This window comes from Thermococcus sp. 21S7, assembly GCF_012027615.1.
In the GTDB taxonomy this organism is placed as follows: domain Archaea; phylum Methanobacteriota_B; class Thermococci; order Thermococcales; family Thermococcaceae; genus Thermococcus.
Genome location: NZ_SNUT01000006.1, coordinates 1 through 203,949 on the forward strand (window position 1 = coordinate 1; position 203,949 = coordinate 203,949).

The 203,949-nt window shown below is 53.2% G+C and carries 203 protein-coding genes, 4 tRNA genes, 1 rRNA gene, 1 other RNA gene and 1 pseudogene; 102 read left to right on the forward strand and 108 right to left on the reverse strand.

Features of this window, described 5'->3' with window-relative positions; translation table 11 throughout:
• The 17 genes from rrf to E3E51_RS09855 all read left to right on the forward strand — a co-directional run.
• Positions 1–96, forward strand: a 5S ribosomal RNA gene (rrf, locus tag E3E51_RS09775); the annotation flags it as partial.
• A gap of 8 nt (positions 97–104) precedes the next feature.
• A tRNA-Asp gene (locus E3E51_RS09780) sits at positions 105–182 on the forward strand.
• A 182-nt stretch (positions 183–364) separates the two neighbouring features.
• Positions 365–440 (forward strand) — tRNA-Gln (locus tag E3E51_RS09785).
• Positions 441–844: 404 nt separating this feature from the next.
• Positions 845–1,060, forward strand: a complete 216-nt coding sequence (locus tag E3E51_RS09790; RefSeq protein ID WP_167912943.1) for a hypothetical protein — start codon at positions 845–847, stop codon at positions 1,058–1,060.
• A 5-nt stretch (positions 1,061–1,065) separates the two neighbouring features.
• On the forward strand, positions 1,066–1,500 hold the full coding sequence (locus tag E3E51_RS09795; protein WP_167912944.1) for a hypothetical protein: 435 nt from the start codon (positions 1,066–1,068) through the stop codon (positions 1,498–1,500).
• Between the two features lie 244 nt (positions 1,501–1,744).
• On the forward strand, positions 1,745–2,338 hold the full coding sequence (locus E3E51_RS09800; RefSeq protein ID WP_167912945.1) for a DUF1102 domain-containing protein: 594 nt from the start codon (positions 1,745–1,747) through the stop codon (positions 2,336–2,338).
• 14 nt (positions 2,339–2,352) lie between these two features.
• Entirely contained in the window at positions 2,353–2,889 is a 537-nt protein-coding gene (locus E3E51_RS09805) for a DUF1102 domain-containing protein (protein ID WP_167912946.1), read from the forward strand.
• A 45-nt stretch (positions 2,890–2,934) separates the two neighbouring features.
• Positions 2,935–3,999, forward strand: a complete 1,065-nt coding sequence (locus tag E3E51_RS09810) for a signal peptidase I (protein WP_167912947.1) — start codon at positions 2,935–2,937, stop codon at positions 3,997–3,999.
• A 1-nt stretch (position 4,000) separates the two neighbouring features.
• Positions 4,001–5,005, forward strand: coding sequence for a hypothetical protein (locus tag E3E51_RS09815; protein WP_167912948.1), 1,005 nt, complete (start codon positions 4,001–4,003; stop codon positions 5,003–5,005).
• A gap of 3 nt (positions 5,006–5,008) precedes the next feature.
• A complete protein-coding gene (locus E3E51_RS09820) occupies positions 5,009–6,010 on the forward strand; it encodes a DUF5305 family protein (protein ID WP_167912949.1) in 1,002 nt (333 codons plus the stop codon).
• 111 nt (positions 6,011–6,121) lie between these two features.
• Complete coding sequence (locus E3E51_RS09825) at positions 6,122–6,658, forward strand: inorganic diphosphatase (RefSeq protein WP_014012707.1); 537 nt, start codon at positions 6,122–6,124, stop codon at positions 6,656–6,658.
• 38 nt (positions 6,659–6,696) lie between these two features.
• On the forward strand, positions 6,697–7,257 hold the full coding sequence (locus E3E51_RS09830) for a DNA-directed RNA polymerase (RefSeq protein WP_167912950.1): 561 nt from the start codon (positions 6,697–6,699) through the stop codon (positions 7,255–7,257).
• On the forward strand, positions 7,254–7,442 hold the full coding sequence (spt4, locus tag E3E51_RS09835) for a transcription elongation factor subunit Spt4 (protein ID WP_167912951.1): 189 nt from the start codon (positions 7,254–7,256) through the stop codon (positions 7,440–7,442). Before E3E51_RS09830 ends, spt4 begins: the two co-directional genes overlap by 4 nt.
• Positions 7,439–7,972, forward strand: a complete 534-nt coding sequence (locus tag E3E51_RS09840) for a GTP-dependent dephospho-CoA kinase (protein ID WP_167912952.1) — start codon at positions 7,439–7,441, stop codon at positions 7,970–7,972. The genes spt4 and E3E51_RS09840 overlap by 4 nt, the downstream gene beginning before the upstream one ends.
• The gene (locus E3E51_RS09845; RefSeq protein WP_088179705.1) at positions 7,962–8,258 is read left to right on the forward strand and encodes a 30S ribosomal protein S24e; all 297 of its coding nucleotides are present in this window, start codon (positions 7,962–7,964) and stop codon (positions 8,256–8,258) included. The genes E3E51_RS09840 and E3E51_RS09845 overlap by 11 nt, the downstream gene beginning before the upstream one ends.
• A gap of 1 nt (position 8,259) precedes the next feature.
• Positions 8,260–8,415: a 30S ribosomal protein S27ae gene (locus E3E51_RS09850; RefSeq protein WP_088867461.1), complete on the forward strand. Its 156-nt coding sequence runs from the start codon at positions 8,260–8,262 to the stop codon at positions 8,413–8,415.
• 74 nt (positions 8,416–8,489) lie between these two features.
• Positions 8,490–9,077, forward strand: coding sequence for a HemK2/MTQ2 family protein methyltransferase (locus E3E51_RS09855; protein WP_167912953.1), 588 nt, complete (start codon positions 8,490–8,492; stop codon positions 9,075–9,077).
• On the opposite strand, the gene E3E51_RS09860 is transcribed toward E3E51_RS09855, so the two are convergent.
• A complete protein-coding gene (locus E3E51_RS09860) occupies positions 9,055–9,192 on the reverse strand; it encodes a hypothetical protein (protein ID WP_167912954.1) in 138 nt (45 codons plus the stop codon). The two genes, E3E51_RS09855 and E3E51_RS09860, sit on opposite strands and share 23 nt — an antisense overlap.
• A 143-nt stretch (positions 9,193–9,335) precedes the next feature.
• Here E3E51_RS09860 and twy1 point away from each other — a divergent pair, with 143 nt between their 5' ends.
• From twy1 to E3E51_RS09915, 11 genes are all read left to right on the forward strand, one after another.
• Positions 9,336–10,337: a 4-demethylwyosine synthase TYW1 gene (gene twy1 / locus E3E51_RS09865; protein WP_167912955.1), complete on the forward strand. Its 1,002-nt coding sequence runs from the start codon at positions 9,336–9,338 to the stop codon at positions 10,335–10,337.
• An 80-nt stretch (positions 10,338–10,417) separates the two neighbouring features.
• Positions 10,418–12,661, forward strand: coding sequence for a prenyltransferase/squalene oxidase repeat-containing protein (locus E3E51_RS09870; RefSeq protein ID WP_167912956.1), 2,244 nt, complete (start codon positions 10,418–10,420; stop codon positions 12,659–12,661).
• Positions 12,662–12,685: 24 nt separating this feature from the next.
• Complete coding sequence (locus E3E51_RS09875; protein ID WP_167912957.1) at positions 12,686–13,837, forward strand: cell division protein FtsZ; 1,152 nt, start codon at positions 12,686–12,688, stop codon at positions 13,835–13,837.
• A complete protein-coding gene (locus tag E3E51_RS09880) occupies positions 13,830–14,450 on the forward strand; it encodes a hypothetical protein (RefSeq protein WP_167912958.1) in 621 nt (206 codons plus the stop codon). Before E3E51_RS09875 ends, E3E51_RS09880 begins: the two co-directional genes overlap by 8 nt.
• An 11-nt stretch (positions 14,451–14,461) precedes the next feature.
• Positions 14,462–15,148 carry a class III signal peptide-containing protein gene (locus tag E3E51_RS09885; RefSeq protein ID WP_240924314.1) on the forward strand — a complete coding sequence of 229 codons (687 nt, stop codon included), beginning with the start codon at positions 14,462–14,464 and terminating at the stop codon, positions 15,146–15,148.
• Position 15,149: 1 nt separating this feature from the next.
• A complete protein-coding gene (locus E3E51_RS09890; protein ID WP_167912959.1) occupies positions 15,150–15,599 on the forward strand; it encodes a hypothetical protein in 450 nt (149 codons plus the stop codon).
• Complete coding sequence (locus tag E3E51_RS09895; protein ID WP_167912960.1) at positions 15,574–16,080, forward strand: hypothetical protein; 507 nt, start codon at positions 15,574–15,576, stop codon at positions 16,078–16,080. Before E3E51_RS09890 ends, E3E51_RS09895 begins: the two co-directional genes overlap by 26 nt.
• Positions 16,077–17,972, forward strand: coding sequence for a hypothetical protein (locus E3E51_RS09900; RefSeq protein ID WP_167912961.1), 1,896 nt, complete (start codon positions 16,077–16,079; stop codon positions 17,970–17,972). The genes E3E51_RS09895 and E3E51_RS09900 overlap by 4 nt, the downstream gene beginning before the upstream one ends.
• A 6-nt stretch (positions 17,973–17,978) precedes the next feature.
• Complete coding sequence (locus E3E51_RS09905; protein ID WP_167912962.1) at positions 17,979–20,609, forward strand: hypothetical protein; 2,631 nt, start codon at positions 17,979–17,981, stop codon at positions 20,607–20,609.
• Complete coding sequence (locus E3E51_RS09910; protein ID WP_167912963.1) at positions 20,609–21,724, forward strand: hypothetical protein; 1,116 nt, start codon at positions 20,609–20,611, stop codon at positions 21,722–21,724. The genes E3E51_RS09905 and E3E51_RS09910 overlap by 1 nt, the downstream gene beginning before the upstream one ends.
• 11 nt (positions 21,725–21,735) lie before the next feature.
• Positions 21,736–22,494, forward strand: coding sequence for a DUF2101 family protein (locus tag E3E51_RS09915; protein ID WP_167912964.1), 759 nt, complete (start codon positions 21,736–21,738; stop codon positions 22,492–22,494).
• On the opposite strand, the gene E3E51_RS09920 is transcribed toward E3E51_RS09915, so the two are convergent.
• The 8 genes from E3E51_RS09920 to E3E51_RS09955 all read right to left on the reverse strand — a co-directional run bounded on the left by E3E51_RS09920 (position 22,449) and on the right by E3E51_RS09955 (position 29,848).
• Positions 22,449–22,724: a TonB-dependent receptor gene (locus tag E3E51_RS09920; protein ID WP_167912965.1), complete on the reverse strand. Its 276-nt coding sequence runs from the start codon at positions 22,722–22,724 to the stop codon at positions 22,449–22,451. The two genes, E3E51_RS09915 and E3E51_RS09920, sit on opposite strands and share 46 nt — an antisense overlap.
• A 144-nt stretch (positions 22,725–22,868) precedes the next feature.
• Complete coding sequence (locus E3E51_RS09925; RefSeq protein ID WP_167912966.1) at positions 22,869–23,438, reverse strand: GMP synthase subunit A; 570 nt, start codon at positions 23,436–23,438, stop codon at positions 22,869–22,871.
• Positions 23,435–23,881 (reverse strand): type II toxin-antitoxin system VapC family toxin, encoded by a 447-nt coding sequence (locus E3E51_RS09930; protein WP_167912967.1) that lies wholly within the window; start codon positions 23,879–23,881, stop codon positions 23,435–23,437. The genes E3E51_RS09925 and E3E51_RS09930 overlap by 4 nt, the downstream gene beginning before the upstream one ends.
• Positions 23,878–24,087 carry an antitoxin family protein gene (locus E3E51_RS09935; RefSeq protein ID WP_167912968.1) on the reverse strand — a complete coding sequence of 70 codons (210 nt, stop codon included), beginning with the start codon at positions 24,085–24,087 and terminating at the stop codon, positions 23,878–23,880. Before E3E51_RS09935 ends, E3E51_RS09930 begins: the two co-directional genes overlap by 4 nt.
• A gap of 41 nt (positions 24,088–24,128) precedes the next feature.
• On the reverse strand, positions 24,129–25,052 hold the full coding sequence (gene guaA / locus E3E51_RS09940; RefSeq protein ID WP_167913116.1) for a glutamine-hydrolyzing GMP synthase: 924 nt from the start codon (positions 25,050–25,052) through the stop codon (positions 24,129–24,131).
• A 69-nt stretch (positions 25,053–25,121) separates the two neighbouring features.
• A complete protein-coding gene (locus tag E3E51_RS09945) occupies positions 25,122–26,117 on the reverse strand; it encodes a formate--phosphoribosylaminoimidazolecarboxamide ligase (RefSeq protein ID WP_167912969.1) in 996 nt (331 codons plus the stop codon).
• Positions 26,114–28,255, reverse strand: coding sequence for a phosphoribosylformylglycinamidine synthase subunit PurL (gene purL / locus E3E51_RS09950; RefSeq protein WP_167912970.1), 2,142 nt, complete (start codon positions 28,253–28,255; stop codon positions 26,114–26,116). The genes E3E51_RS09945 and purL overlap by 4 nt, the downstream gene beginning before the upstream one ends.
• 84 nt (positions 28,256–28,339) lie before the next feature.
• Positions 28,340–29,848: a DUF4932 domain-containing protein gene (locus E3E51_RS09955; RefSeq protein WP_167912971.1), complete on the reverse strand. Its 1,509-nt coding sequence runs from the start codon at positions 29,846–29,848 to the stop codon at positions 28,340–28,342.
• 202 nt (positions 29,849–30,050) lie between these two features.
• Here E3E51_RS09955 and E3E51_RS09960 point away from each other — a divergent pair, with 202 nt between their 5' ends.
• From E3E51_RS09960 to E3E51_RS09970, 3 genes are all read left to right on the forward strand, one after another.
• Positions 30,051–30,749, forward strand: coding sequence for an ABC transporter permease (locus E3E51_RS09960; protein WP_240924315.1), 699 nt, complete (start codon positions 30,051–30,053; stop codon positions 30,747–30,749).
• Positions 30,750–30,863: 114 nt separating this feature from the next.
• Positions 30,864–31,139 (forward strand): MarR family transcriptional regulator, encoded by a 276-nt coding sequence (locus E3E51_RS09965; RefSeq protein ID WP_167912972.1) that lies wholly within the window; start codon positions 30,864–30,866, stop codon positions 31,137–31,139.
• Positions 31,140–32,132, forward strand: a complete 993-nt coding sequence (locus tag E3E51_RS09970) for an ABC transporter ATP-binding protein (RefSeq protein WP_167912973.1) — start codon at positions 31,140–31,142, stop codon at positions 32,130–32,132.
• Positions 32,133–32,139: 7 nt separating this feature from the next.
• Here E3E51_RS09970 and purQ read toward each other — a convergent pair whose 3' ends face one another.
• Genes purQ through purD form a run of 4 tightly spaced genes read right to left on the reverse strand, consistent with a single transcriptional unit; the run spans position 32,140 to position 35,535 of the window.
• Complete coding sequence (gene purQ / locus E3E51_RS09975; RefSeq protein ID WP_167912974.1) at positions 32,140–32,811, reverse strand: phosphoribosylformylglycinamidine synthase I; 672 nt, start codon at positions 32,809–32,811, stop codon at positions 32,140–32,142.
• A 1-nt stretch (position 32,812) separates the two neighbouring features.
• On the reverse strand, positions 32,813–33,055 hold the full coding sequence (purS, locus tag E3E51_RS09980) for a phosphoribosylformylglycinamidine synthase subunit PurS (RefSeq protein ID WP_167912975.1): 243 nt from the start codon (positions 33,053–33,055) through the stop codon (positions 32,813–32,815).
• A gap of 10 nt (positions 33,056–33,065) precedes the next feature.
• The gene (locus tag E3E51_RS09985; RefSeq protein WP_167912976.1) at positions 33,066–34,208 is read right to left on the reverse strand and encodes a formate--phosphoribosylaminoimidazolecarboxamide ligase family protein; all 1,143 of its coding nucleotides are present in this window, start codon (positions 34,206–34,208) and stop codon (positions 33,066–33,068) included.
• A 10-nt stretch (positions 34,209–34,218) separates the two neighbouring features.
• Positions 34,219–35,535: a phosphoribosylamine--glycine ligase gene (purD, locus tag E3E51_RS09990; protein ID WP_167913117.1), complete on the reverse strand. Its 1,317-nt coding sequence runs from the start codon at positions 35,533–35,535 to the stop codon at positions 34,219–34,221.
• Positions 35,536–35,679: 144 nt separating this feature from the next.
• Between purD and E3E51_RS09995 the strand changes: the two genes are divergently transcribed.
• The 3 genes from E3E51_RS09995 (at position 35,680) to purE (ending at position 37,606) form a co-directional block, all read left to right on the forward strand.
• The gene (locus tag E3E51_RS09995; protein WP_167912977.1) at positions 35,680–36,345 is read left to right on the forward strand and encodes a hypothetical protein; all 666 of its coding nucleotides are present in this window, start codon (positions 35,680–35,682) and stop codon (positions 36,343–36,345) included.
• Positions 36,342–37,106 carry a hypothetical protein gene (locus E3E51_RS10000; protein ID WP_167912978.1) on the forward strand — a complete coding sequence of 255 codons (765 nt, stop codon included), beginning with the start codon at positions 36,342–36,344 and terminating at the stop codon, positions 37,104–37,106. The genes E3E51_RS09995 and E3E51_RS10000 overlap by 4 nt, the downstream gene beginning before the upstream one ends.
• 68 nt (positions 37,107–37,174) lie before the next feature.
• Positions 37,175–37,606, forward strand: coding sequence for a 5-(carboxyamino)imidazole ribonucleotide mutase (gene purE, locus E3E51_RS10005; RefSeq protein ID WP_167912979.1), 432 nt, complete (start codon positions 37,175–37,177; stop codon positions 37,604–37,606).
• Positions 37,607–37,736: 130 nt separating this feature from the next.
• Here purE and purT read toward each other — a convergent pair whose 3' ends face one another.
• On the reverse strand, positions 37,737–39,026 hold the full coding sequence (gene purT / locus E3E51_RS10010) for a phosphoribosylglycinamide formyltransferase 2 (RefSeq protein WP_167913118.1): 1,290 nt from the start codon (positions 39,024–39,026) through the stop codon (positions 37,737–37,739).
• A 366-nt stretch (positions 39,027–39,392) separates the two neighbouring features.
• On the opposite strand from purT, the gene E3E51_RS10015 reads away from it, so the two are divergent.
• From E3E51_RS10015 to E3E51_RS10025, 3 genes are all read left to right on the forward strand, one after another.
• A complete protein-coding gene (locus E3E51_RS10015; RefSeq protein WP_167912980.1) occupies positions 39,393–40,361 on the forward strand; it encodes a hypothetical protein in 969 nt (322 codons plus the stop codon).
• Between the two features lie 96 nt (positions 40,362–40,457).
• Entirely contained in the window at positions 40,458–41,459 is a 1,002-nt protein-coding gene (purM, locus tag E3E51_RS10020; protein ID WP_167913119.1) for a phosphoribosylformylglycinamidine cyclo-ligase, read from the forward strand.
• A gap of 272 nt (positions 41,460–41,731) precedes the next feature.
• Positions 41,732–41,902: a hypothetical protein gene (locus tag E3E51_RS10025; RefSeq protein WP_167912981.1), complete on the forward strand. Its 171-nt coding sequence runs from the start codon at positions 41,732–41,734 to the stop codon at positions 41,900–41,902.
• Here E3E51_RS10025 and purC read toward each other — a convergent pair.
• Complete coding sequence (gene purC, locus E3E51_RS10030; protein WP_167913120.1) at positions 41,886–42,581, reverse strand: phosphoribosylaminoimidazolesuccinocarboxamide synthase; 696 nt, start codon at positions 42,579–42,581, stop codon at positions 41,886–41,888. The two genes, E3E51_RS10025 and purC, sit on opposite strands and share 17 nt — an antisense overlap.
• 161 nt (positions 42,582–42,742) lie before the next feature.
• On the opposite strand from purC, the gene purF reads away from it, so the two are divergent.
• Positions 42,743–44,077, forward strand: coding sequence for an amidophosphoribosyltransferase (gene purF / locus E3E51_RS10035; protein ID WP_167912982.1), 1,335 nt, complete (start codon positions 42,743–42,745; stop codon positions 44,075–44,077).
• On the opposite strand, the gene fdhF is transcribed toward purF, so the two are convergent.
• The 10 genes from fdhF to guaB form a co-directional block, all read right to left on the reverse strand.
• Positions 44,040–46,061, reverse strand: a complete 2,022-nt coding sequence (fdhF, locus tag E3E51_RS10040) for a formate dehydrogenase subunit alpha (protein ID WP_167912983.1) — start codon at positions 46,059–46,061, stop codon at positions 44,040–44,042. The two genes, purF and fdhF, sit on opposite strands and share 38 nt — an antisense overlap.
• Before the next feature lie 73 nt (positions 46,062–46,134).
• Complete coding sequence (gene pdxT / locus E3E51_RS10045; protein ID WP_167912984.1) at positions 46,135–46,728, reverse strand: pyridoxal 5'-phosphate synthase glutaminase subunit PdxT; 594 nt, start codon at positions 46,726–46,728, stop codon at positions 46,135–46,137.
• A gap of 30 nt (positions 46,729–46,758) precedes the next feature.
• Entirely contained in the window at positions 46,759–47,766 is a 1,008-nt protein-coding gene (gene pdxS / locus E3E51_RS10050) for a pyridoxal 5'-phosphate synthase lyase subunit PdxS (RefSeq protein ID WP_167913121.1), read from the reverse strand.
• Between the two features lie 133 nt (positions 47,767–47,899).
• On the reverse strand, positions 47,900–48,733 hold the full coding sequence (gene nadC, locus E3E51_RS10055) for a carboxylating nicotinate-nucleotide diphosphorylase (protein WP_167912985.1): 834 nt from the start codon (positions 48,731–48,733) through the stop codon (positions 47,900–47,902).
• Positions 48,730–50,031 carry an ATP-binding protein gene (locus E3E51_RS10060; protein ID WP_167912986.1) on the reverse strand — a complete coding sequence of 434 codons (1,302 nt, stop codon included), beginning with the start codon at positions 50,029–50,031 and terminating at the stop codon, positions 48,730–48,732. Before E3E51_RS10060 ends, nadC begins: the two co-directional genes overlap by 4 nt.
• A gap of 85 nt (positions 50,032–50,116) precedes the next feature.
• Positions 50,117–51,025 (reverse strand): quinolinate synthase NadA, encoded by a 909-nt coding sequence (gene nadA, locus E3E51_RS10065; protein WP_167912987.1) that lies wholly within the window; start codon positions 51,023–51,025, stop codon positions 50,117–50,119.
• A 42-nt stretch (positions 51,026–51,067) separates the two neighbouring features.
• On the reverse strand, positions 51,068–52,255 hold the full coding sequence (locus tag E3E51_RS10070; protein WP_167913122.1) for a TIGR00529 family membrane protein: 1,188 nt from the start codon (positions 52,253–52,255) through the stop codon (positions 51,068–51,070).
• Between the two features lie 48 nt (positions 52,256–52,303).
• Complete coding sequence (locus E3E51_RS10075; protein ID WP_167912988.1) at positions 52,304–53,704, reverse strand: L-aspartate oxidase; 1,401 nt, start codon at positions 53,702–53,704, stop codon at positions 52,304–52,306.
• Between the two features lie 144 nt (positions 53,705–53,848).
• A complete protein-coding gene (locus E3E51_RS10080; protein ID WP_167912989.1) occupies positions 53,849–55,561 on the reverse strand; it encodes a M1 family metallopeptidase in 1,713 nt (570 codons plus the stop codon).
• Positions 55,562–56,057: 496 nt separating this feature from the next.
• The gene (gene guaB, locus E3E51_RS10085; RefSeq protein ID WP_167912990.1) at positions 56,058–57,518 is read right to left on the reverse strand and encodes an IMP dehydrogenase; all 1,461 of its coding nucleotides are present in this window, start codon (positions 57,516–57,518) and stop codon (positions 56,058–56,060) included.
• A gap of 353 nt (positions 57,519–57,871) precedes the next feature.
• On the opposite strand from guaB, the gene E3E51_RS10090 reads away from it, so the two are divergent.
• Complete coding sequence (locus E3E51_RS10090; protein WP_240924316.1) at positions 57,872–58,075, forward strand: hypothetical protein; 204 nt, start codon at positions 57,872–57,874, stop codon at positions 58,073–58,075.
• 31 nt (positions 58,076–58,106) lie between these two features.
• Here the strand turns inward: E3E51_RS10090 and E3E51_RS10095 are convergent, their stop codons facing one another.
• Positions 58,107–59,423: a hypothetical protein gene (locus E3E51_RS10095; protein ID WP_167912991.1), complete on the reverse strand. Its 1,317-nt coding sequence runs from the start codon at positions 59,421–59,423 to the stop codon at positions 58,107–58,109.
• Positions 59,424–59,812: 389 nt separating this feature from the next.
• Here E3E51_RS10095 and gapN point away from each other — a divergent pair, with 389 nt between their 5' ends.
• The 5 genes from gapN (at position 59,813) to E3E51_RS10120 (ending at position 67,236) form a co-directional block, all read left to right on the forward strand.
• Positions 59,813–61,330 carry an NADP-dependent glyceraldehyde-3-phosphate dehydrogenase gene (gene gapN / locus E3E51_RS10100; protein WP_167912992.1) on the forward strand — a complete coding sequence of 506 codons (1,518 nt, stop codon included), beginning with the start codon at positions 59,813–59,815 and terminating at the stop codon, positions 61,328–61,330.
• Positions 61,331–61,470: 140 nt separating this feature from the next.
• Complete coding sequence (locus tag E3E51_RS10105; protein WP_167912993.1) at positions 61,471–62,979, forward strand: aldehyde dehydrogenase family protein; 1,509 nt, start codon at positions 61,471–61,473, stop codon at positions 62,977–62,979.
• An 11-nt stretch (positions 62,980–62,990) separates the two neighbouring features.
• Positions 62,991–64,586 carry an L-glutamate gamma-semialdehyde dehydrogenase gene (pruA, locus tag E3E51_RS10110; protein ID WP_167912994.1) on the forward strand — a complete coding sequence of 532 codons (1,596 nt, stop codon included), beginning with the start codon at positions 62,991–62,993 and terminating at the stop codon, positions 64,584–64,586.
• Positions 64,587–64,659: 73 nt separating this feature from the next.
• The gene (locus tag E3E51_RS10115; protein WP_167913124.1) at positions 64,660–66,630 is read left to right on the forward strand and encodes an IGHMBP2 family helicase; all 1,971 of its coding nucleotides are present in this window, start codon (positions 64,660–64,662) and stop codon (positions 66,628–66,630) included.
• Positions 66,631–66,633: 3 nt separating this feature from the next.
• Positions 66,634–67,236 carry a hypothetical protein gene (locus E3E51_RS10120; protein ID WP_167912995.1) on the forward strand — a complete coding sequence of 201 codons (603 nt, stop codon included), beginning with the start codon at positions 66,634–66,636 and terminating at the stop codon, positions 67,234–67,236.
• On the opposite strand, the gene E3E51_RS10125 is transcribed toward E3E51_RS10120, so the two are convergent.
• The 4 genes from E3E51_RS10125 to thsB all read right to left on the reverse strand — a co-directional run bounded on the left by E3E51_RS10125 (position 67,217) and on the right by thsB (position 72,043).
• Positions 67,217–67,900 (reverse strand): multidrug transporter, encoded by a 684-nt coding sequence (locus E3E51_RS10125; RefSeq protein WP_167912996.1) that lies wholly within the window; start codon positions 67,898–67,900, stop codon positions 67,217–67,219. The genes E3E51_RS10120 and E3E51_RS10125 overlap by 20 nt on opposite strands.
• Positions 67,884–68,765: an ABC transporter ATP-binding protein gene (locus E3E51_RS10130; protein ID WP_167912997.1), complete on the reverse strand. Its 882-nt coding sequence runs from the start codon at positions 68,763–68,765 to the stop codon at positions 67,884–67,886. Before E3E51_RS10130 ends, E3E51_RS10125 begins: the two co-directional genes overlap by 17 nt.
• 70 nt (positions 68,766–68,835) lie before the next feature.
• A complete protein-coding gene (locus tag E3E51_RS10135; RefSeq protein ID WP_167912998.1) occupies positions 68,836–70,197 on the reverse strand; it encodes an ATP-binding protein in 1,362 nt (453 codons plus the stop codon).
• Between the two features lie 208 nt (positions 70,198–70,405).
• Positions 70,406–72,043, reverse strand: a complete 1,638-nt coding sequence (thsB, locus tag E3E51_RS10140) for a thermosome subunit beta (RefSeq protein ID WP_167912999.1) — start codon at positions 72,041–72,043, stop codon at positions 70,406–70,408.
• A 162-nt stretch (positions 72,044–72,205) separates the two neighbouring features.
• Between thsB and E3E51_RS10145 the strand changes: the two genes are divergently transcribed.
• Entirely contained in the window at positions 72,206–72,943 is a 738-nt protein-coding gene (locus E3E51_RS10145; RefSeq protein ID WP_167913000.1) for a hypothetical protein, read from the forward strand.
• Positions 72,944–72,945: 2 nt separating this feature from the next.
• Here the strand turns inward: E3E51_RS10145 and E3E51_RS10150 are convergent, their stop codons facing one another.
• The 4 genes from E3E51_RS10150 to E3E51_RS10165 form a co-directional block, all read right to left on the reverse strand.
• Positions 72,946–73,692 (reverse strand): anaerobic ribonucleoside-triphosphate reductase activating protein, encoded by a 747-nt coding sequence (locus E3E51_RS10150; protein ID WP_167913001.1) that lies wholly within the window; start codon positions 73,690–73,692, stop codon positions 72,946–72,948.
• Between the two features lie 22 nt (positions 73,693–73,714).
• Positions 73,715–75,559 carry an anaerobic ribonucleoside triphosphate reductase gene (locus tag E3E51_RS10155; RefSeq protein ID WP_206204551.1) on the reverse strand — a complete coding sequence of 615 codons (1,845 nt, stop codon included), beginning with the start codon at positions 75,557–75,559 and terminating at the stop codon, positions 73,715–73,717.
• A 315-nt stretch (positions 75,560–75,874) separates the two neighbouring features.
• Entirely contained in the window at positions 75,875–76,762 is an 888-nt protein-coding gene (locus E3E51_RS10160; protein ID WP_167913002.1) for a DUF364 domain-containing protein, read from the reverse strand.
• Positions 76,759–77,958: an ABC transporter substrate-binding protein gene (locus E3E51_RS10165; RefSeq protein ID WP_167913003.1), complete on the reverse strand. Its 1,200-nt coding sequence runs from the start codon at positions 77,956–77,958 to the stop codon at positions 76,759–76,761. The genes E3E51_RS10160 and E3E51_RS10165 overlap by 4 nt, the downstream gene beginning before the upstream one ends.
• A 282-nt stretch (positions 77,959–78,240) precedes the next feature.
• Between E3E51_RS10165 and E3E51_RS10170 the strand changes: the two genes are divergently transcribed.
• Positions 78,241–79,260, forward strand: a complete 1,020-nt coding sequence (locus E3E51_RS10170) for a tetratricopeptide repeat protein (protein ID WP_167913004.1) — start codon at positions 78,241–78,243, stop codon at positions 79,258–79,260.
• Here E3E51_RS10170 and E3E51_RS10175 read toward each other — a convergent pair.
• The 6 genes from E3E51_RS10175 to E3E51_RS10200 all read right to left on the reverse strand — a co-directional run bounded on the left by E3E51_RS10175 (position 79,257) and on the right by E3E51_RS10200 (position 81,401).
• Complete coding sequence (locus E3E51_RS10175) at positions 79,257–79,481, reverse strand: DUF2283 domain-containing protein (RefSeq protein WP_167913005.1); 225 nt, start codon at positions 79,479–79,481, stop codon at positions 79,257–79,259. The genes E3E51_RS10170 and E3E51_RS10175 overlap by 4 nt on opposite strands.
• Positions 79,478–79,762 carry a DUF4258 domain-containing protein gene (locus E3E51_RS10180; protein WP_167913006.1) on the reverse strand — a complete coding sequence of 95 codons (285 nt, stop codon included), beginning with the start codon at positions 79,760–79,762 and terminating at the stop codon, positions 79,478–79,480. Before E3E51_RS10180 ends, E3E51_RS10175 begins: the two co-directional genes overlap by 4 nt.
• Positions 79,763–79,858: 96 nt before the next feature.
• Positions 79,859–80,134 carry an elongation factor 1-beta gene (locus E3E51_RS10185; RefSeq protein WP_088867424.1) on the reverse strand — a complete coding sequence of 92 codons (276 nt, stop codon included), beginning with the start codon at positions 80,132–80,134 and terminating at the stop codon, positions 79,859–79,861.
• 19 nt (positions 80,135–80,153) lie between these two features.
• Positions 80,154–80,333, reverse strand: a complete 180-nt coding sequence (locus tag E3E51_RS10190) for a zinc finger domain-containing protein (RefSeq protein ID WP_012572828.1) — start codon at positions 80,331–80,333, stop codon at positions 80,154–80,156.
• 140 nt (positions 80,334–80,473) lie between these two features.
• On the reverse strand, positions 80,474–80,617 hold the full coding sequence (locus tag E3E51_RS10195) for a hypothetical protein (RefSeq protein ID WP_167913007.1): 144 nt from the start codon (positions 80,615–80,617) through the stop codon (positions 80,474–80,476).
• The gene (locus E3E51_RS10200) at positions 80,610–81,401 is read right to left on the reverse strand and encodes a type IV toxin-antitoxin system AbiEi family antitoxin (protein ID WP_167913008.1); all 792 of its coding nucleotides are present in this window, start codon (positions 81,399–81,401) and stop codon (positions 80,610–80,612) included. Before E3E51_RS10200 ends, E3E51_RS10195 begins: the two co-directional genes overlap by 8 nt.
• Positions 81,402–81,496: 95 nt before the next feature.
• Between E3E51_RS10200 and E3E51_RS10205 the strand changes: the two genes are divergently transcribed.
• A complete protein-coding gene (locus E3E51_RS10205; RefSeq protein ID WP_167913009.1) occupies positions 81,497–82,564 on the forward strand; it encodes an ATP-binding protein in 1,068 nt (355 codons plus the stop codon).
• Positions 82,565–83,117: 553 nt separating this feature from the next.
• On the opposite strand, the gene E3E51_RS10210 is transcribed toward E3E51_RS10205, so the two are convergent.
• Positions 83,118–83,846, reverse strand: coding sequence for a hypothetical protein (locus tag E3E51_RS10210; protein WP_167913010.1), 729 nt, complete (start codon positions 83,844–83,846; stop codon positions 83,118–83,120).
• A 27-nt stretch (positions 83,847–83,873) separates the two neighbouring features.
• Complete coding sequence (locus tag E3E51_RS10215; RefSeq protein ID WP_167913011.1) at positions 83,874–84,032, reverse strand: hypothetical protein; 159 nt, start codon at positions 84,030–84,032, stop codon at positions 83,874–83,876.
• A 48-nt stretch (positions 84,033–84,080) separates the two neighbouring features.
• Between E3E51_RS10215 and E3E51_RS10220 the strand changes: the two genes are divergently transcribed.
• Entirely contained in the window at positions 84,081–84,716 is a 636-nt protein-coding gene (locus E3E51_RS10220) for a hypothetical protein (protein WP_167913012.1), read from the forward strand.
• A 695-nt stretch (positions 84,717–85,411) separates the two neighbouring features.
• Here the strand turns inward: E3E51_RS10220 and E3E51_RS10225 are convergent.
• Positions 85,412–85,489, reverse strand: a tRNA-Ile gene (locus tag E3E51_RS10225).
• A 13-nt stretch (positions 85,490–85,502) separates the two neighbouring features.
• Positions 85,503–85,580: transfer RNA gene (locus tag E3E51_RS10230), tRNA-Glu, on the reverse strand.
• A gap of 652 nt (positions 85,581–86,232) precedes the next feature.
• Between E3E51_RS10230 and aglJ the strand changes: the two genes are divergently transcribed.
• Genes aglJ through E3E51_RS10255 form a run of 5 tightly spaced genes read left to right on the forward strand, consistent with a single transcriptional unit; the run spans position 86,233 to position 92,081 of the window.
• The gene (gene aglJ, locus E3E51_RS10235; protein ID WP_240924317.1) at positions 86,233–87,240 is read left to right on the forward strand and encodes an S-layer glycoprotein N-glycosyltransferase AglJ; all 1,008 of its coding nucleotides are present in this window, start codon (positions 86,233–86,235) and stop codon (positions 87,238–87,240) included.
• Between the two features lie 51 nt (positions 87,241–87,291).
• Complete coding sequence (locus E3E51_RS10240) at positions 87,292–88,455, forward strand: glycosyltransferase family 4 protein (protein ID WP_167913014.1); 1,164 nt, start codon at positions 87,292–87,294, stop codon at positions 88,453–88,455.
• Positions 88,452–89,540: a glycosyltransferase family 4 protein gene (locus tag E3E51_RS10245; protein WP_167913015.1), complete on the forward strand. Its 1,089-nt coding sequence runs from the start codon at positions 88,452–88,454 to the stop codon at positions 89,538–89,540. The genes E3E51_RS10240 and E3E51_RS10245 overlap by 4 nt, the downstream gene beginning before the upstream one ends.
• A 2-nt stretch (positions 89,541–89,542) precedes the next feature.
• Positions 89,543–91,147 (forward strand): hypothetical protein, encoded by a 1,605-nt coding sequence (locus tag E3E51_RS10250; RefSeq protein ID WP_167913016.1) that lies wholly within the window; start codon positions 89,543–89,545, stop codon positions 91,145–91,147.
• 4 nt (positions 91,148–91,151) lie between these two features.
• Positions 91,152–92,081 (forward strand): LTA synthase family protein, encoded by a 930-nt coding sequence (locus E3E51_RS10255; RefSeq protein WP_167913017.1) that lies wholly within the window; start codon positions 91,152–91,154, stop codon positions 92,079–92,081.
• Here the strand turns inward: E3E51_RS10255 and E3E51_RS10260 are convergent.
• Genes E3E51_RS10260 through E3E51_RS10270 form a run of 3 tightly spaced genes read right to left on the reverse strand, consistent with a single transcriptional unit; the run spans position 92,078 to position 94,402 of the window.
• Positions 92,078–93,607, reverse strand: coding sequence for a flippase (locus tag E3E51_RS10260; RefSeq protein WP_167913018.1), 1,530 nt, complete (start codon positions 93,605–93,607; stop codon positions 92,078–92,080). The genes E3E51_RS10255 and E3E51_RS10260 overlap by 4 nt on opposite strands.
• Positions 93,608–93,638: 31 nt before the next feature.
• Positions 93,639–94,115, reverse strand: coding sequence for a DUF3368 domain-containing protein (locus E3E51_RS10265; RefSeq protein ID WP_240924318.1), 477 nt, complete (start codon positions 94,113–94,115; stop codon positions 93,639–93,641).
• A gap of 26 nt (positions 94,116–94,141) precedes the next feature.
• Positions 94,142–94,402 (reverse strand): UPF0175 family protein, encoded by a 261-nt coding sequence (locus E3E51_RS10270; protein WP_167913020.1) that lies wholly within the window; start codon positions 94,400–94,402, stop codon positions 94,142–94,144.
• Between the two features lie 492 nt (positions 94,403–94,894).
• On the opposite strand from E3E51_RS10270, the gene E3E51_RS10275 reads away from it, so the two are divergent.
• The 5 genes from E3E51_RS10275 (at position 94,895) to E3E51_RS10295 (ending at position 98,672) form a co-directional block, all read left to right on the forward strand.
• Complete coding sequence (locus E3E51_RS10275; protein WP_167913021.1) at positions 94,895–95,524, forward strand: hypothetical protein; 630 nt, start codon at positions 94,895–94,897, stop codon at positions 95,522–95,524.
• On the forward strand, positions 95,508–96,437 hold the full coding sequence (locus E3E51_RS10280) for a nucleotidyl transferase AbiEii/AbiGii toxin family protein (protein ID WP_167913022.1): 930 nt from the start codon (positions 95,508–95,510) through the stop codon (positions 96,435–96,437). The genes E3E51_RS10275 and E3E51_RS10280 overlap by 17 nt, the downstream gene beginning before the upstream one ends.
• A gap of 217 nt (positions 96,438–96,654) precedes the next feature.
• Positions 96,655–96,819: a hypothetical protein gene (locus E3E51_RS10285; protein ID WP_162840167.1), complete on the forward strand. Its 165-nt coding sequence runs from the start codon at positions 96,655–96,657 to the stop codon at positions 96,817–96,819.
• The gene (locus tag E3E51_RS10290) at positions 96,809–97,990 is read left to right on the forward strand and encodes an RNA-guided endonuclease TnpB family protein (protein ID WP_167913023.1); all 1,182 of its coding nucleotides are present in this window, start codon (positions 96,809–96,811) and stop codon (positions 97,988–97,990) included. The genes E3E51_RS10285 and E3E51_RS10290 overlap by 11 nt, the downstream gene beginning before the upstream one ends.
• A gap of 157 nt (positions 97,991–98,147) precedes the next feature.
• Complete coding sequence (locus E3E51_RS10295) at positions 98,148–98,672, forward strand: hypothetical protein (RefSeq protein ID WP_167913024.1); 525 nt, start codon at positions 98,148–98,150, stop codon at positions 98,670–98,672.
• 173 nt (positions 98,673–98,845) lie between these two features.
• Here the strand turns inward: E3E51_RS10295 and E3E51_RS10300 are convergent, their stop codons facing one another.
• The 20 genes and pseudogenes from E3E51_RS10300 to E3E51_RS10395 form a co-directional block, all read right to left on the reverse strand.
• A complete protein-coding gene (locus E3E51_RS10300; protein WP_346765966.1) occupies positions 98,846–99,019 on the reverse strand; it encodes a DeoR family transcriptional regulator in 174 nt (57 codons plus the stop codon).
• Between the two features lie 52 nt (positions 99,020–99,071).
• Entirely contained in the window at positions 99,072–99,452 is a 381-nt protein-coding gene (locus E3E51_RS10305; RefSeq protein ID WP_167913025.1) for a DUF2283 domain-containing protein, read from the reverse strand.
• Entirely contained in the window at positions 99,436–99,768 is a 333-nt protein-coding gene (locus E3E51_RS10310) for a hypothetical protein (protein WP_167913026.1), read from the reverse strand. Before E3E51_RS10310 ends, E3E51_RS10305 begins: the two co-directional genes overlap by 17 nt.
• A gap of 262 nt (positions 99,769–100,030) precedes the next feature.
• On the reverse strand, positions 100,031–100,885 hold the full coding sequence (rfbD, locus tag E3E51_RS10315; RefSeq protein ID WP_167913027.1) for a dTDP-4-dehydrorhamnose reductase: 855 nt from the start codon (positions 100,883–100,885) through the stop codon (positions 100,031–100,033).
• Between the two features lie 57 nt (positions 100,886–100,942).
• Positions 100,943–101,500 carry a dTDP-4-dehydrorhamnose 3,5-epimerase gene (rfbC, locus tag E3E51_RS10320; protein WP_167913028.1) on the reverse strand — a complete coding sequence of 186 codons (558 nt, stop codon included), beginning with the start codon at positions 101,498–101,500 and terminating at the stop codon, positions 100,943–100,945.
• Positions 101,501–101,532: 32 nt separating this feature from the next.
• A pseudogene (locus tag E3E51_RS13180) lies at positions 101,533–101,693 on the reverse strand (NADP-dependent malic enzyme); the annotation flags it as partial.
• A gap of 209 nt (positions 101,694–101,902) precedes the next feature.
• A complete protein-coding gene (locus E3E51_RS10330; protein WP_167913029.1) occupies positions 101,903–103,006 on the reverse strand; it encodes an Ldh family oxidoreductase in 1,104 nt (367 codons plus the stop codon).
• A gap of 48 nt (positions 103,007–103,054) precedes the next feature.
• Positions 103,055–104,074, reverse strand: coding sequence for an SDR family oxidoreductase (locus E3E51_RS10335; RefSeq protein WP_167913030.1), 1,020 nt, complete (start codon positions 104,072–104,074; stop codon positions 103,055–103,057).
• A 16-nt stretch (positions 104,075–104,090) separates the two neighbouring features.
• A complete protein-coding gene (locus E3E51_RS10340) occupies positions 104,091–105,149 on the reverse strand; it encodes a glucose-1-phosphate thymidylyltransferase (RefSeq protein WP_167913031.1) in 1,059 nt (352 codons plus the stop codon).
• 160 nt (positions 105,150–105,309) lie between these two features.
• Positions 105,310–106,050, reverse strand: a complete 741-nt coding sequence (locus E3E51_RS10345) for a sulfite exporter TauE/SafE family protein (RefSeq protein ID WP_167913032.1) — start codon at positions 106,048–106,050, stop codon at positions 105,310–105,312.
• Between the two features lie 16 nt (positions 106,051–106,066).
• Positions 106,067–106,612 (reverse strand): adenylyl-sulfate kinase, encoded by a 546-nt coding sequence (cysC, locus tag E3E51_RS10350; protein ID WP_167913033.1) that lies wholly within the window; start codon positions 106,610–106,612, stop codon positions 106,067–106,069.
• A 30-nt stretch (positions 106,613–106,642) separates the two neighbouring features.
• Positions 106,643–106,858 carry a DUF2283 domain-containing protein gene (locus tag E3E51_RS10355; protein ID WP_167913034.1) on the reverse strand — a complete coding sequence of 72 codons (216 nt, stop codon included), beginning with the start codon at positions 106,856–106,858 and terminating at the stop codon, positions 106,643–106,645.
• Positions 106,855–107,109, reverse strand: a complete 255-nt coding sequence (locus E3E51_RS10360) for a DUF4258 domain-containing protein (protein ID WP_167913035.1) — start codon at positions 107,107–107,109, stop codon at positions 106,855–106,857. The genes E3E51_RS10355 and E3E51_RS10360 overlap by 4 nt, the downstream gene beginning before the upstream one ends.
• A gap of 25 nt (positions 107,110–107,134) precedes the next feature.
• Complete coding sequence (locus E3E51_RS10365) at positions 107,135–108,565, reverse strand: alkaline phosphatase family protein (protein ID WP_167913036.1); 1,431 nt, start codon at positions 108,563–108,565, stop codon at positions 107,135–107,137.
• A gap of 5 nt (positions 108,566–108,570) precedes the next feature.
• Entirely contained in the window at positions 108,571–109,506 is a 936-nt protein-coding gene (locus E3E51_RS10370; RefSeq protein WP_167913037.1) for a DHHA1 domain-containing protein, read from the reverse strand.
• 28 nt (positions 109,507–109,534) lie between these two features.
• Complete coding sequence (gene sat, locus E3E51_RS10375) at positions 109,535–110,674, reverse strand: sulfate adenylyltransferase (protein ID WP_167913038.1); 1,140 nt, start codon at positions 110,672–110,674, stop codon at positions 109,535–109,537.
• A gap of 25 nt (positions 110,675–110,699) precedes the next feature.
• The gene (locus E3E51_RS10380; RefSeq protein ID WP_014788819.1) at positions 110,700–110,927 is read right to left on the reverse strand and encodes a ribbon-helix-helix domain-containing protein; all 228 of its coding nucleotides are present in this window, start codon (positions 110,925–110,927) and stop codon (positions 110,700–110,702) included.
• Positions 110,928–111,028: 101 nt separating this feature from the next.
• Entirely contained in the window at positions 111,029–113,407 is a 2,379-nt protein-coding gene (locus E3E51_RS10385) for an STT3 domain-containing protein (protein WP_167913039.1), read from the reverse strand.
• 437 nt (positions 113,408–113,844) lie between these two features.
• Positions 113,845–114,840 carry an NDP-sugar synthase gene (locus E3E51_RS10390; protein WP_167913040.1) on the reverse strand — a complete coding sequence of 332 codons (996 nt, stop codon included), beginning with the start codon at positions 114,838–114,840 and terminating at the stop codon, positions 113,845–113,847.
• A gap of 15 nt (positions 114,841–114,855) precedes the next feature.
• Positions 114,856–115,149 (reverse strand): nucleotidyltransferase domain-containing protein, encoded by a 294-nt coding sequence (locus E3E51_RS10395; protein WP_240924319.1) that lies wholly within the window; start codon positions 115,147–115,149, stop codon positions 114,856–114,858.
• Positions 115,150–115,231: 82 nt separating this feature from the next.
• Between E3E51_RS10395 and E3E51_RS10400 the strand changes: the two genes are divergently transcribed.
• Positions 115,232–116,185, forward strand: coding sequence for an NAD-dependent epimerase/dehydratase family protein (locus tag E3E51_RS10400; protein ID WP_167913128.1), 954 nt, complete (start codon positions 115,232–115,234; stop codon positions 116,183–116,185).
• Between the two features lies 1 nt (position 116,186).
• On the opposite strand, the gene E3E51_RS10405 is transcribed toward E3E51_RS10400, so the two are convergent.
• Both E3E51_RS10405 and E3E51_RS10410 read right to left on the reverse strand, forming a co-directional pair.
• Positions 116,187–116,426, reverse strand: a complete 240-nt coding sequence (locus E3E51_RS10405) for a hypothetical protein (protein WP_167913041.1) — start codon at positions 116,424–116,426, stop codon at positions 116,187–116,189.
• A complete protein-coding gene (locus E3E51_RS10410; RefSeq protein ID WP_167913042.1) occupies positions 116,417–117,133 on the reverse strand; it encodes a hypothetical protein in 717 nt (238 codons plus the stop codon). Before E3E51_RS10410 ends, E3E51_RS10405 begins: the two co-directional genes overlap by 10 nt.
• 43 nt (positions 117,134–117,176) lie before the next feature.
• Here E3E51_RS10410 and E3E51_RS10415 point away from each other — a divergent pair, with 43 nt between their 5' ends.
• Genes E3E51_RS10415 through E3E51_RS10440 form a run of 6 tightly spaced genes read left to right on the forward strand, consistent with a single transcriptional unit; the run spans position 117,177 to position 123,473 of the window.
• The gene (locus tag E3E51_RS10415) at positions 117,177–118,925 is read left to right on the forward strand and encodes an Ig-like domain repeat protein (protein ID WP_167913043.1); all 1,749 of its coding nucleotides are present in this window, start codon (positions 117,177–117,179) and stop codon (positions 118,923–118,925) included.
• On the forward strand, positions 118,922–119,920 hold the full coding sequence (locus tag E3E51_RS10420) for a DUF4350 domain-containing protein (protein ID WP_167913044.1): 999 nt from the start codon (positions 118,922–118,924) through the stop codon (positions 119,918–119,920). The genes E3E51_RS10415 and E3E51_RS10420 overlap by 4 nt, the downstream gene beginning before the upstream one ends.
• Positions 119,921–119,922: 2 nt before the next feature.
• On the forward strand, positions 119,923–120,843 hold the full coding sequence (locus E3E51_RS10425) for a MoxR family ATPase (RefSeq protein ID WP_167913045.1): 921 nt from the start codon (positions 119,923–119,925) through the stop codon (positions 120,841–120,843).
• The gene (locus E3E51_RS10430; RefSeq protein WP_167913046.1) at positions 120,840–122,123 is read left to right on the forward strand and encodes a DUF58 domain-containing protein; all 1,284 of its coding nucleotides are present in this window, start codon (positions 120,840–120,842) and stop codon (positions 122,121–122,123) included. The genes E3E51_RS10425 and E3E51_RS10430 overlap by 4 nt, the downstream gene beginning before the upstream one ends.
• Complete coding sequence (locus tag E3E51_RS10435; RefSeq protein WP_167913047.1) at positions 122,120–122,674, forward strand: hypothetical protein; 555 nt, start codon at positions 122,120–122,122, stop codon at positions 122,672–122,674. Before E3E51_RS10430 ends, E3E51_RS10435 begins: the two co-directional genes overlap by 4 nt.
• Complete coding sequence (locus E3E51_RS10440; RefSeq protein WP_167913048.1) at positions 122,661–123,473, forward strand: exosortase/archaeosortase family protein; 813 nt, start codon at positions 122,661–122,663, stop codon at positions 123,471–123,473. Before E3E51_RS10435 ends, E3E51_RS10440 begins: the two co-directional genes overlap by 14 nt.
• Positions 123,474–123,482: 9 nt before the next feature.
• Here E3E51_RS10440 and E3E51_RS10445 read toward each other — a convergent pair whose 3' ends face one another.
• On the reverse strand, positions 123,483–124,253 hold the full coding sequence (locus tag E3E51_RS10445) for a hypothetical protein (RefSeq protein WP_167913049.1): 771 nt from the start codon (positions 124,251–124,253) through the stop codon (positions 123,483–123,485).
• Between the two features lie 256 nt (positions 124,254–124,509).
• Between E3E51_RS10445 and E3E51_RS10450 the strand changes: the two genes are divergently transcribed.
• The 9 genes from E3E51_RS10450 to cca all read left to right on the forward strand — a co-directional run bounded on the left by E3E51_RS10450 (position 124,510) and on the right by cca (position 136,919).
• Positions 124,510–125,499 (forward strand): DUF1616 domain-containing protein, encoded by a 990-nt coding sequence (locus tag E3E51_RS10450; RefSeq protein WP_167913050.1) that lies wholly within the window; start codon positions 124,510–124,512, stop codon positions 125,497–125,499.
• 79 nt (positions 125,500–125,578) lie between these two features.
• Positions 125,579–126,175: a TasA family protein gene (locus E3E51_RS10455; protein ID WP_167913051.1), complete on the forward strand. Its 597-nt coding sequence runs from the start codon at positions 125,579–125,581 to the stop codon at positions 126,173–126,175.
• Positions 126,176–126,206: 31 nt separating this feature from the next.
• Positions 126,207–127,022, forward strand: coding sequence for an HAD-IIA family hydrolase (locus E3E51_RS10460; RefSeq protein WP_167913052.1), 816 nt, complete (start codon positions 126,207–126,209; stop codon positions 127,020–127,022).
• Positions 127,019–127,453 (forward strand): ferritin family protein, encoded by a 435-nt coding sequence (locus tag E3E51_RS10465; RefSeq protein ID WP_167913053.1) that lies wholly within the window; start codon positions 127,019–127,021, stop codon positions 127,451–127,453. The genes E3E51_RS10460 and E3E51_RS10465 overlap by 4 nt, the downstream gene beginning before the upstream one ends.
• A gap of 190 nt (positions 127,454–127,643) precedes the next feature.
• Positions 127,644–132,824 carry an adenosylcobalamin-dependent ribonucleoside-diphosphate reductase gene (locus tag E3E51_RS10470; protein ID WP_167913054.1) on the forward strand — a complete coding sequence of 1,727 codons (5,181 nt, stop codon included), beginning with the start codon at positions 127,644–127,646 and terminating at the stop codon, positions 132,822–132,824.
• Positions 132,825–132,961: 137 nt separating this feature from the next.
• Positions 132,962–133,423, forward strand: a complete 462-nt coding sequence (locus E3E51_RS10475) for a phosphoribosyltransferase (protein WP_167913055.1) — start codon at positions 132,962–132,964, stop codon at positions 133,421–133,423.
• A gap of 204 nt (positions 133,424–133,627) precedes the next feature.
• Positions 133,628–134,677 (forward strand): hypothetical protein, encoded by a 1,050-nt coding sequence (locus E3E51_RS10480; protein WP_167913056.1) that lies wholly within the window; start codon positions 133,628–133,630, stop codon positions 134,675–134,677.
• A gap of 310 nt (positions 134,678–134,987) precedes the next feature.
• Entirely contained in the window at positions 134,988–135,542 is a 555-nt protein-coding gene (thpR, locus tag E3E51_RS10485) for an RNA 2',3'-cyclic phosphodiesterase (RefSeq protein ID WP_167913057.1), read from the forward strand.
• A gap of 9 nt (positions 135,543–135,551) precedes the next feature.
• Positions 135,552–136,919, forward strand: coding sequence for a CCA tRNA nucleotidyltransferase (gene cca, locus E3E51_RS10490; RefSeq protein ID WP_167913058.1), 1,368 nt, complete (start codon positions 135,552–135,554; stop codon positions 136,917–136,919).
• Here the strand turns inward: cca and E3E51_RS10495 are convergent.
• Together E3E51_RS10495 and E3E51_RS10500 are read right to left on the reverse strand one after the other, a co-directional pair.
• Positions 136,842–137,105, reverse strand: a complete 264-nt coding sequence (locus E3E51_RS10495) for a hypothetical protein (RefSeq protein ID WP_167913059.1) — start codon at positions 137,103–137,105, stop codon at positions 136,842–136,844. The genes cca and E3E51_RS10495 overlap by 78 nt on opposite strands.
• Positions 137,106–137,163: 58 nt before the next feature.
• On the reverse strand, positions 137,164–138,891 hold the full coding sequence (locus E3E51_RS10500) for a glycoside hydrolase (protein WP_167913060.1): 1,728 nt from the start codon (positions 138,889–138,891) through the stop codon (positions 137,164–137,166).
• 124 nt (positions 138,892–139,015) lie between these two features.
• On the opposite strand from E3E51_RS10500, the gene E3E51_RS10505 reads away from it, so the two are divergent.
• Positions 139,016–139,324 (forward strand): hypothetical protein, encoded by a 309-nt coding sequence (locus E3E51_RS10505; protein ID WP_167913061.1) that lies wholly within the window; start codon positions 139,016–139,018, stop codon positions 139,322–139,324.
• Here E3E51_RS10505 and E3E51_RS10510 read toward each other — a convergent pair.
• Genes E3E51_RS10510 through E3E51_RS10520 form a run of 3 tightly spaced genes read right to left on the reverse strand, consistent with a single transcriptional unit; the run spans position 139,262 to position 141,959 of the window.
• Positions 139,262–139,543, reverse strand: coding sequence for a MoaD/ThiS family protein (locus tag E3E51_RS10510; protein WP_167913129.1), 282 nt, complete (start codon positions 139,541–139,543; stop codon positions 139,262–139,264). The genes E3E51_RS10505 and E3E51_RS10510 overlap by 63 nt on opposite strands.
• Before the next feature lie 12 nt (positions 139,544–139,555).
• Positions 139,556–141,427, reverse strand: a complete 1,872-nt coding sequence (locus tag E3E51_RS10515) for an aldehyde ferredoxin oxidoreductase C-terminal domain-containing protein (protein WP_167913062.1) — start codon at positions 141,425–141,427, stop codon at positions 139,556–139,558.
• Positions 141,428–141,431: 4 nt separating this feature from the next.
• Positions 141,432–141,959, reverse strand: coding sequence for a 4Fe-4S dicluster domain-containing protein (locus E3E51_RS10520; RefSeq protein WP_167913063.1), 528 nt, complete (start codon positions 141,957–141,959; stop codon positions 141,432–141,434).
• Between the two features lie 126 nt (positions 141,960–142,085).
• On the opposite strand from E3E51_RS10520, the gene E3E51_RS10525 reads away from it, so the two are divergent.
• Entirely contained in the window at positions 142,086–142,916 is an 831-nt protein-coding gene (locus tag E3E51_RS10525) for a DMT family transporter (RefSeq protein ID WP_167913064.1), read from the forward strand.
• Here E3E51_RS10525 and E3E51_RS10530 read toward each other — a convergent pair.
• Entirely contained in the window at positions 142,900–143,517 is a 618-nt protein-coding gene (locus tag E3E51_RS10530) for a DUF116 domain-containing protein (protein ID WP_167913065.1), read from the reverse strand. The genes E3E51_RS10525 and E3E51_RS10530 overlap by 17 nt on opposite strands.
• A 124-nt stretch (positions 143,518–143,641) precedes the next feature.
• On the opposite strand from E3E51_RS10530, the gene E3E51_RS10535 reads away from it, so the two are divergent.
• Together E3E51_RS10535 and ileS are read left to right on the forward strand one after the other, a co-directional pair.
• On the forward strand, positions 143,642–144,007 hold the full coding sequence (locus tag E3E51_RS10535; protein WP_167913130.1) for a hypothetical protein: 366 nt from the start codon (positions 143,642–143,644) through the stop codon (positions 144,005–144,007).
• Positions 144,008–144,240: 233 nt separating this feature from the next.
• Positions 144,241–147,444 carry an isoleucine--tRNA ligase gene (gene ileS, locus E3E51_RS10540; protein WP_167913066.1) on the forward strand — a complete coding sequence of 1,068 codons (3,204 nt, stop codon included), beginning with the start codon at positions 144,241–144,243 and terminating at the stop codon, positions 147,442–147,444.
• A 93-nt stretch (positions 147,445–147,537) separates the two neighbouring features.
• On the opposite strand, the gene E3E51_RS10545 is transcribed toward ileS, so the two are convergent.
• Together E3E51_RS10545 and E3E51_RS10550 are read right to left on the reverse strand one after the other, a co-directional pair.
• Positions 147,538–147,699, reverse strand: a complete 162-nt coding sequence (locus tag E3E51_RS10545; protein ID WP_167913067.1) for an antitoxin VapB family protein — start codon at positions 147,697–147,699, stop codon at positions 147,538–147,540.
• A 38-nt stretch (positions 147,700–147,737) separates the two neighbouring features.
• Positions 147,738–148,514 (reverse strand): hypothetical protein, encoded by a 777-nt coding sequence (locus E3E51_RS10550; RefSeq protein WP_167913068.1) that lies wholly within the window; start codon positions 148,512–148,514, stop codon positions 147,738–147,740.
• 82 nt (positions 148,515–148,596) lie between these two features.
• Here E3E51_RS10550 and E3E51_RS10555 point away from each other — a divergent pair, with 82 nt between their 5' ends.
• Positions 148,597–149,646 (forward strand): ATP-binding protein, encoded by a 1,050-nt coding sequence (locus E3E51_RS10555; RefSeq protein WP_167913069.1) that lies wholly within the window; start codon positions 148,597–148,599, stop codon positions 149,644–149,646.
• Position 149,647: 1 nt separating this feature from the next.
• Here the strand turns inward: E3E51_RS10555 and E3E51_RS10560 are convergent, their stop codons facing one another.
• The gene (locus tag E3E51_RS10560; RefSeq protein ID WP_167913070.1) at positions 149,648–150,733 is read right to left on the reverse strand and encodes a radical SAM protein; all 1,086 of its coding nucleotides are present in this window, start codon (positions 150,731–150,733) and stop codon (positions 149,648–149,650) included.
• Positions 150,734–150,805: 72 nt separating this feature from the next.
• Here E3E51_RS10560 and E3E51_RS10565 point away from each other — a divergent pair, with 72 nt between their 5' ends.
• On the forward strand, positions 150,806–151,168 hold the full coding sequence (locus E3E51_RS10565; RefSeq protein ID WP_167913131.1) for a ribonuclease P protein component 2: 363 nt from the start codon (positions 150,806–150,808) through the stop codon (positions 151,166–151,168).
• Here E3E51_RS10565 and E3E51_RS10570 read toward each other — a convergent pair.
• From E3E51_RS10570 to E3E51_RS10600, 7 genes are all read right to left on the reverse strand, one after another.
• Positions 151,165–152,517, reverse strand: coding sequence for a glycogen synthase (locus E3E51_RS10570; protein ID WP_167913071.1), 1,353 nt, complete (start codon positions 152,515–152,517; stop codon positions 151,165–151,167). The genes E3E51_RS10565 and E3E51_RS10570 overlap by 4 nt on opposite strands.
• Before the next feature lie 47 nt (positions 152,518–152,564).
• Positions 152,565–153,590 carry an HTH-type sugar-sensing transcriptional regulator TrmB gene (trmB, locus tag E3E51_RS10575; RefSeq protein WP_167913132.1) on the reverse strand — a complete coding sequence of 342 codons (1,026 nt, stop codon included), beginning with the start codon at positions 153,588–153,590 and terminating at the stop codon, positions 152,565–152,567.
• A 29-nt stretch (positions 153,591–153,619) separates the two neighbouring features.
• A complete protein-coding gene (gene treT, locus E3E51_RS10580) occupies positions 153,620–154,864 on the reverse strand; it encodes a trehalose synthase (protein ID WP_167913072.1) in 1,245 nt (414 codons plus the stop codon).
• A gap of 9 nt (positions 154,865–154,873) precedes the next feature.
• Positions 154,874–155,710 carry a trehalose/maltose ABC transporter permease MalG gene (malG, locus tag E3E51_RS10585; protein ID WP_167913073.1) on the reverse strand — a complete coding sequence of 279 codons (837 nt, stop codon included), beginning with the start codon at positions 155,708–155,710 and terminating at the stop codon, positions 154,874–154,876.
• Positions 155,707–156,585 (reverse strand): trehalose/maltose ABC transporter permease MalF, encoded by an 879-nt coding sequence (malF, locus tag E3E51_RS10590; RefSeq protein ID WP_167913074.1) that lies wholly within the window; start codon positions 156,583–156,585, stop codon positions 155,707–155,709. Before malF ends, malG begins: the two co-directional genes overlap by 4 nt.
• 56 nt (positions 156,586–156,641) lie before the next feature.
• Entirely contained in the window at positions 156,642–157,994 is a 1,353-nt protein-coding gene (locus E3E51_RS10595) for an ABC transporter substrate-binding protein (protein ID WP_167913075.1), read from the reverse strand.
• A 267-nt stretch (positions 157,995–158,261) separates the two neighbouring features.
• On the reverse strand, positions 158,262–159,284 hold the full coding sequence (locus tag E3E51_RS10600) for a TrmB family transcriptional regulator (RefSeq protein ID WP_167913076.1): 1,023 nt from the start codon (positions 159,282–159,284) through the stop codon (positions 158,262–158,264).
• A 72-nt stretch (positions 159,285–159,356) separates the two neighbouring features.
• Between E3E51_RS10600 and E3E51_RS10605 the strand changes: the two genes are divergently transcribed.
• The 9 genes from E3E51_RS10605 to glmM all read left to right on the forward strand — a co-directional run bounded on the left by E3E51_RS10605 (position 159,357) and on the right by glmM (position 173,896).
• Entirely contained in the window at positions 159,357–161,306 is a 1,950-nt protein-coding gene (locus tag E3E51_RS10605) for an alpha amylase N-terminal ig-like domain-containing protein (protein ID WP_167913077.1), read from the forward strand.
• A gap of 123 nt (positions 161,307–161,429) precedes the next feature.
• On the forward strand, positions 161,430–162,761 hold the full coding sequence (locus E3E51_RS10610) for an extracellular solute-binding protein (RefSeq protein ID WP_167913078.1): 1,332 nt from the start codon (positions 161,430–161,432) through the stop codon (positions 162,759–162,761).
• 37 nt (positions 162,762–162,798) lie between these two features.
• Positions 162,799–163,698 (forward strand): sugar ABC transporter permease, encoded by a 900-nt coding sequence (locus E3E51_RS10615; RefSeq protein ID WP_167913133.1) that lies wholly within the window; start codon positions 162,799–162,801, stop codon positions 163,696–163,698.
• The gene (locus tag E3E51_RS10620) at positions 163,695–164,963 is read left to right on the forward strand and encodes an ABC transporter permease subunit (protein ID WP_167913079.1); all 1,269 of its coding nucleotides are present in this window, start codon (positions 163,695–163,697) and stop codon (positions 164,961–164,963) included. Before E3E51_RS10615 ends, E3E51_RS10620 begins: the two co-directional genes overlap by 4 nt.
• A gap of 9 nt (positions 164,964–164,972) precedes the next feature.
• The gene (locus E3E51_RS10625; protein ID WP_167913080.1) at positions 164,973–168,986 is read left to right on the forward strand and encodes a glucodextranase DOMON-like domain-containing protein; all 4,014 of its coding nucleotides are present in this window, start codon (positions 164,973–164,975) and stop codon (positions 168,984–168,986) included.
• 30 nt (positions 168,987–169,016) lie between these two features.
• Complete coding sequence (locus E3E51_RS10630) at positions 169,017–170,135, forward strand: ABC transporter ATP-binding protein (protein WP_167913081.1); 1,119 nt, start codon at positions 169,017–169,019, stop codon at positions 170,133–170,135.
• A 433-nt stretch (positions 170,136–170,568) separates the two neighbouring features.
• A complete protein-coding gene (locus E3E51_RS10635; RefSeq protein ID WP_167913082.1) occupies positions 170,569–172,023 on the forward strand; it encodes a methyltransferase domain-containing protein in 1,455 nt (484 codons plus the stop codon).
• 77 nt (positions 172,024–172,100) lie between these two features.
• Positions 172,101–172,505, forward strand: coding sequence for a UPF0146 family protein (locus E3E51_RS10640; RefSeq protein ID WP_167913083.1), 405 nt, complete (start codon positions 172,101–172,103; stop codon positions 172,503–172,505).
• Between the two features lie 29 nt (positions 172,506–172,534).
• A complete protein-coding gene (gene glmM, locus E3E51_RS10645; protein ID WP_167913084.1) occupies positions 172,535–173,896 on the forward strand; it encodes a phosphoglucosamine mutase in 1,362 nt (453 codons plus the stop codon).
• Positions 173,897–173,921: 25 nt separating this feature from the next.
• On the opposite strand, the gene E3E51_RS10650 is transcribed toward glmM, so the two are convergent.
• Together E3E51_RS10650 and E3E51_RS10655 are read right to left on the reverse strand one after the other, a co-directional pair.
• Positions 173,922–174,143, reverse strand: a complete 222-nt coding sequence (locus tag E3E51_RS10650; RefSeq protein WP_167913085.1) for a hypothetical protein — start codon at positions 174,141–174,143, stop codon at positions 173,922–173,924.
• A gap of 9 nt (positions 174,144–174,152) precedes the next feature.
• Entirely contained in the window at positions 174,153–174,968 is an 816-nt protein-coding gene (locus E3E51_RS10655; RefSeq protein WP_167913086.1) for an MBL fold metallo-hydrolase, read from the reverse strand.
• A 293-nt stretch (positions 174,969–175,261) separates the two neighbouring features.
• Here E3E51_RS10655 and E3E51_RS10660 point away from each other — a divergent pair, with 293 nt between their 5' ends.
• The 5 genes from E3E51_RS10660 (at position 175,262) to E3E51_RS10680 (ending at position 180,948) form a co-directional block, all read left to right on the forward strand.
• Positions 175,262–177,136, forward strand: a complete 1,875-nt coding sequence (locus tag E3E51_RS10660) for an oligopeptide transporter, OPT family (RefSeq protein WP_167913087.1) — start codon at positions 175,262–175,264, stop codon at positions 177,134–177,136.
• A gap of 53 nt (positions 177,137–177,189) precedes the next feature.
• Positions 177,190–177,552: a PqqD family protein gene (locus tag E3E51_RS10665; protein ID WP_167913088.1), complete on the forward strand. Its 363-nt coding sequence runs from the start codon at positions 177,190–177,192 to the stop codon at positions 177,550–177,552.
• Entirely contained in the window at positions 177,539–178,804 is a 1,266-nt protein-coding gene (locus E3E51_RS10670) for a M20 family metallo-hydrolase (RefSeq protein WP_167913089.1), read from the forward strand. The genes E3E51_RS10665 and E3E51_RS10670 overlap by 14 nt, the downstream gene beginning before the upstream one ends.
• A gap of 84 nt (positions 178,805–178,888) precedes the next feature.
• Positions 178,889–180,175: a serpin family protein gene (locus E3E51_RS10675; protein WP_167913134.1), complete on the forward strand. Its 1,287-nt coding sequence runs from the start codon at positions 178,889–178,891 to the stop codon at positions 180,173–180,175.
• A 29-nt stretch (positions 180,176–180,204) separates the two neighbouring features.
• Positions 180,205–180,948 carry a class I SAM-dependent methyltransferase gene (locus E3E51_RS10680; protein ID WP_167913090.1) on the forward strand — a complete coding sequence of 248 codons (744 nt, stop codon included), beginning with the start codon at positions 180,205–180,207 and terminating at the stop codon, positions 180,946–180,948.
• A gap of 4 nt (positions 180,949–180,952) precedes the next feature.
• Here the strand turns inward: E3E51_RS10680 and E3E51_RS10685 are convergent, their stop codons facing one another.
• Genes E3E51_RS10685 through E3E51_RS10715 form a run of 7 tightly spaced genes read right to left on the reverse strand, consistent with a single transcriptional unit; the run spans position 180,953 to position 186,006 of the window.
• Positions 180,953–181,186: a lipoyl domain-containing protein gene (locus tag E3E51_RS10685; RefSeq protein WP_167913091.1), complete on the reverse strand. Its 234-nt coding sequence runs from the start codon at positions 181,184–181,186 to the stop codon at positions 180,953–180,955.
• A gap of 8 nt (positions 181,187–181,194) precedes the next feature.
• Complete coding sequence (locus E3E51_RS10690) at positions 181,195–182,199, reverse strand: alpha-ketoacid dehydrogenase subunit beta (protein WP_167913092.1); 1,005 nt, start codon at positions 182,197–182,199, stop codon at positions 181,195–181,197.
• Between the two features lies 1 nt (position 182,200).
• Positions 182,201–183,205 carry a thiamine pyrophosphate-dependent dehydrogenase E1 component subunit alpha gene (locus E3E51_RS10695; protein ID WP_167913093.1) on the reverse strand — a complete coding sequence of 335 codons (1,005 nt, stop codon included), beginning with the start codon at positions 183,203–183,205 and terminating at the stop codon, positions 182,201–182,203.
• Between the two features lie 55 nt (positions 183,206–183,260).
• Positions 183,261–183,698 (reverse strand): OsmC family protein, encoded by a 438-nt coding sequence (locus E3E51_RS10700; protein WP_167913094.1) that lies wholly within the window; start codon positions 183,696–183,698, stop codon positions 183,261–183,263.
• A 5-nt stretch (positions 183,699–183,703) separates the two neighbouring features.
• On the reverse strand, positions 183,704–184,006 hold the full coding sequence (locus E3E51_RS10705) for a DUF6506 family protein (RefSeq protein ID WP_167913095.1): 303 nt from the start codon (positions 184,004–184,006) through the stop codon (positions 183,704–183,706).
• A 24-nt stretch (positions 184,007–184,030) separates the two neighbouring features.
• A complete protein-coding gene (locus tag E3E51_RS10710) occupies positions 184,031–185,014 on the reverse strand; it encodes an alpha-ketoacid dehydrogenase subunit beta (protein WP_167913096.1) in 984 nt (327 codons plus the stop codon).
• Complete coding sequence (locus tag E3E51_RS10715) at positions 185,002–186,006, reverse strand: thiamine pyrophosphate-dependent dehydrogenase E1 component subunit alpha (protein WP_167913097.1); 1,005 nt, start codon at positions 186,004–186,006, stop codon at positions 185,002–185,004. Before E3E51_RS10715 ends, E3E51_RS10710 begins: the two co-directional genes overlap by 13 nt.
• A 161-nt stretch (positions 186,007–186,167) precedes the next feature.
• Here E3E51_RS10715 and E3E51_RS10720 point away from each other — a divergent pair, with 161 nt between their 5' ends.
• From E3E51_RS10720 to E3E51_RS10730, 3 genes are read left to right on the forward strand one after another with little or no spacing between them, the layout of a single operon-like run.
• The gene (locus E3E51_RS10720) at positions 186,168–186,413 is read left to right on the forward strand and encodes a biotin/lipoyl-containing protein (RefSeq protein ID WP_167913098.1); all 246 of its coding nucleotides are present in this window, start codon (positions 186,168–186,170) and stop codon (positions 186,411–186,413) included.
• Positions 186,414–186,417: 4 nt separating this feature from the next.
• Positions 186,418–187,236, forward strand: coding sequence for a dihydrolipoamide acetyltransferase family protein (locus E3E51_RS10725; RefSeq protein ID WP_167913099.1), 819 nt, complete (start codon positions 186,418–186,420; stop codon positions 187,234–187,236).
• Positions 187,237–187,246: 10 nt separating this feature from the next.
• Positions 187,247–188,227: an NAD(+)/NADH kinase gene (locus tag E3E51_RS10730; RefSeq protein WP_167913100.1), complete on the forward strand. Its 981-nt coding sequence runs from the start codon at positions 187,247–187,249 to the stop codon at positions 188,225–188,227.
• Here E3E51_RS10730 and E3E51_RS10735 read toward each other — a convergent pair.
• Both E3E51_RS10735 and E3E51_RS10740 read right to left on the reverse strand, forming a co-directional pair.
• On the reverse strand, positions 188,224–189,027 hold the full coding sequence (locus tag E3E51_RS10735) for a biotin/lipoate A/B protein ligase family protein (RefSeq protein WP_167913101.1): 804 nt from the start codon (positions 189,025–189,027) through the stop codon (positions 188,224–188,226). The genes E3E51_RS10730 and E3E51_RS10735 overlap by 4 nt on opposite strands.
• Before the next feature lie 143 nt (positions 189,028–189,170).
• Positions 189,171–190,361, reverse strand: coding sequence for a class I SAM-dependent rRNA methyltransferase (locus E3E51_RS10740; RefSeq protein ID WP_167913102.1), 1,191 nt, complete (start codon positions 190,359–190,361; stop codon positions 189,171–189,173).
• A gap of 70 nt (positions 190,362–190,431) precedes the next feature.
• Here E3E51_RS10740 and E3E51_RS10745 point away from each other — a divergent pair, with 70 nt between their 5' ends.
• The gene (locus E3E51_RS10745) at positions 190,432–190,740 is read left to right on the forward strand and encodes a DUF5748 family protein (RefSeq protein ID WP_167913103.1); all 309 of its coding nucleotides are present in this window, start codon (positions 190,432–190,434) and stop codon (positions 190,738–190,740) included.
• Between the two features lie 9 nt (positions 190,741–190,749).
• Here E3E51_RS10745 and E3E51_RS10750 read toward each other — a convergent pair whose 3' ends face one another.
• From E3E51_RS10750 to E3E51_RS10760, 3 genes are all read right to left on the reverse strand, one after another.
• A complete protein-coding gene (locus E3E51_RS10750; protein ID WP_167913104.1) occupies positions 190,750–191,877 on the reverse strand; it encodes a tripartite tricarboxylate transporter permease in 1,128 nt (375 codons plus the stop codon).
• Positions 191,859–193,025 carry a hypothetical protein gene (locus tag E3E51_RS10755; protein WP_167913105.1) on the reverse strand — a complete coding sequence of 389 codons (1,167 nt, stop codon included), beginning with the start codon at positions 193,023–193,025 and terminating at the stop codon, positions 191,859–191,861. Before E3E51_RS10755 ends, E3E51_RS10750 begins: the two co-directional genes overlap by 19 nt.
• 62 nt (positions 193,026–193,087) lie before the next feature.
• Positions 193,088–193,834, reverse strand: coding sequence for an ATPase domain-containing protein (locus E3E51_RS10760; protein ID WP_167913106.1), 747 nt, complete (start codon positions 193,832–193,834; stop codon positions 193,088–193,090).
• A 213-nt stretch (positions 193,835–194,047) separates the two neighbouring features.
• Between E3E51_RS10760 and priL the strand changes: the two genes are divergently transcribed.
• The 3 genes from priL to E3E51_RS10775 are packed head-to-tail and all read left to right on the forward strand — an operon-like array spanning position 194,048 to position 197,152.
• Complete coding sequence (priL, locus tag E3E51_RS10765; RefSeq protein ID WP_167913107.1) at positions 194,048–195,274, forward strand: DNA primase large subunit PriL; 1,227 nt, start codon at positions 194,048–194,050, stop codon at positions 195,272–195,274.
• Entirely contained in the window at positions 195,267–196,307 is a 1,041-nt protein-coding gene (priS, locus tag E3E51_RS10770; RefSeq protein ID WP_167913108.1) for a DNA primase catalytic subunit PriS, read from the forward strand. Before priL ends, priS begins: the two co-directional genes overlap by 8 nt.
• The gene (locus tag E3E51_RS10775; RefSeq protein WP_167913109.1) at positions 196,304–197,152 is read left to right on the forward strand and encodes a DMT family transporter; all 849 of its coding nucleotides are present in this window, start codon (positions 196,304–196,306) and stop codon (positions 197,150–197,152) included. The genes priS and E3E51_RS10775 overlap by 4 nt, the downstream gene beginning before the upstream one ends.
• Here the strand turns inward: E3E51_RS10775 and rnpB are convergent.
• The 4 genes from rnpB to E3E51_RS10795 all read right to left on the reverse strand — a co-directional run bounded on the left by rnpB (position 197,138) and on the right by E3E51_RS10795 (position 199,841).
• An RNA gene (rnpB, locus tag E3E51_RS10780) (RNase P RNA component) lies at positions 197,138–197,459 on the reverse strand. The two genes, E3E51_RS10775 and rnpB, sit on opposite strands and share 15 nt — an antisense overlap.
• A 40-nt stretch (positions 197,460–197,499) precedes the next feature.
• Positions 197,500–199,110: a hypothetical protein gene (locus E3E51_RS10785; protein ID WP_167913110.1), complete on the reverse strand. Its 1,611-nt coding sequence runs from the start codon at positions 199,108–199,110 to the stop codon at positions 197,500–197,502.
• Positions 199,111–199,152: 42 nt separating this feature from the next.
• Positions 199,153–199,434, reverse strand: a complete 282-nt coding sequence (locus E3E51_RS10790) for a hypothetical protein (protein ID WP_240924320.1) — start codon at positions 199,432–199,434, stop codon at positions 199,153–199,155.
• The gene (locus E3E51_RS10795) at positions 199,434–199,841 is read right to left on the reverse strand and encodes a DUF61 family protein (protein ID WP_167913111.1); all 408 of its coding nucleotides are present in this window, start codon (positions 199,839–199,841) and stop codon (positions 199,434–199,436) included. Before E3E51_RS10795 ends, E3E51_RS10790 begins: the two co-directional genes overlap by 1 nt.
• Before the next feature lie 220 nt (positions 199,842–200,061).
• Here E3E51_RS10795 and glnA point away from each other — a divergent pair, with 220 nt between their 5' ends.
• On the forward strand, positions 200,062–201,393 hold the full coding sequence (glnA, locus tag E3E51_RS10800) for a type I glutamate--ammonia ligase (RefSeq protein WP_167913136.1): 1,332 nt from the start codon (positions 200,062–200,064) through the stop codon (positions 201,391–201,393).
• Here the strand turns inward: glnA and E3E51_RS10805 are convergent.
• From E3E51_RS10805 to E3E51_RS10820, 4 genes are all read right to left on the reverse strand, one after another.
• The gene (locus E3E51_RS10805) at positions 201,390–202,274 is read right to left on the reverse strand and encodes an EamA family transporter (protein WP_167913112.1); all 885 of its coding nucleotides are present in this window, start codon (positions 202,272–202,274) and stop codon (positions 201,390–201,392) included. The genes glnA and E3E51_RS10805 overlap by 4 nt on opposite strands.
• A 9-nt stretch (positions 202,275–202,283) precedes the next feature.
• A complete protein-coding gene (locus E3E51_RS10810) occupies positions 202,284–203,045 on the reverse strand; it encodes an NAD+ synthase (RefSeq protein WP_167913113.1) in 762 nt (253 codons plus the stop codon).
• A complete protein-coding gene (locus E3E51_RS10815; protein WP_240924321.1) occupies positions 203,042–203,524 on the reverse strand; it encodes a hypothetical protein in 483 nt (160 codons plus the stop codon). The genes E3E51_RS10810 and E3E51_RS10815 overlap by 4 nt, the downstream gene beginning before the upstream one ends.
• A 24-nt stretch (positions 203,525–203,548) precedes the next feature.
• Positions 203,549–203,949 (reverse strand): ABC transporter ATP-binding protein (locus tag E3E51_RS10820; RefSeq protein ID WP_167913114.1); only part of this gene is annotated, 401 nt, incomplete at its 5' end.

Genomic DNA, 203,949 nt, shown 5'->3' on the forward strand with positions numbered 1-203,949 from the left:
ACCCGGTCTCGTTTCGACCCCGGAAGTTAAGCCCGCCAGCGATCCCGGGTGTACTGTCCTCCGAGAGGGGACGGGAAACCGGGGACGCCGCCGGCCACTCAAACGCCCGGGTGGTGTAGCCAGGCCCATCATACGGGACTGTCACTCCCGTGACTCGGGTTCAAATCCCGACCCGGGCGCCATTCCAACAAACTTTTCTGGCAAAAAGTTCGTGGTTTCTTTGGCGGTTTCTTGTTCGGTGGCTGACTTTACAGGCGATTCATCGACAGAAGGCGCTTTTTAACGGATTCTTGATGGTACTTTGCAGGGCAAAATTTTGAGGGATAAAATTTATAAATCCTCCCCTTTAGCTATCATCGGGCACAGCCCCGTGGTGTAGCGGCCAAGCATGCGGGACTCTGGATCCCGCGACCGGGGTTCGAATCCCCGCGGGGCTACCATTCAACAGGGCTCCAGACCTTCGAACCCCAACTTCTTTTCCGGCCGTTAGTTCGTTTTTCGAACTACATGTTACACTTTAAAGAGTATTCACCTGCTGGTCGGTTCTACTGACTCCACCAAGAATTCAGGCGGTACCTCAATCCCGGTGGAAACTTGTCCAGGACAGATTCGCGGATTTGACTATTTGTTACAGAATCCACAAAATAATCGGAAGGTTCAAGCTGTAATTTCAAAGCCAAAGGCGGTGTTTTAAGGATACGTTTCCAAAATCGCCCATCTACGGCAGAATAGCCAGAAAATTCCCATAAATTCAAAAATCGGACTTTTTAGGAACTTTTAAATAGTATGCCGCCGAGTTTTATAGTGATGTTACACACGCATTGCTTAACATGGGGGTGAGGATGTGAGCAAAGTAGTAAATCTCGAAGGCGAGATTATAAACCTCCTCAGGATTCACGGGTCACTCAGTGTTGCGTTTCTGACGCGGTTCCTCAATGAGAGAGGCATCTTCTGCACGAGGCAGAAAGTTGAGAGAACCCTCAGGAAACTAGTGGAGCAGAGAAAGGTAGAAGCGTTCTACACCAACGGGAATAAAAGAAAACATTACAGGTTACGGTGAAAAGCATGGGCGCGACAACTGCGATACTCGGAAACGACAGACGGATGCTGATGATCGAGTACCTCAAGGAGAAAAAAGGAAGGGCCGAGCTGAGGGAGCTCGTTGAGTATATAGCCGAAAGGGAAGGGGACACCAACAGGAAGCACAGAAAAAGCGTCTACGTCAGCTTGGTTCAGACGCACATTCCCAAGCTCGAAAGGGAGGGCGTCATAACCTTCAACCACGGCGTCGTCACGCTCCTGAAGATTCCGGACGATGTGACCGTCTACATGGAGGTAGTCAACAAGCACGACATAAGCTGGAGTACCTTCTACATGGGCACGTCGATAATCTTCATCATCGCCGGCTGGTACTTGGGCAGCATGCCCCTGCTCTTTGCTTCCATAGTGTATCTGGCCATCAGCCTGATTCACCACAAGAGAGTGAAGAGGTTGGTTTAACCAACTCGGCGGAAATTGGGCTGTTCTAATCAAACTGGGCCCTTTTACCCCCGGTAATGAGGGATTACCACCCAGTAAGCCGGAATTTACTATATACAATAACCGCACTAAGAATACAATGAGCAACGTATGTATGTTGCTCGTACAGAGGCACTGCAGACATGGACATCGAAGCATTGTTCGTGGTAATGAACGCATTGATGTATGTTGTGTGTGGCGGTGCCTCCAAAAGGAGGCGAAAAAATTGAGAAAGAAGATTGCCCTTGGAATGTTGGGCCTGTTGGTGGCCTTGGGCCTTGTTATAGGAGCCGGAGCCAACTTCAGGGATTACAGCGCGTCGAGGAGCGTCCACTGGGACATAGTCACCGACGACAATGAACTTATTGACCTCACTCCGCTCCAGCCCTACGCTTACATTGACAACGAGACTGGAGTTCTGGTTGTAGACATCAGCCCCGACAACCCCAATTACCCAGGCTACGGCCAGGGTCTAAGCCCGAACTCGGAGTACAACTTTGATGAAGTGTTTGAGGTAAGCAACGACCTGTGGGAAAACATGAGCATAGTCGTTATGATAACCAGCGACAACGACGAGATACAGCTGTACGGCGCGGATGGAAACATACACGATGTTAGGAACGGAGACATTGTGCAGTACTCAGACACCGCGGTCAGCAGGGTGTGCTTTGTCGTTGACTCGGGAGCGGCCGTTAAAGTCGGTATGGACTTTGATGCAGGAAACCACCTTCCGGGAACCAGCCAGAGCGCCACACTCCACATACAGGCGTGGAGAAAGGGAACGGAGCCCGACGACCTCGTCGGGAAGTGCGGTCAGTGAAGGGGGCGTGAGAGATGAACAAGCTATTTGGATTGGCCATACTTATGATTGGAATGCTCCTCGCGGTTGGCGCCGGGGCAAACTTCAGGTATTACTCCGCCGATAGGTCGGCGAGCTTTGACATAGTTTCAGACGACAACGAGCTTATTGACCTCACCGCAATGCAGCCGTACGTCAAGTACAGTGATGGAAAGATCTACGTGGACATAAGCTCAAGCAACAGCAACAGACCCGACTACGGCGGCCTAGGCCTTAGCCCGAACACCACCTACGTCTTTGAGGAGATGTTTGAGGTAAGCAACGAACTCTGGGAGAACAACCAGTCAGACTACCCAATCTGTGTTAAGATAAACACCAACCACGAGCAGCTTAAAGTCTTCGCAGGCGACTACGACAACATGACCGCGGGGCCGGGAAGCAACATTAAGTTCACCGTCTACCACGGCCACCCGATTAAGGTTGGCATGATATTCGACACGACCAACGCTACGCTCGGCTCGGAGCAGTTCACCATGACCATAACCGCAGACGCCGGAGAATGCACACGGTGATTTCCTTTTTGGGGCCTTTGCCCCCCTTCCTTAGAAGGTGTTAACATGAAGAGACTCATTGAACTCACTTTCACCATCATCATCCTAGTTTTTCTCGTTGGTTCCTTAGCTGGCTTTTTCCTCGACAGGCCGGTGTTTCTATCGTACGCGTATTCTGAAAGCATGACCCCAACAATAGACAGAGGTGACCTCTTCTTGATGAATCCTCTAGCAAGAAACTACGACGTTGGAGACATAATAGTATTTCACAGGCGGGACGGCTGGACGGTCCACAGAATCTTTGCAATCACCGAGGAGGGATACATCACAAAGGGAGACCACAACGTCGCCACAGATCAGCAGGATGGAATCTACCCTCCGGTTCAGAGGGAGGATATAGTCGGAAAGGTAATCACCATTCGGGGAACCCCCCTCGTCATAAGGGGCGGGGGAAACTTTATAGAATCGGTTAGACACAAAATGACGAACACATATATAATAGTCACCCTGATTCTCGTGGGTGCATTCTTGACGTTTTCGGGAGGAGGAAAGGACAGAAAGAGGAAAAAAAGACGAACCATCAGAGTACAAATGAAAACAATCTACGCCGCCGTGTCGGTTCTGATCCTAGCGGGCTTCCTCTTTGTAACCGTTGCCTCATGGGGCACCCTAACGTTCACATACTCCTCAACCCTGGCCGGCGGACAGAGGGACGGCTGGTACATGCCGGGCAGTACGTTCGTGAAAAACCTAAGCGTAGAAAACAAGGCCGTTTATCCATTCTACTACTTCGTCGTACCGAAAGGTGATAGGATAAGTCTGATAAACGAGGATGGCTTCAAGCTCAAAGGGGACTCCTCCCACGAGGTGATCCTAAGGGTTTCGGTCCCAGAGGACACCCGGATATACAGAGAAGAGGTGGAGGTTTACTCATATCCGGCCATTCTTCCAAGACAGGTTATTGAACCCCTCTACCGGACCAGCCCATACCTGCCACTGGTGCCGTACATGGTTGAAATCTCCGCAGTACTGCTTGTCTTTTATTATCTCTCGAACGTGGGTAACGAAGACGTCATTAGAATCAGAACAAGAAGAAGAAGCCTTCTGAGCAAGGTAATGGGGGATGGTTAGCATGAGAACAATGTTGTTTCTGATCGCCTTACTGATGGGTGCTATGCTCATCGTGGGCTCCAGTGGAAATTTCAGGGCATACACCGCGAATAGGTCAGCGGTGGTAGGGATAGTCAGCGGAGAAAATTCCTACGTGGCGTATCACTGTTTGGATAGCCCCGTAAGCATTAACGCGGGGGAAGGCGTGGATTTCATAGCGATAACTGTTCAGAACCTTATGGACAGGCCAATAAGCGTTCACGTTGAGGCTGATTTCTCAAACCTCCCCTCCGGCGTTACTGGGGATATCGACGGGAGCGAAAAGACAATCGATCCAGGGGAGTCCGCGGGCTTTGGCGCTAGCATCGAAAGTGATGAATACGCCGAAGGGGGGCTCTACGAGGTCCCAATAACGATATACGCCGATTGGGACGGAGGGAGCGCGGTAATAGAAGCCTGCTCACTAGTCGTTCAAATCTCCGCGCAGGAACTCATAATAACGAAGACACTCATAAGCGGAAACAGGAGCTTTCCGGTAAACACACCCCAAGAGTGGGTCATGGAAATTAAGTTTAGAAACAACGGCGAAGACGATGAGTTCCTAATATCCGACTTCGTGGATCCGGTGTTTTTCAAAATAGACAGCATAGAAATATCAAAGGGCCGGCTGTACGACTGGACACACTACGAAGTCACAGGGGTCGTACTGTGGGGAGTCAACGTAACCCACGGCGAAACGGTGACCATGAGAATACACGTAAGCAACGTGATGTGGTGCTTCCCGTGCTTTGGATACATATACTCGACCAACATGCCCGGTGAGTACACCCTGAACTGCGGTGCATGCGTCATGAAGATGCCCTCCAGAGAACACTGCTGCGGAGATCACGACTGGAACCACTGGGAGTCCTGTGGATGCGGGCACCATGATAGCGGCTGCGGCCATCACAACGACCACAACTGCCCGGTCTGCTTGGTGACGAGCAACGGAATAACCGTTGAGGCGTACACTGGTGGGGGCGGTTGAACAATGAAAAACGTAAAGATTGATCGGGAAAAGCTTATACTGGGGGCCATTGCGGTCTCGTTGATACTGGCTGGGGTATTTGGAATCTACGGAGTGATAGCCTACACAACCGAGCCCACCACGATAAAGGCAACGTACGACACAGTTTACACGGAACGGGGGGAGCTAATCCACTCAGGTTTCTTCACCAACGAGACGGTATACAAAGACGGAACAAGCCTCGAATACTACCCCGCAAAAATAACATCCGCCATAGCCGGAGAATACACGTACAAGGTAACCCCCGAGAAAAACGGGAAATACTCCGTAACCCTGCACAGGGAATATTACGTGACATCGGGCAAAAAAAGGATCAACATCACCAATACGACAGAGATTATTAAAGAGGGAAGCTTCACAGGCACGTTTTCGGTGCCCACCTTCCTTAACATGACCGAGATTCAAGATGACCTCACGGCAGTCCAGGAGGGAACCGGCCTATACCGGGCCCAAGTTGACGTTTACTTCAAGGTGGATGTTGAAAAGAGCGACGGAACAACCTTCACCCAGAGGATAAGCCTGGTAAGGGACGTATCCGGAATGGTAAAGCTGGAGGGAGCGGATAAAGAGTACAAAAAAGTTGTGAGACACGTCAACACGACCATCAACACCGTAAGCTTCCTGGGGAAGGAAATCCCGGTGTCAACTGCCAGGAGTGTGTTCCCCATAGGCGCAATACTATTCGCAATACCCCCCATCGGCTTTGCATACACCCACAGGGAGAGGAAGCCGGACGAACTCAAGAACCTCAGAAAATTCATCGTCGAGGGCGCCCCGAGCGATGTAGGGGCCGTTGATCCCGTAGACCTCCGTTCGGTCAGGGATCTTGAAAGGGTGTTCGACCTCGTGGATAAGCCGATAGTCCACTACAGACAGGGAAACCAGGACGTTTACGCCATCATAGATGGGGACATCATCTATGAGTACCGGAAGCCGTTGCCCCCGGAAGGGGATGAGGCCAACTGAGGGCCCTCCCCTTCCCCCTCCTCCTTTTCTGGTTTTCTGAACCAACAACTTTAAAAGCCCTATCCGAAAGGCTAACCTAGAAGTTCTACAAGAGGTAAGAGGTGGTTAGAGATGAACCCGTTCCACGAGCTTGAGCCCGGACCGGAGGTTCCAGAGGTTGTTTACGCTCTCATAGAGATTCCGAAGGGAAGCAGGAACAAGTACGAGCTTGACAAGAAGACCGGCCTTATAAAGCTCGATAGAGTGCTCTACAGCCCGTTCTTCTACCCGGTTGACTACGGAATAATCCCACAGACCTGGTACGACGACGGCGACCCCTTCGACATCATGGTCATCATGCGCGAGCCGGTTTACCCGCTCACCCTCATAGAGGCGAGACCGATAGGCATCATGAAGATGGAGGACAGCGGCGACAAGGACTGGAAGGTCCTCGCGGTCCCCGTTGAGGACCCGTACTTCGACGACTGGAAGGACATCGACGACGTCCCGAAGGCCTTCCTCGACGAGGTTGCCCACTTCTTCCAGAGGTATAAGGAGCTCCAGGGCAAGGTCACCCAGATAGAGGGCTGGGGCAACGCCGAGGAGGCCAAGAAGGAAATCCTCCGCGCCATCGAGCTCTACAAGGAGAAGTTCGGCAAGAAGGAGTGATTTCTTTTCCCCCTTTATTCCCCACGGGAGGTCAAGGCATGTACAAGCTCCTCAAGATTAAAGACGTTGTGAGAATTCCGCCCAGGATGTTCACGATGGATCCCAAAGAGGCCGCAAAGCTCGTCCTCCGCGAGACCTACGAGGGCATCTACGACCGCGACGAGGGCGTTATCCTAGCGATTATGGACGTCGAGGACATCGGCCAGGGAGTCATCGTGCCCGGCGACGGTGCCACCTACCACGAGGTGGTCTTCGACGTTCTCGTCTGGAAGCCCGAGATGCACGAGGTCGTTGAGGGCGAGGTCATAGACGTCGCCCCGTACGGCGCGTTCATCAGAATAGGCCCGATGGACGGCCTCGTCCACATCAGCCAGCTAATGGACGACTACGTTGTCTTCGACGAGAAGAACAAGCAGTTCCTCGGCAAGGAGACCAAGAGAATCCTCAAGCTCGGGGACGAAGTCAGGGCGAGGGTCATCGCCATAAGCATCAAGAGCAGGGTAATTAGAGAGAACAAGATAGGCCTCACCATGCGCCAGCCCGGTCTCGGAAAGAGGGACTGGATAGAGAAGGAGAAGCGCAAGGAGGCTGAGGCATGACGAAGGAGAGGGCGTGCAGACACTGCCACTACATAACCACTGAGGAGCGCTGCCCGGTCTGCGGCAGCAGGGACCTCAGCGACGAGTGGTTCGACCTCGTCATAATCACCGAACCCGAGAAGTCGATGATAGCCGAGAAGCTGGGCGTTAAAGTCCCAGGAAAGTACGCCATAAGGGTTAGATGATGCTGTTCGTACTAACGCCCGAACTCAGGCGGGAGCTGAAGGAACCCCTGGGCGTGCTCGTCCAGGGCGAGATTCCCGAGCCCTACCTTAGGGTTAAGGGAGAGCTTGAAAAAGCCCGTTACGTTGTCACCGTCGGCGACGTGGTCACGGAAAACGTCCTCAGGGTGGGCATAAAGCCGAGCCTGGCCATATACGACCACAAGACAAAGAGACGGGAGTACACGCCGGACATAGAAGCCGGTGCGGTGGTCATGACCGTTCAGAATCCCGCCGGAACAATAACGAAAGCTTTATTAAACGCAATCAGAAAGGGCTTTGGACTGGCCGAAAGGGGCCGGAGGGTTTACATAAAGGTGTGTGGAGAGGAAGACCTGGCGGCCATTCCGGCCGTGCTCTACGCCCCCGTCGGGAGCATCGTGCTCTACGGCCAGCCGGATGAGGGAGTAGTGCTTATAAGGGTAACACCCGAATGCAAGCTCAAGTGCGGGAAGCTCATGTCGAAGATGGAGGTGGTTCGCGATGGAGATTAAGGTTACCGAGATTAAGGAGAACAAGCTCCTCGGGAGGAAGGAGATATACTTCGATGTCATCCACGAGGGAGAGGCCACCCCGAGCAGGGCCGACGTCAAGGGCAAGCTCGTGGCGATGCTCGACCTCGACCCCGAGACTGTGGTCGTCCAGTACATAAGGAGCTACTTCGGCAGCAGGGTCAGCAAGGGCTACGCCAAGGCCTACGAGAGCAAGGAGAGGATGCTCTACATCGAGCCGGAATACGTCCTCATAAGGGACGGAATAATCACGAAGGAGGAGGAGTGAAATGGGGCAGAAGTGGAAGATGTACGAGGTTCAGGGCGGTAAGGTCAAGAGGAAGAACAAGTTCTGCCCGCGCTGCGGTCCGGGCGTCTTCATGGCCGAGCACAAGGACCGCTGGAGCTGCGGCCGCTGCGGCTACACCGAGTGGAAGAGGAAGTGATTTTTCTCCTTCCTTCGGCTTTTCTACATCCACTTAATGGTTAACCTCAAAAGGACGTTGTGGTAGATGGTACCATGCCAGTCTACTACGGTATCAGGCTCAAGCTCCATCCCCAGGTCTACGAGCCTGCCGAGGATACCTTCCTCTTAGCCGAGAACCTCGCGGTCAGGGGAGGGGATAGGGCCCTCGACGTCGGTACCGGAACCGGACTTATAGCACTTCTGATGGCGAAGAAAGCTAGCTTCGTTCTGGGAGTTGATATCAACCCGTTGGCCGTTGAGCTGGCGGGGGAGAACGCGAGGATAAACGGCATCAAAAACGTCGAGTTTCGCCTGAGCGACCTCTTCGAGAGGGTTGAGGGGAAGTTCGACGTGGTAACCTTCAACGCCCCCTACCTGCCCGGCGAGCCGGAGGAGCCGATAGACCTGGCGCTGGTTGGCGGCGAGACCGGCAGGGAGGTCCTCGACAGGTTCATCCAGGAAGTTCCGGAGTATCTCAAGCCGGGCGGAACCGTCCAGATAGTCCAGAGTTCGATAACCGGGGTGGAAGAAACGCTGAGGATGCTGAAAAAGGCCGGACTGACCGGGAAAATAGCAGCCAGGAGGCACGTGTTTTTCGAGGATATCGTCCTGATAAACGCTAAGCCGAGCGATTGCGTTTGACCTCGAAGAGGAACTTCACCCTGGGCCTCTCCAGCGGCTCGACCTCGTCCTCGAAGAAGTCGATTTTAATCTCCCTTGCGTTCAGCGCGGGTTGGGGCTTTATCATCTCGAACATGAAGAAAAAAGCGATGCCCGGCTTTTAAAGTTTTCGCATATTGCCGAAGTATTTTTCGACGATGAAATATCCCACGTCCGACCCATCACCTTTTTAAAAGGCTCGTTCAAAGCCAACCCAGAGAGAGGAATTAGGTGAGGCTAATGGCGTTAACATTCGTGTCCAACCCGAACATGCCGGAGGAGATTGCGAGTCTCTTCAGGAAGCAGCACTACGCGCTCGTGGGCAGGCACAGTTCGGTAAAGCTCTGCCACTGGCTCAAGGAGAGCATAAAAAAGAACCGCTTCTGCTACAAGCAGAAGTTCTACAACATACACTCCCACCGCTGCCTGCAGATGACGCCTGTTACGGCGTGGTGCACCCACAACTGCATATTCTGCTGGCGCCCGATGGAGGGCTTCCTCGGCACGGAGCTCCCGGAGCCGTGGGACGACCCGGCCTTCATCGTCGAGGAGAGCATAAAGGCCCAGCGCAAGCTCCTCGTTGGCTACAAGGGCATGCCCGGCATAAACATGAAGAAGTTCGAGGAGGCATGGAATCCAAAGCACGCTGCCATAAGCCTTTCCGGCGAGCCGATGCTCTACCCCTACATGGGCGACCTCGTCGAGGAGTTCCACAAGCGCGGTTTCACGACCTTCATCGTTACCAACGGCACCGTCCCGGAGAGACTTGAGGAGATGATAAAGGAGGACAAGCTGCCGAGCCAGCTCTACGTCTCGCTGACTGCTCCCGACGTCGAGACCTACAACCGCGTCAACGTCCCGATGATTCCGGACGGCTGGGACAGGATAAAGACGTTCCTTGAGATGATGAACGGTCTTCCCACCAGAACCGTCGTGAGGCTGACCCTCGTTAAGGACGAGAACATGCACAACCCCGAGGGCTACGCGAAGCTGATAAAGAAGGCGAACCCGATGTTCGTCGAGGCCAAAGCGTACATGTTCGTCGGCTATTCGCGGAACAGGCTCACCATCAACAACATGCCGCGCCACGAGGAGATAAAGGCCTTCGCGGAGGAGATCGTCAAGCACCTGCCCGGATACCACATCGAAGACGAGTACGAGCCGAGCAGGGTCGTTCTCATAATGCGCGACGACGTTGACCCCCGGGGCAGCGGAGTCGATGGCAGGTTCATAAAGCACTGACTTTTTCTTCCCCATTATTTCCGCCCGAACATGGAAAAAGTTTATTTATTCCGGGGCTGTATCTTCAATCTGGTGAGAGTATGAAGAAAAGGATAATCGCGGTGCTCATGCTGTTCCTGGTACTCAGCGTCTCATACACCAGCGCTTCTGTGCTTGACGATTCATGGTGGGTTCTGGTCTCGATGTCCAGTGGCAGCACCGAGATACCGGAGAAGGCCCTTATCCTCACAGCGCTTGGAGAAAGTGTTGGGAAGGTGCAGAACACCAGCGACGTCCTGGCAGAAATGGAGTCCCTCTCCAGAGACCTGATAGAGTACCAAAATCCCGACGGTGGATGGGGGCACTTTGAAAACGAGGTGAGCTCCGTTCCCCCTACTGCATATTCCCTAATAGCTTTAAACCTCGTCAAATCCCTGGGAAATGAATATTCACAGCTTGGAAATATCAAAGGCATCGATACCGCGCTCCGCGCTGGTGAAAGATTTCTGCTGGACTCGTTCAACGGTGAGGGATGGGGCTACATTCCCGGAACAAAAACGGAACTCTACCCTACCCTGCTGGCCATCTGGGCACTGGGCGAGATGGGATATACTTACGGTTCTTCGATACAAGTAGACAGGGCGGTCAAGTACGTTAACTCGATAGACGAACTTACTCCGAGGGAGTTGGCGCTGAAGCTCATAGCCTTCAAATCCGTGGAACATCCCGCCGACCGGTCGGACATCGAGAGGTGCAGAAAGCTGCTCACCGAGCCATCCCTTGGGCTTCAGGAGAGGGCTTACCTGACCTACGCGCTCACCCTCTACGAACCCTTCAGCTTCGAAACCGCTAAGGCTCTCCTGTACCTGGAGACCATCGGAACCCACAACAGAACGTTCTATATCCAATCACAGCCCGGCCCACTCCTATACACGGATACAGCGATTTCCACGGCCTACGCAGTTATGGCCTTTGCCCAAGTCTCCGACAGAGTCTCAGAGGTTTCAAATCCCCGGGCGGAGCTCTGCGATTCCCTCGTGGAGTCTCAAAACCCCGACGGTGGATGGGGGCTTTATCCCGGGGATGCCTCCAGCGCCAAGGCAACATACTACGCCATCAGGGCGCTTTCAAAGTGCACCCGGGCATCAGATTCAGTTGCCAAGGCCGTTGAGTGGGCCAAAGCTCACCTTGAGGATTCAAGGGAAACCGCGGAAAGGGCCGGAACCGTGACGGAGGATTATTACTATACCCTGAAAATACTGGCCGAGTTTGGGGAGAAGGCAGTAGACCAAGAAAAAGAAGTTCAGTTCATTGAAAATCTGTCGTACAGGACTGGGCTGTGGAGGGGAGCCTTTGCCATACCCCAGCCCTCCGAGACCGCCATGGCACTCGACCTTCTCCTTGACCTGGGCCTGAACGGAAGCGAACCCTACGTCCGGAATGCAAAGGAATGGCTGCTATCCATAACCCCCGATGGATGGGGCCTCATAATAAGTCACAGCCTTGGAGTCATGGTGGGAAAGAACGTTCCGGTCACGCTGACTGTCCTCGAAGCACTCACAAAAGTCTCCTCGAAGGAGGAGCTGGCACCCCACCTCAAGTGGCTCGCCTCCCAAGAGCTGCCGGACGGGGCGTGGGGCTACTTCAAGGAGAGCACCAACATGCTCGGCGAGGCAAGCCATGGCACCCCATCCATGGAATATACGATTAGGGCAATTAACGTTCTGCGTTCCAACGGTTACAACATCACGGCGGAGACGCTCCAGTGGGTGCTGGGCAACATCGACCCCTCCAATATGACGAACACAGAGAAAGCCCTCGCCCTTGAGTTCCTCGCGAACATTCATTTCATTCCATCGGTGACTCTTTACGAGGTTGTCCGGAATCTGGGGGAGGGAAGCTGGACCATCCACGCCCCGGGAGAATACGAAAAAGTGGCAGAGGTCGTTAGGGATTCCCTGGAGGACTTAGGTGCCGAGGTTTCACTTGTGAACGGAACCCTCGGCGAACTAAACGGCAACCACATAATACTCGCGGAATTCGGCGCTGTAAATGTGAGCAGGTACAACGGGGACGTACATGTCGAGGTTCAGGGAATGCTTGTGAAGATAAACGGGGAGGCGTACTTCAAGGACTCCACAGTCGCGATAATACCCGGGATGACTGGGAACGGTTACGTGCTCATGGTGCTCTTCGAAAAGAAGACCGAAGACGCGGTGATAAACATCTGGAAATCCGAACTGTTCAGGTACCTCCACGGAGACTACATGGTGCTCAAGTGTGTTGACAGGAACCATGACGGAACAATAGACCCCCTTGAGATGGAGGTACTCCACCCGGAGTGAGGCAGCAACCGGGGTGATAGAGAAGTGAGGGCTCTAATCATAGGGGTCGGCCAGTGCGGGACTAAAATCGCCGACCTCTTTTCCCTCGTCGATTTTGAGGCTCTGGCAATAAACACATCCAGGGGCGACCTTGAGTACCTCAAGCACGTCCCCCACGAGCGGAGGATACTCATAGGCGAGAGCCTGACCGGCGGCAAGGGGGTCAACGCCAACCCGATACTCGGCAGGGAGGCCATGAAGCGCGATTTGCCCCTTGTCATGCGCAAGATAGGCTCAATAATCGGCTACGAGGACGTCGATATATTCTTCCTGACTTTCGGCTTCGGCGGCGGAACGGGTGCCGGAGGAACCCCTGTCCTGGCTGAGGCGCTCAAAGAGGAGTACCCTGACTCCCTGGTGGTGGCCATCGGCGCGCTCCCCCTCAAGGAGGAGGGGATAAGGCCCACCATCAATGCGGCCATAACCATCGACAAGCTCTCAAAGATAGCGGACTCGATAATAGCAATAGACAACAACAAGCTCAAGGAAGGCGGCGACGACATAAGCAAAGCCTACGAGAGGATAAACTACACGATAGTCGAGAGGATAGCGTCACTTTTGGCCCTGGTAGACGTCCCTGGAGAGCAAACCCTCGACGCGAGCGACCTGAAGTTCGTCCTCAAGGCCTTTGGAAGCTTTGCAACGGTCGGCTATGCCAAGGCGGACGCGGGCAGGATAAAAAGCCTGTCAAGGCTCATCACCCGGTCCTTCGAAAGTGAAGGCCTGTACCTTGAGGCGAACATCGAATCGGCGCTGTACGGACTGGTCGCGATTCACGGGCCGCCGGAGGTTCTGAAGGCCGCCGACATATTCGAGGCGCTCAACTACCTCACCAACAAGATACGGGGCAAGCAGATATTCCGCGGCTTCTACCCGGACCCGCGCGAGAGGGAGGTCGAGGTCGTAACCCTCCTCAGCGGCATCTACGAGAGCAGGAGCATCGAGGACATAATCATCACCGCCAAGCGGTACGCCCGGTCCTTCATGGAGGCAAAGGAGGAGGCGGAGAACAAGAAGAAGGAGCTCCTAAGCGGCCTGCCCGACTTCGACGATGTGTACGCCAAGGGAATCCCAGACGAGGAGTACCCCGACATCGAAGAGGTGAGCAAGAAACTCCGGAGGGAGAGACATGAGTGAGCCGATAAAGGACTCCGTTGAGGTGGCCCTCGACCTCGACGAGAGGGAGGTCTACGCCCACATAGCCCACGAGAGCGCCGAGGACATCATCAGGATTATCTCCTCCCTTGATGCCGAGCGGGCGAAGCTCCACGGGGAGGTCATCTATTACAAGGACGACTGGGACGACCTCATCAGGGAGAGGATAGCGAAGGGGAAGCGCCATACCGCGTTTGATTTCTACAACCCGGCACTGCTCGACATCTGGGAGCAGAAGGTCAAGGAGGTCAAGGAAGCAAAGAAGAGGGAAAAGATAGCCTACGCGGTTATAGGTGCACTTATCGCCTCCACCGCAGTCGCAACGGCAATCCTGGGACAGCCGTACATCATCGCGGGGCTGGCGGCCCTTCCAGTTGTCCTCTTCGTCCGAGACATCACCCGTGAGAAGCTTGATTTAATCTACTACGAGCTGACGCAGTTCTTCATCGACGAGCTTGGGAATCTGGCTAAAAAACATGGCCTCAACACCGAGAAATACAAGTTCAAAGTATTCAGCGGGGATTACTTCTCAATCAGGACCGTTAAAACGCCCTCAGGCATTTTTGCAGTTGTGACGACCAAATCAGAGGAGTAACCATTAAATAGATGATTGACTTAATAACCCTTGGAGTGAGTGAGATGACGCGCCGCAGGGTAAAAGGTCAGATTTCGTTGGAGTTCCTGCTCATCTTCGGACTGCTCACAATCCTCCTGCTGTACTCCATTAGAAACACATCCTTCAGCGAGGGCTCTCCATCGGTCGAGAACCTGCGGATCCAGATCGCCCTAGAGGAAAAGAGCCTGGCGAACGCCATATCCAATACCATAAGCCAGGTGTACGCCCAGGGGCCGGGCTCAAAGGCGACGACCTACGTTGCGCTGACCTACCTCAGAAACCCCTCGTACCTTGAGAAGGGGCTGGACGTGACCGATCCGCAAATCTTCATCACATACGGACCCCTCGGAGGCAGGGGGGACGGGACATACGTGGGGATCATCAACGGAACCGGAACAGCGATCCTTTACACAGAAGGAGACGACAAAAACGTTGTCTGGAGCATGGGGATATACAGCCGGGATTTATCCACTAACACCTCCGTGTGGGGCGTCCCATCGGAGGCGAAGATAGTTATTGGGGGAGTGCCGTTCGTGTTTAAAGGGCTGTCGATATCCCCCGACCAGCTGAACTCAACGCTCAAAATCGTCGTCGAGTGGAACCCCGACAGGGGCGACTCATGGTTTTACAACACAACGGCCAAGGAGCTGAGGATAAACATCAACCCGGGTGGGTGAGATGAGAAAAGCGCAGCTGAGCCTCGACCTCCTCTTTGCGGTGACCCTCATGACGCTGACCGTGGTCAGCCTGATAAGCCTCGCAACCCACGAGGTTGAGGGAGCAAGGGCGTTCGACGCATCCACCAGGCTGAAGGTCTTCACAATCGACTTAAGAGACACCGTGACCAAGGTCTACGCCGCAGGTGATGGATTCGCGGTTAAGAAGACCGTCCCCTTCGAGCTGGAAAGCGGGGAGTACGTAAAGGTCACACTGGACAATACATCCAACGAACTGAAGGTCGAGGCGGAGATCAACGGCGGAAAATACACGACCGTTCAGAAGATTCCCGTGCCCCTCGTCTCGAACAGCACGGTCACCCTCACTCCCTCAAATAACGAACTCTGGATAGTTTGCAGATACAACGAGACCGCCGGTGGGATGGATGTTAAGGTCAGCGAGAATCCGTAAGGGTCAGACCGCAGTCGAGATGCTCTTTATAGTCGGGATAATCCTCGCGGGGGTAGTTGCCATCATCCCGCTCTACACCCAGGAGAGCGGGGATTCAGTTATGGTGGCGGCGGTAAGGGACGCCGCGGCTCAAGCTGCAGTTTATATCGAGACCGGGGTGGTCAGCGACAAACAAGAGTACGCGGCGTTGAATGAGGTTATAGAAAAGTACACAGAATACGGAAGTGTCGGGTTCAGGTTCGCAGGACTTGGTGTGACCTCCGAAAGCGATGAGAAGGTTACGATAACCGTAAAATTCACGCATGACCTTTCCCAGAACTCCTCAAGGGACTCGGAAATAGCCAAGAACGTTGGAGAATTCTTCAAAGAGTACCTTAAAGACGTGAGGGGATTCAGGCTAGAGAACGGCCACCTGTATTATGCGGGCAAACTGGTGGAGTTCAACGTCACCGTTGGCGAGACGTCGGAGGTGGTATCGTGAGACGTGGCCAGCTCTTCTCAATGGACGCGCTCATCTCGATAGTTCTCATAATCATGATACTCGGCACGGTCTCGGCGACCTCGGAGAGCCTGAAGAGCGAGATAGCATCGATGGTCGGATGGTACGAGAGGGCCAATATAGCGGACAACATGCTGGACGTGCTGACGAAGAGTCCTGGGGAGCCGGAGGACTGGAATGAAGCGACGGGAGACATAAGGATGGTGGGATTGCGGGATTCCACTGAAGGCTATCTCGATTACACAAAACTTGAATCCCTCATGTCAGCGGTGTCTTCTGGCGATACATCAATAACAAACGCTTTGTGCAATCTCTCTGGAGGAAACAACTTCGAGCTGGCAACTTACCTAACGGAATACACCATAGAGGCTAGTTTGTTGAGAAAGGTGAAAGAAGGACTCCCCGGGTTTATTACAACGTGCGACCCCACTGAACTGCCCACCGACAGCGACGTTACCGCCTACTGCCCATCAGGGACGTTTGAATTCCAGAGTTCCAGTGGAAGTCCCAGGGCTAACAATCAGTACACAAACAGCGGTGGCTCGGTCTGCATCCTGAATCCCACCACCATAGCAGGAAGGGGTAGCAACCCATACCAGGTCACCCTCAGCGCCGGCTACTTCGCAGTTGATGGAGACCTCGCACTGAGTGTGGCCCAGCTCACCGTTTCAGCAGGAGACATATACGTCAACGGCGACCTCTCGATTGAAATCCAGGGTAATCCGGCCATTCCAGACATATCCCTCAGCGGCTATAACCTCTATGTTAACGGCACAGTCTCAGTGTCCAAAGGACAGATAAGTATAAGCGGTGGCTCCCTCTACGTTTTCAACCCCGACGATTCAAGCCCTGCAATTTATCTGGGAAGGAGTCAAGGAAACTCACCTGGGGGGGATATGACAGCCAATACTGTTTACATTCACTTCGACGGGTATTGGTTCGCGATAATCGGGGATCCTCTGGAAAAATCCAACTGGTACGTTAATATAAACGGGAACTGGGTGCCCATAGCAAATTCGGGAATAAGCTGGGATACATCTTCGACCGGCCAGTCTACGGATGTGAAGATTAACGGTAGGATAATCATAGAAAACGCTGACCGCCTCACAATCAACGGCGGAAGCTTGGACCCATTCGATGAGGGGTATTCGTTTGAAAACGTTGCACCCCCGTGCATCCTTTACTCGGGAGAATCTGGAATGGTGCTGAGGATTTCGAGCATCAACGTAACCTATCAGCTCCCGTCGTTTTTTGACGTCTCAATCACCGGGAAAAAGGTAGCAGTCATAAACTGCACCTCCGTAACCGATGAGAGAACAATCCAAGACTCGAAAAACTCATCCCCATGGATTGAATATACGGAAAGACGGGTTCCAATGTTAAAAAAGGTCTATTCCCAGCAGTACACATTAACACCGGGCAAATTACCCGAGGAGATATACTCCGGAACAATTGACCAGTACACTAGCGGCATGATGAACATCACGTTCCCAGGTGGTGTGGATGAGGGAAACCTAACACTATTATCGGTGTTCACAACACCTGATTACACTGGACATTCGATTGTGGCATTCATCAAAACCCAAGATGGGTGGATTTATGGAGCAAATATGACCAAAATCTATCCAACGTACAACGTCTCGGGAACACCGAAAAACTGCGAGATTGAGATTAACAACAACCATGCCACCATGTCACTGTTGTGTCTCGTCCCTCCCGCAGAACTTGATAAAAGCGTTACATTCACAATATGGGCATACAGTCTGGAGGGCTTTCCCCAGGTCAAAATAGAGGATGCTGGAAATCTCGACGTGTACCTTAAACCCGTGAGACAGATAGGAGTTATAAGACTCTGGGTATGGCCGAGAAGGTGAAGACTAATGCGGAGGGGGTTCATTTTCACGCTCGATGCTCTGCTCGCGGTAATGCTCGTGACGATCATAGTCGTGGGTATAATCGGGGTGACTAGCAACGCTTCAAGTGTTTACACGACCCAGATTCGAGGAGAGAACAAACAGATGGCAGAAAACCTGCTAGAGACCTTCAGGACAGTGCCGCTGAGCAATTTGGTGTCCCCTACTCAGATAGAAAAATGGATAAATGGAACGGATCCCGTTCTGGATTTAACCTATGTAAATCCCCAAATGCCACCGCTCCAGATAGTCGCAACTTACTGGGCGCTAAACTCAACAGGATACAAACAGAAAGCTGAGGCCATAATGAAGTACCTCCTAGACAACCTCGCAGGCGGCTACAAGTACCAGCTGATAATAAACAACTACACCAGCCCGTATCTCACCTTCGACAACTCTTACGAGAACGCGAGCGATGTTGGCTCTGCAACTGCTATGGTCAGCGGATACGTCTCCAATGAGACGCCGCGGGGATACGTTGCGAAGGCATATCTGACGAAGATGGTGGCCGCACAGGAAAAGCTCGTCGGGATACAGAGAGTTCTGGCGGGTGGAGAATATTGTTCGAAGCCGGAACCGTTAGATTATGATGACTATACGTTAACCGTTTCGTCCATTTACCTTGATTACCAGACTGTCCCAGGGGATGAGAATACTGTTCAGTCAGGCAGCAGTTTCAGGCTAAGTGGCTACTATGCTGAAGGAAACGTGAATGTTGATGAGGACTTAAGTGGGTGGAGCGTTGAGTATTACAATGATATTGTGTATGATCCTCTGAATGACCGCTATCTGTACACCGGGTATATTATACTGACGAACGGTGTGAAGACCATAGAATTGTACTTAAACAGGAGGTTCTCCAGTTTTACTACACGATATGAAGTCCAAGAAATAATATATAAAGACGCTAATGGGAACCAAGCAGTCATATCTTTAAACGACGGAATTTACGTTGAGGTCAGCTGGAGCTGGGATTGGGGATGGTATATTTCCTCTTCGAGGGCTTATACGACTGTTCCAAACATTGACAGTGCAGTTTATCGTATTCCGGTTCCTCCCTATACCTGCAACTGGAGGGATTACAGTGATAACTCCCTCGATGTTAAGTTCAATATCGAGCTTCCGGAAGACCTTACACCTATTGAAGGCACTTTAAGCGTCTACACCAGAAAGCTCGGCAACACTTTTGACCTGGTAAAGTTCAACAATGCCGAATGGCACAACAGAGAGGGCGAGCTTACGATTCCTCCAGACGAGATAAAGCCCACCAATTTAGTCGAGCTTAAAGTATCCCCTTACAGCTCCGATGAACTTGGTCTGGGAAGTGGTAGCTGGGTTTACCTCAAATACAGAACATCCACTCCCAAAGCCGATGATCCAGGTTTGGTCAAACTCTACACCATAACAAGTGAAGGGACGGGGATATACTACCTCAACTCCCTATTTGTCCCCGGCAGCATCACAGGGATCAACATCAAGCTCACCGTCGAAGGCGTCCACGAAGTCAGGATTTACTACTCCAACGGGACAGCTCTGAATTTAGTCTACGAGAACACCAGCGTGCCCACAGATTTAACGACGATAACAATAGACAATGAAACCCTTATGAAAGGTCAACCGAGTTTGGGAATAAAAGGTCTGCTGAACTATACAACTCTGCAGGAACTCAGCAAAAAGAACTTCAACCTGATCATAACCTTAGACGCTAAGTACGAAGACGGGGATTTGCTGTACGCAGGGCAGGATTATCACGTCGAATGGAACAATCAGAGAATCCTCCATGGATATCCGGACTCGTATATAAACATCACATATATCCCCAAGGTCACAACCACACGGTTCACCATTCCAATAGAAGAGACCCATGAACTCAGCTCCGACAGCTACACAGAGATGCATTTCAATTACTACCTGCCTGACAAAGCTCAGCCCTGGTACGTTGATGTATGGACAGGAATAAGTTACACCCCTGGATCAATCGATCCGTCCCACAATATAATCCTAAAAGAAGGCCCGTATCAGCAGGAATTTTTAAGATTTCCCCTTGACATATATTTAATTCGTGTTGCCTACACTAGGATATCACCCGATATTATGGTAAACGGTTCCACTAACAAGTTCAAGATTGAAAGTGGAGACCAATACTACGGATTCAGAGCAGGTGTGAGCCGCGCCATAGTCCATTACTTCCTCAAGGGCTATGCCGGCTATGGAAGGATATTCACCTACTACGCCCAGGACAACGCCTGCGGCTACAACCTAACCTACTGGTACGACATCGGCAATGGAGCCCAACCTGGCACTGTCCTTATCGGCAACTGCCCACCCAGCGAGAGCCCCAAACCGCTAACAACATACAATCTCACACCATGGAAATATGCCCTAGACGATGCCATATACCGCCTCTTTGTTCAGCTGGGAGCGGAAGAGCATTCAGCCGACCAGATAAAACTTGACAACACCTTGATGCCGGGCACGGGAGAAAACCCCATCCGCATAGAACTCAAAGGCCTTGCGGGCAAAGCGATTGGAATAAAGAACGTGCCCACCACAGGAGAGGCAATCCAGGTAACCCTTCGTATATGGAGGGGTAGATAATGCGCAGAGGATATCTGCTCAACGTCACAGTATTACTCCTTATTATCCCTCTCCTTCTTCTTGCGGCGACATACCAGCAAGCAACGGGATACATAATCAACTCCCAATCCCAGAGAACCCTGATTGAAAGGCAGTACTTCAGCATAAACAACATCCAGGATGACCTTCAGAACACCATCGAGTTGAGCTTTAAAAGAGCATATTTAACCCTAACCGAATACGTTATCGACAATGACTTTGTGGATAATTCCTCCCTTGAACTCAAGAACCTCATCGTCTATGGAACCTTGAACGGGGTTCCCCAGGGAAACATGAAGAATCTCACAATCCGGAAATGGTTCACGAACACCGTTGATTACATGAACTCAGTCGGCCTTAAAATAGAGCCGTCCAATCCGGATGAGTTCGTGAACAACCACCTCGAAATCACTGTGGCACCCCTTGACTCATTCCATGTCGCAGTTCGGGTGAGGATAAAGAACATAACCATTAGAGATAGCTCAGGGGTTGTTAGATACTCGGGTGACATTCCCTCAGGGAAGGGACAGTATATATACTCCGTCATAAGTGTTGTCGGATTCGAAGACCCCTTCATTGTCAGGGAGCTTAACGGCCTCTATACGAGAGTTATAACCCCCTGCAGGATATCGTTCCCCGGAAAGACCTATGGGTACTACAACGTATCCAGCCGAGAGGATATGGATGAGCTGGTACTCAATTGGTGCTATCTCGGACTCCCGGACAATTCTTCTGCAGGCATGTACTACCCCACAATCCTGGAGAGATTCGAAGGTAACATGGATCAGCATGACTATTACGTAGAACTAGCCAGGGAGTTCCAAAAGGATTTGGGGTTCACCCAAAATCTTTCTGTAGGCCTCGAAACGTTTCTTGTTCCCGACGCAACAATTGACCCCACACTACTGGGCGCACTGGATAGTGTTGATGCAGGCCTTCCTGCCCCGTACAGCAACGTAACCAGTGTATCATACTATTTCCTCAAATGTATGGTTGATAAGGACGTAACCTACTGCAAAGAAACGACATGGAAATCTTCGGAGTATCCTGCTTTCCAGCTGGACGATATAACCAAAAAACTTGTATTTGGACAATAAGGGGGATTAAAATGAACCTCGATGATCTGCTATACAATATTGGCCTAATCGCAGAAAAAGCAGGGGATGGTATAAGGCGAGCAGTAAAAAATGCATTTTTCCCAGTTCCCTCGGAAGAGCCACCCTCCGTGTGGTTATCCAAGAGAATAACCGAGAGAAAAGACCTCACACCCCATGAACTCATCAGTCTCCACCTCCAGCTCTGCTTTATGGCCTACCTCGCGGTTAACTTCGTTATTGTCTTCGTAGCCGGCACTCCATTATACCTGCTGGCGGTTTCGATTCCATACTTCCTCTACCTCCGCTACTTCCTCGTTAGTTACGGAAACTTTCTCATCGAAGAGAAGCCGTACAGGGTTTTCTACGTGGGAATTTCCGCCATCTCTTTCCTCGCATTCCTCGGTTATTCAATCCTAAAGCAGTTCGCCCCAGAAATCTACTATTACTACGTCTACGTCGCGATTATAGCCATTGCAGTCCTCGTTTTCCGCTGGCATTTCAAAAACTCCTACGGCCGCGAGTACACCTACGGAACGATCGAGGAAGTCAAGGGCGACCTGGTCAGAGTCTTCATCCACGACGACATAGCGGCCAACATCAAGCCTGGCTTCTACTGGCTCCCGGCGGTAGAGGAGGCAGAGCCCGGAAGGGTTGTGAAGATTCTCGTGGAGGACAGAACCTTCAGAAGTGCCCGACCCGCAAGGATACTGGAGGTCTACCTCGGTCAGTCCTCCCAGAGCTCGACTGAACCGAAGGAAGAAACCGAATGAAGCAGGAGAAGATATATCGAGTGGCAGGGCTCGACGAGGTTCGTCTTGACGAATCCCTCACCGTTTTTCTTTATCTCCAGGGGCTCGACACCGCGACATTCGGGGAGGATTATGACGGAGTCTTCACCCCCCACAACACGGAAGCCGAGCCCTTCGCAGACCTTTTCCAGGAAATCCCTGAATTCCTCCCAGCCATCAATGCTGATGCGGTAGTATATCGTGTGCCCCAAACTATCACCACATATAGTAAGGACTAAACTTTAAAAAGTTTTCTAATTTGCAATCTTCGAGCGTAACCAGGGAACTTTTCAGGCAGAGTCCCGCGAAGGGAAGCGAGAGGATAGAATCCCCGCCAAAAAGAGTGGAGGGGGCGACTAGCTGAGCTCCCCGCAGAGCCTCGCGAAGTTGCGGTATACCTCCGAACCGTGCTCGGTGTGGAACACCTCGGGGTGGAACTGCACGCCGTATATCGGCAGGCTCTCGTGCTTCATGGCCTCGACCGGACAGGTTTCACTTCTGGCCAAGAGCCTGAAGCCCTTGGGGAGCTCCTTCACCTCGTCCATGTGGCTCTCCCAGACCCTGAGCCTCTTCGGAAGTCCCAGGAAGATGTCGTTCTCCTCCAGTATCTCCACTTCAACGAGGCTGTATTCGGCCTTTTCGCCCCTTCCGACCTTTCCGCCGAAGTGCTTCGCTATCAGCTGGTGGCCGAGGCAGATGCCAAGGATCGGGACGTTGAACTCGTCGTAGTGCTCCAATATGACGGAGCAGTTGCCGGTCTTCTCGATATCCGGGCCGCCTGAGAAGATTATGCCATTTGGTTTCATAGCCTTTATCTCCTCAAGCGGCGTCGTGTTGGGGATTATCTTGGCCTCAACTCCAAGGTATCGTAGAGTCCTCCAAATCCTGTGGACGTATTGACCTCCGTTGTCCATAATCAAAATCATCCACTCACCTCCAAGAGTTTGAAGAACTCAGGGGATTCCTCGACCAAATAGAATGCCCTCAAGCCCAGGGATTTGGCCAGTTCGGCCATCTTTCTGTCGTTCGTAACTAAAACGGCGTCCAGATAACGTGCGGTTGCAATGAAGTAAATATCTGAGGCATTGTGGTGTGTCTGAAAGGCCACATCTCGAAGCTCTTCGATGAGCAGTTCCTCGGGAACCCACGCAACGATTTCACTGTAGTAATTTAACGCTCTCTCAACTTGGTCGTGCTCGAAATACCTCGAAAGAACCGCAACGAACTCAACCTCCCCTAGACGAGGAGCGTAAAGCTCTATCAGACCAAGATGTGAGTACTCTATGACTTTCTCAGCAACCTCTGTCCTATCCGGGTAGAAACTGGAGAACAGATGAAAAATAACGGAAGTGTCAATGACAACCCTCATGTCTCCTCCTCCCTTAGGCGAAGGAGGTAGTCTGTGGGATCCTCCTTGAACTTCTCAGGTGTCACTTCCTTCCTCATCTCCCTTGCCAGTTTGAGGAAGTCATCGCTGTAAATCCTCACCCTGAGCCTCTGCCCCTCCCTCAGCTTCAGGGGTTTAATGGGCCTCAGCACGCCGTTCTCGTAGACGACCTCGATAATTTCCCCCATACTCTCACCGTTTAAAATTGGAAGCGAAGGTAAATAAGCTTTCACTCGAACTCAATCGTCGCCGGGGGCTTGTTGGTGATGTCGTAGAGCACCCTTCCGACCTCGGGTATCTCGCTGGTTATGCGGAACGCTATCCTCTGAAGGACATCGAAGGGAACGTTCATGGCGTTGGCAGTCATGCCGTCGAGGCTCTCAACGACGCGGACGGCGATCGTTTCCTTGTAGGCCCTTATGTCGCCCTGAACGCCAACGGTCTTCACTCCCAGCAGAACCGCGAAGGCCTGCCAGGGCTTTAGACCGGCCTTCTCGATCTCCTCCTCGACTATGGCGTTCGCCTCTCTTACGATGGCAACCTTCTCCGGCGTGACCTCCCCAAGGACGCGGACTGCCAATCCCGGCCCCGGGAAGGGCATGCGGTTGTATATCTTCTCAGGCAGACCGAGTTCCTTACCCAGCTCCCTGACCTCGTCCTTGTAGAGGTCGCGGAGCGGCTCTATCAGCTTGAGGTTGAGCCTCTCCGGGAGTCCGCCAACGTTGTGGTGGCTCTTGATTTTCCCCTTGCTCTCGATCCAGTCCGGGGCTATCGTTCCCTGGATGAGGAACTGGGCGTCGATCTCCCCCGCGACCTCTTCAAACACCTCGATGAAGACCCTCCCGATTATCTTCCTCTTCTCCTCGGGGTCGGTTATGCCCGCCAAAGCCTCGAAAAAGCGCTCGCTCGCGTCAACATAGTGCAGGTTCAGCCCGAACTCGTCCCTGAATGTCCTGACGACGAATTCAGGCTCACCCTTCCTCATGAAGCCGGTGTTGACGAAAACCGCGTGGAGCTTATCGCCTATGGCCTTGTGAGCGAGCACAGCCGCAACGGAGCTGTCAACGCCGCCGGAGAGTGCTATTATAGCCTTACCATCGCCGACCGTTTCCCTAATCTCCTCAACCTTCTCCTCGATGAACCTCTCCCACATGAGCACCACCTTTTTGCCAACCATTCGGACGTCAATTTATAAACCTATCCGAGCGGGGATTAGACAGTTTCACGTCAAAATTTCATCGAGCCTTTCCTCGTCCTCGGCCTGCCTCAGCTCCATCGCTATCCTCCTTCCGGTGCTGACCGGGTAGTCGTAGCGAAGCCAGCTGTAGGGGGAGCCATGGACGAAGGGGTTCGTCCCGGCGACTATCCTCGCGGAGATTTCGAAGACGACGAACTCAAGCTCCTCGGTGAAGACCCCCTCAAGGCAGAAAGGACCCCAGAGGCCACCCATGAGCTTCTCCGCGGCCTCTACAACCCGTTCTCCTGCATCGATAACGTCCATCAGCAGGCTCTCCCTCAGGACGAGCGGGATGTTGCCTATCACCGTGTAGTTGGTGCTGAGCCCGAGGTCAAGCTGTTCTTTGGCAGGAATCCTGCCTATCGCATCGACGTTGGACTCGTAACGCCTGTCTATGCTCATCAGCTCCAGCTCGCGGTTGAGCTTGGAGTAGAAGTAGTGGGGGTAAACCGGAACGCCGAGGACGTACTCCTGAATCTGGATTCCGCTTAGCTCTTCCTTGTCCCTAACGCCGAGCCTTTCCGCCTTTCTCCAGAAGTCCTCGGGGTTCTTAGCTAAAAAGTAGCCCTTCCCACCCTTGGCACCGTGGGGCTTGACTATGACCGGCCCGTCTACATCGTCCGGGTCGTCGTAAACCCTCGGAAGGCGGAGTTTAGCCTTCTCAAGCCACCGCCTTTCGAGGGAGCGGTCGCTCTCCCACCTCAGCACCGCCTTGTTGCCGTAGTATGGAACGCGCATCTTCTCAATAAGCTCGATTCCAAGGTGAGCGACGAAAGAGCCGGTTGGAACCACCACGGCGCCCAGTTCGAGGAGCTTCTCCTCAGGGTAAGCCCCTTCGATGAAATGGTCAGCGACCGGGAAGTACTTCGTGTAGAGCGGCCTAACACGACTTCTTCCAAAGGCAACCGTCTCAAAGCCCTCCTCCTTTGCCCCCTTCAAAATTTGAAGGGCCGAGTGGGAGGCATAGGTCGCTACCCTCATTCCTCCTCACCCAGCAGCTTCGGAAGGGACTCGTGAACTGCCTTCAGCTCGGAAACCGGCCTTCTAAGAAGTTCTTCCCCGTTCCAGAGGAAAACCGTGTCGCTTCCGCAGGTCTTTCCGATGATGGCGAAGTGTTTGAAGAGAGTCTTCAGCTCGTCAAGGTTCTCCTCGGGGAAGGCAACTATGTAGCGCCCGTGGCTCTCGCTGAAGGCGACCTCGATCGGGTTTGATGTTTCGGAGAGAACCCTTGAGAGGTCAACCTCGAAGCCCGCCTTTCCGGTGATGGCCATCTCCACAAGAGCCGCCGCTATTCCGCCCCTGCTAACGTCGTGAACCGCCCTAACGAGGCCCTCCCTTATCGCCGTCAGGACTCCCCCTGCGTTGGTCCTCTCCTCGTCGAGGTTCACGCGCGGGGCAAAGCCGCCGTTGACCCCAAGAGCCCGGTAGAGCTCCGAGCCGCCGAGTTCCACCTTCGTTATCCCCGCAATGCCTATGAGAAGTCCGTCGCTCAGTCCCATCCCGGGAATCTCCTCAAGCTTAACCTTCCCGAGGCCGGCAACCACAGGGGTGGGCTTTATCGGCCTGTCAACGACCTCGTTGTAGAAGCTGACGTTGCCGCTGACGTAGGCAAGGCCAAAGGCTTTGGCCGCATCAGCCAATCCCCTGACGGTCTCGGCGAAGCTCCAGTAAACCTCTGGCCTTTCGGGCGATGCAAAGTTAAGGTTGTCCACCAAGGCCAACGGTTCAGCCCCGACGCTGACCAAATTCCTCACGACCTCCGCAACCGCCCCCATAGCGCCATGATAGGGGTTCAGGTGGCTGTGGTTCGGGTTTCCGTCCGCTACAAACGCCAGTCCGTACTCATCGTTGAGCTTGAGAACGGCGGAGTCTCTTCCAGGCTTGAGAACAGTCCTCCCCTGAACTTCATGGTCGTACTGCTCCCAGACCCAGCGCTTGCTCAGCATGTTCGGACTGCCCCAGACGAGGTCGAAGGCCCTCTCGAAGGGAACCTCAGGAGTTTCAGCGGGCTTTTCAGCTTTGTACGGCTTCATCTCCCACTCTATCGTGGGAACATCCGCGAGGAGCTCAACCGGAAGGTCGGCTACCTTCTCACCCCCCCAGTAGACGATGAACCTAGGCTCCTCGATGACCTCCCCCACAACCGTCCATTCGAGGCCGTACTTCTCGAAGATTGCCCCGAGGAAGTCAACATCGGTTTCGTCGACCGCGAAGAGCATCCTCTCCTGGCTCTCGGAAATCATGACCTCGGTTGGCGTCATTCCCGGCTCGCGGAGAGGAACCCTGTCTGCATGAACAACCGCACCGAAGCCCTTCTTTCCGGCCATCTCTGAGGCGGCGCACGTCAAACCGCCGCCGCCCAAATCCTTCAGGGCCTTCACTTTTCCGGTGTAAACGGCCTCAAGCGTGGCCTCAATCAGCAGCTTCTCCGTGAAGGGGTCGGGAATCTGCACGGCGGAGCGGTCTTCCTCCTCCGCATTCTCGCCAAGCTCTTCGCTCGCGAAGGTGACTCCGTGGATGCCGTCCCTGCCGGTTCTGTTGCCGACGAGTATGAGCTTGAGGCCCGGCTCGGTCACGTAGCTGTGGACTAGGTGCTCGGGCTTCATAACTCCAATGCAGGCGACGTTCACGAGCGTGTAGTTGTCCAAGCTCTCGTCGAACTCCGCCTCTCCCCCAACCGTCGGGACGCCTATCCTGTTGCCGTAGTCTGCTATGCCCTTGACAACGTACTCGAAGAGGTAGCGGTTTCTCTCCTTTCCCAGCGGGCCGAAGCGTATGGGGTCGAGGAGTGCTATGGGCCGGGCCCCCATGCAGAGTATGTCCCTGACGATTCCACCAACGCCTGTGGCCGCTCCACCGTAGGGCTCCACCGCGCTCGGGTGGTTGTGGCTCTCGATTCCAACGACTACCCACGTTTCGTCGTCGAACTTCACTATTCCGGCATCTTCACCGGGGCCGAGAACCACGTGTTCGTTCTCCGTTGGAAGGAGCTTCAACCAGGGTCTGCTCGACTTATACGAGGCATGCTCACTCCACATGACCTCCAGCATCGCCCACTCAAGCTCGTTCGGCTCCCTGCCGAGCCTTTCACGGATGAGCTTTTCTTCGTGCGGGAACATGATTGACCCTCCTTTATTGACGAATTAATGTAAAAAAGTTTTGTTTTTAAGGTTTATTTTGACGGAAAAATGTTAAACAAAAGATCATCCGAAAGCGACGGCTCTTTTAAGGCTCGTTATGTAGACAAAGTAGTGGTAGTTTAGCAAGCTTTCATCCCCACCCACAGAGGGTTTTTTCTCGAACACGTCCGGTGTTCCTGCTATTAGCATAGCAAATCCTCCCTCGGGATTCCTTAGGGCTTCGACGAGGAAAACTCCCTTGGAATATTTAACCCCGTTGAGAACGACAGAATTACCCCGTATCTCCACGTATCTGTTGAGCTTGCGGGTAACGGAGGAGTTCAGCGGTGCAATGACAATGAGATTACCATTTTCGAGCTTGTCCGTTAACGTCACCTTAAAGCCCGCATTTTCAAGCATCTCAACATAGCTTTTGACGTACGTGCTCTCCGAGAGGTTTTGGGCAGCGTATACCTTAACACCATCTGCCTTGAATGCCATAAAGGCTATCCTGATAGTTGGTTCGGGAGATATGTTTTTCCAGAAGCCTTCCCCGTACCAATCCCCTATGAGCCTCGCAAGTTCTGGCATAAAGCTCTTGAAGGTTGGATATTTCTCCCTGTTGGGAAGGTAGTCCGTCAGATAAGCCCTGTAAACCCTTCCAACAAGGTAGAATCCGAGAGCTTCCTGACTTTTTATGAACCTCTCAGCGCTCTCATTGCCCTCTGTTTTGAGTTTGTAGTAGGCCTCGAACGCCCGGACAAAGGTCTCGTAGAGGTAAGTCTTCCAGCTAGAGTATCCCATAGAGGTCATGACGTCCTTCACGGGCGAGAACATTTTCTTGTATTCCATGAACTCTCCATAATGCCTGTCGACCGCGGGATTGACGAAGCTGTGGGCAAACTCGTGGGCGGAAGCACTGCAGTAGGAATAAGTTCCGTTGGAGAACGAGCAGACGCCGAGAAAGGCGTAAACGGTATCGTTCGTCCAGCCGCCGTAGCTGTAGTACACTTCCAGAGGCTGGAGGACAAAAACCCAGCGGGTTCTCTTCTCTCTGAAGAACATCTCCTCAAACCGTGGAATTGCGAAGGAATCCGGGTTTTCCTTAAGGAACAACCCTATCTGCTCCATGTAAAACTCTTTGTGGTTCCTATAGAAGGATGAAAAGTTCGATTCTTGGGCGAAATCTTTTATTGCCATGGCAAGTTCATTGAGGAGCCTTTCATTCCCGTGAACCCTTCCCACGAGGTACGAACTCCACTCCGTGGAGTTCAGCCCCATAGCAAACTTGGGAATGGCGTCGTACTCCAAACCCTCTCTCAGGGCTTTTTTGGCGAGGAGCACCGCCCTGTGATCCCTGTATGGGGAGAAGTAGGATTCAACTTCCTGAGAGTAGGGGGTAACGTTGCCGGAGTTCCAGCCTGCGAGTTGGAAGACAATGTTCGTCAGCTCGGTGTAGGGGTTTACCTCGACACAGACGTTGCCTGAGCACTCGGAAACCGGGGAGAGGCCGAGTTGGAAGATTGGCTTTGTTTGAACCCACGACTGAGTAAGATAGTAAGTGGAAAGAATTATGAGCAAGGACAATGGCATCACCAGAGGCTTAATCCTTGACATTTTCCTTTCGCCCCTTGTCTATTTTTTGCAATTAATTCCTCGCTGAAACAATCCATAAGTTTTACTGCAATTGATTTATAAATGGCTGGAATTCATTTATAAGTGGGGTGAAACTATCTACAAACAAAAAAAAGGCAATATTTGTAAGTAATTTCACTAATCAGCTTCAGGTGGTTCAATGGCTACAGGTCAGGGCATTAGAACAGTCAAAGCCTTTGTCTTCATCCAGAAGGAAGCCTTCTTCTCAAGGCGCTTTGACCTGCTTTTGCAATTCATCGGTCTAAGTCTTAATATAATTTTCATCGGCATCTTTGCCAAGCTGATAACGATTAACGCCAACATCACCCAGTACGGCACTCCAAACTACCTTGACTACCTCCTCATAGGCTCAATAATCCACAACCTTGTTTTTCTACCGAGGGGGAGCATCTCATCCTTCGTTCTTGGAAGGGTGTTTCCAGTCCTTTACAACTCCCCCACCTCATTAACTTCCATTTTCATCGGAATCAACGCCTGGCGAATTCTCTGGAACTTGGGATTGACGTTCATCGTAACACTCGCATACATTCTGTTTTTCGGCCTGAAAATTCACTTTAACCTCGGCGTTCTGGTCGTCATTTTAAGTGGCATCTTGCTAATTTTTGCGCTCGACATGTTCTCAGCGGGGTTCAGAATAGCAACCAAGGCTACCCAGGATCCACTGAACTGGTTCTTCAACATCACGGCCCAGCTCGTCAGCGGGCTTTACTTCCCGCCGGAAGAACTTCCCAAATGGCTCCAGCCCCTCTCAAAAATACATCTGAAACCTACATCCTTCAAATGGGCAGACTCACCATGGGCGGCGGCTACTCGCTATCCCAAATCCTCCCCAGCCTGATGAACATGCTGCTCATCACTGGAGTAATGCTCCTCGTGGGGTACCTTACCTTCAGGTGGGGGTTTAACAAGGCAAGACAACTGGGAACACTGGGCCACATGTGAGGTGGGCCTTATGAGGGTGCGCATCCTCAAGGAAGAGTGTGAAAACGGAAAACTCGTGCTGCTTCTCAAAGTAGAGATTGAGATAAACAGCCTGCACAAGCATGAGCTGGGCGAGTTGGAAAGACAAATATTGGAATTCATTCTTGACAACAATGAGGTGACCCAAAAAGAGTTAAGTAAGCTGTTCGGTAGAGCCAACACTTGCAGGGCTATCAGGAATCTTGAAGACATAGGACTGGTTCGACGTGAGAGGAAAGGGAGAACGTACGTAATCAGGGTGGTCTGAGTGATAGAGGCGGTTAATCTGACCAAGTACTACCCTCCCCCAATAAAGTCACTGTTCGATTTGAAAAGCCTTAAGGACTTTCTCAAAACCCCCCGCGAAGAAATCCCTGCCCTGATTGATATCAGCTTTAAAGTTAAAGGAGGCGAGATATACGGCCTCTTAGGCCCAAACGGCGCTGGAAAAACCACGCTCTGCAAAATCGCCAATGGCCTCGTGATTCCAACGAGGGGCCACCTCTACATCAACGGATACGATTCAATCCAAGATCACGATAAAATTAGGGGCAGAATCTTCACAATCTTTGGAGGAAGCAGGGATTTGTTCGGCCTCTTCCAGTGGAGGGTCAGCGTGGAGAAAAACCTAAGATTCATAGCCGAACTGTGGGGAATTCCCAGGGGAGAAGCCGAAAGAAGAATCAATCACGCGCTGGAATTGCTCAATCTAGAAGAAAAAAGACACGAGTGGTATCAAAAGCTCTCCGCTGGGATGAGGCAGAAAGTTTACCTAGCTCTACCCTTGATAATTCAGCCAGAGGTTCTTATCCTTGATGAACCAACTGTATACCTTGACGTTTTTACCCGAAGAGAAGTCTGGAACGCTATCATGGAACTTTCAAGAGAAGTGGGAACGACTGTACTCTTGACAACTCACAACCTCAGAGAGGCTGAAATCCTATGCGATAGAATTCTGCTATTCAACAAGAGTAAAATCGCTGAGGGAACTCCAAAAGAGCTCATTGAGAAAGTCCAGGCCCTCAAGGCAGAGAGGAAAATTATTGCCAAAATTAAAGGAAAAATCAACCCCAAGGACTTTGAGGGAATAGCTCAAAAAATTGAAATTCAAGGAAATGGAGAGTCCATGTACATTCAGCTCTATTTCAAAAATGAAGATCTTAAAGGGATACTCAGCCGTCTATCCCAGTACAATGTCGTGGACATTCAGAATTCCCAAGTGACCCTTGAAGAAGTCTTTACACATCTCTGCAAAAAATAGAAAAAGCCTACCTCCTCGCCCACTCAACCATGCTCCTGAACAGCCTCAGGCCGTCTTCACTGCCCAAAAAGCGGTCGCTCGCGCGCTCAGGGTGAGGCATTGTTCCGAGGACGTTGCCCCTCTCGTTGGCTATTGCAGCTATGTTCAGAACCGAGCCGTTGGGGTTTGCTTCCTCACTCACGTTCCCGTTTCCGTTGCTGTACTGGAAAACTACCCTGGCCTTCGAGGGGTCGTCAACGTAGTAGTTCCCCTCCGCGTGGGCTATCGGCATCCTTATGACCTCTCCCTGCTCGTAGAGGGAAGTGAACGGCGTCTCGACATCGTTAACGCGAAGATGAACCCACCTGCAGAGGAAACGTGGGATTCTGTTCGGCCTCAGTGCTCCCGGAAGGAGACCCGCCTCGGTGAGAACCTGGAAGCCGTTACATATCCCGAGGACGGGCCTCCCCTCGCGGGCGAACTCCTTGACCTCCTCCATTATCTCCTGACGAGCGGCTATCGCTCCAGCGCGCAGGTAGTCGGCGTAGCTGAAGCCCCCCGGCAGAACGACGCCGTCGAAGTCCTTGAGGCTCGTTCTGTACCAGACGCGCTCGGCCTCGGCTCCAGCCTTCCTTATGGCCCTCTCCGTCTCGAAGTCGCAGTTGGTTCCGGGGAACACGACCACAGCGAAGCGGACCATCTCAGCTCACCGGCTCGATTCTGTACTCGTAGTCGTGGATGAGCGGGTTCGCGAGGAGCTTTCTGCACATCTCCTCGACCTCTTCCTCAGGTTTCTCGCTCTCCAGCTCGAATTCGAAGCACTTCGGGACGCGCAGGTTCTCAACCGCGTAGCCGAGGTTCCTCAGGGCGTTTCCTATGACCCTCCCTTCGGGGTCGTTGAGGCCTTCCTTAAGGCGAACGGTGACGGTAACCTTCCATCTCATTCCAACCACCTCACGTGAGGACCTTCTCAAGCTCGTCCAGCTCGACAGCGCGCCTGATTTCGAGGGCGACTCTCCTTCCGGTGCTCATCGGCTTCCTCCAGAGGGCGTTTCCGTAGGGGTGGCCCATCGCCATGTGGATGTTCGTTCCGCCGCCGGTTCTCGGGGCAACGTCGTAGATGTAGAAGTTCAAATCCTTATCAACGGCCGTCTGGAGGGTGAAGGGCCCGATGATTCCCGGGGAGTAGTACTCCTGGGTGGCCTTCACATAGCGCTCGGCCATGTCGAAGACCTTCTCCAAAAGCGACTCGCGGAGCGTTGAGGATGCATGGCCGCAGACCGTGTATTCAGGCTCGAACTGGTGCTCCGGCAAAGTTAACTGCTGGGAAGCTGGAAGACGGACGTGGCCGTCCAGGCTGGTCTCGAAGCGCCAGTCTATGCCCAAAAGCTCAATCTCCCCGTCGATCGGCGAGTAGAAGAAGTCGAAGTTGAAAACCGGACCGATGATGTAGCGCTCGATTCTGGCCCTGGCGAGGTCCTCCTCGGTGATTACGCCGAGCTTGATGAGCTTCTCGGCCTTCTCGCGGAACTCTTTGTAAGATGCCGCCGTAAAGAAGCCGCGCTCAAGCCTCTTTTTGGCATGAGGAAGCTTGACGATGACGAGGCCAACCTCATCGATTTCCTCCGGCTTTACCGGCTCCGGATAGGGAAGCCCGGCCTTCTCAAGGAGCCAGTAGTAGCTCTTTTCCTCGCTCCTCTCCTCGCTTCTGAGGAGATTTCTGCTGCCGAAGAGCGGGACGCGGAAATCGTTCTCAACCCTGTCGATGCCGGTGTAGACCACGAAGGAGCGGTTCGGCACGAAGATGACGTTTCTCTTGACCAGCTCCTCCTGGACATCAATTATCTGGGCAAACTTCTCAAGGACCATAACCTCGTCGATGAAGCCCTTGCTCAGACCGTCCCTCGTCTTCCGAAGCTTGAAGTACTCGGCGTAGGTCCTGTGTCTGCCCCTCTGGGCGACGACGAGAACCGGAAGGCCTTCCTCCTTTGCCCCGTCGGCTATATCCAGCGCGGAGTGGCTTCCTATGACTCCAACGGTGATTTTCTCCGGATCGTATCTTTCAAGAACGCTCAAAATCTCCTCGCGGCTTATCATCCCAACCACCTCAGCATGAATTCGGCTCGAACTCCTTTCCAAACTCCCTCATCAGCCTAATCCTCTTCTCAACGCTCTCCCTTGTGCCCACGTCTCTGCGATAGAACAGCTCACCTTTCACGTAACCGACGGCATTCTGGGCCATCTTCTCAGCCTCTTCGAGCGTATCGGCGATTCCAACGACCGCTATGGCACGGGAGCCGAGGAGAGTGAAGTTCTCGTCAATGGAGGCGTAGTAGAGCTTCGCTCCCGCCTCTTCCACCGCCTTATCATCCACCTGAACTTTAACCCCCTTAACCGGGCTCAGGGGATAGCCCCTTGGAGCGAGGTACTTGACAACGGTGGCTTTGTTCTCAAACTCCGCCTTTCCGAGGTTGCCGTCAACGATTCCCTCAGCAATCTCAAGCAGGCTCGTTTTCAGGAGGGGGAGAACGTTCATGGCCTCGGGGTCGCCGAAGCGGGCGTTGTACTCGATTATGACGGGACCGTCTTTGGAGAGCATGAACTGGCCGTAGAGGATGCCCTTGTAGGGCGTTCCGTTCTTCCGCATGGCTTCAACGGTCGCTCTCAGGGTTTCGAGGGCCTTTTCATAGTCCTCCCTCGGAACGAAGGGGAGAACGTGGCTTGAACATGAGTAGCTCCCCATGCCGCCGGTTATGGGGCCCTTATCGTCCTCGTAGGCGTGGGGATAGTCCTGGGCGAGGGGCATCGGGATTACCCTCTTCCCGTCCGTGAAGACCTGGAAGGTGAACTCAACGCCGTCGGTTCTTTCCTCAATGAGAACCCTTCCATCCTTCTTGATGAGCTCCTCGGCGTAGGCCTTGGCCTCTTCGTTGTCCCTCAGCTGGTAGCCGACCACCTTAACGCCCTTCCCGCCGGTGAGTCCGAGGGGCTTCACGACGACCGGACTTCCGAAGTCGTCTATCCACGAACGCATCTCGGAGACGTCATCAAAGACGCGGAAGAGCTTCCTGCCTGGAATCTCATACTTCTCCATGAGGGAGCGGGCGAAGGCCTTGTTGGTCTCAAGCTGAGCGGCATCCTTAGTCGGTCCAACCGCGGGAATGCCCTCACGCTCAAAGGAATCAACGATACCCTTCTCAAGTGGCGCCTCAGGACCTATGAAGGCAAGTTCTATTCCCCATTTCCGGGCGAGTTCTAGGACTTTCTCAATATCCGTTTCCCTGGCCAGACCGTAGTCCTTTGCGAGCCTTGCCAGCCCGGGATTTCTGTGCTTCGAAACGACGTACAGCTCGGCGCCGCTTCTCACGAGCGCCTCGCCGATGGCGTTCTCCCTACCGCCACCTCCAACGAGCAGAACCTTCATGAGCTTCACCATTTACTTGTCAAAAACTTCAGTTTTTAAGCTTTGTTTTTACATTAAAATGGCAAGATAGAAAGCCCCCCGGCAGGGGATTAAAAATGAAGTTTATATAGTGGGAAAGCGATTTCGATTTATGGGGTGGTTCTCATGAAAGCCAGTGGGCTGCCAGAGGTATTACAGCCCAACGGAGTTCTCTCGATAATTCAGAGAGACATAGAATCAGGAGGGGAATACTTCGCTCTAAACATCCTAAAGAACCTTCTCGAAGAAGACCAGACGGTGTTTGTTTTTCTCTACGAACCGTTCACGGTGTTTAAGCGTAACTGCGGACACGTTGGCCTGGACGTAAACGAGTACATTGGAAAGAACCTGATACTATTCGATGTGTTCGGCAGCATGTACCATATTCCCGCCCCCACCGCGGGGATCCACCAGCTCTCAGGATACCTTGACGACTCGGTTTTCATAATAAAGCTCAAGGAATGGGCCAACAGCATCCTGAAATCTCGCGATTGGAAGAGGCTGTGGATATTCACCTACACCTCAGCGGGGGTTTGCAAACTCTTCACGAGGCCAAGTCTCGTTTACAAACTGATATGGGGACTCAGGAAAATCCTCATTCAGGAGATAGAGGATGCCGGTACGATCCTGACACTCTCAACTGTTGAGTGTCCCGAAATAGAGGATATAGCATACTTCGCTTCCGACGTTGTTGTGGAGACCCTTATCATGGATGGAAAGAGAGTGGGCATTATAACTAAAGGGCCCAATGAAGGGAGGGTTTTCGAGCTGTTCAGGGGGGATGAGAGGTGATATCCTGGGAGATTCCCGCCCTCGACGAAACCCTGGGGGGCATTAAAGAGCATTCCCTAATCCTTATTCACGAAAGAGATCCCCGCTCAAGGGGGAAGGAGATCCTCTACTACATCATGAGAAGAAAACTAGAGAAAGGCAATCTTGTGGGATACTTCAACATCTCATATCCAATCCATCTCCTCATAATAGTGCTCGAAAAGCTGGGAATTCCCACGAAGCGTTATCTGGAGGGTCAGACGCTGGCCATAGTGGACACTTTTGGGAGCTTCTATGACATCTCCATGCCCTCCCGCGGGATATGGTACCTATCAGGCTCACTTTCGTCGGATGTCCTCCCAAATAAATACGCGGAGGTAGTCGAAGCCCACAAGAAGAAATGGGCCGAGTTGAACCTTTTTGAAGGAAGGAAGCTATTCGGCTTCGCTATTGACATATCCAGCTACCTAGAACTTCTTGGAGGCGAGAAAGAGACTCTAAAATACCTTGAGCTCTCGGCGGAGATACGCTCCAAGTCACGAGCGTACAGAAAGTACCCAACCGGCACGAATTTCTGGCTCTGGAGTGGAGACAGGGGCAAAAACGTTCTGGCTTCCACGTACCGCAGGGCAGACTACGTTCTGAGAACTTCGAGTGAGATTAAAAACGGAGAAATAGTGCGCAGGCTTGAGATTATAAAATCCCGCGTGCCGCAGAATGAGATACTTACGTTCAGATACCATTTCGAGAATGGCGTCCCCATATTGGATGCCGAGGATTAACATATTAATGTTAAATTCCAATCGAAATTTTTTTATTATAGGCTGTTTTATGTTCAAAGGGGAAGCCTATGAAGGTGCTTATAGTTATGGGAAGCAGGAGTGACTCCCATGTGGCGGAGAAGGTTACGGGGGTTCTCGACGAGTTCGGCGTTGAGTACGATGTCGAGGTTGCCTCGGCCCACAGGAATCCAAAAAAGGTCGAAGAGCTGGCCAAGAAAGACTACGACGTTTTCATAGCAATAGCCGGGCTGAGCGCTGCCCTCCCAGGGGTTATCGCGGCCCACACAGTTAAGCCGGTTATAGGAGTTCCGGTCTCGGCGAAGCTCAACGGCCTCGATGCCCTTCTCAGCATAGCCCAGATGCCTCCCGGGGTTCCGGTCGCGGCCGTGGGGATAGACAACGGGAAGAACGCGGCTTTACTGGCGATTGAAATCCTCGCACTGAAGGACGAGGGACTCAGAAAGAAACTTGAGGAATACAGGGAAAAGATGCGGGCATGAGCCCGCATCGAGACAATCTCTTATTCTACCCTCACTTTATTTTAGAAACGTCTGATTTAAGCACACATTTCGGAACATTTTAGCCTTTTTAAGTCTTTCCTTTTTTCATCGAACTGTAACAAGGTGTTAATCAAATGATGTGTTTCCTCCTCTCGTAATCCTGGGAGTGCCACTCAGAGTTCCTGGTCCTGAGCTCAACCATGTGCGCCACCATCTCGGCACGTCTCTTTGCCTCCCCGATGTCCCTGTCCCACGCGAGCGCAACGCCCAGCCTTCTGCCCGGATACGCTTCCGGCTTTCCAAAGAGGCGAATCATCGAACTGGGGACGCTCAGGGCCTTAGTTAATCCGCGGAACCTTGGTGAGTATCCGGAAACGTTGGCCTTGATGACGTGGGTAGCGGCTGGAGTCAGGAGCGGGAACAGGCGGTATTCGTCGACCCATTCTCCGGGAATCGGCAGTCCGAGGACGGCCCTGAGGTGCAGGCCGAACTCAGAGAAGCCGGTCGGATGGGATGCCAGCGTCACCATTCCGGTATCGTGGGGCCTCGGAGAGACCTCGTTGGCCCAGACTTTGTCGCCCTTCACGAACATCTCGACGCCGAAAAGACCAAGGCCGCCGAGGACGTCTGTTATGCGCTTCGCTATCCTGTAAACCTCGCGCTCGGCCTTCTCGCTTATCTCCGCAGGCTGCCAGCTCGCGTGGTAGTCACCGTCAATCTGGTAGTGGCCGACCGGCTTCGGGAAGGTCGTGACTATTTCGCCGTTCTCATCGTAGTGCCTCACAGCAAGCTCTGTAATCTCGACGTCGAAGTCTATGTGCTCCTCGACGATTATCTTGTCCGCGCTACCGCGGGCCTTCTTCTTGGCCACTTCCCAGGCCTTCGGTACATCCTCCGGACCTTTCACGAAGTAGGAGCCTTTGCCGGAGGAGCTCATTATCGCCTTGGTGTGGCAGGGGTAGCCTATCCTCTCGCAGGCCTCGTAGAGTTCATCGAGAGTAGTCGCATAGGCGTAGCGGGAGGTGGGAACCTCCGCCTCCTTCGCGAGGGTTTCCCTCGTCCTCTCCCTGTGCATGGCAATCCAGGTCGCTTTCGCATTGGGAACGACGAAGTAGCCGTCCTTCTCAAGCTCGAAGAGGGCGTCGAGGTTTATGGCCTCGATCTCCGGGATTATCGCGTCGGGCTTCTCCCTCTCGACGACGGAGAAGAGGAAGTCCGCGTTCCTCATGTCGCCGACGTAAGAGCGGTGGGCAACCTGCATGGCAGGCGCGTTGGCGTAGCGGTCGACGGCGATAACTTCCACACCGAGCCTCTGGGCCTCAATTGCTATCTCCTTTCCCAGCTCGCCGCTTCCGAGAAGGACTATCCTCTGGGCGGAATCGGTCATAGCAGTTCCGAGTTCATCGCGGGGCTTGATCATAAACATCACCTCGAAACTCACGGTATTTGACGTTTTAGTGTTAAAAGTCCAAGATATTTAAGGATTTTTTGATAAGAAAATGGCAAACAGTTTTCCAACCTCGCCAGGATTATGGGAAGTAATCGGTTACTACTGATTAAATTCGTCTTGTTTTGGAACATTTTGGACGTTTATACATCTTGTTTAGGTTGAAAAGTTTTAATATGGCTTATTGACTACCCATGATTGGTGGTTCATTATGTTAGTCCTTGTAGGGGGAGCCATAAAGATGCATCACGGGAATACAGAAATCCAGTACGTTACATGGGTACGGTTTCGTGCCACCTCCCTAAACAGGAAGTTCTCAAAGGAGCTAAGGTGAGAGATATGCGCGGGCTTAAGTCTATCTCAATCCTCCTTACCTTGCTGTTGGTATTCTCTTTCCCCACAGCAACGGCGGACTGCACGCCTTCCGAGACATATGCCGTACTGTCAGTTTTTCCTGCCGGGGACTGGCTCCTGATCGTAGTCGGCCACGTGAGCTGGACGTGCGAGATGGTCGCGGGGGAATGGGTGGGCAGGCCCAGTTTGCCGGACTCAAACAGGGACTACTACATCCTGACCGATGGAAAGGATGCCTTTCTGCTCGGGAGCGTTAACTCTCTCCTGACCAACACCACCCCCGCAGGCTTCATCAACGGGACGCTCTATGTCCTTAGAACGGAAGAGGCCGAGGAGCCCTTCAGGAACGTTACGGTCTCCATAAACGGTGAACCCCACAACTTCACGCTCTTCAAGCACGTTACGATAACGGAGGTCTACCGCTTTAGGGGCGGATGCTTTGAGATGGTTTCAAGGTGCACCGTCACTTCATACCCAAACGGGACCCTCACCCGGGCCTGTGAAGGGAAACGGGTAAACGCTTCAGCTTTTGGGCTTCCCGGTGTTCCCCTCCGGGGGAGTCCGGTAAGGTTTGAAGACGGGAAGTTAAGGTTCGCCCTCGGCGGCAAAGACTGCGTCCTTTTGCCCCCCGCCGGAGCTAATGCCTCCCGTGTAAATTTCACGGCGTTTAAAGCTGCCCGGGGGCCGGTCATAGTAAACATGGGGCAGGTGGTTCTGCCGGCAGGGAGCAGGATAGAAGACGCCCCTCTCATCTTTGTGCCGGAGGACGGCAGGGCTTCCCCTATCGGAATTTCACGGGACTTCAGCAGGCTCCTCTGCGGAAGCCCGCAGACAGGGGGCACAAACCCCTCCACTGCCTCGAAAACCACCTCAAAAGAAAAAAGCATCTGTGGACCGGGTTTGGTTGTGCTGGCGAGCGTGGCGCTCCTCCTTTTGAGACGCTCACAGAATTAACATTAATCTGTCTAATTTTTCGGTTGTTATCCAAATTTTTACCACAAATACGGCAAACCTTTTAAGCTCCCCCTCGAACTCCCACCGGTGATGCTCATGCTGACCTACGCTCAGGCTGGGGTTGACGACGAAAAGACGGCTGAGGCTCTGAAGGGAATCATTGGACTCGCCAGGGAGACATTCAGGTTCAGAGAGGGCAAAATAGGCGAGCCGAGCGGAATAGGCCACTACGCGGCGCTTATGGACTTTGGCGAGTTCTACCTCGCCATGACGACGGACGGAGTCGGAACGAAGGTTCTGGTGGCCGAAGCCGTCGGCAAGTTTGACACGATAGGGATAGACATGATAGCAATGAACGTGAACGACCTCCTCTGCGTTGGCGCCGAGCCTATAGCTCTCGTTGACTATCTCGCCGTAAAAGAGCCGAACGAGAGGGTCTTTGCGGAGATAGCGAAGGGCCTCTACGCAGGGGCGGAGCAGGCCGGAATAGCGATAGTCGGAGGGGAAACAGCGGTGATGCCCGACCTGATAAACGGCTTCGACCTGGCCGGCACTGCCATCGGAACCGTCGGGAAGGGAAAGGTAATAACCGGCGAGAGGATACGGCCAGGGGACGCGGTCATCGGGATCGCCAGCTCGGGAATACACTCCAACGGTCTGACCCTGGCGAGAAAGCTCCTCATTCCCAAATACGGCCTTGACTACGAATACGAGGGAAGAAAGCTCTGGGAGTGGCTTCTGGAGCCGACGAGAATTTACGTCAAAGCGGTTCTTGAGCTGCTCGAAAAGGTGGAGATTCACGGATTGGCTCACATCACCGGCGGCGGACTGACCAACCTGAAGCGCCTCACGAACTACGGCTTCTCCATTGAGATGCCGCCCGTTGAAGGGATATTCAGACTCATCCACGAAAACGGAGTCCCCCTTGAGGAGATGTTCCGGGTCTTCAACATGGGGGTTGGTATGATAGCTGTAGTGCCGGGGGAGGAGAGGGAAGAAGCCCTGGAAATCCTCGGTAGGCACTTTGAGGCTTTTGAGCTTGGAACCGTCATGGAGGAACCGGGGATAGTCGTGAAGAACTACGGAATTGTTTATTAGGTTGTAACTTTTGGTGTTTTGTTTTGCGTAATTTTTATTATTTAGGTTGTATTTTAAGGTGGCGTGGCAGTCTCCGATATGTGGGGTCGTTAAGCCCGAATGGGGACTGGCCAACCCGAAGATGTGGGAAATCACCGTTCCCCCCGAAAGCTAGCCAATGAAGACAGGAGGCTGGAAGGTTAGCCGTAACAGGGCACACAAAGTTTATACAAGTTACGGCTGACAGAACGGTAAGGCTTTAAGCCCCCTTTCAAACTTTTCTTGGTGGTCACATGGAGCTCACAGTGAAGAGGAAGGCGTTCCTTGAGAACCTGCCGGAGCTGGTGGAAAAGGCAGTAAGCGAGTACGGAACCCGGCTGAGGAAAATAGTGATAGAGGAAGACGAAAAGGGCTGCTACACGGTTCTCGTAACCTATGAGTCCGGCTTCAGGCCTCCCCGGTGAGGCGCTTGTATAGCTCTTCGTAGGCGTTTATCAGGTCGCCTTTATCAAACCTGAAGACGTCCTTGTCGAGGCTCTTCTTCGTCTTGGCGTCCCAGAAGCGGCAGGTGTCCGGGCTTATCTCGTCGCCGAGGATTATCTCGCCCCGCTCGTTCTTTCCGAACTCCAGCTTGAAGTCGACCAGGATTATTCCGCGCTCGGCAAAGTACTCCCTGAGAACCTCGTTCACCTTGAGGGCTATGCGCTCCATCTCCCTTATCTCGCCCTCGCTTATTCCGAGAACCCTCGCGTGGTGGTGGTTTATCATGGGGTCGCCGAGGCTGTCGTCCTTGTAGTAGAGCTCGACTATCGGCTCCGGCAGTTCGGTTCCCTCCTCAAGGGGAAGGCGCTTCTTCAGGCTACCGGCAACCACGTTTCTGACGACGACCTCAACGGGATACATCTTGAGCCGCTCAACGATGAGCCTGTTGTCGCCGGCGACGCCGATGAAGTGGGTCTTGACACCCCTCTCCTCAAGGACTTTGAAAAGAACCGCGCTGATCTGGGCGTTGAGCCAGCCCTTGCCTTTGAACTGGGCCTTCTTCTTGCCATCAAAGGCCGTCGCATCGTCCTTGAACTCCATGATAACCTTTCCATCGTCGAGCGGAATAACCTTTTTGGCCTTACCTTCGTAAACCTGCATGGGCTTCACCACGTTTGTGTAAAATTTTGGGCTATTTAAGGATTGTTTTATCATAAAAATGGCAAAACATGGGCAAAGCTTTTAAACATAATTCTCTAAAATATGGCGTCAACACTTGAGATTATTAACATATTTATGTCAATAGGCTGGCGGGGTTCGTCATGAGGGAGAAGTGCGGAGTCTTTGCAGCGGTTACCGAAAACGCGCCCAGAAAAGCCTACTACGCGCTGATAGCACTGCAGCACAGGGGACAAGAGAGTGCCGGAATAAGCGTCTGGAAGCACAGGATAAGAACGGTGACAGGACGCGGACTCGTCTCGGAGGTTTTCAGGAACGGTGAGATAGCCAAGCTGAGATCCAAGGTTGCAATAGCCCACGTCCGCTACTCAACCTCCGGTTCCCTCACGGAAACCCAGCCGCTGGAGACGGGCTGCTGCGGGAAGAGAATAGCCGTCGCTCACAACGGGACCCTCACGAATTTCCTCCCCCTCAGGAGGCACTACGAACGGCTGGGAGTCAAGTTCGGACACTCGGTTGATTCCGAGTTGCTGGGGATTTCTTTTCTGTGGCATCTCAACGAAACCGGCGACGAGTTCGAGGCTATGCGGGAAGTTTTCAGTGAGGTCAAGGGGGCCTACTCCGTGGCTCTCCTCTTCGACGGGAAGATACTCGTGGCGAGGGATCCTGTCGGCTTCAGGCCGCTCAGCTACGGGACAGGAGACGGCCACTATTTTGCATCCGAGGATTCCGCACTGAGGCTCTTCGTGGAAGATGTGAGGGACGTCAGGCCCGGAGAGGTTTTCCTTCTCTCGGAAGGCGGGGTTGAAAACAGGGTGCTCGCCACTGAAAAACGCCACGGCTGTGTCTTTGAGTACATATACTTCGCCCGTCCGGACAGCACGATAGACGGGGTCAGCGTATACAATGCCAGGGTCAGGATGGGCCGCGAGCTTGCGAGTGAGAGCCCTGCGGATGGGGATGTTGTGATAGCAGTTCCGGATTCTGGAAGGGCCGCGGCACTCGGTTTCTCCCAGGTCAGCGGGATTCCCTACTCCGAGGGACTCATAAAGAACCGCTACATAGGAAGGACTTTCATAACTCCCGGCCAGTTCTACCGCGAGCTGAAGGTTAAGCTCAAGCTCTCCCCGGTGAGGGAAGTCGTAGAAGGAAAGAGCGTTGTGCTGGTTGACGATTCAATAGTCAGGGGGACGACTATGAAGCGCATCGTCGCCATGCTGAGGGGGGCGGGCGCGAGGGAGGTGCACGTGAGGATCGCCTCACCTCCGATAAGACATCCCTGCTACATGGGCATAGACATCCCGACGAGACACGAGCTCATAGCGGCCTTTGGAAGCGTCGAGAAGGTGAGGGACGCAATAGGCGCCGACAGTTTGGCCTACCTAAGCGTCGATGGGCTGAAAAAAGCCGTAGGAAGGAAAGACCTCTGCCTGGCGTGCCTCACCGGCGAGTATCCTGAGTGGGCCTTCCGTTTCTGAACTTCCTCACTTTGGCGGCCGAGAACTTGAATTCGGGCGTTCCTGCCTTGTTAAGGGCCTCGCTCGTCAGTCTGTTGGCCTTGAAGTGGAAGGGAATCGCCACGACTCCAGGGGGAATTCCACCGAGCTTCGCCCTCATGTGCACCCTGCCGCGCCTCGTTTCTATCTCCACCCAATCCCCCTCGGCGATGCCGAGCTTCCGGGCGTCCATGGCGTTCATAAAGACCCTGGGCTCACCCATGAACCTGACCAGCGAAGGGCTCCTAAGGGTCATCTCCCCGGTGTTGTAGTGACTTATGAGCCTCACAGTCGTCAGTATGAAGGGATACTCGGAATCCGGCTTCTCCCACGGCGATATTCTCTCCACCGCTATGAGCCTGGCCTTTCCGTCGGGGGTTGCGAACTCCCAGGTGTGGAGCCGCTTCCTCGGCAGAAAGATGCCCTCTCCAGCCTTCAGTTCTTCAACACTCCTGTCCTCCAGCTCTGGGAACAGACGGAAGTACTCGGCTGTTATCTCCTCGACCGAGCGGTAGTCAAAACCAGGGAGTCCCAGGGCCCTGCCGAGCATCGTCAGAATCTCCCAGTCGGGCTTCGAGTCGGCGTAGGGCTCGCAGACCTTGTGGCTCCACTGGATTCTTCTCTCACTGTTCATGTAGGAGCCGTCCTTCTCGCAGAAGGCACTGGCCGGAAGGATGTAGTGGGCGTAGCGGGCAGTTCTCGTCATGAATATGTCCTGGACGACGAGCAGGTCGAGCTTTCTCAGCGCCCCCCTAACGCGGGTGAAGTTCGCCTCGCTGACGGCCGGGTTCTCACCGACGATGTAGAGCGCCCTAACGTCGCCGCTTTCGACGGCATCCCACAGCTCCGTGAGGTAGAGACCGCGCTCCGTTGGAAGGTCTTCCACACCCCATATCTTGGCCACGCGCTTTCTGAAGCGCTCATCCGTGAGGGGAACGTAGCCGGGCAGAAACTCGCTGAGCGCCCCCATGTATGCCGCACCCTGGACGTTGTTCTGGCCGCGCATCGGGTAAAGTCCGCCTTTTTCACCGATGTATCCGAGGAGCAGGGCGAGGTCTATGACGGCCAGAACGTTCTCCACCCCGGAGACGTGCTGAGTGAGGCCCATTCCCCACATTATCGCACCGCTCCTGGCGAGGGCAAAGGTTCTCGCGACCTCCCTAATCAGTTCAGCCGAAATCCCCGCAACCTTCTCGGCGTATTCGGGCGTGTACTTCCTCACGGCCATTCGTATCTCGGAGAACCCCCTCGTCCTCGTCCTTATGAACTCGTCATCGTAGAGCTCCTCCCGGATGATCACGTGCATCATCGCGTTGGCCAGAGCTATGTCGGTTCCAGGGCGGATGATGAGGCCATAATCCGCGAAGGCCATCGTTCTGGTTTCCCTGACATCAACAACGATTATCTTTGCCCCCCTCCTCTTCGCCCTGAGGATGTAATCCATCACAACGGGGTGGGTTTCGGCGGGGTTGTACCCCCAGATGAGTATAACCCCGAATCTCTCCAGGTCCTCGTACGGGTTGGTCTGTGCCCCCGCCCCAACGGCCATCTTGAGGGCGTGAACACTCGCTTCATGGCAGAGCCTCGCGCAGTTGTCGATGTTGTTGGTGCCGAAGAGTCTCGCCATCTTCTGAAGCAGGTAGTTCTCCTCGTTGCTAACCTTGGAGGATGCTATGAACGCCACGGCGTCGGGGCCGTACAGCTCGCGAATTTCGAGGAGCTTGCTGGATATATCATCAATCGCCTGCCCCCAGCTTACCGGCTTTATCCTGGCCCCCTCACGCCTCAGGGGACGCTTGAGCCTGTCATTCGAGAGAACGAACTCGGTTGCGTGGAGCCCCTTTGGGCACAGCTTTCCCCGATTCGGTTCGCCCTTGTGCGGCTTTACCCTCATCGTACCGGGGTCAACGAGAAGCCTGCAACCAAAGCCACAGTACGGACACACGACCGTCTTGAACTCGCTCACGCTACCACCTATGAACAGATATATGGCAAAAATAAAAAGTTTTCCAGACAAAATTGATGAAAAAATGTTCAAACTAGAGGGCCTTTTTCAGGAGGTATTCATGCAGCGCCGTGCTCTCGGTTAGCTCCGGATGGAACGCCAGACCAATGATGCTCCCCTGCTCAACGCCGACTACCTCCTCACCGTGCCAGGCTATTGGTTTGACCTCATCGCTCAGAAGCCCGACTATCTTTGGAGCACGTATAAAGACACCCGGGAAAGGTTCATCGCTGAAGGACAGCTTTAACGGGACCTCAAAACTGTCAACCTGTCTGCCGTAGGCATTTCTATTAACCCTGACGTCGAGGAGCCCCAGAAAGCGCTGCCCCTCAACGGCCCCTTCAACCTTCTTTGCAAGGAGAATTAAACCCGCACAGGTGCCCATTATTGGAAGCCCTTCCTCACCGAGCTTCATAACCGGCTCAAAGAGACCGTTTTTCTGCATCAGCCGAGATATGGTCGTGCTCTCCCCCCCTGGCAGGATTATCGCATCAATGGCATTCAACTGCTCCGGCCTCTTCAACCAGAATACCTCCCCCTCAACGCCGAGCTTCTCAAAGGCCCTCTTCACCGCCTCGATGTGCTCGCCAACCGCCCCCTGAAGGCCAATAACTCCGACTTTAAGCACATTCACACCCCCAGAAATAGAGGAAAAAGCTCAGACGCCCCTTTCCTCAAGGCGAACCTCAAGCTCCTCAATCTCCAGGCCCTTCATGGGCTCGCCGATCTCTTTGCTTATCTCGGCTATAACGTCCGGCTCGTCCCAGTGGCTGACGGCCTCAACTATCGCCCTCGCCATCTTCTCCGGGTTGGAGCTCTTGAAGATTCCAGAGCCGACGAAGACGCCGTCCATACCCATCTCCATCATCAGGGCAGCGTCGGCTGGAGTGGCAACTCCTCCGGCGGCGAAGTTGACGACCGGAAGCCTGCCGAGCTTCTTTATCTCCAGGAGAATCTTGTAGAGGTCGTCAACTATCTCGCGGTAGGTGTAGCGGCCGTAAACGGGCTCGTTCTCAAGGACCTGTCTGGGCAGGCCGCTTATTTCCCTTATCTGCCAGGCCAGCCTGAGGTACGGCTCGGCGAACTTTTCAGCCACGGCATAAACCTGATCATCCGTCATGCGCTGAATGAGCCTTATGTTATCGGCGACGAGGCGGACGTGCCTAACGGCTTCAACGATGTTGCCGGTTCCGGCCTCGCCCTTGGTTCTTATCATGGCGGAGCCTTCCCATATCCTTCTAACGGCCTCTCCAAGGTTCCTGGCGCCGCAGACGAAGGGAACGCTGAACTCCCTCTTGTCTATGTGGAAGTATGGGTCCGCAGGGGTCAGAACCTCGCTTTCATCTATCATGTCGACGCCAAGCGCCTCAAGGACTCTGGCCTCAGCGACGTGGCCGATCCTGACCTTGGCCATGACGGGAATCGTCACCGCATCCATTATCTCCTTAACTTTCTCTATCGGGGCCATCCTGGCAACGCCACCGGCCTTTCGGATGTCCGCTGGAACCCGGTGAAGGGCCATAACCGAAACTGCACCGGCTTCCTCGGCGATTCTGGCCTGCTCGGCGTTCGTGACGTCCATTATCACCCCGCCCTTAACCATCTTGGCAAAACCGCGCTTCAGTCGGTCCGTACCCTTGGCCTCTATAACGTGGAGCTTTCCCATGGGCATCACCATTTCAAGTTATGGCTTGCAATAATATTCAAGAAAAAACTTGAATATAAACCTTGCTGCATAAACGCCCCGATGTTTCCGAAGAACCTTCGGCAGAAATGAATAAGACAAGAAGGAAATCCGCTCAGACCGCCCCAATTATCTCAAGGCTGACGTCGAAGTTCTTGACGGAGTGCGTGAGGTAGCCGAGGCTTATGACGTCGATGTCGAGCTTGGCGTACTCCTCGATGTTCTCCGGGGTTATCCCACCGGAGACCTCGATTTTCACCCTATCGCGAAGACCCTCGCGCTTTAGAGCCCCTATCGTCTCGGCTATCTCGGCCGGACTCATGTTGTCGAGCATCACAACGTCGGCCCCGGCTTTCGCCGCTTTGATGGCATCTTCAAGGCTCTCGACCTCGACCTCAACGACCTTGTAAACGCTGAAGGCCTTGGCGCGCCTTATGGCCTCCTCCAGCGGGACTAAGGCGAGGTGGTTGTCCTTTATGAGTACCGCATCGCTGAGGGCAAACCTGTGCGGCTCGCCGCCGCCGATGAGTATCGCCCTCTTGTCTATGGGCTTGAGGAGGGTCTTCCTAGTTCCTGCAACGCGAACCTTGGGATTCACGGCCTCAACCTTCTCGACAAGCCTTCTGACCTCGGTCGCTATGCCGCTCATCCTGCCCATTATGTTCAGTGCAGTCCTCTCGACGAGGAGTATGGAGCGTGCGTCCCCTTCAAGCTCCAGGATAACGTCTCCCCTCTTCACTCTCTCCCCGTCATGCATTCTGACCCCAACTTCAACCCCGAAGTGTTCGAACAGGGCTTTGGCCTCCTCAACGCCCGCGATAACGCCGTTTTGCTTGGCTATGATTACGGCTTTGGCCTTGGTTCCTTCAGGGATTACAGCCTCGCTCGTGACGTCACCGAAGGGAGCGTCCTCCTCAAGGAACTTGAGCAGATAGGAAATTGGCGTCATTCTCTTCCACCCCCCAGCAGGAACTTCCAGAGAGGAATGAGCCGAATCTTTTTCCCCTCCACATCAATGAGGTCATCCATGTCCCAGTTTATTACCGTTAGGTTTTCACAGTCGAACTTCTCTGAGGCGATCAGCAGTGCCGAGGCCTCCCGCTCAAACGTTGTGGATTCCTCGATAGAGTAGCTGACCTGTATGAGTTCCGAAACGTCATTTCCATCTTTCACCAAGAAATCAACCTCCCTCCCCCGCTCGTCCTTGAAGTAGTATAGCTCCTTCTCCTGCCTCCTGAGTTCGAGGAAGACCGCGTTCTCCATCAGCCTGCCGATGCTCTCTCCTGAACGGGGGGAGTAGGCGTTTATCAAACCGGTATCAACGACGTAAATCTTGGGAAGGCTCTTCTCAATCTCTTTCATGTTGTAGGAGAACTTCCTGAGCGGGAAGATCACGTAGGCCTCTTCAAAGTAGTCGAAGTAACTGTAGAGCGTGTTCCTGCTCACATCAATCCCCATTCCCCTCATGTATCTGGCCGTTTTGTTTATCGAAAACTCCTTGGCAAATGACGTCATGAGGAGCTTCAGGAACATCCTGATGGCCCTGAGGTTCTTCACGTTGTGCCTCTCAACAACGTCACGGTAGAGCATCACATCCACGTACTCTGAAAGCGTTTTCCTCTTGAGGAATGAATCTTCGAGGAGAACAACCTCCGGAAAGCCGCCAAACGCAAGGTACTCCTTCAGCATAGCCTTTACCCGTGCCTCCTCCCTTGTGGAGAGGTATTTACCCGGACTGAAGCCTTTGGCCAGCAGGAACTCCCTGAAGGAGAACGGAAACATCTCAAAGGTAAGCGTTCTTCCACGCAGTGCCGTTGCGATTTCCTTGCTCAGAAGTTTCGAGGAGGAGCCGGCCAGATAGACCTTGAAACCGTCCCTCTCAACGGCCCTCTTGACGAAGAGCTCCCAGTTGGGGACGTTTTGAATCTCGTCAAGGAAGAGATACTTCCTTTCGGCATCTGGGAAGAGCTCATAGAAAACCTTCACGAGGGTCGAAAGGTCATCGAGCGTCGGGGGGTATATCCTGTCATCGTCGAGAGGAAAGAAGACGGCCGCCTTGCCTGCCTTTCTCAGCTTGGAAAACTTTTGGAGGAGGTAGAAGGTCTTCCCAGTTCTCCTTGGGCCGATTATTGTTATGACCTTGTTTACACTGATCTCTTCGGGAACCCTCAGCTCGCGCTCAACACCCTCAACGCTGAGGTTGAGGTAGTCCATCAGAATTTGGGATATCGTTTCCTCACGGCTCATGTTAAATAAAGAGGTAAAAATCCTTAAAAAGTTTCCCTCCATACCTAGCAAAAATCCAGGAATCTTTCACTCTCAACTTGACAAGTTAGCTCATCTCCAGCATCCTCTCGATGGCCTTCCTGGCCTTCTGGGCTATCTCCTCCGGCACTTCAACCTCGTACTTCATGTCCCTAAGCGACTCGTATATGTGGTTGAGCGTTATGGCCTTCATTCCTATGCAGACGGCGTCCTCCTTGGCCGGGTGGAACTTGATATCGGGGTAGAGCTTCCCGAGCCGGTAGACCATCTCGTGCTCCGTGAAGACGACCCACTCGTTCCACTCCTTCGCGCGCCTTATCATTCCTCCCGTGGAGACTATTATGTCGGCCCTTTCCTGCACCTCCGGCTCACACTCGGGGTGAACCATCAGCTTGGCGTTGGGGTAGAGCTTCCTGGCACGTTCGACGTCCTCAAGGGTGAACTGTCTGTGAACGTAGCAGTGCCCGTACTCCGGCACGGGAATGACCTTCTTGCCGGTCTGTTTGGCCACGTAGTTCGCCAGATTCTTATCGGGCCCGAAGATTATGACATCGGAATCGAGCTTTTCAACTATTTTAACCGCGTTGGCTGAGGTCACCGTCACGTCGGCGTAGGCCTTGGTCTCGGCGGTGGTGTTCACGTAGAGAACCACCGGGGCGTCCGGATACTGCTCCTTGGCCCTGAGGATGTGCTCGACCTTCAGCATGTTGGCCATGGCGCAGGTGGCCCTTTTGCTCGGAAGCAGGACGGTCTTTTCGGGATTGAGGATCTTCGCGGTCTCGGCCATGAAGTCTACTCCCGCGAAGACTATGACGTCGGCATCAACGTTGACTGCCTTCCTCGCGAGCTCAAGGCTGTCGCCAAGGAAGTCGGCTATGTCCTGGATTTCAGGCAGCTGGTAGTTGTGGGCCATTATTATAGCGTTGCGCTCCTCCTTCAGGCGTTCAATCTCCCGCACGAGCTCCTCCATCTTCATGGTCTCACCTGTGGAATGCTATGTTCCAGGGTATAAAAGCTTTCAGAGAACGAGGGCTATGTAGGCAACGCCCCCAGCGAAGAGGAGCAGCGCCGGAGGAAGGAGCCGCAGGTAGACCCTCCTGAGTTCGGCCCCATAGTATTCGGCCGAGAACACGAAGCAGAGGTGCACGGGACTGAAGAGCATCCCCATGTAGCCGCTCAGGTAAGCGAGCGCCACCATGTTAAAGCCCGTAAAGAAGGGCAGGAGCAGGGGGAAGGTCATGCCCACGTAGGCGAAGCTTATGCCCGTCATAAGGCCAACGATGAACGGCGTCACCATGAGAACGAGGACGACCGGCAGGTTCATTGATATCATGGCGTTCGGAAGCGTCTCAACCGCCCCAGTAACCTGGAGCACGTATTTGAAGTACATCACCGCAACGAGAAGGAAGACTATCTTAGGCTGGAGGGCATAGGCGAGCACCTTCTTCACGTCCACCATTCCAAGGTTGGGGATGAGGGCTGCGATAAAGCCCAGGAAAGCGCCGTAGACCATGTCCAAGCCGAGAACTATGGAGGCGAGTATGATTATCAGTATTGGATAGGTGCTCTTCAGGAGAAGTCTGAGGCCGGTTTTGACGTCTCCCTCCCCGGAACCGGCATCCGGAAGCGGGCGGATGAGGAGGACGTAGCCGATGAGCGCCATAAGAATCGTCAGGGGGAACATCTTGGTGCTCATCTCCCGTATAGAGATTCCAACGAGGGCCGAAGCGATGACTATGGCCTGATACATCGGCCACGAGTGCTCCCATACGTGCCTGAACCAGTAGTTGACGAGGGTTTTGTCCTCAGCTTTCATCTCGAACTTCCCGGCGACCGGCTCTATCATGGGGGCCGAGACCAGTGCGCCCGCTGGCATCGGCATCAGCCCGATGAGGGCTGGAAGCATGGCCAGGGAGTACTTGGCCTTGGGAAAGAGGTTGCTCGCCGCCGTTTCCATGTCCTTCAGGTAGCCGATCTGGGAGAAGACAGAGGTCATGCCCATGATGAAGGCTATTATGAGCACCAGCCTTATCGTCTCCCACGAGGTGGCGGAGTGGTAAAGGGCCACAACGGCATCCCTGGGACTCATTCCAAACAGGAAGGCCAGCACTAGAGAACCGACGAATATTGAGACGCCAACGTTGATTTTAAGCCATATGAGGGCTATTACTACCGCGAAGGAGGCGATGAGGTAGAGCAGTTCCACTCGTTTCACCGGGCATGATAATGATTCGATGAGAATTTAAACCTTTGGTTAGAGCCTGCATCTTCCGTCGAAGAAGCTCGGTCTCTCGAAGGATTTGTTCATAGCCGGAAAGTCCTCGCGGTAGTGACTTCCCCGACTTTCTTCCCTCACGAGTGCGCACTCAAGGACTCCCCTCGCGAGCAGCTTTAACCTCGGGTCTGCCTCGATTCCCTCAAGCTCCCTGAGGCCCTCTTTAAGGGTCTTCGCGCTCCTAACGATTCCGGCGTGATTCCACAGGAGTCCCCTCAGCGAGTCAACGTCCCCGGCCTCGTAGCCGTGATATGCCGGCTCCTTCACGTCCCCCCGCCTCGGCTTATCCCTCGCGATTGTCCTAGCCACCTCAAGTCCGCTCACGATGCACTCAAGGAGGGAGTTGCTCGCTAATCTGTTCGCCCCGTGAAAACCGTTGCTCATGGCCTCTCCAACGGCGTAGAGGTTTTTGATTACCGTCCTGTACCAGAGGTCAACGGCTATTCCCCCCATCGTGTAGTGGGCTATCGGGGAGACGGGGATTAGGTCCTTTGACGGGTCTAGCCCATCGTTTCTCAGGAAGGCGTATATCTGGGGGAAGCGCCTCTTGAAGTCCTCTATGCAGGTCGCGTCAAGGAAGACCCTCTTACCGGCCTTCATCTGGTTGTATATCGCCCTCGCGACGATGTCCCTCGTGGAGAGTTCGTTAACGAAGCGCTCCCCGTCTTCCGTCACCAGCTTTGCCCCGGCACCGCGGACGGCCTCGCTGACGAGGAAAACGCCGCTCCTTCCGAGGTAACCAGTCGGATGGAACTGAACGAACTCCAAGTCCCTCGCTGGGGCACCCTTCATTATCGCGTCGCCAATGAGGAGGCCGGTGTTAGATTTTGAGCCCGCTGTAAACTTGAAAAGGCCAGAGAAACCGCCGGACGCTATAACAGTCGCGTCGAAGCGCAGGAATTCGCCCTTAATGAAAACACCGTAGGCTTCCCCCCGCTTCACGGCCAGCTCATCGACCCCTCCTTTGACGAAGTGAACCCCAAGCTCCCTGGCACGGAGGTGTAGGAGCTTTGTCACGTGCTTCCCGGTCTCGTTCTTAATCGTGAAAACCCTGGGGAAAGAGTGTCCCCCCTCGGTCTCGCTTGCCTCGAACTCCAGCCCCATCGAGAGGAGAAACTCGTAGGCCTCGCTCGCCTTGGACACAACGCTCCACACGGTCTCCTCATCGTTGAGGTACTTGCCGGCCCTGATAGTGTCTAGAACGTGAGCTTTAGGAGAATCACCGTCGAGAATGGGAAACGCTATCCCTGCCTGGGCAAGATAAGAGTTGCTATCTTTTATTCCCGGACCGATGACCGTCACGTCGAAGCCCCGTCTCGCCAGGGCTACGGCCGCCGTTAATCCCGCGGCACCGCTTCCAATGATTCCAACGCTGGTCATCTCACCACCGGAAGAAAAGAGGAGGGAAAGCTTAAACGCTTTTTGATTGGATTTTTGTCTCTTCTGTTCATTGGACACGAAACATCATAACATATGATTGCTGTGATGTAGCGTATAGCCAGCAACTGAGATAAAAAAAGAAGGTCATTCAATTTTTATTTTAATTCCGTTTACTGTGTAGTTCCGATTCTCGTTAACCATCCACTCGTTGGGGTCAAGGAGGATTGCTGTGGGCTTGCCTTCAAGTTCAAAGCTGACTTTAGCCCTGCCATCAACCCACACTTTTTTGATAGCTTTCTCCTTTGGTGTTATCACTTCAATTTCCAAGGGCATCGTGAAGTTGTTTTTGTCTATAATCTCGAAGCGTAGGAGGGATTTTCCATCCTTTTGTTCTATACTCAGGTTTTCAACCTCATACTCGGGAACTTTGGTAGTGTAAAACCACTCTTTAAAAAACCAGTCTAAGTTCTGATCTCTAACCCTTTCAAAAACCTCCTGAACATCCGTTAAATTGCATTTCCTACCATGGCACTCCCTTAAAATCTCCCTAATACCTTCAAAGAAAGTTTCATTACCAAGGACAAACTGCAGGGAGCGGAAGACGGAAGCGCCTCTGTAATATATCATTCCTTCCGCATGTGCGTTGGATATCTCCTCTTGGTAGACCCGCTCCAGGCTGTAAGCAGAATCAATTAAAGGGGAATGCTCAGTAAAATTGAGTAACTCAGGGAAGTCTGTGTAGGTCAGGGCAAGATAATTCGCAAGCGTTTCATCCATCCTGCCAAAAGACGCATAGTCGCCGAACCAGGAGTGAGCAATTTCATGAGCAAGAATTAGAGTTCCGTTTGTCTTAGGATTTATCAATATAACTCCACGCGGAAATTCAAACCCTCCCTTGGTACTCAGACTTTCCAGGTAAATGATTCTGAGATCAGAATACGGATAACCACCAAAGAGTTGAGAATAGTCCTCTAAAATTCCTGAAGCGATGAAAAGCACGTCTTTCCTCTGCTTTCCTACTTGGCATACGCCAAGTGATGCTCCCGAGGAGACATTATTAACGCACGAGAAATTACCGGCAATTATTATCGGGTTTCTCGAATTCTTCGAGTAATAAACAAAAACAGCCCTCTCATCTGCTGATTCTTCATGAATGTCCTCCCAGAATCCCTCTCCTTTTTCGTCTATCACAACTCCCATCCAACCCTGAGGAATCTCTAATCGTATTTGAGACTCATAGCTTTTGAAAACCCCAACCTCCCTTAATAACCACAGTGATGACAATACCAACTCGTTGCCGTCATACGTTGTCCTGAAAATGCTCCAGCCGTCTTTCATTTCTACGTAGCTGATAAAGGGCTCAAAACGTGTTAGGTTAGCGTGATATTCTATTGTTATGGCCCCAACGTTATTTTGTGATGTCTCCAAAACGAGTATCAAAATATCTGCCTGGGAAGTAGTAGCTATTGAGATATTCTTAATCCTTGCATTTTTTGCCGTGATGTTATCAAGAACAACCCCTTTAGGATAAACCAGGGATATCCTGCCAACATCACTTTCCTTGACGTTTCTTACCACCAAAATTTTTTCTCCATACAATTCCAAGTCTTTTTGAGAAGAAACCTCAATTTTGAGCTCTGTAAATGACTCAACATCAAGTTCAGACACATTACTTTGAACTAAATATGTGATTTCATGAAAAGAAACATTTACTTCAGGGATATCACTCCCCCGAATTACCTGGAACTTTTCTGAACGAGAACTGTTATGAGTACTCCAATTCTCAAAAATCGATACAATAAATATCACGACAACGCAAGTCAAAAACAAAATCGCAAACATTTTCATCAGTTTCATACACATTTACTTCCAATGGAACCCTTAAATAGGTATTCCCTCAAATAAAACGCAACTACCGCATTACCTTTTTCTTTTGAAAGCTTTGTCCTTTGGGGTGGGGATGCAGTGAACAAGCCAATGGGCATTGGAGGGTTGACGCCGTAAGGCGTCCTTTTGAGAACTGCCCGTTGGGCAGTTTGAAACCCTGAATGGTGGCCTCTGAAACCATAACCCCAATCCGCTCTGCGGTAGGGGTAACGGGCCCGAGACCGGGCCCGCGGGCTGAACCGAAACTGGCGACGGGAGTAAGTAATGGGCCCGCAAACCAAACCGCCCAATGGCGAGGGGGTTAACCCATTGGAACCCTCGCCTTGGCTGGGAGGATGTCAGATAAAGGAAGCCAAGATTTGTTATTCAACAAAGGCAAAATTGCCACGCCAACCAAGTAACTCCCAAAGAAGTGTTCATGCACTTCTGTAAAGAATAGACAAGAGAAACAGGAGATATCTGGGAATCACTTCCCGAGCGGATAGTTCGGGGCCTCGTTTGTTATGAGTATGTCGTGCGGGTGGCTCTCCTTGACGCCGGCCTGGGTTATAATCACGAACTCGCCCTTCTCCTTGAGTTCGGCTATGCTTGAAGCCCCGACGTAGCCCATTCCTGAGCGGAGACCTCCAACGAGCTGGTAGAGGACGTCGCTCACGCTTCCCTTGTAGGGGACGACTCCCTCAACTCCCTCCGGGACGAACTTCTTGGTCTTCATGTGGCCCTTCTGGTAGTAGCGCTCCGCTCCTCCCTTCATCATGGCACCGAGGGAACCCATGCCGCGGTACTGCTTGTACCTCCTGCCGTTGATGACGACCTCCTTGCCCGGTGCCTCCTTCGTTCCGGCCAGGAGGGAGCCGAGCATGACAGCGTCAGCTCCAGCGGCGATGGCCTTGACGATGTCGCCGGAGTAGCGGATTCCGCCGTCGGCTATGACGTGAAGCCCATACTCCTGGGCCCTGTCTGCCACGAGGGCTATGGCGGTTACCTGTGGAACTCCAACGCCAGCCACGACGCGGGTTGTGCATATGCTCCCGGGCCCTATTCCGACCTTCACCGCGTCGGCGAAGGTGAGGTCGTCAACCGCTTTTGGATTGGCGATGTTTCCAACGATTAAATCGGCATCGACGGCTTTCCTTATCTCCTTCATGGCCCTTATGGCCTTGAGGTTGTGGGCGTGGGCCGTGTCAACGACGATTACATCGGCGCCCGCCCTGTCGAGGGCCTTGGCGCGCTCGATGTCGAAGGGACCCACCGCCGCAGCCACTATCAGGTCACCGTTTTCATCCCTCACGGCGTTCCTGTACTTCTTCCTCATCATGAGGTCGCTCATCGTGATTATTCCCACGAGGCGGCCGTTCTCATCGACCACCGGGAGGCGGGCTATCCGGTTGGCCACCATCACATCAAGGGCTTCCTCGACCGAGACGTCCTCGCCGACTGTTATGACCTCGCCCGTCATGACCTCCCTCACAAGGCTGCCCTCTTTGGCCGCTATGTCCTTCTTGGTAACGATGCCGACTATTCTGCCGTCCTCACCAACGACCGGAAGGCCGTCGATGTCGTTTCTCTCCATGAGGAAGAGCGCGTAGTCGAGGGTTTCATCGGGGCCTATGGTGATGACGTCCTCGACTATGAAGCGCTCGGCGCGCTTGACTTTCCTCACCATCTCGGCCTGCTCCGCAACGCTCATGTTCCTGTGGATGACCCCCAGGCCGCCCTCCCTGGCCATCGCAACGGCCATCTCCCACTCGGTAACGGTGTCCATCGCCGCGCTGAGGATTGGAATGTTCAGCCTGACGTTTGGAGTTATCTTTGTCGAGACGTCAACGTCCTTGGGCTCGACTTCGGTCGCCTGCGGTATCAGAAGAACGTCGTCAAAGGTGTATCCCTTAATAGCATTAACAAGTTTGTGTTCAAATTTTCCCATCTTTGCCTGACCCCCACGTCCTTTTTAACATGAACCTGGCAGGGGTTTTTAAGGGTTCCGCCCCGGAGGGCATCACCGGACCGCCGTATTGACGAGATGACACCTAATGAACGATAAATTGGATATATGTCCAGACATCGGCCCGAATTTTTGCCTTTTTTGACAGATGGCCAAAGGTTCGGCCAAAAAGTACAAATACTTCCGAACACTCCTAGAATCGGTGATTACCATGAGGAGGGAGTACCAAACCCATCCATAGGGCCAAAGTTAGGAGCTTTGGTTTTGAGGAGCTGCTGGGTGAAATCCTGAAGGAGGGTCTCTTCTGGGCGGCCCTCGGTCGGCCGTCGGAGGTCATGCCGTTTCTGAGGGGGAAGCTTTTGGGCAACGGCATCGGCGTGGACAGAATGCGCAGGGAGTACTTGGAGTACCTGCTCGACGACCTGGAAAGGTTCTACAAGAGGGTCTCATGGAGCGACGAGATTGACGAGCGGCACTGGAAGGCGTTGAAGTCATTCCACAGGGACATAGTCTCGGTGATTTCTTCTGGGAGGGCTTAGCTTTTTAACCCCTCTTCCACCTGCTCCCAGGTTATTGCCTTCTCATTTTCACCAACCACCCGATAAGGAGCAGTGAGAAGACCGCCACGAGCAGGCTTAACCAGATGTTTTCTGTTTGGTTCTCTGGTAGCTTGATTGTTTTAACGTCATTCCCGTTGAAGTAGGCTAACTCTTTCCCGTTCGAGAGCAGACAGCCGTTGCCGCAATCGGCAAGGGTAACGTTAAAGGGGAGTTTGAAGGTGTTCCCACCATAAAGCAACAGGGTGCCGTTAATCGTGACGTTCTTGCCGTTTAGCTTCAGTGGAGCTTTGATGACTTGCCTCCCCTCAAAAACAATCTGGGGATAATTTCGCCGACAGGTGGCCATGACGTTGGTCTCGTTGCTCATTTTGACAACGCCCCTGGAGACGAGGAAATAGGATAGGGTTTTAGCCTTGTCATAAAATCCTCTCGAAGAGCTAAATAGTCTCCAGTACCTGTACTTTCTCACGACCCAGTTTCCATTGTAGCTCCCCAAAAGTTCGAGGGAAACGTTCTCGTCTAAAGGAATTGAGTCCAGAGGAATGATTTTGTAATCGCCGGTGGTGTTTACGATCGCCAGGTAGAACTTCAACGTTGATACGTAGGGCAGTCCCATCCAGCTACCCAGCAGGGTTGCAAAATGGGTGCCGTTGAAGCACGCCTCTGACCACTTTGCAGAGAGGTTCCCGAACGTGATGTTTTTAACCCGGATTTCCCCGTTGGAGAGGGTTACGAGGCGGAGGCTTGTTAGCCCTGTGCGAAAATCCGTGTAGCCGAGGAGATAGCCGTGTGGGACGACCTGGAGGTTGTCCGCGTAGCGTTTTGAATGGAAGAGAACCGTGGACCAGCCTCGGTCTTCGCCCGGAAGCTTAAGGATTGAGCCGTTGACTATTGCGTACCAATCGTAGCCGGCCATCTGACAAGCGTCCCACGGCTGAAAGAGGAGGTAAAACTCACCGTTCCAGTAAATGTAGAGATCGTCTCCACAGTCCGTTACCCCGTTGAAGTCTCCTAAATGATGGAGCTCGCCGTCATAAACGTATAGCTGAACGTCTGGCGCGGAATATATGTCCGACAAATTTCGATACATGAGGACTCTCTTTCCGTTGGAGTGTATGAACGTGAGGTTCAGAAAAGTTGCATTTAAGAGCTTAAACCCTCTGCCCGGTTCGAAGAGCCAGAGCTGAGTTGTGTTGTTGGTGAAGCGAGTGAGAATTAGAAAACCGTCCTGATAGTGGGCCATTCCAGTAATTCCGAGGGGACTGGCTACGGTGTGAGGGGAAAGCAGAAGAATTAAAAAGAAAAGTATGTAAATACGTTTCTTCATTACCTCACCATCCCCGACAGTTGATTCCCCTTGGTATCATATTCTATTCGACATCATTCAATAGATTTTCGTTGAAAACTTTTTGTGGTAGTATATAAACTTTTTCAGCCAGAACATCATGTTGCCAAGCATCTTAAGAGTTAAACACAGGTTAGCTTTTTAACCCCTCTTCCCTACTCCTTCAGGGATGATGAGGGAAGTTTCGTCCGAGCGGTGAGGAAACTCGCATGGGCTGACTGCCTCTTCTGTTCTCCCACATTTTCCTTTTGGAACCCTATCCTCCCGGGAGGTTGGTGTCCATGAAAACAGTTTCATTTAAAGTAATCCCATTTGTTTACGCAAAATGTTTAAATATTCCCTCAATCATGTATCCCTTCGGGTGATATATTATGCTCGAACTGAAGCACGAAATCTTCAAGGATATATTCCGGGTTGGGGACGATGGAGTGGTGGAGTTCGCCACGTATTCAGCTGGAAGGTGGGTCTTTGGGGAGAGCTTCATCGAGGTCAGAAGTCCGATAAACAATGAAGTCATCGCAAGGGTTTCAAAACTGAACGGGGAACAGCTTGATGAGGCCATTGATGCAGTCCATACAAAAGGAAGGGAGGCCATAAGAAACTTTCCCGGAGAAAAAAGGATAAGGGCGTTTTTAAAGGCTGCCCAGCTCATGAGAGAGGCATTCGACGATTTCACCAAGGTGTTAATGCTCGACGCTGGAAAGCCCCTGAGCAATGCCAAGGGTGAGGTCACGGCAACAATCGAACGTCTGGAAAAGACAACGATGGAGTCAAGGAGACTTCTAGGAGACTACATTCCCGGAGACTGGAGTGAAGAGACACTTGAAAGCGAAGGAATTGTAAAGAGGGAACCCTATGGGGTGGTCCTAGCCATAAGTCCGTACAATTATCCTCTCTTCATATCCGCCGCAAAAGTTATTCCAGCACTGCTCAGCGGAAATGCCGTTCTGCTTAAGCCCGCATCACTCGACCCGATTGCACCGCTCTTATTCATAAGGGTTCTCGAACTCTCCGGGCTTCCAAGAGAGAGCTTTGCACTTCTGACCATAGCCGGCAGAGACATGGACAGGATAGTGGCAAACAAGAGGATTAGGGCGATAACATTCACGGGAAGCACTGAGGTTGGAGAGCACCTTCTCAAAACCGGGGGAATAAAGGCATACCACATGGAGCTCGGCGGAAAAGACCCAGCGATAGTTCTGGATGACGCGGACCTCAAAACAGCCGTAGAAAAACTCATCAAGGGAATGGTAAGCTACTCCGGGCAGAGATGCGACGCCATAAGGATGGTCTTTGCAGAGGAAGAGATATACGAGAATCTCAAGGACATGCTCGCGGAGAGGCTCAAGGGAATCGACCCCAAAAATCCGCTCGAAGATGAAAACGCCATGATGGGGCCGCTGATCGATGAGAAAAGTGCAGCGACAATTGAAGAGCTCTATCGGGATGCCGTTGAAAAAGGCGCAAAGCCTCTGACAGAATTCAAGCGCAGAGGAAACTACGTGTGGCCGGTTCTCCTTGAGGTCACAAAGGAGACACTTCCCAAGCTGAGGGCATTCCAAGAGGACGTGTTCGGCCCGCTGACGCTTTTAGTCAAGGTCAAAAATGAAGACGAAGCCGTCGAGCTGGCGAATTCCTCCCGCTTTGGCCTTGATGCGGCAGTCTTCAGCACAAATGATGCCAGAGCAAGGAAAGTCGCAAGAAGGCTTGAAGTTGGGGCAGTATTCATAAACGAGTTTCCGAGACACGGCATCGGATACTATCCATTTGGAGGGATGAAAGACAGCGGAATCGGAAGGGAAGGAATAGGTTACTCCATTGAACAGTTTACCACAACAAAAACAATAGTCAGGAACTACAGGGAGTACGGGGTGTGGGAGTACATCTGACCTTTTCAGGAGTTCTCTCTTTTCAGATATTTTTGTAGTAGTCAAGCACTTCTGTTTAACTTAAGTGCTTTTGTTTACACAAAATGTTTAAATTCCTCGCGGGGATAGTTATATCGAGCAGAGGCCCAGGGGGTGACCCGATGCCCAAGGATGTATTAGAGGAATTGGAACTGTCAGAGGTCAATTCTGGAGTCTTCTACGGGGAATGGATGCCCACCGATGGGAGGGAGTTAATATCCTCTCATTCCCCCATAGATGGAAAAGAGATTGCAAAGGTCGCAATCGCAGGGATAGAGGACTATGAAGCTGTTATCAAAAAGGCGCAGGAATCGTTTTGTGTCTGGAGCGAAATTCCCGCACCGGAGAGGGGACAGATCATCAGGGAGATTGGAGACGAACTGAGGCAAAAGAAGGAAGCACTGGCAAGACTGGTTACCCTTGAGGTCGGAAAGATACTGACCGAAGGCAGGGGAGAAGTCCAGGAGATGATAGACATCGCGGACTTTGCAGTCGGTCTTTCGCGGCAACTCTATGGGCTTACGATCGCAAGCGAGAGGAAAGACCACTTTCTCTGCGAGAGGTGGCATCCCCTCGGCCCGATAGGTGTTATTACAGCCTTTAACTTCCCCTGTGCGGTGTGGTCGTGGAACGCGTTCATAGCGGCCGCAGTCGGCGATGTGGTTGTGTGGAAGCCATCAACGAAGGCCCCTCTGACCGCAATAGCAACCACCAAAATCGTCAACAGCGTCCTTGAGCGCCACGGCCTTCCGCCGATATTCTTCCTTGTAACCGGCAGAGGTTCTACCGTCGGCAACTGGATGGCGGAAGACAAGAGGCTGCCGCTGATATCTTTCACCGGCTCGACCGCAACAGGGAGAAAGGTGTATGAGAAGGTCGCAAAGCGCATTGGAAGGGCAATACTCGAACTCGGCGGGAACAACGCAGCTATAGTCAGCGATAAGGCGGACATGAGGATTGCGCTCAAGGGAGTCGCTTTTGGAGCCCTCGCAACTGCCGGACAGAGATGTACAACAACCCGCCGCTTAATTCTGCATGAAAGAATCTACGGCGAGTTCCTGGACAAGCTGATAAAAGTGTACAAGGGCGTGAAAATCGGCAATCCATTCGAGCCGGATACGCTGATTGGGCCTCTAATAGACGAAGAGGCCGTTAAGAAGTACGAGGAGGCCGTAGAGAGAGCAGTTGCAGAGGGAGGCAGGATTCTCTATGGCGGAAAGAGACTGGAGGGCTGCTACGTTATGCCCACGATAATCGAAGCGCACCCGGATATGGAGGTAGTGAGGGAAGAAACATTCGCTCCAATACTCTATGTCTTCAAGTACTCCACCATCGAGGAGGCCCTTGAACTCAACAACTCGGTTCCACAGGGTCTCTCTTCTGCAATATTCACGAACGACCTGAGGGAAGCGGAGTACTTCCTAGCCCATTCCGACTGCGGCATAGCCAACGTAAACACGAGCACCGCTGGAGCGGAGATAGGCGGAGCGTTCGGAGGGGAAAAAGACACCGGGGTCGGAAGAGAGGCGGGAAGTGACGCGTGGAAGTTCTACGCAAGGAGGCAGACTGCAACTGTGAATTACAGTGAGGACCTCCCTCTTGCACAGGGGGTTAAATTTGATATTGAATGAGGTGGCGAGGTATGATATGGGCAGTTGAGAAGCCGAAAAATGAGATGGACAGCATACTGAGCTACTCCAGCGGAACAAAGGAAAGGGAGGAGCTTCTGAGAGAAATCGAAAGGATCAAGAAAACGACCGAAGAAATTCCCCTGATCATCGGAGGGAGGAAGGTAAAAACCGGGGAGGTTATAGAGATAAGGGCCCCACACGACCATGATGTTGTGCTCGCAAAAGCTCACTTGGCTGGAGAGGATGAGCTGAAAGAGGCAATAGAATGTGCCCTTTCAGCATGGGAGGATTGGTCCGAGCTGGACTGGTACCACAGGGTTGCAATATTCCGTAAGGCTGCAGATCTGCTTGCCGGAAAGTACAGGAAAAGAAACATTGCAGCGATAATGATGAACCTCTCAAAGAACCCCTACGAGGCAGAGATCGACCTGGCAGAGCTTGTCGATTTCTGGAGGTTCAACCCCTACTACATCAGATTTATCTACGAGCAACAGCCGGACCAGGCGCCAGGGGAGATGAACAGAACCGACTGGCGTCCCCTAGAGGGATTCATACTCGCAGTTACACCCTTCAACTTCTACTCCATTGGAGGAAACCTGCCAACTGCACCGGCGATGGTTGGAAACGTCGCCCTCTGGAAGCCTTCCCGCTCTGTGATATTCGCAAACTTTGAAATAATGAAGATACTCATGGAGGCGGGACTCCCAGATGGCGTTATAAACTTCGTACCGTTTCCAAGCAAATGGTCCGACGTTGTTCTAAGCCACCCCGACTTCGCTGGACTTCACTTCACAGGAAGCTATGAAACCCTCGTCAAACTCTGGAGGAAAATAAGCGAAAACATCACCAGATACAAGAACATCCCGAGGATCGTGGGCGAAACTGGGGGGAAGGACTTCGTATTCGTCCACAGCTCCGCGGACGTGAAAGCAGTTGTGACGAACATAATCCGTGGCGGCTTCGGTTATCAGGGTCAGAAGTGCTCAGCCGTTTCAAGGGTTTACGTTCCGAAGAGTCTGTGGCCGGCCATTAGGGAGGGCCTCCTTGCGGAGCTGCCCAGAATCAAGTACGGCCCCGTTGATGATCTGAGCAACTACATGGGTGCGGTCATAGATGAGGGGGCATTTAAGAAAATCGTGTCGTACATAGAGTACGCCAAAGCACATCCCGAGGAGTATGAGATTATCTACGGAGGCCACTACGACTCGGGCAAGGGCTGGTTCATCGAGCCGACGGTTATCCTCACGGGGAATCCAAAAGGAAAGCTTATGACCGAGGAAATATTCGGGCCCGTTGTGACGGTCTATGTCTACGACGACGACAAATACGAAGAGACACTCCGCCTGTGCAGCGAAACCTCACCGTACGGCCTCACAGGCTCAATCTTCGCCAGGGACAGGTATGCAATAGTGAAGGCCGAAAAGATGCTCAGATACGCGGCAGGGAATTTCTACATAAACGATAAGCCTACCGGGGCAATCGTTGGCAGACAGCCCTTCGGCGGTTCGAGATGGAGCGGAACCAACGACAAAGCCGGTTCATGGCTCAACCTGCTCAGGTGGCTCAATCCCAGAACTATAAAGGAAACACTTGCTCCCAAGAAGTGACAGAACAGATTTCTCATTTCCTTTTTGACCCAACTTTTTAAACTCCCTTTCTCCTCCCAGATTGGGGAAGAGAATGGAGCCTGAAAGATTTATTGCCCGCCTTAAGGTACTCGTTGAGATGGAGCGTAAGGCCGAGATAGAGGCCATGCGCCTAGAGATGAAAAGGCTGAGCGGACGCGAGAGGGAGAAAGTCGGGAGGGCCGTTCTGGGACTCAACGGAAAGGTCGTTGGGGAGGAGCTGGGATATTTTCTGGTGAAATACGGCCGAGATCGAGAGATAAAAACGGAGATAAGTGTTGGCGACCTCATCGTTGTGAGCAGGCGAGACCCGCTGAAGAGCGACCTGGTTGGAACGGTCGTCGAGAAGGGGAAGCGCTTCATAACGGTCGCCCTTGAAACCGTCCCGGAGTGGGCTTTGAAGGGAGTCCGCATCGACCTGTACGCCAACGACATAACCTTCAAGCGCTGGCTTGAGAACCTCGACAACCTTCGAGAGAGTGGGAGAAACGCCTTAGAGCTCTACCTCGGTTTGAGAGAGCCGGAGGAGGGCGAAGAAGTCGAGTTCGCGCCCTTTGACAAGAGCTTGAACGCGAGCCAGAAGAGGGCGGTTGCCAAAGCCCTCGGAAGCCCGGACTTCTTCCTGATTCACGGCCCGTTCGGAACCGGCAAGACGAGGACTCTCGCCGAGCTGATACGGCAGGAGGTGGAGAGGGGCAACAAGGTTCTGGCAACGGCCGAAAGCAACGTGGCAGTCGATAACCTCGTCGAGCGCCTGGTTAATTCCGGCCTGAAGGTCGTCCGCGTCGGCCACCCGAGCAGAGTCTCAAAGAGCCTCCACGAGACGACCTTAGCTTACCTCATAACCCAGCACGAGCTCTACGGCGAGCTGAGGGAGTTGAGGGTTATCGGCCAGAATCTAGCGGAAAAGCGCGACACGTTCACCAAACCATCGCCGAAGTACAGGCGCGGACTGAGCGACAAGGAGATACTCAGGCTGGCCTCGAAGGGCATCGGGACGAGGGGTGTTCCGGCAAGGCTGATCCGGGAGATGGCGGAGTGGATCAAGATCAACCGGCAGGTCCAGAAGACCTTCGACGATGCCAGGAAGCTTGAGGAGAGAATCGCAAGGGATATAATCAGGGAGGCGGACGTTGTTTTAACGACGAACTCCTCCGCGGGCCTCGATGTCGTTGACTACGGTTCCTACGACGTGGCGATAATAGACGAGGCCACTCAGGCGACTATACCGAGCGTCCTCATACCCATAAACAGGGCGAGGCGGTTCGTTTTGGCCGGAGACCACAAGCAACTGCCCCCGACGATACTCAGCGAGAAGGCGAAGGAGCTTAGCAAGACGCTCTTCGAGGGCCTGATTGAGCGCTATCCCGGGAAGAGCGAGATGCTCACAGTCCAGTACAGAATGAACGAAAGACTCATGGAGTTCCCGAGCAGGGAGTTCTACAACGGTAGAATAGAGGCGGACGAGAGCATCAAGGGGATAACCCTCGCCGACCTCGGGGTTAAAAGCCCCGCGCGCGATGGTTCGTGGGACGAAGTCCTCAGGCCGGAGAACGTCCTGGTCTTCGTGGACACCTCTGGAAGGGAAGACCGCTTCGAGAGGCAGCGCTATGGGAGCGAGAGCAGGGAGAACCCGCTTGAGGCGAGGCTGGTTAAGGAAACAGCTGAGGGACTTCTGGAGCTCGGCCTCAGGCCGGAGTGGATTGGAGTGATTACCCCCTACGACGACCAGCGCGACCTTATACGCTCGTTCCTGCCTGAGGAGGTCGAGGTGAAGACGGTCGACGGCTACCAAGGGCGGGAGAAGGAGGTAATCGTCCTGTCCTTCGTCCGCTCCAACGGGAAGGGCGAGCTTGGTTTCTTAAAGGATTTGAGAAGGTTAAACGTCTCGCTGACGAGGGCCAAGAGGAAGCTGATTTTGATAGGCGATTCCTCGACTTTGAGTGCCCATCCAACTTATAAACGGCTGGTGGAGTTTGTGGATGAGAGGGAGACTGTGGTCGATGCCGGAAAGCTGGAGGTGTGAGTGATGTTCCTCTACACCAAAAACTTCGATGAGCAGAAAGCTAGAGCGATGGAAGGCCTCAGGCAGGCCTTGGAAGAGGGCAAGGTGGATGAGGACATAATCCCGCTACTCGATAAAATCAACTCCCTTGAGAACTACTTCACCACCTCCTCGTGCTCGGGCAGGATTTCGGTCATGGAGATGCCGGACTTCGGGGACAAGGTGAACTCCGTCTGGCTCGGCAAGTGGCACCGCGAGGTTACCGTTGAGGAGATCCTCGATGCCATAGGAAAGCACTCAAAGGGCCAGCTCTGGTTCCTGGTCAGGAGTCCGATTCTTCACGTCGGGGCGAGAACCATGGAGGACGCTGTAAAACTTCTCAACCTCGCCATCGGGCTGGGCTTCAAGTACTCGAACATCAAGAGCGTGAGTCACAAGAAGCTCCTCGTTGAGATACGCTCCACCGAGAGGATGGACGTTCCGCTTGGCTCTGATGGAGAGCTCTGGGTGGACGGCGAATACATCGAGAGGATCGTTGCCCTCGCCAACTCCCAGGTGAGGCGCTTCAAGGGGAAGCTGAAGAGGCTGGAAGAGGAAATAGACAAGCTTACCCCTCAAGCCCCCTGAATCTGGCCAGGAAGAGCAGGCCGGTGAGCCCCCAGAAGGCCGTCACGAGGAGGTTCCCGGGATCGCCGTTCCCGGATATCAGCCGTGAGGCGCTCACCGTCGGGAGGAGCATAAGGATTCTGGCAAGGCCATCGGGCAGAACGCTTGGGGGATAGTAGACCGGCGGGAACACCGTGAGGCCGGTCACGAGTATGTTCGAGAGCCTTATCGTTCTAACGGGTTCCTTCATCCTCACGCCAAGGAGGAAGCCTATCCCTGCACCCCACAGCCAGAGGGATACCACACCAAGGAGCATCCCGGGGAGTGCCCGGACTCCAAGGCGCGTGAGGAGGAGAACCGTGAGGAGAAGGACGTAGGGAAGAGCGGGAACGCTCATTCCTATGGAAATCCCCAGGGCTTTCTTCCAGCCGCTTCCCGGGAGGGACATGAGGATGTCGTAGAACCTCGAACGCGTCTTCATTCCGACCAGCTCTATCGCAAGGTCCGCTATGCCGACCCCAGCTATGAAGCTGACGACCGCTCCGGCTAGAGCTGTGTTCAAAAACCTGCCTCCGCTCACGACGTAGACTATGAAGATGAAGGAGAGCGGCTGAATGGCGAAGCTGATGAGGGAGAACCTCCCCCTGGTTAATGCCCTGGCGTAGTACTCAATCAGCGCCATCATCGAGACCACCCGCGATGAAAACATCCTCTATCGTCAGGCTCTCCCTTCTGAAGGGTATTCCCGCACTTTCGAGGGCTTCCATTATCTCCTTCTCTTCACCCCCCGAGCGGGTGTAGATGTAGACCCTTCTCCCGGCTTTTTTCAGGAGAAAGCCCTCAAGCTCAACGTCTTCAAAGGCTACTATCTTCGAATGAAGACCGCTCAGGTAGTCCCTCGCGACCCTCTCGGGCCTTCCGAAGGCCTTTATCTTCCCGTCCTTCAGGAGGAGAACGCGGTCGCAGACGCTCGATATCTCGTTGAGGTAGTGGCTGGTGAGGACTATCGTCGATTCCTCGGCCTTTTTCCGGAGAACCTCCCACAGGTTGAGTCTGTTCTCGACGTCCAGGCCAACGGTGGGCTCGTCAAGGAAGTAGAGCCTGGCATGGGCCGAGAGGACCATGGCCAGCAGGGCCCTCCTGACCATGCCCCCAGAAAGGGTGGACATAGGTTCGTCCGCGTACTCTATCCCAAAGAGTTCCATGGCATCGTCCGCAATCCTTCTGGCTTCGTCCCTCCCAAGCCCCCTCATCCGGAGGTAGTGGTAGACGTAGTCCCTCGGGGTGAGCGTGTAGAAGTGGGCCTTGACGTCCTGGGGGAGGAGCGCGAAAAGGTCTTTTGCCTCGCAGGGCCTCCTTCCAAAAATCCGGACTTCACCGGAGTCAGGCTTCAGGAGACAGACCAGAATCCTTATCAGCGTCGTCTTTCCGGCACCGTTCGGCCCGATTATGCCCACTATCTCGCCCTCTTGCACGGTGAAGGAAACGTCGCTGAGGGCCTTCTTTGAGCCGTACCATTTGGAGAGGCCTCTTACTTCAATGGAGGGCATACAAGAAAAGTTCAGGGGGAACTAAAAAAGGTTTATGCCTACCAGTTGTATTATGGCCGTCCAATCAAGGCTAAAGCATCAGTAGGAACCACTCATTTGGGAGCCATATTATATTGCCCCTCCGTTTGAATGCTCCACCGTGCACCACAACCCCTCTATCGGCTTTTACCTTCCTCATGGTCCTCCTAACCTGTCTGTCGTCCTTCTCCCCCCATCCAACCTCGATAACGACCTTTTCCCGGGGTGTGCTCAGTATGAAGTCGGCCCCTCCTTTGCTGGCGTCATATGTTACCAGGCCAAGGTTTCTGCCAGCCATGAGGTACAGGTAAAGGGCAACGGCATCCTCAAGCAGGTTCCCGAGAGTTTTCTCGTCCGTCTCAAGAAAACCGAAGCGGTTTAGGATAGCCGCTCTAAGGGCGGGGGCAAGAAACTTGTACTTGGGAGTTTTTCTCACAGCCTTTCCGAGCGAGCCGTATGCCCTCACAGGAAATATAACCTCAAGGGCCTCAAGGGCTGAGAGGAGTTTGGCCAAAACCGGCCTTGAAATCCCCAGTCTCGCCGTCAGCCTGTCGTAATTCAAGCTCTCACCCGAGGCCAGCATGAGCATCAAGGAAAAAGCCTTCTCCAGAATCTCTCTAGAGAATCCAGCGTTCGCCAGATCCCAGTGAACTATACGCTCCACTATCGAATATGCGTCCTCTAATGGTTCCCTCGAAGACAGTGCTAAAGGAAGGGAACCGGAGACGAGGTATCTTTCAACTTCAATCGGGTCAAACCCCAGGAGAACCTCCCGAATCTTTTCCTCTATTCCATCTGCCTCGCCAGTTAGCAGGAGTTTTTTAAGGTCGTCCTTTATCCAAGCATCGGTGTGAATCCCCTTTAGATGAAGATACTCCGTAAACGTCAGAGGTGTGACGTGAAGTCTCTTTGCCCTTCTTGCCAAATCGGTGCTGAGCTTTATTTCCATGGCCGAAGAACCCGTCGCAACTACAACCAGGTTCTTCGCCCTGTCGTGGGCAACCTTCAAAGCCAGATCCCAGTTTTCGTCGTAGTGAACCTCATCAAGGAGAAAAACTGTTGGCTCGCTCAGCTCCTCAAGTCTCTCGCCGATGGCGTGCTCGTAGCTCTCGAAGACATCCATGAGGCGGAAACCAAGCATTTTAATCTCATCCACGGAGACGTAGATAATTCTCTTCTCACTTACCCTGCCAAGGAGCTTGAAGTAAAGCTGGGCCAGCATCGTGGTCTTTCCCACCCCCCTGAGCCCGTGGAGTAAGATGACCCTGCTCTCCCCCGAGTTCAGGCTAATCTCCACTTCTTCAAATAATCGTTTCACCATATCCCTCTCGGGTAGGGGTTTTCCGCTCTTGAGGGCGAACTTCTCCAGCCGCTTTCCGCTGAGGGTTAGGATTCTGCGCATATATTCTTCCATTGATCGCCCACCGGGTTTTAGTTAGTTTTAACTTACTTAAACTTTGCTGTTTTAGTTAATCTCAATTTACTAATTTGCACAACATACACTAGAGAAGAATGCTAAAGCAAAAATGCCATTACGGTGGCATTAACAGGGGAGAAACTCCAGAAGTCTCAAAGAGAAAATGATTGCAATATTGAGAAAGAAAGGCTAGAATGAATCAGAATCAGTCGAGGTCGCTGCTGAAGTCGTTGCCCCCGCTCTCGCCGCCCTTGTCCTTTTCAAGCTTGCTCGCCGCGATGACGTCGTCGATTCTGAGGATCATTATTGCCGCCTCGCTGGCGCTCTTGATGGCCTGCTTGGTGACCCTGACCGGGGCGATAACACCGCGCTCCATCATGTCGGCGGGCTCGCCCTCGAAGACGTCGACGCCGACGGTCGGTCCCTTCTCCTTGTGGGCGGCGATGACCTTCACGAGGGTCTCGATCGGGTCGAGACCGGCGTTCTCGGCGAGGGTCCTCGGTATAACCTTGAGGGCCTCAGCGAAGGCCTCTATGGCGAGCTGCTCCTTGCCGCCGACCTCCTTGGCGAACTCGTCGAGCCTGATGCTGAGCTCAATCTCCGGGGCGCCACCGGCGGCGAGTATCTTGCCGTCCTCGACGATGTCCTTGACGACCTTGACGGCGTCCTCAAGGGCGCGCTCAACCTCGTCGACAACGTGCTCGGTGCCGCCGCGGATGAGTATGGTCACAGCCTTCGGGTTCTTGCAGCCCTCAACGAAGATCATGTTCTCTCCGGCGACCTTCCTCTGCTCGACGAGCTCGGCCTCACCAAGGTCCTCCGTGGTGAGGTCGCGGACGTTGGTGACGATCTTGGCGCCGGTAGCTTTCGCGAGCTTCTCCATGTCGCTCTTCTTAACCCTCCTGACGGCGAGGATGCCGTACTTGGCCAGGTAGTGCTGGGCGAGGTCGTCGATGCCCTTCTGGACGAAGACGACGTTAGCTCCGACATCCTTAATCTTTTCGACCATCTCGCGGAGCATCTTCTCCTCCTGCTCAAGGAAGGCCTGGAGCTGCTCCGGGCTGGTGATCCTGATCTCGGCGTCGGTCTCGGTCTCCTTGACCTCAAGGGCCTCGTTGATGAGCGCAATCTTGGCGTTCTCAATTCTCTTAGGCATGCCGGGGTGGACAACCTCCTTGTCGATGACGACGCCCCTGATGAGCCTGGTGTCCTTGACGCTGCCGCCCTCCTTCTTCTCGAACTTGATGTTGTCGAGGTCGACCTTGTAGGTGCCGTCGACCTTCTCGGCGACCTGCTTGACGGCCTCGACGGCGATGTTGGCGAGGTACTCGCGCTCCTCCTCGGCGGCCTTACCGGTGATGGCGGTGATGGCGGCCTTCTTGAGCATCTCAACGTCGTCAACGTCGACGTCCTTGGCTATCTCGTCGAGTATCTCCTGGGCCTTCTCGGCGGCGAGGGCATAACCCTTGATGACTATGCTCGGGTGGATGTTCTGGTCGAGGAGCTCCTCAGCCTTCCTGAGAAGCTCGCCAGCGATAACAACGGCGGTGGTGGTACCGTCACCCGCCTCCTTGTCCTGAGTCTTGGCGACCTCAACCATCATCTTCGCGGCCGGGTGCTGAATGTCCATCTCGTCGAGGATGGTGGCACCGTCGTTGGTGATGACTATGTCTCCGAGGCTGTCGACGAGCATTTTATCCATACCCTTCGGGCCAAGGGTGGTTCTAACGGTTTCAGCAATAATCCTCGCGGCAAGAATGTTCAGCCTCTGCGCATCCCTACCAACGTACCTCTGAGTCCCCTCAGGCAGAATAACAACCGGCTGTCCAGCGAGCTGGGCCATCTCCTCTCACCTCCGCCCGTTTTTCTTTTTACCGACGGAGGACTTTTAGTTACAATTAGTGTTTCCGGTCTATGGTACCTTTGGATTATTTATAAAGTTTTCGGTCAAGCCCAGAGCAAATCATCCACAAGAATTATAAATGATATAACCCCAAATAGTACCATGGGGCGGAAAAGCTGGGCCCTTGCGGGACTGCTCATGGCCATTATCGTAACGTATCTTGCCCCTTCCACGATTCTTGAGAAAGGAACGGCTCCGATTCCCGCCAAACTTTCACCCGAGGACGTTCTCACCGGGGTGGAGGAGCTTTCGGAAGCCGGAGCAACGTGGGAAACGAACTGGAGTACCGGGAACGAAACCTCGTTCATAAAAGGAACGGCAATCATCGAAGACGACATCCGGGGCATCCTCACGACAATCCGCCCCGATGGAACTTTGGGAGGAGAGACCCTGGTGCTCTGGAAGAATGGAACCCTTGAGACCGTCGGTGTTGTGATGTTCGAAAACCTGACCATTCCAAAGTGCAGGAACGGGAGCATGAACGAATCCCGGGCCAAAAGCCTTGTGCTGCCACTGGTTGAAATTTTCGCCGCTTTCGACCTTGGGTTCGGCAATCACAGCAACAGCGTCGAGAGCGAATGTTCCGAGAACACCTGCACCGTACGGGTACTTAGGCTTTCGGATAATGAGAGAATAGAGGGGCGGGCCGTGTTTATCGGCTCCCGGCCCTCGGTTATAAGAGTGAGCATCAGCTACGACAACACCACCCGAAACACCGTCGTGAGGTTCACCTACCCGGGAGATGAAACCTACGAGGCCGTGAAAAGGGCTATAGAGACAAAACAGCGGGAGCTGAGAAGGTTCTGTCCCCCAGGGGAAACGGAGGACAAAGGGCGATGAAACTACACGCGTTCCTCCGAATCCAGTCCGGCGGCTGTGCCCCAGAAGCCGTTAACGTGAACGCCGATGCCGAGGCTTTCGAGCTTCCCCCTCAGCTCCTCAACCTCGCCGTCAGGCCAGCAGTGGATGGAGCACCACCACCCGTCCCTGGGGTCCGTCAAAGGCCTGCCGACGAGCGGGTTCAGGACAACGTAGAAGTTCGTATCGACCCTTTTGAGCCCTTCCTCAATGTAGGGCCACGCATCCAGACCCTTCGCCACAGGAATCCTCAGCTCCAGCGGGACCCCGTAGTCGGAAACTACCTCAAGTCCCCTCAGGAAGAGCCCCCACAGCTTCCTCGCAGGCTTTTCTGGAAGGCCGTAGAGTTCGGGCGGTGCTTTAAGGTCCGTCGCTATGTGGTCAACGAGGCCGGCCTTTAAAAGCCTCTCCAGCGGGCCAATGAGGGTCAGGTTCGTGTTCAAACTCACCGGCACGTCGAGGAGCTTCACCTCGGCGAAGAGCGAACTCAGCTCCCTCCACTGCATCAGCGGCTCCCCGCCGGTGACGTGGAAGTAGTCCACGAGGAAGGAGCCCGCATCAAGTTCGTCGAGGAGTGCCCTTCTGTCGAGGGTGAAGCAGTCGAGGCCTTCCGCTATGCGCCAGTTGTGGCAGAAGGGGCACCTCAGGTTGCACCCGCAGAGCCAGAGCGTGAAGGTCACCCCGCCGTGAACGTCCACCATGCTGACGCTCTTCCAGCCGCTCGTGAGCATAGGGTCACCCCCAGAAAAGAAATCATGAGGAGTAGTGCCTCCTCGTCCAGAACTCCTTCTTCCTGAAGGGGTTCCAGTTCTTGAGCGGTCTGTAATAGCCGATTATCCTGCTCCAGACCTCAACGTTCTCGCTTCCGCAGCGCGGGCAGTGGGTGTGCAAACCCGTTGTCGAGTACTTGCAGTCGTTGCAGACGGTAACTGCTGGAGTGTAGCTCCAGTAGACGAGTTCCGTCCTCATCAGCCTCTTCGTGAGCTTTGCTAATGCCTCCGGGTCGGGCTCTTCTCCAAGGAAAATGTGCATCATGACCCCGCCGGTGAAGCTCTTCTGGACCTTCTCCTCCACGCGTATCCTGTCGGCCAGCTCAAGGGAACCGTAGTAGGGGGCTATACTGGTGGAGTAAATCGGATTCTCAGGGTCGCTGAGGTACCCTTCAAGCTCCGGGAACTCACGCAGGTCCTTTATAGCTAATTTCGCCGCGGCGCTCTCACCGGGAACCTCCTCGACGTTCCACGGAGTTCCAGTTTCCTTCATCCACTCCCTCGCCTTTGCCGTCGCGAACTCGACCATCTCCTTCATCAGTTCAGCGGCCCTGAGCCAGTCCCTCCTAGTCCCCTCCTCCCAGAGGTTGGGCTCGTTGAGGTAAATCGCGGCCGCCTCCGGGAGGCCGAGGATTCCGACGGTGTTGAAGTGGCTGCCCGGGAACTCCCCGAGGTAGAGGTGAATCATGCTGTACATGTGCCCGTATGCCGTAATCAGCCTCACATAGCGCTCCCTGAACCAGTCTGTTGTTCTCCTCACGACCCCGAGAAGCTTCTCGTACTCCTCCCAGAACCCATCATCGTCGCCGTTGGCCTTGAGGGCCAGCCTCGGCAGGTTCACGGTGGTAACATTCACAGAGCCGGTGACGTCCGGCATCGCCCAGAGCCCGCCGAAGCGCCCCCTCTCAACTTCTTTAAGCCATTGATCTTTAGTATCTTCTGCATTAAAGCTAAAAACCTCTTTCATTTCGTTTTTATCTATCACAAGCCTGCAGCACATCGAGAAGCTCGCGTCCGGGTCTACGACGTTGGTGTTGAGCCAGTAGAAGCTCCCGCGCTTTGAGGCGGTCTTAAAAACGGCCTCGAAGACCTCCGGGTCGTCCCAGAGCATCTGAGCTGTAACCATCAGCGTCGGAATCGGGAAGGTAAAGGGCTGGCCGAGCGAGTCTCCCTCGCGGAGAACCTCGGTTAGGGCTATGAAGAACTCCTTCGCCTCCCTTTCGTACTCGCCGAGCGGTTCGACCCTTTCACCGGCGTAGAGGGCGTGGTCGCCATCGAGCATCTTCTTTGGGGCGTCGAGTGTTACGGTGAAGTTCGTGAAAGGAGTTTGCATTCCCACCCTGCTCGGGTAGTTGAGGTTGTAAACCAAGCGCTGAATCTGCTGTCTGATTTTACGCCTGTCAATGCCCTCCTTCCTGATGAAGGGCCCGGCGTACCACTCGACCGAGCTTAAAGCCTGGGCGCCGCTGAAGTAGTGCTGCATCGTTATGAGGTAGTTCGCTATGTGGTCAACGTAGGTGTCGAAGTGCCTGGCCGGCCTTGAGACTATGGTCGGCGTTTTCAGCCCCGTCTCAAGGAGCCTCGCCGTGCTGTGGCCGGTGCAGTAGGGAATGTAGAGGCTGTATGGGAGCTTGTGGATGTAAACGTCACCAGAGAAGTGAGCCTTCCTGCCCTCCTTCGGAACGAGCGAGATGCTCTCCTTTAAGGCCTCCTCCATCACGTAGGCGAAGAAGCCGGTCGGACCGGGGTAGCGGTTTGCGTTCTCCAGAACGTCCAGACTGCTCCAGCCCGCGTACTCATGGATTACATCCTTTTTCACTATCTCCATGCCGGTCACCTGGATAATTTATCCAATATCTGTGAGTGATGGGAGAACCTATAACGATTTGCCTTGAATGAGTGGTCATTTATCCAAAAGATGGGCATATTGTAGCATTAAATGTTAGAAAAGGTCTGGAAACTCTACCAAAACGACAACCAAAGTGACAACGTGTCCACGGCATGGTATAAAATTCCGACGAACTCTTGTCACATATACAAGAAAATTAGAGAATATTGGACAGCATCACCGGACACTGCATCATCCCCCGCTCGAATCACAAAAACGAAAAAGGAGTGAGGAACGCCAGGAATGTCGAGTTCCTTAGGAAAGTGCCGCCTCCCCGTTCCACACCTCTACTATCCGAGTCTTGGGACAGCTGTACTGATAGACGCACCGGGAGTCCATTATACGGAGCTTCACCTCTTCCTCCACAGGTATCTTGATGGCGTAGACCCCGTCCACGAGCCTGAGGAGGCGAGAGGGATAGAATGAGCACGACGGGCCGTAGAGAACCCTTACCCTCGCGTTCCTGCAGTGCTTGAGGACCTCGGGCAGGGTTCCGTTCGGGAGCGTCATGCCGGTGATGAAGACTACGTCGGCATCCTCCAGGCACCCAGGATTGTTGTAGACCCTGACCCTGGGTTCCCTGCCTCTGAGGCTGAGGGTCTGGAACAGCTCCGCATCGAGCAGCTCAAGGCACCTCAGTTCCTTGACCTGGCTGATGAGGTACGGAAACGTCCAGTAGGCGAAGCCGACTACCGCAACCACGTCTTCCTTTGATATCAGCCTGCCCCCGCTCCGTCCTATCTCGCGCCCAAACAGGCCCTCGCTTATCGGACGCTCAACGACGTTAAAGCCTTCCCGCTCAAGGTGCTCCCTGTTCATGAACCTGTAGGAAAGGGCGGAGAGCGTTGAAAGGGCTATGGCGTTGTACAGCGTCCCATCCAGTTCCATGAGCTCGCCTATGACCCCACGCGCATCCCTGCCGAGCAGGTCGAGGCCCTTAATCTCCCCTATCATTCCACCACTGCCGTACTCCATGCCTCTGAACACCGCCGAACAGCTGCCGCATCCTGTACCTCCGTCCTCGTATTCCACGTAAGTCAGGAGCCACGGATGGTACGGGCTGGCTATGAGGTCGTCGATTCTGCCATTGGCCCCGATGTCCTTCAGCGTCTTCTCGACTATATCCCTAATCTCCGCCCTCATTCTCCCTCACCCGGCGTTATCTTTTCGAAGGCACGGTACCTCTCCTTGAGAATGCGGTACGCGTCCCTGCCCCGTTCCCCAAGGAACTCAACGAATATCTCCTCCGCCTTTTTGTCCACGTCGATGTCGGCGAACTTCTCTGGATAGAGTATCTTCCCGACGAAGTAGGCGTCGGCTATCCCCACCTCCTTGTTGTAGGCGAACCAGCAGTAGGGCATGACCGAGTAAAGGGGCTTTTCTTTCAGCGGCCCGTATGCGGGGTCGTTCTCTATGTCGCTGAGGACGAAGGGCAGGGAAACGGCGCTCACAAATATGACGTCGGGGTTCCACTGGACGAGGGCCTCCTTATCGACGTTTATGCCCTTGCTCTCCCCGTCAACCTCGGAGGCAACGTTTTTGGCGTGGACCCATTCGAACGGGGGCCAGTGAGGGTCGGTTCCGAGAACACCGTGAGTTCCGTAGTACGCCCTGCCGGCGATGTAGACGGTGGGCTTCTCCTGGTCCGGGATACCCTTCGTTCTTCCATCCAGGTCAGCCAGGTAAGAATTCATCGTGTTAATGATCTCTTCCGCCCGGTTCTCCTTGCCGAGAATCCTTCCCATCAGCCTCAGGGAATCGTAGTACTTCTCAAGCTGTTCCTTCGTTCCAACGGAACCAACGTACACGATCACGACCGGAATCCCCGTTTTCTGCTGAATTTCGTCTGCCTCGTCGGCGTTCCACGGGCCGGCAAAGATGACGTCCGGCTTCAGCTCCACAATCCTCTCAAGGTTCAGGGTTTTTCCGCTCCTGATGACTGGCTTCTTCCGGAGCTCCGGATACGCCGCAATATAGGGCAGATCAAGGCCGGCGGGCCACTTTCCGTTCTCCCCCCGAACCTCCGCCGCTTCCCTCAGCTCTATCCCAACGACCTTTTCGGGGGCCTCGTCCCTCAGCAGGTAGACAACTTCCCTCAGCGTACAGCCGATCGCAAGAACCCTATCGACCCTGGCGGGAACCTCGACGTGTCTCCCAACGGAGTCGACTATCTCCACCAGCTGAGGCGCACCAGTCGTCTGAACTTTGCTCTCCGCCGACGGAGTTTCGCTTGGGATGTTCTTGGCATTCTCCCCGATGCAGCCGGCACTCATGACACTGAGAGCCAAAATGACGAGCACCAGGAGAGGAATGATCCTGCGTATCCCCCTCACGTCCATCCCTCCGTTTGCCAGGTTGTGTGTTACTTATTTCAAGTTCAGTAATACAAAACACGAGAAATATGCCAAATTTTTAACACTTTTTAAAACTGTCAGTTCAAAACTTATAGTTTTAGTAGCACCCAGTGACTTTTCTTTTTTCACAAGCCTCGCCCTTTAGGGTGGGGAGTCAGATCAGGCAGCGAAACTGGAGAACCGAAGGGCAACACATTTCGCATGCCCCGAATTGCTGGAGCATACATTTTTAACCCGTTCGGCGAACCGAAACCCGGTGATGTGAAAATGGGCGACATCAAGGCCGAATGGGAGAATGCCCTAAGCGAGAGGGACTGTGAGAGGCTCCTGGAGCTCTTTGACGATTACGTGGACTCCATAGAGGACGAGGAGACCCTCAGAGAGGAGCTCGAAAGGCTCAAGAGAATCGCCGAGGAGTGCGAAGACCCCTACGACCTGGCCCACGAGATAGGCCACGTCTACGCGCACCTCGACGACGTCGAGGCAGGAATCGAACTCTACAGAAGGGTGGTCGAGAGAAAAAGGGATGACCCTGAGGAGTACGCGACTGCTCTCTACTACCTGGCGGACGCCTACGAGCACTTCGGCATGCCGGAGAAGGCGATAGAGACCTACGAGAAGCTCCTCAAGCTGGAGGAAGAGGTTCTGAATAACGAGAGGGAGATAGCGCTCACGCTGGCGAACCTGGCGGTGAACTATGACGAGATAGGTGAGACCGAGAAGGCCATCGAACTCATGGAGCGCGCCAGGGAGATTTTTGAGAGGCTCAACGACGAGAAGAACCGCATGATAAGCCTCCTCGACCTTGCGCACTTCAGGTACGAGCTGGGGGACTACGACGCGGCGGAGGCGCTGATAAACGAGGTTCTCCGGAACCCGAGGGAGGACGAGATTGAGATAAACGCCAGGCTGGTCGAGGCCGAGATATTCGCCGGGAGGGAGGAGTACGACAAGGCTTTCAGAGCCATACGGGACGCCCTCGTAAAGGCCATAAACGTGAGCGACGAGATTTTTGGCCTCGTCTTCGACACGCTGATGGACTTCATCGAGGGGCTCTTCAACGAGGGCTCCTACGGCGTTGTCGCAGAGAACATGGAGTCCTTTGCGGAGCTCTTCGAGGACGACACCGCTTACTTCTTCAGGGCCATCGCCGAGCTTGCCCGCTGGAAGGGCGGGGAGGACGGTGCGAAGGAGCGCTTTGACGAGCTTTATTCAAAGGTGGAGAACAAGGAGCTCCGCTCGGTTCTGGACGAGTGGAAGAGGCCGAAGCTGAGTCTGGGGCTTTAGGCCTTTATTTCTTCATTTAACCCCTTTGTGTAGCGCTCTATCTCAAGGAGGCTCTTTCTGATGATGTTTTCTCCAGCGTTCCATATCTCAATTCCAACGACGTTTCCATTCTCGTCGTACTCGAACCACACATCATCGTCAACCTCGTCGGTATCGGCCACTGGGCCATCCCTGATGAGGATATAGAGGATGTCAGCCTTTGGATCGTATCTCACTTTCATAACTCCACCCACCTCCGGGATGATAATCTTCTTTCAATGATTTTGTCGAGGCTTTTACTGGTGTCTATAACGGTTATAACTTCAACAATATTGTCCCTTCTATCATGTACCACTATCAGCCAGTGCTCGGGGATGTTTCTTCGACCAATTACAACGAAATGGCCTGAGCGCAGGTCATAGAACTTCCTCCTGGGCGAGTCGATGATCCCCATTACTTCCTCAATACTAACATCCCTTTCTCTAAGTCTCTCTTTTGCATGCTCTGTTAAGACAATCTTCATCAGAACCTAATTCAGTCAGAAAACTAAAAATATTGTGGTTTTGCATTGTTATGGAAGTTACACTCAAATGCTCGTATAGAGAAAAGGAATGAGGATTCAGATCCTCGAAACGGTCTCAACTTCCGCGCTCTCGACGTTCTCAACCTGCCTGAAGAGCTCGGTAACCTCGTCGTAGGAGTAGCCCTCGGCGTCCTTTCCGAGAACGTAGAACTTGAGGGCGACGAGACCGAAGGCGATCGGCTCGCGCTCGACCTTGGCAAGGCCGAACTTCTCGGGGATGACGGCCTTCAGCTTCTCCTCAAGCTCGTCGAGGTTGACCTCCGGGTCGGTCGGCATGACCTTTATAACGCCAACAAGGTTGAAGTCAGCCATCTTTTTCACCTCCCAACTTTCACGGCCCCTCCCAGCCGCACTTCGGGCACTTGTAAGGGACTGAGAGGACCCTGCAGCTTTCGCAGCGCCAGATTATCTCCTCGCCGCAGTTCGGGCAGACGAAGTGAGTGGCGTGCTCCCTAGGGGTTATCTCCTTTCCGCATGATGTGCATACGGGTATCTCGAACTTGGCTTCCACTGCGAACACCTCCGAGAAAGGTGGTTTTAATCACTGGTGGGCATTGAGGGGGTTGGCTTATAAACCTTTCTCTGGGGAAAGGTGGGACTACAACGAAATCGCCCGACCAAGTTCTTCAATTCTGAGCTTCAGGCTTCCTATCATCTCTTCCCAGTTGGGACGCAGGCTCTTGGGGATAAAGTGGTTGGTAGAGTTAGCAGGAAGGAAATCCTCTCCTCCTTGGCGATATAGTTCAGGCCCAGCCCAGTCTTGGCGGCCAAATACCGGAGCATCTCCTCATCCATACGCCCACCCCAGTATCTTCTCCTTCCCAAGGTTGTCTATCAATTTCCATTCCCTAATGCTCCTCCCGCGGGAGGGAAGAGTCGGAACAAGCTTCGTCCAGCTTTTAACCCTCCCCTTTAGATAGTCAAGAACTCCCCCTGGGACACCAACTCCTAGCTCGTCCTTGAGGAGCTCTAGAATGTAGCCGGTTCTCTGACAGAGGGAGTCGCTGGCAAAGCGTTCGAAGTAGTCCATGAACTCGTCCCAGTCGAGTTTTTCGGCCTCATAGAGGGCCTTGGTTATCTCGGAGTAACCCCCGCAGTAGGCAGGCTTGTAAAAGCAGTCGAAGAACGTCTTCGCGAGGGTGGAGGTGTAGACGCCATCCTTAAGCGTCATTCCCGTGGCCTTTTCTCCGAGGGCAACAGCCTTGATCGTGTACTCCCCAACGACCCTCTCGCCGGATTTTCTCGGTGTTGCCACGAATATCGTGAACGGCTCGTAATCAAGCAGATCGTAAAGCCTTAGGGCGGAAGAGAAGGCTATGTATCCAGGGAACAGGGCCAGTGCTATCCTATAAGGGTTTTTTATTGAGGGCTTTCCGGGGCCTTCGTTGACGAGGTAGAGGCCTTTCTTCAGCCTTGTGAGGTAGCCCTTTTTCGAGAGGCTCCAAAGGACCTTTTTAACCATCCCCCTGCTGAGACCTGGGAAGAGCTCTCTAATCTCATCGGCACTCACAATATCCGCTCCCCGTATCACCCTCATTATGTCCTGTTCAGTTTTTGTGAGGTAGTAATTTTCCCGCATATAGTGACTGCTATGGTAACTTTCCTAATAAAATTTTCGAAAGCCCAAAAAGCTTATAGGTTACAGGGGTATAACTAGTTACAGGGGTGTAACCTATGATGTTCAGTGAGAGACCTGTCTCAGATATGAGGAGGTTATATGGGAAGGAGCACAGGCGGGCGGTTCAAGAACTGAAAAAGAACGTGGAAGCGGGAAAGTTCACCGCGATACTGGGTCCAAGAAGGGTCGGGAAAACAAGCGTTCTACGAACTTTCCTCAACCACTACGGCTACCCCTATCTCTACTATGACCTATCCCCATACATTGGACTTACCGGAGTCAGCTACCAGGCCCTAACTCCTGCCCTGATTGGGTTTGAGACGGGTAAACTCTCCGGGGAGGCGCAACTTAGCCTGGGAGTTCTCAAACTGAATTTCAAAGTTGAGAGGGGAGTAGAGTTCGAGAATGCTATGATAAACCTCCTTCGGGAAGTCAACGAAAAGTATGAGCGCTTTCTCCTGGTATTCGATGAGGCTCAGGTGCTCGCGTTCGTAAGGGGCGTGAACATGATGGGGCTCCTCCAGATGATCCACAACACCCTAGATAACGTTGTCGTGATAATGACCGGGTCGATGCCAGGGCTTCTTGAGAACATGCTCTCCCCTTCGTCCAGTAAGCCTATGTTCGCCAGATACGTTGAAACGATACGGATAAACAGGTGGAGCCCCGGAGAGGGAAAGGAGTACCTGAAGAAGGGTTTCGAGGAGGCAAACGTTGAGTACCTGCCGGATGAGTTGGAGGAAGCGGTGGAAGAGCTCTCTCCAGTGCCTGGTTTCCTGACGATTTATGGGATCCACAGGGTTAACGGAAAGGAACACGGGGGGGCTTTGGGGGAGGCGATAGATGAGGCAGTGAGTCTGTGGGAAAGAGACCTTGAGGCGTTTCTGAACATATACAACTCAAAAACATACGTCCGGGTTCTGTGGGTACTCGCCCAGAGCAGGCTGGGGTTTTCGTGGAGTGAACTAAAAAGGGAGCTGTCTAGGTTTGAGACCGTTAGCAATCCCAAACTTGCAAGAGTGCTGAAGAACCTCCTCGGAGCAGGGATGATAGAGAAGAGAGACGGCAAGTACTATATAGCCGAGAGACCTCTTGCCAAGGCGGTGTTGAGGATGAAGGTATGAATCCACATCTAGATGTGTTTGATATCATGTTTAGACTGTAAGTTGCGGGTGAGATGCAAGGCTCCTCCCAGCCTAGAGGTGTGCCTCCTGCTCAGAGAAATGGGAGGTCCCCCATTATGGGGGATGTCCAAAGATGTACATAGGAGTTGCAGGAGTTAACCAAACCTTAACAACACTGGCTCCTCTCATACGAACAGGATAAAGAGAACTACGAAAAAGCCCAAAGCATTAGGAGGAACAGTTCACAGGGGACGAACCACACGCCATTTCTGTTTTCAAGCTTTCCGTTATGGATGACCATACCACAGTCTTAGTCTGTTCAAACAGAATAAAAACCCCATGTTTAGTCTGCTTGAGCAGACTAGAGCCAAACTTTTAGCAAGGTCGACTAGAGAGAATCTCTCGCAAATGAACCCCCTTCACTAGGGGTCTTCACTTATTCAAGGTTTCCCTCATAGTGGATTATCTCCCTATGAGACACAGATGGAAGTGCTGGGAAAGCCTTTGTAGTTGGGGGAAGCAGATGGAAAAGTTAGGGATAGTGATGCACATACTATAAAAGGCCAGTGGAGTTCTCCAAAAAATTTTGCAAAAATGATAGACCATTATTAATGTTCTCCTCGGTTATGGCACCCCTGCGAACTTTGGTCTTTTTTGATTGGATATCTTTGAGGGGATAAATCTCAAAGCCCAGCCTGTCCCTAAAGTCTGTATCAAAAGTAAGTATCTTATTTATCCCCATTTTAATCATGAAATACGTAACCCAGGCATCAAAAAGATCAAATTCGTTGCTAAATACAATGTTCCTGCCACTGTTTCCGTATTTTTGAGTTATACTTCTTTTAGTTTCTATTTTAGTTGCCAGGAATTCAAACTCAAAAAGGGAAACACTCAGAGCTATTAGGTAATCCGGATCTGTTTTGTTCTCCAGAAAATCAAATATCTCCCGCTTATCTTTTAGGTGATCCCTTCTACTGATAAGAGCCTCTACCTGCAGTGGGTTAAGCAATAGTACAAAATTTTTTGGAAATTTTAGACCCAGCTCCAGCATCCCTTCAAAAAAAGTTTTTGCGACTCTCTTTCCGTGTTTCTTTATTAGTTCATTCGTTGTTTCCCAAAGGGTCGGCCAGCCAATAAAAAAGACAACATTACGGGAAGAGGTAGGATTATCAAGAAACTCCCTGGATCTTTCATGATACTGATCTTTCGGATCACAGAGGGAAATTAGAAAGCTCGTGTCTACGTAATACCAATCATTTCTCTGGGTGTGATTAGATCCCATTAACTCCCCTCACCTTTAGAAACAATGCTAAAACAGACTAATCCTGTTGTCTTCGAGGTACTTCCTAAACTGCACGCTGCTTATTCTCTGGACTTCTTTTGCTTCTCTGTATATACTAGTGTCCCTGAACATCCCCTTTGCTATTGCCTTTCGAAGGGTCATATCTTTTTTGCGCATTCTCCCCACCAAAGTTAGTTGGGGTCGAGAATATTTAAGCATTTCTTCACTGTGCACATGGTAGAAATCGAAACAGCATGTCCGAGTTCCCAAAAGCATAATGTGGTGTTCTTTGGCTATGCGAGAAAGGACGACGGTGATCCCCGTGAGTTCTTCCAGGAGTTCATCGACCTTGGTCACCTCCGTTTCGTCTTCGTACCGCGTTCGACGTCCCGCCTGTTGAACTACCTCGGTGTTGGAGACTACTCCTCGCCCCTGTTCGGCAGGTTTGAGGTCTTCGTTGAAGTTGTTCCACTCTCGCCAAATGAGAGTATGAAATTTCTCGGCGATTGCCCCTTCGATGTGGTGAGAGTTTATGGGTTGACTGGTGGTTTAAGGGGTGCTCTTGAGCTTCTCCGGAGTGTGGACTGTGATATCAAAGAATACAGGAGGATGATCAGCAAAATCGCTCTTCGCGACCTCGCACCGAAGGGGCCCAAAAAGGGCAGGAAACTCGTTGAGGTGGCCGCGGCGGTTGCAAAGGAAACCAGGGTTCGGGAATATGTAAAGCGTGAAGACATTGTCCAAAAGTATGGCATAGATGAAAAATCGCTGTCAAGATATTTATTCCCATTGTATGAGCTTGGCTATGTTGACTTTTTGAACAAAGATATGGTAAAAACACCAATACCATTTCAGTTTTTTGACATATAAATACATACTCATTCTTCTGAGTATGTATTTTTGTGTAATAATGCACGTTTGGGAGTACAGGAAGCTTTTGGAAAAAGCTTCGCCAAAAGTTTGTAGCTCTCTGCATTGTCGCGTTTGGAAAAGTTCTGGTTTTCTTCTCGGGAACCCTATTCTTGATGAGAACAATGAACAAAATGCCGAGCTTATCAAAGGGGTTTGCTTTCCTCTGACGCCCTACGGGCGCCTTTTTAGGGGTAAACCCCTTTACAAGGAGTTCCTAAAGGAGTTCTCACTCAAAACAATTGATTTCAAGTAGAAAACCTCTAGAGAACTTGCACTTCAAGAAGGAGCTACCAACTTTGATGAAACTTTGCGCAGGCAAACAAACTTTGCAAAGCAAAGTTTGATCAAAGAGAGCCCTTTCCATCAAACTGGCAGAAAAACCAGTCGTGCAATGGTCAAGTACAACCAAAACATGGGTTTAACTTTTAAATCAAGCCCTTCAAGCAGTTTCACATTTTTATCGGCGCCCGAAGGGCGCCTTCACAGATGAAACACTCACTAAGCAAGAATGGTTTACTGGTTAAAGCCCTGAAAAATTTCGTGCACTAGTTAAACCCTCGTTGAGAATGTAGTTAAAATATCGCACGACCTCAAGGCACAGCACCAAACACAGTTAGAACTTTTTGATGAAACTTTGCGCAGCAAAGTTTCAATGGTGGGCCCGCGGGGCTTCGAACCCCGGACCTCCCGCTTATCAGGCGGGCGCTCTGACCAGGCTGAGCCACGGGCCCACGAGAAAGATTTTGGTGCCCCGGCCGGGATTTGAACCCGGGTCGCGGGATCGAGAGTCCCGCATGATTGACCGGGCTACACCACCGGGGCGCGTCCGAAATTAGGGAGCCGGGAGGATTTAAAAAGTTTTCGGTAGATGGTCGGTCGTTCAGTGGGTCGGGCGGGTTTCATGAAAAAGGGTAATCATCACACAATCACTTATTTCTTTTATGAAAAGTCCTTCCGAACCACTCAGGGCACATCCCGCAGTTTTGTGAAATTATTTCCAACAGTTGCCAAAAAATTTTGCTATAAATAAAAGCAAAGCTTTATATAGTTAAAACACCTATAGGTATCTGAGGAGTGCTGTACGGAAGAGACTGAAGCGAAAGCTTCACCCCAGGACAGCCTGACCCGAGTGGTTTCATGAACCGTAACGGAACATGAGGCACGTTGCAGGGGAGGGTTTGAAAGGAGTGGAACTTCACTCCAGCCTCTTTCGCACGGCGCTCCTCACTATTCTCCAGCGTTTAATGAACGGCAGGTTTATCTGCTCTACTCTAATTAAACGTATTATCATATCTAATTTTCGTGGATAGCATGACACTATCTTCCACAAAGTTCTAAGATTACCCAACACGAAATTTCAAAACACCTCCTGCAGTCGTGACGAAAAACTTATTAGTATCATCTTGCTTGTCTACCATAGACTTCCACTCACATATGTCCAATCTAATCGGCACGTTGTTAAACCACCATGTCCATGGGGTTTACAAAAAAGGGCCTCGCACCAGCCGGCATGGAGGCATATCAAATGGAGAAAAAGGTTCATCCGGATGACGTCACGATACTCATTCCCACGAAGAACGAGGAGGATGGAATCGGGGAAGTCATCGACGGGTTTAAAGAACTGGGATATAAGAATATCTTCGTCATAGACGGACACAGCACCGACCGAACGAGAGAGATAGCAAAGGAGAAGGGTGCAACCGTTGTGGTTCAGAGCGGTAAAGGGAAAGGACAGGCGGTTGCTGAGGCGTTCAACCTCATTGACACTGATGTAATCGTCATGATCGACGGGGATGGAACTTACGACCCGAAGGATATCGAAAAACTTCTCCAGCCCATCGAGAGGGGGATAGCCGAGCACGTCATAGGAAACAGACTTGAGAACTACGAAGATGGGGCTTTTACCCGGCTTAATCTGGTTGGGAACAAGATATTCAACGCGCTCTTCAGGTTCATGTACGGCGTTAAGGTTCACGATTTACTCACAGGATACCGCGCCCTGACGAAGGAGCTCTACAAGAGCGTGGAGCTTGAAAAGCACGGCTTTGAGATCGAGACGGAACTCACAGTTGAGACGATAGCCAAAGGCTTTCGCATCGCCGAGGTTCCGATAAGCTACCGCAGAAGAAAGGGCGAGGCAAACCTCCACCCGATAAAGGACGGCTGGCGGATAGGAAAGACGATAATAGAACTGATGGTCAGGTACAATCCCGGGAGGTACCTGTACATCCTGGGATTCCTTGCCCTTCTGGTGGGCTTTATAACCGGGGTCTACGTGATACAGGAATGGCAGAGGGGAGTGACCCACTACCTGCTGGCACCGCTCACATCGATTTTCGTGATCACTGGGATTAACCTCGTGATATTCGGGTTCGTCACGGGGTACATCTTCAAGAGCATGGTGGGTTTGAAGAGGGAGATACGGAGTATCCAACGCATAATAGAAACCAAGTCCCAACGCAAGAATAACGGAAAAATCTAAAGTATATTAGAAGACAAGTTTGAATGAGCAGTTGAGAGGTGAAATGAGACTATGGATCGCGAAAAACTTTTGATAATATCCCCACATACTAAAGTCAAGTTGAAAGACATGCCAACCGAAGGTGTAGAGAGCAGAATATCCACCCTTGCACGTTTACTGACCAAAGACAAAGAAATCATAATTATTGAGCCTTCAGATTTAAAGAATAGCAAAGAACATGGTGTCAGATATCATTTCTACGCGTTCGACTTTGTGAAAATAAAAAATATGCGACTAGGTTCGTATTTCCTGTTTCTAAACCCATTCTATTACTATGCACTCTTTAGAGCCCTAAAAAAGCATTCTCCATCTATGATATTGATAAGCCAGCCGTGGGGAGTTTTTTCTACGTACTTAGTTGTAAGAAAAATTTTTGGAAGTACCTCATTTATTGTGCATGACTCTCACAATGTCGAAAGTGAATACGCAAAGATCATAGTAAAAGATAAAAATATCCCATGGATCATAAGACTGTTTTATCTTGTGACTATAAACTTTATTGAAAAATTATCTGTATACTATGCCGATTATACACTGGCAATAAGCTATGATAACAAAAAAACATTTATTAACAAATATAAAGTAATCCCAGAGAAAATAATTGTTGCTCCCCCACTAATCACAGTCAACAGACTTTCCAAAAATGAAAGGGCCAATAAAGGAAATAATCAAATCTGGGCAGTCTTTCATGGCATCTACAGAACTGTTCAAAACAAGGAGGCAATTGTCATTATAAAAAATAAGCTTGCAAAAGAATTTAAAAAATATAAAAACTTCAGGTTTATAATCTTTGGAAAAGGAGTTCCTAAGATTAACGATGATATTGTACTCTCTCTTGGGTTTGTTGAAAATATATATGAGCTTCTTGAGAAATGTGACATTGCAGTTATCCCACTAAAAAGTGGAGAAGGTGTTAAGCTTAAGATGTTAGATTACATGACTGTAGGGTTACCAATAGTAACAACCAAAAAAGGCGCTGAAGGATTGGAACTGGTAAACGGTAAGCATGCAATAATAGTCGATGATGTAAATGAAAACTTCGTGAGGGCGATTAAATATCTAATTGAAAATCCAAAAATTAGACGAAAACTTGGACACAACACAAAGGAACTAGCTAAGAAAAAACACACGAGAATAGAGCTTAATGGACAATATATCAGAGGGAATCTCACATGAGTACTACCTCAAAAAAGATAGCTGTCATAATAAATCCAATCCGAGGGGACATACTACACCCAAAAAAAGGGGGAGACCTGTATGTAAGATATATAGTTGATAAATTCATAGAAAACGGTTTTGATATCATCATTCTAAGTCCTGCTTGCTCGTCTTCTAAAAATAAAAAAATATCATGTTATAAATTTTCTACAATAAAGGGAGCTGGAACTTTAATGCTTGGTCTGAATATATCATATTTAGTTAGATTAACTAGGGCCATACGAAAAACAAGATCCCGGGTACAGTTAGTCCTAAATGGACCGTTTGGAGCGATTAGTACATATTTTCTATCACGAATATTGAGAACTAAAATGATTTATATTGCCCATAATGTTGAAAAAGATAGATACTCAGAAAAAAGTGTGTTTGAACATGAAGCTAAGTTGTTATGGGTATTATCTCGTATTGTACCCATATTTGAAGACTTTGCTGTCAAAGCAGATTCCATCATCTCGATTTCACCAACCGATAAAAAACGCTTTGTGGAGAAGTACAATATCAGGCCGGAAAAAATAATGGTATACCCCCCCATTGGCTTCAATTATCAACCTGTTACTAGGGCATATAACAAAGTATCCACAAAAGTGATTTTCCACGGTTCGTACAAATACTTACCGAATAAAGAAGCCATGGAAATTATCAGGGGATACCTTTCCAAAAGAATACCTTACAAAAATGTTCGATTTTTAGTTTTTGGCTCAGGCTCTCCAAAAATCCACGAAGAAACGTTTAGATCAGTTGGATTCATTGAGGATATATACAAATTTTTGTCTTCGTGTGATATAGCAATTGTCCCCCTTAAAAGAGGTGCTGGTGTTAAGCTTAAGATGTTAGATTACATGACTGTAGGGTTACCAATAGTAACAACCAAAAAAGGCGCTGAAGGATTGGAACTGGTAAACGGTAAGCATGCAATAATAGTCGATGATGTAAATGAAAACTTCGTGAGGGCGATTAAATATCTAATTGAAAATCCAAAAATTAGACGAAAACTTGGACACAACACAAAAAAGCTGGTGATGTTAAAATATTCGGGGGGATAAGCATGGGATATAGTCCAAAAATCTCTTTGATACTGAGTATTGTATTTGTCAATTTATTAACATTGTTGGTCCTGTTAGTTAGAGAGTACTACATCATCTACCATCATATTTACACATACTTTTTAGTCTCCCTTGCTATCTTTATTGTAACAAGCTTGGGAGTTGTCTTCTATTGGAGGCACTCTGGAATTACTTGTACATGCATTCCATGGGTCATTGGTACATCTCTTTTTCTTGCAATTCCCATTTCATTTTACCCTAATACCGTAAACAACCCAGATGTAATAAAGATGCTCCAGCTCACATCATTTCTAATGAGTAAGAACTTTGAGCTAGCACGCCATATTGACTATAGTGCATTTCCCGGATTTTCTTATATACTGGGCATAATTAGTGTTACTGTAGGGATGTCTATAAACATAAAACTCGCCTCACTTGTATATATACTCTTTTCTTTTGTGTTGTTACTAGTAGTGTTCGCCCTTGGTATGAAGTCCAAACAGCCAAGCATGTACATGTTGATTTTGTTCTCTTTAGGATTTATATATTCCTTTAACTATCTGTCCCCTCAGATGCTAGGGCAGATTTTACTTGTTACATCTTTAATTGCACTATTGAACACAAATCTATCTTTTATGGCCCGCTTTGTAGTATGGTCTATAAGTTATATAGGCGTATTACTAATCCATCCCGAGAGCATGATAATGTTATTTTTAATATTCATATTCTATTTTATAGTCTTCAGTTTAACCTTAGAAAAACAAAAACGTCCAGTAATGATGCTGACGAGTATAATACTATTCTCTATTCTGACCACAGTGTATTTAATCTTTTTTGTACCTTCTAATGGGCCCGAGTACATTTTGAAAGCTCCTTTGGCATATTTTATGGAGCTAAAGAATGTCGTCTTTCACTTGTTTACTCATGGCAAGGATTCCGTTGTAACGTCCAGTACAATAAAACCATCAAATATTTTAATTTTCTCTAAGATTAATTTAACATACAATCTCATTTTATTGGTTTTTGTTATATACCTCCTCATTAAATATACAAATATGTACCTTGAATACGGAATACTAATGTTGTCATTTATGACATCTGCAATCGCATTCGTTGCTATTTTTGGATTGTCTTTTGGGCAATTTATTGGTAGGCCCGCATTTGCTGTTTCACTTGTAGTTTCTATTGTACTCACTAAGTATCTAAACACACGCAGGGCGAGGGCAATACTTGGGGTTACATTAATAGCGTTGCTTTTTATGCTCATTTCATTTCCAGCTCGCGTTGCACCACAAGAGTGGAATGTTCACGCACAAAATTATTATCCACCAATTGACTTTATTATTGATCATCACACTCAAAAGCAAAGGGATATCTACTATTTCCTTTATCCCAACCCAGGAATATCCATTCAGAAAGCAGAATATGTTATCCTTCCCATTGGACAGAAAGAATATGTTATTGGAATGAGTAATTTTTTTGGATGGAACGCACAAAAGGCTATGAAGCAGATAATGTTAAGTTATGAGTATCAAGGCATCATATATACAAACACCAAATCCCTAACCATGTGGAAGTGTGTATCTAGTAGTTTTATAAGGAGGTGAAAAAATGAGAGACACCATAAAACAGAAAATTCTTAGTGTAAAAGCGCATTGGAATAATAAGATATGGTGGAAAGATGTTATGATAGATCACATTTCTAAGATAGTGTACCCTACGAATAATGGTTTCTATGTACTCTCAGAAGATTGGGATTATTTAATAATACTAGATGCTTGCAGGTTTGATATTTTCAGTACAGTCATTAAACAAAGCAAACTATATCACTTAGGCAAGTTAGAGTATAGAATCTCAAGGGGATCTATGACTGCAGAGTTCCTTATCGAAAACTTCAGCAGAGAAAAATTCGAGGATATTATATACATAACTGCAAATCCATTTGTAGATATGCTTCTCAAAGGACGATTCTATAAAATAGTCTCAGTATGGAAGGATGGATGGAATGAAGAACTAAAAACTGTACATCCACGTGACGTTTACACATATGCTATTAGAACCATCGAGAAATACCCCACAAAACGCTTTATAATCCACTTTATGCAACCACACTTCCCATATTTAACATTCAGACCGCAAGAGGATACGGGTTTTTCGCAACATCGAGAAGCTGCATTAAACGGCAAAGAAACATGGGAAGACCAGACAATATGGAACCTAGTTCAGGAAGGCAGAGTTCCTCTAGAACGTGTTATTAAAGCATACACGGAAAACCTGAGAATTGCACTTGAATATGTAGAAAAGCTTGTAACATATTTAGATGGAAAAATAGTAATAACCTCAGATCATGGAGAAGCTTTTGGAGAGCCATTTCACAAATTAATACCTCTGAAGATATATGGTCATCCTAGAGGAACAAGAATAGAACCATTAGTCAAGGTACCGTGGTTTATTATAGAGAAGCCAAGACAAAAGAAAAATCCCGAAGCCCTTAAAGTACAAAAAGCAATCAAAAACCTAAAACTCAAAGGCAAAATCTAAACAAACCTCTCCAAAATCCTCTTTACAACCTTTAAATCAACCCCTACTCTTTTCTCTATTACCAGAAGCAGCTCAACGTCCTCCATATCGATGCTCCTGCTCAGGAGAACCAGGATCAGGTACATCCCAGTGAAAACAACCAAGATAGGAACCGCATACCAGATGCTTGAAACTCTCAAGTGCAATCCCATGACCAGCCCCAGCAGAACAAAACCAATAACCAGCGACTTAAGATAGCTCCAGCCAAATGGGTGTATCCGGGTTTTCTGATAAAGCCTGAGGGAATTCAAAACGTTAGTTACAAAATATGACGCTGTAGTGGCGATGGCCGCGCCCTCGATACCGTAGCGGGGTATCAACAGGGCGTTCAGGGCCACGTTTATTCCCGCCGATAGTAGGGTGGAATACATTATGAAATTGCTTTCCTTGATAACAATTAAACTCCAGCCGTTCAGCCCCAAAAGCGTGTGGAACATAAAGCCCAAAGCCAGAATTTGAAGCACTGGAGCCGCTGAAAGGTACTTGGGCCCAAAGAAGAGGTTTATGGTGGCCTCGGGAAATAGAAAGATCAAAGCAAACAGCGGAAAAGTAGCCAGGAATATCCATTTAGTCAGGATTTGATACACCCTGTTGAGCTCATCAATTTTTCCGTGGGCGTAGAGGACGGTGGCCAAAGGCGGAAAAATCAATCCCGCAGAATTCAAGAATACTGGTAAGAGCTTGGCGATCGGAGCGGCACCGTTATACAGACCAACAACATCAGAACCCAGATAGTACCCAAGCATCAGAGTATCCGTCCAGGTCATGACGAAACCAGCGATACCTGTCAGCATGAGGGGGATTGAAAATTTAATCAGCTCTTTTCCAAGCTTTGAATTTAGAGAAACCCCAAACTTAAGCAGGTCATCTTTCCAGATACTAACCATCAAAGCCAGAAATGCCAGGCCCCAAGCGGCAACGTGGGCACCAAAAACAAACGCAAACGGGAACCTCAGAAACGCTCCCACCACAACAAAGACCATGAAGAGCACAGGATAAACAATATTCTGGAAATACACCTGCTCCCTGACCCTTCCAAAGCCCCTCGATACTGAGATAATGACCCCGGCCAGCGCCCAGAATGGGAGGGCAAAGACCGCGATTCTCAGTGCCCCTACCAACCGCTCATCACTGAAGAGCCGCGAGATGCTTTCCGCGCCGGCGAAGAGTATGGCAGTCCAGAATATGCTGTTCACTGCAACAATCACCAGTGCCGTTGAAATCAAATCCCCGACCTTTGATGGTTCCCTCTCCCTGTAAAAGGCAACCTCTCTAGGCAGAGCGTTCTGAAAGCCGAGCGTCGCTATTACAAGGGCAATGTTCAAAACGGTCAGAGCTAGATTGAAAACCCCGTACTCCCCAGTGGAAAAATACCTCGCTATCACTGCCCTGCTGAGGAATCCAAAGAACATCGAGATAACCGTTCCAGCAAAAACAATTCCCGTTCCCCTGGCGATCTTCTGCAGGGCCTGGCTTGCCTCGCTCATGGGGGTCACCTTTTTTGCATCTTTTGCATCATTATTGCTTCATTTTTGCATCACTGGCATTGTACATTCTTTTCAGCTCTTCAACGACTTTATTGCTGAAACGGACACCCCTGGCTCTTAACTCCCCTATTATAAGTTCCAGATCTTCGTTTATTATCCCCTTCTTCTTCGCGATAAAGAGAAGAGCCAGACTCCCAGCAACATTCAGCCCGAGAGACTTGGCAATAATCCGGGGGATTTTCTCATCCAGAATTATCAGGTCAGCATTGAGTTCTTTAGCGAGGACTATCGCCTCGGCCTCTCCGACTTCAATTTCCCGCGTGAGGATTTCAACGCTCAGCTTATCCTTAACCTCCAAAACTCTAATCCAGGTTGCGTTCTTAACGTCTTCAGAGCCGGGCTTTCCTTTTCCTCTCTCCACAACCTCAACCCAGACTGCCCTCGGAGTTATAACCTCTCCAAAAAGCTCATTAAGAATGTTCAGTTTCCTGACCTTGGCCAGTGCCATTAACGGCCCCGAGTCAGAGACAACTATCATAACAACCTCTCCAGGGTCTCAATGTCCTCCTTCAAGTCCTCTTCGTTGTACTGGAGGGGTATTCCTTTTGACGTCAGAATCTCCATCATCTCCCACCTGCTCACCCCTGCAATCTCCGCAGCTTTACCGAGGCTGACTATGCCCTCACGGTAAAGCTCAAGGGCAAGGTAAATTCTAACAGTCTTAGGGAGCTCCTTTCCACTAACCCTTAAAATTCTCGCCAGATCCTGGGGAAAGGAAACCAGAATTTCATTCATTTCTCACACCATAAAGATTGTGAACATGTGGCATTAAAAACATATCGTCCTCTTACTGACCTCCTCACCCTGAAGGGCGAGGCTTGCAAAAAAGAAAAACCGGATCAGGTTCTTTCTTTTATAGTTCTGAACCAGTGTTAACACTATTCCCTGTCTGAAGAGCCTGACCTGCCTCGCTCATGGGATTCACCTGTAATTATGCTGTTTTTTCCTTCCCCAAAATTGCCACCTATGTTTGGAAGTACCCAAAGAGTGACCACTATTTCTGGGAGGATGTTGAATACTATGCCCGTTTTGGACTGGAGATTGTGGTGGAGTGGGAGGGGGAAGGTTAGCCGTAACGACGTTTACGAACTTTACACAAGTTACGGCTAACCAGAACGGTTCCTTTTTCAATTGTATGATGGCTTTGAGCCCTGTAACACATGATCGGGGCATAAATTTGTAGAACAACCGTTAACTTTTTTAACTGTTGTTCCACAAACTGAAAACATGAACATCGCAGTGCGGTTCATCCTGTCCAGATACGGTGGAAAAGTCGTCACGAAAGAGGAACTGGCCGAGATATGCGGCAGATTTGGGGTTAACCTCGATTATCTGGTGCATCATCTTATATCCTATGGCTACGCGGTCCGCATTCTCAGGGGACTCTACTATGTAAAGACCGTTGAAGAGTTCAAGCTGAAGAAGGCTTTAAAACCGCTGGAGGTTATCGGGCTTGGGTTGAACAAACTTGGCATGAAATGGTACTACGGCCTGTTTACAGCCCTTAGATTAAACGCCCTCACACATGAGTACTTCACTAAGATATTTGTCCTGAACGACGGGATTTACCGTTCAAAGGCCATAAAGATTTACGGGGAAGACGTCGAGTTCATAAGAATCAAACCCAAACTTTTGGAGTTTGGCGTAGTGGAGCGGGGGGAGATAAGGTATTCAGATGTGGAAAAGACCCTCCTGGACTTTCTGTACCTCTCGCGGTACAATCCAAAGCTTAGAATCACTGCAAAAAACGTCCTGGGGGAGTATTGGGACAGGGTAAACAAAGAAAGGATACACGAATACCTCAAACATTACCCCCACTCACTGAAAGGGGTGCTTGAGGATGAGGGACTACTCTGAGTTCATCCAGTTGATAGCCGAGAAGAGCAAAATTGGGAAGCCTGATTTGATTGAGAGGGATGTAATCCTGCACACAATCCTGAAAAGAATGTATTCTAGCAACTATTTCGCCCAGAACTACATTTTCAAGGGCGGAACCTGCCTGGTTAAATGCTATTTCGGCTACTACCGCTTCAGCGTTGACCTCGACTTCACCTTTATGAATCAGGAAAAGTGGGGAGGGCTCTCAAAGAGAAGCAGAAGAAAAGCTCTCGTTGGGGAGGCACAAAAAGTTGGCGACCTAATTGAAGCTATTGCCGGCTACATAGGTCTTGAGTTCAATGCCGAACTGCAGAACAGGCGGTACGTGGAGTTTGGAAGCGGTTCAAAGATGGTGACTTATAAACTGTACCATCCCTGTAAAGAGGGAGGCATGATAAAGGTTCAGGTCAATCTAGTTGAAGACATTATCTTTGAACCAAGAAGACTTACGGCAAGAACCCTTCTAAGCGGGATTTCATTGTCCGAAAACGACAAGCTGTATTTCTACGATTTCCTCGATGATTATTCTGAAGTCGAAGTCCTCGCTTATGACCCGAGGGAGATCCTGGCCGAGAAAGTCAGGGCAATTCTAACCCGGAGAGTTCAAAAATTAAGGGATTTCTACGATCTGTACCTGTTATACCAGCATGGTTTAAGAATAGCCGACTACAAAGACGAGATTATCAGGAAGGTTGTTTCGGCCATGAATTATGAGAAGTACAGAGAGAATCTCAGAAGGAACAGGAATCTATTTAACGCAGGGTTTAATGTTAGGGATGAATATGAGGTTTACCTGCTGAACACCAAAGTGGATAAGGGATTCACAGAGTTCCTTGACCAGACGGTTGAAGATATTGGTAGAATCCTTGATGAAATAAAAATATATCCCTGAAAAATTTTCCAGTAACACACTAACATTTTGATAGAGCGGGATTAATAATCAGCATAATGGAGAAAAAACAGCTCCATCCCCTGGCGATCTTCTGCAGGGCCTGGCTTGCCTCGCTCATGGGCTGTTCTTTAGTCGGTAACTTTCGTAACTTTTGTTGGTTTTTGTTAGCACAAGGTTTAAATATTCCTACTTAGTATTCTTTAAGTGGTAGTTAGTAATGCCTAAAGCAACTTTCGTCATCAGTGAAGAAACCCTTGAGGAGTTCAAAAAACTCGCCAAAAAACGTTATGGAGACAAAAGAGGAGTCCTAAGCGTTGCAATTGAAGAAGCCATCAAAGATTGGATTAAGAAAACAAAAAAGGAGCTGGAAAATGCCGAGTGAAACCATCAAACTCACGGCAAAATTCAAACTCAAAGAAACACCCGAAGGGTTAGATGAGCTTTTCGAAACTTATCGTGAAATCGTGAACTTTCTCATCACTTATGCTTTTGAAAACAACATCACCAGCTTTTACCGGCTGAAAAAGGAGACTTACAAAAGCCTTCGGAGGGGATATCCAGAACTGCCAAGCCATTACCTTTACACGGCTTGTCAAATGGCAATAGCAATCTTCAAAAGCTTTAGAAAGCGGAAAAAGAAGGGTAAAGCTAAGGGAAAGCCTGTTTTTAAGAATGAAGTCATCATGCTGGACGACCACTTGTTCAAGCTCGACTTGGAGAATAAAACCGTAAAACTCTCCACTCCGAATGGGAGGACTCAGTTAGAGTTTTATCCCGCAGAATACCATGAGCGGTTCAAGGATTGGAAGGTCGGGCAGGCTTGGTTAGTTAGAACGCCGAAGGGACTCTTCCTAAACGTAGTCTTCTCTAAAGAAGTTGAGGTTAAAGAGCCTAAAGCCTTTGTTGGCGTGGATTTGAACGAGAACAATGTAACCCTTTCCCTCCCGAATGGAGAGTTTATCCAGATAATCACTCACGAGCGTGAAATCAGGACTGGCTACTTCGTGAAGAGGCGAAAAATCCAACGGAAGATTAGGACTGGAAAGAGGAGGAAAGAACTCCTCGAAAAATACGGGCGGAGGGAAAGGAACAGGCTTAACGACCTTTACCATAAACTCGCCAATAAAATCGTCGAGCTGGCGGAAAAATATGGTGGGATTGCTTTAGAGGATTTAACGGAAATCAGGGAGTCAATCAGGTATTCGGCTGAAATGAATGGTCGCCTTCACCGTTGGAGTTTTCGGAAGCTTCAATCACTCATCGAATACAAGGCGAAATTAAAAGGTGTTAAGGTTGTTTTCGTGAATCCTGCTTACACTTCTTCCCTGTGCCCGGTATGTGGGGGTAAGTTAAGCCCGAATGGGGGCAGGGTTGTGAAGTGTTCGAATTGTGGGTTTGAAGCTGACAGGGATGTGGTTGGGAGTTGGAATATTCGTTTAAAAGCCCTGAAGATGTGGGGAGTCACCGTTCCCCCCGAAAGCCCCACGATGAAGAAGGGAGTGGGAAAGGTTAGCCGTAACGACGTTTACGAACTTTACACAAGTTACGGCTAACCAGAACGGGTCACCTGTAACTATGATGGCTTTAATAAATCAGCACATGTGGCTTAATACTTCCAGGTTTTTCTCCTTCCCAAAATTGCCACTATGTTTGGAAGGTCCCACGAAAAGCGTTATAAATTTAACTCAATGACATGACCTAGGATAATTCATGCCGCTTGTAATAGCCATTGATGAAAGCAGCAGAGCAGCTGCAATTGTAATAGTCGAGTACAATGACCTCCCCAAAATTGCAAGGGAGTTTAGGGGAATAAGACATTTTAGGGAGGTCAAAAGAAACAGAAACCGGTATTTAAAGGACGAGTTTAAGCCAAGGCTGGAAAAAGCCGTGAGGAAATACCGCCTTGAGCTTAGGTACTACTCCAAGATTGACCACTATTTCTGGGAGGATGTTGAATACTATGCCCGTTTTGGACTGGAGATTGTGGTGGATGATAAACTCTGGAGGGCTGTTGTGGATAGATTCGGAGATATGCAGATCTCAATTGCAAAGGAAGGCGATATTGCTCCAGCCATAGAAGAGTTAAAACAAAAGCTTTGGAGAGCAGGGAAGGAAAAAGATGTTTCCATTCAAAAGCAAATTGAGAAAAAGCTGGAGTATTACCTGCAGAGGAAAATCCTGATAACAATAGCCGATAATTACGTTAATCTCCGGAGAAGAGGGCTAAAACATTAAAAAGAACCAGAGACACACCCGCTCATCTGCCCCCTCCTGTCATCGGACGGGCTTCACAGGGGAGCGGGCGAAACATTCTGCCTAATACTGTCTCCAGTATCTATTATAGATTCGTCCCTTTTAACCTTTTGGGTCACCTCGCTCATGGGGGTCACCTTTTTGACTCATTTGACTCATGGTTGACTCATATTTGACTCATGGGGAGTCTTTAGTTTATACCTGCCTTTTTCAACACGCTCGAAAATTCCCAGTTTAACCAGAGCACTAAGATCCCTTGTAGCCGTTATCCTTGAAACTTTAAACAGCTCCCGATATTCTTTATTTGTTATACTGCCTTTCCCCTTCACATAGAGTACTATCCTGAAATTATGAAAATCAGAGGATTCTCTTCAATTCCATCTAGACACTGATAGAAGTGACTACCGTGGGAAGGCCGACGTTTGCCATTTCCAGTACCCTTGAGCGCTCACGTTCCTTTTTTCTCTGGACTACAACTATTGAAATCATCATTTCAACCCGGTCCTCGCTGATCTTGATCTCCGCATGGAGCCTCCTAATGTTCCTGAGCAGGCCTTTGTCCAATCCAAACTTCTCGGATGCCCCAAGTATCTCAAAACCGATGACGTCCAGCTTATCCCCATCCGAAAGCCGGCCAAAGTCAAGAATAACATCATCCCCAAGCATAACAGAATGCTCATACTTACCCTCCGGCACCACTACAAAGAGTGAATCGACAAGGGGGTCGTAATCCATGGGCCTGAACTCAATCTTCTCTCCCATATTCTTTCACCTTCGTTCTCCTCTTGGAGGGTTGCGGAAACACCGTCACCACGATTAATTTTAATTTGCTCTTAACATGCCTTGCATCCACTATTATTATCAGGTCCTTATCCTCAGTATACGCGTAATACAGCTTAAACCTCCCCTCAGGCTCTTGCTGGAGCACACCTCTGAGTCTCTGTGGGTTATAAAGCAGCTCTTCCACCAAATCCTTTGAGATTCCCCTAATCTGAAGGCGATATTCACAGTGATGGGTAACTGTAACCTCAGAGATGCTTTTGGACCTCAACAGAGCCACGAACTTGGTGAAATCCATGTTCCTTCGAATATTATACCCAAACCAAGCATTTAAATATTACGTTTTTGGAAGCCTCTTCTTTCAAAAAAGCAACGTAAAGACCAGAGCTTTGCTTAGGAGGACTCATGAGCCTTTCCCACGTGACAGACCAGAAAGCATTGAACCTGCATCCAGGCAAAGACTATTCCCGTCCCCTAGCGGTCTTCTGCAGGGCATGACAGCCTCGCTCATGGGGGTCCCCCGTAATTATGGGAGAGGTATGAAAAAGAAAAATACGGGTTTATTGTATATGGCCCTTTTCCCTCAGATAGTCCTCAAGTGCATTCCTCCACGGTCTCATGTTAATCCCGTGGGATTTCAACTTTTCAACGCTCAGCGCTGAGAACTTTGGCCGTTTCGCCTTCGTTGGAAACTCGTCAGAAGTTATCGGGTTCAGATTTGCCCCGATGCCGGTTATTTCAAAGATTGCTTTCGCAAATTCGTACCAACTGCAGAATCCCCCGTTGGTCACGTGGTATGTTCCGTAGGGCAATCCGTTCTCCAGTATAGCCTTTATGGCCAACGCGGCATCTTTCGTGTATGTAGGGGACATGATGACGTCATTCACCACGTTTAGTTCTCTCCCGGATTTTGCAAGCTTTATCATGGTCTCCACGAAGTTCCCGCCCTTACCGCTCGCGCCGGCGATTCCAAACAGACTGGAAACCCTAATAACGTAATGCTCGCCGTGTATGTACCTCGTCAAAAGTTCCCCCGCATACTTGCTCACACCATAGACGTTTATCGGGTTCGGAACGTCATCCTCCGTGTATGGCCTACCCTTCTCCCCGTCGAAGACGTAGTCAGTGCTGATATACACGTTGATTGCGTTGATATCCTTGGCTACCGTGGCCACGTTTCTAGCACCAACCGAATTAACAAGGAAAGTCTTTTCGGGGTTTTCTTCACATTCATCGGTTTTGTGATACGCCGCCGTGTTGATGATCACATCGGGCCGGAGTTCCTTTAAGATGTCCAAACTCTCAATGTCCGTGACATCCAGATCCCTGTGGGTCAGGGGTACTGCATTCTCTCCAAAGGCCCTAACTAAATCACTCCCAAGCTGACCATTTGCCCCGATTACCGCTACCCTCATCACGACCACCCGAACAACAGGCTCAATTAAACATTAAAAAGAATAAAACCCCATTCATTAAAACAATTCTCCCCTCTGGATCAGCTCCTTTAGGGTTGGCCATTTTTTGTCCTTTTCTGAGAGGATTGGCTCCTCAACGGGCCACTTAATTCCCACGTCTGGATCGTTCCAGAGCAGTCCGCCCTCCTGATCCGGCGCATAGACGTTGTCAACCTTATAGGCAACCTCGGCAACATCGCTCAACACCGCGAACCCATGGGCAAAACCCCTGGGAATGTAAAGTTGATACTTGTTGAACTCTGATAGGATAACCCCAACATATTTTCCAAAGGTTGGTGAATCCTTTCTTAAATCCACCGCAACATCGTATATTACCCCGCGTACACATCTCACAATCTTCGCCTGGGCATACTGCCCCTTCTGGAAGTGTAATCCTCTGAGAACCCCATACTTAGACCTGGAATGGTTATCCTGGATGAATTCCCCCGTTATCCCCGCCTTTTCAAAGTCCGATTTTTTGTAGGTTTCCATAAAGAAGCCACGCTCATCCCCAAACACCTTGGGTTTTATCAATATTACATCGGGTATCTCCAACCGTCTAAACTCAAACGGCATCAAAACCACCTCCATTGTTGTTAGCTTAAGTTTCACTTTAAGCTTTTTCGTTTCTCGTTTACCGGTGCTATGATTCTCTCATAAAACTCTCTGAGCGTTCTTGTGTGTTCTTCAACCCATTCCCCGCTCACGTTTCTCCTCGCGACCCCTCTTTCATAGCCTGCTCCGCCACGGCCCTTGCTTCCTTTGGATAGCCTTTGTTAGGATTCTCAAAGTCGCAAAACCTGCAGCACGGCACCAAATAAGGCTATCATGATTTCACGAATCTGTCGGGGTCTTGCTCGCTAACCATTACATTCTTTACTTTTGAAAGTCCCGCCCTTTAGGGTGGGGCGGAGGTCAGCGGAAACGCATCGACACCGCCAAAATGTTTAAAGAGCAGAGCTTTTCCTTTCATTAAGCTCACTCACGTTCCCCGTCGGATTTTAATTTTTCCACCCCAACCCTTTCAGCTATCCCATTCAACTCTTCCATGACTTTCCTGTAAATGGGGATACCAACCTTTAAGCGGGTTTCCATCGTGAGAAAGCCCTTTTCTCCATGGATCCAAATCTTCTCAAAATCCTCGTGCTTCCTTGAACTTTTCAGCTCTTCAATCATTGCACCCATATTCTCCCTGAACTCCTGGAGCGGGACAAAGGCCTCAATGTTAATAGCCATAAAAAAGTGGTCAACCTCACTGTGCTTTTCGCTTGTATTCTTCACGTGTCTGCTCCATGTTCCGCCACTTAAAATCCCCGCCAAAATATCAACCATAACACTCAGCCCATAACCCTTATGCCCACCGAAAAGCTCCCCAAAGCCCCCCAACGGCAGTAGAGCACCACCAGCAAAAACCCTTTCAACATCCGTTGTTACATTGCCATCGCCATCAATGGCCCAGCCTTCTGGAATCGGCTTTCCCTTCCTCCGATACACTTCGAGCTTTCCAATTGGAACGACACTGGTTGCCATGTCAAGTAAGAACGGTTTACCGTTGGTCGGAGCGGCTAGAGCAATGGGGTTCGTTCCCAGAAACCGCTCCACCCCTCCAGTTGGGGCAACTAAGGGACGAGAATTAGTCATGCTGATTCCAATCATGCCCTCCTCGGCGGCCATCAGGGCGTAATACCCCGCGATACCATAGTGATTGCTGTTCCTTACCGCCACGACCCCGACACCACTGTCTTTAGCCTTTTCAATAGCCAGCTTCATAGCGTTATAACCCACGACTTGTCCCAGGCCTTCATCACCGTCAATTAGAGCATATGAGAGTCCTTCCCTAACGATTCTAATATTTGGATGGAGGTTTATCCCCCCGCTCAGGATTCCATCAACGTAGCGTTTGAGCCTCTGAACGCCGTGACTTTCGATTCCCCTCAGGTCAGCCATGACCAAGTTGTCAGCAACTATTTCCGCATCATTCTTAGGAACCCCAAGCTTTGTAAGAACATTCACGACAAAGGAGAAGAGTTCATCTTTAGGAATCCTTACATAACTTTCATCGACGTGGCCTTTTTCAAACATCTCCCTCCCCCCAGCAAACGGAGTCAACAACGTAAAAATTGGAAAAAGTCACAGGATTCTACCGTTCAGCTCCACTTCCCGGATGATTTTGTGCGCTTCCAGTAGATACTTATACCACTGAACCGTTCTGGTCTTTATATCATCCTTGATTTTTCCGTCCTCCAATGCACTGTAAATCTCCTTTGCGGCATCTTTTGGAGTATATTTTGGTTTAAATCCAAGAACTTCATTTATTTTCGAGAAATCAACCCTGTATGACCTCTTGTCCGGATCCCCGTACCACTCATACTGCAGTTCCATGCCGAGTGCATCAGCCAGCATTTGAGCTAACGGGAATATCTGATAGTTCTGTTCATTGCTCCCAACATTGAATATCCGCCCGTTAACCAGTTCGCTATCAGACTCAAGAACCTTAATGAACGCTCTGGAGGTATCCCGAACGTGGACAAAGGGTCTCCACTGGGTTCCATCCCGCATTATTCTCAGTTTTCCATCCTTCCAGAGATACAGAACCATGGCATTTATCACCAAATCAAAACGCATCCTGGGGGAAAGTCCGTACACAGTGGCCTGTCTCAGGAAAGTTGCGCTGAATTTGTTATCCCTCAGGGGCATAATATCCCGCTCCGCCAAAACTGCCGATTTCGCATAAGTTGTCAGCGGGTTTGTTGGTGAATCCTCGTTCACAATTCCATCCTGAAATCCGTAGACACTGCAGGTTGAAGCAAAGATATACTTCTCCACCCCATATTTTTTAGCCAGCTGCGCAACTCTCACCCTACCCTTGTAGTTTATTTCCATTGTCCTCTCCGGATCAAGCTCCCCAGAAGGGTCATTCGACAGCGCTGCAAGGTCAATGACGGCGTCTACACCCCTCATGATAGAGGGATCAAACCACCGTATGTCATCTTTGACCAAGGTCAATCCCGGATGCCCCTCAACATCCCTTAGCGTCTCCCTGCCAAAGAAAAACCTGTCAAGGACAATGACTTCGTACCCATCTTCCAAAAGCATCGGCACCATAACGGAACCGATATAACCTGCACCTCCCGTAACCAGCACTCGCATTTTCCGTCACCTCCGATTATAAGAGTACCCGAGACATATCGCCCAATACGAATTTTCTACCCGACGGGTGAGAACTCCCCCTCAAAATCTTAGCCCCCCTTCCGATGAGGCTCTCCACTATTCTCCCGGCATCCCTTATCTCACTGTCGGGCAGGATTATTGAGTCCTCCACCTCAGTGTTCTCTATAACAACGTTGTCCCCGATGCTCGTGTATGGACCGATGTAGGAGTTCCTTATCACGACATTCTTGCCTATAACTACGGGGCCCTTTATGACAGTTTTCTCGTCTATCTCCGTCCCCTTTTCGATTACAACCCTTCCGTGGATCCTCGCCTTTGTCTCGACCTGTATCTCCGTCTGAATGTCGTCCAGGATTAATCTGTTCGCATCGAGCAAGTCCCCGGGCTTTCCGGTATCCTTCCACCATCCCGTTACCTTCGTCCAGCCGACACGGTAGCCATTGTCAATGAGCCACTGAATCGCATCCGTAATCTCTAATTCGTTCCTCCATGAGGGCTTTATGTTCCTTACCGCCTCGTGGATGACGGGCTTGAAGAAGTAGATTCCCACCAGAGCGAGGTTGCTCGGCGGCACCTTGGGCTTCTCGACGAGCCTTTTTATCGTCTTCCCGTCCTCGCTGAGCTCAGCAACGCCGAACTGCTGGGGATTTGGAACCTCCTGAAGGAGTATGCTGGCGTCAAAGTCCCCATCTTTGAAGTGCCTTAGATGCTCAACAATACCCTCCCTGAGGATGTTGTCACCCAAGTACATGACGAAATCATCATCGCCGAGGTAGTCCCTGGCAACAAGTATCGCGTGGGCCAGCCCCTTCGGGTCGCCCTGATAAATAAACTCTATGTCTGCGTCCCAATCCTCACTTAGCACAGTTTCCTTGACCTGCTCGGCGTTCGGACCAACTATTATGCCAATCTCATGAATACCTGCTTCAATTACGTCTTCAATCGCGTAGAAAAGCACTGGCTTGTTGGCAACGGGAATCAATTGCTTCTGCTGGGAATAAGTGAGGGGTCTCAGCCTCGTCCCATGGCCGCCGGAGAGAATAAGGGCCTTCATGATTAATCACCGAAGTTGGGTACTGGTTTATAGGATAAAAACCTATCGTGCGAACAAAAGCCGCGTTCGTACCGTTAACAAACCTTTAACAACCATATATGCGCGGGCCACCCACCCGACCTCCTCCCCGCCCCGGAGGGCAAGGCGCAAAAAGAGCACCTCACACATCCAGCAGTGTGAACAGGCCGATCAGCAGTATTATCACGTTCATGGCAGTTTTAAGCTTCTCCCTATCGGCGATCCGGTTCACATGGGTGCCGAGGTAAACGCCCGGAATCGTCCCCAGGATGAGGGTTCCCGCGAGACCGTAATCAACCCCACCGATGCCCGCGTAGTTCAGGAAGCTGGAGGCCGAAAGCGCCAGTCCGTAGACTATCGTAACCCCGACGACATCCTTCGGATCGAGCCGGGCGACGTTCATCAGTGTGAAGCTCACTATAACCCCAGCCCCAACTGACGTGAACTGGACGGTCAGGCCGACGATAAAGCCGAGAAGGTAAACGTAGGCCCACCTCGGCCTTACAGGGATGCGGAATTCGCCCTTGAGGAGGCTCAGAACAGCACTGATGACCAGAATGATCCCGAGGAGCGGCGTGAGGTATCCGTTCAGAACTCCCCTGTCAATCTCCCTCAGGATTATCCCGCCGAGAACTACAGCAGGAAGGCTGCCCGCGAAAAGGCGAAGCGCTATATCGTACCTTATCCCGCCCCTCCTCCCGTGGAAGAACACCCCAAAAATCCTCGTGACGGTGGCGTAGAGCAGGTCCGTTCCCACAGCCGTTAGCGGTTCAACGCCAAGGAAGATTAGAGAAGGGGTCATCAAAGCCCCGCCGCCAACCCCCGTTAGGCCCACGAGAAAACCGACGAGGAAGCCCAGCCCAACGAAGGTCAGCGGATTCAATGCCCTACCCTCCGGTTCACGGCAGGTAGCCGAGCTCCCTGGCCTTTGTTATTACCGCCTCGACCTCTTCTTCCGGCGTCATCTTCGAGCTGTCCACCCTCACCTCGGGGTTCTCGGGCTCCTCGTAGACACCGTCGTAGCCGGTCAGGCCCTTTATCTCGCCCCTCAGGGCCTTGGCGTACAGACCCTTCGGGTCGCGCTGAATCCTGACCTCAAGCGGGGCGTAGACGTAGACCTCGATGAAGTTTCCTATCTCCTTCCTCGCGTACTCCCTGACCGCTTTGTAGGGCGAAATCAGCGAGACTATCGCTATCACGCCGTTCCTGCTGAGGAGCTTGGCCATGTGGATTACAACCCTGTTGTGCATCTCCCTCGCTTCCTTCGAGAAGCCCAGCTCAGGGTATAGCGTCTTCCTTATCGTGTCCCCGTCGAGTATCTCCACGCGGTAGCCCATCTCCCTGAGCTTCCTCGCGAGCTTCACAGCCAAGGTTGTCTTTCCGGCCCCGCTCGGCCCCGTGAGCCAGATTGTAAATCCCTTTTCGAGGTTTTTGAGCCCATTCATTTTATCTCCTCCATCCAAGCAGTAGTAGGATCAATGGACAGTGGCCTCTTCGATCCTTACGGTTATCTCGTTCAACGGATGCGAGTGAGTTCTCAGGGAGGCATTGATTATCTCTATGCCCACTATCTCCCCTTCCTCCCCGTAGTCTATCAGCACTCCCTCCTCAACTTCCACTGTCTCGACGATCTTTGCGTCCGAGAATTTTATGTACATGACATCGTGTTTGGGGTCGTATGATATCCTCATCGTTTCTCACCCCCACCGTATTTTCTAACTTTGGAGGTTATGTATGCTGTGATAACCACAACCACACCGTTAAGAGCCTCTTCGTAGATAACCCTTATCATTTTGCCGTTCAGACGCTTCTGGGCAACTTTCCTACCAGAGTACCCTTTCAAAACACTGTCCGGGTTCAAGATGGCCTCTTCCACCAGTTCCCCAGGTATTCCCCTTTCCTCAATCCTTTCCAGCGCGTGGGGAATAAACCGTATCTCCATTATATCACCTGTCAAAAGGTAAGAGCTAGAGGATGCTCCTCCCGTGCATTCCCGCGAGGGGCTCCTCAATTCCAAAGAGCCTGAGCATGGTTGGAGCGAAGTCGTAGATGGTGAGCTGGGTTGCCTTGCTCTCGTCGAAGCCGGGCAGGTACATCGAGAACACTCCGAACTCGGAGTGGTTGGCATCGTCCGGCCCGGTGTCGTTCTCGGGCAGGTAGTTGCTCGGATGGCCGACCGTTCCAGCGGCGCGCCAGTTGAGGTTGTCGAAGTAGACCATTATGTCGGGCTTGCTTCCCTTCGCTATCGGATAGATGTCCTCCGGATAATAAACGCGGGTGTCCCACTTCTCGCCGTTCGGGCCGCGTATTGCCTTTATCTGCTCGGCAACCTCGTCCCTCACCCTCTGGAACCTGGAGAGGGGTATCTTTCCAGCTTTCTCCCTGCCGAGCACGTTGAGGAAGACGCGCGAGTAGTAGCCGCCCCAGCCCCAGGCGGTGGTTTCCTTCCAGTCCACGTCGAGGCTCTCGAAGCGCTTGACCTTTCCGTCGTGGAGAACCTCGGGGTTCCTGACCTTCAGGAGGCCCTCCTCGGCCAGCCACTGATTCACCGCGAAGTTGCCGTGCATGGCCTTTATCCCGTGGTCGGAGACGATGAACACGGCCGTCTCGTCGAGGTCCACGAGCTTGAGCGTCTCGCCTATCTCCCTGTCCAGGAGCCTGTAGTAGTCCGGGATGACGTTCTCGTATTTGTTCCCCTTCCCGGGGTAGAGGTGGTGGTTCGGGTCAAAGTAGCGCCAGAAGGCGTGGTGAAGCCTGTCGAGGCCAATCTCGACGAAGTGGAAGTAGTCCCACTCCTTCTCCTGGATGAGGTAGCGGATGACCTCGAACCTCTTCTCCGTCATCTCCCAGATGCCGTCCCTGACCTCGTCCTTAGCTTCCCTCCTGAAGGGGACGTCGAAGATGTACTCGCCGACCAGCCTTTCAATCTCGCCCTTGAGCTCCTTCGGGTAGGTGTAGTCGACGCTTGCATCGGGCGTTATGAAGCAGCTCACGAGGTGGCCGTTGATGGGCTTCGGCGGGTAGGTCGGTGGAACGCCGACGATTATGGACTTCTTCCCCCTCTCGCCGAGGTAGTCCCAGAGGGTCTTTTCCTTCACCTTCCTGCTGTGGGCTATCCAGTAGTCGGTGTAGGAGTAGCCCGTCCTGTGCCTGAAGCCGTAGAGGCCGAGCTCGCCCGGCGTCTTTCCGGTGACCATCACCATCCACATCGGGATGGTTATAGCCGGGATTCCCGTCTTCATCGGGCCGTAGACGGACTTTTCTAGGAGCCTCTTCACGTTGGGCATGTCGTCGATGAAGCGGTTGAACAGCAGCTCCGGCGGGGCCGAGTCGAGGCCTATGACGAGGACCTTCTTCGTCCCCTCCACCCCTTCCTTAACCTTCCTTTCAAACTCCATTCTCCTCACCTCAGGTATTCCTCGATGATTGCGAGCACATCTTCAATTTTATCCCTCTCACAGACGCAGCCGAGGACTTCCCTCTTGCCGCCCGCGTTCGCTCCGAGGGCCTTAACGCGTTCTATGACCTCGGCCACCTTTATCCTCTCCGCCTCCTTCCCGGAGATTCTGAAGTACACCTGCACCTTTCCATGGAAGTTTCCGTTGACCACGACCGCCCCCCTGTAGTTCATCTCCCAGACGAGCTTCCTCGCGACCTTGGAGATTATGTTGAACGGGCTCTCGAAGTGAACGATGGCAAAGCCGTTCCTCTCCTCGACGTTTGAAACCGCCCCTTCGATGGCGTCCCTTATCGCTTCAGCCTTCTTAACCCACGGATCGTATTCAAGGAGTTCCTTTACGTCCCTGCTCAGGAGCACCCCAACGGCTCCCTCAACTGCCCCCCGATCCATGGCGATGTAGTTGGAGTCGATGAGCTCGACGATTCTCAGCGCATCTTCCCGCGAGATTCCCTCCCTCTCCAGAAGCTTCCTAACCCAGTCCAGCCCGAAGGCCCTCTCGCCGATATCGCCGACCGCCCCGAGGACCGTCCACGCGTTGAAAAGGTTGAATTGCTCCGAGACGACGAGTGAGCACGATGGGTAGTATTTCCCGCCCAGTGAGGGGTTGACCTGCTCCACGAGCGGATTCTTGATCCTCGGCTGGGTGTGGTGGTCGATGAACAGCGTCGGAACTGCAACCTTCTCGACCTCTCCCGGCACGTTGAAATCCAGCACGTAGAGCCTCTCGGCCTTCTCAGCGGCCCCCCATATCCTCCCGTCGAAGCGGAACTCGCCTATTGGTGCAGTGATGTTGGTGAACTCCTCGGGAGAGAGCGCCCTAACCAGCAGCGCCGAAGACGTCACCCCGTCGGTGTCCCAGTGGTGGACGATTAGATGCACCTAACTCACCCCGCAAAAAATAATGAAATCACTCCACGAAGGGATTCTCAAAGCTCCTCACGACCTCGAAGACCTCCGGCCTCATCATATGCTCCGGCGGCTGCTCGCCGGCCATTATCATCTTCCTGAGCTTGGTGCCGCTTATGTGGACGTGGAACTCCCTGTCATGGGGGCATATCTTCGCGTTGACCATGCCGCCGCACTTCCTGCAGTAGAAGGACTCGCGGATGAACATCGGGGTTATTCCCAGGTCAGGGAACTCTCCAAAGAGGTCCCACGCCTCGTAGGGGCCGTAGTAGTCTCCAACGCCCGCATGGTCCCTTCCGACTATGAAGTGCGTCGCACCGAAGTTCTTCCTCATTATCGCGTGGTGAATTGCCTCCCTCGGCCCGGCATAGCGCATCTCGTAGCGGACGGTCGCCAAAGTTGCCGCGTCCTTGGGATAGTAGTGCTCGAAGAGCGTCTCATAGGCCTTGATTATGACTTCATCGCGGTAGTCGCCCTTTTTCTTCCTTCCGAGGACGGGGTTGATGAAGAGGCCATCGACAAAGGTGAGGGCGGCTTTCTGCACGTACTCGTGGCCGAGGTGGGGAACGTTCCTCGTCTGGAACGCAACTATCGTCTTCCATCCGCGCTCCTTGAAGAGAACCCTAGTCTCTACCGGCCTGAGGGTGTACTTCGCGAAGGGGTTCGGGAGCTCGTTGAGGAGTTCGATCTCGCCGCCGACGAGGTAGTCGCCCATGTTCATAACGCGGGCCACGCCGGGATGGTTGAGGTCGTCGGTCTTGAAGACCTTGACCGCGAACTCCTTTTTGTCGTAGGTGTAAATCTCTTCGACGTGCATCCTCGCTATCGGCAGGTCGTCGTAATACAGGAGAATCGCATCGCCCTCGTCGAAGGTCTTCTCCCTCACGTCGAGCACTATCGGAATCGTCCAGGGCGTGTCGTCGCTCAGGCGCATGTGGTCGAGGACGCTCTGGAAGTCGTCGCTCGTGAGGAATCCCTTGAGCGGCGAATAAACGCCGTGCGCGATGTTCTCAAGGTCTATGGCCCTCCCGTGCTCTATCTGGACGCGCGGATATTCTTTCTGCTCGCTCAGAATCCTCTCGCGGGTTCTCTCGGCAACGAGCCTCCTGACGAGTCTGCCTCCATGCGGCTTTGAGACCATGGTATCACCTCAAAAAGGAAAGACCTCAGTCAAGGTAACCAAGGGCGCGGAGCCTCTCCTTGACCTTCTCTTCCTCCTCCTCGGTGAAGACTTCCTCCTTCTCCTCCTCTTCGAGGCTCGCCAGAACCTCGCGGAGGACGTAGGTGACGTAGTCCGAAACCGAAGTGAACCCGGTGCCCTCTATCCTGGCTTTAATCTTGTCGTAGAGGGGCTTGGGTATGGAAACGGTCGTATACTTCTTTTCCTCAGCCATGGCGAGCACCTCCGGCCTTAATGATATTTAATTACATTTAATTAAGCAACTAAAGGAACATATAAAGATTTCGCATCCTAGGAGGAATCGGCGGCGCTTAGCTACCTGTCACCGTCCGTTCCATGCAGAACATCGTCTATCCTGAAAATCCCCCTGTCAAGTACGGTCTTCTTCTGGACGTAGACATACCTCACGACGACGCTTCCGTTGATGTCCGCAGGAAGAACAAACGCATCCTTCCCTTTAACGCCGTACCACTTTTTGAAGACGAGCGTGCCGTTGTCGAGGTAGCCATGGATGCCGAGGCCGGTTCCTGTGGCATTGGTGAACCTGAGAACGATGGAGCCGTTTTCCGCAGTGACAGCGACGTTCGGGTGCTTAAACCGGAATACCTTGATGTAACCCCCGTCGGAGTACACTGGAGCGTAATTCTCGGGGTATTCATCCGTGAACATCAGCCGTGCCAGGAGGGTATTGAATGCCTCTTTGTTCATCAGCACTGCGTAACCATAATTGAGATTTATATAGACGTAAACATCGGCGGTTGGATTGCCCGTTACAGGTACCCTCTCCAGAGAAGTGCCCCTTTCAACGAAGACTTCGGCGGGAATCACAACAGCCCCACCAACGTTGGCCTTGATGTCCCACGAATCCTCCCCAGGGGCGACCATCAGGGAGTACGATCCAGCGGAGAACAACAGCATGCCGCCAACGGATGATGCCCTAGGCATGAGAATCATCACGTACTCCCCGGGAGAGACGTTTGCCGTTTCCAGAACCGCCCCGAACTTCAACAGGGTGTCGTAGGAGACGACGACATAATCAACCCCCAGGTTCATTAGGGCCCTATCGCCCTTAAGTCCCAGATAGTACTGGGCCACCCATCTGCTCGGACCTCCCTGTGCAACGGGGGCCCTTCCCGCGAAGTACGTAACCCAGTGACCCTCATCCCACCAGGCCAGGACAACGTCGTTTATGTTGGAGTCATCTCCAAGTTCGGTTAATGCCTCCTCCCAGTGGCCGTTGACTATGGGTTCAACGCCGGCGGTATTTTTAATTCCCTGGACTGCCGCCACGGCTGGGATTAGAAGAATGATAATGGAGAGACCGGCTGCCCCCAGTTTTTTGGCGGACAGTTTGGGTAGGAGTGCCCTATGCAGCCTCACCACACCGATTCCCGCCATCACGGCTACTGTGAGCGAACCGATAAAGAGGAATCTCGTCCACAAAACAATCATCGGAAGAACAACCGCCGCGAGACCCAGGATTACGAAGTCTCTTATTTTGAGTTCGGTCGGGAAAAACATCAGGAAAAACGAGGGGACCAAAAACACCACGATTCCATACGCTTCCCACAGATCATGGAATGCCGTTCTCTGGGTTTCCACGATGGGGGATTCCGGGAAGAGCTTCAGGATAAGCCTATCGACCATCCCATAGTAGCGGTATCCCACCCAGACCGCAACGAGGAGGCTAACGGCGATAATCAAAGCCCGCAGTTTTCCATCCTTCATGAACTTGAACCTGGAAAGGAGCATCAGCAGGGCTATGAACCCGAGTGAGAGGGGCACGGCATATTTGATGTATATCAACAGAAACACGTCTTTAATGAAACCGAACTGGAGTCCAAACTCTTCAGCAAGCTTCCTTCCCAACCACTCGGTGGCCCCGACCATCCCGTACCCAAAGTGACCGCCCAGAGCGTTCGCCACGAGCGCCCCGACAGCCGTCGCCAGCACGAGGGCAAGGGAATCAACGAAAAACCTGGTCCTGCCGCCCAGGAGGAACGTTCCCACTGCCAGCAGCAGAGCGCTCCCCAGCAGAAACCCGAATATCGGGTAGTACGCCTGCCAGAAGACTGCGGACAGACCACTGGCGAACGCGGGTATCAGATAGAAAATCAGCCTTCTGTACCTCCACTTCCGCCTTCTGCGGGAGATCGCCATCGCGACTCCAAACAGGGCCACACTGTACCAGAAGAGCATGTAGTTGTCCCCCCTGTAGTAGCCGGCCATGGAGCGGAAGACGTGACCGAAGAGAACCGCCAGGAAAAACGCTGAGAGAAAGGCCTCTTCCTTACCGTAAAGCTTCAAAACGGCCAGATACGTGAACACAACCGTAAGAACCCCAAAGATTACAGGGGTTACTCTGAAAGCATTGTACAGAGAGACCCCGAAGATTGAAAGGAATTCGTAGATATAGGCAGGTGTCATCCATAGGCCCAGGGGGTGGAAGTGACGTATCTGCATACCCCACGGGCCGACTGCATACGTGAAAAAGTTCACCCACTCGCCCCTATCCAGCGAGTACCGTACGTATGTGAAGTGGAAGTAGGGGTCATAGCCGAGGAGGTACTTAAAACGCATGGGGAGGAGCCTCAGAACGAGCGCGATAACGGCTATGATGACGGCAGCGAACCTCGGATCGATGAGCTTCCTGTAAAGAACGGACACCGCTTCAGACCTCCACAGCCGCCCCATTAAAGCCCCCTCCACACCGATTCCTCCCCATTCAATTACTATCGACAGGTAATAAAAGCGTTGCGCAACGCCACCTTTTTCATGCGCCCAGGCATCACCCGTCCCAGTGGATGGGAGAGAAGTTCCTCAATGAAAACACATTTATCCAGAAACGCTTCAAAGAAATTTTGCTGTAAATAAAAGCAAAGCTTTACATGGTTAAAGACCCCACAGATTTGAGGAGTGCTGTACGGAAGAGACTGAAGCGAAAGCTTCACCCCAGGACAGCCTGACCCGAGTGGTTTCATGAACCGTAACGGAACATGAGGCACGTTGCAGGGGAGGGTTTGAAAGGAGTGGAACTTCACTCCAGCCTCTTTCGCACGGCGCTCCTCACTATTCTACGTGCCAAGAAGGAACGATAGTGACGTTATTCCCAGAGAATAAGAGGGAGGGTCTCACTCACCCCTCTGTATCTTCGCGTGCCCGCCGACGAGGCTCTTCCTGAGTTCGAGGTTTCTTATCTCACACTTCTCGTCGATGATGGAGCGCCAAATAGTGGAGTTTCTTATTATCGTGTTTCTAAAGACTATCGAGTCGCTTATGTCGGAGTTCTCTATGATGCATCCCTCGCCGATGTAGGCGTATGGGCCAATCATGGACCGCCCGAGTATCTTCGCACCCCTCTTTATGACAACGGGAGGAATAATTTTTGCGTAGGGGCTGATCTGAATCTCCTCGACATGGCTCTCCCGGAGGAGCGTCTTGAGGGCCTCCAGATAGCTGTCGGCCGAGCCTATATCGTACCAGTACTCGGAGAAGCGGTAAGCTTTAATCGGATCACCCCTCTCAAGGAGCCACTGGAGGAAGTAGCCGGGGGAGTCGCGGTTGCCGTTGGAGAGGTACTCGTCGATGCGTCCCATAACCGCCTTTGGAAAGACGTAGACGCCGGTGCTAACCAGAGTCGACGTTGGCTCGGCGGGTTTTTCATGGAACGAGATAACCCTGTCCCCCTCAAGAACCACCACACCGTAGCGTTTGGCCAGTTCCAAATCACCAACATCGTAGACGGCTATCAGAGTCTTCCCGTCGTAGGAGTCCAGGAACTCCCGCAGGGAGAATGAGAAAAGGTTGTCACCCGCTATGACGAGATAGTCGTCAAGGCCGAGTTCATCTATGGCCTTCTTCAGCGCACCTATCGTGCCGAGCTTTTCCTCCTCGTGGAGGGTCTCCTCAACGATCAATCCGACGCCGTACTTCTCGGCGTACCGTCTAAAATGAGCCTCAAAGAATCTGTTTGTTGATATGTAGGTCTCCAGTCCCAGCTTTCCTACCCTTTCCAGGATGTATTCCAGTATCACCCTGTCCCCGACGGGAAGCAGGGCCTTCGGGTTGTCCTTGGTTATGGGCCAGAGTCTGGTGGCGTAGCCGCCGGCCATTATGAGGACTTTCATTTTTTATCACCCCAACTATCGTATTCCAAGGGCCTCCCTCCGATACAGTTCGAGATAGTGAGAACAACCGTTGTATTCCCTCATGGTCCGCTCTTCAAAGTCACACCCGGTCTTTTCGTCCCTGCTGAAGAGGAGCTCCCCACCGATGACGTGAAACCTAAATGCAACGTCTACATCTCCAAAAGAACGGTTCTCCGGGAAAGAACCGTGAATGTAGGCGAAGGGAATGCCCTCCCGGGACATAAGGTACGTCATTATCCACCCCTTAAGGGCATCCCGCTCCAGAATTGAGAGACGGTGCACTTTCATGGGGTTAACTCCGTTGGAAGGATACAAAAAACTTTCCCCAAAGTTTAATAGCCCGACAACATCAATGGGTTTGGTGGTACGAATGAAGGTTCTCGTTACGGGAGGTGCCGGGTTCATAGGCTCACACCTGGTGGAGGGGCTGATGGAGCTTGGATGGGACGTCAGGGTTCTCGACGACCTCAGCGCGGGCAGTCTGGAAAACATAAGGCGGTGGCTGAACCACGAGAGCTTCGAGTTCATCGAGGGGGACATGAGGGACCCGGGAATCGTTGAGGAGGCTGTTGAGGGCGTCGATGTCGTCTTCCACCTCGCGGCGAACCCGGAGGTTAGAATAGGCTCCCAGAGCCCGGAGCTGCTCTACGAGACAAACGTGCTGATAACCTACAACCTGCTCAACGCGATGAGAGGCTCAAGCGCCAGGTACCTCGTTTTCACCTCCTCCTCAACCGTCTACGGCGATGCTTCCGTGATTCCGACGCCAGAAAACTACGCCCCGCTCGAACCGATAAGCGTCTACGGCGGTGCCAAGTTGGCCGCCGAGGCTTTAATCAGCGGCTACGCCCACACCTTCGGGTTCAGGGCCCTGATCTTCCGTCTAGCCAACATCATAGGCGAACGCTCGAACCACGGGGTCATCTACGACTTCATAAACAAGCTCAGGAAGAACCCGGAAGAGCTTGAGATACTCGGCGACGGGACGCAGAGGAAGAGCTACCTCCATGTGAGCGATACGGTTGAGGGCATGCTCCACATCTTCGAGCACTTCAGGGGGAGCGATAAAGCCGTCGACTTCTACAACCTCGGCAACGACGACTGGATAACCGTGAGGGAGATAGCGGAGATAGTCAGCGAGGGGATGGGCCTGGAGCCGGAGTTCCGGTTCACCGGCGGCGTCGATGGAGGCCGCGGCTGGAAGGGCGACGTCAAGTTCATGCGCCTGAGCATAGAGAAGGCGAAGGAAACCGGCTGGAGTCCGAGGCTCAACAGCTACAAAGCGGTGGAGAGAACTGTGAGGGAGCTCCTCTCCGGAGTCTAGTTCACCTCAGCACCTCGTACACTTTTCTTGCCACGATGAAGGCAAAGGCCAGAAGGAGCAGATACGCCGAGAATTTCAGGGAGTCCTTAACGTCCCGGGGAAGGTAGAACTCCCCTACCTCCAGGGTTATCAGTATCCCAATAAGCACCACGGTGAGGAATATCTCAATAGACGGACTGAGCAGGGCAGAGAGAACAACCCATATAGTAAAGAACAGAAAAACGTTCTCCCTCATAGCCATTTTTCAATCCCACCAAGCCGTTCTAAAGTAATCTTCAGGTACTCCCCACTCCTCCCCACAGAAACCACCCTCAGGAGCTCCTCCACTCCCAGGGCTATTCCCACGAGCACGGCGGAGACTACGGGATCGGCGTACACAGGGCTCCCGCAGAGGGGCTTAACGAAGACGTTTATTTTGCCCTCCTCTTCAAAGACCTCGGCCGAACCCAGACCCAGTGCACTCAAAACAGACGCAACGGCAGACGAAGCGTACCCAAGTCCCGTTCCCGAAAGCTCACCCACGTTCTCCAGCGCATACTCCACCAGACCCCATCCTGGGGGAGGGCTTATTAACAGGCCGCTCTCCCTTTCGGAACCGGTCACGAAGACGGTGCCCTCACCGAATCTTCCCAAGCCAATCGTGAAATTCCGCGACCGGGGAAGAAAAAAAGCACCCTTCGGAAGATTCTCATAGGGAGGGATAACAATCGGATCCCCCTGGAGCTCCAAGTCCTTTTCTAGGGCGCCCAGAAATTCACAGGAAGGGCCACAGACCAGGGGGAGAACAGCGCTGTCCACGGCTCCATGAAGGGGAAGGGCAACGGAGACCAAACCGAGAATTATCGATCCTATCCCGAGGTTAACAAGGGAGACCGATCCCCCGGTTCCACCGTAGTACCAGAGGATTACCCCTGCCGCGATTAAAGCGCCCCCGATTATCCGCCCCATTTTAACACCGGGGATGAATAAACTTAAAAGGTTTTTATGCCTTATGGATGTGATAACGATGAGGAGCCTGTCACTTTTAATAATCTTGGTTATAATAATCGGTTCATTTCCAGCGGTGGCGGGTAAGGCCGTTGAAAACCCCACCCAGCGAGACGAGTTTTTGTACGACTACTTTTCTCACGTTCTTACAAAGTTTGAGTATTCACTAAAATACGCCCTGGAAAACGAGAACTATTCCCTAACCCTTGCAAACGCAACGTTTCAGGAGCTGGAACTTCTCCAAGAGGAAAGCATGTACTACCAGGACAGGGGCCTAAACCTAACGGTTATGCGGGTCATCCCCCCGTTCTATGAATTCTCCAAACAGCTAATACTCTTGGACCAGCTCACACTGCAGTTCCAGAACAATCCAAACCCAAAATTGGCCGCGGGAATACTCGGAACCGTGAAGGGCATGGAATCTCTGCTGGATGCCATAGACCCCATAAAACTGAGAGACGGAACTAAGATCCTCACGTTTAATACAGAGGGAGTCCGGAGGAGACTCGAAGAGGTAAAAAACCTAGCACTCAAGGTTCCTCCTGTGGGAGAGTTCACCCTGGGGGTCTCGGAGAGGACACCCATTCTCAACGAAACAGTCACGATATTCGGAACATGTCCGGAAAACAGAACAGTCACTATCGTTGTGACCAACGGCAGCTCAACGGTATTTCTAGCGATCAAACCAAAGGGGGGATTTTTCTCAATCGGGTACCGGTTCGAGTCCCTTGGAGCCTACCGGATATACGCCACCCAATCGGGCAGGAAATCAAACACGGTAAATGTTACGGTAAGAAAAATCCCCACACTCTTCATCGTAAGCGACACCTATTCCGCGTTCCTCGAGGGCACTATAAAGCTGAAGGGGAAGCTGGTGGACTACTACGGGCAGCCATTAGCGGGAAGAAACATAACGATCGGGGACAAAACTCTGATAACAGGAAGCGAGGGGGAGTTCTCGAAGGAGTACTTCTCGGACAGGGCAGAAAGCCTGAGGGTAGCCCTAGCCTTCGCTGGAGACAGACTTCACGGGGGAACTTCAAAAGAGGTCACCCTGATCTTCAAAAAGTACCCAGTATCAATAACCCTGAACGGTCCGGACGAAGCGAATCCTGGGGAGAAAGTCCGCTTTAAGGGCACAATCGATCCGCCCTTAGGCGCTCCCCTCACCGTATACGTCAACGACACTCCCTCGTTTACAGTTGTCCCATCAAACGGTACCTTTGCCTTCAACCTAACGCCTGAAAGGGCTGGAAGGCTAAAGGTTTACGTCGTATTCCCTGGAAGTGAAACCCACGAGAGGGCAATGTCCAACGCGGTCTCTCTGACGGTGGTTCCCCCCGAAAGCGCTGCCGTTAGATATCTGTCAATACTCATCCTTGCACTCATCCTGATGGGCATCTTCACGCTGGAGAAGAAACGGGCAGAATCAAAAGGACCAGCCAAACAGATTCCCCCGCTGCAAGTGGATAGATCCGGCTACCAAATTGAAGAACACGTTCATGTTCCGGAGGACGTTGGGGAGGCGTACAAACTGCTACGTGAAAAGCTCCATGAGGCGTTTGGAATAGACGAGAGCATGACGCCGAGGGAGGTCCTGAAAACCTTAAAGGGATGGGGGCTTTATCCAGTGCTGGAGAGGGTCACACTGCTCCACGAGAAGGCGGTTTATGGGGAGACCAGCCTGAGCGAGGAGGAACTCAGGGAATTCCACAGAGGCGTTAAACGGCTCCTGGGGGGTGTCACAGGATGAACAAAACTGTCAAATACCTGATACTCCTGCTTCTCATTTTCACGTTCATCACAATGCCCCTAACCGTTCCCCTCTTCAAAAGCTCAACGCCCTACAGCATGTTCAACTCCGACTGGGACGGCACCTCCAAGTTTGCAAAACTGGCGTATCACGAGGGCAAAAAAGTGATACCCCTCCTCGGCACATTTGACACAACAAACATCAGCAAACTAAACGGTGTTCTAATGATAATCGGCCCCAACATGACCTTTACCAGTGCAGAAACGGAACAGATAAGGCTTTTCCTTGAACGGGGGAACACCCTCCTGATAGCGGATGACTTCGGAACGGGAAACGAGCTACTCAAGGCCCTCAACGTGACGGCGAGGATATCCAAATACCCGCTCAGAGACTTCTTCTACGAAGGGGACGACAGGCTCATAGTCTCGGTCAGGATAGAGGATCCCTTCCTGGCCAGAAACGTGACGAAGATAGTGACTAACGACCCCTCGGCGATACTCGTGACTCGAAAGGGCGAGACGTACGCGAGCAAGATGGCGATGGTCAATTTCCACAGGAGAATGTTCCCCATCATGACCGAAGTGCGGTACGGTGAAGGAAAGATAATCATAATATCCGACCCGGACATACTAATAAACCAGCTTTACGACGAAAACGAGCCGTTCTTAAGGAACTTAATCGAATATCTCGGGGCGGATACCTTCTACTTCGATGAAGCACACCATCCGGACTTCAACCTGTACACCGCGGGCACGATTACGATAACCCGATTCCTGCCAAGAGAGAAAGCCTTAAAGCTAATACTGATTGTGGCAACCCTAATCCTTCTCCAGGAGATTGGGGTATTCACGGCACTCTGGAGGGTTATGTGGCGTTATCTTTCACGCTTCTTTAGGAAAACTGAAAGTCCCGAAGAACTCGCCCTGATCCTCGCTAAGGAGCGGGGCTGGGACAAAGGGGAGATTATGGAAATGCTCGAAAGAATGGGTGATTGAAAATGATACTGGAAAAGATACAGCGTGAAGTGGGGAAAGCTCTCGTGGGAATGGAGAAAACCGTCGAGCTGATGACAATAGCACTGATAGCCGGAGGACACATCCTGCTTGAGGGAGTGCCCGGCATAGCAAAGACTACCCTCAGCAGGAACTTCGCCAAGACACTCGGCCTGAAGTTCTCAAGGATACAGATGACCCCGGACCTTCTCCCGGCGGACATCATAGGACACACGTTCTACGACATGCGCAAGGGAGAATTCAAGATAAGAAAAGGCCCAATCTTTGCCAATGTTGTTTTAGTTGACGAGATAAACCGTGCATCTCCCAAGACCCAGAGCGCCCTCCTGGAGGCAATGGAAGAAAGACAGGTCAGCATGGAGGGCATACCGCTAAAGCTCCCAGAGCCGTTCATTGTGCTGGCCACGATGAACCCCGTCGAGATGGAAGGCGTCTACGAGCTTCCAACGGCTCAGGTAGACCGTTTCATGATGAAAATAGACCTAACGTACCTGCCCGAGGAAAGTGAGAAGGCAATGCTCAAAAGAAAAAACCTTGGTAAGTTCACCGAGGCAAATCAGGTAGTCCTGAGCAGTGAGCTGGTTCAGACAAGAAGGGAAGTCATGAAAATCCACGTAAGCGATGCCATAATAGACTATATCTACAGGATTCTCCAAGAGACCAGACTCGACGAGAGGGTAATCCTGGGTGCATCACCGAGGGCCGGGGAGCACCTTCTCTACGCAGCCAAGGCCAAGGCATACCTTGAGGGAAGGGGCTACGTTATCCCCGACGACGTTAAGGAACTGGCCATCCATATACTGTCCCACAGGATAGTCGTAAGACCGGAGTACGAGGTCGAGGGGACGAACGGGAAGGATATCGTCAGGGAAGCCCTGGAAAAGGTAGAGGTGCCAACGGGATGAAGAGAGCCGAGGTAGTACTCTCGCTGGCGGCCGTGACCGGAGCGGCCGCTTACCTAACCGGCAGTCCAGCTACGGCTGTGATGGCAGCATTGATAATGGGCCACTACGCCCTGGCCAGACTGGCGTTTAACCCCAAGGTAAGGATAACAAGGGAAGTACCCCCAAGGGGAATGGAGAAAGAGCCGCTTAAAGCCCAGGTAAGGGTCATCAATGAATCCAGCACAGCGGGAATCGTCCATGTGGAGGAAACCGCAAGGGACGTCTTTGCCAGAAAACTAAGTGTGGAACTCAAGCCGCGGGAGAGAAAGTATCTCACGCAGACCCTCATCCCCCAATCCAAAGGACACGTCAAACTCAGGGCAAAAGCCGTTTTTGAAGATTCCCTGGGCTTTTTCATGAGGGAATTCCCCGTTGAAGAGCAGGGAAAGATAACGGTCTTTCCCTCCCCAAGGAGCATACGCGAGGCCATGAGTGAAAAACACCAAGTGGATGCCCTGGCAGAAACGGAGAAGGCACTGGGAGTGGGCTCCGAAGTTCTTGACTTTGAGGAACTTAGGGAATTCCTGCCCGGAGACGACATAACCAAAATAGACTGGAAAGCAACCTCAAGACTCCAGACCCTTATAGTGAGGGTCTTCAAACGTGAGACCCTAAGTGATGTGTACCTCCTAGTCAACGTTGACAGAAAATTCCGGCGCGAGATCAAGCGGGGCAAAATAGACTATCTGGTTCTCATAATAACCCAGCTGACCGCATACTTCAAAAAACTCGGGCACACAGTTAAGGTCATCGCATATGACGACACTGGAGTCGTTCAGATGCTCGAACACGCAGAAGACCCGCTAATCGTCACATCGAAACTCAACCTTTCAGAGGAGAAAGGCCTGCCGCCGCTGAGGCCAGCATCACTCTCACCACAGTCCAACCTGGGAAAACTGGCGCTCAAAATAAAACGGGGCTCACCTGCACCGGGAATCGTAAAAGCCGCTATGAACGTCGAAACCGGCGCCTACGTGATTATCGTCGACGATCTCGGCCTTCATCCGGGAGAGGTTATAACCGCCTCCAAACTCCTGCGCAGGAAAGGAAGCAAAGCTGTCCTGCTGTATCCCAATCCGGTACTGTTCGCGAGCAAAAAAGAGCTCAGCGAGAAACAACTGGAAGCACTCTACACGGCATACCACGAAAGAAAAAGAACCATGAAGAAAGTGATGGGATGGGTCAAAGTAATCGAAGTCGGACCAAGCGACCTGCTCCCCAGGGTGGTGAGAAAACTATGATAGGGCTCATGGCATCAATACTCGCAGCGGTAACGCTGAGAAACCCCATGTTCCTGCTGATTATCCCAGCCTACGCCCTGAGGTTGAGGAGCCGAAACGCAGCCCTGATAGGATTTTACGCCTACACAATCGCCCTGGCCGCAACCCTGCCCAGCACGTCCATCTACGAGGGCGCTGGACTGAAGGTTGCAGTGATAACGGGATCATCCATACTTCTTGCCCTCGACGAAGTCCTGAGGGGAATTGAAGTGGAAAAAGAAACTCTAGCAGTATCGGGAGTTCTCACCGCCTCGGCGCTCAACGATTACACCTTCATAATCATCCTGGTGGGGGTGACACTCTACACCCTCCACAGGAATTTCGGGAAAGCTCTCGCGTACCTCGTGGGCTGGCTGGTCGGCTCAGTTCTTCTCCTGTACACGGGCAGGGAGAGACTGTCCGACCCCGCGGCACAGGCACTGGTCATACTGGGAGTGGGGCTCATCTTCCTGCTGTTAGCCGAGAGAAAAGAGGCGGAATTCTTAGAGGTGGCCCTGCGTGAGAAGGACTGAGGCCATAACAACAGCCGCCCTGATACTGACGGGCATCCTTTTTGTAATCTACAAAACCCCGTTCACCGTGTACATGGGGTTGCTCTACATATTAACCCTCAACACGGCAAAGAAAAATCCCCGCGGCAGAAGGGTTGAACTCAACTTCCAGACTATAGCCGGCATCGTGTTAATCATCACCGCACCGGTGTTTCTCATTGTGGGCCTCAGGGGGTACTCAAGCCCATCCACATTCCATGCATTTTTCCTCGCTGGTTTGTCCCTCCTGTTCCTTGAAACCAGCGAAAACAAGGTTCCGCTGGGAATTCTTGCACTCGAAGCGTTTACTGCTATAGCCGCCAAAACGGTATGGTTCAGAACCACTATTGGTGCCCTCAGCAACGTCTTCGTGGATGTAACCTCCGTTTTAGTCCGGGTTCTCATAGACCTCACCGGCATCCCCATAACAATGAACGGCAACACCGCAATGATAAATGACGGCATTATCATAATAGGCTTTGGCTGTTCGGGATTGGACGCGTTTGTTCTGTATGTCGTGGCATCTATTCTCCTGTCGTACCTAAGAGAATCAAGCAGAGAGGAAACCGCCCTGCTCCTCATAGGTGCGTTGGGGATAATACCCCTAAACGCCCTTAGGATATTCGTTCTCCTAGCAATAGGGCACTACAGTGGAATACCCTTCCTTGAACTTTTTCACTCACACTTGGGGGATTTAATGTTCGTTGTATACGTCCTCGCTTATTGGTGGTTGATTCTGAAACGTTCAAACTCAAAAGAAGGTTCAAACAAAAAAAGATGAACAGAGAACTCACTGCCTTCTGGAGAACCGCAGAACACCAAACACCACAAGGATGGTCAGTGCGGCCATTGAAACCCAACTGCTGAAGAATGGCACCGCCCCAACCCAGGATGCCGCATACAGCTCATTGAAATAGTCGTTGCCAGATTCCAGTGTGGTATCCGCAACCACAGTATTCCCGTGAATCTCTTGGATATTGTCCACGTACATCTGCCCCCCAACGGGCGAGGCGTTGTTCATATAGGCCGCCACCAGGTTCGCCGAAGCTACCCAGTTAACTGGGACACAGGGGATGTTCAGGTATCCCAACTGGACATCGTCATATTTAAAATACAGACATTGTCCGTAAGGCGAGCTGGGAACGAAGGTAATGTTATAAACATGCCAAGAATTGAAGAATTCAACGTCGTTGGGGATATCATAGCTACCTCCATATCCCTGCGAGGTATTACTGCCATTCCAGACCCCGTAGACCAAAGACACATTGTCAGTAGTAGCGTTAAAGATTATTCCCATAGCAGCGATCCAACCATTAGTGAAGTTAACAAGGAGTGGTGTGGCAACCATCGTGTACGCGGTATTGTTAAAGTACGCCTCCCACCGGATGGAGAAGTTGTCGCTGTATGCATCGTAACTGGTAATTGAGGTGTTGGATGCATACGCACCGCTCACATTTTCAATCTTAATCGCTGCACCCGAACCGACGGCGCTAACTGCCCCCGCCATTCCAACAAGCACAAGAACGCCCATAAACATAACCAGCATTCGTTCCAGTCTCATTAACTATCCCTCCATATTTCGCGAGAGACACTCCATAATAAATGCAGGTTAGTTCCTTGGGAATTCCCCAATACTTTGTCTGTTACGCATTTGGTCTATAAATACCTTTTGGCATATTACGTCTCAGATAAGACCTCCCGGGATAATACTGAAAAGTAACTCTCACGGATTAAAACAGGTATCGGCGAAGAAGGGAGTCATACAACCCACGAAAACCGTTTTAAATCCCCCGCTTTCACTCTACCCAGGTGATAAAATGAACCCCAGAAAACACTGGGATCTGCTGGCGGCCATCGCCCTCTCAATAATCCTCAACCTCCTCATATTCTATGCCCCCGACAGTCTTCTCAGGAAGGCTTTAGGGCTGGCCTTCGTCCTCTTCTTCCCAGGCTACGTATTCATAACCGCCCTCTTCCCCAACCGGCCAGAGCTGGACAACCTCGAACGGCTGGCCCTCAGCTTCGGTCTGAGCATAGCGATAGTCCCGCTTATAGGTCTTGGACTAAATTATACCCCCTGGGGTATAAGGCTCATCCCGATACTCATCAGCCTCACAATTTTCAACATCATCTTCGCCATCATAGCAATATACCGCCGTTCGAAGGCGTTTGAGCCGTGGATTCCCTGGATAACCATCGAGCGAATCAAGGAAGAACTCGAATGGGAGAACTCAAGCAAACTTGACAAGGCACTGACGGTCATCCTGATAATCGCCATAATCACATCCATCGGAACCTTGGCCTATGTGGTAACCCACCCCAAACCCGGTGAGGCCTTCACCGAGTTCTACATCCTCGGCCCGGATGGAATAGCCGACAACTACCCCACAGACCTTAAAGTGGGCCAGAACGGGACGGTAATAATCGGTATAGTCAACCATGAGCACCGCAACGTAACCTACTACGTCCAGATATGGCTGGTGAACCTAACGTGGGACAGCACGACCAACACAACGGTAATCCACGAGATGTACCCACTGCCCGGCTGGTTCAACGTGACGCTGCCGAGCGTTCCCGTGAACATCGAGGGCAACTGGACACCGCAGTTCGAGACCAACTACACCTTCAGCATAGGGGAGCCCGGCGAGTGGCAGGTGTGGTTCCTAATCTTCAAGGACGAACCGCCAGAACTTCCCCCTGCCCCTCCCGACGGCAACTACGCAGAAACCCCCGCGAGGGACCTCATTCTGAAGGCAGTTAACGGGACCATCCAGTCCCTTAAGCTCAACATCAACGTGAGGCCATGACCAATTTTACTATTTTTGAAGAAAATTTTATAAGCCCTCCCCACGTAAGCATCTCAGAATACCATTGAAGGTGGTGCAGATGAAACATGCAGGAGTTGTAGCAGTCGGAGTCCTCGCAGCGATCCTGGTGCTCGCCGGGCCGGCCAAGTCACTCTTCACCGACACCGCCCTCTCCGAGAACAATGGGATAAGCTCGGGGGAGTTTGACATAGCCATAAGTAAGGACGGGAGCAAGTTCTACAACGATGCCAAACTCTTTGAGTTCTCGGACCTGAAGCCGGGCGAAGAGAGAACCTTCAGCTTCTACGTTAAGAACAGGGGCGACGTCGACGTCTCAAGATTGACCATGACCCTGTACATCAGAGACCTTGAGGAGGGTACGATGAGCCCGGCGGAGAAGGCCGTGGACAACACGACAGACGTAGGGGAACTCAGCGGGTACCTGATAGTGAAGGAACTGAGGGTCTACCTCGGCCGGGTTTCATGGACAGTCGACTCTGTGAGGGGCAGGAGCCTGAAAGAACTCGGTGGAAAGGGGGTAAGCCTCATCGACAAACCCCTCAGAGAGGGAGAGAGACTTAGGGTCACGATGACGGTGGAGTTCTCAAAGGAAGCAGGCAACGAGTGCCAGACCGACAGGGTTCTCGTCAACATGAAGCTCAGCGCGGAGCAGTGAGCTTTTAAACCCTCTCTCCATTCTTTTTTCCATGCCGAGAAAAATCGCCCTCATCTTCGACATGGACGGTGTTCTGTACAGAGGAAACGAACCCATTGAGGGATCCAGGGAGCTGATAAACTTCCTGAAGGGGATGGGCGTTCCGTTCATATTCCTGACCAACAACTCCACCAAAGACCCCGCTATGTACCGCGAGAAGCTCCTCTCGATGGGCATCAACGTCCCGGAGGACGTCATAGTCACCTCGGGCCTCGCCACGAGGCTCTACATGGAAAAACACTTTGAACCAGGGAAGGTTTTTGTCATAGGGGGAGAGGGACTTCACAGGGAGATGGAGCGCCTCGGCTGGGGAATCGTTGGCGTCGATGAAGCCAGAAAAGGCGCCTGGAGGGAAGCAAAATACGTCGTCGTCGGCCTCGACCCCGGTTTAACCTACGAGAAGCTCAAGTACGCCACGCTGGCTGTAAGGAACGGCGCGAGGTTCATCGGCACCAACCCCGACACAACATATCCCGCCGAGGAGGGCATCTACCCCGGCGCGGGCTCGATAATAGCCGCGCTGAAAGCATCAACCGACGTTGAACCTCTGATAATAGGCAAACCCAACGAACCGGCCTACGAGGTAGCGAGAAGCAAGCTCAAAGCTGATGAAATCTGGATGGTGGGGGACAGACTCGACACCGACATAGCCTTCGCCAAGCGCTTCGGCATGAAGGCGGTGATGGTTCTAACCGGTGTGAACACACTGAATGATGTTGAAAAAACCGGCATAAAGCCCGACCTCGCCCTCCCCAGCGTTAAGGAGCTGCTAGATTACATGAAGACCCTCATGGAGGCCTCGGAATGAAGCTTCAGGAACTCCTAAAGAGGCTCATATGGCAGGAGAACGAACTCTACAACCTCCACAAGCTCGGTGAGACCTTCGCCACTTTCGAGAGACCCGAACTCGTGGAAACCTTCCAGCTGATGGCAGAGGAGGAGCTGAGGCACAGGAAAACGCTGGAGGGGATGCTCTCCGAGGGAACGCTGGAGGAAACCGCGGTTATAGACTACCTCGAATCCCTCTCCATCGAACCCATGCTGAGCGACGAGAGGGCGGAGCCAACGAGCCTTGAGGAGCTGATCCTTGAAGCCCTCGTGAGGGAGAAACATGCATATGAACTCTACACGAGGCTCTCCCAAATACTGGACGGCTCTTTAGGACACATCTTCAAAATGATGGCAGGGGAAGAGCTCAAACACGCCTACAGGCTCAAACTGGTCTACGAGGGGCTTTAACATTTGGATAACTTATCCGACATCTTCCTTTTCTATCCATTTACCCCGAAGGCAAAGTTCAGGGCATAAATTCGTCACCTCGGCAACCTGTAATGGGGTAAGGTATATGTAGGAGTGGCCGGCATAGAGTTCTGCTGATGCTTCTACTAATGGGGGCAACGATAAACAGCTGTACGTCAGGGGTGTTTATATGCCGGTTGAAAAAGTGATGAAAAGGGACGGCAGAATTGTTCCATTCGATAAAGACCGTATAAAATGGGCTATACAAAGGGCAATGCTCGAAGTAGGCGTCCGCGACGAGAAGCTCCTCAACAGGGTAGTCAGGAGGGTAGTCAGGAGAGTCAACGACCTGTACGATGGCCAGGTTCCCCACATAGAGAACATCCAGGATATAGTCGAGCTGGAACTTATGCGCGCCGGCCTCTTCGACGTCGCAAAAGCCTACATCCTCTACCGTAAGAAGAAGGCCGAGATCCGCGAGGAGAAGAAGAAAATCCTAAACAAGGACAAGCTGGACGAGATAGACAAGCGCTTCTCCATCAACGCCCTCCGCGTTCTGGCTTCACGCTACCTGATAAAGAACGAGAAGGGAGAGATAGTTGAGAGCCCCAGGGAGCTCTTCGAGCGCGTCGCGGTTCTCTCGGTCATCCCGGACCTGCTCTACGACGAGAGGATTTTTGATAGGGAGGGAAACCACGAGCAGGACCTGAGCAGGGTGGAGGAACACCTGAGAACCCTCGATGAGTACGACGGGAAGCTCTCCATCGGAAGGTTCAAGCTCAACAGGTACCACTTAGAGAGGCTCCTCAACCTCTACCGCGAGCTGGCCGAGAAGGGCCAGATGAAAGTCCCAATCGACGATGTAATAAAGATGCTCGAAAACGGCGCCTTCGACCGCTACGAGGACGAGGTAGAGGAGTACTTCAGGCTGATGACGAGCCAGATATTCATGCCGAACACACCGGCGCTCATCAACTCCGGCAGGCCGCTCGGCATGCTCTCGGCGTGCTTCGTCGTGCCGATAGAGGACGACATGGAGAGCATAATGAAGGCAGCGCACGACGTGGCCATGATACAAAAAATGGGTGGGGGTACTGGAGTTAATTTCTCCAAACTCCGTCCTGAGGGTGATTTCGTCGGCTCTACTGCCGGAGCTGCCTGCTTTACAGGAGACACAAGGATTCTTACGGAGAGGGGATTCATCCCCATCAAAGAAATAGTCAAAGGAGAGACGCCAAGAATCGTGACTCATGAAGGCTTAAAGGAAATCATCGAGGTCTATGACAACGGTGAAATGGAGGTTTTCAGGGTTGTTACCGAGGACGGTTACGAGCTAAAGGTAACGGACGACCATAAGTTCTTAGTCTTCGACGAGAACGGAAAACCCCTGCTAAAACCACTCAGAGAACTAAAAGTCGGGGACTACGTTTACATCCTCGCTCCAGAATGGGATGGCAGGGACTACGTTAAGCTGGACACCAGCGTTGAACCCAGGGCAAAAGGTTACGACGTAAACCTCCCAGGGGTACTGGACGAGAAGTTTGCGTATCTCCTCGGCATAATCCACGCGGACGGCCACGTGAGGCACCACTTCGAGAACGGGAAGAGAAAGAACTCCAAGATAGAAATCTACCTGAACGAGAGCGAAACGGCGATAAAGGAGAAAGTTAAAAGATACTTCGTTGAGCTGTTCGGACTTGAACCCAAGGAATTCCTGAACGAAGAAAGCCACAAGATAACACTCGTCATTCCCTCAACAAAGATAGTCAGGTTCCTCGAAGCAAACGGTCTTTCAAAGGACAAACCCGAAAACATACGCGTGCCGGAGGCCATCTTCAGGAGCCCACCGTCGGTTATGGCCTCTTTCCTTGCGGGATTCTTCGACGGGGATGGAGCCCTTGACCATAACTATAGAATAGCGCTCAAATCAATTTCCAGGGACTTCATAAAGGACGCCCAGCTCCTTTTCATGGCCCTGGGGATAGTCACAAGCATACAGGAATACAAACCTCCCCAGGAGAACCACAGAACAGTGTATACGCTTAGAGTTCAGACGAAGGATATGAAGATTATGGCCATAACTGCCCTGAAAGAATCCATCAAGCTATCAGAAATCGCGGAAAAAGCCATTGAGACACTGGAAGAAAACGGCAAGAACAAGAAGTTCTCGTTCCCGTTCAACGCGATTTACCGCATAAAGAGCCCCGAGGTAAGAGCAAAGATACAGAGAGACTACAAGCTCTTGTCCTACAACTCAAAGGTCACACACAGGGCATTCATAAGGAAAGTGCTCGAACTGAATGACGAGCTTGGACTCGACGAGGAAGAGATAGAGTACTTTGAAATGCTTTCGAAACTCTATCCAACAAGGATAACAAAGATAGAGCCCCTTGGAAAGCGCCATGTCTATGACCTCCAAGTCGAGGAAGTCCATCTACTCACTGGAAACGGAGTTTACACCTCCAACAGCGGACCCGTTTCCTTCATGCACCTCATCGACGCCGTCAGCGACGTCATCAAGCAGGGGGGAGTAAGAAGGGGCGCGAACATGGGAATCCTTGAGGTCTGGCACCCGGACATAGAGAAGTTCATCCACGCCAAGGAGCGCAACACCGGAACCAACGTGCTCAGCAACTTCAACATCAGCGTCGGCATCTGGGAGGACTTCTGGGAGGCTTTAAAGGAGGGCAGGCGCTATCCGCTCGTGAACCCGAGAACCGGCGAGAGAGTCAAGGAGATAGACCCCAAGAGCCTCTTTGAGGAACTCGCCTACATGGCGTGGGCAAAGGCGGACCCAGGTGTGGTGTTCTTCGACGTCATCAACAGGAGGAACGTTCTGGAGCCTGCAAAGGGCGAAAAAATCCGCGCGACCAATCCGTGTGTCGTCGGTGACACTAGAGTCCTGACCCCGGAGGGATATATAAGGGCCCAAGAGCTCTTCAGCATGGCAAAAGAACGCGGAAAGAAGGAAGCAGTTGCCGTTGAAGGAATAACCGAAGGAGGAGAACCCTACGCATATTCCATCGAAGTCCTGCTGCCAGGGGAAGAGAGGGTCGAGTACAGAACCGCCCATGGCGGCGAGCTTGTAATAGCCGACCCCGTGGCTCTTCCCGCGTACGTCTGGAAGGTCGGCAGGAAGACCGTCGCAAGGGTGAAGACAAAAGAGGGATACGAAATAACGGCAACCCTCGACCACAGGCTGATGACGCCGGAAGGCTGGAAAGAGGTCGGAGAGCTCAAGCAGGGGGACGAGATACTCCTGCCGAGATTTGAAGTTGGAGACGAGTTTGGAAGCGAGAGCATCGGTGAAGACTTGGCTTTCGTCCTCGGGTGGTTCATCGGAGACGGCTACCTCAACACGAACGACAAGAGGGCATGGTTCTACTTCAACGCCGAAAAAGAGGAGGATATAGCCGGGAGGGTCATGGAGATATTGGTCAAACACTTCGGAATCAAAGCCGAGCCTCACCGCTACGGCAACCAGATTAAGCTCGGCGTTAGAGGAAAAGCCTACGAGTGGATTGAGAGCATAGTCAAAACCAACGACAAGCGCGTTCCTGAAGTCGTCTTCAGGTTAAAGCCGAGGGAAATAGCGGCTTTCCTCAAGGGTCTCTTCAGCGCCGATGGTTATGTGGACAACGACAAGGCAATAAGGCTCACCTCCAAAGACCGCGAGCTACTCAGGGAAGTTCAGGACCTCCTGTTGCTCTTCGGGATACTATCCAAGCTCTACGAAAGGCCGTACCCGAGTGAGTTCAAATACACCACCAAGGACGGCGAGGAGAGGACTTACAAGAGCGAGGGCTACCACGAGCTGGTCATAGCCAACTACAGCAGAAAGCTCTTCGCGGAGAAGATTGGCTTTGAAGGCTACAAAATGAAGAAGCTCAGCCTCAAGAAGACCAAGAGAGACGAGCCCATCGTTACCGTTGAGAGCATTGAGGTGCTCGGAGAAGAGCTCGTTTACGACTTCACGGTTCCAGAAAAGCACAGCTACATAAGCAACGGCTTTATGAGCCACAACTGCGGGGAAGAGCCGCTCTACGACTACGAATCGTGCAATCTGGCCTCGATCAACCTCGCAAAGTTCGTGAAGTACGACGAGGAAGGCCAGCCGTACTTCGACTGGGACGAGTACGCCTATGTCATTCAGAAGGTCGCCAAGTACCTCGACAACGCCATCGACGTCAACAAGTTCCCTCTCCCCGAGATAGACCGGAACACCAAGCTCACGAGGAGAATAGGCGTCGGAATGATGGGTCTAGCGGACGCGCTTTTCAAGCTGGGCATAGCCTACAACAGCAAAGAGGGCTACGACTTCATGAGGAAGGCAACCGAGTACCTCACGTTCTACGCCTACAAATACTCCGTCGAGGCCGCCAAAAAGCGCGGGCCGTTCCCTCTCTACGAAAAGTCCGCCTACAAAGACGGTGAGCTCCCGGTCGAGGGCTTCTACCACCGCGAGATATGGAACCTGCCGTGGGACGAGCTGGCCGAGGAGGTCAAAAAGTTCGGGGTTAGGAACGGAATGACAACCACCTGCCCACCGACGGGAAGCGTCTCAATGATAGCGGACACCTCCAGCGGAATCGAACCGATATTCGCGTTAGTCTACAAGAAGAGCGTCACCGTCGGCGAGTTCTACTACGTTGACCCCGTCTTCGAGGCGGAGCTGAAGAAGCGCGGCCTCTGGAGCGACGAGATACTCAGGAAGATAAGCGACAACTACGGCTCGATCCAGGGGCTTGAGGAGATTCCAGAGGACATGCAGAGAATTTTCGTCACCTCGATGGACATCCACTGGCTCGACCACATACTGGCCCAGGCGAACATCCAGCTCTGGCTCACCGACAGCGCGAGCAAGACCATCAACATGCCCAACGATGCAACGGTGGAGGACGTCAAGGCGGCTTATCTGCTCGCCTACAAGCTCGGCTGTAAGGGCATAACCGTCTACCGCGACGGCTCGCTCTCGGTGCAGGTCTACAGCGTTGAGGGCGAGAAGAAGCAGCGCATCAAGGCCAAGCCGAGCAGGTACGCTGTCGAGAAGCTCAAGGCCGTCGTTGAGGCCGAGCCGTGGCTCTCAAAGTTCATCAACGTCGAGGCCATACTCAACGGCACCAACGGGAAGGAGAAAACCGAGAGTGCCGGCATGACCTTCTCAATAAGCGGGCCGGTTGCGGCAAAACCGATGCACGACCCCCCGCGCCACGCGGAGAAGCCCAACGTTCCAAAAGAGGCAACGGAGCTTCTCGGCGTTGCGTACTGCCCGGTCTGCTACGAAAGCGATGGCGAACTCGTCGAGCTGAGGATGGAGAGCGGCTGCGCAACCTGCCCGAGGTGCGGCTGGAGCAAGTGCGTGATAAGCTGACGCCGCTTCATCCCCCTTTTCTGTTCAACATTTTCCTGTCAACACATCCTTTTTAAGCCAAAGGTTTTAACTTCTGCCACTCAGACGAAAGCCTTAATTAGGTTTCACCCAAACACTGGGTATTCGGAGGTGTTGTCATGGACAAAGTCTATCTCACGTGGTGGCAGATTGACAGGGCCATCTTCGCGCTCGCAGACCGGCTGAGGGATTATAAACCAGACGTTATCGTCGGCGTCGCGAGGGGCGGACTCATTCCGGCCGTGAGGCTCAGCCACATCCTCGGCGACCTGGAGGTCAAGGTCATCGACGTCAAGTTCTACAAGGACATCGACGAAAGGATGGAGAAGCCGGTCGTAACGATACCCCTCCACGGCTCACTGGAGGGAAAAAAAGTGGTCATCGTCGACGACGTGAGCGACACGGGGAAGACCCTCGAAGTCGTCATCGAGGAGGTCAGGAAGGCCGGCGCGGAAGACGTTAGAATCGCCTGCCTCAGCATGAAGCCCTGGACAAAGGTGGTTCCCGACTTCTACGTTTTCCGCACCGACAAGTGGATAGTCTTCCCCTGGGAGGAGTTCCCGGTTGTTGTGAGGGAGTGAAGTTTTGTTTTCCCACACTTCCTTTGCATCGATATGCAACTCTTTTACTCAAGCTTCTTTTGAACGGTTCTAAAAGGAAAATATAAATTAGAATAAATTCATACTTAAAAAAAAAGAAAAGATAATTATAATTGGTAAAAGGAAAAGTTTATAAGAGATAAATTATCCAAATAGTAATGCGAAAACTATAAGGAGGTGAACCACTTGCGGTGGAGGCCACTATTAGCAGTCCTGTTGGGACTGCTGATGGTCGGGGTGACAGCGGCTGGAACAAATATATCCGCGAAAGGGGCAAAGGAATCTAACAAAGATACGTTGGACATTGAACTCCTTCCAATCCCAATGGGCAAAATGATGTACTTTTACGGGGAGGATGCAGTGAAAGCCCTGGCGGAGATGAATCACAAAAACCTGACGCTGAGAATAGTCCCCAGCCAGGGGTTATCTCAAGTAACGTTCGTGGGATTATACCGGGATACCAACGGTAGGACATATTACTACATAGTAGAGGGACCAGTAAAAAAGGAGACCGTCCTAAGGGACTTCATTAAACAAGCAAAGCACTTCTCGCAGAGGCCGGCACACAGGAAGATATCGATAATGGGACGAACCCGAGATTGGGCCGACATTGGGGCAGTCACATGGAAAAAGACCTCCGTTGGAACCACAATGGAGATGGGGATAACGGCAGAATTCAGCTACGTCCCCACGACATCGGGAATGAAATACTACCTTGTGGAAATCTATCAGTCAGGCAATCCCAAGAGGAGCGACATAGCCGTTGATGAGATGACCGTCGACATAAGTGTTCCGGACAGAATACCCCTTTCAGAAATATGGATAAGCAAGTGGCTACCAAAAATGGATGGGGGACCTAAAAAATACTACTCATACACTTCAACAATAAACGTGGAAGGAAACTTGCTAAGTTATTCCGCCTCTGCATCAACAAGTGAAGAAACCAACGACGGCATCACGTTTAGGTGGAAGGTTAAGAGTCGCGAGATTGGAAGGAACGTTGAGTTCATTCACTACGACTTTGTAAAGAAGATTGGAAGTGGACGCCTCTCAAGACCAGCTTATGGAATAATCCTCGATGCAAACCCCAGCGTTATCGTTGTCTCCAAGCCGAACACAGCCCGGCTATTCTTTGAGGCCAGTGCAAAGTTTAACATCGCCAATCGGATGATTATCCCTACAGGCACACTGAAATTCGGGGTCGAGTTTAATCCTAACGGCGTAAGAGAGCAGTAAGTTCCCAAAGGAGTAAGATTAACCAATGAGCATCCATTTTCTTCATTTTCATGATTTTAATCCTCGTGTACTCTGGCAATGCACTCACCCAGAACTGAGCGCTCAAAGATGCTGTGATTTCATTTGAAAGCCTTCGCCCTTCCGGGCGGGAGGGGGTCAGACTCCAACAGCAAACCTCAAGAAGGTGTTCAGGATTTCAAAGGCCATTTATCGGGAGTGGTATGGGACGGTGTAGAATCGAATCCAACGTACGGGTAACGAACACGAAAACCTCTTTAACCCCCTCCCCCAGCTTTTCTCAGGTGGTGATATGAGGGCGTTCATAGCCATTGAGGTTAGCGACGAAGTTCGCGACAACCTTCTGAAGGCACAGGAAAGGATAGGGGGCAAATCAGCAAAGATAAAGTTCGTCGAGCGCGAGAACTTCCACGTCACGCTCAAGTTCCTTGGGGAGATTGACGAGATAACGGCAGAAGAGGTCAAAAGGGCGCTGGAGGAGATAGCAAAGAAGCACAGGAAGCACCGCGTTAGGGTGAAGGGGATAGGCATCTTCCCGAACCCTAACTACGTCCGCGTCATCTGGGCTGGAATAGAGAACGACGAGGGCATAAAGGCGATAGCGAAGGACGTTGAGCGGGAGATGAGGCGGCTGGGCTTCAAGAAGGAGAAAGACTTTGTCGCCCACATAACCATCGGCCGCGTCAAGTTTGTGAGGGACAAACTGGAGCTGGCGATGGCGCTCAAAGACCTCGCCAACGAAGACTTCGGCGAGTTTGATGTTGAGGCCATAGAGCTGAAGAAGAGCACGCTGACGCCGAAAGGGCCGATCTACGAGACAGTTGCAAGGTTCGAGCTGGCCGAGTGAGGTGTGGAAATGGACGTCGAGGCCGTACTCCAGAAGGTTCTCCAGAGAATACGCCCGACGGACGAGGAGAGGGCCTTCGTGGAGGGCCTGATGAGGGAACTGGAGGACATAGCTGAAGAAACCATCGAAAGCCTGGGCCTCGACGTTAAGCCCTATTTCGTTGGCTCGCTCGCCAAGGACACATACCTGGCCGGAGACCACGACGTTGACCTCTTCTTAGCTTTCCCCCTCGATACCCCCCTGAAAGAGCTCAGGGAGAGGGGTCTGGAACTCGGCAGGGCCATCGCAGAGAGGCTCGGCTCCTACGAAATCGCCTACGCCGAACATCCCTACGTTAGGGCCCTGTACAGGGGCGTGAAGGTTGATCTCGTTCCATGCTACGACGTGGGGAGCTGGCGGGACGTGAAGACGGCCGTGGACCGTTCGATACTCCACAACCGCTGGGTCCTTGAGAACCTCAGGGGCAGGAACGACGAGGTGAGGCTCCTCAAGCGCTTTTTGAAGGGCATAAACGCCTACGGGAGCGAGATATACATCCGGGGCTTTTCGGGATACCTGGCCGAGATACTAGTCATCAAATACGGCTCCTTCCTCGAAGTTCTCAAAAATTCCGACTTCATGCTGAGGCAGAAGATAATAGATCCCGGAAACTGGCTCAAGCGGGAACATGAGACGGCCATGAAAACCGTCAGGCGTGAGGCCGAGGCCGACAGGCCCCTGATCGTCATCGACCCGGTTGACCCGAGGAGAAACGTCGCGGCAAACCTGGGCTGGGAGCGCTATGGCTTTTTCTACTTCAGGGCACGTCAGTTTCTGGAAAATCCGGCCGAGGAGTTCTTCTTCCCAAGAGGCAGGAAAAGAGGAAACTATCTCTCCGAGCTGAGGAGGAAGGGAAGCCACCTCGTGACGCTGGTCTTTGGGGCCCCAGACCTGGTGGATGACATCCTGCTCCCCCAGCTGGAAAGGAGTGCGCGGGGCTTTGAGAGGGCCCTCTCAAGGGAGGGTTTCAATATCCTTGGCTGGAACGTTGGGCATGAGGGCGGCAAAGCGTTCATAATGCTGGAGGTGGACAGGAGGGAAAGGGAGAGGGTGAGGATAAAGCCCGGACCCGAGTTCTTCACCGAGAGGGGCCTGGACTTCTACCGGAAGAACGAGAGGGTGTGGCTTGGGGGAAAGAGGCTCTTCGCAGAAAAAGCCGTCAGAGAGAGCATAATCGAAGTTATCCTCGAACTCTTGGGGAAGAACCAGGTTGCCCTGGGAAAAAGCGTTAGGGAAAACATCAGGGACGCCAGGATAATGCTAGACTACGTCCCGAAGGAGTTGGAGGACGAAGCCTACCTCTTCCTGAGCAGAGAGAAGTGGAATCTGAAGGGCTAGCAGGAGGGTCTTCTTCCCCACTCCCTTCTTCTCCGCGTCCTCAAGTATGCGCTTGAGCCTCAGGTACTCCTTCCCTCCAAGCTTCATCAGCACGGGGCCGATGATGAACAGCTCCTCCTCACGGCGTTTCTTCTCCTTCAACACCATCCCCTCCGCCTCCGGTCGTTTTTGTATAATGTCCCCCAAGTTTTAAAGGTTAGGTCAGCAAAATTAAATAACCAAATGTCCAGAAGAGAAGGGCGCATCATTCCCCATGCTCGCACCACTCGCGGTTCTCCCACTCCCCATGAGTCTCCCCCGGTATATGACCGGTGTCCGCAACGGCCCATTCGAGGCTGTAGTGCCGTATCAGGTTTCTGAGCTCGCCCCGCAGGTCGCGCTTTCCAACGTATAGAGCGGCCCTCGTAACGACGTTGTAACCGCTTCCCGGAACTTCAGGCTTAATGGCCTCGTTCCATGCATCCTCGCCCGTCTCCCATCCCTCCAGGGAGGGCATAGCGGAGAGGTTCCAGAGGTGGTAGAGGTTCTCGAAGTTGAGGAGTTTGAGGTACGCCTCCACGAAGAGGCTCTGGAGTTCATCACCGTCGAAGTACTCCATCAGCTCTATCAGGGCCTTCGCCATGACCGAGGCGTTGCCGAAGGCGACGCGCGTATCGAGGTTCTCCCAGAAGCGCGGGCAGGAGTGGTTGGCGAGGAGCATCAGGTAGTAAACTCTGCCGAGCCTTAAGGCCTCCCCCTCGCCGTTGGCAGGCTCAAGCACGTAATCGAGTGAGGTTTCCATGCCGAAGTGGTCGTAGTAGTCCCTGAAGAAAATCCTCGCGTAGCGGACGAGGAACTCCTCGGAATTGGCCTCAAGCTCTTCGAGGCCCTTCAGAACCCCCAGCCTGACGGTTCTGTTGAGCTCCTCAAAGAGCCTCGTGAAGGCAACCTTCCAGATCTGGGAGATTTTCCTGCCGTTCACCTCTCTCGCGAAAACCTTTCCATCGGCCCTCCTGTATCCCAGCCAGCGGGAATCGCTCGTCTTGCCGTCCGTGCTCAGGTCGAAGTAGTCGCTCCAGGCGGAGTAGTCCTTAACCCCCATCTCGAAGGAGCACTCGCCGTCCAAGCGCTTGAACTCGCCCGAGAGCTTCCTCCTCACGAACTCCATCGCCGAGACCCTCTCGACGCCGTTCCCCTCAAGTCCGTCCATCCAGGCGGTGAAGCGGTCGAGCTGTGCCGGATTGCCGAGCAGGCTCTCAAGGTCGCTGGCGGTGAATATCAGGTAGGGAACGCCCAGGTTCTCCTTGCGGTCGTCGCGGTAGGATAGGGTAGCCGAGATCAAACCTGGGACGTCAAGGGTGTTGAAGGCGAAGGCGTCGCTTATGCCCCACTCCCTCCCGAAGACGAAGGAGTTGCCGTAGCGGTTGCATGAGTGCTTCGCCTGGGGAAAGTCGTAGAGGAGCTGCCTCTCGTCGAGAAGAAAGACCAGCTTCCTGTCCGTTTGGGACTCGATTATCTGGGCCGTTCTTCTCGTTATCACCGCCTCGGGAAGCCAGTAGCCGATTACAGGCTTATCATCAATCAGCGGGGCGTAGAAGTCGAAGGAAACCCTCGCAAGGATTCTCTCCTCGAACTCGTCGAGGTGGGGAACTATCGGGTGAAATGGTGTTGTTGGAACGGCGTCAAACCTCCGTAGAAGCTCGACGGCATCATCAAAGGCGTTTCTGCGGTAGCGGAGGAGCATCAGAAACGTGAAGGGCTCTATGTCAATGCTAACCCCCTTCATGCGCGAGAGGGTGTCGGCTATGTGCTCGTAGGAATAGAGCATCGCCCTAGTCCAGTTCTCGCCCTTAACTTCTTCACCGCGGATTCTTATCGCGACGGGGCTCCTCCTTTCCTCGTACTCTATCGGCCCCGAGCCGTCGCCGTCTTTAACGTAAACTATGTCGCCGGGCTGATAGGCGTGGAAGTGATGGGCGTACTTCATCTGCATTGTCTCACCGAGAGTGATACATCACCGGCACTTATTTGGATTTCGGAAAAATTAAAGGGCATTTTTACCCATATGTGCCCGATAGATTAATAAACCTGTGCATTGAGATTCCAACGGTGGGAAGATGGAGCGCGAATTCAGGCTGATTCTCGGCGAAGACCTTGCCAACTACCTCGAACTCATAAGGGCAAAGTTAGCGTTTGCCGAGGAGCTGTACGGGATAAAGATGAACTACGTGCCCCTGATCACGGAGGGGGAGATAGTCATACTCGACAAGAACGACGGAAAAATCAAGTGGCTGAAGAACAAAAGACCGCTCACCCTTGAGGAGTTCAAGACACTGGCGGATAAAATAAAGGAGAACCTTGAGTCAGGCTACGTCGAGATGCTCCTGGCCATGAACATGTCCTGCGTCCACGGGCCCGGGGAGTGAGCCGCCGTAGACCACCGGGAGCACCTTGATTCTGTCGCCCTCCCTGAGGGGATGACTCTCTTCTACCCTCTTCTCGTTCACCAGGATGTGGTGCTCGTCCGTCCCTATTCCCAGCTCCCTTAGGAGTTCACCCACCCTTTTCCCTTCCTCGACCTCAAGCTCCCTCTGCGAGCCGTGTTTTAGAGCGTGCTCCCCGTAGAGTATCAGCGTTACCCTCATGAAGACCACCGTTCAGAGGCCGAGGCGCTCCCTTATGCGCTTCACCTCGCGCTTTGCCTCTCCAAGCCCGAGTTCCTCCAGAACTTCCTCCTTCGGAATCCCGTGCTCGTCGTAGCCAACCTGCTCGTAGTACTGGCGAACCTTCTCGCTTATCTCCTCCTTGGTGGGGGCCCTTCCCTTGACCGGCCCGGTCGGGAGGGGTTCGTAGAACCTCGGCGGGTTGTCGTCGTCCTTCCTCGGATCCCAGTGGACGTCCGGCCCTCCGAGGAGGAGCAGAATCCTCTGGAGGTGGATTATCCTCAGGCCGGTTTCGTTGAACCACTTCTCCGGCGTCAGTTCAAAGCCCGTAACCGCGTTTCCGAACTCAAGGATTCTCTCGAAGCCGGGCCTCGTCGTGAACATGCAGATAACGGCCGAGTCGTAGAAGGCATTGACGAGTTCGCCCTCGTAGCTCCTCGCTGGAAGGGCCGCTGTTGACGTGTGGTCGCCTCCCTGAACCGAGACGGCATAGCTTATGTCCCTAGTGTAGTCGAGGTCGCTCCTTATTCCGTGGGCACCGACTCCGATGCCCTTGACGTGGACTGCATATCTCATCGCATCGACGCCCTTCATCTCGGAGATTCTTCTCGCCGCGCGGTAGGTTCCCTCGGCCAGGATTTCTCCTATGCCCTCTCTGGCAACTATCAGCTCAAGGAGCTTTGCGAAGGTCTTTTCGTCGCCCCACTCAAGCTTGAAGCCGATGTCCTCCTCCGTCAGGATTCCGCGCTGGTAAAGCTCCGCCGTAAAGCCGAGGACGTTGCCCGCGTTTATGCCGTCCAGACCTAGCTCATCGACGAGGTATGAGAGATATACGACCTTCTCGGGGTCGAATATTCCGAGGTTGGTTCCCACGTAGGCCATCAGCTCGTAGTCCGGGGCGTCGGTTATCGAACCCTTGTACTCGCCGTAGCGGAGATAGGATATCTTCATGCAGTTCACGGGACAGCCGTAGTCGGCCCAGTACTTCTTTATCCAGGCCTTGAGCTCAAAGTTTACCACGCTTATCCTCTCGTCGTCGTGGTACTCCTCCTGCCAGTTCCTGACCGGCTGGCTTGAGCGGTCCTTGCCGACGCTGTAGCCTCCAGCCCCCGTTCCCCACTGGCGGAAGGTGGTAAGGGTTAGGAGTTCCCTCTGGAACTCCCTGAGAAGGGACCTGAACTTCTCTCTGTCATGGACTTCCGGCAGGGGGCCGTTACCTTTAACGAGCACCGCCTTGAGGTTCTTGCTTCCCATCACCGCACCGAAGCCGCCGTAGCCGGCGGCGTGCATCAGCTTGCTCATTATGGCAGCAAAGCGCACCTTCCTTTCCCCGCCCCTGCCGATGTACATCATCGCCGGCTCCTTCGGGACACCCCTCAGCCTGGCCCTCTTCCTCAGCTCGTCGTGAACTTCCTTCAGCAGGGTCTTGTGAAGCTCGACACCGCCCATGCCCCAGTACTTCGAGGCGTCCCTTATCTCAACCTCGTCGTCGTTGATGAAAAGATAGACCGGCTCCTTTGCCCTTCCACGGATTATTATTCCGTCGTAGCCGCTCGCCTTAAGCTCTATTCCCACCTCGCTGCTGAGGACGCTTCCCACTACCCCGTTGCTCTCGGGGGATTTGGCCACTACCGCCGTCTTTATCCCCGGGTAGTAGCCCGTCAGCGGGCCGGTGAGGATCAGAAGGAGGTTCTCCTCGCCTAGGGGGTCGACCCTTTCCCACTTCTCTCCGAGCTCCTTCCACAGGATGTACGTGCCAAGCCCTCTGCCGCCGTAGAAGCGGAGCATTTCCTCGTCCAGCTCGACGGTTTTCACGTTTCCTGTGCTCAAATCAACGTCCAGAAGCTTTCCAGCGTAGCCGTACATGGTATCACCCCAAAAACTCCTCCCCGTACATCTTCCTCGCCAGCTCGGTGCTCTTCTCAACCGGATCCTTGGCGAAGGTTCTGTACACCGAGCGGTACTGGCCTTTCACGAGAACCAGTGCATCGTGCCCGGCTTCATGACAGACCTCGACGCACTTCGGGCTTCCTCCGCAGAGGTCGCAGATTACCACGCTGCCCTTGCCAACCGGAATTCTCGGGACGTTGCCGGGGCACGCCAGAACACACGCCCCGCACTCGGTGCACTTCTCCTCGTTCACGAGCACGGCACCGGTTTTCTCATCGACGCTCAGTGCATCGAAGTTGCACGCCTTCACGCACGGGTAGTCTGGACACTGGACGCATGTGTGGGGGACGTTGACGCCGGGCAGAAGCTCGTATATCCTTATACGCGATGCCTCTGGCCATATTATTCCCTCGTGCTCCAGGGAGCAGGCGATTTCACACAGTCTGCAGCCGCTGCACTTGTCCGGGGTTATCAGAATCCACATCCGCTCTACCGCTTCGTCACCCATTTGGAACACCTAGTATTCTACTTGGAACTCAGCATATATAACCCTTATGAAACTATGATGAAAACGCACAGATGGGGGTTTATACGAAGGGAAGGTCTTATAAACGAGAGTGTGCTACAGAACGCGATGAACCGCTCCGAGCTCGTACTCCTCGGTATCACCGCGATATGGGGGTTTACCTTTCCGGCGATGAAGGTTAGCCTCGATTACCTGCCGCCGATTCTCTTCCTAGCCTACCGTTTCGGGATAGCGTCCATCCTAATGCTCATCCTTTTCCGCTCGAAGGTTCTCCGAAGGGAGACCTTTAGGGAGGGCTTCATTCTGGGAACGACCCTCTTCTTCGGCCACGGCTTCCAGATAGTTGGGCTCAAATACACCACGGCCTCGAACTCGGCTTTCATAACTTCGCTTTACGTTGTCTTCACGCCCTTCATAGCGTATTTCATTCTCAGGGAGGGGCTCAAGCTCAGGGATGCCGCCTCGCTCGCAATAGCCCTAACCGGCCTCTACCTCATCTCGGGGGCGAGCTTGAACTTCAATTACGGGGACATGCTCACCGTCCTCTGCGCCCTCAGCTTCGCCTTCCAGATAGTCCTCGTTCAGAAGTTCGGGGAAAAGGACTACCTAAGCTTAGCCTTCTGGCAGATAACCTGGAACTTCGTCTTTTCGCTGGTTTTTGCCCTCGTCGCCGAGCCGTTCACGTTCCCCACGGACCCCCTGCCATGGACAGGGGTGCTCTACACCTCGGTCTTCGCGACGGTGATAGCGTTCACACTCCAGGTGAAGCACCAGAGGAACACGAGGGCGCACAAGGCGGCGCTGATTTACTCCGCGGAGCCGATATTCGGCCACATAGCGGCGTTCATAACGATAGGGGAAATCCTCAGCGTCAAGGGCTACCTGGGCGCGGCGCTGATAATGGCCGGAATATGGAACGAGATTAGAAACCAGGGGTAGGGCTGGACTCGATGGACGGCACCTTACTGCCCCTTCCCCGGGAATTTATGCCGAGGCCAAGGGTCGCCTCCACGCGCTTGACGTCCACGAGCGTATTGATGCATCCGGCACGGAGGAGGGGCACGGCCTGGAGGGGAATCCTGAGATGGGAGAGCTTCTCGGCGGCCTCGGCAAGCTCCGGCCAGCAGGCGATTCCAACCGCCGCCCTGATTTCTCCCTTCGGAACCTTTGACTTGAGAATTTTCTTGACCAGGCTTCCGCCGGGGGCTATGTAGAACTGCTTATAGCCCAGCCTCTCACCGACTTCGATTATTGAGCCCACCGGACAGCGTCCGCACTTCGTGCATTCAAAGCCGTACTCCCCAAACTCCGCCGGACATTCGCGGAAGTTTCTGAGGCACTGAGGAATGAATACCGCCCTCTTCTCGGGAGGAACTTTTGCAAAATCCTCGGCGTAGGCCCTGTTTTTGAGTTCTACGTATATCTGATCAGCCAGCTCCTCATCCTCTCCCATTAGGGACAGAACCGCCCTGACGGCGCTCCTCGTGCTCAGGTCTGCACCGGAAGCGAGCAGTTTTGCAATCAGGTTTTCGATGCCCATTCCAGCTCCCGCCACACTCCTTTGTACTATTTCAATCTAAGCGTGAATATAAGCCTTTGGGAAGGATTTAGAAACAAAAAGTTAATAAATTCTTGAGGACAAATAATCTCCGGAGGTGGTGGCCATGGTGCACGCGTACATCAGGGAGAGAACCAGGGAGTTCTCGAAGGAGGAAAAGGAAAGGCGCTACAAGTACCTCGGAAAGGAAGTCATAGACGTCGGTGACCCCGGACTCGACAGCGTCCCAGAGTTCTACGGCATAGCCAACGCAATATGGCGCGACTGGAAGGAGGGAGAGATAGGAACCAAAACCGCACTCGGAAGGCTGGCCCTCCTCAAGCTGCTGACGTACAAGAGCAAGAACAGGAAGATTCAGGACATCCCAGAGGAGGATCTCGATGAGGTCAGGAAGTTCATAGACTACGTGATACAGGTCATCAAGAACGAGAGCAGGAGGAAGGGCGAGCCCGAGGAAGAGAGGCAGGTTTAAATCATCCTCACCTTAAACTCAACCGGCCCTCCCCCTCACGCCCCTGGGAGAAGTGACCTGGGGTCGGTCGGGGAGGGCACACCTCACCCAAAAACCTTATAAGGGAAGTTCCCAATTTTGCCCCGATGCCCATGAGGGGGGAGTGTTTTATCCTTCGCTTCGCCCGTTCCGCGGCCTGAGTCCCCCTGTTCTAGGGTAGTCCATCCTAAAGATCATTTCTGGAGGGTTTTGACATGATAAAGGAACCGGAGTTTAGGGAGTATACCCCAGGGAAGCTTGAGGAAAAGGTCGAGCGCTTTTGGGAGGAGAACAACACCTACGAGAAGGTGAAATCCCTGCGCCAGAACGGCCCGAAGTACTACTTCCTCGACGGGCCGCCCTACGTCAGCGGTGCAATACACCTCGGAACTGCCTGGAACAAGATAATCAAGGACATGGTGATAAGGTTCAGGACGATGCAGGGCTACAACGTCCGCAGACAGCCAGGCTTCGACATGCACGGCCTTCCGATAGAGGTCAAAGTCGAGCAGGCCCTCGGCCTGAAGACCAAGAAGGACATAGAGACCGAGATAGGCGTCGACAACTTCATACGCAAGTGTAAGGAGTTCGCCCTCAACAACCTCAAAGTGATGACCGGACAGTTCAGGCAGCTCGGCGTCTGGATGGACTGGGACAACCCCTACATGACCATAAAGAACGAGTACATCGAATCAGGCTGGTTCACGCTCAAGAGGGCCCACGAGAAGGGTCTGCTTGAGAAGGACAAGAGGGTTCTGCACTGGTGTCCGCGCTGTGAGACCGCCCTGGCCGAGCACGAGGTTCGCGGCGAGTACAAGATAAGGGAGGACCCGAGCATATACGTCAAGTTCCCGGTCGAGGGGAAGGAGAACGAGTACCTCCTCATCTGGACGACTACCCCCTGGACCCTTCCGGCCAACCTTGCAGTCACCGTTCACGCGGACTACGACTACGCCAAGGTCAGGGTCGAGACCGAGAAGGGCGAGGAGTACTGGATAATAGCGAAGGCCCTCGTTGAGAGGGTTCTGGGCGAAGCCGGCGTCAAGGGCGAGATAGTTGAGGAGTTCAAGGGCGAGGAGCTTGAGGGACTCCGCTACGTCCACGTCCTCATGGACGAGTATCCCATCCAGAAGGAGTTCCGCGAGAAGTACGAGTGGGCGCACCGCGTAATCCTCGGCGAGCACGTGACCCTCGGGGAGGGTACCGGTTTGGTTCACACCGCCCCCGGCCACGGTGAGGAGGACTTCGAGATAGGCAGGCAGTACGGCCTGCCGGTTTACAGCCCGGTCGACGACGAGGGCCGCTACACCGAGGGCCGCTGGAAGGGAACCTACGTCAAGGACGCAGACCCGGAGATAATAGAGCACCTCCGCGAGAAAGGCTACCTCGTGAAGGCCGGAACGATAGAACACAAGTACCCGCACTGCTGGCGCTGTAAGACCCCGCTCATATTCCGCGCCACAGACCAGTGGTTCCTCAAGGTGAGCAAGGTCAAAGACCTCATAATCAAGGAGAACGACGAGAAGGTCACCTGGTACCCCGACTGGGTCAAGGTCAGGTACGACAACGGCGTCATGAACTCGGGTGACTGGGTCATAAGCAGGCAGCGCTACTGGGGAATACCCCTCCCGATATGGGAGAGCGGGGACGGCGAGATACACGTCGTTGGAAGCTTTAAAGAGCTTGTGGAGCTCAGCGTTGCTATAGAGGTAAACGGTGAGAGAATAGAGCTTCCGGAGGACTACGAAGAGAAGCTCAGGGTGATAGAGGAGAAGCTCGGCCCGGAGGACCTCCACAGGCCCTACGTCGATGCCTTCATCATAAAGGTCAACGGCAAGGAGATGAAGCGCGTCAAGGACGTCGTTGACGTCTGGTTCGACAGCGGAATAGCGAGCTGGGCCTCCCTCGACTACCCGAGAACGGAGGAGAACTTCAGAAAGCTCTGGCCGGCCGACTTCGTAGTCGAAGGTGAGGATCAGGTTACCAAGTGGTTCTACTCCCAGCAGGCTGCCTCGGTTATAGCCTTCGACACAGTCCCCTACAGGCACGTGGCGATGCACGGCTATGTCTTGGACGAGAAGGGCGACAAGATGAGCAAGAGCCTCGGCAACATAATAAGGCCGGAGGAGGTCGTCCAGAAGGAGGGAAGGGATCCCTTCAGGTTCTACATGCTCTGGGCCACCAACCCGTGGGAGAACCTGCGCTTCAGCTGGAAGGGCCTTGAACAGGTCAAGAGGATGCTCAACATACTCTGGAACGTCTACGTTCTCAGCGCCACCTACATGAGCCTCGACAACTTCGACCCGACGAAGCTCAAGCCCGAGGAACTGCCGTTCCGCGAGGAGGACAGATGGATACTCAGCAGGGTCAACGGGCTGATAGGCGATGTCACCGAGGGTATAGAGACCTTCAGGCTCACGAGGGCCACCAGGGCGATATACCACTTCGTCGTTGAGGACCTGAGCCGCTGGTACGTGAGGCTCATCAGGAAGCGCATGTGGGTCGAGGGCGACGACCCGGACAAGCTGGCAGCCTACTACACCGTCTGGAAGGTCTTCGACGTCCTGCTGAGGCTCATGGCTCCCTTCACGCCATACATAGCGGAGGAGATATACCAGAACATGCTCAGGCCGTTCGTCGGTGTGGAGAGCGTCCACATGCTCGACTGGCCGGAGGTCGACGAGGAGGCAAGGGACGAGGAGCTTGAGAGGGAGATGGAATACGTCAGGAGGATAGTCGAGGCGGGCTCTTCAGCAAGGCAGAGGGCCAAGATAAAGCTCCGCTACCCGGTCAGGAGGATAATAGTGGAGACCGAGGACGAGACCGTTGCAAAAGCCGTCGAGAGGCTCAACAGAATCCTGCGCGACCAGCTCAATGCCAAGGAGATCGTCGTCGGCAAGGTCGAGCGCGAGCTCGTCATCAAGCCCAACTTCGCCAAGGTCGGGCCCGAGTTCAAGGGCGACGCCAGGCTCGTCTCCCAGTGGATAGCCGAACACGGCAGGGAGCTCTACGAGAGGGGAGAGATGGACGTCGAGCTCGAAGGAAAGACCTTCCACCTCACGAGGGAGCACCTTAGCATAGAGGAGAAGCTGCCGGACTTCTTCGTTGCCGAGGACTTCGAGGGCGGAAGGGTCTTCGTGGACAAGACCCTCACGAGGGAGCTCCTCGCGGAAGGCCTCGCCAGAGAGTTCGTCAGAAGGATACAGGAAATGAGGAAGAGGCTCGACCTCGACGTCAACGACAGGATAGTCGTCACCATAGAGACCACCGACGAGAACCGCGAGTTGCTCAGCGAGAACCTCGACTACGTGGAGAAGGAGACGAGGGCAACGGAGGTTATCTTCGGCGAGACGAAAGGCTACGTCGTTGAATGGCCCGAGGTGCAGGCGAAGATAGGGATTGAGAAGGTGGAGGGCTGAAGCCCCCATTTTTCCAAAATTTTCACCTTTAGCCCGTATTCTTTAAAGCGCTCAAAATCGCTATCGTAGGCAAAAAGTTCTAATGTGAATATCTCAATCGGAGCACGGAACCCACTCATTCATCCATTCCTCAATTTCTTTCAGCGTTTTTCTGAACCTCTCAACTTCTTCCTCAGTCATACTTCCAAACGCAATCATCAGAACATCAATGTTACCTTTCTTCTCCCACCTTGAAGAACTCTCTCCGTCCGCCATATTCAAAATAAGAATTTCCAGTTACTTAACTTTTCCCGTTACCCAAAAACAATCCTCCACGCAATCCACAGCTGAAGGACCACGATGATTGTCAGCGCCAGCGCCGTCAGCTTTCTGCTCTTCCTCGGCCCGTAGAGGCCGGTTATACCGAACAGGAAGTTTAGCCCAGAAAGCTCAAGGAGCAAGCTTACCAATTCCGTGTTCCTCCCAAAGTCCATCAGTTTCCCTATGGGGTCATCGCCAGATGGATAGCCGGAGTGGAGCGCTATGAGCCTGACCGCGATAAGGATTGCCGTGCAGACAAGGTTCTGTCTCATCAGCTCAATCAGGAAGTCCCTGTTGAGTTCTCTCCCGGTAAAGAGCTTGTAGAGGGCAAAGGGAAATGCCATAATCCAGATAACCATCGAGACTAAAAGAACAAAGAAGGCGAAGATTTCAGCAAATATAGCGACTCCGTTGAGAAGCCCCCTCAACGGATTTTCCGTCATCACAACGGCCGTGGCAACGAATCCCCAGAATATCAACGCTCTGGCCACAGTGTCAAAGACCTCCTTCGGAAGGTAGAGCCTCCCGTGGGTTTTCTCGATTATCTCGGGCAGTCTTCTGATGTCCTTCCGCGAGTAGCCGTAGCGTTCGAGGGTCTTTCCAACGAAGTGAAACGCCACGAGGAGGAATGGGGCGAGGAGAAGGAAGGCAACGAAAACGTTCACGGCGTTAAGACCTTCCTTCGTTGGGGGAACGAGAAGCCAGAGGGCGAGCCAAAACCCCACCGCCAGCAACCACGGGAAAAGATAGTCCTTGATGAAGGCCCGCATGGCGGTTAATATTCCCGGGGGTAAATAACCCTTTCGAAACCCTTATAACTTATGCCCCCGTAAGTTACTTACGGTGGCGTAAGTGCTGTTCGACCTGAAGCCAAAGAGCAGGAGAGAGGAGATATTTGACAGGGAAAAGGAGTTCAAAGAATTGGAAAAAAGCATTGAGAGATATCCGCTGACGCTTCTCCTCGGGATAAGACGCGTGGGGAAGAGTTCCATCCTCAAGGCTTATCTCAACGAGAATCCCGGAATTCTGATAGATTGCCGGGAACTCTACGCCGAAAGCGGACACATAACCCGGGACGACCTCATCCGGGAACTCCAGTCGAAAGGAAGTATCCTCCAGAGAATCGCCTCAAAGTTTAAGGTAAAACTGAACCTGAAGTTCCTCCAGATTGAACCCCGGGATGCTTCCCTCAGGGAGATATTCAGGGAGCTAAACGAACTCGGAGAAAAAACCGGGAAGTTCGTCATAGCCTTCGATGAGGCCCAGTACCTCAGGTTCTACGGCTCGCGGGGCGGAAAGGAGCTCTTGGCATTATTCGCCCACGCCTACGACAGCCTGCCCAACCTACGGATCATACTGACGGGCTCGGAGGTTGGACTTCTGCACGACTTTCTTGGCATAGACGACTACGAGAGCCCTCTCTACGGGAGGGTTGGAGGAGAGATTTATGTAAAGCCCTTCGACGGCGAGACATCAAGGGCATTTCTGCGGGCAGGATTTAAAGAGGCAGGGGTTGAGGTACCAGCGGAATATATTGACAAGGCTGTCTCCACACTCGACGGCATACCCGGCTGGCTCGTCCTCTTCGGGTCGAAATACATCGAAACTCAGGACTTTCAGAGGGCTATGGAGTCAACCCTCAGCATCGCCAAAGGCCTCCTCCTTGGCGAGCTCTCGGAGCTTGAAAGACGGAGCAGGCGGTACGTTGGAATTTTAAAGGCAATATCACTGGGCTACAACAGGTGGAGCCTGATACGGGACTACTTAGAACTCAAGAAAATGAGGACCCCCGAACCGAGACTTCATGAGCTTCTGAAGAACCTGAAGAAGATGGGCTGGATTGAGGAAGAAAATGGGGAGTACCACCTCACTGACCCGCTTGCAAAGCTCGCTCTCAGGTGAGTTAAGGCAGCGGAACCCTCTCGACCTCAAGCCTGTCGAAGGTCGGGTACTCCTCGACGATGAAGAACCTCACGTCGCCCTCTATCGCCTCCGCCAGCTCAAGAGCAACCTCCTCCGGCATCTCAATCCTGCCCTTCTCCCTGTTGATGTAGAGCCACTCGGGTGGAACCTCCGCGTCATTAACGAGGAGCTCGTAAAGCTCGTCAAGGTCGTCGTATTCGGCAATACCAAACCGGAGCGTCCCGTCCTCGGTTACCTCCATGTAGGGCCTGGCCACGTTTTTGGCCATCCTCCCCAGCCTGTTCTTGAGCTGGACTGCGTCCTTCAGCCTGGCCGTGCAGAGGTGGTAACTCAGGGAAGTGTTCTCCTCGCCCCATTCGAGGAGCTTCAGACCCAGCTCAAGGGAACCCTTTATGGCGGCGCTCTCGTCGCTTATCGGCCTGTAGCCCCTGTCGAGGATAGCCCTCAGGTTCGTCTCGCTGAACTCAAGCTCGTTCACGTTGAGGAACTTCGCGCCGAGGTTGTCGAGGAACTCAGCGTACCACCTCATCATCTCGAAGTGCCCCGGAATCGATGGAATCTCGCCGCCGACGTCCCAGTCGAAGTCGAAGGCGTTCCTAATGTTCTCGATTTCAACTTTGAAGAGCTTCGAGTTCGGGTTGAACAGATCGGGGTGGAATCGTATCTCGTCCAGACCGGCATCGTATAGCTTTTCGAGGTTCTTCTTGGTGGCCAAGGCGCCCGTCGTATACAGATGAACGTGGAAATTTTCGCCAAAGGCCTCCTTGAGGGCGCGGATATACTCAGCCGTTCTGTCGAGCCTCGCCAGAGGGTCGCCGCCGGTAACGCCGGTCCCCCTGGCTTCCATCAAAAGGGCCTCCTCGATCACGTCGTCCAGGCTTTTGACGGGCCTCTCGTTGGCGTAAATCACATCGCCCATTCTGTGCTCGCTCAGCGGGCAGTAGAAGCAGTCCCTCGGGCAGACCCCGGTTGTGAAGAGGACGAGCTTCTCACCCCTAACGCAGAGCTGGCAGCCCTTGGGGAGCTCTCTCACAGCGTACGAAAAGTAAGGCGTCTCCCAGACCATCGACTCACCTCGCTAACCCTAAACGCGGGGGAGAGCTTAAAAAGGTTGGCGGGCAAAGTTGTGCAGATGCCTATGAGGGAGAAGCCGAAGTACCTGCCGCCCACCCTGAGGGACAAGCACCGCTACATAGCCTTTCAGGTCATCGGAGAGAGGCCGTTTAAGAAGGATGAGATAAAGAGGGCCATATGGGACGCGAGCCTCTCAACGCTGGGAACCCTCGGCTCGGCGAGGGCAAAGCCCTGGTTCATCAAGTTCGACGAGAGGAGCCAGACCGGAATCGTCAGAGTCGACAGGAAGCATGTGGAGGAGCTTCGCTTCGCTCTGACGCTGGTCACCCATATAAACGGCTCAAGGGCTATTTTCAGAACCCTCGGCGTCTCTGGAACGATAAAAAGGCTGAAAAAGAAATTTTTGGCCGAGTACGGCTGGCGTTAGCGGAGGAACGGAACGGCCCTGTCAACGGCCCCCTCGTAAACCCTCATGTATCTCCTGCAGGCGTTCTCCCACGTGAAGTCGTTTCTGGCACGTCTCTTTCCGTTTTTCCTGAGCCTGCGCAGGGTCGTATCGTCCAGCTCCTTGGCGAGAACCATCGCTCTGGCCAGCGAGAAGGCATCCCTCGGGGGAACCAGCAGGCCGGTGGCGTTCTCCGGGTCTGAACTGAGGTCTATCACGGTATCCTTTATTCCCCCGACGGCACTTCCTATCGGAATCGCGCCGAGACACATGGCCTCAAGCTGCACCAGACCGAAGGGCTCGAAGTACGACGGAATTATCACGAAGTCCACCGAACCGTAGAGCTCCCTGACGGTTTCCCTGCTGAGGAGTTCGGTGACAACCCTAACGTTCTCGGGGAAGCGGTTCTGAACCGCCTTCGCCCACGCCTCCAGCTCCGGATGGCCCTTGCCGATTATGATGAACCTCATCTCCCTAAAGGCGGGATCCGCCGAGAGAATCTCTATCGCCCGGAGAAGGGTGTCGACTCCCTTCTGAGCTTTGTCAAAGCGCCCTATGAACATGAAGGCCTTGCCATCGCTCAGGCCGAAGCGCTCCAGAACGAGCTTCCTCCTCTCCTCTCTGGGAAGATCCTTCGTCTCCATGAGTTCCTCGTTCCAGAAGGAGCAGTCTATGCCGTTGAAGACGTGCGTAACCTTGCCCTCAAAGTGCTTGAAGAACCCCCACTCCTCCCACAGATAGCTCCTGCTGACGGTCGTTACGGCGTCCGCTATGTACCCGGCGGTGTGCTCGGGGTCTATGTCGGGGTATGGTGCAAGCTCCCCCAGGTTTGCTTCACCGAAGTATTGGGCCGGAATTTTCGCCTTGTTGAGCCTGTGAACCGTGAAAACGCTCCTTATCCCGAAGTACTTCTTCAAGAGCCCAAGGGCAAAGACCGTGTGCCAGTCGTGGGCGTGAATCACGTCCGGCTTGAAGGTTTCAATAAGCCCGTTCATCAGTCCAACGCTCGCTTTTCCGAAGAGGACCGTTTTCCTGAGCAGACCATCCCAGCTCGGGCCGTAAACATCGGCCTCACTGAGGAGTCCGCCGCCGAGGGAATAGACAACCACCCCGTTCTGCTCCCTCTTCCGGACGGTTATATGAACTGACTCCCCGAATGCTGAGACATCAAAGGAACCAGCGACTTCGCCGAGGTTCTTTCCGTGATCGGGGGTAAAAACGATGACCTCGTTTCCCAGTTCAGCCAGTCCTTCGGCTATGCTTGTTATGGCTTCCGCAAGTCCGCCAACCTTTACGGGCAGGTACTCAAACCCAAGGACGAGAATTCTCATCCATACACCTCCAGACGTTTTAATCGAATACAATCCCAATGCCGGAACTACAATGGCTCACCCACTGCAAACCTAACGTCGGTGCTCTCGTAATCCTCAACAACGGCAAACATTCCTCCAATCTTTACTATGCCCTCATCCGTCTCCACATGGATGTTGTTAATAGCCTCCTTGAGTGAAAACGTATACCCCACCACAAGCCCGTTAATCGTCTCATTTTTTCTCGTTTCAATGTGTCTGCCCCTGACCGTGGCCATAATATGCTTGTCTTTCAAGTATCTGCTGACAAAATCAACCGCATGGAACATGGCAAAAAACCGGAGGTCACCGGGATTGTTGATAACTTCCACCCTCAGTGACGACTCCTTGAAGATTTCTATTATGAGGCTGTACTGGGAAAATATTATCTCCGGATACGTTGACCTGAAAGCGGGAGGGTTTTTTGAGTTGAAAGCAGCGTTCTGGACCGCTATGACCTCCTTCCCGTCAACCATTCCTATGATGTGGTTAAGCTTGTAAAACTCCCTCACAAACAGGTTTCCTCTTCCCTGGAATTTTGAAAGGTCCGGAATTTTGTCGGTGTACACCGACAGGGTCACGCCCCTCTTAAACGTCCTCAGTAAGTCCTCCTCCACATGTCCAAAGAACTCGCTGGGAATGACGACGATGACCTCATTCTCAGCGGAATCAATGGCCTCCCGAAACATTTCGAGGGCCTCATCGAGGCTCCTGCTTCTCCATATTGCGGGCCTGTGATCCTCCCGCTGCACATCATTCAGTGCCTGTTCCAACTGCTCCACTATTGTTTCGAGTTCCTTCTTGAATCGGAGAAAAGCTATTCTGGGAGAGTAAGCAGCATAGACTTTAGGATTGCCCTCTATTTCGGTGACAAATCCTCTCTCCTTTAGGGAAGATACCGTATCGTAGACCCGGTTATAGGGCACCCCGCTTTTTGTGGATATTTCTCTCGCAGTGCTGGGCCCGTAGACGAGGAGTGTCCAGTACGTCATAACCTCATACTTCGTGAAGCCTATCTCGCTCAGCGCCTGCGAGAGATGGGATGGAATCTCCATTGCCACCACCTTTACAGTTGAAAATTAAACTAGGGTCTAAAAGAGTTTAGGATGTCAAGGTATCTCTCAAGATGCCTTGTTATAACGAAGTTCTCCCTGACACGCTCTTTCGCCCTCTCACCCATTCTCTCCGCGACCTCGGGGTGTTTGAGGAGGTAAAGCACCTTTTCTGCGGCCTCATCAACGTCCCTCACGAGGAAACCGGTTTCACCGTCAACTATCTGAAGCAGGATTCCCCCAACGGCCCTTCCGACCACTGGTTTCTCCTTCCACATAGCCTCTGTGACCGTCAGCCCAAAGCCCTCCCTTATGGACATCTGCAGGACAACATCGCTGGCCCTCTGGAAGGCGTTGACCTCCCTGGCATGGACCCCGTTGAGGTTTGTCAGCACTTTCACATCGTAGTCCTCGCCTATCTTTCTCAACGTCTTCTCAAAGTACACCCAGCCCTCCGGGTCGTCGTGGGCCATAACACCCACCAGAAGCAGCTGGACATCGGCGACTTTCTCCTTGACCTTCCGGTACACATCGATGATGTCAAAGATTCCCTTCCAGGGATCAAAGCGGGCAACCTGGGTGATTACTGGCCTCTCCGGATCAACGTCGAACCTTTCAAGTGTTTTAAGCACTTCGGTCTCGCTGAGCCCCATGTTCTTTTCGCTCAAGGGGTCGATTGACGGAGGCATTATCACGACTTTGCTCCCCTCAAGGTCTCCGCGCACGTAGTCCTCCATGTGGAATATGTATGTGTCATACTTCGCCACGAAGCCCCTGAGGAACTCCCAGAACTGCATGTTGGGGTCGCTTAGGTCTATGTGGCACCGCCAGATCCAGGGCTGTTTTTTCTTGTAAAAGTCTATGAGCGCCGCCGGCTGGGGGTCGTGGATGAGCACGTAGTCAAAGGCATCCAGATCAACGTCGAGGGAGTTCTTTCTGTTTGTCTCAATATAGAGGCGCTTCATCTCGTCCGTTAGCCGGAGCTCACTGTTCCCCTGAAGGGCGTTATGAAAGCCCTTGGTCACGTTGAAAAACTCATCGCTGCCTTCAATGACGAACCATCGGGCGTCCACTCCGACGTCCCTCATGAGCGGTATGAGGTTGTGGAGTATCTCCGCAACCCCCCCACCAAACGATGTCGAGTTCACGTTGGCAAAGGCCGCCCCTTCTACCAGCTCGGCCTTCTCCCGTATTCTGTTCAGGACGTCCTCACCGATTATTCCCTTGTAGTCCCGGAGCTTTTTTCCCTGTCCTCCAAATTCCGTTACTTCGAACATGCCACCACCTCACTCTCCTTTCAGGGCACCAGCGGTAAGTCCGCTGACTATGTACTTCTGGAAGATGAGCGCCAGTATGACCAGGGGGATTGTCGAAATCGCAGATGCGGCCATGATATTGCCCCACGGCACCTCTCCGTGAACACCCTGGAACAGAGCTATGCCGACGGGTACCGTCCTGGCCCGGTAATCGGTGGTGAAGAGCAGTGCAAACATGAACTCGTTGAAGGCTGCTATGAAGACTAGAAGAGCCGTTGAAAACAGGGCCGGAGCGGACAAGGGCAGTATGACCTTGTAAAGGGTCTGAATCCTCGACGCACCGTCTATCAGGGCGGCCTCATCGAGGTCTTTGGGAAGCTGGGCAAAATAGCTGAGAAGTATCCAGAGGGCCAGCGGCAGTGTCCACGCCACGTACGGAAAGAACAGGGCCTTGTAAGTGTTGATCCATCCAAGCTCTTCGATGAACTTGAACAGGTACCCTACGAGGCTTATCTGCGGGAACATCGAGACTCCCAAGACAAAAACCGGCACTATGAGTCTGCCCCTGAACCGTACCCTTGAGACTGCGTATGCCCCAAAGGCCGATATCATGACGGTTACCACCGTCACGACGGTGGCTATGATAAGGCTGTTCCTGAAATAGTCCATGAAGTGGAGGGTCGGGTCGCTCAGGACCGTTCTGTAGTTGTCCAGCGTGAACTCAAAACTGACGTAGGGGGAGCCCAAAAAGGTGGCGTCTTTTGTGAAGGAGATTATTATCATCCAGATGAAGGGAAAGAGGCACACCAATACCATTAAGACTGCCCCGACAACCAGCAGGATATTTTTAAGGAAGTTTTCGTTCATTTCAATCCCTCCTGGAACCTCCCTACCCTTAGATACACCACGGTAAAGCTCAGAACCGTTAGGAAGGTGAGTATTGAGATAGCGGAGCCAATGCCGTAGTCACCGAGGTTGTAGTAGTTAAACGCCATCAGGGACACGGAGGTGGTCGCCCCGCCGGGCCCTCCACCGGTGAGGACGTATATTATGTCAAACACCCTTAGAGCATCTATCGTCCTCAGGGTAACCGCAACTATCAGAACGGGTTTAAGCAGCGGGAGGGTTATGTGCCTAAATCTCTGGAACATGCTGGCCCCATCGATTATGGCGGCCTCATAAGTGTCCCCCGGTATGGCCTGAAGTCCCGCCAGGAGAAGAAGGGTCATGAAAGGTGTCGTCTTCCACACGTCCGCAAGAACCACCGCAAAAAATGCGCTCAGAGGGGTACCAAGCCAGTTGACGCCGCTCAGCCCAACTGCACTCAGCATCCAGTTAAAGAGGCCGTAGCTGTAGTTGTACATCAGCTCCCAGGTTCTGGCGGATATTATCGTGGGAACCGCCCACGGAATCAGCACTATCGCCCTCAAAATCCCCCTTCCCCTTATACCTTCGTTCAATATGAGGGCAAACGCCAGACCGAGTAAAGTTTCCAGGGTCACACTCACAAGTGAGAAAGACACAGTGACGAAGAGGGAGTACCAGAATTCTCGCTTTCCAAGCACGGTAATATAATTATTGAGTCCCACGAATTTAAAACCCTGAATAAAAGTTACATCCCGGTGTAAGCTTACCCAGAAGGTTCCAAGGACGGGCACTATAATAAAAAGCACCACAAATGCCAGCATGGGAAACAGCATACCGTAAGCAAACTTCTCCTCGGTGTACTTCACTCCGCCCATCGGCACCACCCGGTAGTGAAAGTCGTGAATTGGGCTGAAAAGAAAAAAGAGAGCGATCAGCCGTACTGCTTAACCAGTTCCTCCGCCTCTTTCTGGGCCTCATCAAGGGCCTTCTGCGGACTCATGCTGCCGGCAAGGGCCGCATTCACGTACTTCTGCAGAATCTGGCTGAGCTGCGGGTAGTAGGGAACGATGGGCCTCGGAACCGCGTTCTCAAAGACGCTCCTGAGGTCCTTCAGGTAAGGCGCGGCCTTCAGCACATCGGAATCGTCGTAGACATCGGTTCTTCCGGGGTTCCAGCCGAGTTTTATGGCGAAGTTCTTCTGCTGCTCATAGCTCTCAACGAACTTAACGAACGCCCAAGCGATCTCCTTGTTGTCCGAATACCTGTTTATACCTATGTGCCATCCGCCCAGAGTGGCAGCGCTCTTGTGTCCCGGGAAGTGCGGAAGGGGAGCTATCCCAACCTTGCCCCTGACAGGGGAGTCGTTGGCGTTGTGGAGTCCCCACGCGTACGGCCAGTTCCTCTCAAAGGCGGCGTTGCCCTGCTGGAACGTAAGTCTGACCGGCTCTTCGGTCATCTCGGTGTACGTGCTCGGCGGTGATATCTTGTACTTGTGTATCAAGTCCACCATAAACTGGAGGGCCTGAACGTTCTCGGGTTTGTTCAGCGTTGGAACCCACTTTCCATCCTTGAAGTATCCCAGCTCGCCGCCGTTACTGTATACGTACTCAACAAAGTCACAGACGAGGCCTTCGTACTGCTTACCCTGCCACACAAAACCCCAGAAGTTGGGGTTGTCCTTCCTCTCACCCTGCTGTATACTCTGGGCCATCTCAACGAGCTGATCCCATGTCTCCGGAGGCTTGTCATAACCGTACTTCTTGAGGAGATCCGTCCTGTAGTACAGCAGACCCGCATCAACGTAAACAGGGAGTGCCCAGAGATTGCCGTTCTGCTTGTCGGCCAGGTTGACGACGCTCTGGAAGAAAACGCTGAGGTCGTAGTTATCCTTTTGGACGTAGGAATCAAGGGGTTCCAGCCACCCCGATGATATGAACTGGCCAAGCCACGCGACGTCCATCAGAAAAACGTCGGGATCGCTGGATTTGGCCCTCAGTGCGTTTACCAGGTCAAGTCTCCTCTGATCCGTATCCGTAGCCTGTCTCTTGAGCTCAACAGTAACTCCAGGATATGCCTTTTCAAACTCGGTGATAACCTGTTTCCAGTACTCAATTTCGTTTGGGGCACCGCCGACCGCGAACACAATCTTTCCTTCAAGCTTGGCGCTCTGTGTGCCTGCCGTGGACTCGGTAGTTCCACCAATGCACCCACTGGCAACGACACCAAAAACCACCAGACCGACCAGAACTATCCCCCAGAGGGGCTTCCTTAATGCAGTACTCATTTAAGGCACCTCGAAAATTGTGTATACTAAAAGTATATATGCTTTGCGGTACTGACGTAGACATTAGAATCCCCAGAGGGACAATAGCAGAAGTATGGTTAAGTGCATCCGCCGATTGTAGAGTTACTAAAAGGGCAAATCATACACAACTCCCTGCACCTTAAGTTATGCGAAAAAACTAGGAACTGCCAAAAACATTGTTCGTACCACCATTATACCATAAGTATACATACTTTAAAGCAGAAGAAAGCAGAAGGGGAACAGGTCTCATTCAAGAAGGATGAACTTCTCCCCTTCGATGTCCTCAAAGTAGCTGCCGATGCCGCCGACCTTCCACTCCCTGCCGTCGGCTCTGGCCGTTACGTTGGCCATCAGCGGCGTGTACTCGTAGGCTGTAATCTCCCCGTCGAGTGTTATCGGCTCCTTGGTGTCAACGAGCCTTCCGACTATCTCAGCCTTCTTGGGAAGCTGAACGAACTTCAGGAGGGTTATCAGCGTCCTTATGTTCACGAGCGAGAGGGGCTTCGGCAGGGATTCGTAGTTGATGGTCTTAACAATCTCGCTGTTGTCGAAGTAGATGGTGTAGAACCAGTGCATGTAGTTCTGGATTATCTTGGGGCTCTTGGCCCAGAATGAGTAGAACTTCTCGCGCCTCTTGTCCCTCGGAAGGGCGCCGAAAAAGAGGGCGTAGTTTATATCGCCGATTATCCAGCTGGCCATGAGCCATGGGGCGCCGCCGGTTCTGGCGAGGATTATGTTGTCCCTCTTCAGCCAGTCGGGTATCTCCTCGAAGTTGCTTATGATGACGAAGATGATGTCCTTCCTTGCGCGTATCTCACTCTTGAGGAGCTTGAGAAACTCGAAGGGGGTGTTTATGAGAACCTCGTGCTTGGCGGTCCTTATGACGTACTCCGCCCGCTCAACGGTGTTATCGAATCCCTGAATAGTCCAGATCTCAGGCAGTTCTTCCCCGTGAACCTCGCGGTAGAGGTCGAGAAAAGCGACCTTAAGGTTCTCGATGTCCTCGATGAAGTCCTCCTTTATCTTCTCCAGAACCACCTCTGGGTTGACGGGCTTGTAGAGTCTCGGGGAGCCGTGCATGACGTCAACGAATCCCTTCCTGTGGAGGGAACTCAAGACGTCGTAAACCCTCGTGTGGGGAATGCCGCTCTCCTTCGTTATGTCGGTGGCCTTGCTCGGGCCGAGCTTGAGAAGGGTTATGTACGCCAGGCTCTCGTACTTGGTGAGACCGAGCTTCTGAAGTTTTTCAATGATTTCCTCTTCCTTCATATCGAAACCTCCAAATTTTTAAGCTTCACTCGCAATAGTTTATTCATCAGTAGTGATACTTGGGTGGGGAAAGTGTATAAAATTTTCGGGTTCAAACCGGACGACCGCTTCGGCAGGGTCGCCGAGGTGGAGTTCTCGGTACCCGCGAGGGGAAGCTACGCCTATCTCCTCGGCAGCTTCAACGCATTCAACGAGGGCAGCTTTAGGATGCGGCGGAAAAGGAACAGATGGAGCATAAAGCTGGGGCTCCCCGAGGGAATCTGGCATTACTGCTTTTCTCTGGACGGAGAGTTTTTGCTCGATCCCGAGAATCCAGAGAGGGAAACCTACAGACGCCTCTCATACAAATTCGAGAAGAAAGTGAGCGTGGCGAGGATAGTCGGGGAGGGGGAGTTCTTCCACAGACCGAGCGCCACCTACCTCTACTCCTTCGCAGGGAGAACCCACGTGGTTTTCCGCGCACTGAAGGGAAAGGCACAGAGGGTTGTCATACGAACAGGGAACGCGGAAACCAAGATGAGAGCCAAGGCGCACGATGAACTCTTTGAGTACTTCGAGGCGGTTCTGTCCGGCGAGGGGCCTCTGGAGTACTCCTTTGTTGTAGAATCAATGGGGAAAACCATCGAATACGGCCCATTTAATGCCGAACCCTATAAATTCCGGGCTCCTATGTGGGTTTTCGAACGTGTCTTCTATCAGATAATGCCCGATAGGTTCGACAGAGGCCTGCCAGGGACACCAATAGGGAGAGCGTTCAGGAGGGATGAGTTTCACGGCGGGGATTTAGCCGGGATAACAAAGAGGCTTGACCACCTCGAAGACCTCGGCGTAAACGCGCTCTACCTCACCCCGATATTCGAGTCCACGACGTACCACCGGTACGACGTCACCGACTACTTCAGGATCGACAGGAAGCTCGGAGGGTGGGGGGCCTTCAGGGAGCTGGTAAGGAAGCTCAAAGAGCGGGACATCAGAATCGTTCTCGACGGGGTTTTCCACCACACGAGCTTTTTCCACCCCTACTTCCAGGACGTAGTCATGAGGGGAAAGAACAGCAGATACGGGGATTTTTACAGGGTTATCAGCTTCCCAGTTGTCCCGGAGGAATTCATGGAGATTTTGAAATCTGACGAATCCTGGGGTGAGAGATACAAAAAGCTCAAGGGGCTAAACTGGAACTACGAGAGCTTTTACTCCGTCTGGCTGATGCCGAGGCTGAACCATGACAGCCCGGCGGTAAAGCGGTTCATCGAAGACGTTATGCTGTACTGGCTTGAGAAGGGCACAGATGGGTGGCGGCTGGACGTCGCCCACGGTGTTCCCCCCGGACTCTGGAGGGAGATAAGGAGGGCCATGCCGGAAAGGGCATACCTGGTGGGAGAAGTGATGGACGACGCGAGGCTCTGGACCTTCGACGTCTTTCACGGCACCATGAACTATCCCCTCTACGAACTCATTCTCCGGTTCTTTGTGGAAAGGGAAATCGATGCGGGGGAGTTTCTCAACGGCCTGGAGTTGCTGAGCGCCCACTTGGGTCCCGCTGAGTACGCGATGTACAACTTCCTCGACAACCACGACACAGAGCGCTTCATCGATTTAGTCGGCGATGAAAGAAAGTATCTCTGCGCGCTGGCGTTTCTGATGACGTACAAGGGCGTCCCTTCGATATTCTACGGCGATGAGATTGGCCTCAACGGCGGAGGTGAAGGTCTGAGCGCCGGGAGAACACCGATGAAGTGGAACGCTGAAGAGTGGAACCTCAACGTGCTGAAGGCCACCAAGGAACTGGTCAGACTCAGGCGGGAGAGCCGGGCACTCCAACTGGGTGAGTTCAGGCCCCGGGCTTTCAAAAAAGGACTCATCCTCTACGAGAGGACTTACGGCGGCGAAAGGGTTCTCGTGGGAATAAACTACTCGGAGGAAACGGCTGTGGTGAATGTGCCCAGGGAGTATGCCCCCGCGAAGGGTGGGGACAAACGCATGGAACTGGCACCCTGGTCGTTCATCGTGCTGACCAAATGAACCCACCTTTTCATTGGGGCCCCATCGTGGTCATGCCCCACATGGTTGAACAGAAAAGCGCAAGGTATATATATCACTGGCAATGATACTATATCACCCAAAATTTAGGCGGGTGAGAAGAATATGAAGAAGGGATTGTTTGCCCTGCTTTTGGTTGGAGTTTTGGTTTTAAGTGTCGTGGCCAGCGGCTGTATTTCCTCCGAGGGAGAGAGCCCGACCAGCACCACCACGGCCAGCCAGAGCAAAACAACCACGTCAAGCCCAAGCGGGACCGCGACCACAACGACCACGGCAACAACGCCGCCCGAAACCGAGTGCGGCAGTGGAAAGGTCGTCATATGGCACGCCATGCAGCCCAACGAGCTCCAGGTCTTCCAGAGCCTGGCGGAGGAGTACATGGCCATGTGCCCGGACGTCGAGATAGTCTTCGAGCAGAAGCCCAACCTTGAGGATGCCCTTAAGGCCGCAATCCCAACCGGCAAGGGCCCAGACCTGTTTATATGGGCTCACGACTGGATTGGAAAGTTCGCCGAGGCCGGGCTTCTCGAACCAATTGACGATTACGTTACTGATGACATCGTCAACGAGTTCGCCCCGATGGCCCAGGAGGCCATGCAGTACAAGGGGCACTTCTACGCCATGCCCTTCGCTGCCGAGACCGTTGCGATCATCTACAACAAGGACATGGTGAGCGAGCCGCCCAAGACCTTCGACGAGATGAAGGCCATAATGGAGAAGTACAGCGACCCCGATAACGAGAAGTACGGAATAGCCTACCCAATAAACGCCTACTTCGTTTCGGCCTTCGCCCAGGCCTTTGGAGGCTACTACTTTGACGACAAGACCGAGCAGCCGGGTCTCGACAAGCCCGAAACCATAGAGGGCTTTGAGTTCTTCTTCCAGAACATCTGGCCGTACATGGCCCCAACCTCCGACTACAACACCCAGCAGAGCATATTCCTTGAGGGCCGCGCCCCAATGATGGTCAACGGCCCGTGGAGCATAAACGACGTTAAAAAGGCGGGGATGAACTTCGGCGTCGTTCCGCTTCCGCCCATAACCAAGGATGGAAAGGAGTACTGGCCGAGGCCCTACGGTGGAGTCAAGGACATCTACTTCGCCGCGGGAATTAAGAACAAGGATGCCGCCTGGAAGTTCGTCAAGTGGTTCACGACCAGCCCGGAGGTCATCAAGGAGCTCTCAATCCAGCTTGGCTACATCCCGGTTCTCACGCCGGTGCTCAACGACCCGGACATCAAGAGCGACCCTGTCATCTACGGCTTCGGACAGGCCGTCCAGCACGCCTACCTCATGCCGAAGAGTCCGAAGATGGGCGCCGTCTGGGGCGGCGTTGACGGGGCCATCAACGATATACTCAAGGACCCGGCCACCGCTGACATACCTGCCATACTCAAGGAGTACCAGCAGGAGATTCTGAACAACATTGGGGGCTAAAGCCTTCTCCCTTTCCTACCTTTTTGGAGGGATGAGGATGAAAAAAACCACAATGATTGCCCTGTTTTTAATCCTGCCAGGAATAGCAGCGTTTCTGTTCTTCAACATGTGGCCGATACTGTACTCGATATACCTCGCCTTCACAAACGCCCAGCTCGGAAACTTTCCGATTCAGGCACCACAGGCACCGAAGCTGGCCTTCGTGGGACTCGACAACTTCAGATGGATACTGAGTGATGAGAAGTTCAGGAACGCCTTCCTCTGGACGTGGCTGTTTGTGCTGACTAGCGTCACCTTTAAGATCCTGGCAGGGATATTCCTCAGCCTGCTCTACAACAGCAAGTATGTGAAGGGCAAAATGATATATCGCTCGCTTTTGATAATCCCCTGGGCACTTCCCCTCCTGTTCTCCGTCACCGTGTGGAAGTTTATGTTCGACCCGATTTTCGGGCCAATAAACCAGATGCTCAAATCGCTGGGGGTTCAAACCCTTCCCAACTGGATTAACGATCCATTCTGGGCGTTTCTGGCCCTTAACATCATCGAGGTATGGCTGGCGTATCCGTTCATGATAACCGTCATAACCGCCGCCCTCCAGTCGGTTCCGGATACGCTGGTCGAGGCGGCGATAATAGACGGCGCCAGCTACTGGCAGAGGATAAGGCACGTGGTTCTGCCCATAGTCGGAAAACCGATAGCCTTCGCGACAATACTCACCAGCGCGGCCAGCTTCCAGTACTTCATGGTGCCCTACATCTACAACGCCGGCCTCTTCGAGGACAAGTTCATACTGCTCTACGGTTTCAGGAAGGCCTTCGGCTCAACGCCCCACTACGGGAGGGCAGCGGCGGTCATGGTAATAGCAACCCTTGTTCTGGCCGTGTACATGTACATCAACGTTAAGGTAACCAAGCTCCAGGAGGGTGCCAAAGGATGAGGGGCATGAGAAAGGGTGAGGCTCTGAGGAGCCTTGTGCTCACGGCACTGGCAGTGCTCGTGATGTTCATAATACTCTTCCCCGTCTACTACATCTTTGTTGTTTCAATAACGCCGGGCTCGACCCTTGCAACAACGGAGTTCAAGCTCATACCCCAGAACGTCAGCCTCGACTCCTACAGGGAGGTGCTCTTCGGTTTCAAGGGCAACAGAATAAGCGAGAACTTTACCGGAACCATCGAGGGCACCGCACACATTCAGGACGGAAAGCTCTACGTTATGAACGGCAAGCTCATCGGAAAGGTCAAGTACGGGCCTTTCACGGGGCTTACGTTTGAGATACCGCTGTCCAGTGCGGTCTTTGAGGTTTCTGCGGGCGAAAACGTGCAGGGACAGCTGAAAGGAACCGTTAAGGGACTGTTTGTACTCACCAAGGTCAACGACGACGGAAGCATCGGCTTTGGACTCGTCAGGAACCTTGAGATTACGAACGGCAAGCTTGAGGGGACGTCCTTCTCAGGAATACTCCTCCAGGGGCCGACCAGAAGGGACTACATCGTAGTCAGGAACTCCGGAAAGGCCACCTTCACACGCATAGGAATGTTCGTCAATTCACTGTTCTTCGGCTACCTCAAGAACAGCCTCATCATAGCCGGCCTAGCGGTGCTGCTGACCCTCATCTTCGTCGTCCCTGCGGCGTATGCCTTCTCGCGCATGAAGTTCTTCGGAAGGGACCATGTGCTGTACTTCTACCTGATGTTCACCCAGGTCGCCGGAGGTCTCGGCATAGCAGGATTGATAGCGCTCTACGGTATGATCGTTAAGCTCGGTCTCTACGACAAGCTGCCGGTGCTGTCCTTCATCTACGCCGCTGGAAGCGTCCCATTCAACACCTGGCTCCTGAAGGGCTACATAGACTCCATAAGCCCTGACTTCGACGAGGCAGCCCTGGTCGACGGCGCCAGCTACCTCCAGATAATACGGCACGTGCTCCTCCCCATGGCACTGCCAGGAATAGCGACCGTTGCAATATTCGCATTCATAGGAGGCTGGACAGAGTTCATCCTGGCAAGCCTCCTCCTAACGGAGAAGAACCAGCCCCTTTCAGTGTGGATATACCTGCTCATGAGCGGCATAGGCAGGGGAATAGACTGGAGCTACTTCGCCGCGGCTGCACTGCTCTTCGCCCTGCCGGTGTTCGTAATGTTCATGCTTGCGCAGAACTACATAAGGAGCGGCCTCACCATCGGAGGTCTGAAGGAATGAGGTGATATCATGAGGCGGGTGGTTGCCCTCTTTATTGCAATTTTGATGCTTGGAAGCATCGTTGGAGCGAACGTTAAGAGCGTTGGCGCGGCGGAGCCAAAGCCGCTCAACGTCATAATAGTCTGGCACCAGCACCAGCCCTACTACTACGACCCTGTCCAGGACGTCTACACCAGGCCCTGGGTCAGACTCCACGCGGCGAACAACTACTGGAAGATGGCCCACTACCTGAGCCAGTACCCGGAGGTTCACGCCACCATTGACCTCTCGGGTTCGCTCATAGCCCAGCTTGCCGACTACATGAACGGCAAGAAGGACACCTACCAGATAATCACCGAGAAGATAGCCAACGGGGAACCCCTCACCGTCGACGAGAAGTGGTTCATGCTCCAGGCACCGGGAGGGTTCTTCGACAACACCATCCCCTGGAACGGTGAACCGATAACCGACCCCAACGGCAACCCGATAAGGGACTTCTGGGACCGCTACACGGAGCTGAAGAACAAGATGCTCCAGGCAAAGGCCAAGTACGCCAACCTTCCGCTCGATGAGCAGAAGGTCGCTGTGACGAACGAGTTCACAGAGCAGGACTACATAGACCTAGCGGTTCTCTTCAATCTCGCCTGGATTGACTACAATTACATCACGACGCACCCGAAGCTCAACGCCCTCTACGACAAGGTTGACGAGGGCGGCTATACAAGGGCGGACGTCAAAACCGTTCTCGACGCCCAGATCTGGCTTCTCAACCACACCTTCGAGGAGCACGAGAAGATAAACCTCCTCCTCGGAAACGGCAACGTCGAGGTCACGGTCGTTCCCTACGCCCACCCGATAGGCCCGATACTCAACGACTTCGGCTGGGAGAGCGACTTCAACGACCAGGTCAAGAAGGCCGACGAACTGTACAAGCGGTACCTCGGCGGCGGCACCGCGGTTCCAAAAGGAGGATGGGCGGCTGAGAGCGCCCTCAATGACAAAACTCTGGAGATCCTCGCCGAGAACGGCTGGGAGTGGGTCATGACCGACCATATGGTTCTCGGAAAGCTCGGCATTGAGGGAACCGTCGAGAACTACCACAAGCCCTGGGTGGCCGAGTTCAACGGAAAGAAGATATACCTCTTCCCGCGCGACCACGCCCTCAGCGACCGCGTTGGCTTTACCTACGCCGGAATGAACCAGCACCAGGCCGTTGAGGACTTCGTCAACGAGCTCCTCAAGCTCCAGAAGCAGAACTACGACGGCTCGCTGGTTTACGTGGTCACCCTCGACGGCGAGAACCCGTGGGAGAACTACCCCTACGACGGGGAGCTCTTCCTCACCGAACTCTACAAGAAGCTGACCGAACTCCAGGAGCAGGGTCTCATAAGAACCCTCACCCCGAGCGAGTACATCCAGCTCTACGGCGACAAGGCCAACAAGCTCACACCTCGGATGATGGAGCGCCTTGACCTCACCGGAGACAACGTTAACGCCCTCCTCAAGGCCCAGAGCCTCGGCGAACTCTACGACATGACCGGCGTTAAGGGGGAGATGCAGTGGCCCGAGAGCAGCTGGATAGACGGAACCCTCTCCACGTGGATAGGCGAGCCCCAGGAGAACTACGGCTGGTACTGGCTCTACATGGCCAGGAAGGCCCTTATGGAGAACAAGGATAAAATGAGCCGGGCGGACTGGGAGAAGGCCCACGAGTACCTGCTGAGGGCTGAGGCAAGCGACTGGTTCTGGTGGTACGGAAGCGACCAGGACAGCGGCCAGGACTACACCTTCGACCGCTACCTGAAGACCTACCTCTACGAGATGTACAAGCTGGCAGGAGTCGAGCCGCCGAGCTACCTCTTCGGCAACTACTTCCCGGACGGAGAGCCCTACACCACGAGGGGCCTGGTCGGACTCAAGGACGGCGAGATGAAGAACTTCTCCAGCATGTCCCCGCTGGCAAAGGGCGTGAGCGTCTATTTCGACGGCGAGGGGATACACTTCGTAGTGAAAGGGAACCTGGACAGGTTCGAGGTGAGCATCTGGGAGAAGGATGAGCGCGTTGGCAACACGTTCACCCGCCTCCAGGAGAAGCCGGACGAGTTGAGCTATTCCATGTTCCCATTCTCAAGGGACAGCGTTGGTCTCCTCATAACCAAGCACGTCGTGTACGAGAACGGAAAGGCCGAGATATACGGCGCCACCGACTACGAGAAGAGCGAGAAGCTTGGGGAAGCCACCGTCAAGAACACGAGCGAAGGAATCGAAGTCGTCCTTCCCTTTGACTACATAGAAAACCCCTCCGACTTCTACTTCGCTGTCTCGACGGTCAAAGATGGAGACCTTGAGGTGATAAGCACTCCTGTGGAGCTCAAGCTCCCGACCGAGGTCAAGGGAGTCGTCATAGCCGATATAACCGACCCAGAAGGCGACGACCACGGGCCCGGAAACTACACTTATCCCACGGACAAGGTCTTCAAGCCCGGTGTTTTCGACCTCCTCCGCTTCAGGATGCTCGAACAGACGGAGAGCTACGTCATGGAGTTCTACTTCAAGGACCTAGGTGGTAACCCGTGGAACGGACCCAACGGCTTCAGCCTCCAGATAATCGAGGTCTACCTCGACTTCAAGGACGGTGGAAACAGTTCGGCCATTAAGATGTTCCCCGACGGACCGGGAGCCAACGTCAACCTCGACCCCGAGCATCCATGGGACGTTGCCTTCAGGATAGCGGGCTGGGACTACGGAAACCTCATCATCCTGCCGAACGGAACGGCCATCCAGGGCGAGATGCAGATTTCCGCAGATCCGGTTAAGAACGCCATAATAGTCAAGGTTCCAAAGAAGTACATCGCCATAAACGAGGACTACGGCCTCTGGGGAGACGTCCTCGTCGGCTCGCAGGACGGCTACGGCCCGGACAAGTGGAGAACGGCGGCAGTGGATGCGGAGCAGTGGAAGCTTGGAGGTGCGGACCCGCAGGCAGTCATAAACGGCGTGGCCCCGCGCGTCATTGATGAGCTGGTTCCGCAGGGCTTTGAACCGACCCAGGAGGACCAGCTGAGCAGCTACAATGCAAACGACATGAAGCTCGCCACTGTCAAGGCGCTGCCGCTCCTCAAGCAGGGCATCGTTGTGACCGACCCGGAGGGAGACGACCACGGGCCGGGAACGTACACCTATCCGACGGACAAAGTTTTCAAGCCCGGTGTTTTCGACCTCCTCAAGTTCAAGGTGACCGAGGGAAGCGACGACTGGACGCTGGAGTTCCACTTCAAAGACCTCGGTGGAAACCCGTGGAACGGGCCGAACGGCTTCAGCCTGCAGATAATCGAGGTATACTTCGACTTCAAGGAGGGCGGGAACGTCTCGGCCATTAAGATGTTCCCGGATGGGCCCGGAAGCAACGTCCGTCTTGATCCAAATCACCCATGGGACCTGGCGCTTAGGATAGCCGGCTGGGACTACGGAAACCTGATAATTCTGCCCGACGGAACCGCCTACCAAGGCGAGATGCAGATTTCCGCAGATCCGGTTAAGAACGCCATAATAGTCAAGGTTCCAAAGAAGTACCTGAACATATCCGACTACGGACTCTACACCGCCGTCATCGTGGGTTCCCAAGACGGGTACGGCCCGGACAAGTGGAGGCCCGTGGCCGCTGAGGCCGAGCAGTGGAAGCTCGGAGGCGCAGACCCCCAGGCGGTCATAGACAACCTCGTACCAAGGGTCGTTGATGAACTCGTGCCGGAGGGCTTCAAGCCAACGCAGGAGGAGCAGCTGAGCAGCTACGACCTTGAGAAGAAGACTCTGGCGACGGTGCTCATGGTACCGCTCGTCAAGGGGACCGGCGGCGAGGAACCAACGCCGACGGAGAGCCCAACGGAAACGACGACAACCACACCCAGCGAAACAACCACCACAACTTCAACGACCACCGGCCCAAGCTCAACGACCACCAGCACACCCGGCGGAGGAATCTGCGGCCCAGGCATTATAGCGGGCCTGGCCCTGATACCGCTCCTCCTCAAGAGGAGGAGCTGACCCCCATTTTCCATTATTGGAGGTGAGAACATGGCGGAAGTAAAGCTCATCGGTGTGTGGAAAGAGTTCGGGGATTTTACTGCGGTTAAGGATATGAACCTTGAAGTTAAGGACGGGGAGTTCATGATTCTCCTCGGACCGAGCGGCTGCGGAAAAACTACGACGCTCAGAATGATTTCAGGCCTGGAAGAGCCAACAAGAGGCCAGATTTACATTGGGGATAAACTCGTCGCAGACCCCGAAAAAGGCATTTTCATAGCCCCCAAGGACAGAGACATAGCCATGGTCTTTCAGAGTTACGCATTATACCCCCACATGACAGTCTACGACAACATCGCCTTCCCATTAAAGCTCAGGAAAGTACCGAAACAGGAGATTGATCAAAGAGTAAGAGAAGTCGCCGAAATGCTCGGCTTAACCGAACTCCTCAAGAGAAAACCTAAAGAATTAAGCGGCGGTCAAAGGCAGAGAGTCGCTCTGGGGAGGGCAATCGTCAGAAAACCCCACGTCTTCCTCATGGACGAGCCATTGAGCAACCTCGACGCGAAACTCAGAGTAAAAATGCGCGCGGAATTGAAGAGACTCCAAAAGCAACTCGGAGTCACGACCATTTACGTCACCCACGATCAAGTGGAGGCAATGACGATGGGCGATAGAATTGCCGTGATAAACGCCGGAGTCCTCCAGCAGGTCGGAACGCCGGAGGAAGTTTACGACAAACCGGCGAACACTTTCGTTGCAGGCTTTATTGGCTCACCACCCATGAACTTCATGGACGCGACAATCACCGAGGATGGTTTTGCAGACTTCGGAGAATTCAAACTCAAACTCCTCCCGGACCAAGTTGAGGTTTTGGAAGAGGAAGGCCTGATCGGGAAGGAGGTTATCTTCGGAATCCGCCCGGAGGACATTTACGACGCAATGTTCGCCCAAGTGAAGATTCCGGGAGAGAACATGAGCAGGGCAACGGTTGACATCATCGAGAACCTGGGAAGCGAGAAGATTGTCCACCTGCACGTTGGGGAAGTGACGTTCCTGGGCGCATTCAGGTCAGAATCAAAAGTAAGGGAAGGGCACGAGATTGACGTAGTCTTCGATATGAACAAAGCCCACATCTTCAAAAAAGACACAGGAAAAGCGGTGTTCTGAATTTTTTATTTTAAATTATTACCCGCCCGCTGCGAGCATTGCACAATATTTTTAAGGTATGAACCCATAGAACATGAGAGCACAGGAATAAAACGCTTGTGAAGCAGGCGTTTTCCAGCTCACGTCCGGATTTTGGCTTCTGCCAAAACTTCGGATGATTTTGAAGCTATTGTAGTAATACGGAGGGTACTTCATGGACACTGCATGGGAGGTAAAAACAAACAGTTTACATGAAATGTGCCGTTTTTTGAATACCCTGTGCGTTGGCAGGCCATATTGGGGTTATCACGGGAACGATTATGAATACTGGATGAATTTACGGGGCAACAACAAGAGTACGATTATTCCGAGTCTTCCAGGAACTTATCGTCCGCATGCATGAAACGGAAGGCTCACGGTGTGAAGCAATACGGAATAAAGGGGTGGAAACATCGTGAAAACCCCAAAGCCTGCAAATCCCTGGAAGTTTTTTGCTCTAGCCCTTGGCATTTCATGGTTTTTCTGGATGTGGGTTATATTGCTAGACTGGGATGTTTTTACATTCCCGGCAATAATTCTCGGTGCCCTCGGATTGTTTGGCCCCCCAATCGCGGAAATCATTCTAATCTTCCGCACTCACGATAAAGAAGAATGGCGGGATTACTGGCAGCGGGTGTTTGATATACGACGGATTGGTAAAAGATGGCACCTGGTTATCTGGCTCACATTTCCTGTGCTGAACACTCTTGCCCTTCTGTTAAGTGTCCTTACAGGCTCCCCGTGGCCAGAGTTCGAAACGGCCAGAAATCTGCTGGCTGAACCCTGGAGAACCCTTCCTTTTGCCGTTTTTATCCTGCTCTATGGTCCGTTACCGGAAGAACTGGGCTGGCGTGGTTATGCCCTGGACGGGCTTCAGGCGAGATACAATGCCCTTTTCTCAAGCCTTATCCTTGGCGCTGTATGGGCCTTGTGGCATTTTCCCCTTTTCTCCATGAAAGGACAATGGCAGCACGACGTGTTAAAATTTGGAACATTGGATTTCTGGATGTTTATTTTTAGCCCAATCTTTCTTTCAATTTTATTCACATGGATTTATAACAACACCAACCGCAGCACCTTATCCGCTATCCTCTTCCATTTTATGTGCAATTTCAGCGGGAACCTCATTCCACTGACAGAGCAGGGCAGGCTGTATAGTCTGATTTTAACCATCATCTTGTCAATAACAGTAACACTCATTTTTGGACCGAAAACCTTGACCCGAAACGGGAGGGGCCACCAAATGGAATCAGCGGAGAGGGGAACCCTAAAGCGTTTCTTCGGCGGCGGAGTTTGTCCATATCAGCTCTCATTTATCTTGGACTCTCCTTTTAGAAGGCTCATCCTTTCGCCTCAGAGACTGGCTGATCGTCTCCATCTCAAAGAAGATTCAAGAGTGCTTGAAATAGGACCCGGTTCTGGCTACTTCAGCGTTGAGGTTGCACGGCGCATTCCGCACGGACATCTAGAACTGTTTGATATACAGCAAAAGATGCTCGAAAAGGCACATCACAAGATTGAGTCAGCAGGACTTAATAATGTTGGATTTACCCAAGGAGATGCCGTTTATCTCCCCTTTGACGAGGGCGAATTCGATGTCGTCTTTCTTGTCGCAGTCTTGGGTGAAGTTTCAGACCCGGAAGCGTGTCTTCGGAGCATCTATAAAGTTCTCCGCCCCTCCGGCCTCCTATCAATCACTGAACAGCCTGGAGACCCCGATTTTCTGCCCCAGCGGACTGTCATCGCAATGGCTGAAAGGCAGGGATTTAAATTCGTCGAAAGTTACGGCGGAAAAAGGAATTACACCGCCAATTTCAGAAAACCTATTTCAAGGATGGAAACGGGGAAGTCCGATATGCCCGCGTCCTGAAGGGGAGGGTTTCGGAGGAAAAGCCATAGGCTCTCCGCATCAACAACCCTTTTAAATCCCCTCCCGTACCCCAAGTCATGCCTATCGAAGATTTTGCAGAGTTTCTGGCCCTGAACGTGCCAAGAGGAAAAATAATCGAACTGGGTATAGGCTTTCAGTTCAAGGTAGCACTCAGACTTAAGGACCTCGGATACGACGTTCTGGCGGTAGACTGGAATCCCGAGTCGGTTAAGAAGGCCAGGGATCTGGGTATAAACGCGGTTCGCGACGACCTGTTCAACCCGAGGCCTGAACTCTACAGGAGCGCTAACGCTCTCTATTCAGTCAGACCCACCCCCGAGATAGTGAGGCCCATCCTGAACCTCGGGAAAAATCTCGGACTCCCCGTCTACATACTCCCCCTTGCGGGGGACACCATGCCGAGGACGATGAGGCTCACCAACTTCAGGGGGCTGGCGATATACTCCGCTAAAGGTATTTAAACCGCCCCCCAATTAAGCACGGTGGTGTTATGAAGCTCTTCGGTACCGCTGGAATTAGGGGCACCCTGTGGGAGAAGGTCACCCCGAATCTCGCGATGGACATCGGAAAGGCAGTGGGAACGTACATCGGGGGAGAAACCGTCGTTGCGAGGGACGGAAGGACATCCAGCGTGATGCTCAAGAACGCCCTCATCTCCGGCCTCCTCTCGACGGGAACAGAGGTTCTTGATGCGGATTTAATCCCAACACCGGCTTTAGCTTGGGCGACCAAGGAAAACGGCGACGCGGGCGTGATGATTACGGCGAGCCACAACCCCCCAACAGACAACGGGATAAAGGTCTTCAACGGCGATGGAACGGAGTTCTACGTCGAGCAGGAGAGAGAACTGGAGGAACTAGTGTTCTCCGGAAACTTCAGGAAGGCCGCATGGAACGAGATAAAGACCGTAAAAGCCCTCGATGTAATCGATGAGTACATAGGGGCCGTTCTCGAATTCGTGAACCACGAGACTGAGCTCAAAGTTCTCTACGACGGCGCCAACGGCGCGGGAAGCGTTCTTGCCCCCTATCTGCTCCGTGAGATGGGAGCGAAAGTGATGAGCGTGAACGCCCACGTTGACGGCCACTTCCCAGGAAGGAAGCCAGAACCGAGGTACGAGAACATAGCCTACCTCGGCGAGCTGGCGAGGGAGCTTGGAGCTGACCTCGTGGTCGCCCAGGACGGAGACGCCGACAGGATAGCGGTCTTCGATGAGAAGGGCCAGTACGTGAACGAGGACACCGTCATAGCCCTTTTCGCGAAGCTCTACGTGGAGGAGCACGGCGGGGGAACGGTCGTCGTCTCCATAGACACGGGCTCAAGGATAGACCACGTCGTTGAGAACGCCGGCGGAAGGGTCGTCAGGGTTCCCCTCGGTCAGCCGCACGATGGGATAAAGAGGTATGGAGCCATATTCGCGGCGGAGCCGTGGAAGCTCGTCCATCCGAAGTTTGGGCCGTGGATAGACAGCTTCGTCACCATGGGACTGCTCATAAAGCTCATAGACGAACGCGGAAAGCCGCTGTCCCAGATAATCCAGGAGGAGATACCGGCCTACTACCTCACCAAGAAGAACGTGAAGTGCCCGGACGAGTTCAAGAACGCCACCCTTGAGAGGGCCTACAGAATCCTCGAAGAGAGGCTGGGGGAAGAAGTGAAGGAGGTCCTCACGATTTCAGGCTACCGCTTCCAGCTGAGGGACGGCTCGTGGGTTCTCGTGAGGCCTAGCGGAACGGAGCCGAAGATTCGCGTTGTTGTCGAGGCCCCCAGCGAGAAAAGGCGCGATGAGCTGTTCGAGCTGGCCTATGAAACGGTCAGAAAGGCAGTTGAAGAAGCTGTGAAGAAGAACTGAACCCCATCTTTTCACTTTTAGATCATTAGATCACAGTCCCGAGCAACCAGCCGGCCGTTCCAGCGAGGAGTATCAATCCCAAATCCCGGACGAGAACCCAAGGCCCGGGCCTCTTTCCGGTTCCCCTCAGATAGAGCCAGTAGACGAGCAGGGGAACCATGAGATCGAGTGACAGACGAAACCCCCCAAAGAACAGATTGAGCAGAAAGGAGAAAGCCGAAACCGATGAAAGGGCCCTTCCGCTCATCGAAACCCCTCAGACAAACCTCGCTGGCCTCAGAGTCCTCACGGATATCTCATTCTTTTCCACCATGACCTTGAAGCCCTCTTTGGCGACGTAGGTTTTGACACCGGTGACGGTCTCGATGTACTTGGCCTCCTTGTATGGGTTCGCAAAGTGCATCTTCATGCCGATGTGGCTCATGACCAGCGTCTCTGGCTTCTCCCCCATCTTCTTGAGCATCATGACAACGTCATCGGTGCTGAGGTGATAGGGAATGCCCATGTCCCTGGGCCGGGTCACTGCGGCGATGATGAGTCTCGAACCGTCATGCCACTCAAGGAGCTCGTCGAAGTACGCGGTGTCCGGAATGTAGGATACATCTCCGTATCGGGTCTTCATGCGGAAGCCTATCGTGGTAGGGTCCGAATGTGCCGTTGGGGTTATTATGAGCTCCTCGTCGCCTATGGCTATCTTGCTCCCAGGTTCGGGAATGTGTATGCTCTCAAGGACGTCCATGTGGTACTTGCTGACCGCGGGAGTATGAGTCTCATCGCCGTAGACGACGCTCTTCGATGCTATCAGCATGCCACGCTTTTTGAGTGCGCCGCCCGTCATGGCCTCGATCAGGACTTCGACGTCGTTGCAGTGGTCAACGTGTCTGTGGGAGACGAATATTGCATCGAGCTTTCTGGGGTCGAGCTTGTAGCGCCAGGAACGAACCAGAGCCCCGGGTCCAGGATCAACGTAGATGTTCCTGCTGGCACGGATGTGGAAGCCCCCGGTGGAGCGGAACTGAGTTATCGTGATGAACCTGCCGCCCCCACTGCCGAGGAAGGTTATCTCAATCACCCATACACCCCCACTTTCTTTTACAGACGTAGGGGTATCACAGTGAGGGTATATAAGACATTACCCTCTGCCCCGGTGAAATTAACATGAATTTTTTGACACATAAGTGAGATTCAGATGAGCACATTATAACATCTAGTCAAAAGGTGTACATGATTACATTCATTTGCATAACAATAAGTTACAGACTTATGACAAATATTTCGTAGAATTTGTAAAAATAGAGATTTAGCAAAACATTTTTAACAGCGGGAGTGTTTAATTACTACGCCACCATTCGGGAGGTGTAAGTTATGGGGCTAAAACCATATATCCCACCTGAGAAATCACTACCGGAGTACACTGTTAAGGCTTTTATTTTGGGTATAGTTCTTTCGATAGTAATGGGCGCAGCGAACGCCTACCTTGGAATGTATGCAGGAATGACGGTAAGTGCCAGTATTCCAGCGGCGGTCATTTCGATGGCCATACTCTTCGCATTCAAGGACAGAAACATCCTGGAGAACAACATGGTTCAGACCGCAGCGTCCGCCGGTGAGTCGCTCGCCGCGGGAGTCATATTCACCTTCCCGGCGCTGATCGTTCTCGGTTACTACACGACCTTCCCGTACTATATCGTGACGCTGATAGCGGCGCTCGGCGGTTCCCTCGGTGCACTCTTCACGATTGTGCTGAGGAGGGCATTCATCGTCGAGGAGAGGCTCCCATACCCAGAGGGTACCGCCTGTGCCGAGGTTCTCATAGCCGGTGACAAGGGCGGAAGCCACGCCAAGCCGATACTCTACGGTGGAATCTTCGGCGGTCTCTTCAAGCTCCTCGGAAGCTCAGGCCTCTGGGCCGGAACCGTTGAAGCCGCAAAGGCCGTTGGCTCCCGCGTCTACTACATCGGAAGCGACCTCTCCGCGGCCCTCGTGGCGGTTGGCTACATCGTTGGCCTCAACATAGCGTTCCTCGTCTTCCTCGGCGGCGCCATAGCCTGGTTCATAGCCATCCCCCTCTACGCCGGCCAGATCGACCACGGCAACATGAGTGCCCTTGACCTCGCGTGGACAATCTGGAGCACCAAGATCCGCTACATGGGTGTCGGCGCGATGGTCGTCGGTGGTCTCTGGAGCCTCATCAAGCTCAGGAACCCGATAAAGAGGGGTATCAAGGCCGGCCTTGAGGTTGCAAAGAGGAAGCAGTCCGGCGAGGCAATCCTCAGGACCGAGGAGGACCTTCCGCTCAACTACGTGATGATGCTCATAGCTGCCTTCGTCGTTCCGCTGTTCCTGCTCTACTTCCACATCATCGGTTCGGTGGGAATCGCGGCAATAATGGCGGTGATACTCCTCATCGTCGGCTTCCTTGGAAGCTCAATAGCAGGCTACCTGGCGGGTGTCGTTGGTTCATCCAACAACCCGGTCTCGGGAATCACCATCATGAGCCTGCTCTTCACCGCCTTCGTGCTCAAGGCCCTCGGCCTCAGCGGAATGGAGGGCATGGCGGCAACAATCCTCGTCGCGGCAGTCATATGTACCGCTGCAGCCATAGCCGGTGACACCATGCAGGACCTCGCCACCGGTTACTTCGTCGGAGCAACGCCGAAGAGACAGCAGGTATTCGAGATAGTCGGAACGTTCTTCGCCGCCCTCGTTATGGCCCCGGTGCTCAACCTGCTCATCCAGGCCTACGGTATAGCAGGAACCCCGACGGCGAAGGAGAACGCGTTGGCGGCTCCGCAGGCGTTCCTCATGGCCAAGGTCACCGAGGGCGTCTTCACCGGCAACCTTGAGTGGAACATGATATACATCGGCGCTGGAATAGCAATAGCACTCATAATCCTCGATGAGATACTCGCCATGAAGGGCTCCAAGTTCAGGACCCCGGTCATGCCGGTCGCGGTCGGTATCTACCTGCCGCTCAGCCTCGGCGTCCCGATATTCATCGGTGGTCTAATCAAGCACTTCGCCGGCAAGGCCAGGGGCAGCGACGAGGAGAACCCGACCGACCCCGGAGTCCTCGGTGCCGCGGGACTCATCGCGGGCGAGGCCCTCATGGGCATATTCTTTGCCGCCCTCATAGTGGCCAACGTCGCACCGAGCTTTGGCTTCAGCAGCAACATCCTCGGTGTCATCCTCCTGGCCGGAATAGCGGTCTGGCTCTACATGACCGGCAAGAAGAAGTGATTTCTTCTTTTTCCTTTCCCAACCTTTAAATTTTGAACGCCGGAGGAATGAACATGGAGGAATACATGAACCTTGTGCCAGTGCGCAACGAGAAGGTCGAGCTGAAGAGGATCGAAGGGAAGTACTACCTTCTCATACCAATGGAATCCAAGCTTGATTTTCTGGCGAGGAAGCTCCACGGCGAGCACAGAAGGATAGAGCTTGACGAGATAGGGGCCTACACCTGGGAGCTCTGCGACGGTCGGAGAACCGTCAGGGAGATAGGAAAGGCCCTGAAGGCGCGCTTTGGGGATGAAGTTGAGCCCCTTTACGAGCGTCTGGTAACGTTTCTTTTCGAACTGGGGAAAAGGTACCTAGTTGAGTTTAAAAACGGAAACGAGCTAATCTACGGTGGTGATATGAATGACAGAGCTTGAAAAAATCTCAAAGGAGATTGAAAAGCTCCAGGACGAGATGGTGGAAACCCTCGTGGAACTGATTAAAATCCCGGCCATAAGCCCGGACTATGGCTACGAGGGCGAATACGACAAGGCGCAGAAGCTGCTTGAGATGATAAAGGACTGGCCCTTCGACAGGGTCGAGGTCTACAACGCACCCGATGAGCGGGCCAAGAACGGAGTGAGACCGAGCATTCTGGCCTACTACTACGGGCAGGACGGCGAGAAGAGTCCAAGGATATGGATCCTCACCCACATTGATGTGGTTCCGCCCGGAGACATGAGCAAATGGACGGTCACCGAGCCCTTCAAGCCCGTCGTCAAGGACGGAAAGATATACGGGCGCGGAAGCGAGGACAACGGGCAGAGCCTTGTGGCTTCGCTCTATGCGGTAAAGGCCATGATGAACCTTGGGATAAGGCCGAAGAGGACCGTTGTCTTAGCCTTCGTCAGCGACGAGGAAACGGGAAGCAAGTACGGCGTCGAGTGGCTGATGAGGGAGCACCCAGAGCTGTTCAGGAAGGACGACCTGGTTCTCGTCCCGGACGGTGGAAACGAGGAGGGCACCTTTATCGAAGTCGCCGAGAAGAGCATCCTCTGGCTCAGGGTGAAGGTCAGGGGTAAGCAGGTCCACGCCAGCATGCCGGACAAAGGACTCAACGCCCACCGCGTCGCCCTCGACTTCGCCTACCACCTCGACAAACTCCTCCACGAGAAGTACGGCGAGGGGGACGAGCTGTTCGACCCGCCGGAGAGCACCTTCGAGCCGACGATGGTTCACGGCCCGGCCGACAGCCCGAACATAGCCCCCGGCGAGCACGAAGTGGTTTTCGACTGCAGGATTCTGCCGAGGTACGGCATAGACGACATCCTCGCCGACGCCAAGGCCCTTGCCGAGGAGGTCAAGGAGAAATACCGGAAGGAGTTCGACGGAGAGGTTCTGCCGGAGATAGAGTTCGAGGTTCTCCAGCGCATGGACGCCCCGGCTCCAACCGACCCGAACAGCGAGATAGTGAAGCTCCTCCAGGAGGCGCTCAGGAAGCTCCGCGGAAAGGAAGCCAAGGTCGGAGGAATAGGAGGCGGAACCTTCGCGGCCTACTTCAGGAAGCTCGGAATTCCGGCCGTCGTCTGGGCGACGCTCGACGAGACCGCCCACCAGCCCAACGAGTACGCCTGGATAAAGAACCTGGTGGAAGATGCCAAGGTTATGGCGGCCCTGGCCCTTCTCTGACCCCCTTCCCATTTTGTTTCAAACTCGATTGAAACTATCGCTATGTATTTATATTTTCCCGCCGAGAGTAATTCGGTGACGGGAATGAGGCGGCTTTTGGCGCTTGCACTCGTCTTTGTGGTCATCGCGTCAGGCTGCATAGCCAATAACGAAGGGACGCCAACCGCCCCCCAGAACCCCTCAAGCGAGACGCCCATCCCTCCAATGACAGGGAACGACGTTCTCGATCCGACCCAGACCGAGGAAGCCATGGACGTTGTCGGAGCCAGCAACCTCTTCGGCATTGAACTCTACCGCGAGCTGTCGAGGGAGAACGGGAACCTCTTCATCTCGCCCTTCAGCGTCTTCACGGCGATGACAATGGCCTACGAGGGCGCACGCGGCGAGACCGCCGGGGAGATGGCAAAGGTTCTCCACATTCCCGAGAACGAAACCCTGCGCAGGGAAGCGTTCAGGACACTCCTGCTCGACGCCGGGAGACCCTCCGGGATAGAGCTTAGGATAGCCAATGCCCTCTGGGTTCAGAAGGACTATCCCGTGCGGGAGGAGTACCTCGACACCATAAGGCGGTACTATCTGGGCGATGTGGAAGAGCTTGACTTCAGGGGTGACCCGGAGGGGGCGGAGAGAACGATCAACGAATGGGCGGAGGAGAAAACCAACGGCAGGATAAAGAACCTCGTGAGCGGCCTGACACCGGACACGAGACTGATAATAACCAACGCCGTATACTTCAAGGCCAACTGGACGCTCCGCTTCAGTCCGGACGCCACGAAGAACGACACCTTTACCCTGCCCACCGGTGAAAGGGTAACGGTTCCAATGATGAACAGGGTTGGAAAGTTCAACTACGCTGAGACCGACGAGATTCAGGCCCTTGAGATGCCCTACGAGGGCTCCAGGTTCAGCAACTTCAGCATGGTGATAATCCTCCCAAAGAAGAGGGACGGCCTAAACGAAATAGAGGAAAAGCTGAGCCCGCGGTTCCTGCAGGGGCTCCTCAGCTCTCTCAAGCCGGAGGAAGTTGACGTGACGGTACCGAAGTTCAGGTTCGAGGGCGAATACCAGCTGGGCGAGACACTCAGGGGAATGGGCATGAGAAAAGCCTTCACTGACCGTGCGGACTTCTCGGGCATCTCAGAGGAGCCCATCGCCATAAGCGAGGTCGTCCACAAGACCTTCATAAGCGTTGCCGAGAACGGCACCGAGGCGGCCGCGGCGACGGCGGTGATATTCACGGCGGTTTCGGCCCCCGGAGAAACCCCGGAGTACAAGGTCTTCAGGGCAGACCATCCCTTCCTGTTCCTCATAGTCGACAGGGACAGCGGGCTCGTGCTCTTCATCGGCAGGCTGGTTGACCCGAGGGGATGAGCTTTTAAGCCCCTCCCCCAACTCTTTTTATGCCCCTCTGGAAGGATGGAAAGCTAGGACTGCCGGTAAAAGAGGCCGTGAAGCTCTTTCCGGAGCTGAACGACTACCTCGACGGGCGCGGGAGGCTCGACTTCTCGAACAGGGAAGCGAGAATACTCTACAACAAAGCCATAGCGAAGGCCCTCTTCGGGCTGGAGATAGAATACCACCCGCGCGGGCTCGTGACCACCCCCGTTTCGCGCTACCTATTCCTCAAGACCTTCCTGCGCGGGGACGAGAGGGTTCTGGAAATCGGAACCGGACACACCGCGATGATGGCGCTAATGGCGGAGAAGCTCTTCAAGTGCGACGTTACCGCGACGGAGCTCGACGAGGAGTTCTTCGAGTATGCCAGGAAGAACATCGAGCGGAACGGCGCCGGAGTTAAGCTCATCAGGAGCAACGGGGGGATAATCAGGGGGGTAATTCCCAAAGGCGAGCGCTTTGACGTGATTTTTTCAGCCCCGCCGTACTACGAGAGGCCGACAAGGAGCGTTCTGACGGAGAGGGAAGGCGTTGGAGGAGGCGAACACGGCGAGGCCTTCTCGGTGAGGCTCATCGAGGAGGCGCTGGATCATTTGAAGCCCGGCGGCAGGGTTGCCCTCTTCCTTCCGGACAAAAAGCCTCTGATAAAGGCCATAGAAGAAAAGGGAAAAGGGCTGGGCTACTCCGTGAGGGACGTGAAGTTCAAGGTCGGGACGAGGTGGAGGCACAGTTTGATAATGAAAAAATGAAAGGTCAGGCCACGATGAGGCCTATCACCTGGCCCTGCGCCACCTCCTCGTTCTCCTTCACCAGAATCTTAAGCCTCCCGCTCGCCGGGGCCTTAACGTGCACGGTAACCTTTTCTATCATGACCTCCGCTATTTCTTCACCCTCCTCGACGGGGTCGCCGTCGTTTTTGTACCAGCTCAGCAGGACGCCGGTCTTTTCCTCCTTCGTCGTCCGGGGTACCTTGACCTCCGCCTCCATTCTGCCGCTCACCCGACCATGTCCTTCACTGTCTTCACTATCTTCTCCCTGTCCGGAAGGACGAACCTCTCCAGCACCCTGCTGTACGGAACCGGAACGTCCGGGTAGGCTATCCTCCTCGGCAGGGCTTTGAGCTCGCTGCCTATCCTCTCGACGACGGTGGCTATTATCTCGCCGCTCATCCCGTAGCTCATGTAATCCTCGTCCACGACGAGAAGCCTTCCGGTCTTCCTGACGGAGTCTATGAGGGTCTCCTTATCGAGGGGAACGAGGGTTCTCAGGTCAATGACCTCGGCGCTTATCCCGTCCTTTTCGAGCTCTTCGGCCGCCCACAGGGCCTCGTAGACCATGCGAGATACCGTCGCTATGGTCACATCGTCGCCCTCCCTCACGACCTTGGCCTCGCCGATTGGGACGGTATATGGCTCCTCGGGCACTTCAACCGCGGCTTCCTCCGGGGAGGGCATCCATCCGAGCCCCATGAGTCCCTTGTGGAAGAAGTACATGACCGGGTTGTCGTCCCGTATGGAGGATATCATAAGTCCCTTGGCGTCGTAGGAGTTGGAGGGGATTACTATCTTGAGTCCCGGAACGTGGGCGAACAGACCGTAGAGGCACTGGGAGTGCTGGGCCGCATCGCTGTAGCCTCCGCCGATGGCTGTGGTTATGACTATGGGCATCTTAACCTGTTCGCCCGACATGTAGTGCGCCTTGGCGATGTGGTTGTATATCTGATCCATCGCCACGCCGAAGAAGTCAACGAACATCAGCTCGACTATCGGCCTCATGCCCTTCGATGCGGCCCCGAGGGCGGCGCCTATGAAAGCCGACTCGCTTATGGGCGTATCTCTAACCCTCTCAGGGCCGAACTTCTCAAGGAGTCCGTTCGTGGCACCGAAGATTCCACCGTAGGCACCGATGTCCTCGCCCATGACGAAGACGTTCTCATCGCGCTCCATTTCCTGCGCTATCGCTTCGGCTATCGCCTTGTACATGGGGAGCTTCCTCGCCATTTCAATCACCCCCCGCAAAAACACCCTTCAGAGCTTCTTCCGGCTCAGGATACGGGCTGTTGAGGGCGAAGTCTATGGCCTCCTGAACTTTCCTCTCGTTTTCTTCCTCGATTCTCGCCAGCTCTTCCTCCGTGGCGATGTCCTTCTCAAGCAGCAGCTTCCTGAAGTTGTCCAGCGGGTCCTTCTCCTTCGCCAGTTCGAAGTCCTCCTTCGGTCTGTAGAGCTGCGGGTCACCTTCGAAGTGCCCCCTGAGCCTGTACGTTCTGACCTCTATGAGGCTCGGCCCCTCTCCGCGCCTCGCCCTTTCAACGGCTTCCTTGGCGACTTCATAGACCGCTATAACGTCGGCGCCGTCAACGCTGACCCCGGGAATGCCGTAGGCCTTAGCCCTCTCGCTGTTCTTGGCGACGGCCGTTGACTTGTCCTTTGGAACGGAGATGGCCCAGCCGTTGTCCTCTATCAGAAATACAACCGGCAGCTTCCAGACGGCTGCAAGGTTGAGCGCCTCGTGGAAAGTTCCCTGGTTGGCCGCTCCGTCACCGCCGACGGCGACTGCCACGTAGTCTTCGCCCTTCAGCTTGGCCGCGATGCCAACCCCAACGGCCTGCGGGAAGCTCGCACCAACGATACCGCTGCAGCTGAAGTTTTTGGCCGCGTCGAAGAGGTGCATGTGGCCGCCCTTGCCCCCGGAAAGACCGGTGGCCCTGCCGAATATCTCGGCCGTCATCTTCTTCAGGTCGACCCCCTTCGCTATCGCGAAGTGGTGGGCCCTGTGGGTTCCTATAACCGCATCTTCGTCCCTAAGGTGTATGCACACACCAACGGCGGCTGACTCCTGACCCGAGGACAGGTGCAGCTCTCCTGGAATCGGACCGGCGGATATGTCAAAGCGCGGGCTCTTTCCCTCGTAGTACCACTTCGCAAGTGTCTCCTCGTACGTCCTAATCCGATGCATTGTCCCGTATAGTTCCAACAGGGTTTCCTTCGGTATCTCCTCAACTCCCATTCTCCCACCTGCCTTTTCCGTTGATTTTAGTCGAACGTGAGCAAAAAAAGAAAGGTCACTCCTTCAGCACTATCCGAACCGGAGTTGCGTTTATCAGGTTGTCAGTGACCGGACAGCGCTCTTCCGCTTCCTTCAAGAGCTCCCCAATCTTTTCCCTGGGGGCGTCAGCCTTCAGGTAAACCGAGACCGTCACCTCGGTGAAGCCCGCGCGCCCCTCCCCCGAGAGACCCTGGAACTTCTCAGGGTTCAGCTTTCCGGCGATGGCCATCTCAAGCGACTCCACAGGTATTCCTTTCTCCTCCGCGATTCCCCTGATGGTAACGTTCAGACAGCCGGCCAGCGCCACGAGGAGGTACTCCACAGGGTTTGGGGCCTCGTTGGTTCCTCCTATCTCCCCGGGCTCGTCAACGAGAACCTCGAAATCCCTGACCCTCGCGAGCAGCTTAGTTCCCGAGAGGGATTTTCCGGTTACGTAGAACGTCCATTCCTCCAAGACAATCACCCGAAAATACCGTCTCCGCTCTTTCCATCCAGACCTGGATGAACGTCGAACCTCACAACCCCCACCGGAACCTTCCCCTCAACGGCCTCAACGATTCTGGCCACACCGATATGACCAAAACCTCCGCACAGCTCTATCGCCGCGATTCCATCCTCAACGAGCTTTTTTGCAACTTCACAGGCCTCATCGTAGTTTTTGACGCCGACGACATGGAGTTCCACCATCGGGGTTCTGACGATTGCCCTGTGCCCCGCGGGGTCTGCTTCCGGTGCAACGAACATGAAAGCGGCCTTCAGCATGTTTCCACCTCCAAAAAAAAGAGGTCAGAGAACCTCCCTGACCGCGTTCTCTATTCTTTCCGTGCAGGGTATCCACTCGTTTTCGAGGGCGGGACTGAAGGGAACAGGTGTCGCCGGCGGTGTGATTATCTTGACCGGCGCCTTCAGGCGCTCAAAGGCCCTGCTGGCGGCGAGCGCCGCTATGTCCGTCGCAAAGCTTGCCCTCGGGTAGCCCTCGTCAACGACGACCAGCCTTCCGGTCTTCTTGATGGAGTTCAGGATCGTGTCGGCGTCTAGGGGTACGAGCGACCGCGAGTCAACGACCTCGACGCTCACACCCTCCTTCGCCAGCTTCTCCGCCACTTCCAAGGACTTGAGAACCATTGCGGCCGTTGCGACTATCGTTACGTCCTTTCCCTCCCTCTTAACGTCCGCCTCGCCGAGGGGTATCGAGTAGGGCTCCTCCGGAACCGGCCCTTTAACCGCGTAGAGCCCCTTGTGCTCTATGAAGATCACCGGGTCGTCGTCCTCTATCGCCGAGATCAGCAGTCCCTTTGCATCGTAGGGCGTGGACGGCATGACAACCTTGAGTCCAGGAACATGGATGAAGATGGCGTGGAGCGACTGGGAGTGCTGGGCGGCGGCTGAAAAGCCGGCACCGCACGTTGTTCTGAGAACCATGGGTATCCTCGCCTTCCCGCCGAACATGTACCTCATCTTTGCGGCCTGGTTGTATATCTGGTCGTAGGCGACTCCGAGGAAGTCTATGAACATCAGCTCCACGACCGGCTTCAGCAGGCCCGTCGCCGCGGCGCCAACCGCGGTGCCCACGAAGCCGCTCTCCGCTATCGGCGTATCCCTGACCCTCTCGGGCCCGTACTTCTCGTAGAGCCCAGCCGTCACCCCGTAGATTCCCCCGTAGAGTCCGACGTCCTCGCCCATCACGACGACCTTTTCATCCTTTTCCATCTCGTAGTCCAGCGCCTCGTTGAGCGCCTGAGCGAAGGTTATCTCCCTCACCACTGCCATACGAGCACCCCCTTGGTGGGCGTGGAGAAGACGTCTTCGAGGAGCTCCTCCTTCGACGGCCACGGGCTTTCTTCGGCGAACTTAACCGCCTCCTCGATTTCCTCCCGGGCCTTCTCCCAGATTGCATCGAGCTCTTCCCGGGTGGCTATTCCTTTGGCTAGAAGCTTCTCCTCGAAGAGCTTTATCGGGTCCTTGTTCTTCTTCCACCACTCTATCTCCTCCTTTGACCTGTAGACCTGCGGGTCACCTTCGAAGTGCCCCCTGAACCTGTAGGTCTTGGCCTCTATCAGAGTGGGGCCCTCGCCCCTTCTGGCGCGTTCGATGGCTTCCTTCGCCACCTCGTAGACCGCCAGAACGTCCTGTCCGTCAACGCTTACACCTGGGATTCCATAGGCCTTGGCCCTCTCGGCTACGCTCTTTATCGTCTGCTGTTTCTCGTAGGAGAGGGATATCTGGTACTGGTTGTTCTCACAGACGAATACAACCGGCAGCTTCCAGATGGCCGCGAGGTTTATTCCCTCGTGGAAGTTCTGCTGGTTCGAGGCACCGTCACCGAAGAAGGCAACGGCAACCCTGTCGAGGCCGTTGAGCTTTATTCCCAGGCCGGCGCCTACCGCGTGGGGAATGCCGCCCCCGACTATGCCATTGGCTCCCAGCTCACCGACGTCGAGGTCGGCTATGTGCATCGAACCGCCCTTTCCCTTCCCGCTTCCCGTCTTCTTTCCGAACAGCTCGGCCATCGAGGCCTTCACGTCCCCGCCCTTGGCTATGTAGTGGCCGTGCCCCCGGTGGGTGCTCGTTATGAAGTCCTCCCTCCGGAGGTTGGCCATCACGCCCACGGCGACGGCCTCTTCCCCGACGTATAGATGTACAAAGCCGGGTATCTTGCCCCGAGCAAAGAGTTCCGCGACCCTCTCCTCGTGAACCCTTATCCTAACCATGGCCTCGTACATCCACAGCAGGGTTTCCCTGGGTATTTCCTCAGCTGGCATGGCATCTCCTCCTCCAAAACCTAGATTTCTCACCATGTTATTTTCAAAAAGAGATTTGAACACTATACTAATGAAAAAACCTCTATATACGTATTTCGCAAGTATTATATAGGTTAATCCAGCTATTGCCCTTATAATTTGTGAATTTGGGGGACAGCATCATGAAAAAAGTAAACGTAATAATGCCGAAGCTCGGCATGACTATGAAGAAGGGAGAGATTGTGGAATGGAAAAAGAAAGCCGGGGAGCACGTCAAGAAAGGGGAGGTTATCGCGGTGGTTCAGTCCGAGAAGCTGACAGGTGAGATAGAGGCACCGGAAGACGGCCGCCTGGCGGAGATACTCCACGACGTGGGTGCGGAAGTGCCCGTCGGGGAGGTTATAGCCACAATAGAGGCGGAAGAGTGATCGCATGACGGACGAAGAGGTCAGGATGATAGCGGAGCAGTACGAGATAGACCTTTCGAAGCTTGAGGGCTCCGGGCCGGATGGCGAGGTAACCCTCGAAGACCTTGAGAGGTACATCAAGGAGCACTTCTACCCGAAGGTTCTGAGGGAGGTCAAGCTAATCGGAATAAGGAAGGTGATAGCGGGAAGACTCTCCGAGAGCTACCGAGAGGCAGTCCACGTCACAATCAACATGGAGGCGGAGATGGACGGGCTCGTTGAGATGAGGGAAAAACTGACTGAAAAGCTCGGGAGGAAGCCGTCCTACACCGTGCTCATGCTGAAGTGCACAGCAAAGGCAATCCGGGACTTCATAGACATGAACGCGACGATGGACGGGGACAGGATAACGGTCTACAACGACATCAACATAAACGTGGCCGTCGACAGCCCGATGGGGCTGATAACCCCGGTAATCAGGAACGTTGACGAGAAAAGCCTTGAGGAGCTTCTCGATGAGTACTCCAACCTCGTGGAGCGGACGAAAAAAGGCCTCCTGAAGGAAAAGGACTTCGTCGGGGGGACCTTCACGGTCACGAACCTGGGAATGCTGGGGGTTGACTCGTTCACTCCGATAATAAACCCGCCCCAGGTGGCGATTCTGGGCCTCAATAGAATAGCCGAAAAGCCGGTTGTAAGGAACGGAGAGATAAAAAAGGCCAGGGTCATGACCCTGTCCCTGAGCTTCGACCACAGGGCGATAGACGGTGCCCCAGCGGCGAGGTTCCTGGGACGGGTGAAGCACTACCTGGAAAACCCCGGAGAAGTCTTCGGAGACCCGTGAGGGCTGAAGGATGAAGAAAGGAGTCGTCGGGATAATAGCCAATCCGGAATCCGGAAGGGACATAAGGCGGCTGGTCGCCCACGCCAGCGTCTTCGACAACATGGAGAAGGTCAGTATAGTCGAGAGGCTCCTTCTGATACTCCAGGAGCTGGGGGTGGAGAGGGTAATCGGCATGCCCGAGACCTTCGGGATAATCCCCGGCGCAAAACGGGCCGTTGAGGAGCACCTGAACATAGAGGTTGATCTGCTGGACATGAAGATATTCGGGGACTGGCGCGACACCTACAAAGCGGCCGAAATCATGGGAAGGGAAGCCTCCGTCATTGTGGTGATAGGCGGAGATGGAACCAACAGGATAGTGGCGAAGGCCTGCGGGGACACGCCGATAATGCCCATCTCCACCGGAACCAACAACGTTTTCCCGTACATGATAGAGGCCACGATAGCCGGGGAAGCAGTGGCGGCGATTGCGACCGGAGTCGTAAAGCAGGAGGAAGGAACCTACAGGACGAAGAGGATAGAGCTCTTCGAAAACGGTGAGCTGAGGGACATAGCCCTTGTAGACGCCGCGGCAACAACCCATTCATTCGTCGGCTCAAAGGCGGTGTGGAAGCCGGAGTACATCAGGGAACTCGTTGTCAGCCGTTGTTCACCATCAAACATAGGACTCAGCTCCATCGCCGGAATCTTAGGGGAGGTAAAGGACGAGGACGATTTCGGGCTGTACCTGGAGGTAGGAAAGGGCAGGCCTGTAAAGGCCCCGATAGCGCCGGGGGTCTTCAAACGGGTTCTCATCGGGGAGGCCAGGGAGGTACCCCTCGGGGAGGAGATTGAGATACGCACCACTCCAACCCTCTTTGCCCTCGATGGCGAGAGGGAGGTCGAGATGGACGGCGAGATAACCGCCAGGCTCACGAGAAACGGGCCGATGGTGATAGACTACAGGAGAACCCTAAGGCTCGCGGCGGAGAGGGGCTTCTTCGAGGGTTAAAGGCCCAGACCTTCCAGTTCCTTCTCTACGTTTTTCTCAATACTCACCAAATGAGACAAGGGGAGCATGAGGTTCCATTCGTCGCGCGAGTACTTGAGGCGATGGAGAATCCCGGCAACGTCGAGCTCCTCCCCCGACGGTTCATCCAGGTAAGCGTCCTCCGAAAGCACCTTGGAATACCCGCGAATTAGAGCGTCCATGACATCACCCACATCGATGCCCCCAGCGAACTCAAGGAGGTTTGCCACGCGGTACTTCACGGGGTCAACGGAGGGCTTGAGTCTCTCCGGAGCCTTAAGCAGGGCCCGAAGTGTTATCAAATCCGCATCAACCAGAATGGAGCCGTGCAGAAAGAGAACGCCCCATCTGATGCTCGCGGCGGTTCCCGAAACCTTCCTTCCGTTCACGACAACGTCGTTCGCGTTCCTGAGGTAGGGGGAGAGACCCAGGGATTCGAGGGCAGTGAGCGTGCCCCGGAGGACGGTCTCATAGAGGTACGATATGGGAAACTCAACCTCCCTCTTCATGACGATGGAATAATTCACGCAACCCCTGTCGAGATACACGGTCCCCCCGCCGCTGAAGCGCCTGATGAGGGGAATTCCTTCCCGGTCTGCCACGTCGAGGTTGACGTCCTCTCCGGGGCTTCTGAAGTACCCAAGAACGACGGAGCATGATGTTCTCCAGAGACGAAGGGTGTCGGGAATCTTATCCCTAGCCCGTAACCTGGCCAAAGCTTCCTCAAAGGCCAGGTCGAACCTTGGGTCGCCGCTATCGAAGACCAACACCCGAAGGGACATGGTTAAGAATCGTCGGGGAACACTATAAAGTTGGGGGTGAAAAAGTCTTAATTGCCAACCCCCCAATCTTCAACGGCCGCGATGAAGATAATGCACCTCCTCTGAGACCGGCGTGAGTGCTGAGACGCCCACGGACGGAGCGGCTACTTCATATCCTCAACGTAGAGGAAGAGCGCCTTGAGGTACTCAGTGTCCTTTGAGGCCATCAGTATCGGGTGGTCCGGCGCCTGGGTTCTGTAGGGTTCAAGGAGCTTGAGGAACTTGCCTGCCTTGGCCGCGGCCGCTATCACCATGTCCTTGAAGGCCTGCATGTCGACGTGCTGGGAGCACGATGCGGTGACGAGTATGCCACCCTCCTTTACCAGCTGCAGGCCTGCGTAGTTCACGTTGAAATACGCCCTGAGCCCGCGTTTGAGGTCCTTTTCATGCTGAACGAAGGCAGGGGGATCGAGGATCACTATATCGAACTTTTCCCCCCTCTTTATCATCTCCTCCATAATTGGGAAGGCCGAGCCAACGACGTACTTCATCCTGTCGTCCACACCGTTGAGCCTGGCGTTCTCCTTCACCATGTTTATGGCCCAGGGGGACTTATCGACGGCGACAACTTCATCCGCCCCGGCGACGGCGGCGTGAATCGCGAAGCCGCCGGTGTATGTGAACACATCGAGAACCCTCATCCCGGGCTTGACGTACTTCTCCAAAGCGATGCGGTTCTCCCTCTGGTCGAGGAAGAAGCCGGTTTTTTGACCGCGCATATCAACGATGAACCTCGCTTTCCCCTCCTTGATTATCGTTCGGTACTTCTCCTTCCCGAGGAGGACGCGCTCTATCTCGGGTAAGCCCTCCCTCCGCCTGCTCCTCCCCGTGTTCTTCTCGAAGACGGTCTCGATTTCGGGTTCAGCCTCCATTATGGCCTCGGCCAGGTCGAGCTTAAACCTCTCCATCCCGACGCTCGAAATCTGGAGTGAGGCTATCTCGTTGAAGCGGTCAACTATAAGGCCCGGGAGGTAGTCAGCCTCGCCGTAAACCATGCGGTATGCCTCTTCATAACCGAGGACTTTTTTCCGGTACTCGTTGGCCTTTTTAATCCTCTCGCGGAAGAGTTCCTTGTTTATCTCAGTATCGCGGTCCTTGGTGACGAGTCTGACCATTATGTTGGAGTTGGGGTTGACGAAGCCCTTCCCAAGGAACTTGCCGCCCCGGGTGTACACCTCCACCACGTCGCCGGGTGAAAACTCGCCCTCGGCTCTCACGACACCCTTTTTGAAGACTATCATCGCGCCCTTACCTATCGCCCTCGCGGCCTGGGCGTCAACCACTACCTTCGCCATCTCTCACCACCGGTTGAAGTTCGGCGATAGGTATATAACCCTTAGCGTCCTATATTATGCCGGTGATTCTATGCACTTCGAGGTAGTGAAGGAGTTTCTCAAGGAAATAGGGGCGGATTGGATAGAGATTGACGGCGAAATCCACCTTGAGCCGGAGGTCTTCTACGAGGTCTGGAAATACGTCGGCCAGCCCGACCTCGGCATGTACACGATCGAGGACGAGGTCGTCGAGCCAGGTTCTTACGATCCGCCCGAGAAGAAGTACGTAAGTACTAAGAAGATCCGGGTCAAGAAGGCGTACTTCACTACGCTGGACGACAAGAGAATAGTAACGGACTACAACGAACTCCAGAGGATTCTGAAGGAGAAATCCCCCTGATTCCTCTTCTTATCCGATTATTATTTGGAGCATGAGAACCCCCATGCAGTTCGTTCTTTTGACGCCGAGGGTCACCGCCAGCAGTCCTATCATGGCTCCCCCCGCGAGGACGAGGAGTCCCAGGAGGCCGTCAAAGTACAGGGAGAGGAGCAGGAGGACGATTGCAACCCCACCGTTCAGAGGTCTGTAGGGCACGTGAGTCAGTGATTTGAGTACGATGCCCGCCAGGGGCTCGCCGTAGCTCAGAACCAGAAGGGAGACGAAGAGGGCCGCCAGAGCGTAGTACGGCAGGAATCCCGAGGCGTCGGGAGCCATGAGCGCCACGATGCCGTTTCTCACCCTCCCGGTTTCCAGGAAGTTCACGAAAGAGAACAGAAAGTTTGCGGTATTGACGGAAAAAACGACCGTCAAAAAAGAGCGCTCGTCCTTGGAGAGGAAGGAGCCCATCAGGGCCGCCTGCGAGGCGGTGAAGGCCGGAACCAGCGAGGCCACCATCCCGAGGAAGGTTCCCAGGAAGGAGAAGCCCAGGAAGCGTTTCAAGTCCATTCTGATTTTCCCATCGCCCCCCGCCAGGTTCCCGCTTCCTCCCAGAATCGCGGTGACGAGCACGGGCAAGCCGAAGAGCCCGGTAAACAGGTGATAGTACGGCTGCATTAGGGGAAGCCGAAAAGCCAGAACTCCCAGGAGGCCGGAGAGGAGGAACACCAGCGCCGCGTGGAGCTTTTTCGGGCCCCTCTCGGTGAAAATCAGGAGAAGGGCCAGAAAGCATACGACCGCCCTCCCAATTTTCGGGGTGTACGCGTCCGCCAGCACGGGATAGAGGGGGGATAGGAGGATCGTCATGAGAACCGCCAGAAAACTCGCCCACAGTGCTATCCTAACGACCTCCATGGCCCTTCCACGAAGAACGAGCCTGTGAGCCGGCAGGATTCCAAGGGCGGTTCCCTCGTCGGGGACGCCGAGAAAAGCCGAGGGAACGACGTCCAGGAACGTATGGGTTAACCCCATCGAGAACAGCAGGAGGTTCCCGCCCGTCCTCGCGGTTGCCAGGAAGGCCCCAAGGGTGTTCACATGGATTCCCGGGAGGAGGCCGCTGAGGCTTCCCGCGAGGATTCCGCTCAGCAGTTCCCGGAGCAAAGGTCATCACCCGAAGCAACTTCGAAGGCGGGCATGCCGCGGTAGGTCGTGAAGAAGCCGTAGGCCGTTACGGTGCTGTTAACCTCCAGGGAGGCGTTGAGCGACTTCCGGAGTTTAAGGAGAACCCAGCAGTCCCCGTCCGTGACGTTCGCCAGTCCGAAACCGTTCCTGTAGGCCCTGACCCATTCAACCCTCCCGGATATCCTTGCAAACGCCCCATCCGAGAAGGAGCATATCCCGTTGGGCAGCCCCTCCCTGGGACCGATGACCCTGCACTCCAGGCAGTAGAGTGAAGACCTCCTCATGACGGCCTCGAAGTGAACCCTATCGCCGACCCTGGCCCGGAAGTTGCGGAGCCTCAATCCGGTGCAGTCGAGCTTAAGGGAGCGACCGGCCCCGATTACGGTGCAGTTACCGACGGCGATGTCCCCGATGGATGCCTCTGAAACCGGAACCTGCTCCGCGCGGCCCGTTACGACAACATCATCGGGCGAATCAACGATGAGGGAGAGCTTTGAGTAGAACCTGGCTATTCCCACCACCCTCACGCGCTTCCCAATTTTGAGACTCGTGCCGTAGGGAAGGTAGAGAACAACCTCCTCGCTCCCGTTCCAGAGCACGGTTCTTGGGCCGTCGTAAATCACGGTTCCCTCAACGGCCCATGGCATGCCGTTCCTGGGCTTCCCCGGAAACCCCAGAACCCTGTATCTGACGGGGTAGAAACGGTCCCGGTGCCAGACCCCCTCCGCCCTCACGATTCGACCCTTTTCCACCGGAAGGGCGACCGCCAGCCTCACCCTCTCAGGCGTCAATATGTAGGGACCGGATGACGGCCAGTAAGCGCCCTTCACAGTGGAGAGGGGAAAGTTCGGCTCGGCGGGCTCTACACGGGCATTCCTGAACCTTGCTCCGGAGGTCGTGTTGTAGGATCTCCCCACGACCCTGTAAACCCCTCCCTCTCGGAGGGACGCGTACACCCCCACAGTAGTCCTCCCGTCGCTCAGGAGCGAAAAGGAACCCGATGAATACACGCAGACGCCGGTGAACTCGTCAGGGCCCCCGGTGGTTGCGCCGATGTGGGCCATAGCCAGCAGAACCACTAACGAACCAATCAACGGAACAACTACTAATCCTTTGTTTGTCACCATGGTTTATGGTAAGGAATACTTCTTAAAAACTTATCCCTCCTCCAAGGGGGGCGGGGAAAAGCTCAGTAAACCTCACCGCTTGGGTAGACTACGATGCCTTCCTCAGTGATTTCAAAGGGATACTTCTTCATCGAATGTTTGGTTTCACGCATCTTTCTGATCAAGAGATAGCGCTTCAGTTCAACCTCTTTTTCGACGAAGTCCAGAAGGACGACACCCCTGGCTATGTACTCCTCGATTCCGTAGCGGCTTATCTTTCCTCTGCTCGGATCGGGGGCCTCCGTGGTCAGGATGGACACAACACCCATCTCAAGGAGTATCGTGTTGAGCTGGAGGAGGATTTCCCTTATCTTTGACTCCTCCTGGAGTCTGAAGGCTATCGACGGTATGGAGTCGATGACGAGCCTTTTCGCATCTATGGCCTTGACAACGCGGTAGATGTAACGGAGAAAGTCCTCCGCATTGAGGTTACCCTCAAGAACGTACTGCTCCTCAGACGGAAGGCCGACCACGGCGCTGACGCCGTCGATGATCGCGAGTTTCCCTTCCCTCTCGTATCTTTCCATGTCCCAACCGAAGGCCATCATTTCTTTCCTGAGATCCTGTGCCCTCTCCTCCAGGGTAACTATCACCCCGGGTTCATTATAAAGCTCAACCCCTTTATACACGAACTGAACACCAAAAGTCGTTTTTCCGCTTCCGGTAGGACCAGTGACAAGAACCGTCGTTCCCTTGGGAAACCCGCCCTGGATTAAATCATCGAACCCAGGGATGCCGCTCTTCACCCGTTCAGTCTGATACACACCCATGGAGACCACCCTATTCCGGTATTATCATGAGATGTCTAAGGTTGATGGGAAACCCTAACGCCTTGTATAGCTATATGCTTGAATGTAATATAAAACTTTTGGATTGGGATTACATAATATCCAAATAACCGCGAACGCTCCTTAAAAGGAGTCAGAAGGGTTTTAAAAGCTTTGACGCATCAGATTTAAAATAGAAACAGGTGAGATATAACTATGCTCGACCCCTTCGGTGATGAGGCCAGGCGGCTCGTCAGGGATGAGTTCGGCGGAATAAGCGAACTGCTCTCAATCATTCCATCCTACGTGGGCATAGACCAGGCCATAGAGAGGGTCTCATGGGTGAAATCGGGTGAGATTCCGGAGGAGATTCTCGGACTTGGAGATGTTCAGGACCTGCTGACGTTCTACGCCCTTCTGGGCGCCCTAGCGTTCTCACCGTACGGCATAGAGATGGAGCTTGTGAAGGAGAGTAACACCAGGATATACTCCGAGAGACTGAGGCGGGCCGGGAGAATACGGGGAACCGCAATCGCCCTGGAGAGCGTGGATGCGGACGAGATACCCGCCAGGGACAGAACAATACTTGAGAGAACCCACCATCAGGAGCTTCCACCGGGGGAGAGGGAAAGGCTCAGACTGAGGTACAGAATACCCCTCGGAAAGCTTCTGGAGCTCTGGGACGGTGGTTTAAAGGAGGTGTACATCCGGAGGGGCTACGCCTACCTCACGGAGGAGCAGGGACTGAGGCTGTGGGAGAGGTCCTTCGAGAGGAACTTCGAGAGGGCGGTGAACCTGCTCTACGAGGTAAGGGACGAGCTTCCGGAGTACTACCTCAAACTCTACGAGAGACTCGGCGAGGTCGCGAGGGAGCACTTCAAGGAGAGGCTCGAAAGGATGGGCTCGGCGGAGGCCCAGCCGCTGCGCTTTGACCTGTTCCCTCCGTGTGTTAAAATCGCCCTCGGGGGCGTTCCATCCGGGCTGAGGAACTACGCCATAACGGTTCTCCTCACGAGCTTCCTGAGCTACGCGAGGCTGTGCCCCAATCCCCCCCGGAGGGACGTCAGAATAAGGGACTGCGTGAGCGACCTGAGCATCGTCGAGAAGGAGATACTCCCGGTAATAATCGAGGCGGGCAACCGCTGTTCCCCACCGCTCTTCGAGGACCAGCCCCACGAGATTAAGAACATCTGGTATCACCTCGGCTTCGGCCTGACGGACAGGCCAACCCTTGAAGACAGCGGAAACTCCACGTGGTACTTCCCGCCGAACTGCTCCAAGATACGGGCAAACGCCCCGGGGCTCTGCAAGCCTGACAGACACTGCAGAAACATCAAAAACCCGCTGACGTACTATCTGAGGCGTCTCTACATAGAAAACAGAGGAAAAGCCGGTGAAAATGGCGAGAAGAAAAGCGCCGGAGGCGGTGAGGGGAATGACTGAACTCTTCAGGGAGGCCACGCCGAAGGAGCGGAAGCTCTACTACTCGAAGGAATGGAGCCCCAAAAAACTCCCGGACTTCATAGTCGAAACCCTTGAGAACAGGGAGTTCGGCTTCGACCATACCGGTGAGGGGCCGAGCGACAGAAAGAACGTCTTCCTTGACGTTCGCGATCTGGGGGACTACATACGGGCAACGGCACCATACGCGATATACTCCAGCGTCGCCCTCTACGAGGAGCCCAAGGGCATGAGGGGCTGGCTGGGAGCCGAACTCGTCTTCGACATAGACGCGAAGGACCTGCCGCTGAGGAGGTGCTCCCACCTTCACGAGCACGGCCGGGTGTGCCCGGTATGCCTCGAAGACGCAAAGGAGCTGGCGAGGGACACACTGGTGGTTCTCAAAGAGGACTTCGGCTTTGAGGACGTCCACGTGGTATACTCCGGGAGGGGCTACCACATCCGCGTTCTGGACGACTGGGCGCTGAAGCTCGACGGCAAGGCCAGGGAAAAGGTTCTGGCCTACATCAGTGCCGCCGAGGAGATAACCTTCGATGATATCCAGAGCAGGAGGATAATGCTCTCCTCTGGCTATTACAGGGTTTTCCGCCTCAGATTCGGGTACTTCATAGGGAGAGTTAACGAAAACCACCTCCTCAACATAGGCCTGAAGAAGGGGCAGGTCGAGAGGGTTCTGGAAAACAGGGAGGGGATATACGAGGGCTTCGTGCGGAAGGGTCTTCTTACCGCGTTTCCAAGGGGGATAGGATACAAAACACTGACGAGGCTCTTCTCCCTGTCGAGTACGTTCTCAAAGGCATACTTTGACGGAAGGGTCACCGTTGACCTTAAAAGAATCCTCCGCCTCCCGTCGAGCCTCCATTCCAAAGTCGGCCTCGTGACGACCTACATCGGCCCGGATGAAAGAAAGCTCGAAAAGTTCAACCCCTTCGAGGATGCCGTTCCGGGATTCAGAAGGAAAGAGGTCAGTGAAGCCTACGGGAAGTGGCTGGAAGAGCACGGGGATGAACTGTGAACGGAAGGATAAAAATAGCCACGGCGATGTTGATATGGGGCAGCGTGGGAATATTCTCACGCTTTTCGAACCTATCCGGCCTAGGGGTCGCCTTCTTCAGGGTGTCCCTCGGCGCCCTCCTGCTCCTCGCCATCCTTATGGGAAAGGGGGAACCGCTGCAATCAGTTCTATCCCTCCTGCGGGCCAGATGGAAGCCCCTCCTGGCGCTGGGAGTTTCCCTGGCCCTGAACTGGGTCTTCCTCTTCACCGCGTTCAACTACACCACTATAGCCAACGCGGTTCTCGTCTACTACCTGGCCCCGATAATAGCGACGGTTATCTCGTGGCGCTTCCTGGGCGAGAGGCTGAGCCTGAAGAGCTGGCTCCTCATAGGCACCGCATTCATGGGACTTATCCTGATTATGAGCGGCCAGAACGTTGACCTGGGCGATAGGGACTTCATGGGGATTCTGCTCGCCCTGGCCGCGGCCTTCTTCTACGCCCTGATACCCAACCTTGGGAGATTCCTGCGCGGGATCGACGGCAAAACGCTGACTTTCCTCCAGCTTGCGATAGCATCGCTCGTGCTTGCCCCGTTTATGGCCCTCTCGGGCGCCGGAGAACCGACCTGGTGGGCGATTTTTGTTCTCGTTGCGGTTCACACAGTTCTGGCGCTGTTCCTCTACATGGACGGGCTCAAAGAGGTGGAAGTCAACGAGGCGGCCCTGCTGAGCTACCTGGACCCCATGAGCGCGATAGTCTACGCATTCCTAATATTCGGGGAGGTTCCGGGAATAAGAACCGCGATTGGTGGGGCCATAATACTCCTCGCATCCCTGCTGGACATCAGGGCGAGGGGGTCGTAGCCCGCCTTCTGTCTCAAGGGGACATTCGACTGAGCGGCCTACCACGGGGCTCCCACCGGGAATTCATCGCCCCTCCCTCGGCCTTGCACCCCGCGGGACGGCCGTTTCACCGATCCCCGACGGGTCGTCTGCGGGTTAGCTCGGGCGCCGTCGCCGGGCCCTTCGCCGCGTTCATCCCCATGCCCGCCGGGACGTGTCGTTTCTGCGCCGTTGCCCTCCCTCTCGGGAGGTGCCTTGCGGCACCGCGGCCCCGGTGCGGTGGGCGGAACTTCCTCGGGAGCGCCCCGAGAGTCCCCGACCCCCTCGCCGAGGAGAATTTAGAATGAAGGGATAAAAAAGTTTGGTATTCACCTCTTCTTGGGGAGTTCCCTGTTCTCCTTAAACTCCGGTTCTTTGGGCCTTTTGAACCTCCCGAGGGGCGAGCGCCTCTTCGGTCTGGGCCGGGTGCGTTTTCTGGGCCCCCCGCCCTCGCGGGTATAGTAGAATGCTCCCGCGGCGAGCAGAAGGAAGACCACGATAACGAGACCAGCCCACAGACCCCTGGAGGTTCCCGAGGAGGTTGTTGTCATGTTCAAAGCGGTGGTGGTAGTGGTTGTAGCAGTGGTCGTTGGGGGCGCCGGAGGTTGCAGATACAGCTCTCCTTTGGATGTACTGGTCTCGCCCATCGCACTCAGGGTAAACTCGTACTCCACGACCTTCCCCGCGGGCAACTCGAACTTCAGGGAAACCTCGTTGGCTCCGGGCGTGAGCCTGCTCTGGAGCGAATCCTTGTATAGGACGTTGCCATCGGCAGCGATTCTGTACCCAAATTCGCCCTGAACCTCCCCGCAGTTAGGGTTCTCGATCACGATTTTGAAGAGAACCTCCGTGTCGGAGACCCTCTCGTAGGTCACGTTGCGGATGACCGGCGGGGCATTGACCCTGTAGGAGACATTACCGATTCCGATGAGCCTCCCATCGAAGGTCAGCTTTATGACCGCGGTCAGGTTCCCGGGCGCATTGGTGGGAAGCTCCGCCTCGATAACGTCCGTACCGCCATTAACGGCAACAGGGGTCGTGATGTTCGAGATGATGCGTTCGTTTCTGTATGTTTCCACGGTCAGGTTGAGGCCGACGTTCCTCTCGGAGAGGAGGGTAAGGTAGGCCCTGTTTTTCTCACCAAGCCTCACCTCATCCGACTGGAGCGAGAAGCCAACGAGTTTAACCCCAAAACGGACAGGGATTTCACGGGAGTACCTGTAGCCCCCGTCCCCGTACTCAACGCGGTACTCCAGCCTGTACGTCCCCTCAGGAAGGTCATAGCCAACGGGAATCTCGAAACGTATCAGGTTGTCCCCGGGCTTCATCGTCAGCGTTTTGTTCTCAAAGAAGTAAATCCGACTCCCCTTGAAGAAAGAGGTGGTGGCCTCGACGGTAATGTTTGAATGACCGACGTTGTGGACGTGGGAGAACACCACGATGGTTTCCCCGTTGAGGACGTAGGAGGAGCCGGGCCTCTCCCTTACGTAGGTGTCGGCATCTTCAAACTCAAGCGCTTTTACTATCACGTGGAGGGGAACCTCCGCGTGGGCCAGATACATCGAGTTATCCGATGTCACCGCAAGGAAGAACAGGTAAAGCGTGTAGTTGCCGGGGGTAACATTGAGAGAACAGGAGATGTTGTATGAAAGGGAGAGCACCTTGTGAGACTTCCAGTCACTGAGCACAGTGGAGGAGACCGTCAGGTTGAAACCAGGAACCTCATTACCATTGGAATCCCTCACCCGAAAGCCCCGGTAACTGGCCACCTTCAAGTCAAAGTTTCCTGCGTTCATAAGCATCAGCGTCCCGCTGCTGTAGTCGCCGCGCAGCAGGGTTATCTCATCGTTCGTCGTGAAACTGACGAACTGGGCCGAGGAACTGGGAAGAAGCGCTATGACCAGCATCAAAAGGATAAACGTAACTACTGTCCTCCTCATGCGTTCCCACCACCAATAGTTGTGTTTTCACCCATATAAAGTCTACTCTCCATAGAGCAGAACAACGATACCCACAACCATCAAGCCAGCAAAGGCGACCATCATAAGCCGGTACCAGAGGAGCCTGGAGAAGTGGGGCCCTATAACGAGACCGAGAATGAGGAGCATAAAGCCATAGAATATCGCGAATACTCCAAGGGCGGTGTTAACGCTCACCCCAAGTATCAGAAGCACCCCCAGGAGCGCCCCTGCGAGCACCGTGACGTGGGGAACCGTAAAGGCCAGGTAGTCCCTTAGAACCCTGAGGTCTTCGTCCATACCCATCACTCCGTTATGAAGGCGTAGGTTGTTGTCGTCGGGAGGGCTTTTCTGATTTTCGGAAGGAGGTACCTTGGGTACAGTTCCTCGGCCTTCTCGGCCAGGATATCGTAGGTGCCGAGGATTTTGTCCATGACCTTAACCTCGATACTGCCCCTCACCCGAAAGTAGCCTCTGTAGAGGGTGCTTATCTCAAGCACTATGGGTACCCTGAGGCGCTCCTCCTCGCCCCTATCGAGGAGGGAACGGAGATATTCCAGCTCGGAGCGTTTGAAGTAGTGGTAGCTCCCGTCCCGCAGTCTAACCCTCGGCTCATTTTCGTTGAGCAGTTCTACCAGCGTGGGTCTTGTGGCGGGGAGGTGGAGGTTTACCCTGGCTATCTCCCTGGTGAGTATGTCCTCTGCCTTCGACATGTTCATGACTACTCGCGAATCCAATAAACCTTTGCTTGACATCAACATGTCTAAAATTGCCAGAGAGGACAAGTAAAATGACAGCTTCTTGTCAATCATTGGAAGGCCGGGCCACACCATCGTCATAATGACAAAAATCCAGTGAAAAGGCTTTTATTGGATTAATCGTTCAATGAAATGGCATTAATACTGAACATTTAAGCAATAATAGGTGATAAAGATGAACGGTTTGAGCACGTCCGGCGTGGGAGGCGGACTTGAATCGAAGAGGGTGGGATTCATCCAGCTCATTTTCGTGGACATCAACGGCGTTCCGAAGGGCATGGAGGTTCCAATAGGAAGATACGACGAGGCCATAGATGACGGCATAGCCTTCGACGGCTCCTCAATTCCAGGATTCGAAGGAATAGAGGACAGCGATTTAATTTTTAAAGCGGACCCCTCAACCTACGCCGAAATCCCCTGGGAAGGCACCTCCAGAGTCTATGGATATATCTACAAGGGGGAGAGGCCCTACCCCGCGGATCCCAGGGGCGTCCTCAGGAATACCCTTGAAGAGCTTGAAAAGGCAGGGTTCAAGGCTTACATAGGGCCAGAACCAGAGTTCTACCTATTCAAGAAAAACGGCTCCTGGGAACTTCAGATACCTGACAGCGGCGGCTACTTCGACCTGGTGACCCTTGACAAAGCCAGAGGCATACGCAGGGAGATAGCGCTCCACATGCCGGCCCTGGGACTCGTTCCGGAGGTTCTTCACCACGAGGTCGGGAAGGCCCAGCACGAGATAGACTTCCGCTATGACGAGGCGCTCAGGACGGCCGACAACATCATCAGCTTCAAGCACATAGTGAAGGCGACCGCCGAGGCCCACGGCCTCTACGCCACGTTCATGCCCAAGCCTCTCTACGGCTTCCCCGGCAACGGGATGCACCTTCACGTAAGCCTGTGGAAGGACGGGGAGAACGCATTCATCGGCGAGGACGGACTCAGCGAGACGGCGCTCCACTTCCTCGGCGGGGTACTCGCCCATGCGAAAGCCCTGACGGCAGTAACGAACCCGACGGTGAACAGCTACAAGCGCCTCGTTCCGGGCTATGAGGCCCCGGTTTACATAAGCTGGGGATACAGGAACAGGAGCGCACTGGTAAGGGTTCCGGCGTTCTGGGGCAACGGCGCCAGGATAGAGTACCGCTGCCCGGACCCCAGCGCAAACCCCTACCTGGCCTTTGCCGCGATACTGATGGCCGGGCTGGACGGTATAAAGAGAAGGATTGAGCCCGAAGCCTACGTGGAGGAGAACGTCTACGAGATGAACGACTCCAGGCGTAAAAGCCTCGGCATAGACACGCTCCCAGAAAGCCTCGGCGAGGCCCTGGAGTGGCTGAAGGAGGATAAAGCTGTCAAGGGGGCTCTGGGCGGGGCGTACAGGAACTTCATTGCATACAAGGAGCGCGAATGGGAGGAATACATTGAATACCTCGGCGCTAAAGGCCTCCCGGAGGGGACAAAGAAGGTAACCGAGTGGGAGCTGGAGAGGTACTTCCACATCTAGTGAACCTCCTCAAGAACCTCCTCAATGATCGTTTCCTCAGGCTTTTCTTTCTCCCTCAGGTGCACCAGCGTCGAACCGCCTATTATGAGGGCCGCTCCAATGAGCTGTTCAAGGGTGAGGGTCTCACCGAAGAGCAGGAACGCCAGGGTTATCGCAACCACCGGTTCAATCGTGGCAACTATGCTGGCCCTGCTGACCTCAACCTCCCTCAGCGCGTGGTTGTAGAGTATGTATCCTAGGAACGTCGGAAAGAACGCCAGGGCAAAGAGATACGGAACCGCGCCCGAGGGCACCGAGAAGTCAGTGAACGGCAGGAGGTACAGCATGCCGAAGAGGAGCGTGTAGAAGAGCGCCTTCTCTGGCTCGTCGTCCCTGACGGCGAACTTCGCAAGAACGCCGTAGAGCGCGTAGGTCAGGCCGGTCAGCAGTCCGAACATAAGCGCCTTGGTGGAGAACTGCATGTCCCCCCAGTTCACGAGGAGAACGCCAAGCATGACCATCGCCAGGGCGGCGATTTTCTCCCGCATCAGGGGCTCGTTGAAGGCCAGCCTGCCGAGGATTATCGAATACACTGGAGCGGTGTAGAGGAGCAGGACCGCAAAGGACACCGAGGATATCGTCACGGTGTAGAAGTACAGCGTGTAGAAGAGGAAGATGCTGAAGAAGCCGTAGAGGGCGTAGAACCTAAGGCGGGAGCGTTCAAGGGAGAATCCTATGCCCCTGATGCGAAGATAGGCCGCCAGCAGAACTAGGGCAAAGAAAACACGGTAGAACACCATGGTGAAGGGACTGAGGCCGAAGCCGTCGAGGTACTTGGCGAATATGCCCAGGGTTCCCCACATGGATGCGGCTAGAAAAACGAGAATGTAACCCCGTTTCATGGACTCACCTCAGAAGACGGGACCAACCGGAAGGCGCCTCTTGTGCTCGCTGCCCTTCACCAGCTTCTCGACGTATTCGACCCTCTCGATGCTTATTCCAAGCTCCCCCGCTATTTCAGCCTTCGGCATCTTCAGGTCAACCATGCGCCAGAGTATCTCGTCGAGGAGGCGGTAGCTTATCCCGAGCTCGTCCTCGTCCGTCTGCCCCTCCCACAGGCCGGCCGACGGCTTCTTTTCGATTATCCTCTCCGGAACCCCGAGGAGCTTTGCTACCTCCCAGACCTCGGTCTTGTAGAGGTTTATCAGCGGAGCGTAGTCGCTGGCACCGTCGCCCCATTTCGTGAAGTAGCCAGTGAGAACCTCGCTCCTGTTGCTGGTTCCGAGGACGAGGCAGTTTTTGGCGTTGGCGTGGGCGTACAGCAGAACCATCCTCGTTCTAGCCATGACGTTTCCCCTGCTCTTTGTGTCGAGTCCCCCAACGGCCCTCTCGAACTCATCCACGATGGGCTTTATGTTGACCACCCTGTAGTCAATTCCGAGACTCTCGCAGACGAGCCTGGCGTCGTCAAGGTCGCGGTTCTCGTAGTATGGCATTATCAGGCCAAGAACCTTCTCCTTTCCGAGGGCCTTCGCGGCGAGGTAGGCGACGGTGGCGCTGTCTATGCCCCCGCTTACACCAACGACGACGCCATCGGCGCCAGCTCCATCGACGCTCTCCCTTATGAACTCCGTTATCCTCTCAACGGCGGCGCCGTAATCGAGCTCCCTCATCTCCTACCCTCCTTCACATCCCTAAGCATCTGAGAGTACCCCAGGAACGCCATGACGACCCCCACCAGCATCAGCACGAAGGCGAGGAGAGAGTAGACCGCGTAGGGGTAGTCAACGGCGGTTGCACTGTAAGTATAATTCACGCTCCCGTTAAAAACATATATCACCGGTCTCCCCTTCGGGTGGAGTGTTATCTCGCGGTTCACCAGCGTGTAGTTCGTCATCTCTGCCCCCTGAAGGAGGGAGAGGTTCGCGTTGGAGGAATAAAGGACGAGGGTTCTGTTGTGGTACAGGTACTCACTCTCGAATTTATCGTCCCCCAGGTAGTGCATGCCCTCCCCGAGGATTCCGCTCGCGGAGTAGGACTTATTAACGCGGTAGAAACCGGCGATTGATATGAGCAGGGCAAGGATGAGCATTATCAGTCCGACCCTCAGAAGGGGATAGCTCATAGCGTCCCTGAGCGTTCCCATCGGCATCACCTAGAGAAAGAAAAGAAGGGGTCAGTACTTGCCAACGAGGTGGCACTCGGCGAAGTGGTTGTGCTCGTACTCGACGAGCTGCGGATGCTTGGTGTCGCAGAGTCCCTTCTGGGCGTAAATGCACCTCGGGTGGAAGCGGCATCCGGGCGGTATGTCAACGGCGTTGGGAACCTCACCCTTGATCGGCAGTTCCTTGATGATGTTCCTGCGCTCCGGTTTGGGCTCCGGAACGGCGGAGAGCAGTGCCCTGGTGTACGGGTGGAGCGGGTTGTCGATGACCTTCTCGACTGGACCCATCTCGACTATCTTACCGGCGTACATCACAGCAACCCTGTCGCTGATCTCAGCGAGGATGCTGAGGTCGTGGGTGATGAATATCATCGAGAGGCCGAGTTCCTTCTTCAGCTTCTTCATGAGGTTGA

Bases quoted from the DNA above. Each gene is read 5' to 3' on its own strand.
- E3E51_RS10470 (WP_167913054.1), top strand. From the start codon at position 127,644: ATGCCGGTTGAAAAAGTGATGAAAAGGGACGGCAGAATTGTTCCATTC.
- cca (WP_167913058.1), top strand. From the start codon at position 135,552: ATGGACGTCGAGGCCGTACTCCAGAAGGTTCTCCAGAGAATACGCCCG.
- purM (WP_167913119.1), top strand. From the start codon at position 40,458: ATGCTGACCTACGCTCAGGCTGGGGTTGACGACGAAAAGACGGCTGAG.
- E3E51_RS10290 (WP_167913023.1), top strand. From the start codon at position 96,809: ATGCCGAGTGAAACCATCAAACTCACGGCAAAATTCAAACTCAAAGAA.
- E3E51_RS10530 (WP_167913065.1), bottom strand. From the start codon at position 143,517: ATGGGCATCGAAAACCTGATTGCAAAACTGCTCGCTTCCGGTGCAGAC.
- E3E51_RS10690 (WP_167913092.1), bottom strand. From the start codon at position 182,199: ATGGCGAGGAAGCTCCCCATGTACAAGGCGATAGCCGAAGCGATAGCG.
- priS (WP_167913108.1), top strand. From the start codon at position 195,267: ATGACTGAACTCTTCAGGGAGGCCACGCCGAAGGAGCGGAAGCTCTAC.
- E3E51_RS10665 (WP_167913088.1), top strand. From the start codon at position 177,190: ATGGAGGAATACATGAACCTTGTGCCAGTGCGCAACGAGAAGGTCGAG.
- E3E51_RS10755 (WP_167913105.1), bottom strand. From the start codon at position 193,025: ATGGTGACAAACAAAGGATTAGTAGTTGTTCCGTTGATTGGTTCGTTA.
- E3E51_RS09895 (WP_167912960.1), top strand. From the start codon at position 15,574: ATGTTAAGGTCAGCGAGAATCCGTAAGGGTCAGACCGCAGTCGAGATG.
- E3E51_RS10095 (WP_167912991.1), bottom strand. From the start codon at position 59,423: ATGAAGAAACGTATTTACATACTTTTCTTTTTAATTCTTCTGCTTTCC.
- E3E51_RS10430 (WP_167913046.1), top strand. From the start codon at position 120,840: ATGAAGAGAGCCGAGGTAGTACTCTCGCTGGCGGCCGTGACCGGAGCG.
- E3E51_RS10405 (WP_167913041.1), bottom strand. From the start codon at position 116,426: ATGGCTATGAGGGAGAACGTTTTTCTGTTCTTTACTATATGGGTTGTT.
- E3E51_RS09945 (WP_167912969.1), bottom strand. From the start codon at position 26,117: ATGAGGGTAGCGACCTATGCCTCCCACTCGGCCCTTCAAATTTTGAAG.
- E3E51_RS10305 (WP_167913025.1), bottom strand. From the start codon at position 99,452: ATGGGAGAGAAGATTGAGTTCAGGCCCATGGATTACGACCCCCTTGTC.
- E3E51_RS10250 (WP_167913016.1), top strand. From the start codon at position 89,543: ATGGGATATAGTCCAAAAATCTCTTTGATACTGAGTATTGTATTTGTC.
- E3E51_RS10355 (WP_167913034.1), bottom strand. From the start codon at position 106,858: ATGAGGATATCATACGACCCCAAACACGATGTCATGTACATAAAATTC.
- E3E51_RS09860 (WP_167912954.1), bottom strand. From the start codon at position 9,192: ATGTTCGAGATGATAAAGCCCCAACCCGCGCTGAACGCAAGGGAGATT.
- E3E51_RS10280 (WP_167913022.1), top strand. From the start codon at position 95,508: ATGAGGGACTACTCTGAGTTCATCCAGTTGATAGCCGAGAAGAGCAAA.
- E3E51_RS10460 (WP_167913052.1), top strand. From the start codon at position 126,207: ATGCCGAGAAAAATCGCCCTCATCTTCGACATGGACGGTGTTCTGTAC.
- E3E51_RS10685 (WP_167913091.1), bottom strand. From the start codon at position 181,186: ATGGAGGCGGAGGTCAAGGTACCCCGGACGACGAAGGAGGAAAAGACC.
- E3E51_RS10650 (WP_167913085.1), bottom strand. From the start codon at position 174,143: ATGAGCGGAAGGGCCCTTTCATCGGTTTCGGCTTTCTCCTTTCTGCTC.
- E3E51_RS09845 (WP_088179705.1), top strand. From the start codon at position 7,962: ATGGAGATTAAGGTTACCGAGATTAAGGAGAACAAGCTCCTCGGGAGG.
- E3E51_RS09935 (WP_167912968.1), bottom strand. From the start codon at position 24,087: ATGGGGGAAATTATCGAGGTCGTCTACGAGAACGGCGTGCTGAGGCCC.
- E3E51_RS10565 (WP_167913131.1), top strand. From the start codon at position 150,806: ATGAGGGAGAAGCCGAAGTACCTGCCGCCCACCCTGAGGGACAAGCAC.
- E3E51_RS10160 (WP_167913002.1), bottom strand. From the start codon at position 76,762: ATGAGGGCGGAGATTAGGGATATAGTCGAGAAGACGCTGAAGGACATC.
- priL (WP_167913107.1), top strand. From the start codon at position 194,048: ATGCTCGACCCCTTCGGTGATGAGGCCAGGCGGCTCGTCAGGGATGAG.
- purF (WP_167912982.1), top strand. From the start codon at position 42,743: ATGAGGGAGAAGTGCGGAGTCTTTGCAGCGGTTACCGAAAACGCGCCC.
- E3E51_RS10695 (WP_167913093.1), bottom strand. From the start codon at position 183,205: ATGGGAGTTGAGGAGATACCGAAGGAAACCCTGTTGGAACTATACGGG.
- E3E51_RS10760 (WP_167913106.1), bottom strand. From the start codon at position 193,834: ATGGGTGTGTATCAGACTGAACGGGTGAAGAGCGGCATCCCTGGGTTC.
- guaB (WP_167912990.1), bottom strand. From the start codon at position 57,518: ATGGGAAAATTTGAACACAAACTTGTTAATGCTATTAAGGGATACACC.
- E3E51_RS10525 (WP_167913064.1), top strand. From the start codon at position 142,086: ATGAACCGCTCCGAGCTCGTACTCCTCGGTATCACCGCGATATGGGGG.
- E3E51_RS10170 (WP_167913004.1), top strand. From the start codon at position 78,241: ATGGGCGACATCAAGGCCGAATGGGAGAATGCCCTAAGCGAGAGGGAC.
- E3E51_RS10600 (WP_167913076.1), bottom strand. From the start codon at position 159,284: ATGAAGGAAGAGGAAATCATTGAAAAACTTCAGAAGCTCGGTCTCACC.
- E3E51_RS10105 (WP_167912993.1), top strand. From the start codon at position 61,471: ATGCCCAAGGATGTATTAGAGGAATTGGAACTGTCAGAGGTCAATTCT.
- pruA (WP_167912994.1), top strand. From the start codon at position 62,991: ATGATATGGGCAGTTGAGAAGCCGAAAAATGAGATGGACAGCATACTG.
- rfbC (WP_167913028.1), bottom strand. From the start codon at position 101,500: ATGCCGTTTGAGTTTAGACGGTTGGAGATACCCGATGTAATATTGATA.
- E3E51_RS10390 (WP_167913040.1), bottom strand. From the start codon at position 114,840: ATGAAAGTCCTCATAATGGCCGGCGGCTACGCCACCAGACTCTGGCCC.
- E3E51_RS10715 (WP_167913097.1), bottom strand. From the start codon at position 186,006: ATGCCAGCTGAGGAAATACCCAGGGAAACCCTGCTGTGGATGTACGAG.
- E3E51_RS10335 (WP_167913030.1), bottom strand. From the start codon at position 104,074: ATGCGAGTGCTGGTTACGGGAGGTGCAGGTTATATCGGTTCCGTTATG.
- E3E51_RS10120 (WP_167912995.1), top strand. From the start codon at position 66,634: ATGTTCCTCTACACCAAAAACTTCGATGAGCAGAAAGCTAGAGCGATG.
- E3E51_RS10240 (WP_167913014.1), top strand. From the start codon at position 87,292: ATGGATCGCGAAAAACTTTTGATAATATCCCCACATACTAAAGTCAAG.
- E3E51_RS10630 (WP_167913081.1), top strand. From the start codon at position 169,017: ATGGCGGAAGTAAAGCTCATCGGTGTGTGGAAAGAGTTCGGGGATTTT.
- E3E51_RS10270 (WP_167913020.1), bottom strand. From the start codon at position 94,402: ATGAATGAAATTCTGGTTTCCTTTCCCCAGGATCTGGCGAGAATTTTA.
- E3E51_RS10730 (WP_167913100.1), top strand. From the start codon at position 187,247: ATGAAGAAAGGAGTCGTCGGGATAATAGCCAATCCGGAATCCGGAAGG.
- E3E51_RS10680 (WP_167913090.1), top strand. From the start codon at position 180,205: ATGCCCCTCTGGAAGGATGGAAAGCTAGGACTGCCGGTAAAAGAGGCC.
- purD (WP_167913117.1), bottom strand. From the start codon at position 35,535: ATGAAGGTTCTGCTCGTTGGAGGTGGCGGTAGGGAGAACGCCATCGGC.
- E3E51_RS10660 (WP_167913087.1), top strand. From the start codon at position 175,262: ATGGGGCTAAAACCATATATCCCACCTGAGAAATCACTACCGGAGTAC.
- E3E51_RS10260 (WP_167913018.1), bottom strand. From the start codon at position 93,607: ATGAGCGAGGCAAGCCAGGCCCTGCAGAAGATCGCCAGGGGAACGGGA.
- E3E51_RS10310 (WP_167913026.1), bottom strand. From the start codon at position 99,768: ATGGATTTCACCAAGTTCGTGGCTCTGTTGAGGTCCAAAAGCATCTCT.
- E3E51_RS10445 (WP_167913049.1), bottom strand. From the start codon at position 124,253: ATGAGACTGGAACGAATGCTGGTTATGTTTATGGGCGTTCTTGTGCTT.
- E3E51_RS10420 (WP_167913044.1), top strand. From the start codon at position 118,922: ATGAACAAAACTGTCAAATACCTGATACTCCTGCTTCTCATTTTCACG.
- E3E51_RS09825 (WP_014012707.1), top strand. From the start codon at position 6,122: ATGAACCCGTTCCACGAGCTTGAGCCCGGACCGGAGGTTCCAGAGGTT.
- E3E51_RS09905 (WP_167912962.1), top strand. From the start codon at position 17,979: ATGCGGAGGGGGTTCATTTTCACGCTCGATGCTCTGCTCGCGGTAATG.
- E3E51_RS10220 (WP_167913012.1), top strand. From the start codon at position 84,081: ATGGTAGAAATCGAAACAGCATGTCCGAGTTCCCAAAAGCATAATGTG.
- gapN (WP_167912992.1), top strand. From the start codon at position 59,813: ATGCTCGAACTGAAGCACGAAATCTTCAAGGATATATTCCGGGTTGGG.
- E3E51_RS10450 (WP_167913050.1), top strand. From the start codon at position 124,510: ATGAACCCCAGAAAACACTGGGATCTGCTGGCGGCCATCGCCCTCTCA.
- E3E51_RS10560 (WP_167913070.1), bottom strand. From the start codon at position 150,733: ATGGTCTGGGAGACGCCTTACTTTTCGTACGCTGTGAGAGAGCTCCCC.
- E3E51_RS09840 (WP_167912952.1), top strand. From the start codon at position 7,439: ATGATGCTGTTCGTACTAACGCCCGAACTCAGGCGGGAGCTGAAGGAA.
- E3E51_RS09820 (WP_167912949.1), top strand. From the start codon at position 5,009: ATGAAAAACGTAAAGATTGATCGGGAAAAGCTTATACTGGGGGCCATT.
- E3E51_RS10185 (WP_088867424.1), bottom strand. From the start codon at position 80,134: ATGGCTGACTTCAACCTTGTTGGCGTTATAAAGGTCATGCCGACCGAC.
- E3E51_RS10675 (WP_167913134.1), top strand. From the start codon at position 178,889: ATGAGGCGGCTTTTGGCGCTTGCACTCGTCTTTGTGGTCATCGCGTCA.
- E3E51_RS10135 (WP_167912998.1), bottom strand. From the start codon at position 70,197: ATGGAAGAATATATGCGCAGAATCCTAACCCTCAGCGGAAAGCGGCTG.
- ileS (WP_167913066.1), top strand. From the start codon at position 144,241: ATGATAAAGGAACCGGAGTTTAGGGAGTATACCCCAGGGAAGCTTGAG.
- E3E51_RS10535 (WP_167913130.1), top strand. From the start codon at position 143,642: ATGGTGCACGCGTACATCAGGGAGAGAACCAGGGAGTTCTCGAAGGAG.
- E3E51_RS10610 (WP_167913078.1), top strand. From the start codon at position 161,430: ATGAAGAAGGGATTGTTTGCCCTGCTTTTGGTTGGAGTTTTGGTTTTA.
- E3E51_RS10615 (WP_167913133.1), top strand. From the start codon at position 162,799: ATGAAAAAAACCACAATGATTGCCCTGTTTTTAATCCTGCCAGGAATA.
- E3E51_RS10155 (WP_206204551.1), bottom strand. From the start codon at position 75,559: ATGGAGATAGTGAAAAAGGATGTAATCCATGAGTACGCGGGCTGGAGC.
- E3E51_RS10115 (WP_167913124.1), top strand. From the start codon at position 64,660: ATGGAGCCTGAAAGATTTATTGCCCGCCTTAAGGTACTCGTTGAGATG.
- E3E51_RS10475 (WP_167913055.1), top strand. From the start codon at position 132,962: ATGGACAAAGTCTATCTCACGTGGTGGCAGATTGACAGGGCCATCTTC.
- purQ (WP_167912974.1), bottom strand. From the start codon at position 32,811: ATGGTCCGCTTCGCTGTGGTCGTGTTCCCCGGAACCAACTGCGACTTC.
- nadA (WP_167912987.1), bottom strand. From the start codon at position 51,025: ATGAAGATGGAGGAGCTCGTGCGGGAGATTGAACGCCTGAAGGAGGAG.
- E3E51_RS10195 (WP_167913007.1), bottom strand. From the start codon at position 80,617: ATGGATGAGGAGATGCTCCGGTATTTGGCCGCCAAGACTGGGCTGGGC.
- E3E51_RS10145 (WP_167913000.1), top strand. From the start codon at position 72,206: ATGGGGCGGAAAAGCTGGGCCCTTGCGGGACTGCTCATGGCCATTATC.
- guaA (WP_167913116.1), bottom strand. From the start codon at position 25,052: ATGTGGGAGAGGTTCATCGAGGAGAAGGTTGAGGAGATTAGGGAAACG.
- E3E51_RS10275 (WP_167913021.1), top strand. From the start codon at position 94,895: ATGAACATCGCAGTGCGGTTCATCCTGTCCAGATACGGTGGAAAAGTC.
- twy1 (WP_167912955.1), top strand. From the start codon at position 9,336: ATGGCGTTAACATTCGTGTCCAACCCGAACATGCCGGAGGAGATTGCG.
- E3E51_RS09885 (WP_240924314.1), top strand. From the start codon at position 14,462: ATGATTGACTTAATAACCCTTGGAGTGAGTGAGATGACGCGCCGCAGG.
- E3E51_RS10670 (WP_167913089.1), top strand. From the start codon at position 177,539: ATGACAGAGCTTGAAAAAATCTCAAAGGAGATTGAAAAGCTCCAGGAC.
- purE (WP_167912979.1), top strand. From the start codon at position 37,175: ATGAAGGTGCTTATAGTTATGGGAAGCAGGAGTGACTCCCATGTGGCG.
- E3E51_RS10520 (WP_167913063.1), bottom strand. From the start codon at position 141,959: ATGGGTGACGAAGCGGTAGAGCGGATGTGGATTCTGATAACCCCGGAC.
- E3E51_RS10075 (WP_167912988.1), bottom strand. From the start codon at position 53,704: ATGACCAGCGTTGGAATCATTGGAAGCGGTGCCGCGGGATTAACGGCG.
- E3E51_RS10385 (WP_167913039.1), bottom strand. From the start codon at position 113,407: ATGGGGCGGCTGTGGAGGTCTGAAGCGGTGTCCGTTCTTTACAGGAAG.
- sat (WP_167913038.1), bottom strand. From the start codon at position 110,674: ATGGTCTCAAAGCCGCATGGAGGCAGACTCGTCAGGAGGCTCGTTGCC.
- aglJ (WP_240924317.1), top strand. From the start codon at position 86,233: ATGGGGTTTACAAAAAAGGGCCTCGCACCAGCCGGCATGGAGGCATAT.
- E3E51_RS10435 (WP_167913047.1), top strand. From the start codon at position 122,120: ATGATAGGGCTCATGGCATCAATACTCGCAGCGGTAACGCTGAGAAAC.
- E3E51_RS10200 (WP_167913008.1), bottom strand. From the start codon at position 81,401: ATGCGGGAAAATTACTACCTCACAAAAACTGAACAGGACATAATGAGG.
- purT (WP_167913118.1), bottom strand. From the start codon at position 39,026: ATGATCAAGCCCCGCGATGAACTCGGAACTGCTATGACCGATTCCGCC.
- E3E51_RS09805 (WP_167912946.1), top strand. From the start codon at position 2,353: ATGAACAAGCTATTTGGATTGGCCATACTTATGATTGGAATGCTCCTC.
- E3E51_RS10710 (WP_167913096.1), bottom strand. From the start codon at position 185,014: ATGGCAGTGGTGAGGGAGATAACCTTCGCTCAGGCGCTCAACGAGGCG.
- E3E51_RS10500 (WP_167913060.1), bottom strand. From the start codon at position 138,891: ATGCAGATGAAGTACGCCCATCACTTCCACGCCTATCAGCCCGGCGAC.
- E3E51_RS10595 (WP_167913075.1), bottom strand. From the start codon at position 157,994: ATGAGTACTGCATTAAGGAAGCCCCTCTGGGGGATAGTTCTGGTCGGT.
- E3E51_RS10015 (WP_167912980.1), top strand. From the start codon at position 39,393: ATGCGCGGGCTTAAGTCTATCTCAATCCTCCTTACCTTGCTGTTGGTA.
- E3E51_RS09910 (WP_167912963.1), top strand. From the start codon at position 20,609: ATGCGCAGAGGATATCTGCTCAACGTCACAGTATTACTCCTTATTATC.
- spt4 (WP_167912951.1), top strand. From the start codon at position 7,254: ATGACGAAGGAGAGGGCGTGCAGACACTGCCACTACATAACCACTGAG.
- malF (WP_167913074.1), bottom strand. From the start codon at position 156,585: ATGGGCGGAGTGAAGTACACCGAGGAGAAGTTTGCTTACGGTATGCTG.
- E3E51_RS10175 (WP_167913005.1), bottom strand. From the start codon at position 79,481: ATGAAAGTGAGATACGATCCAAAGGCTGACATCCTCTATATCCTCATC.
- E3E51_RS10025 (WP_167912981.1), top strand. From the start codon at position 41,732: ATGGAGCTCACAGTGAAGAGGAAGGCGTTCCTTGAGAACCTGCCGGAG.
- E3E51_RS10740 (WP_167913102.1), bottom strand. From the start codon at position 190,361: ATGGCGAAGGTAGTGGTTGACGCCCAGGCCGCGAGGGCGATAGGTAAG.
- E3E51_RS10455 (WP_167913051.1), top strand. From the start codon at position 125,579: ATGAAACATGCAGGAGTTGTAGCAGTCGGAGTCCTCGCAGCGATCCTG.
- E3E51_RS10330 (WP_167913029.1), bottom strand. From the start codon at position 103,006: ATGTTTGAAAAAGGCCACGTCGATGAAAGTTATGTAAGGATTCCTAAA.
- E3E51_RS09810 (WP_167912947.1), top strand. From the start codon at position 2,935: ATGAAGAGACTCATTGAACTCACTTTCACCATCATCATCCTAGTTTTT.
- E3E51_RS09960 (WP_240924315.1), top strand. From the start codon at position 30,051: ATGGCTACAGGTCAGGGCATTAGAACAGTCAAAGCCTTTGTCTTCATC.
- E3E51_RS10510 (WP_167913129.1), bottom strand. From the start codon at position 139,543: ATGAGGGTAACGCTGATACTCTACGGGGAGCACGCTCTAAAACACGGC.
- E3E51_RS10515 (WP_167913062.1), bottom strand. From the start codon at position 141,427: ATGTACGGCTACGCTGGAAAGCTTCTGGACGTTGATTTGAGCACAGGA.
- E3E51_RS10210 (WP_167913010.1), bottom strand. From the start codon at position 83,846: ATGGGATCTAATCACACCCAGAGAAATGATTGGTATTACGTAGACACG.
- E3E51_RS10180 (WP_167913006.1), bottom strand. From the start codon at position 79,762: ATGAAGATTGTCTTAACAGAGCATGCAAAAGAGAGACTTAGAGAAAGG.
- glmM (WP_167913084.1), top strand. From the start codon at position 172,535: ATGAAGCTCTTCGGTACCGCTGGAATTAGGGGCACCCTGTGGGAGAAG.
- E3E51_RS10080 (WP_167912989.1), bottom strand. From the start codon at position 55,561: ATGAAACTGATGAAAATGTTTGCGATTTTGTTTTTGACTTGCGTTGTC.
- E3E51_RS10705 (WP_167913095.1), bottom strand. From the start codon at position 184,006: ATGCTGAAGGCCGCTTTCATGTTCGTTGCACCGGAAGCAGACCCCGCG.
- E3E51_RS10285 (WP_162840167.1), top strand. From the start codon at position 96,655: ATGCCTAAAGCAACTTTCGTCATCAGTGAAGAAACCCTTGAGGAGTTC.
- E3E51_RS09850 (WP_088867461.1), top strand. From the start codon at position 8,260: ATGGGGCAGAAGTGGAAGATGTACGAGGTTCAGGGCGGTAAGGTCAAG.
- E3E51_RS10245 (WP_167913015.1), top strand. From the start codon at position 88,452: ATGAGTACTACCTCAAAAAAGATAGCTGTCATAATAAATCCAATCCGA.
- E3E51_RS10400 (WP_167913128.1), top strand. From the start codon at position 115,232: ATGAAGGTTCTCGTTACGGGAGGTGCCGGGTTCATAGGCTCACACCTG.
- E3E51_RS10805 (WP_167913112.1), bottom strand. From the start codon at position 202,274: ATGAAACGGGGTTACATTCTCGTTTTTCTAGCCGCATCCATGTGGGGA.
- E3E51_RS09815 (WP_167912948.1), top strand. From the start codon at position 4,001: ATGAGAACAATGTTGTTTCTGATCGCCTTACTGATGGGTGCTATGCTC.
- glnA (WP_167913136.1), top strand. From the start codon at position 200,062: ATGAACGGTTTGAGCACGTCCGGCGTGGGAGGCGGACTTGAATCGAAG.
- E3E51_RS10795 (WP_167913111.1), bottom strand. From the start codon at position 199,841: ATGTCGAAGGCAGAGGACATACTCACCAGGGAGATAGCCAGGGTAAAC.
- E3E51_RS10625 (WP_167913080.1), top strand. From the start codon at position 164,973: ATGAGGCGGGTGGTTGCCCTCTTTATTGCAATTTTGATGCTTGGAAGC.
- E3E51_RS09965 (WP_167912972.1), top strand. From the start codon at position 30,864: ATGAGGGTGCGCATCCTCAAGGAAGAGTGTGAAAACGGAAAACTCGTG.
- E3E51_RS10205 (WP_167913009.1), top strand. From the start codon at position 81,497: ATGATGTTCAGTGAGAGACCTGTCTCAGATATGAGGAGGTTATATGGG.
- E3E51_RS10410 (WP_167913042.1), bottom strand. From the start codon at position 117,133: ATGGGGCGGATAATCGGGGGCGCTTTAATCGCGGCAGGGGTAATCCTC.
- E3E51_RS10395 (WP_240924319.1), bottom strand. From the start codon at position 115,149: ATGAAAGTGCACCGTCTCTCAATTCTGGAGCGGGATGCCCTTAAGGGG.
- E3E51_RS10640 (WP_167913083.1), top strand. From the start codon at position 172,101: ATGCCTATCGAAGATTTTGCAGAGTTTCTGGCCCTGAACGTGCCAAGA.
- thsB (WP_167912999.1), bottom strand. From the start codon at position 72,043: ATGGCCCAGCTCGCTGGACAGCCGGTTGTTATTCTGCCTGAGGGGACT.
- E3E51_RS09955 (WP_167912971.1), bottom strand. From the start codon at position 29,848: ATGCCATTGTCCTTGCTCATAATTCTTTCCACTTACTATCTTACTCAG.
- E3E51_RS10295 (WP_167913024.1), top strand. From the start codon at position 98,148: ATGCCGCTTGTAATAGCCATTGATGAAAGCAGCAGAGCAGCTGCAATT.
- cysC (WP_167913033.1), bottom strand. From the start codon at position 106,612: ATGAATGGGCTCAAAAACCTCGAAAAGGGATTTACAATCTGGCTCACG.
- trmB (WP_167913132.1), bottom strand. From the start codon at position 153,590: ATGGAGATTCCATCCCATCTCTCGCAGGCGCTGAGCGAGATAGGCTTC.
- E3E51_RS10165 (WP_167913003.1), bottom strand. From the start codon at position 77,958: ATGGACGTGAGGGGGATACGCAGGATCATTCCTCTCCTGGTGCTCGTC.
- E3E51_RS10380 (WP_014788819.1), bottom strand. From the start codon at position 110,927: ATGGCTGAGGAAAAGAAGTATACGACCGTTTCCATACCCAAGCCCCTC.
- E3E51_RS10465 (WP_167913053.1), top strand. From the start codon at position 127,019: ATGAAGCTTCAGGAACTCCTAAAGAGGCTCATATGGCAGGAGAACGAA.
- E3E51_RS10745 (WP_167913103.1), top strand. From the start codon at position 190,432: ATGCACTTCGAGGTAGTGAAGGAGTTTCTCAAGGAAATAGGGGCGGAT.
- E3E51_RS10340 (WP_167913031.1), bottom strand. From the start codon at position 105,149: ATGAAGGCCCTTATTCTCTCCGGCGGCCATGGGACGAGGCTGAGACCC.
- thpR (WP_167913057.1), top strand. From the start codon at position 134,988: ATGAGGGCGTTCATAGCCATTGAGGTTAGCGACGAAGTTCGCGACAAC.
- E3E51_RS10360 (WP_167913035.1), bottom strand. From the start codon at position 107,109: ATGGAGATACGGTTTATTCCCCACGCGCTGGAAAGGATTGAGGAAAGG.
- E3E51_RS10415 (WP_167913043.1), top strand. From the start codon at position 117,177: ATGGATGTGATAACGATGAGGAGCCTGTCACTTTTAATAATCTTGGTT.
- E3E51_RS10090 (WP_240924316.1), top strand. From the start codon at position 57,872: ATGCCGTTTCTGAGGGGGAAGCTTTTGGGCAACGGCATCGGCGTGGAC.
- E3E51_RS10815 (WP_240924321.1), bottom strand. From the start codon at position 203,524: ATGCCGATGGGAACGCTCAGGGACGCTATGAGCTATCCCCTTCTGAGG.
- E3E51_RS10130 (WP_167912997.1), bottom strand. From the start codon at position 68,765: ATGCCCTCCATTGAAGTAAGAGGCCTCTCCAAATGGTACGGCTCAAAG.
- E3E51_RS09925 (WP_167912966.1), bottom strand. From the start codon at position 23,438: ATGATTTTGATTATGGACAACGGAGGTCAATACGTCCACAGGATTTGG.
- E3E51_RS10550 (WP_167913068.1), bottom strand. From the start codon at position 148,514: ATGCGGGCCTTCATCAAGGACTATCTTTTCCCGTGGTTGCTGGCGGTG.
- E3E51_RS09995 (WP_167912977.1), top strand. From the start codon at position 35,680: ATGAAAGCCAGTGGGCTGCCAGAGGTATTACAGCCCAACGGAGTTCTC.
- E3E51_RS10720 (WP_167913098.1), top strand. From the start codon at position 186,168: ATGAAAAAAGTAAACGTAATAATGCCGAAGCTCGGCATGACTATGAAG.
- E3E51_RS10060 (WP_167912986.1), bottom strand. From the start codon at position 50,031: ATGAGCCGTGAGGAAACGATATCCCAAATTCTGATGGACTACCTCAAC.
- E3E51_RS10265 (WP_240924318.1), bottom strand. From the start codon at position 94,115: ATGGCACTGGCCAAGGTCAGGAAACTGAACATTCTTAATGAGCTTTTT.
- E3E51_RS09795 (WP_167912944.1), top strand. From the start codon at position 1,066: ATGGGCGCGACAACTGCGATACTCGGAAACGACAGACGGATGCTGATG.
- E3E51_RS10425 (WP_167913045.1), top strand. From the start codon at position 119,923: ATGATACTGGAAAAGATACAGCGTGAAGTGGGGAAAGCTCTCGTGGGA.
- E3E51_RS10725 (WP_167913099.1), top strand. From the start codon at position 186,418: ATGACGGACGAAGAGGTCAGGATGATAGCGGAGCAGTACGAGATAGAC.
- purL (WP_167912970.1), bottom strand. From the start codon at position 28,255: ATGTTCCCGCACGAAGAAAAGCTCATCCGTGAAAGGCTCGGCAGGGAG.
- E3E51_RS09890 (WP_167912959.1), top strand. From the start codon at position 15,150: ATGAGAAAAGCGCAGCTGAGCCTCGACCTCCTCTTTGCGGTGACCCTC.
- E3E51_RS09915 (WP_167912964.1), top strand. From the start codon at position 21,736: ATGAACCTCGATGATCTGCTATACAATATTGGCCTAATCGCAGAAAAA.
- E3E51_RS10255 (WP_167913017.1), top strand. From the start codon at position 91,152: ATGAGAGACACCATAAAACAGAAAATTCTTAGTGTAAAAGCGCATTGG.
- E3E51_RS10735 (WP_167913101.1), bottom strand. From the start codon at position 189,027: ATGTCCCTTCGGGTGTTGGTCTTCGATAGCGGCGACCCAAGGTTCGAC.
- E3E51_RS09930 (WP_167912967.1), bottom strand. From the start codon at position 23,881: ATGAGGGTTGTCATTGACACTTCCGTTATTTTTCATCTGTTCTCCAGT.
- E3E51_RS10505 (WP_167913061.1), top strand. From the start codon at position 139,016: ATGGAGCGCGAATTCAGGCTGATTCTCGGCGAAGACCTTGCCAACTAC.
- E3E51_RS10810 (WP_167913113.1), bottom strand. From the start codon at position 203,045: ATGAGGGAGCTCGATTACGGCGCCGCCGTTGAGAGGATAACGGAGTTC.
- purS (WP_167912975.1), bottom strand. From the start codon at position 33,055: ATGAGATGGAAGGTTACCGTCACCGTTCGCCTTAAGGAAGGCCTCAAC.
- E3E51_RS09985 (WP_167912976.1), bottom strand. From the start codon at position 34,208: ATGATAAGCCGCGAGGAGATTTTGAGCGTTCTTGAAAGATACGATCCG.
- rfbD (WP_167913027.1), bottom strand. From the start codon at position 100,885: ATGAGGGTAGCGGTAATCGGGGCAAATGGTCAGCTTGGGAGTGATTTA.
- E3E51_RS09870 (WP_167912956.1), top strand. From the start codon at position 10,418: ATGAAGAAAAGGATAATCGCGGTGCTCATGCTGTTCCTGGTACTCAGC.
- nadC (WP_167912985.1), bottom strand. From the start codon at position 48,733: ATGACGCCAATTTCCTATCTGCTCAAGTTCCTTGAGGAGGACGCTCCC.
- E3E51_RS09830 (WP_167912950.1), top strand. From the start codon at position 6,697: ATGTACAAGCTCCTCAAGATTAAAGACGTTGTGAGAATTCCGCCCAGG.
- E3E51_RS10365 (WP_167913036.1), bottom strand. From the start codon at position 108,565: ATGGAGTTTGAAAGGAAGGTTAAGGAAGGGGTGGAGGGGACGAAGAAG.
- E3E51_RS10150 (WP_167913001.1), bottom strand. From the start codon at position 73,692: ATGCTCACGAGCGGCTGGAAGAGCGTCAGCATGGTGGACGTTCACGGC.
- E3E51_RS10125 (WP_167912996.1), bottom strand. From the start codon at position 67,900: ATGATGGCGCTGATTGAGTACTACGCCAGGGCATTAACCAGGGGGAGG.
- E3E51_RS10620 (WP_167913079.1), top strand. From the start codon at position 163,695: ATGAGGGGCATGAGAAAGGGTGAGGCTCTGAGGAGCCTTGTGCTCACG.
- E3E51_RS10545 (WP_167913067.1), bottom strand. From the start codon at position 147,699: ATGGCGGACGGAGAGAGTTCTTCAAGGTGGGAGAAGAAAGGTAACATT.
- E3E51_RS10570 (WP_167913071.1), bottom strand. From the start codon at position 152,517: ATGAGAATTCTCGTCCTTGGGTTTGAGTACCTGCCCGTAAAGGTTGGC.
- pdxS (WP_167913121.1), bottom strand. From the start codon at position 47,766: ATGGGAAAGCTCCACGTTATAGAGGCCAAGGGTACGGACCGACTGAAG.
- purC (WP_167913120.1), bottom strand. From the start codon at position 42,581: ATGCAGGTTTACGAAGGTAAGGCCAAAAAGGTTATTCCGCTCGACGAT.
- E3E51_RS10785 (WP_167913110.1), bottom strand. From the start codon at position 199,110: ATGAGGAGGACAGTAGTTACGTTTATCCTTTTGATGCTGGTCATAGCG.
- E3E51_RS09880 (WP_167912958.1), top strand. From the start codon at position 13,830: ATGAGTGAGCCGATAAAGGACTCCGTTGAGGTGGCCCTCGACCTCGAC.
- E3E51_RS09855 (WP_167912953.1), top strand. From the start codon at position 8,490: ATGCCAGTCTACTACGGTATCAGGCTCAAGCTCCATCCCCAGGTCTAC.
- treT (WP_167913072.1), bottom strand. From the start codon at position 154,864: ATGTTCGAAGTAACGGAATTTGGAGGACAGGGAAAAAAGCTCCGGGAC.
- E3E51_RS10790 (WP_240924320.1), bottom strand. From the start codon at position 199,434: ATGGGTATGGACGAAGACCTCAGGGTTCTAAGGGACTACCTGGCCTTT.
- malG (WP_167913073.1), bottom strand. From the start codon at position 155,710: ATGAACGAAAACTTCCTTAAAAATATCCTGCTGGTTGTCGGGGCAGTC.